The sequence below is a fragment of the Pseudomonas sp. LBUM1644 genome (assembly GCF_059716195.1).
The window spans coordinates 2,075,343-2,304,007 of the sequence record NZ_CP166812.1 but is presented as its reverse complement, the minus strand read 5'-3'; the positions used below and the strand labels follow the sequence as shown (position 1 = coordinate 2,304,007).

The 228,665-nt window shown below is 60.0% G+C and carries 210 protein-coding genes, 10 tRNA genes and 5 pseudogenes (2 of these 225 cut by a window edge); 78 read left to right on the top strand and 147 right to left on the bottom strand.

What is annotated here, in order from left to right; genetic code table 11:
* The 3 genes from ACA052_RS10425 to ACA052_RS10415 all read left to right on the top strand — a co-directional run.
* A protein-coding gene (locus ACA052_RS10425; RefSeq protein WP_497649584.1) for an acyl-CoA dehydrogenase family protein crosses the window boundary here: on the top strand, positions 1-707 show its 3' portion. Its footprint begins 451 nt before the window's first position; 707 of the gene's 1,158 nt are visible here — the last part of the coding sequence; the start codon falls outside the window, past its left edge; the stop codon is at positions 705-707.
* 72 nt (positions 708-779) lie between these two features.
* On the top strand, positions 780-1,556 hold the full coding sequence (locus tag ACA052_RS10420) for an SDR family NAD(P)-dependent oxidoreductase (protein WP_497649583.1): 777 nt from the start codon (positions 780-782) through the stop codon (positions 1,554-1,556).
* Between the two features lie 42 nt (positions 1,557-1,598).
* Positions 1,599-3,185: a class I adenylate-forming enzyme family protein gene (locus tag ACA052_RS10415; RefSeq protein WP_497649582.1), complete on the top strand. Its 1,587-nt coding sequence runs from the start codon at positions 1,599-1,601 to the stop codon at positions 3,183-3,185.
* 246 nt (positions 3,186-3,431) lie between these two features.
* On the opposite strand, the gene ACA052_RS10410 is transcribed toward ACA052_RS10415, so the two are convergent.
* Positions 3,432-4,106: a DUF3313 domain-containing protein gene (locus ACA052_RS10410; protein WP_497649581.1), complete on the bottom strand. Its 675-nt coding sequence runs from the start codon at positions 4,104-4,106 to the stop codon at positions 3,432-3,434.
* Positions 4,107-4,334: 228 nt separating this feature from the next.
* On the opposite strand from ACA052_RS10410, the gene ACA052_RS10405 reads away from it, so the two are divergent.
* Positions 4,335-4,790, top strand: coding sequence for a glycine zipper 2TM domain-containing protein (locus tag ACA052_RS10405; protein ID WP_497649580.1), 456 nt, complete (start codon positions 4,335-4,337; stop codon positions 4,788-4,790).
* Between the two features lie 62 nt (positions 4,791-4,852).
* Here ACA052_RS10405 and ACA052_RS10400 read toward each other — a convergent pair whose 3' ends face one another.
* The 3 genes from ACA052_RS10400 to ACA052_RS10390 are packed head-to-tail and all read right to left on the bottom strand — an operon-like array spanning position 4,853 to position 7,092.
* On the bottom strand, positions 4,853-5,431 hold the full coding sequence (locus ACA052_RS10400) for a hypothetical protein (protein WP_497649579.1): 579 nt from the start codon (positions 5,429-5,431) through the stop codon (positions 4,853-4,855).
* A 23-nt stretch (positions 5,432-5,454) separates the two neighbouring features.
* Positions 5,455-6,258 (bottom strand): hypothetical protein, encoded by an 804-nt coding sequence (locus ACA052_RS10395; protein ID WP_497649578.1) that lies wholly within the window; start codon positions 6,256-6,258, stop codon positions 5,455-5,457.
* Positions 6,259-6,273: 15 nt separating this feature from the next.
* Complete coding sequence (locus ACA052_RS10390; protein WP_497649577.1) at positions 6,274-7,092, bottom strand: DUF2092 domain-containing protein; 819 nt, start codon at positions 7,090-7,092, stop codon at positions 6,274-6,276.
* Positions 7,093-7,386: 294 nt separating this feature from the next.
* Between ACA052_RS10390 and ACA052_RS10385 the strand changes: the two genes are divergently transcribed.
* The 3 genes from ACA052_RS10385 (at position 7,387) to ACA052_RS10375 (ending at position 11,076) form a co-directional block, all read left to right on the top strand.
* Entirely contained in the window at positions 7,387-9,000 is a 1,614-nt protein-coding gene (locus ACA052_RS10385; RefSeq protein ID WP_497649576.1) for an arylsulfatase, read from the top strand.
* 68 nt (positions 9,001-9,068) lie between these two features.
* Positions 9,069-10,337 (top strand): OmpP1/FadL family transporter, encoded by a 1,269-nt coding sequence (locus ACA052_RS10380; RefSeq protein WP_497649575.1) that lies wholly within the window; start codon positions 9,069-9,071, stop codon positions 10,335-10,337.
* A gap of 49 nt (positions 10,338-10,386) precedes the next feature.
* Entirely contained in the window at positions 10,387-11,076 is a 690-nt protein-coding gene (locus ACA052_RS10375; protein WP_497649574.1) for a DUF3313 domain-containing protein, read from the top strand.
* Positions 11,077-11,269: 193 nt separating this feature from the next.
* Here the strand turns inward: ACA052_RS10375 and ligD are convergent, their stop codons facing one another.
* The 3 genes from ligD to ACA052_RS10360 are packed head-to-tail and all read right to left on the bottom strand — an operon-like array spanning position 11,270 to position 16,207.
* Positions 11,270-13,822 (bottom strand): DNA ligase D, encoded by a 2,553-nt coding sequence (gene ligD / locus ACA052_RS10370; protein ID WP_497649573.1) that lies wholly within the window; start codon positions 13,820-13,822, stop codon positions 11,270-11,272.
* Positions 13,819-14,811 (bottom strand): methyltransferase, encoded by a 993-nt coding sequence (locus ACA052_RS10365; RefSeq protein ID WP_497649572.1) that lies wholly within the window; start codon positions 14,809-14,811, stop codon positions 13,819-13,821. The genes ligD and ACA052_RS10365 overlap by 4 nt, the downstream gene beginning before the upstream one ends.
* 10 nt (positions 14,812-14,821) lie before the next feature.
* Positions 14,822-16,207, bottom strand: coding sequence for an iron-containing redox enzyme family protein (locus ACA052_RS10360; RefSeq protein WP_497649571.1), 1,386 nt, complete (start codon positions 16,205-16,207; stop codon positions 14,822-14,824).
* Positions 16,208-16,400: 193 nt separating this feature from the next.
* Here ACA052_RS10360 and ACA052_RS10355 point away from each other — a divergent pair, with 193 nt between their 5' ends.
* Positions 16,401-16,844: a cupin domain-containing protein gene (locus tag ACA052_RS10355; RefSeq protein ID WP_497649570.1), complete on the top strand. Its 444-nt coding sequence runs from the start codon at positions 16,401-16,403 to the stop codon at positions 16,842-16,844.
* A 334-nt stretch (positions 16,845-17,178) separates the two neighbouring features.
* Here the strand turns inward: ACA052_RS10355 and ACA052_RS10350 are convergent, their stop codons facing one another.
* On the bottom strand, positions 17,179-17,904 hold the full coding sequence (locus ACA052_RS10350; RefSeq protein WP_497649569.1) for a tellurite resistance TerB family protein: 726 nt from the start codon (positions 17,902-17,904) through the stop codon (positions 17,179-17,181).
* A 276-nt stretch (positions 17,905-18,180) separates the two neighbouring features.
* Between ACA052_RS10350 and pcsA the strand changes: the two genes are divergently transcribed.
* Positions 18,181-18,903, top strand: a complete 723-nt coding sequence (gene pcsA, locus ACA052_RS10345; RefSeq protein ID WP_497649568.1) for a phosphatidylcholine synthase — start codon at positions 18,181-18,183, stop codon at positions 18,901-18,903.
* Between the two features lie 6 nt (positions 18,904-18,909).
* Positions 18,910-19,296 (top strand): DUF488 domain-containing protein, encoded by a 387-nt coding sequence (locus tag ACA052_RS10340; RefSeq protein WP_497649567.1) that lies wholly within the window; start codon positions 18,910-18,912, stop codon positions 19,294-19,296.
* Positions 19,297-19,861: 565 nt separating this feature from the next.
* Here ACA052_RS10340 and ACA052_RS10335 read toward each other — a convergent pair.
* Together ACA052_RS10335 and ACA052_RS10330 are read right to left on the bottom strand one after the other, a co-directional pair.
* Entirely contained in the window at positions 19,862-20,674 is an 813-nt protein-coding gene (locus tag ACA052_RS10335; protein WP_497649566.1) for a class I SAM-dependent methyltransferase, read from the bottom strand.
* 41 nt (positions 20,675-20,715) lie between these two features.
* Positions 20,716-20,985 (bottom strand): DUF4242 domain-containing protein, encoded by a 270-nt coding sequence (locus ACA052_RS10330; RefSeq protein ID WP_497649565.1) that lies wholly within the window; start codon positions 20,983-20,985, stop codon positions 20,716-20,718.
* Between the two features lie 183 nt (positions 20,986-21,168).
* Between ACA052_RS10330 and ACA052_RS10325 the strand changes: the two genes are divergently transcribed.
* Positions 21,169-22,140 (top strand): AraC family transcriptional regulator, encoded by a 972-nt coding sequence (locus ACA052_RS10325; RefSeq protein ID WP_497649564.1) that lies wholly within the window; start codon positions 21,169-21,171, stop codon positions 22,138-22,140.
* A 187-nt stretch (positions 22,141-22,327) separates the two neighbouring features.
* Here ACA052_RS10325 and ACA052_RS10320 read toward each other — a convergent pair whose 3' ends face one another.
* The 3 genes from ACA052_RS10320 to ACA052_RS10310 form a co-directional block, all read right to left on the bottom strand.
* Positions 22,328-23,554 carry a cytochrome c biogenesis protein DipZ gene (locus ACA052_RS10320; protein WP_497649563.1) on the bottom strand — a complete coding sequence of 409 codons (1,227 nt, stop codon included), beginning with the start codon at positions 23,552-23,554 and terminating at the stop codon, positions 22,328-22,330.
* Positions 23,555-23,725: 171 nt separating this feature from the next.
* The gene (locus ACA052_RS10315) at positions 23,726-23,938 is read right to left on the bottom strand and encodes a hypothetical protein (RefSeq protein WP_497649562.1); all 213 of its coding nucleotides are present in this window, start codon (positions 23,936-23,938) and stop codon (positions 23,726-23,728) included.
* Positions 23,939-23,986: 48 nt separating this feature from the next.
* Positions 23,987-24,250: a DUF2790 domain-containing protein gene (locus ACA052_RS10310; protein WP_497649561.1), complete on the bottom strand. Its 264-nt coding sequence runs from the start codon at positions 24,248-24,250 to the stop codon at positions 23,987-23,989.
* Positions 24,251-24,554: 304 nt separating this feature from the next.
* Between ACA052_RS10310 and ACA052_RS10305 the strand changes: the two genes are divergently transcribed.
* Both ACA052_RS10305 and ACA052_RS10300 read left to right on the top strand, forming a co-directional pair.
* Positions 24,555-25,295, top strand: a complete 741-nt coding sequence (locus ACA052_RS10305) for a response regulator (protein WP_497649560.1) — start codon at positions 24,555-24,557, stop codon at positions 25,293-25,295.
* A complete protein-coding gene (locus ACA052_RS10300; protein WP_497649559.1) occupies positions 25,292-26,590 on the top strand; it encodes an ATP-binding protein in 1,299 nt (432 codons plus the stop codon). Before ACA052_RS10305 ends, ACA052_RS10300 begins: the two co-directional genes overlap by 4 nt.
* A gap of 121 nt (positions 26,591-26,711) precedes the next feature.
* Here the strand turns inward: ACA052_RS10300 and ACA052_RS10295 are convergent, their stop codons facing one another.
* Positions 26,712-27,575 carry a methyl-accepting chemotaxis protein gene (locus ACA052_RS10295; protein ID WP_497650295.1) on the bottom strand — a complete coding sequence of 288 codons (864 nt, stop codon included), beginning with the start codon at positions 27,573-27,575 and terminating at the stop codon, positions 26,712-26,714.
* Positions 27,567-28,337 (bottom strand): annotated as a pseudogene (locus tag ACA052_RS10290) (MCP four helix bundle domain-containing protein); the annotation flags it as partial. The pseudogene ACA052_RS10290 and the gene ACA052_RS10295, both read right to left, overlap by 9 nt.
* Positions 28,338-28,795: 458 nt before the next feature.
* Here ACA052_RS10290 and ACA052_RS10285 point away from each other — a divergent pair.
* From ACA052_RS10285 to ACA052_RS10275, 3 genes are read left to right on the top strand one after another with little or no spacing between them, the layout of a single operon-like run.
* A complete protein-coding gene (locus tag ACA052_RS10285) occupies positions 28,796-29,428 on the top strand; it encodes a CDP-alcohol phosphatidyltransferase family protein (RefSeq protein ID WP_497649558.1) in 633 nt (210 codons plus the stop codon).
* Positions 29,415-30,014 carry a lysophospholipid acyltransferase family protein gene (locus ACA052_RS10280; RefSeq protein WP_497649557.1) on the top strand — a complete coding sequence of 200 codons (600 nt, stop codon included), beginning with the start codon at positions 29,415-29,417 and terminating at the stop codon, positions 30,012-30,014. The genes ACA052_RS10285 and ACA052_RS10280 overlap by 14 nt, the downstream gene beginning before the upstream one ends.
* A complete protein-coding gene (locus tag ACA052_RS10275) occupies positions 30,011-30,970 on the top strand; it encodes a phosphatidate cytidylyltransferase (RefSeq protein WP_497649556.1) in 960 nt (319 codons plus the stop codon). Before ACA052_RS10280 ends, ACA052_RS10275 begins: the two co-directional genes overlap by 4 nt.
* A gap of 142 nt (positions 30,971-31,112) precedes the next feature.
* Here ACA052_RS10275 and ACA052_RS10270 read toward each other — a convergent pair whose 3' ends face one another.
* From ACA052_RS10270 to ACA052_RS10260, 3 genes are all read right to left on the bottom strand, one after another.
* Entirely contained in the window at positions 31,113-31,871 is a 759-nt protein-coding gene (locus tag ACA052_RS10270) for an HvfC family RiPP maturation protein (RefSeq protein WP_497649555.1), read from the bottom strand.
* Positions 31,864-32,703, bottom strand: a complete 840-nt coding sequence (locus ACA052_RS10265) for an HvfB family MNIO-type RiPP peptide maturase (RefSeq protein ID WP_497650294.1) — start codon at positions 32,701-32,703, stop codon at positions 31,864-31,866. The genes ACA052_RS10270 and ACA052_RS10265 overlap by 8 nt, the downstream gene beginning before the upstream one ends.
* A 144-nt stretch (positions 32,704-32,847) precedes the next feature.
* Entirely contained in the window at positions 32,848-34,182 is a 1,335-nt protein-coding gene (locus tag ACA052_RS10260; RefSeq protein WP_497649554.1) for an acetamidase/formamidase family protein, read from the bottom strand.
* Between the two features lie 366 nt (positions 34,183-34,548).
* Here ACA052_RS10260 and ACA052_RS10255 point away from each other — a divergent pair, with 366 nt between their 5' ends.
* On the top strand, positions 34,549-35,595 hold the full coding sequence (locus tag ACA052_RS10255; RefSeq protein WP_497649553.1) for a class I SAM-dependent methyltransferase: 1,047 nt from the start codon (positions 34,549-34,551) through the stop codon (positions 35,593-35,595).
* A gap of 181 nt (positions 35,596-35,776) precedes the next feature.
* A complete protein-coding gene (locus tag ACA052_RS10250; protein ID WP_497649552.1) occupies positions 35,777-36,619 on the top strand; it encodes an NAD-dependent protein deacetylase in 843 nt (280 codons plus the stop codon).
* Between the two features lie 100 nt (positions 36,620-36,719).
* Here ACA052_RS10250 and ACA052_RS10245 read toward each other — a convergent pair whose 3' ends face one another.
* Complete coding sequence (locus tag ACA052_RS10245) at positions 36,720-37,628, bottom strand: LysR family transcriptional regulator (RefSeq protein ID WP_497649551.1); 909 nt, start codon at positions 37,626-37,628, stop codon at positions 36,720-36,722.
* 326 nt (positions 37,629-37,954) lie between these two features.
* Here ACA052_RS10245 and ACA052_RS10240 point away from each other — a divergent pair, with 326 nt between their 5' ends.
* Genes ACA052_RS10240 through ACA052_RS10230 form a run of 3 tightly spaced genes read left to right on the top strand, consistent with a single transcriptional unit; the run spans position 37,955 to position 40,548 of the window.
* Positions 37,955-38,653 (top strand): CoA transferase subunit A, encoded by a 699-nt coding sequence (locus ACA052_RS10240; protein WP_497649550.1) that lies wholly within the window; start codon positions 37,955-37,957, stop codon positions 38,651-38,653.
* Between the two features lie 36 nt (positions 38,654-38,689).
* The gene (locus tag ACA052_RS10235) at positions 38,690-39,355 is read left to right on the top strand and encodes a CoA transferase subunit B (protein WP_497649549.1); all 666 of its coding nucleotides are present in this window, start codon (positions 38,690-38,692) and stop codon (positions 39,353-39,355) included.
* Between the two features lie 11 nt (positions 39,356-39,366).
* Positions 39,367-40,548 (top strand): acetyl-CoA C-acetyltransferase, encoded by a 1,182-nt coding sequence (locus ACA052_RS10230; protein ID WP_497649548.1) that lies wholly within the window; start codon positions 39,367-39,369, stop codon positions 40,546-40,548.
* A gap of 216 nt (positions 40,549-40,764) precedes the next feature.
* Here the strand turns inward: ACA052_RS10230 and ACA052_RS10225 are convergent, their stop codons facing one another.
* Positions 40,765-41,367 (bottom strand): NADPH-dependent F420 reductase, encoded by a 603-nt coding sequence (locus tag ACA052_RS10225; RefSeq protein ID WP_497649547.1) that lies wholly within the window; start codon positions 41,365-41,367, stop codon positions 40,765-40,767.
* A 112-nt stretch (positions 41,368-41,479) separates the two neighbouring features.
* On the opposite strand from ACA052_RS10225, the gene ACA052_RS10220 reads away from it, so the two are divergent.
* A complete protein-coding gene (locus ACA052_RS10220) occupies positions 41,480-42,376 on the top strand; it encodes a LysR family transcriptional regulator (protein ID WP_497650293.1) in 897 nt (298 codons plus the stop codon).
* 87 nt (positions 42,377-42,463) lie between these two features.
* Here ACA052_RS10220 and ACA052_RS10215 read toward each other — a convergent pair whose 3' ends face one another.
* The gene (locus ACA052_RS10215; protein WP_497650292.1) at positions 42,464-43,717 is read right to left on the bottom strand and encodes an Nramp family divalent metal transporter; all 1,254 of its coding nucleotides are present in this window, start codon (positions 43,715-43,717) and stop codon (positions 42,464-42,466) included.
* A gap of 220 nt (positions 43,718-43,937) precedes the next feature.
* Positions 43,938-44,474 (bottom strand): chalcone isomerase family protein, encoded by a 537-nt coding sequence (locus ACA052_RS10210; protein ID WP_497649546.1) that lies wholly within the window; start codon positions 44,472-44,474, stop codon positions 43,938-43,940.
* A 167-nt stretch (positions 44,475-44,641) separates the two neighbouring features.
* On the opposite strand from ACA052_RS10210, the gene ACA052_RS10205 reads away from it, so the two are divergent.
* From ACA052_RS10205 to ACA052_RS10190, 4 genes are all read left to right on the top strand, one after another.
* Positions 44,642-45,436 (top strand): hypothetical protein, encoded by a 795-nt coding sequence (locus tag ACA052_RS10205; protein ID WP_497649545.1) that lies wholly within the window; start codon positions 44,642-44,644, stop codon positions 45,434-45,436.
* 58 nt (positions 45,437-45,494) lie between these two features.
* On the top strand, positions 45,495-46,406 hold the full coding sequence (yddG, locus tag ACA052_RS10200) for an aromatic amino acid exporter YddG (RefSeq protein WP_497649544.1): 912 nt from the start codon (positions 45,495-45,497) through the stop codon (positions 46,404-46,406).
* Positions 46,407-46,490: 84 nt separating this feature from the next.
* Positions 46,491-47,165 carry a glutathione S-transferase family protein gene (locus ACA052_RS10195; protein ID WP_497649543.1) on the top strand — a complete coding sequence of 225 codons (675 nt, stop codon included), beginning with the start codon at positions 46,491-46,493 and terminating at the stop codon, positions 47,163-47,165.
* 188 nt (positions 47,166-47,353) lie between these two features.
* The gene (locus ACA052_RS10190; RefSeq protein WP_497649542.1) at positions 47,354-47,923 is read left to right on the top strand and encodes a DcrB/PsbP domain-containing protein; all 570 of its coding nucleotides are present in this window, start codon (positions 47,354-47,356) and stop codon (positions 47,921-47,923) included.
* 3 nt (positions 47,924-47,926) lie between these two features.
* Here ACA052_RS10190 and ACA052_RS10185 read toward each other — a convergent pair whose 3' ends face one another.
* The 3 genes from ACA052_RS10185 to ACA052_RS10175 form a co-directional block, all read right to left on the bottom strand.
* On the bottom strand, positions 47,927-48,643 hold the full coding sequence (locus ACA052_RS10185) for an alpha/beta hydrolase (RefSeq protein ID WP_497649541.1): 717 nt from the start codon (positions 48,641-48,643) through the stop codon (positions 47,927-47,929).
* Positions 48,644-48,806: 163 nt separating this feature from the next.
* The gene (locus tag ACA052_RS10180) at positions 48,807-49,919 is read right to left on the bottom strand and encodes a succinylglutamate desuccinylase/aspartoacylase family protein (RefSeq protein WP_497649540.1); all 1,113 of its coding nucleotides are present in this window, start codon (positions 49,917-49,919) and stop codon (positions 48,807-48,809) included.
* Between the two features lie 204 nt (positions 49,920-50,123).
* Positions 50,124-50,903, bottom strand: coding sequence for an ABC transporter substrate-binding protein (locus ACA052_RS10175; RefSeq protein ID WP_497649539.1), 780 nt, complete (start codon positions 50,901-50,903; stop codon positions 50,124-50,126).
* Positions 50,904-51,076: 173 nt separating this feature from the next.
* Between ACA052_RS10175 and ACA052_RS10170 the strand changes: the two genes are divergently transcribed.
* Entirely contained in the window at positions 51,077-51,715 is a 639-nt protein-coding gene (locus tag ACA052_RS10170; protein WP_497650291.1) for a type 1 glutamine amidotransferase, read from the top strand.
* 48 nt (positions 51,716-51,763) lie between these two features.
* Here the strand turns inward: ACA052_RS10170 and ACA052_RS10165 are convergent, their stop codons facing one another.
* On the bottom strand, positions 51,764-52,198 hold the full coding sequence (locus ACA052_RS10165; RefSeq protein WP_497649538.1) for a rhodanese-like domain-containing protein: 435 nt from the start codon (positions 52,196-52,198) through the stop codon (positions 51,764-51,766).
* Positions 52,199-52,299: 101 nt separating this feature from the next.
* Between ACA052_RS10165 and ftrA the strand changes: the two genes are divergently transcribed.
* Complete coding sequence (gene ftrA, locus ACA052_RS10160; RefSeq protein WP_497649537.1) at positions 52,300-53,274, top strand: transcriptional regulator FtrA; 975 nt, start codon at positions 52,300-52,302, stop codon at positions 53,272-53,274.
* 89 nt (positions 53,275-53,363) lie between these two features.
* Here the strand turns inward: ftrA and cobF are convergent, their stop codons facing one another.
* Positions 53,364-54,119 (bottom strand): precorrin-6A synthase (deacetylating), encoded by a 756-nt coding sequence (gene cobF, locus ACA052_RS10155; RefSeq protein ID WP_497649536.1) that lies wholly within the window; start codon positions 54,117-54,119, stop codon positions 53,364-53,366.
* Complete coding sequence (locus ACA052_RS10150; protein ID WP_497649535.1) at positions 54,119-54,691, bottom strand: histidine phosphatase family protein; 573 nt, start codon at positions 54,689-54,691, stop codon at positions 54,119-54,121. Before ACA052_RS10150 ends, cobF begins: the two co-directional genes overlap by 1 nt.
* A gap of 520 nt (positions 54,692-55,211) precedes the next feature.
* Between ACA052_RS10150 and ACA052_RS10145 the strand changes: the two genes are divergently transcribed.
* From ACA052_RS10145 to ACA052_RS10135, 3 genes are all read left to right on the top strand, one after another.
* Positions 55,212-56,228 (top strand): arginine N-succinyltransferase, encoded by a 1,017-nt coding sequence (locus ACA052_RS10145; RefSeq protein WP_497649534.1) that lies wholly within the window; start codon positions 55,212-55,214, stop codon positions 56,226-56,228.
* Between the two features lie 61 nt (positions 56,229-56,289).
* On the top strand, positions 56,290-57,324 hold the full coding sequence (astA, locus tag ACA052_RS10140; RefSeq protein ID WP_497649533.1) for an arginine N-succinyltransferase: 1,035 nt from the start codon (positions 56,290-56,292) through the stop codon (positions 57,322-57,324).
* A 129-nt stretch (positions 57,325-57,453) separates the two neighbouring features.
* Positions 57,454-58,323, top strand: coding sequence for an isocitrate lyase/PEP mutase family protein (locus ACA052_RS10135; protein ID WP_497649532.1), 870 nt, complete (start codon positions 57,454-57,456; stop codon positions 58,321-58,323).
* Positions 58,324-58,443: 120 nt separating this feature from the next.
* Here ACA052_RS10135 and ACA052_RS10130 read toward each other — a convergent pair whose 3' ends face one another.
* Positions 58,444-59,700 carry a M20/M25/M40 family metallo-hydrolase gene (locus ACA052_RS10130; protein ID WP_497649531.1) on the bottom strand — a complete coding sequence of 419 codons (1,257 nt, stop codon included), beginning with the start codon at positions 59,698-59,700 and terminating at the stop codon, positions 58,444-58,446.
* A gap of 62 nt (positions 59,701-59,762) precedes the next feature.
* Positions 59,763-60,836, bottom strand: coding sequence for a diguanylate cyclase (locus ACA052_RS10125; protein WP_497649530.1), 1,074 nt, complete (start codon positions 60,834-60,836; stop codon positions 59,763-59,765).
* A gap of 255 nt (positions 60,837-61,091) precedes the next feature.
* Here ACA052_RS10125 and ACA052_RS10120 point away from each other — a divergent pair, with 255 nt between their 5' ends.
* The 3 genes from ACA052_RS10120 to hglS all read left to right on the top strand — a co-directional run bounded on the left by ACA052_RS10120 (position 61,092) and on the right by hglS (position 65,188).
* Entirely contained in the window at positions 61,092-62,546 is a 1,455-nt protein-coding gene (locus ACA052_RS10120) for a flavin-containing monooxygenase (protein ID WP_497649529.1), read from the top strand.
* A 22-nt stretch (positions 62,547-62,568) separates the two neighbouring features.
* Positions 62,569-63,516: an alpha/beta fold hydrolase gene (locus ACA052_RS10115; protein WP_497649528.1), complete on the top strand. Its 948-nt coding sequence runs from the start codon at positions 62,569-62,571 to the stop codon at positions 63,514-63,516.
* Positions 63,517-63,802: 286 nt separating this feature from the next.
* Positions 63,803-65,188, top strand: coding sequence for a 2-oxoadipate dioxygenase/decarboxylase HglS (gene hglS / locus ACA052_RS10110; protein ID WP_497649527.1), 1,386 nt, complete (start codon positions 63,803-63,805; stop codon positions 65,186-65,188).
* 158 nt (positions 65,189-65,346) lie between these two features.
* Here the strand turns inward: hglS and ACA052_RS10105 are convergent, their stop codons facing one another.
* A complete protein-coding gene (locus ACA052_RS10105; RefSeq protein WP_497649526.1) occupies positions 65,347-66,024 on the bottom strand; it encodes a type 1 glutamine amidotransferase domain-containing protein in 678 nt (225 codons plus the stop codon).
* 377 nt (positions 66,025-66,401) lie between these two features.
* Between ACA052_RS10105 and ACA052_RS10100 the strand changes: the two genes are divergently transcribed.
* Positions 66,402-66,917 (top strand): Hcp family type VI secretion system effector, encoded by a 516-nt coding sequence (locus tag ACA052_RS10100; protein WP_497649525.1) that lies wholly within the window; start codon positions 66,402-66,404, stop codon positions 66,915-66,917.
* Here the strand turns inward: ACA052_RS10100 and ACA052_RS10095 are convergent.
* From ACA052_RS10095 to ACA052_RS10065, 7 genes and pseudogenes are all read right to left on the bottom strand, one after another.
* Positions 66,902-67,231 (bottom strand): hypothetical protein, encoded by a 330-nt coding sequence (locus tag ACA052_RS10095; protein WP_497649524.1) that lies wholly within the window; start codon positions 67,229-67,231, stop codon positions 66,902-66,904. The genes ACA052_RS10100 and ACA052_RS10095 overlap by 16 nt on opposite strands.
* Before the next feature lie 93 nt (positions 67,232-67,324).
* Positions 67,325-67,903 carry a hypothetical protein gene (locus tag ACA052_RS10090; protein ID WP_497649523.1) on the bottom strand — a complete coding sequence of 193 codons (579 nt, stop codon included), beginning with the start codon at positions 67,901-67,903 and terminating at the stop codon, positions 67,325-67,327.
* Positions 67,904-68,041: 138 nt separating this feature from the next.
* Positions 68,042-68,284 (bottom strand): hypothetical protein, encoded by a 243-nt coding sequence (locus ACA052_RS10085; RefSeq protein WP_497649522.1) that lies wholly within the window; start codon positions 68,282-68,284, stop codon positions 68,042-68,044.
* 126 nt (positions 68,285-68,410) lie between these two features.
* Complete coding sequence (locus ACA052_RS10080; protein WP_497649521.1) at positions 68,411-69,478, bottom strand: lipocalin-like domain-containing protein; 1,068 nt, start codon at positions 69,476-69,478, stop codon at positions 68,411-68,413.
* The gene (locus tag ACA052_RS10075) at positions 69,468-71,939 is read right to left on the bottom strand and encodes an ABC transporter permease (protein WP_497650290.1); all 2,472 of its coding nucleotides are present in this window, start codon (positions 71,937-71,939) and stop codon (positions 69,468-69,470) included. Before ACA052_RS10075 ends, ACA052_RS10080 begins: the two co-directional genes overlap by 11 nt.
* Before the next feature lies 1 nt (position 71,940).
* Positions 71,941-72,609 carry an ABC transporter ATP-binding protein gene (locus ACA052_RS10070; protein WP_497649520.1) on the bottom strand — a complete coding sequence of 223 codons (669 nt, stop codon included), beginning with the start codon at positions 72,607-72,609 and terminating at the stop codon, positions 71,941-71,943.
* A 731-nt stretch (positions 72,610-73,340) separates the two neighbouring features.
* Positions 73,341-73,718: pseudogene (locus ACA052_RS10065) on the bottom strand (SAM-dependent methyltransferase); the annotation flags it as partial.
* A 155-nt stretch (positions 73,719-73,873) separates the two neighbouring features.
* On the opposite strand from ACA052_RS10065, the gene ACA052_RS10060 reads away from it, so the two are divergent.
* Entirely contained in the window at positions 73,874-74,260 is a 387-nt protein-coding gene (locus ACA052_RS10060) for a hypothetical protein (RefSeq protein ID WP_497649519.1), read from the top strand.
* 3 nt (positions 74,261-74,263) lie between these two features.
* On the opposite strand, the gene ACA052_RS10055 is transcribed toward ACA052_RS10060, so the two are convergent.
* From ACA052_RS10055 to ACA052_RS10035, 5 genes are all read right to left on the bottom strand, one after another.
* Positions 74,264-75,694, bottom strand: coding sequence for a sigma-54-dependent transcriptional regulator (locus ACA052_RS10055; protein WP_497649518.1), 1,431 nt, complete (start codon positions 75,692-75,694; stop codon positions 74,264-74,266).
* Positions 75,663-77,156, bottom strand: a complete 1,494-nt coding sequence (locus tag ACA052_RS10050) for a sensor histidine kinase (protein ID WP_497649517.1) — start codon at positions 77,154-77,156, stop codon at positions 75,663-75,665. The genes ACA052_RS10055 and ACA052_RS10050 overlap by 32 nt, the downstream gene beginning before the upstream one ends.
* A gap of 101 nt (positions 77,157-77,257) precedes the next feature.
* Positions 77,258-78,286, bottom strand: a complete 1,029-nt coding sequence (locus tag ACA052_RS10045; protein WP_497649516.1) for an SCO family protein — start codon at positions 78,284-78,286, stop codon at positions 77,258-77,260.
* Positions 78,283-81,090 (bottom strand): multicopper oxidase domain-containing protein, encoded by a 2,808-nt coding sequence (locus ACA052_RS10040; RefSeq protein ID WP_497649515.1) that lies wholly within the window; start codon positions 81,088-81,090, stop codon positions 78,283-78,285. Before ACA052_RS10040 ends, ACA052_RS10045 begins: the two co-directional genes overlap by 4 nt.
* Positions 81,091-81,277: 187 nt before the next feature.
* Positions 81,278-82,726 carry a sensor histidine kinase gene (locus ACA052_RS10035; RefSeq protein WP_497649514.1) on the bottom strand — a complete coding sequence of 483 codons (1,449 nt, stop codon included), beginning with the start codon at positions 82,724-82,726 and terminating at the stop codon, positions 81,278-81,280.
* A 281-nt stretch (positions 82,727-83,007) separates the two neighbouring features.
* Between ACA052_RS10035 and ACA052_RS10030 the strand changes: the two genes are divergently transcribed.
* Genes ACA052_RS10030 through ACA052_RS10015 form a run of 4 tightly spaced genes read left to right on the top strand, consistent with a single transcriptional unit; the run spans position 83,008 to position 88,633 of the window.
* Positions 83,008-84,354 (top strand): hypothetical protein, encoded by a 1,347-nt coding sequence (locus tag ACA052_RS10030; RefSeq protein WP_497649513.1) that lies wholly within the window; start codon positions 83,008-83,010, stop codon positions 84,352-84,354.
* A 35-nt stretch (positions 84,355-84,389) separates the two neighbouring features.
* A complete protein-coding gene (locus ACA052_RS10025; RefSeq protein WP_497649512.1) occupies positions 84,390-86,636 on the top strand; it encodes an Ig-like domain-containing protein in 2,247 nt (748 codons plus the stop codon).
* A gap of 59 nt (positions 86,637-86,695) precedes the next feature.
* Positions 86,696-87,157 carry a curlin gene (locus ACA052_RS10020; RefSeq protein WP_497649511.1) on the top strand — a complete coding sequence of 154 codons (462 nt, stop codon included), beginning with the start codon at positions 86,696-86,698 and terminating at the stop codon, positions 87,155-87,157.
* Between the two features lie 27 nt (positions 87,158-87,184).
* Positions 87,185-88,633 carry a curlin gene (locus ACA052_RS10015; RefSeq protein ID WP_497649510.1) on the top strand — a complete coding sequence of 483 codons (1,449 nt, stop codon included), beginning with the start codon at positions 87,185-87,187 and terminating at the stop codon, positions 88,631-88,633.
* A 162-nt stretch (positions 88,634-88,795) separates the two neighbouring features.
* Here ACA052_RS10015 and ACA052_RS10010 read toward each other — a convergent pair whose 3' ends face one another.
* The 21 genes from ACA052_RS10010 to ACA052_RS09910 all read right to left on the bottom strand — a co-directional run bounded on the left by ACA052_RS10010 (position 88,796) and on the right by ACA052_RS09910 (position 112,922).
* On the bottom strand, positions 88,796-89,125 hold the full coding sequence (locus tag ACA052_RS10010) for a DUF6124 family protein (protein WP_497649509.1): 330 nt from the start codon (positions 89,123-89,125) through the stop codon (positions 88,796-88,798).
* A gap of 1,015 nt (positions 89,126-90,140) precedes the next feature.
* The gene (locus tag ACA052_RS10005) at positions 90,141-90,989 is read right to left on the bottom strand and encodes a CsgG/HfaB family protein (protein ID WP_497649508.1); all 849 of its coding nucleotides are present in this window, start codon (positions 90,987-90,989) and stop codon (positions 90,141-90,143) included.
* Positions 90,990-91,020: 31 nt separating this feature from the next.
* Positions 91,021-91,440, bottom strand: a complete 420-nt coding sequence (locus ACA052_RS10000) for a curli assembly protein CsgF (protein WP_497649507.1) — start codon at positions 91,438-91,440, stop codon at positions 91,021-91,023.
* Positions 91,437-91,826, bottom strand: a complete 390-nt coding sequence (gene csgE, locus ACA052_RS09995) for a curli production assembly/transport protein CsgE (protein WP_497649506.1) — start codon at positions 91,824-91,826, stop codon at positions 91,437-91,439. The genes ACA052_RS10000 and csgE overlap by 4 nt, the downstream gene beginning before the upstream one ends.
* Entirely contained in the window at positions 91,823-92,362 is a 540-nt protein-coding gene (locus tag ACA052_RS09990; protein ID WP_497649505.1) for a type II secretion system protein, read from the bottom strand. The genes csgE and ACA052_RS09990 overlap by 4 nt, the downstream gene beginning before the upstream one ends.
* Positions 92,337-92,711, bottom strand: coding sequence for a type II secretion system protein (locus ACA052_RS09985; RefSeq protein WP_497649504.1), 375 nt, complete (start codon positions 92,709-92,711; stop codon positions 92,337-92,339). The genes ACA052_RS09990 and ACA052_RS09985 overlap by 26 nt, the downstream gene beginning before the upstream one ends.
* Before the next feature lie 4 nt (positions 92,712-92,715).
* Complete coding sequence (locus tag ACA052_RS09980) at positions 92,716-93,189, bottom strand: type II secretion system protein (RefSeq protein ID WP_497649503.1); 474 nt, start codon at positions 93,187-93,189, stop codon at positions 92,716-92,718.
* Between the two features lie 2 nt (positions 93,190-93,191).
* A complete protein-coding gene (locus ACA052_RS09975) occupies positions 93,192-95,024 on the bottom strand; it encodes a secretin GspD/PilQ domain-containing protein (protein WP_497649502.1) in 1,833 nt (610 codons plus the stop codon).
* The gene (locus ACA052_RS09970) at positions 95,021-95,539 is read right to left on the bottom strand and encodes a hypothetical protein (RefSeq protein ID WP_497649501.1); all 519 of its coding nucleotides are present in this window, start codon (positions 95,537-95,539) and stop codon (positions 95,021-95,023) included. Before ACA052_RS09970 ends, ACA052_RS09975 begins: the two co-directional genes overlap by 4 nt.
* Entirely contained in the window at positions 95,539-96,087 is a 549-nt protein-coding gene (locus ACA052_RS09965; protein WP_497649500.1) for a GspMb/PilO family protein, read from the bottom strand. The genes ACA052_RS09970 and ACA052_RS09965 overlap by 1 nt, the downstream gene beginning before the upstream one ends.
* On the bottom strand, positions 96,074-96,619 hold the full coding sequence (locus ACA052_RS09960; RefSeq protein ID WP_497649499.1) for a pilus assembly protein: 546 nt from the start codon (positions 96,617-96,619) through the stop codon (positions 96,074-96,076). The genes ACA052_RS09965 and ACA052_RS09960 overlap by 14 nt, the downstream gene beginning before the upstream one ends.
* Before the next feature lies 1 nt (position 96,620).
* Complete coding sequence (locus ACA052_RS09955) at positions 96,621-97,424, bottom strand: hypothetical protein (protein WP_497649498.1); 804 nt, start codon at positions 97,422-97,424, stop codon at positions 96,621-96,623.
* The gene (locus tag ACA052_RS09950; protein ID WP_497649497.1) at positions 97,405-99,111 is read right to left on the bottom strand and encodes a GspE/PulE family protein; all 1,707 of its coding nucleotides are present in this window, start codon (positions 99,109-99,111) and stop codon (positions 97,405-97,407) included. The genes ACA052_RS09955 and ACA052_RS09950 overlap by 20 nt, the downstream gene beginning before the upstream one ends.
* An 84-nt stretch (positions 99,112-99,195) precedes the next feature.
* On the bottom strand, positions 99,196-99,729 hold the full coding sequence (locus ACA052_RS09945; RefSeq protein WP_497649496.1) for a response regulator: 534 nt from the start codon (positions 99,727-99,729) through the stop codon (positions 99,196-99,198).
* 220 nt (positions 99,730-99,949) lie between these two features.
* Positions 99,950-100,903, bottom strand: a complete 954-nt coding sequence (locus ACA052_RS09940; RefSeq protein WP_497649495.1) for a peptidylprolyl isomerase — start codon at positions 100,901-100,903, stop codon at positions 99,950-99,952.
* A gap of 13 nt (positions 100,904-100,916) precedes the next feature.
* Positions 100,917-102,482 (bottom strand): cytochrome c/ABC transporter substrate-binding protein, encoded by a 1,566-nt coding sequence (locus ACA052_RS09935; RefSeq protein ID WP_497649494.1) that lies wholly within the window; start codon positions 102,480-102,482, stop codon positions 100,917-100,919.
* Between the two features lie 9 nt (positions 102,483-102,491).
* Entirely contained in the window at positions 102,492-103,112 is a 621-nt protein-coding gene (locus ACA052_RS09930) for an SCO family protein (RefSeq protein ID WP_497649493.1), read from the bottom strand.
* The gene (locus ACA052_RS09925; RefSeq protein ID WP_497649492.1) at positions 103,109-103,765 is read right to left on the bottom strand and encodes an SCO family protein; all 657 of its coding nucleotides are present in this window, start codon (positions 103,763-103,765) and stop codon (positions 103,109-103,111) included. Before ACA052_RS09925 ends, ACA052_RS09930 begins: the two co-directional genes overlap by 4 nt.
* 13 nt (positions 103,766-103,778) lie before the next feature.
* Complete coding sequence (locus ACA052_RS09920) at positions 103,779-105,773, bottom strand: YncE family protein (RefSeq protein WP_497649491.1); 1,995 nt, start codon at positions 105,771-105,773, stop codon at positions 103,779-103,781.
* Between the two features lie 358 nt (positions 105,774-106,131).
* Positions 106,132-111,957, bottom strand: a complete 5,826-nt coding sequence (mnxG, locus tag ACA052_RS09915) for a manganese-oxidizing multicopper oxidase MnxG (protein ID WP_497649490.1) — start codon at positions 111,955-111,957, stop codon at positions 106,132-106,134.
* Between the two features lie 356 nt (positions 111,958-112,313).
* Positions 112,314-112,922, bottom strand: a complete 609-nt coding sequence (locus tag ACA052_RS09910; protein ID WP_497650289.1) for a lytic transglycosylase domain-containing protein — start codon at positions 112,920-112,922, stop codon at positions 112,314-112,316.
* A 195-nt stretch (positions 112,923-113,117) separates the two neighbouring features.
* Between ACA052_RS09910 and gspG the strand changes: the two genes are divergently transcribed.
* The 3 genes from gspG to ACA052_RS09895 all read left to right on the top strand — a co-directional run bounded on the left by gspG (position 113,118) and on the right by ACA052_RS09895 (position 115,548).
* Positions 113,118-113,552 carry a type II secretion system major pseudopilin GspG gene (gspG, locus tag ACA052_RS09905; protein WP_497649489.1) on the top strand — a complete coding sequence of 145 codons (435 nt, stop codon included), beginning with the start codon at positions 113,118-113,120 and terminating at the stop codon, positions 113,550-113,552.
* A 12-nt stretch (positions 113,553-113,564) separates the two neighbouring features.
* Entirely contained in the window at positions 113,565-114,752 is a 1,188-nt protein-coding gene (locus ACA052_RS09900) for a type II secretion system F family protein (protein WP_497649488.1), read from the top strand.
* Positions 114,753-114,918: 166 nt separating this feature from the next.
* Complete coding sequence (locus ACA052_RS09895) at positions 114,919-115,548, top strand: hypothetical protein (protein ID WP_497649487.1); 630 nt, start codon at positions 114,919-114,921, stop codon at positions 115,546-115,548.
* Between the two features lie 98 nt (positions 115,549-115,646).
* On the opposite strand, the gene ACA052_RS09890 is transcribed toward ACA052_RS09895, so the two are convergent.
* Positions 115,647-116,537 (bottom strand): LysR family transcriptional regulator, encoded by an 891-nt coding sequence (locus ACA052_RS09890; protein ID WP_497649486.1) that lies wholly within the window; start codon positions 116,535-116,537, stop codon positions 115,647-115,649.
* A gap of 213 nt (positions 116,538-116,750) precedes the next feature.
* Here ACA052_RS09890 and ACA052_RS09885 point away from each other — a divergent pair, with 213 nt between their 5' ends.
* Both ACA052_RS09885 and ACA052_RS09880 read left to right on the top strand, forming a co-directional pair.
* Positions 116,751-117,770 (top strand): alpha/beta hydrolase, encoded by a 1,020-nt coding sequence (locus tag ACA052_RS09885; RefSeq protein ID WP_497649485.1) that lies wholly within the window; start codon positions 116,751-116,753, stop codon positions 117,768-117,770.
* A gap of 201 nt (positions 117,771-117,971) precedes the next feature.
* Entirely contained in the window at positions 117,972-119,399 is a 1,428-nt protein-coding gene (locus ACA052_RS09880) for a mechanosensitive ion channel domain-containing protein (protein ID WP_497649484.1), read from the top strand.
* Positions 119,400-119,509: 110 nt separating this feature from the next.
* On the opposite strand, the gene ycaC is transcribed toward ACA052_RS09880, so the two are convergent.
* From ycaC to ACA052_RS09855, 5 genes are all read right to left on the bottom strand, one after another.
* Entirely contained in the window at positions 119,510-120,136 is a 627-nt protein-coding gene (ycaC, locus tag ACA052_RS09875; protein ID WP_123434523.1) for an isochorismate family cysteine hydrolase YcaC, read from the bottom strand.
* A 71-nt stretch (positions 120,137-120,207) separates the two neighbouring features.
* On the bottom strand, positions 120,208-122,046 hold the full coding sequence (locus tag ACA052_RS09870; RefSeq protein WP_497649483.1) for an amidohydrolase: 1,839 nt from the start codon (positions 122,044-122,046) through the stop codon (positions 120,208-120,210).
* Positions 122,043-122,636, bottom strand: coding sequence for an antibiotic biosynthesis monooxygenase (locus ACA052_RS09865; RefSeq protein WP_497649482.1), 594 nt, complete (start codon positions 122,634-122,636; stop codon positions 122,043-122,045). Before ACA052_RS09865 ends, ACA052_RS09870 begins: the two co-directional genes overlap by 4 nt.
* Positions 122,629-123,045 carry a DoxX family protein gene (locus ACA052_RS09860; protein ID WP_497649481.1) on the bottom strand — a complete coding sequence of 139 codons (417 nt, stop codon included), beginning with the start codon at positions 123,043-123,045 and terminating at the stop codon, positions 122,629-122,631. Before ACA052_RS09860 ends, ACA052_RS09865 begins: the two co-directional genes overlap by 8 nt.
* A 676-nt stretch (positions 123,046-123,721) precedes the next feature.
* Positions 123,722-124,642: a LysR family transcriptional regulator gene (locus ACA052_RS09855; RefSeq protein WP_497649480.1), complete on the bottom strand. Its 921-nt coding sequence runs from the start codon at positions 124,640-124,642 to the stop codon at positions 123,722-123,724.
* Positions 124,643-124,798: 156 nt separating this feature from the next.
* Here ACA052_RS09855 and ACA052_RS09850 point away from each other — a divergent pair, with 156 nt between their 5' ends.
* Positions 124,799-125,245, top strand: coding sequence for a helix-turn-helix domain-containing protein (locus ACA052_RS09850; protein WP_497649479.1), 447 nt, complete (start codon positions 124,799-124,801; stop codon positions 125,243-125,245).
* 202 nt (positions 125,246-125,447) lie between these two features.
* Here the strand turns inward: ACA052_RS09850 and ACA052_RS09845 are convergent, their stop codons facing one another.
* Together ACA052_RS09845 and ACA052_RS09840 are read right to left on the bottom strand one after the other, a co-directional pair.
* Positions 125,448-126,272: an alpha/beta fold hydrolase gene (locus ACA052_RS09845; protein WP_497649478.1), complete on the bottom strand. Its 825-nt coding sequence runs from the start codon at positions 126,270-126,272 to the stop codon at positions 125,448-125,450.
* Positions 126,273-126,303: 31 nt separating this feature from the next.
* On the bottom strand, positions 126,304-126,879 hold the full coding sequence (locus ACA052_RS09840; protein ID WP_497649477.1) for a flavodoxin family protein: 576 nt from the start codon (positions 126,877-126,879) through the stop codon (positions 126,304-126,306).
* A 354-nt stretch (positions 126,880-127,233) separates the two neighbouring features.
* On the opposite strand from ACA052_RS09840, the gene ACA052_RS09835 reads away from it, so the two are divergent.
* Complete coding sequence (locus tag ACA052_RS09835) at positions 127,234-130,038, top strand: ATP-binding protein (RefSeq protein WP_497649476.1); 2,805 nt, start codon at positions 127,234-127,236, stop codon at positions 130,036-130,038.
* Here the strand turns inward: ACA052_RS09835 and ACA052_RS09830 are convergent.
* On the bottom strand, positions 130,003-131,487 hold the full coding sequence (locus ACA052_RS09830; RefSeq protein WP_497649475.1) for an ATP-binding protein: 1,485 nt from the start codon (positions 131,485-131,487) through the stop codon (positions 130,003-130,005). The two genes, ACA052_RS09835 and ACA052_RS09830, sit on opposite strands and share 36 nt — an antisense overlap.
* Positions 131,488-131,665: 178 nt before the next feature.
* Positions 131,666-132,616 carry a GlxA family transcriptional regulator gene (locus ACA052_RS09825; protein ID WP_497649474.1) on the bottom strand — a complete coding sequence of 317 codons (951 nt, stop codon included), beginning with the start codon at positions 132,614-132,616 and terminating at the stop codon, positions 131,666-131,668.
* Between the two features lie 346 nt (positions 132,617-132,962).
* On the opposite strand from ACA052_RS09825, the gene ACA052_RS09820 reads away from it, so the two are divergent.
* On the top strand, positions 132,963-133,685 hold the full coding sequence (locus ACA052_RS09820) for a pirin family protein (protein WP_497649473.1): 723 nt from the start codon (positions 132,963-132,965) through the stop codon (positions 133,683-133,685).
* Between the two features lie 159 nt (positions 133,686-133,844).
* On the opposite strand, the gene ACA052_RS09815 is transcribed toward ACA052_RS09820, so the two are convergent.
* Positions 133,845-134,720: a LysR family transcriptional regulator gene (locus ACA052_RS09815; RefSeq protein ID WP_497649472.1), complete on the bottom strand. Its 876-nt coding sequence runs from the start codon at positions 134,718-134,720 to the stop codon at positions 133,845-133,847.
* A 113-nt stretch (positions 134,721-134,833) separates the two neighbouring features.
* Between ACA052_RS09815 and ACA052_RS09810 the strand changes: the two genes are divergently transcribed.
* The 3 genes from ACA052_RS09810 (at position 134,834) to ACA052_RS09800 (ending at position 138,240) form a co-directional block, all read left to right on the top strand.
* Positions 134,834-136,048 carry a YbfB/YjiJ family MFS transporter gene (locus tag ACA052_RS09810; protein ID WP_497649471.1) on the top strand — a complete coding sequence of 405 codons (1,215 nt, stop codon included), beginning with the start codon at positions 134,834-134,836 and terminating at the stop codon, positions 136,046-136,048.
* Positions 136,049-136,090: 42 nt separating this feature from the next.
* Positions 136,091-137,089 carry an NAD(P)H-quinone oxidoreductase gene (locus tag ACA052_RS09805; protein ID WP_497649470.1) on the top strand — a complete coding sequence of 333 codons (999 nt, stop codon included), beginning with the start codon at positions 136,091-136,093 and terminating at the stop codon, positions 137,087-137,089.
* Positions 137,090-137,286: 197 nt separating this feature from the next.
* Positions 137,287-138,240, top strand: a complete 954-nt coding sequence (locus tag ACA052_RS09800) for an alpha/beta hydrolase (RefSeq protein ID WP_497649469.1) — start codon at positions 137,287-137,289, stop codon at positions 138,238-138,240.
* On the opposite strand, the gene ACA052_RS09795 is transcribed toward ACA052_RS09800, so the two are convergent.
* The 3 genes from ACA052_RS09795 to ACA052_RS09785 all read right to left on the bottom strand — a co-directional run bounded on the left by ACA052_RS09795 (position 138,212) and on the right by ACA052_RS09785 (position 141,766).
* Positions 138,212-140,026, bottom strand: coding sequence for an ABC transporter ATP-binding protein (locus ACA052_RS09795; protein ID WP_497649468.1), 1,815 nt, complete (start codon positions 140,024-140,026; stop codon positions 138,212-138,214). The genes ACA052_RS09800 and ACA052_RS09795 overlap by 29 nt on opposite strands.
* A gap of 165 nt (positions 140,027-140,191) precedes the next feature.
* Complete coding sequence (locus tag ACA052_RS09790) at positions 140,192-140,386, bottom strand: hypothetical protein (RefSeq protein ID WP_497649467.1); 195 nt, start codon at positions 140,384-140,386, stop codon at positions 140,192-140,194.
* 372 nt (positions 140,387-140,758) lie between these two features.
* Positions 140,759-141,766: an AraC family transcriptional regulator gene (locus ACA052_RS09785; RefSeq protein ID WP_497649466.1), complete on the bottom strand. Its 1,008-nt coding sequence runs from the start codon at positions 141,764-141,766 to the stop codon at positions 140,759-140,761.
* A 167-nt stretch (positions 141,767-141,933) separates the two neighbouring features.
* Between ACA052_RS09785 and ACA052_RS09780 the strand changes: the two genes are divergently transcribed.
* The 5 genes from ACA052_RS09780 to ACA052_RS09760 all read left to right on the top strand — a co-directional run bounded on the left by ACA052_RS09780 (position 141,934) and on the right by ACA052_RS09760 (position 145,292).
* A complete protein-coding gene (locus ACA052_RS09780) occupies positions 141,934-142,785 on the top strand; it encodes a 3-hydroxybutyryl-CoA dehydrogenase (protein WP_497649465.1) in 852 nt (283 codons plus the stop codon).
* On the top strand, positions 142,772-143,431 hold the full coding sequence (locus ACA052_RS09775) for a TetR/AcrR family transcriptional regulator (RefSeq protein ID WP_497649464.1): 660 nt from the start codon (positions 142,772-142,774) through the stop codon (positions 143,429-143,431). The genes ACA052_RS09780 and ACA052_RS09775 overlap by 14 nt, the downstream gene beginning before the upstream one ends.
* Positions 143,432-143,522: 91 nt before the next feature.
* Positions 143,523-143,936: a VOC family protein gene (locus tag ACA052_RS09770; RefSeq protein WP_497649463.1), complete on the top strand. Its 414-nt coding sequence runs from the start codon at positions 143,523-143,525 to the stop codon at positions 143,934-143,936.
* A 141-nt stretch (positions 143,937-144,077) separates the two neighbouring features.
* On the top strand, positions 144,078-144,491 hold the full coding sequence (locus tag ACA052_RS09765) for a YajG family lipoprotein (protein ID WP_497650288.1): 414 nt from the start codon (positions 144,078-144,080) through the stop codon (positions 144,489-144,491).
* Between the two features lie 39 nt (positions 144,492-144,530).
* Positions 144,531-145,292, top strand: a complete 762-nt coding sequence (locus ACA052_RS09760; protein WP_497649462.1) for a bestrophin-like domain — start codon at positions 144,531-144,533, stop codon at positions 145,290-145,292.
* 218 nt (positions 145,293-145,510) lie between these two features.
* Here the strand turns inward: ACA052_RS09760 and ACA052_RS09755 are convergent, their stop codons facing one another.
* Complete coding sequence (locus tag ACA052_RS09755) at positions 145,511-145,897, bottom strand: hypothetical protein (RefSeq protein WP_497649461.1); 387 nt, start codon at positions 145,895-145,897, stop codon at positions 145,511-145,513.
* Between the two features lie 230 nt (positions 145,898-146,127).
* Between ACA052_RS09755 and ACA052_RS09750 the strand changes: the two genes are divergently transcribed.
* Positions 146,128-146,538, top strand: coding sequence for a hypothetical protein (locus ACA052_RS09750; protein ID WP_497649460.1), 411 nt, complete (start codon positions 146,128-146,130; stop codon positions 146,536-146,538).
* Positions 146,539-147,329: 791 nt separating this feature from the next.
* Here ACA052_RS09750 and ACA052_RS09745 read toward each other — a convergent pair.
* The 9 genes from ACA052_RS09745 to thrS form a co-directional block, all read right to left on the bottom strand.
* Positions 147,330-147,406 (bottom strand) — tRNA-Pro (locus ACA052_RS09745).
* A gap of 89 nt (positions 147,407-147,495) precedes the next feature.
* Complete coding sequence (locus ACA052_RS09740; protein ID WP_093218077.1) at positions 147,496-147,852, bottom strand: MerR family transcriptional regulator; 357 nt, start codon at positions 147,850-147,852, stop codon at positions 147,496-147,498.
* The gene (gene ihfA / locus ACA052_RS09735) at positions 147,833-148,135 is read right to left on the bottom strand and encodes an integration host factor subunit alpha (RefSeq protein ID WP_002553164.1); all 303 of its coding nucleotides are present in this window, start codon (positions 148,133-148,135) and stop codon (positions 147,833-147,835) included. Before ihfA ends, ACA052_RS09740 begins: the two co-directional genes overlap by 20 nt.
* A 3-nt stretch (positions 148,136-148,138) precedes the next feature.
* Positions 148,139-150,520, bottom strand: coding sequence for a phenylalanine--tRNA ligase subunit beta (gene pheT / locus ACA052_RS09730; protein ID WP_497649459.1), 2,382 nt, complete (start codon positions 150,518-150,520; stop codon positions 148,139-148,141).
* Positions 150,521-150,546: 26 nt separating this feature from the next.
* Positions 150,547-151,563, bottom strand: coding sequence for a phenylalanine--tRNA ligase subunit alpha (pheS, locus tag ACA052_RS09725; RefSeq protein ID WP_007905876.1), 1,017 nt, complete (start codon positions 151,561-151,563; stop codon positions 150,547-150,549).
* Positions 151,564-151,672: 109 nt separating this feature from the next.
* Positions 151,673-152,029: a 50S ribosomal protein L20 gene (gene rplT / locus ACA052_RS09720; protein WP_007905879.1), complete on the bottom strand. Its 357-nt coding sequence runs from the start codon at positions 152,027-152,029 to the stop codon at positions 151,673-151,675.
* A 27-nt stretch (positions 152,030-152,056) separates the two neighbouring features.
* Positions 152,057-152,251, bottom strand: a complete 195-nt coding sequence (gene rpmI / locus ACA052_RS09715) for a 50S ribosomal protein L35 (RefSeq protein ID WP_008145659.1) — start codon at positions 152,249-152,251, stop codon at positions 152,057-152,059.
* A 60-nt stretch (positions 152,252-152,311) separates the two neighbouring features.
* The gene (gene infC, locus ACA052_RS09710) at positions 152,312-152,863 is read right to left on the bottom strand and encodes a translation initiation factor IF-3 (RefSeq protein WP_172668659.1); all 552 of its coding nucleotides are present in this window, start codon (positions 152,861-152,863) and stop codon (positions 152,312-152,314) included.
* On the bottom strand, positions 152,863-154,785 hold the full coding sequence (thrS, locus tag ACA052_RS09705; RefSeq protein WP_497649458.1) for a threonine--tRNA ligase: 1,923 nt from the start codon (positions 154,783-154,785) through the stop codon (positions 152,863-152,865). Before thrS ends, infC begins: the two co-directional genes overlap by 1 nt.
* A 374-nt stretch (positions 154,786-155,159) precedes the next feature.
* On the opposite strand from thrS, the gene ACA052_RS09700 reads away from it, so the two are divergent.
* Both ACA052_RS09700 and ACA052_RS09695 read left to right on the top strand, forming a co-directional pair.
* Entirely contained in the window at positions 155,160-155,462 is a 303-nt protein-coding gene (locus tag ACA052_RS09700) for a hypothetical protein (RefSeq protein ID WP_497649457.1), read from the top strand.
* 292 nt (positions 155,463-155,754) lie between these two features.
* Positions 155,755-155,967, top strand: a complete 213-nt coding sequence (locus ACA052_RS09695; RefSeq protein ID WP_003179963.1) for a cold-shock protein — start codon at positions 155,755-155,757, stop codon at positions 155,965-155,967.
* Positions 155,968-156,039: 72 nt separating this feature from the next.
* Here ACA052_RS09695 and ACA052_RS09690 read toward each other — a convergent pair whose 3' ends face one another.
* Both ACA052_RS09690 and ACA052_RS09685 read right to left on the bottom strand, forming a co-directional pair.
* Entirely contained in the window at positions 156,040-156,360 is a 321-nt protein-coding gene (locus ACA052_RS09690) for an I78 family peptidase inhibitor (RefSeq protein WP_497649456.1), read from the bottom strand.
* Between the two features lie 167 nt (positions 156,361-156,527).
* Positions 156,528-156,833 (bottom strand): hypothetical protein, encoded by a 306-nt coding sequence (locus ACA052_RS09685; protein ID WP_497649455.1) that lies wholly within the window; start codon positions 156,831-156,833, stop codon positions 156,528-156,530.
* 132 nt (positions 156,834-156,965) lie between these two features.
* Between ACA052_RS09685 and ACA052_RS09680 the strand changes: the two genes are divergently transcribed.
* A complete protein-coding gene (locus tag ACA052_RS09680; RefSeq protein WP_497649454.1) occupies positions 156,966-157,178 on the top strand; it encodes a hypothetical protein in 213 nt (70 codons plus the stop codon).
* 32 nt (positions 157,179-157,210) lie between these two features.
* Here the strand turns inward: ACA052_RS09680 and ACA052_RS09675 are convergent, their stop codons facing one another.
* From ACA052_RS09675 to ACA052_RS09640, 8 genes are all read right to left on the bottom strand, one after another.
* Positions 157,211-158,239 (bottom strand): nucleoside hydrolase, encoded by a 1,029-nt coding sequence (locus ACA052_RS09675; RefSeq protein WP_497649453.1) that lies wholly within the window; start codon positions 158,237-158,239, stop codon positions 157,211-157,213.
* A gap of 39 nt (positions 158,240-158,278) precedes the next feature.
* Complete coding sequence (gene rbsD / locus ACA052_RS09670) at positions 158,279-158,683, bottom strand: D-ribose pyranase (protein WP_497649452.1); 405 nt, start codon at positions 158,681-158,683, stop codon at positions 158,279-158,281.
* On the bottom strand, positions 158,680-159,597 hold the full coding sequence (rbsK, locus tag ACA052_RS09665; protein ID WP_497649451.1) for a ribokinase: 918 nt from the start codon (positions 159,595-159,597) through the stop codon (positions 158,680-158,682). Before rbsK ends, rbsD begins: the two co-directional genes overlap by 4 nt.
* Before the next feature lie 56 nt (positions 159,598-159,653).
* The gene (locus ACA052_RS09660) at positions 159,654-160,673 is read right to left on the bottom strand and encodes a LacI family DNA-binding transcriptional regulator (protein WP_497649450.1); all 1,020 of its coding nucleotides are present in this window, start codon (positions 160,671-160,673) and stop codon (positions 159,654-159,656) included.
* A 3-nt stretch (positions 160,674-160,676) separates the two neighbouring features.
* Positions 160,677-161,654: an ABC transporter permease gene (locus ACA052_RS09655; RefSeq protein ID WP_497649449.1), complete on the bottom strand. Its 978-nt coding sequence runs from the start codon at positions 161,652-161,654 to the stop codon at positions 160,677-160,679.
* On the bottom strand, positions 161,651-163,204 hold the full coding sequence (locus ACA052_RS09650) for a sugar ABC transporter ATP-binding protein (protein WP_497649448.1): 1,554 nt from the start codon (positions 163,202-163,204) through the stop codon (positions 161,651-161,653). Before ACA052_RS09650 ends, ACA052_RS09655 begins: the two co-directional genes overlap by 4 nt.
* 55 nt (positions 163,205-163,259) lie before the next feature.
* Positions 163,260-164,216, bottom strand: coding sequence for a sugar ABC transporter substrate-binding protein (locus ACA052_RS09645; protein ID WP_497649447.1), 957 nt, complete (start codon positions 164,214-164,216; stop codon positions 163,260-163,262).
* A 190-nt stretch (positions 164,217-164,406) separates the two neighbouring features.
* On the bottom strand, positions 164,407-164,853 hold the full coding sequence (locus ACA052_RS09640; protein WP_497649446.1) for a hypothetical protein: 447 nt from the start codon (positions 164,851-164,853) through the stop codon (positions 164,407-164,409).
* A gap of 353 nt (positions 164,854-165,206) precedes the next feature.
* On the opposite strand from ACA052_RS09640, the gene ACA052_RS09635 reads away from it, so the two are divergent.
* The 3 genes from ACA052_RS09635 (at position 165,207) to ACA052_RS09625 (ending at position 167,442) form a co-directional block, all read left to right on the top strand.
* Positions 165,207-166,295 carry an asparaginase gene (locus tag ACA052_RS09635; RefSeq protein ID WP_497649445.1) on the top strand — a complete coding sequence of 363 codons (1,089 nt, stop codon included), beginning with the start codon at positions 165,207-165,209 and terminating at the stop codon, positions 166,293-166,295.
* A 183-nt stretch (positions 166,296-166,478) separates the two neighbouring features.
* On the top strand, positions 166,479-166,748 hold the full coding sequence (locus ACA052_RS09630) for a DUF1654 domain-containing protein (protein WP_497649444.1): 270 nt from the start codon (positions 166,479-166,481) through the stop codon (positions 166,746-166,748).
* 4 nt (positions 166,749-166,752) lie between these two features.
* Positions 166,753-167,442 carry an endonuclease gene (locus tag ACA052_RS09625; protein WP_497649443.1) on the top strand — a complete coding sequence of 230 codons (690 nt, stop codon included), beginning with the start codon at positions 166,753-166,755 and terminating at the stop codon, positions 167,440-167,442.
* A gap of 56 nt (positions 167,443-167,498) precedes the next feature.
* Here the strand turns inward: ACA052_RS09625 and ACA052_RS09620 are convergent, their stop codons facing one another.
* The gene (locus tag ACA052_RS09620; RefSeq protein ID WP_497649442.1) at positions 167,499-167,873 is read right to left on the bottom strand and encodes an SPOR domain-containing protein; all 375 of its coding nucleotides are present in this window, start codon (positions 167,871-167,873) and stop codon (positions 167,499-167,501) included.
* Positions 167,874-168,123: 250 nt separating this feature from the next.
* On the opposite strand from ACA052_RS09620, the gene csrA reads away from it, so the two are divergent.
* Positions 168,124-168,318, top strand: coding sequence for a carbon storage regulator CsrA (csrA, locus tag ACA052_RS09615; RefSeq protein WP_007938114.1), 195 nt, complete (start codon positions 168,124-168,126; stop codon positions 168,316-168,318).
* Positions 168,319-168,525: 207 nt separating this feature from the next.
* On the opposite strand, the gene ACA052_RS09610 is transcribed toward csrA, so the two are convergent.
* Together ACA052_RS09610 and ACA052_RS09605 are read right to left on the bottom strand one after the other, a co-directional pair.
* Positions 168,526-168,981: a DUF2214 family protein gene (locus ACA052_RS09610; protein ID WP_497649441.1), complete on the bottom strand. Its 456-nt coding sequence runs from the start codon at positions 168,979-168,981 to the stop codon at positions 168,526-168,528.
* Positions 168,982-169,128: 147 nt separating this feature from the next.
* Positions 169,129-169,323 (bottom strand): hypothetical protein, encoded by a 195-nt coding sequence (locus ACA052_RS09605; protein WP_497649440.1) that lies wholly within the window; start codon positions 169,321-169,323, stop codon positions 169,129-169,131.
* 264 nt (positions 169,324-169,587) lie between these two features.
* On the opposite strand from ACA052_RS09605, the gene ACA052_RS09600 reads away from it, so the two are divergent.
* Positions 169,588-169,794: a hypothetical protein gene (locus ACA052_RS09600; RefSeq protein ID WP_497649439.1), complete on the top strand. Its 207-nt coding sequence runs from the start codon at positions 169,588-169,590 to the stop codon at positions 169,792-169,794.
* 80 nt (positions 169,795-169,874) lie between these two features.
* On the opposite strand, the gene ACA052_RS09595 is transcribed toward ACA052_RS09600, so the two are convergent.
* On the bottom strand, positions 169,875-170,282 hold the full coding sequence (locus tag ACA052_RS09595; protein WP_497649438.1) for a hypothetical protein: 408 nt from the start codon (positions 170,280-170,282) through the stop codon (positions 169,875-169,877).
* Between the two features lie 333 nt (positions 170,283-170,615).
* Here ACA052_RS09595 and ACA052_RS09590 point away from each other — a divergent pair.
* A pseudogene (locus ACA052_RS09590) lies at positions 170,616-170,837 on the top strand (DUF6124 family protein); the annotation flags it as partial.
* A gap of 60 nt (positions 170,838-170,897) precedes the next feature.
* On the opposite strand, the pseudogene ACA052_RS09585 reads toward ACA052_RS09590, so the two are convergent.
* Positions 170,898-172,151: pseudogene (locus tag ACA052_RS09585) on the bottom strand (IS3 family transposase).
* A 121-nt stretch (positions 172,152-172,272) separates the two neighbouring features.
* A tRNA-Val gene (locus ACA052_RS09580) sits at positions 172,273-172,349 on the bottom strand.
* A 183-nt stretch (positions 172,350-172,532) separates the two neighbouring features.
* Here ACA052_RS09580 and ACA052_RS09575 point away from each other — a divergent pair.
* Entirely contained in the window at positions 172,533-173,816 is a 1,284-nt protein-coding gene (locus ACA052_RS09575) for an NAD(P)/FAD-dependent oxidoreductase (RefSeq protein WP_497649437.1), read from the top strand.
* An 81-nt stretch (positions 173,817-173,897) separates the two neighbouring features.
* Here ACA052_RS09575 and ACA052_RS09570 read toward each other — a convergent pair whose 3' ends face one another.
* From ACA052_RS09570 to leuC, 26 genes are all read right to left on the bottom strand, one after another.
* Positions 173,898-174,869 (bottom strand): XdhC family protein, encoded by a 972-nt coding sequence (locus tag ACA052_RS09570; RefSeq protein WP_497649436.1) that lies wholly within the window; start codon positions 174,867-174,869, stop codon positions 173,898-173,900.
* A 1-nt stretch (position 174,870) separates the two neighbouring features.
* The gene (locus tag ACA052_RS09565; RefSeq protein ID WP_497649435.1) at positions 174,871-176,106 is read right to left on the bottom strand and encodes a c-type cytochrome; all 1,236 of its coding nucleotides are present in this window, start codon (positions 176,104-176,106) and stop codon (positions 174,871-174,873) included.
* Positions 176,107-176,108: 2 nt separating this feature from the next.
* Positions 176,109-176,648 carry a (2Fe-2S)-binding protein gene (locus ACA052_RS09560; protein WP_497649434.1) on the bottom strand — a complete coding sequence of 180 codons (540 nt, stop codon included), beginning with the start codon at positions 176,646-176,648 and terminating at the stop codon, positions 176,109-176,111.
* Complete coding sequence (locus ACA052_RS09555) at positions 176,641-179,472, bottom strand: xanthine dehydrogenase family protein molybdopterin-binding subunit (RefSeq protein WP_497649433.1); 2,832 nt, start codon at positions 179,470-179,472, stop codon at positions 176,641-176,643. Before ACA052_RS09555 ends, ACA052_RS09560 begins: the two co-directional genes overlap by 8 nt.
* A 424-nt stretch (positions 179,473-179,896) precedes the next feature.
* On the bottom strand, positions 179,897-182,314 hold the full coding sequence (locus ACA052_RS09550; protein ID WP_497649432.1) for a TonB-dependent siderophore receptor: 2,418 nt from the start codon (positions 182,312-182,314) through the stop codon (positions 179,897-179,899).
* A gap of 67 nt (positions 182,315-182,381) precedes the next feature.
* Positions 182,382-183,326, bottom strand: coding sequence for a FecR domain-containing protein (locus ACA052_RS09545; RefSeq protein ID WP_497649431.1), 945 nt, complete (start codon positions 183,324-183,326; stop codon positions 182,382-182,384).
* Complete coding sequence (locus ACA052_RS09540; RefSeq protein WP_497649430.1) at positions 183,323-183,832, bottom strand: sigma-70 family RNA polymerase sigma factor; 510 nt, start codon at positions 183,830-183,832, stop codon at positions 183,323-183,325. Before ACA052_RS09540 ends, ACA052_RS09545 begins: the two co-directional genes overlap by 4 nt.
* A 247-nt stretch (positions 183,833-184,079) precedes the next feature.
* Positions 184,080-184,156, bottom strand: a tRNA-Asp gene (locus tag ACA052_RS09535).
* A 92-nt stretch (positions 184,157-184,248) separates the two neighbouring features.
* A tRNA-Asp gene (locus ACA052_RS09530) sits at positions 184,249-184,325 on the bottom strand.
* Between the two features lie 55 nt (positions 184,326-184,380).
* A tRNA-Val gene (locus ACA052_RS09525) sits at positions 184,381-184,456 on the bottom strand.
* Positions 184,457-184,722: 266 nt separating this feature from the next.
* On the bottom strand, positions 184,723-185,499 hold the full coding sequence (locus ACA052_RS09520; protein WP_497649429.1) for an SDR family oxidoreductase: 777 nt from the start codon (positions 185,497-185,499) through the stop codon (positions 184,723-184,725).
* Positions 185,496-186,707, bottom strand: a complete 1,212-nt coding sequence (locus tag ACA052_RS09515; protein WP_497649428.1) for an O-succinylhomoserine sulfhydrylase — start codon at positions 186,705-186,707, stop codon at positions 185,496-185,498. Before ACA052_RS09515 ends, ACA052_RS09520 begins: the two co-directional genes overlap by 4 nt.
* A 64-nt stretch (positions 186,708-186,771) precedes the next feature.
* Entirely contained in the window at positions 186,772-188,277 is a 1,506-nt protein-coding gene (purF, locus tag ACA052_RS09510) for an amidophosphoribosyltransferase (RefSeq protein ID WP_007935163.1), read from the bottom strand.
* A 41-nt stretch (positions 188,278-188,318) separates the two neighbouring features.
* Positions 188,319-188,879 carry a CvpA family protein gene (locus ACA052_RS09505; RefSeq protein WP_178129322.1) on the bottom strand — a complete coding sequence of 187 codons (561 nt, stop codon included), beginning with the start codon at positions 188,877-188,879 and terminating at the stop codon, positions 188,319-188,321.
* Positions 188,880-189,142: 263 nt separating this feature from the next.
* On the bottom strand, positions 189,143-189,802 hold the full coding sequence (locus ACA052_RS09500; RefSeq protein WP_497649427.1) for an SPOR domain-containing protein: 660 nt from the start codon (positions 189,800-189,802) through the stop codon (positions 189,143-189,145).
* Entirely contained in the window at positions 189,786-191,093 is a 1,308-nt protein-coding gene (gene folC, locus ACA052_RS09495) for a bifunctional tetrahydrofolate synthase/dihydrofolate synthase (protein WP_497649426.1), read from the bottom strand. The genes ACA052_RS09500 and folC overlap by 17 nt, the downstream gene beginning before the upstream one ends.
* Positions 191,090-192,010, bottom strand: a complete 921-nt coding sequence (accD, locus tag ACA052_RS09490; RefSeq protein WP_497649425.1) for an acetyl-CoA carboxylase, carboxyltransferase subunit beta — start codon at positions 192,008-192,010, stop codon at positions 191,090-191,092. Before accD ends, folC begins: the two co-directional genes overlap by 4 nt.
* 201 nt (positions 192,011-192,211) lie before the next feature.
* Positions 192,212-192,829, bottom strand: coding sequence for a phosphoribosylanthranilate isomerase (locus ACA052_RS09485; protein ID WP_497649424.1), 618 nt, complete (start codon positions 192,827-192,829; stop codon positions 192,212-192,214).
* 63 nt (positions 192,830-192,892) lie between these two features.
* A complete protein-coding gene (gene truA / locus ACA052_RS09480; protein ID WP_497650287.1) occupies positions 192,893-193,717 on the bottom strand; it encodes a tRNA pseudouridine(38-40) synthase TruA in 825 nt (274 codons plus the stop codon).
* Positions 193,718-193,949: 232 nt separating this feature from the next.
* Entirely contained in the window at positions 193,950-196,628 is a 2,679-nt protein-coding gene (locus tag ACA052_RS09475) for a FimV/HubP family polar landmark protein (protein ID WP_497649423.1), read from the bottom strand.
* Between the two features lie 207 nt (positions 196,629-196,835).
* Positions 196,836-197,846, bottom strand: a complete 1,011-nt coding sequence (locus ACA052_RS09470) for an aspartate-semialdehyde dehydrogenase (RefSeq protein WP_497649422.1) — start codon at positions 197,844-197,846, stop codon at positions 196,836-196,838.
* A gap of 270 nt (positions 197,847-198,116) precedes the next feature.
* Entirely contained in the window at positions 198,117-199,229 is a 1,113-nt protein-coding gene (asd, locus tag ACA052_RS09465; RefSeq protein WP_218436248.1) for an aspartate-semialdehyde dehydrogenase, read from the bottom strand.
* A 69-nt stretch (positions 199,230-199,298) separates the two neighbouring features.
* On the bottom strand, positions 199,299-200,381 hold the full coding sequence (leuB, locus tag ACA052_RS09460; protein WP_497649421.1) for a 3-isopropylmalate dehydrogenase: 1,083 nt from the start codon (positions 200,379-200,381) through the stop codon (positions 199,299-199,301).
* Between the two features lie 51 nt (positions 200,382-200,432).
* Complete coding sequence (locus ACA052_RS09455) at positions 200,433-201,197, bottom strand: class I SAM-dependent methyltransferase (protein ID WP_497649420.1); 765 nt, start codon at positions 201,195-201,197, stop codon at positions 200,433-200,435.
* A 128-nt stretch (positions 201,198-201,325) separates the two neighbouring features.
* Complete coding sequence (gene leuD, locus ACA052_RS09450) at positions 201,326-201,970, bottom strand: 3-isopropylmalate dehydratase small subunit (protein ID WP_497649419.1); 645 nt, start codon at positions 201,968-201,970, stop codon at positions 201,326-201,328.
* A gap of 10 nt (positions 201,971-201,980) precedes the next feature.
* Positions 201,981-203,399 (bottom strand): 3-isopropylmalate dehydratase large subunit, encoded by a 1,419-nt coding sequence (gene leuC, locus ACA052_RS09445; protein WP_497650286.1) that lies wholly within the window; start codon positions 203,397-203,399, stop codon positions 201,981-201,983.
* Positions 203,400-203,546: 147 nt separating this feature from the next.
* Between leuC and ACA052_RS09440 the strand changes: the two genes are divergently transcribed.
* Complete coding sequence (locus ACA052_RS09440) at positions 203,547-204,437, top strand: LysR family transcriptional regulator (protein ID WP_497649418.1); 891 nt, start codon at positions 203,547-203,549, stop codon at positions 204,435-204,437.
* Between the two features lie 66 nt (positions 204,438-204,503).
* Positions 204,504-207,782, top strand: coding sequence for an EAL domain-containing protein (locus ACA052_RS09435; RefSeq protein ID WP_497649417.1), 3,279 nt, complete (start codon positions 204,504-204,506; stop codon positions 207,780-207,782).
* A gap of 279 nt (positions 207,783-208,061) precedes the next feature.
* Here the strand turns inward: ACA052_RS09435 and ACA052_RS09430 are convergent, their stop codons facing one another.
* From ACA052_RS09430 to gltX, 10 genes are all read right to left on the bottom strand, one after another.
* A complete protein-coding gene (locus ACA052_RS09430) occupies positions 208,062-208,508 on the bottom strand; it encodes an Hsp20 family protein (protein WP_497649416.1) in 447 nt (148 codons plus the stop codon).
* A 118-nt stretch (positions 208,509-208,626) separates the two neighbouring features.
* Positions 208,627-209,586, bottom strand: a complete 960-nt coding sequence (locus tag ACA052_RS09425; protein ID WP_497649415.1) for a tRNA dihydrouridine synthase — start codon at positions 209,584-209,586, stop codon at positions 208,627-208,629.
* A 146-nt stretch (positions 209,587-209,732) separates the two neighbouring features.
* The gene (locus tag ACA052_RS09420) at positions 209,733-210,170 is read right to left on the bottom strand and encodes an acyl-CoA thioesterase (protein ID WP_497649414.1); all 438 of its coding nucleotides are present in this window, start codon (positions 210,168-210,170) and stop codon (positions 209,733-209,735) included.
* Positions 210,171-210,218: 48 nt separating this feature from the next.
* Positions 210,219-211,052 (bottom strand): alpha/beta fold hydrolase, encoded by an 834-nt coding sequence (locus ACA052_RS09415; protein ID WP_497649413.1) that lies wholly within the window; start codon positions 211,050-211,052, stop codon positions 210,219-210,221.
* Between the two features lie 31 nt (positions 211,053-211,083).
* Positions 211,084-211,623 carry a TetR/AcrR family transcriptional regulator gene (locus ACA052_RS09410; RefSeq protein ID WP_497649412.1) on the bottom strand — a complete coding sequence of 180 codons (540 nt, stop codon included), beginning with the start codon at positions 211,621-211,623 and terminating at the stop codon, positions 211,084-211,086.
* Positions 211,624-211,806: 183 nt separating this feature from the next.
* A tRNA-Glu gene (locus tag ACA052_RS09405) sits at positions 211,807-211,882 on the bottom strand.
* A gap of 80 nt (positions 211,883-211,962) precedes the next feature.
* A tRNA-Ala gene (locus tag ACA052_RS09400) sits at positions 211,963-212,038 on the bottom strand.
* A 53-nt stretch (positions 212,039-212,091) separates the two neighbouring features.
* Positions 212,092-212,167 (bottom strand) — tRNA-Glu (locus ACA052_RS09395).
* A 79-nt stretch (positions 212,168-212,246) separates the two neighbouring features.
* Positions 212,247-212,322 (bottom strand) — tRNA-Ala (locus ACA052_RS09390).
* 260 nt (positions 212,323-212,582) lie between these two features.
* Positions 212,583-214,064 carry a glutamate--tRNA ligase gene (gene gltX, locus ACA052_RS09385; RefSeq protein WP_497649411.1) on the bottom strand — a complete coding sequence of 494 codons (1,482 nt, stop codon included), beginning with the start codon at positions 214,062-214,064 and terminating at the stop codon, positions 212,583-212,585.
* 219 nt (positions 214,065-214,283) lie between these two features.
* Between gltX and ACA052_RS09380 the strand changes: the two genes are divergently transcribed.
* Positions 214,284-215,333, top strand: a complete 1,050-nt coding sequence (locus ACA052_RS09380; protein ID WP_497649410.1) for an HlyD family secretion protein — start codon at positions 214,284-214,286, stop codon at positions 215,331-215,333.
* Positions 215,323-216,873, top strand: coding sequence for an MDR family MFS transporter (locus ACA052_RS09375; protein ID WP_497649409.1), 1,551 nt, complete (start codon positions 215,323-215,325; stop codon positions 216,871-216,873). The genes ACA052_RS09380 and ACA052_RS09375 overlap by 11 nt, the downstream gene beginning before the upstream one ends.
* 105 nt (positions 216,874-216,978) lie before the next feature.
* On the opposite strand, the gene uvrB is transcribed toward ACA052_RS09375, so the two are convergent.
* Positions 216,979-218,994, bottom strand: coding sequence for an excinuclease ABC subunit UvrB (gene uvrB, locus ACA052_RS09370; RefSeq protein ID WP_497649408.1), 2,016 nt, complete (start codon positions 218,992-218,994; stop codon positions 216,979-216,981).
* 338 nt (positions 218,995-219,332) lie between these two features.
* Here uvrB and ACA052_RS09365 point away from each other — a divergent pair, with 338 nt between their 5' ends.
* Both ACA052_RS09365 and ACA052_RS09360 read left to right on the top strand, forming a co-directional pair.
* On the top strand, positions 219,333-220,529 hold the full coding sequence (locus tag ACA052_RS09365; RefSeq protein WP_497649407.1) for an amino acid aminotransferase: 1,197 nt from the start codon (positions 219,333-219,335) through the stop codon (positions 220,527-220,529).
* A gap of 147 nt (positions 220,530-220,676) precedes the next feature.
* Complete coding sequence (locus ACA052_RS09360; RefSeq protein ID WP_497649406.1) at positions 220,677-220,877, top strand: hypothetical protein; 201 nt, start codon at positions 220,677-220,679, stop codon at positions 220,875-220,877.
* On the opposite strand, the gene ACA052_RS09355 is transcribed toward ACA052_RS09360, so the two are convergent.
* On the bottom strand, positions 220,874-221,104 hold the full coding sequence (locus ACA052_RS09355; RefSeq protein WP_497649405.1) for a hypothetical protein: 231 nt from the start codon (positions 221,102-221,104) through the stop codon (positions 220,874-220,876). The genes ACA052_RS09360 and ACA052_RS09355 overlap by 4 nt on opposite strands.
* Before the next feature lie 227 nt (positions 221,105-221,331).
* Here ACA052_RS09355 and ACA052_RS09350 point away from each other — a divergent pair.
* A tRNA-Asn gene (locus ACA052_RS09350) sits at positions 221,332-221,407 on the top strand.
* Between the two features lie 152 nt (positions 221,408-221,559).
* Here ACA052_RS09350 and ACA052_RS09345 read toward each other — a convergent pair.
* Positions 221,560-223,077, bottom strand: coding sequence for a nucleobase:cation symporter-2 family protein (locus ACA052_RS09345; RefSeq protein ID WP_497649404.1), 1,518 nt, complete (start codon positions 223,075-223,077; stop codon positions 221,560-221,562).
* A gap of 255 nt (positions 223,078-223,332) precedes the next feature.
* Between ACA052_RS09345 and ACA052_RS09340 the strand changes: the two genes are divergently transcribed.
* Together ACA052_RS09340 and ACA052_RS09335 are read left to right on the top strand one after the other, a co-directional pair.
* A complete protein-coding gene (locus tag ACA052_RS09340; protein WP_497649403.1) occupies positions 223,333-223,614 on the top strand; it encodes a BrnT family toxin in 282 nt (93 codons plus the stop codon).
* 3 nt (positions 223,615-223,617) lie between these two features.
* The gene (locus ACA052_RS09335) at positions 223,618-223,950 is read left to right on the top strand and encodes a BrnA antitoxin family protein (protein ID WP_497649402.1); all 333 of its coding nucleotides are present in this window, start codon (positions 223,618-223,620) and stop codon (positions 223,948-223,950) included.
* A 5-nt stretch (positions 223,951-223,955) separates the two neighbouring features.
* Here ACA052_RS09335 and ACA052_RS09330 read toward each other — a convergent pair whose 3' ends face one another.
* Positions 223,956-224,780: an arylamine N-acetyltransferase family protein gene (locus ACA052_RS09330; protein ID WP_497649401.1), complete on the bottom strand. Its 825-nt coding sequence runs from the start codon at positions 224,778-224,780 to the stop codon at positions 223,956-223,958.
* A gap of 110 nt (positions 224,781-224,890) precedes the next feature.
* Positions 224,891-225,685: an exodeoxyribonuclease III gene (gene xth / locus ACA052_RS09325; protein WP_497649400.1), complete on the bottom strand. Its 795-nt coding sequence runs from the start codon at positions 225,683-225,685 to the stop codon at positions 224,891-224,893.
* Between the two features lie 127 nt (positions 225,686-225,812).
* Here xth and ACA052_RS09320 point away from each other — a divergent pair, with 127 nt between their 5' ends.
* On the top strand, positions 225,813-226,391 hold the full coding sequence (locus ACA052_RS09320) for a GNAT family N-acetyltransferase (RefSeq protein WP_497650285.1): 579 nt from the start codon (positions 225,813-225,815) through the stop codon (positions 226,389-226,391).
* 92 nt (positions 226,392-226,483) lie between these two features.
* The gene (locus ACA052_RS09315; protein WP_497649399.1) at positions 226,484-226,801 is read left to right on the top strand and encodes a hypothetical protein; all 318 of its coding nucleotides are present in this window, start codon (positions 226,484-226,486) and stop codon (positions 226,799-226,801) included.
* A gap of 77 nt (positions 226,802-226,878) precedes the next feature.
* Here ACA052_RS09315 and ACA052_RS09310 read toward each other — a convergent pair.
* Both ACA052_RS09310 and ACA052_RS09305 read right to left on the bottom strand, forming a co-directional pair.
* A pseudogene (locus tag ACA052_RS09310) lies at positions 226,879-227,472 on the bottom strand (DUF1254 domain-containing protein); the annotation flags it as partial.
* A 132-nt stretch (positions 227,473-227,604) separates the two neighbouring features.
* On the bottom strand, positions 227,605-228,665 hold the 3' portion of the coding sequence (locus tag ACA052_RS09305) for a sensor domain-containing diguanylate cyclase (protein ID WP_497649398.1). The gene runs 511 nt beyond the window's last position; the window shows 1,061 of its 1,572 coding nt (coding positions 512-1,572); the start codon falls outside the window, past its right edge — the gene reads right to left on this strand; it ends in the stop codon at positions 227,605-227,607.

The following is a 228,665-nucleotide window of genomic DNA, read 5'->3' as shown; positions in this document are numbered from 1 at the left end:
ACTACATCATCACCGGCGAGAAAACCTGGATCAGCAACGGCTCGTACTCAGACTTCCTGATCTGCACCTGCCGCACCGGCGAAGACCCGCGCAAAGGCCTGACGCACTTCCTGCTGGACCGCAAAGAGCACCCGTACGAAGTACAGAACATCCACAAGATGGCCTGGAACAGCCAGTCCACCGCGCAGATCTTCCTCAATGACGTGCGCGTTCCGGCCAGCAACATCATCGGCGGCGAAGGCCAGGCACTGAAAAACACCCTGTCGTTCTTCGAGCGCTCGCGAGTGTTCGTCGCCGCTCAGGGCCTGGGCATCGGTCGCCGCGCCCTGGAAGAAGCAGTGCGTTACGCCAAAGAACGCAAGCAGCACGGCAAGGTGATTGCTGGCCACCAGTTGATCTCCGCAATGCTCGCGGAAATGGCCACCAACGTCGATGCCGCGCGCCTGCTGACCTACCGCGCCGCCGAGATGATCGGCGCCGGCATTCCGGCAGAAATGGAAGCGGCCATGGCCAAGTACTTTGCCTGTGAAGCCGCGGTGACCATCGCCCGCCAGGCAGTGCAGATTCACGGCGGCGCCGGTGTGACCACCGACTTCCTGGTCGAGAAACTCGCCCGTGAAGCGATCATCGTGCCGATTCCGGAAGGCACCACGCAAATCCAGCAACTGATCATTGGCCGCGCCCTGACCGGGGTCAACGCGTTCTGATCAGCCGCCCGTTCGACACCTAACAATAACAACCCGGCCCCTTTGGGCCGGGCAGCGAACAAGGACACACCCATGCGTATTCAAGACAAAGTCATCGTCATCACCGGTGGCGCTTCGGGCCTGGGCCTGGCGACCGCTCATTATCTGGTCGAAGAGAAAGCCGCCTACGTGGCGATTTTCGACCTGAACATCGAAGCCGGCGAAAAAGCCGTGGCCGAGATTGGCGAAGAGCGGGCGATGTTCGTGCAGACCGACGTCAGCGACGAAGCCTCGGTACAGAACGCGGTAAACGCGGTCATGGCCCGATTCGGTGCGATCCACGTGTGCATCAACGGTGCCGCCGTGCCTAACGGTTTCAAAGTGTTGGGCAAGGAAGGCAAGGCTGCGCCGTTGGCGAAATTCGCCTTGGCCACCGCGATCAACCTCAATGGCGTGTTCAACGTCATGTCCAAGTGCGCCGAGCACATGGCCAACAACGAAGCTGAAGCCGGCGAAGAGCGCGGTGTGGTGATCAACGTGTCGTCCGGCGCTGCCTATGAAGGCCAGGTCGGCCAGTGCGCCTACGCCGCGACCAAGGCCGGGGTGATTGGCATGAACATGCCCGCCGCTCGCGAACTTGGCGCGATTGGCGTGCGCGTCAACGCCATCGCACCGGGCCTGTTCCTGACCACCATGGTCGCCGGTCTGGACGAGAAGGTCCTGAATTCGCTCAAGGAGCAGATGGAAGCACCCAAGCGCCTCGGCGACATGCGCGAGTTCGCCCATTGCTGCGCCTTCCTGATCGAAAACGCCTACATCAACGGCGAAACCATCCGCCTCGACGCCGCGTCGCGCATGCGTGCCCGGTAAACGTCTCGGTCTCTTGAGCCAGTCATACAGGGCCACCACACCATGAAAATGAACTTCAGCCGAATCATGCGCTTGCTGGCGCTGCGTCATCGCGACCAGGAAGCCATCGTCAACGTCGAGCGCAATCGGCGTTTCACCTATGAGCAATACCACCTGCTGACCAACCGCATCGCCGATGTCCTGCGCTCCATGTTGCAGGTGAAAACCGGCGAACGCTTCATGCTGATCCTGGAAAACGACAACCTCAGCCTGATGATGTTTCCCAGCACGTTCAAGCAGGAAGGCACGGTGGTCATGACCAACCTGCGCGATCCGCTCGATGAACATGCGCGGCAGATCGACCTGGTCCAGCCGCGAGTGGTGTTCCTCGAAACCCGCTTGCTCGACAGCTACTACGGCATGCTGCGCAGCCGTGGTTGCGAGATCGTGGTGATGGACCCGCCCACGGCCGAGCAAGCCACCCTGTCCGGCGTGCACAGTTTCTGGCCACTGGTGGAAGCCGCGTCCGATCTGGACAACGACGTGACGCTCGATACCGACGAGCACATCTGCATGCTGCGCTTCACCGGTGGCACCACCGGCAAGGGCAAGTGCGCGATGTACTCCATCGACAACTGGATGGCCTGCCGCGATGCGGCGTTCATCAACACCGACCTGGGCTTGTCCAGTGCCACCCGGTTGCTGCACGTTTCGCCGTTGTCCCACGGCACCATCATGCTGTTCTTCCCCACGGTGTACGGCGGTGGTACCAACATCACCCTGAACCAGCTGGACATGGAAAACTGGCGGCAGGTTGTGGAAAGCGAGCGCGTCACCCACTCGTTCCTGGTGCCGACCGTGCTTTACCGCTTGCTGGAGTTGCAGCGCGCCGATCCGAAAGACTTCTCGTCCCTGAGCACGCTGATCTACGGCGCCGCGCCGATGAGCCCGGACAAACTCGGGGAACTGGTGGCGTGTTTCGGGCAAATTTTTGTCCAGGGCTACGCCGCCACCGAGTCACCGATGATGATCGCGGCCCTGGACAAGGCTGCGCACCAACCCGGTGATGCCGCTGCCTTGCAGCACCTGTCCTCGGCCGGCCGCCCGACGCCGGGTGTGGAAGTGTTTATCGTCGACCCGGACGGTCATCCACTGCCGGTGGGCGAAACCGGCGAAATCCGCATTCGCTGCAAAGCGATCATCAAGGGTTACTACGAGAACCCTGAAGCCACTGCTGCGGAGTTCGACGACGGTGCGTGGAAGTCCGGTGACCTGGGCTACATCAATGCCGACGGCTACCTGTACATCGTTGACCGGCTCAAGGACATGATCATCAGCGGCGGCTTCAACGTGTATGCGGTGGAAGTCGAGGCCGCGCTGGCGGCGCACCCGTCGGTGTTGATGGCGGCGGTGGTGGGCATTCCGCATCCTGAGTGGGGTGAAGCGGTGCACGCTGAAGTGATCCTGCGCCAGGGGCAAACGGTGACCGCAGAGGAATTGATCGCCCAGACCCGCGCGCGGTTGGGGGGCTACAAGGCGCCGAAGTCGCTGGTGTTTGTCGATGAGTTGCCGACGTCCGTGGTCGGCAAGGTCCTGCGTCGCCAGGTGCGGGAAAAGTATTGGCAAGGCACTTTGCGCAAGATCAGTTGAAGTGCCCAGTCGGCGCACCTGATCGGTCGATGTGAACGCGGTCGGATCACCTGATCGGTCGATGTGAACACGGTGGTCGGTTTGCCTGATGGGTCGTTATGAACGCGGTCGATGTAGGAGCTGGCGCAGCCTGCGATCTTTTGGCGGTCTTGGGATTGCTGGTGAAGCAAGGTCAAGAGATCGCAGGCTGCGCCAGCTCCTACAGGGGTCGGTATTGCGCAGTCCATGGGCAGTGTGGCGCAGTCTTTACATCATCAGCGTACGCATATCGCTGGTCATGCCCCTGATCGCCGCTTTGAAATCTTCGGCGGTGATCGGTTGGCTGGCGTTTTTCAACGTTTCGCCAAAGACCTTGCGCACCACCTTGAGCACCGGCAACCCGGAAGCGGCGTCGGTAAACTCGGCCTCGATAAACAACTCGGTGTTCTGATCGCGATGCCCGGTCGCCGCTTCGGTCGCCCCGACCACCGCCGCCACCGGCACGATTTCATACCAGCGCATACCCTCGCTGGCCGCCGTTACCCCGGTAATCGCCGCGCGCAAAATCAATGTCCGTTTCCCCGCCTGCACATCCTTCATGGCCGGCACGACGCGGTATTTTTCTTCAAGGGTGCTTTTCACATTGGCGCTGGTGTAGGCCTGCAACTCTTGCAGTGTCTGCATATTCACCCGCTCGTTGGGTTGGGGCGCGGGATAGAACTGCAAGCCGCTGAACACCACCGTCGAATAGGCATCAGGCGCGAAGCCCGGAGCGACCCAGCGCAACACTTGCGCGCCACTGGGCGACTTCAATTCCTGCAAGCCGTCGTAGCTGGGTAGAAAGCCCGAGTACTGCTGCTTTTGCGTCACCGAGGAGGTGCAGCCGGTAAGCAGCAGGCCAGCCAGTACGACACTGGGCAACCATTGACGGTGGGTGTTCATGGATCTGGTCTCCTGAGCGTAAAAACGGCTGTGCAAAGGCACGAGAATAGGCCGCACGGAGTTTGAGTATTGTTGAGTCCGGTGGAATGTCCATGCCGTTGTGAAAACAACCGGCACTCAATTTTTCAGGCCTGGGCCAGCATCCGGCAAACCCTGTGCTAGGCTTTTTTTCTCACGCTATGTGATGCGTTTTGAATCTACCCATCCTCTGGATGATGGAGTTCGGCAATGAATATCACTGCTTCCCGGCTAATGATCACACTGACCAGTCTGGTACTCACCGCTTGCGCCGCCGTAGGTGCCAGCAGCGGAGGCGCCGGTGAGACGGAGATTCGCTCGGGTCAGATCGAACAGATCGTGCTCACGCAGATGCAGACCAACCACGACAGCGGGGTTGGCGCCGTCCTTGGTGGGCTGGCCGGCGTCGGGATCGGCAGCCTGATCGGACGCGGCACCGGTCGCGATGTGGCCATGGTTGCTGGCGCCCTCGCCGGCGCCGCCGGTGGTAATTACGCAGAAAAGAAAAAATATGACCAGCCCCAGGAAGCGCAGCAGATCATTGTGCGAGTGAGGAGTGGTGTGCTGGTGTCGATTACCCAGCCGATCAACCCTGCATTGACCAAAGGCATGCACGTCTACATCGAGGGCACTGGTAACGACGCCCGGGTTGTGCCGCAGAGCTAGGGCGCTACCGAGCGGCACGCGAGGTGCCGCTCATGCCTTCCCGGAGTGCCGGTTCATGATGCTCAGTGCTGACTGGTAATCTTGAGGATATCGGTGTAGGTCATCCGGATGCTCTGGCCGACTTTCAAATCTTTCAACTTCGCCTGGATTTCAGGCCTGACCACGTCAATGACTTTAGACCCACCGGCCGGGTTTTCGAAGGTCAGCTGGTTGTCCTCCAGGTCGATGTCGGTGATTTTCAACTGCAAACGCACCTGACGGTAGGCCTCGCCTTCGGGGTTCGGGTCGTTTTTTGTGGCACGCACATCGCCGATGGTTTCGCTGTTTTCCGGCAGGCCTTTGTCGACGTCAGTATCAAGGTAGGCCGCCACCGCATGAATGACTTCGACGTTGACCTGATCTCCCACTTTCAGGTGACCGAGGTCCTTGGCGCGATCGGTGAGTTGGACATGGACCTGACGGCCTCCGAACCCTTCCACGACGACCTGGTGCTTGGCGGCATCGACCGCCAGGACTTTTGTCACCACCTGATCGGCCTCTACTTGTGCCGCCAGCGGGATATCCGCAGCAACGGCGCTGAGGCTGGTGGCTGCCAATAACACACTCAGTGCAACGGCTTGATACAGTGCGTTCAATTTCATGGGTTGACCCCTTGCTGGGTGGATTACGGCATCGGTATCACGGTGTAGAACACGCCGTTGGCACCATAGGCAGGTCGCACCCACGAGTTGCCGCATTGGTAATAAGTACCGCCTGAAACGGTCCTCATCCCGCAGCCGGAAGGGAGGCTGACGAAGGTTGCCCCCATCGGCATCGTGGGCGGTGCGGCGGCGGCCATACCCGCGTAATAGGCGTTGTTGTTGGCGGTCTGATTGGCCGCCGTGGCGATGGCGGCGCCGGCCACCACACCGACAGCGGCGGCGGCAGCAGGATTCACACCGTCGTTATAACCGCAGTTGTAACAGCCGCTGCTGGCATACACAGCGGTCGGCGGATGGTAGTAGCTGGTGCCATAGGTCGCTGGATGATAGGCCGTGGTGCCATAACCGTCCGCGTGATAGCCGCTGGCGGTGGCGCCATACTCGCCTTGAGCGTGCCACGCCCCTTCGCCGCCGGAAGCCGTGCCGCCTTCGGCGCCAGTGCCATGCCACGAACCTTCGCCACCGGAGGCGTTGCCACCATTCTCGTCGTGAGCGTTCCAGCTGCCACTACCGCCCGAGGCCGAGCCGCCGCGATAACCAGACCCACTCCAGCTGCCACTGCCACCGGAGGCCGAACCGCCGCGATTGCTTTCGCCACTCCAGCTGCCACCGCCGCCCGAAGCCGAGCCGTAATCACCGGAATGACTCCAGGAACCGCCGCCTCCCGATGAATGCCCGAAGCTGGAAGCGTGCGACCAGGCGGCCGCTTGCTGGCAGGTCAGCAGCGCGATGACCAGCGTGGCGAATTTCAACGTAGATCTGTTCATGATCAGTCTCCACGATCAGGGTTTCACAACCGGCTCCTTGACCCCTTCCGGGGCGCGCAGGTCGGGTGGCGGAGCAAACTGAATCCGGTGTGCATTCTCGATATGCTCGGGCTTGAAGAAGTCCGCAGACATCGCCGATTCAAGCTTCCAGTCCGTGAACGCGACCTGATGCCGGGATTGGGTCGGATCATCACGAAATACCGCACGCAGCATGCGCGGCAGCTTGTCCTGCGCGCCGATCCAGGCCTGGACGAATACCACGTCATTGGCGTAGGCAATCACATCCGTCGTGGTATCCCCGACCACCGTCGACTGACCAATGTAAAAAGCCAGGCGCATGTCCCGCTGCAGATCCTTGTAGGGATCGGCGACGATGACATCGGTAAAGGGAAAATAGATCGCCGCTCGCAGGTAAGCCGCCTCAAGGGTTGCATCGATGGTGGGAGGTGCCTCGGCTTGCGCCAGCAGATTTTCCTTCGGCTCAAAGGCATAAGCCTGCTTGCCGTCGTAGTAGAACTCGGTCGCCGGGCCATCGCCCGAGGTCAATACGCGCAGTTGATTGGGTCGCTGCACATTGACCAGTGCCACGGTGTTATAGGCCAGGGGCGGGCCCAACCGGCTGGGCTTCTCATACGTGGTGATGGCTTTGAAGCTCATGCCTTGAGTGCCCGCCAACCTGGCGCCCATGGCCTTCAAGACCTCAAGTGCCTTGGGCTCAAGCTGATTCGCTGGGGGATCAACGGCGGGTTTTTCGGCCGCATACAAAGGCGCTGCAAACACGCAGACAACCAAACCGAGAGAGAACAACCAGACACGCTGTAGACGATGTGACATTGCTTGTTCTCCGCAGAGACCGAGTCAGGTTTTTTAGCGTAGCAACGAAAGTAGCGCCGCAACGGAAATAATCTGCGGTGTGTTTGGCGGAGGCTTGAGCAGCCAGGCCAGTTTTTATGTCACTCGGCATTCAATCACTAAAGAAACCGGCTTCAGGACCGGACCCGGCGCTTTTTTGAACTCTGATTACTGGATATTTCACCGTTCATACCTACTCTGATCGCGGGGGATCCAATTTTAGGGACGCGCGGGGGCGCGTCTGTGAATGCTCACGCCAGCGCTTAGGATGTCGACATGAACCGGACAAAGTTATCTTCGCTATTCGCTTTTCCCATACTGTTGTCTGCAATGATTCTGCCCGGCCTGGCTCAGGCCGCCGACAAGCCACCGAACATCGTGGTGATCATGGGCGACGACATTGGCTGGTCGAATATAGGTGTCTACAACCAGGGCATGATGGCCGGTCGAACACCAAACCTTGACCAACTGGCTAATGAAGGCATGCGCTTTACCGACTATTACGCTGAGGCCAGTTGCACCGCTGGACGTGCCAACTTCATTACCGGTGAATTGCCGATCCGGACCGGGATGACAACAGTCGGTCAGGCGGGCTCTCCAATTGGTATTCCCGCTGAAGCGGTCACCATCGCCACCGCACTTAAATCCATGGGTTACGCCACCGGCCAGTTCGGCAAGAACCACTTGGGTGACCTGAACCAGTTCCTGCCGACTGTGCATGGCTTTGATGAATTCTTCGGTTACCTCTACCACCTCGACGCCATGGAAGACCCGGCCCACCCCAACTATCCGCAGGATCAGCTGGAGAAATTCGGCCCTCGTAACATGGTGCACAGCTGGGCGACCACCACCGATGACGCGACCGAGATGCCGCGCTGGGGCAAGGTCGGCAAACAGAAGATCGAGGACGCCGGCACGCTCTACCCAGAGCGGATGAAAACCGTCGATGACGAGATCCGCGACAAAGCCTTTGCCTTTGTGGACAAGGCCAAACAGGACAACAAACCTTTTTTCCTGTGGCTCAACCCGACCCGCATGCACATCGTCACCCACCTTTCGGACAAGTACGAAAAACTGCGCAATTCGGAAAACGGCTGGTCGGAACAGGAAGCCGGCATGGCGCAGCTTGACGATATCGTCGGTGAAGTCATGGCCAAGCTGAAAAAAGAAGGCATGGATGGCAACACCATCGTGGTCTTCACCACCGACAACGGCGCGGAAAACTTCACCTGGCCGGATGGCGGTACCACTCCGTTCGCCATGGGCAAAGGCACAGTGATGGAAGGTGGCTTCCGGGTTCCGGCGATTGTTCGCTGGCCGGGTAAGGTTCCGGCTAATACGATTGGCAACGGCATCATGTCCGGCATGGACTGGTTCCCGACGTTCGTCGCTGCAGCGGGCAACCCGAACATTACGCAGGAATTACTCAAGGGCAAACAACTGGGCGACACCACGTATAAAGTTCACCTGGATGGCTATGACCAGACACCGATGATCACCGGCAAAGGTCCATCGAATCGCCATGAAGTCTTCTACTTCGGTGAAAGCACCCTCGGCGCTATTCGTATCGATGACTTCAAGTACCGCTTCATCAATCAGCCTGGCGGTTGGCTCGGGGCAAAGGAACAACCAGACATGCCGGTCCTGACCAACCTGCGGCTCGACCCGTTTGAACGCATGGGCTGGTCTGAAAACCTGACCGCTAATGGCTCCCTGTCCTATTTCGAATGGTTCAAGTACCAATTCTGGCGCTTCGTGTTTGTTCAGGATCAGGTAGGCAAACTGGCAATGACCGCCGTTGAGTACCCGCCAATGCAAAAAGGCGCGAGCTTCAACCTCGAAGCGGTCAAGGCCAAGATCGAAGCGGCCCGGGCAGCCATGGGCAAGTAAACGTCGAGCTGAAGGGTGGCCGACACTGGCCACCCGCATTCGTGATGGACATTTGCTGAGGGGGTCCCATGCAGATAAAAACATCCACCCTGCCCGCCTTCACCCTGCTTGCCTTGTGCTGCCAGCAAGCGTACGCCGGTGGCATCATGCTCTACGAAATCGGCACGGATAACGCCGGCCTGGCCAACGCCGGTGCCGCCGCGCGAGCTCAAGGCCCTTCTACCATCGCCAGCAACCCTGCGGGCATGAGCTACCTGCCTGGCACGCAAATTACCGGTGGGTTGCAGGTGCTCTACGGCAACCTGAAATTCGACCGCGACGCCGGCACCAACGTCTCCGGTAGCGGCAGTGGCAACGCCCTTGACCCGATTCCCGGCGGTAGCTTTTTCATCACCCACGAACTGGATGACCATTGGAGCGTCGGCTTCGGCCAGTACGGCGACTTTGGTCTGGCCGTCAATTACGACAACGACTGGTCGGGGCGCTACTTCGCGCAAAACTCCAGCCTGCTCGGTTTGTCGATGGTGCCCAGCGTGGCGTACCGCTTTAACGAACAATGGTCGGTGGGCGTCGGCGTCAAAGCCATGTACGGCATGCTCCAGGCCCAGACCGCCATCGACCGCTCACCGCTGGGCCTCACGGACCGCAGCGACGGCCAGTTCAAGTACAAAGACACCGATTGGGGGTTTGGAGCCAACGTGGGCGTGATCTACGCCCCGCAAACCGGCACGCGCATTGGCCTGACCTACACCAGCAAGGTCGATCTGGACTTCGAAGACGGGCTCGACATCAAAGGCAATGGTCCGGCGCTGGATCGGTTGAACGGCCTGAACACCCAACTTGACGTGACAGTGCCGCAAACCGTCACCCTGAGCCTGTTCCAGCAACTCGACCCGCAGTGGGCATTGCTCGCCTCGGTCAACTGGCAGGACTGGTCAGAGTTCGGCGAGGTTGGGGTCCAGGTCGACACCTCGGCAGCCGGTGCCCAATCGACCACCATCGACGCCAACTACAAGGACACCTGGCAACTCGCGCTGGGTGCGCAATACCAGGCCACCAAAGAGCTGTTGTGGAACGTCGGTGTGGCTTACGACAGCAGTGCGGTGTCGGACAGCGATCGCACCGTCACCGTACCGATGGCCGAATCTTGGCGCCTTGCGACGGGAGTCACCTATGCTCTGAACAGAGACACCGACGTCAACGTCAGTTGGGCCATGGTCTGGCTCGGCGACATGCCGGTGGACCAGACCAAATCCACGTCGGGCAATCGAATTTCCGGTCAATTCGACAACGCCTGGATTCAAGCCGTGACCGGAAACATGACCTGGCGTTTCTGATTTCCAGCTAACGAAAAAAAACGACTTTATCCATGGAGCACACACCACTATGAACCTGTCCCGAAACCTGTTCATCGGCGCTGCAATGGCCAGCCTGCTGCTAGGCGGTTGCACCTCGAAAGTGATTGATAAAGAGCAGTACTCCGGCTACCTGTCCAACTACGACAACCTGCAAGAAGTCACTACACCCAGCGGCGGGACAGCCATGCGCTGGGTGAGCCCGTCGTGGAACCCGAATGCGTACGACACCGTGGCGTTCAACAAGCTGGAACTCTACCCCGCGCCCAAGCCGAACGAGCGGGTTAACCAGCAGACGCTGAATGACATCCAGAACTACATGACCAGCAAAGCCAAAAATACACTGGGTCAGAAATACCGGGTGGTGACGAACACAAACGCGGCCCCTGCGGGTTCAAAAACCTTGGTCATGCGCGCCGCCATCACCGGTGTGAGTGCCTCCAACGAAGGCATGAAGTGGTATGAAGTGGTGCCGGTCGCGGCGGTGGTCGGGGCTGCACAGGCCGCCAGCGGACACCGGGATCAGGACACTAACCTGTTCATCGAAGCCGAGTTCATCGACGCGAAAACCAATCAAACGGTGGCCAAAGTGGTGCGCAAGGTGTTCGGCACCCAGCTTTCCAATGAAAGCCAGAAAATCACCGCCCAGGATTTCAAAGCGGCCATCGATAAACTGGGCACCGACTTCCAGGCGTTTATCAGCAAGGCACCCGCGTACTGATTTTTGCTTGAAAAACAGCCCAGTCTGTAAGGCTGGGCTGTTCTGTTTTCTCAACAGGTCCACTAAGCCGTTATGCGATCTGTAGGAGCTGCCGCAGGCTGCGATCTTTTGATCTTCGGCGTCCTTTGCATTGCTAAGGATCAAAAGATCGCAGCCTGCGGCAGCTCCTACAGGACCGCGTGAAGTTGGACGGCTATTTCTTCATACCGACCCGCCGACGCATGTCGGCGGTGATCGTCTGCCGGGTTTCCTTCAGGTCTGCCCACGGTGCGTCACCGACTTCGGCCAGGCGTTCATGCACGGTGTGCACGTTCCACTGATTACCGCCCTTCAGCTCCGCAACCTCTTCACGGAAGATCGGCACCGACACCGGCAACCCCTCGCGAGTGCGCACGGCGTAGGCGCAGATAGTCGTCGCGCCTAGACCGTTGCGCAGGTAATCGATGAAGATCCTCCCCACCCGGTTCTTGGGTCCCGACACGGCGGAAAACCGTTCCGGCAGCAGCTTGGCCATGTGACTGACAATGGCGTGGCTGAAGTCTTTCACCTCATCCCAGCCGAGTTTGCGCGTCAGCGGCACCACCAAGTGAATGCCTTTGCCGCCACTGGTTTTGAGGAACGCCTTGAGCCCCAATTCATCGAGCACCGAGAGTGTCAGCTGCGTCGCCTCGACCATGCTTTTCCAAGGCAGCGCCGGGTCCGGGTCGAGGTCGAGGACAAAGCGGTCAGGCTTGTCGAGTTTGTCCGAAGTGGCGTTCCAGGTGTGCAACTCCACCGTGCTCATCTGCACCGCGCCGATCAACGCTTCGGCATTGTTGATGATCATCACTGGCTGGCCGGTGACGTCCTTGTCCAGCGTGGTGATTCCCGGAATGGCCAGGCGCTCGGCGTTCTTTTGGAAAAACAGCTCTCCTGCGATTCCGTCCGGCGCACGCACCAGCGCCACCGGGCGGTCTTTCAGTTCCGGCAGAATCCACTCGGCAACGCTGGCGTAATACTCCGCAAGCTGCACTTTGGTGGTGCCGCTGCTGGCATCGATCACCCGGTCCGGGTGCGTGATGCGCACTTTTCCCTGGTCCAGACCGATCTGCGAGGGGGCGGATTTTTCAGGGCTTTTTTCTTTCGGTTTCACCACGGTCGGACGCTCCTCGGTGATGTCCTGGGCGGGTTTGTCGTCGCGCAGGCCATGGAACACGGCATGGCGCACGGACCCGTCCTTGGTCATTTCGGCGAAGGCGATTTCCGCCAACAGCACGGGTTTTAGCCAGTGCACACCCTTGGCGTCGAAACCGGTCGGTGGGTTGACCACGGCCGGCTTTTTCGCCTTCAAGGGCTTGAGCTGTTCGTAGATATTTTTCAGAGTCGTTTCATTGAAGCCGGTGCCGACCTTGCCCGAGTAGCGCAATTCACCGCTGTCGCGATCGTGCAGCCCCAGCAGCAAGGCGCCGAAGGCATTGCGCGAGCCCTTGGGGTCGGTGTAGCCGACCACGACGAATTCCTGGCGATGCTTGCACTTGAGCTTGATCCAGTCGCTGCTGCGTCGCGACACATAGGGTGAGCCCAGGCGTTTACCGATCAAGCCTTCCATTTGCATTTGGCAGGCGCTGTTGAGCAGCGCTTCCGGCGCTTCGCCAAACGAATCGGAGAAGCGCAACAAGGGATCCTTGTTGGCGTTGAGCATCGTCGACAGTGCCACTCGCCGCTCCTCGACCGGCACCTCACGCAAGTCCACGCCATTGAGGTAAGGCATGTCGAACAGGTAGTAAAGGATGTTGCCGCTGCGACCCGAGTCGAACGCATTTTGCAGTGCCTGGAAATCCGGAACGCCCTGCTCGTTGGCAACCACCATTTCCCCGTCGAGCCAGGCGGACTCCAGCGACAGCGCGGCCAAGGCCTCGGCTTGCGCCGGCAGCTTGTGAGTCCAGTCATGGCCGTTGCGGGTGAAGAGCGTTACCTTGTCGTGATCAATGCGCGCCATGATCCGGTAACCGTCGAACTTGATTTCATAGCTCCACTGGCCGTCCGGGGCTTTTTCCACGAGGGTGGCCAGTTCCGGTTTGATCAGCTCCGGCAGCTTGGCTTTGTGCGCGCCGGTGAGTTGCGCTGATTGGGTCTTGGGGGCGACCTTGCGCGCAGGCTTCTTGACCGGTTTGGGTTTGGCCGCTGCTTTGGTTTTTTTGGAGACGATGGTGCGGTCACTGAGCACGCTATCCGGTTCGGCAGCGACCACGTCGTAATCGCTCTCGGGTTTGGCCGCACTGTCCTGATGCTTGATCAAAAACCATTGTTCCTGCTTGCCCGGCATGTGTGTACGCACCAGGTTCCACAGACCGCCGAGTTTCTCGCCCTGCAGCTCGAACTTGAGCTTGCCCTTGGCGTAGGCCTTTGCCGGATCTTCCTGCGGAATCCACACGCCCCGGTCCCAGACAATCACGTCGCCCGCGCCGTAATGCCCTTCGGGAATGCTGCCCTCGAATGTCGCGTAATCAATCGGATGATCTTCCACATGCACCGCCAGGCGCTTGACCTTGGGGTCCAGCGATGGGCCTTTGGGCACCGCCCAGCTTTTCAGCGCGCCATCCAGCTCCAGGCGAAAGTCATAGTGCAGGCGCGAGGCGTCATGCTTCTGGATGCAGAACTGCAAGGCGTGGTCTTTCGCGATCTTTTTGCCCGCACGCTTGGCGGCCGGTTCAGACGTCGCCGAGAAGTCGCGCATGCGGTTGTAATCATCCAGATTCTTGTTCATCGCGCACCTGCCAACTCAACGCTTCCCCCGAGGCCGAGGCCCATGCGCGTGACGATCAGCGCAACCACCGCGATCCTTTCCACCCGCTGATAACCGGGGGTCAACAGCTCTTCGCCGAATACGTCGGGATCGAGTTCGCGATAGGTCCAGCCGAACCGCGTCGAATCCAGGTACGGCGTCAGCGCCGCGAGAAACGGGTCGCGTCCCTCCACCATCGCCACGCCGGTGTACAACACCAACGAGCCGCCAGGTGTCAGTCGATTGAGCGACTGCTCGACAATGCGCAACGATAACTGAGCGCCAAATGCGCCGCCGCCGTGACGATAGGCACGTTCGGCCGGGTCAGCCATGTACGGTGGGTTGGCGACGATCAGGTCAAAGCTGCCGTCGACATCCTGCAGCACATCGCTGGCTTCAATGCTGACGTTGGCCACTTCGGCGAGCGCGGCATTGACCGCGGTCAGGCGCAATGCCGCCGGGTTGATGTCGACGGCGTGCACTTCGGCTTCGCGGCGTGCGCGGGCGATCACAATCGCCCCGACGCCGGCACCACAGCCGATGTCCACGGCGCGCATGATCGGCGCGAAGCTTTGTTGAAGATGGCTGTGAATCAACTGGGCAAATCGGTAGGTGTCGGGGCCGAAGAACACCGAGTCGGCCGCGTCGGTGGGGAATCCCGAGTGCACGAACAACAGATCATCAAGGCTTGACCAGCGCACGCGACTTTTCAGCCGGCCCTGGTGTTCTTCGAGCACGCCCGCCTGCTGTAACTGGCGCTGCTCATCCGCCGACAACAGACCGGGACCGAAGGCCCGGGACCAACCGTAAACGTCGCGCAGGGTCGCGGCAGGTTGCGTTGCAGCGCGGTCATTGACCCGCTGATGGGTCAAGGGGGTCGGCGTGATAAAGCGATAGCCGTCAGCCTGCAAGCGCCGCCCCAACTGTAGCAACGCCAAATCGTCAGCCGCCAGCTGTTCTTCCTGATGCATACCGAGCTCCCTATCGAAGGCTGGATTTGAGTTCGATGAACCTGCGCGTGGCCATCAAGCCGGCAGGATGCGCATGTCGCCGGGCTGACAGCCATGGGATCAACACCGGCATCTGCTCGTGAGCGGCGAGCCCTTGCAGCGCGGCTTGCAGGCTCTGGATGTCCGGGTCGTTGGCGGGCAGCTCGGCTTCAACCGCGCCGCTGGGGCCACGGCGAAACATGGGCGCCGCACGTTCGGGCTTCCAGTCACCGGCGATCCAGTCATGCAGCAGCTGTTTTTCATAGGCGCTGAACACCCCGAACATGGCCGCGCCATTGCCTTCGATCAACTGCCAGAAACGGCTGTCCTGCGGATCTTGATGCCGTTTGATCCAGCCTTTGTTTTCCAGGGCGGCGAGAAAGTCCGGCAACTGTTCCGGCGATGACAGCCATTGATTGACGGTCTTGCCTTCAAATCGGCAATAGTCGGAATGCATGTGCTGGCCGAACGGGCGTTTGCGCTCGAGCATGCTCAACACTTCGGCGTAGAGGTCGAACGATTCGATGATGGCACGGCTGCCCTGCCCCAGATCATTCAGCCGATAACCCAGGGTGATCCGCCGCACGAAATCTTCGCGATCGGCTTCTATCGGCAACAACTGCAACACCGACTGCACGGCCTTTTGCGCATGACCGGTGCTGGCATTGTCGATGGTCACGTGGAGCGTGAAGTAATACGGATCAATCCCCAGTTCACTGAGTTCATAGGCACTGATCAGCAAATGCAGGGGCAGCAGTTCGTAGCCGAGGTTGTAGCCGATCACCTCCGGCAAAAACTCATCACTGCACTCGCCCAGCGCCAGTTGGATGGCGCCTTGCAGGTAGTGCCCGTCGTCGATCACGCCGGTGTCTTGCAAGCCATGTTCAGCGAGGAGTCTGCTGTAGATCGCTACGTGATTCTGCGCCGGGTTGCCACTGCCTAATTCTTCCAGATAGGTGCAAATCAGACCGTCGAAACGCGGGTCGTGCCAGTGCTGCAACAAGCCATACAGCCACGCGCCGTCGACTTTTTTGGTCGGGCCGACCGCTTGCAGGAAAAATAGCGCGTGCGCCTTGTTGCTGAAGAACTGTCGTGGTGCGCCTTTCTTGCGCGCTTGCAGATAGTCGGCATATTGGCGGGCCACGTCGACGCTGCGTTGCTCGACAAAGCTTTCCAGGGCCGACAGGTCCTGGGGCATTCCCTGTGGCAGGTCCGCCGCGTGTTCAAGCTGCGTTTGGAGAAAGCTTCGGCCCAGTACGCGCCGTTGCTCGGCATCGTCGCTGAGCAGCAACTGTTCATAACGCTGTTTCAGGCTGCCGGCCGTCGGTATTGCCTGCTCGCAGGCAGGCCGGGATTGGAATCGTGTCAGGGCAGTCATGGGCGCATCTCTCGGTCTGAGGCCAGTGGCAGGACGCTGAATCAACACGTCTCTAAAACAGCAGATCGATTTCGCCGCGGAAAAATTCAATCGAGGTTGAAATTGCCCTGACAGACGGGCCTGTGGCGCGGTACTGGCGTGCGTTCGAGCGAATATACTCAACCCTTGCGGACTCATCTTCGGGAGAGCAAACATGCGCACGGTTCATGTCATCGAATCCGGACAAACACCTGCGCCGGTCAATGTCGTTGGCGAAGCCATTACGATTCTTGCGGGCGGGGATTTGAGCAAACCCTTCGAAATGCATATCCAGCAGGGCGTGCAAGGGGGCGGACCGCCACCGCACTTTCACCCGTGGGACGAAGCGTTTTACGTGATTGACGGGCAAGTCGAAGTCACCGTGGAAGGCCAATCGACCAGGGTGTCCAGCGGGGGTTATGTGCATATCCCCGGTGGGTCGATTCATGCCTACAAGAACATCAGCGCGACGGCGAAGATGATTGGCGTGGTGTCTGATCCGCGGGGTGGCCAGTTCTTTGCGGCCGTGCATCAGCTCAAGGTGCCGGAGGATTTGCCACGGATCCTTCAAATAGCCGAAGACCACGGCGTCATCTTCCTGATACCCAAACCCCTGTAGGAGCTGCCGAAGGCTGCGATCTTTTGATCTTTTGGGCTTTGATACTGCTGAAGATCAAAAGATCGCAGCCTTCGGCAGCTCCTACAAGATCAAAAGATCGCAGCCTTCGGCAGCTCCTACAAGATCAAAAGATCGCAGCCTTCGGCAGCTCCTACAAGATCAAAAGATCGCAGCCTTCGGCAGCTCCTACAAGATCAAAAGATCGCAGCCTTCGGTAGCTCCTACAAGATCAAAAGATCGCAGCCTTCGGCAGCTCCTACAAGATCAAAAGATCGCAGCCTTCGGCAGCTCCTACAAGATCAAAAAATCGCAGCCTTCGGCAGCTCCTACAAGATCAAACAGCGCCCGCCTTGGCCTGCTGCTCCAGATGCACCTGCAGCTGCGGATCAATTTTCAGCGCCGCCGCCAGCTCATCCAGATAGTTGCGCTCGGCGTCCTGTTGATCGTCCATTAGCATCACACTGGCCAGGTACATTTCCGCGGCGATGGCCGGGTCCGTCGCCGACCGCGCCACATCGGCTGCATCCAGCGGCCGGGCCACTTCGTCATCCAGCCACTGCTGCAGTTCCGGGTCATCGGTGTGGCGGCCGAGTTCAGTGCTGATCATCTGTTTTTCCGCGTCATCGATCCGGCCATCAGCCTTGGCTGCTGCTATTAATGCGCGCAGGACCGCATGGCTGTGGTCTTCAATTTCCGGGCCGGACAACAGGTCGGCGGTGCGCGGTGCCTGCTGCGGGGCAGCCGCCTGGCTACGTTGCCAGGCTTGATAGGCCTGAAAGGCCATCATCCCCAACGAGGCCAGCGCCGCATAATGGGTGCCGCCACCGGACCGGGTCTGGGTCGAGCCGCCCATGGCCGAGCCGCCGCCCAGCAATCCACCGAGCAAACCACCCAGCCCACCGCCGCTCGCACTGGAGCCGCCGCCCCCGCCCAGCAAACCACCGAGCAATCCGCCCAGGTCGCCGAGCCCACCCTGACCGGACGCGCCACTGCCGCCCTGTTGCGACATCGAGCCCTGTCCGGACCGCAGTAATTGTTCGAGCAAATCGCTGGTGTTCATGACGATGTCCTCATCGGTGGAAGTTATACAGTCAGGCAACAATAGTCCCCACAGGCAAATGCGCCACCACCGTTTGGCTGGCGTGAAAGCCTTGAACCCTCGGTCGTTATTGCACTGGATAAATCCGCTGTATTTTTTCGCGGCCCAGCTAAGATTTACAGACGGTGAACCTTATTCCCGGATTTTCGGTCGATACCTGCAACCCCAACCGGTTTGCCGCCGCCCTCGATCATGAGGGTGATGACTGGCTTGCTTCACTTTTTGGAGAACGCCCCCGTGATATCCACCTTACACATCGCCAGGCTCAAAGCATGGGGCGCCCATGGTTTCACCGCCACCGGCGTGGTCACCGCCTTCCTCGCGACCCTCGCCCTGCTGGAAAACCAACCGACCAGTTGCCTGCTGTGGCTGGGCGTTGCCTTGATCGTCGACGGGCTGGACGGCGCGCTGGCGCGCAAGGTCAACGTGCAGTCGGTGCTGCCGAGTTTCGACGGTTCGATCCTCGATCTGGTGATCGATTACCTGACGTATGTGTTTATTCCGGCGCTGTTCATCTATCGCTACGTTCCGCTGCCTGACTACACGCTGTTGCTGAGCATCTCGCTGATTCTGGTCTCGTCGTTGTTTTGCTTCTGCAACGTCAACATGAAAAGCAAGGACAACTACTTCCAGGGCTTCCCCGCCGCGTGGAACGTGGTAGCGCTATGCCTGTACATCATCGCCCCGTCGCCGTGGATCACCTTGCTCACGATCATCGGCCTGGCGCTGCTGACCGTAACCCGGATGAAATTTCTGCACCCGTTTCGCGTGCGCCGCTTCATGCCGATCAACATTGCGGTGACGGCTATCTGGCTGCTGTGCAGTTTGTCGCTGGTGATCAACCACCCGGTGATCAACCCGCTGGTGATGGGGCTTTGGTTGCTGATGTCGGCTTATTTCCTGGGAATTTGCATCTGGCGCACGGCGCTGGAGTGGTTCGACGAATCGCGGCATAAGTGAACCGAAATGCCTGTTCATATCGTGCGGCTTGGCTCACCGCGAGCACCTGGTGAAGGCTTGCGGATAGGCACGGTGCGCCGCCCACCTCGCGGCGTACCGAAGGCCGAATTCGCCCGTCGGGATTTTTATGATGTGTGGCAGCCGTTGCTGTCGCCGAGTGCGGAGTTGGTTGCAGAGGCCAAGGCTGCCAACGATGACAAGGCCTGGGAGGCTTTCAGGCGCAAATTCAAGGTTGAGATGAACCAGCCGGCCGCCAGCCACTTGCTGGATTTATTGGCGGCGCTGTCTCATCAGACTTCGTTGGCGGTTGGGTGTTATTGCGCGGATGAGGCGCACTGTCATCGTTCCGTATTGCGTGAGCTGCTTACGGCGCGTGGGGCCAAGGTTGTATGAATGTCGCTGTGGAAGCTTAGCGGGCGATCACGGGGGGAGGCGGGGGTCCGGATCGCCAAGCCGCTTTGTTTTTCTGTAGGAGCGAGCTTGCTCGCGATGGACTCAAAGACACCGCGTTTAGCCAGTAAACACGAATTATCGTTAACGACCATCGCGAGCAAGCTCGCTCCTACAGTTGGATTTTTGCAGGGCGTGTGCGCCGCGAGCGCACTTGAGGGTCAGGCCGGCCGGTAGGCTGCCTCGCTTTTGCTTTTGCTTTTGCTTTTGCTTTTGCTCTTCTTGCCCCATCGGCAGGCCGAGCGCAGGTTCTGCGCAGTGGGCAACCCGGCATGGATGCCGGGTTAGCCGCGCACGGCCATGGATGGCCGATCGCGGCGGGCCCACGGAGCAGGACCGGAGCGAGGGAACCCTGAGCCTCAGCGAAGGGCCGTACGCCAGGGGCAAGAGCCCTTGGTTACTTAGGGCCGGGCGGCGTTCCGTTTTTCCAAGTGACTCGCTGTAAGAGCGAAACCATTAGCGGCCGTCACCGCAGCAACGGATATGCCCCCCCCATCCCAAACAGCCATCAACGCCGAGTAATCACCACCTCAAGATACTCACTCGGCACCACCAGCGACCTGTCACCCGCCCGGTTCGTGCGGTTAATCAGCTCGGTCAAATCATCCTCCAGCCCCTTGGCGTCCTCGGTAGGCAGCGCCGCGAACGCTTTGTGCATCGGCCCGTACCAACTGCGGAACACGTCAACGAAATGCGCCGCCGAGCGATATCGGAAGTTAAAGGTCCGGCGCGTCACCTGGAGCAAAAAATCGCGCTCGTCGAAGTGTGTATGCAACCAGGCTTCGTTGCCCCAATTCGAAGGCGGTTGAGCCCCCGGTGGCGATGGCAAATGACGACCGAGGGTCTTGAACATCTGACCGACGAAGCCTTCGGGCGTCCAGTTGGCCAGGCCGATCCGGCCTCCAGGGCGACAGACTCGCGCCAGTTCCGAAGCGGCCTTGGGCTGGTCCGCTGCAAACATCACACCGAAGGTCGACAGCACGGCATCGAAGCTGGCGTCCTTAAAGGGCAGCGCCTCAGCGTCGGCCACCTGAAAAGTCACTTCCAGGCGTTCGGCCCTGGCTCGGTCCTCGCCACGCTCCAGCAACGCGGCTACATAGTCGGTGGAAGTCACGTGACAGCCACGGCGCGCGGCGGCGAGTGTCGCATTGCCGTTACCGGCGGCGACATCGAGCACGCGTTCATCGCACAACAGGTCGCAGGCTTCGGCGAGCTGTTCGCCGACGATCTGCAAAGTGGTGCCGATCACGGCGTAGTCGCCGCTGGCCCAAGCGGCCATCTGACGGTTTTTCAAGGCAGCAAGATCAATGGTTGTACTCATGGATACCGCTCCGTTGCGGGTTGGAACACAGCCTCGGCTTATTATTCTGCCGTGGTGGGATCGATGACGGCCGTGACCTCGGAAATGCGATTGGCCGGGAAACCGCTGATCCTTGCGTGCTCCTTGATCGACTCTTCACTCGGTGCGATGTACACGCAGTAGAGCTTGTCACCGGTGACATAACTCTGCTGCCACTGCACCTCCGGCAAATCGCGCAACGCCTTGCAGGACTTTTGCGAAGCCGCTTTCAAATCCCTTTCTGACAGTGTTCCAGCACCCGGAATCTCACGTTCTATGACGAACTTCGGCATGGCAACCTCTCATTCTTGTTATTGATGACAGGGTCTGGTGACCCTGTGGGCCAACTATCGCGCCGGGAGCCGTTGGCGTCCTGCCCGATCGTCGGGCAAGGTTGTCCGATCGTCCGGAGATTTCACGTTGTGCGGCGACAGGCTCACAATCAACAGTCGCCCCGCAAACAATGGGAAGTCACCATGGACGCCCTGTCCCAAACCCTTCGCGTCGTTCGCCTGGTCGGTGCGATTTTCATCAACGCCAGGTTCACCGCGCCCTGGTGCTACCAGTCGCCCAGCGCCGACGCCGCGGCGCCCCACCTGGAGCCCGGTGCCGAACGCGTGGTGATTTTCCACTTGATCACCGAAGGCGAGTGTTATGTCGAGTTGGGCGATGAGCCTCCCCTCCTCTTGACCGCCGGCGATGTGGTGGTGTTTCCCCAGGGAGACGCCCACCGCATGGGCTCTGAGCCTGGGCTGAAACCCGCTACGGGTGCGCGGCTGGACGTGGTGCTGGCACGTCGGCCCCGGCAGTTGAGCTATGGCGGTGGCGGCGCGGTCACGCGGTTGGTGTGCGGCTATCTGGCGTGCGATACGCGGTTGGCGGGCATGTTCCTGACGGGGTTGCCGGCCGTTGTGCGGGTCAATGTGCGCGGCTCGAATGCCGGCATCTGGCTGGAATCTTCGGTTCGTTACGCGCTGGCCGAGGCCCGATCCCCAAGACCGGGTGGCGAAGGCGTATTGGCCAAACTGGCCGAGGTGCTGTTCATCGAGGTCCTGCGCCTGTACATGCATGAACAGGGCGAAGGTCGAACCGGTTGGCTGGCGGGCGTGGGCGACCGGATTGTCGGTGCCGCGCTCAACGCCTTGCACAAAACACCCTGTCATGCCTGGACACTGGAGGAACTGGCGCGGACCGCTGGCACCTCAAGATCGGTGTTGGCGGAACGCTTTCAACAGCTGGTGGGGATTTCGCCGATGCAGTACCTGACGCAATGGCGGATGTTGCTGGCGGCGAACCTGTTACGCAGCAGTAACAGCTCATTGATGCGCATTGCCGAGGAAGTGGGCTACCAGACCGATACCGCTTTCAGCCGGGCCTTTCGGCGCGAATTCGGCGCACCGCCAGCGGCATGGCGGCGCAGTCAGGACACGTCTCGACCTCAAGTGTGAACACAACACCCACCCGATGTAGCCGCTGTCGAGCCTGCGAGGCTGCGTCCGATCGCGGCCCGAGCCGAACGCAGCCTCGCAGGCTCGACAGCGGCTACATCGGGTGGGTGGGGATGCTGCTGGGGGGTCAAGTCAGGAAAAAACAATGGCCCACGGCGCTGAGCCTGTGAGCCATTGATCTTTGGGGTTATGCGGCTGCGGGGGCTTTGGCGTCGGCCTTGGCCTCTTCCAGCAACTGCTGAATCACTTTCTCCTGCGTCTCGTAGCTGCCTTCGCCGAAGTGGGTGTAACGCACCTGGCCCTTGGCGTCGATCAGGTAGTGAGCGGGCCAGTACTGATTGTCGAAGTTGCGCCAGATCGCGTAGTTGTTGTCGATTGCCACCGGGTAGGTGATGCCGAGCTTTTTCACCTGATCCTTGACGTTGTCGATGATGCGTTCGAAACCGTATTCAGGGGTGTGTACGCCGATCACCACCAGGCCATCCTTCTCGTATTTCTTCGCCCAGTCCTTCACGTACGGCAAGGTGTGCTGGCAGTTGATACAGTCGAAGGTCCAGAAGTCCACCAGCACCACTTTGCCTTTGAGGGCGTCGTTGGTCAGGGCTGGCGAGTTGAGCCATTCGACCGCTCCGGACAGTGATGGCATGGCGCCTTGGGCGTTGTCCATCGAGCTGTCGGCGTTGACCTTGCTAATCAGGTAATCGACGACTTTCGGTACGGTTTCCAGCACGCCTTTCTCAACGCTGCTCACCGCTTCGGACGACGTGCCGGCCAGCAGTGTTTTGTCGGCGCCGGTGGAAATCACCACCGCAGCGGCCAGCACCGCAAACCCGGCACCCCGACGCAACCAGCCGGTGATCGGGATCGACGCTTTCAAGCGATTGACCAGGCCGCGACCGGCGAAGATCAGGGTGCCAAGGGACAACGCGCTACCCAGGCCGTACGCCACCAGCAACAGGCTGGTCTGGGCATTGGCGCCTTGCAGCATGGCCCCGGTAAGGATCACGCCGAGGATCGGCCCGGCGCACGGCGCCCACAGCAGACCCGTCGCGACACCGATCATGAGCGAGCCCAGCGGGCCGGACATTTTGCGGGCGTCGGGGTCAAGGCGGTTGCCCAGCAGTACGAACGGACGGGCCAGCCAACCGCCGATCCGCGCGGAGATCAGCGACAGCGCGAACAGCGCCATCACGATCAGGGCCACGTGGCGACCGGTGTTGTTGGCTTGTACCACCCATTCGCTGCTGACCACGGCCAGGCTGGAGATCAGGGCGAAGGTCAGGACCATGCCGCCAAGCGTGAGCAGGATCGAGGACCGTGTGCGGTCAACGCCGGCGAACAGGAACGGCACGACCGGGAGGATGCAGGGGCTGAGGACGGTCAAAATGCCGCCCAGAAAAGCGATGAGAAACATGGGATCACCTTGTAAATATGAGCGGGGCGGTTCACCACAGTTCCAGTGTGGGAGCGGGCTTGCTCGCGAAGAAGGCGGCACATTCAACATGAATGTATCTGCCAGACCGCTTTCGCGAGCAAGCCCGCTCCCACATTGGAACTGGGGTGTTTATAAAAACGCTGTCGGTTTTCAGGCCGTCTGGTTTTCCAGTTGCTGGCCCTGCGGTGTGCGGCTGCTGCCGTTCTCGACCAGTAAGGCGTTGCCACCCTTCTCGGCCACGGGCGTCAGTTGAAAACAGGTGGCGCTGCCACAACTGCTGTGTTCAACGGCGGCGTTGGCATGGGCGGCGGCGCCGGCAACGGCGAAGGCTGCGGCGGTCAGATAGCGGGTCACGTTGTTCATGATGGTCTTCCTGATTCAAAGGGGATGGGCAATCGGTAGACGCAAACCTCAGTTGTCTTCGTTGCAGCCGTCAGCAAATTTGCGGTAGTCCAGGACCTGGGTCTTGTCGTGGGAGTCCAGGTAGGTCAACTGGGCATTCACAATCCCGCAGGAAGGCGTAGCGTCTTGCTTGAGCGACAGGACTTTCTTGATGTCCAGTTGCGTGCCGTAGGTGTAGGTTTTAGCGCTGACGTCGGCTTCGGCCCGGGCCGACAAGGTGCAGATATTCAGTGCGGCAAACAGGCAAGCGGCGTAGATGGCTTTCGTGTTCATGGCGATTTCCTCAAGGCTTCAATGGGTAGGTCGTTCAATTGAGCCGAGGCGGTTGGGTTTGCCTCGATGGAACCTATTAGAAGCCCGCGAGGTATCTCGTCTGTGTCGAAAACAGCCGCGTGTAAATCGGTAAGTATCAAAGTAGGCCCCCGATACACAGCGATACAAAACCCCTGGAGATCAGCGTTTTTGCGTTCCCGTGTATCCGTCGACACACCAGATACACTGCAATACAAAGCGCTACGGGCAAGCGGGCCAAGGCTCGGTAGACTGCGCACATCCCCCATTCATAGAGGCAGGCCCCATGGAACACGTCGATCACATTCTCATCGTCGACGATGACCGCGAGATCCGGGAGCTGGTGGGCAACTACCTGAAGAAGAACGGTCTGCGCACCACCGTCGTCGCGGACGGCCGGCAAATGCGTACCTTCCTGGAATCGACGCCCGTGGACCTGATCGTGCTCGACATCATGATGCCGGGAGACGATGGCCTGATGCTGTGCCGCGAGCTGCGCGCCGGCAAACACAAGGCGACGCCGGTGCTGATGCTCACGGCCCGCAACGACGAAACCGACCGCATCATTGGCCTGGAAATGGGCGCCGACGACTACCTGGTCAAGCCGTTCGCCGCCCGTGAGCTGCTGGCCCGAATCAATGCCGTGCTGCGTCGCACCCGGATGCTGCCGCCCAACCTGGTGGTCACTGAAAGCAGTCGCCTGCTGGCATTCGGGCGCTGGCGCCTGGACACCTCGGCCCGGCACCTGCTCGATGCGGACGACACGATGGTCGCGCTCAGCGGCGCCGAATACCGATTGCTGCGCGTGTTCCTTGACCACCCGCAACGGGTGCTCAACCGCGACCAGCTGTTGAACCTGACCCAGGGCCGCGACGCCGACCTGTTCGACCGTTCCATCGACTTGCTTGTGAGCCGCTTGCGCCAGCGCTTGCTTGACGATGCCCGTGAACCGGCCTACATCAAAACCGTGCGCAGCGAGGGCTATGTGTTTTCCCTGCCGGTGGAAGTCCTCGGAGCACAGTCATGAACGTCGCGATTCGTTGGCCCCGCACCCTCGCCTCACGACTCTCGCTGATTTTCCTGATCGGGCTGATCCTGGCCCAGGCACTGTCCTTCGGCGCGCAATATTACGAGCGTTACGAAAGCGCGAAAAACACCATGCTGGGCAATCTGGAAACCGACGTCTCGACCTCCATCGCCATCCTCGACCGCTTGCCCGCCGAAGAGCGCAAGAGCTGGCTGCAACAGCTGGAGCGGCGCAATTATCGCTATCTGCTGGATGAAGGTTCGCCGGGGATGGCCATGAGCGACACGCCGATTGCGGTGACCTCGATCAAAGACGCCATCGGCAAGGACTACCCGATGACCGTGACCGACATCCCCGGGGCGCAGAAACATTTCCAGGTGCACTTGAAGCTGGCCGATGGCAGCCCGGTGACCATCGATGTCCGGCCTGCCATGGTGCCTCTGTCGCCGTGGCTGCCCATCGTATTGCTGGGCCAACTGGCACTGATGATCGCCTGCACCTGGCTGGCCGTGAGAATCGCCATCCGCCCCCTCACCCGCCTCGCCGAGGCCGTCGAAAACCTGGACCCCAATACCCATCCGGTGCTGCTGGACGAGAAAGGCCCGACCGAAGTCGCCCACGCCGCCAAGGCCTTCAATTCGATGCAGGCGCGCATCGCGGCGTATCTGAAAGAGCGCATGCAACTGCTGGCGGCGATTTCCCACGACCTGCAAACCCCGATCACCCGGATGAAACTGCGCGCCGAATTCATGGACGACTCCAGTGAAAAAGACAAACTGTGGAACGACCTCGGCGAAATGGAACACCTGGTCCGCGAAGGCGTGGCCTATGCCCGTAGCGTTCATGGCGCCACTGAAGAAAGTCGGCGCACCGACCTGGATTCGTTCCTCGACAGCCTGGTGTTCGACTATCAGGACATGGGCAAGGACGTTCAGTTGGATGGCAAAAGCGCGGCGGTGATCGACACCCGGCCACACGCCTTGCGCCGGGTGCTGGTGAACCTGACGGATAACGCGCTGAAGTTCGCCGGGGCGGCGCAATTGTCGGTGGAAACGAAGGCTGACGGCCGCTTATCGATCAAGGTCATGGACCGTGGACCGGGCATCGCCGAAGAAGAACTGGCGCAGGTGATGGAGCCGTTCTACCGCGTGGAAAACTCGCGCAACCGCAGCACCGGCGGCACAGGGCTGGGGTTGGCGATTGCGCAGCAGCTGGCGTTGGCGATCGGGGGATCGTTGACGTTGAGCAATCGTGAGGGCGGTGGGTTGTGTGCGGAACTGAGATTGCCCGCTTAACGCGATCTGTAGCAGCTGCCGAGGCACGAGGCTGCGTTGCGTGTCCGCAGGACCGCCCTCGGGGGCCGCTTCGCAGCCCGACGCAGCCTCGTGCCTCGGCAGCTGCTACAAGGTGCGTACGTTAAATCACGAACCGTGACACCAGCCCGTTCAAATCCACGGCCAGGCGTGACAGTTCGTGGGTAGCGGCACTCGTCTGGTTGGCACCGGCGGCGGACTGGGTGGCCAGGTCGCGGATGTTCACCAGGTTGCGGTCGACTTCACGGGAAACCTGCGCCTGTTCTTCCGACGCGCTGGCGATTACCAGGTTGCGTTCGTTGATCAGATGGATCGACTGGGTAATCTGCTCCAGCGCCACACCGGCAGCACGGGCCATTTCCAGGGTACTTTGGGTCCGTTGATTGCTCTGCTGCATCGACGAAACCGCTTCACCGGTGCCGTTTTGAATGCCGGCGACCATTTTCTCGATTTCCTGGGTCGATTGCGCGGTGCGATGCGCAAGCGCCCGAACCTCATCCGCCACCACGGCAAAACCACGTCCGGCTTCACCGGCACGGGCGGCCTCAATGGCCGCGTTCAACGCCAGCAGGTTGGTTTGCTCGGCGATGGCGCGGATCACGTCCAGCACCTTGCCGATGTCGCGCCCTTGAGCGGCCAGGCCTTCGATCATCAGCGACGTGTTTTGCACGTCGTGGGTCATGGTCTGGATCGCGTCGACGGTTTCCACTACGCGGTCGCGACCTTCACGGGCGGCCTGGGTTGACTCGCTGGAAGCTTCGGACGTCGACACTGCATTGCGTGCGACTTCTTCCACGGCGGCGGTCATTTCGTTGACGGCGGTGGCGGCCTGTTCGATTTCGTTGTTTTGCTGTTGCAGACCGCGCGATGCCTCTTCGGTGACCGTGCTGAGTTCTTCGGCGGCGGCACCCAGTTGCGTGGCGGAACCGGCGATTTGCTCGATGGTCTGGCGCAGGTTGGCTTGCATGGCGGACAACGCACCGAGCAAACGCGCCGGTTCATCCTTGCCATCGATTTCGATGGCCTTGGTCAGGTTGCCGCCGGCAATGGTCTCAGCCGCCTGGACCGCACGATTGAGCGGTGTGACGATGCTGCGGGTCAGCAGCCAGGCCAGGAGCACTGTCATCAGGGCCGCAATGACCGCGACCGCGATGATGCCGGTGATGGCGTCGTTGTAGTGTTCGCCCGCTTCGGCCGAGGCGGTCTTGGCGTCGCTGGTGTTGAGTGCCACCAGTTTATTGAGCTGCTCGCCCATCCGGTCGGTGCCGTCCTTGATCTGTGTATTGATCAGGGTCCTCAATTCATCAAGCTTGTTCTGCCGCGACAGCTCCATCATCTGGTTCTGCGCTTGCATGTAGTTGTCGAGGGTGGCCGTGAACGTCTTGTACAGCGCGGCTTCTTCCGGCTGGGCGGTCAAGGCGGCGTAACTCGACTGGGCGCTGCGCAACTTGTCGATGAGGACGACGATCCGCGCCTGTGCGTCCTGCAACGCGGCCGGTTCACGGTTGACCAATACCCGGAATGAGAGAATCCGCATGCGCAATACGTTTTCCGTCATGTTGCCCAGAAACCCGACGCTGGGCAGTTGCGTGCTTTCCATATCGATGGAGGCCTGTCGGATGACCGACATACGGTTCACCGCAAACACACCCAGCACGATGACCAGCAAGGCAATGAAGGAAAAACCCAGGAAAGCTCGAGGCGCGATATTCAGATTACGCAGTGACATAGGATGGTTCTCGGGTGATTGAAGCGCAGAGCATCCTTGCCGTGATCGCTGGGTGGCAGACGTTGACGCGCGCCTTTTCAGCTTGGCGCTACATTTGTAACAATTTGTACGCGCCTGTACCTGTATCGGCCGGGGTTGAAGATTGCTGCGGGGATTTTGGAAAAAAATGACGGGCGGCATGACCGAGGGAATGGTCAGCTCAGCCGTAATACGGTCTGTGTAGCAGCTGGCGAAGCCTGCGTTCGGCTGCGCAGCAGTCGTAAAATCAGACGGCAGAATGTTTCAGGAGGACCGCGTGCTCAGGTTTGACGACTGCTGCGCAGCCGAACGCAGGCTTCGCCAGCTGCTACACAGACCGTATAACGGCGGAACTGATCGCATTACCCGGGAAAGCTTCTATATTGACGAGCGACTGCGTGGCATCGGTAGCACCTCATCATTGATATGGACATTGGCTAATGGATGAAAACAGAAGGCCCATCAAGACCCGTTCTGCGGGCTGGGCAAAACACGTCACCGACGTGCTGGTGAAAAAAGACATTTCCCCCAATCAGATCTCCGTCGCCAGCATCGTTTTTGCCTTGGCTGGCGTCGTGGCGCTCAACATTGATGCCGGCATCATCGGCTCGATTTTCTGCGCTATCGGTATTCAGTTGCGCCTGCTGTGCAATCTGTTCGACGGGATGGTGGCAATAGAGGGCGGCAAGAAATCCGACATCGGCAGCCTCTACAACGAATTCCCGGACCGGATTGCCGACAGCCTGTTGCTCGTCGGGCTCGGGTATGCCATCGGCTATTCGGACCTTGGCTGGTTGGCGGCGCTGGCCGCTGCACTGACGGCCTATGTCAGGGTGTTTGGCGGCTCGATCGGCCTCAAGCAGAGCTTCATCGGCCCGATGGCCAAGCAGCACCGGATGGCCGTGATGACCGCAGGACTGGTGTTGAACGCTGTCGAAGCGAGCGTTTATGGCAGTCACTACGTCCTGTTGATTGCGCTGGCCATCATCGCCGTTGGCTCGGTCGCCACGTGCGTCACGCGAACCCTGGCCATCGCCAGGCAGCTGAAGGGTGCCCACCATGTGGATCAGTAATGCGCTGATTTCTGTGCTTCGATTCCTCATCGGTGTCACGGCAAGGTGGGAGAGCCCTCCGGATCTCACACGCCAGCGCATCTATTTCGCCAATCACACCAGCCATATGGACACCCTGGCGATCATCGCCGCCCTGCCCCCCGAAGCCCGGGTGAATGTGAAGCCGGTGGCCGCTGCCGATTACTGGGGGAAGAACCGCTTTCTGTCGTACATCTCCCAGAAAGGACTGAACGCCGTACTGATCGAACGTCACCCGGCACCGGGCGTCAATGTGCTGGAGCCGATTTTCGACGTGGTGCGCGCCGGCCATTCGATCATCATCTTTCCGGAAGGCACTCGATCCAGCCAGGCGTTGCCCGGGGCATTCAAATCCGGGCTCTACCGCTTGAGCGAAACGTTCCCCGACGTCGACCTGGTGCCCGTCTACCTGGAAAACCTGCATCGTTCCATGCCCAAAGGCAAACACGTGCCCCTGCCCATTATCTGCACGATCCGGATCGGCAACCCGATGGAACGGATCGCGGGCGAGGAAAAACAGGTATTTCTGGAGCGGGCGCGTGACGCCATTGTGAGGCTGTCGGAATGACTCTTGACCAAAAATTCTTGTGGTTCTTCGGCGCCATTGCCGGCCTGTTGGCGATTGCCTCGATCATCGGTCGGCTGCTGGCCAGGCGCGCCAAAACCGAGGGCTCGATCTCGACCATCGAAAACCTCAATCAGCGCGTGAATGCCTGGTGGGGAATGGTGATCATCTTCTTCGTGTCCTACCTCTTGGGCGGGAATGCGACAGTCATTTTGTTCGGCTTCATTTCACTGTTCGCGCTCCGCGAGTTCATCACCCTGACGCCAACCCGGCCTGGCGACCATAACGCGCTGTTTTCGGCGTTTTTCATCCTGATTCCGCTGCAATACGTATTGATCGGCACTCACTGGTATTCCCTGTTCACACTGTTGATTCCGGTGTACGCATTCCTGCTGCTGCCGGCGATTGCCGTGCTGAGCCAGGACACCGACGCCTTTCTGGAACGGGCGGCAAAAATCCAGTGGGGGGTGATGATTTGCGTTTACTGCATCAGCCACGCGCCAGCGCTATTGCTGCTGGACCTGGAAGGTTTCAAGGGGCAGAACGCGCTGCTGCTGTTCTACCTGGTGTTCGTTGTTCAGATGAGTGATGTGTTGCAGTACGTGTTCGGGAAGCTCTTCGGGAAGCTCTTCGGCAAGCACAAGGTTGCGCCGCTGGTGAGTCCGTCGAAAACCGTGGAAGGACTGGTGGGTGGCGGTCTGTCGGCCACGTTGATTGGCGGTTGCATGTTCTGGATGACGCCCTTCAGTTTCTGGCAGTCGCTGATGATGTCATTCGTGATCGTGGTGATGGGCTTCCTCGGTGGCCTGGTCATGTCGGCGATCAAGCGCAGCCTGAGCGCCAAGGATTGGGGCACCATGATCAAGGGCCACGGCGGAATGCTCGACCGGATGGACTCGATTTGCTTCGCGGCGCCGATCTTCTTTCACCTGACGCGGTATTTTTTCTCCGCCCTGTAAACAACAAACACCACTGCCCCCTGTGGGAGCGGGCTTGCTCGCGAAAGCGGTTTAATATTCAGCATTGATGTTGGCTGACACACCGCTTTCGCGAGCAAGCCCGCTCCCACATTAGGACTCTGGTGTTTTGGAGATCGCACGCTTAAGCAACGACGCCCACCACCCCTTCCCCATGCATCTGCCGCAACAACGCCGCCCCGTTGTCCATGAAATCCTGCGATGCGGTTGTTCCCGCTTCCACCGCCAATTCCTCCAGCTGTTCACGCCCGTTGAATCGGGGAAACGCCTCGATCCGCTGCAACAGCCGCCACGCCAACGGGCTTAACTCGGAAAACTTCACGCTCCAGTCCTCAACCCGTCGCACCAGCAGCAAGGTCGGCTGGGCCGGTATGACGTCCGGTCGATAATCGGGCCCCACCGATTGCACCGGCCAACCATAGGCCAGCGGCCAGGCCAACGGTGAAACGAGCAACGGTCGCTCCAGGATCAACGCCACATCACTCACCGGCAACGGCTCGGCGTCGGACTGTTGCAATGCCATCTCGATCCACTCGTAATGCGCCAGTTCCACCATGAATGACGGCCATGCACCCTCACTCAACGCCTGCGGCCCAGCGGCGAGAAACTCGACAAACTCTCGGGCGATCTCGCCGAATTTCGGTGTATGGGCACGGTAGTCCCGAAGAAAAATCCGTACCAGCGAACGCCAGTGTTCATCGCCGAGAATCTTGATCAGCACCGGAAAGGTACCGCTGAGTAACATCGACAGGTTGTTGAAAATCAGGTCGCGATACACCTGGGCCCGAGACACGTCCATCCCGGCCGGCGGCGCGCAGTGATCTGGGTCGCGCAAATAGTGCCCGAGGGTGTTCTGCTGCTGAAACAGCGCTGAGTTATCCACGGCTCACCCCCTCGGCCTGCAAGCGGCGAATGGTCTGCAGTTCCGCGACCAGTTCCGCAAACGCCGGGAAGTTGAAATCCCGTTCCAGCAGCGTCGGTTGCGCACCGAACCGGGCATAGGCCTCGGCCAGCAACGACCAGACCACCGGTTTGACCGACGCGCCATGGGTGTCGATTTTCAAGGTGTCGGACTCATCGAAGTGCCCGGCCACGTGCATGGCCACCACTCGACCAGCGTCGATGCCGGTCAGAAATGCCTGCGGATCGAAACCGTGGTTGATCGAGTTCACGTACACATTGTTGACGTCCAGCAGCAGGTCGCAGTCGGCTTCGCGCAGCACCGCATTGGTGAAGGTCAGCTCGTCCATGTCCTGTTGTGGCGCCGCGTAATAGGAGACGTTTTCCACCGCCAGGCGCCGGCCGAGAATGTCCTGTGCCTGACGGATGCGGGCCGATACGTGGTGCACCGCTTCTTCGGTGAACGGCAACGGCAACAGATCGTAAAGGTGACCGTCATCGCTGCAGTAGCTCAAGTGCTCGCTGTAGAGCGGCACGTTGTATTGATCGAGGAAAATCCGCACTTCCTGCAAAAAACCGACGTCCAGCGGCGCCGGGCCGCCCAATGACAGGGACAAGCCGTGACAGGACAACGGATAGCGCTCGGCCAGGGCGCGTAATGCGTGGCCATGGGCACCGCCGATGCCGATCCAGTTCTCCGGCGCGACTTCCAGAAAATCGAAATCGCCGACCCGGGCGGCCTGGAGGTCTTTCATTAAACCGCGACGCAGGCCAAGCCCGACAGTCGCTTTCGCTGAGGTGATGGGGGTCTGCATGATGTCGATCTCAAGGGTTGCCATAACGGATTCACAGTTAACCGAAGCGGTGTATCGGGTCTGTGTTGCGCTCTGGCAGAAAACCGCAGCGGTTGTATCGTCGGTGGGTCTGTACACACAGTGGTACAGACCCGGGTATTGGCGTTAGGCCAGGTCGTATTTCTCACGCACCAGGTGACCGATGCCGATGCGATCGAGCACGTTCATCGGGCACAGGAAGGTCACGCGAACGGTGCCCGGCAAGCGGCTGATGTCGATCGAACCGGTGATCGTGGCGCGGTTGAGCACTTCGTCATACGGCAGACCCGTGACCGAAGCGGCGCGCTTCAAGCCGTTTTCCACCGCCACGTTGAGGTTCTCGCCGCTGCCGATGAACGTGATTGGGCCGCTCTCCTCGACTTCATGCTGCCCCCAACGCTGGCCAAGCTCGCGGACTTTCTGCCGTTGCAGGGCATTCATCGGCCGTGCCATCGGCGGCAGATCGTCGAGGTTTTGCAAGAGGATCGGTCCTTCCAGGGTGAGGTTTTTGATGACTTCAACCTGCACTTCGGTTTCCCCGGAGCAATCGGTGGCATGCCCGGCGATTTCGCCGTTGCCCTGCTGGGCGTGCATGTCGCCCATGTACACCCCGGCGCCCGGCACTTTCACCGGGCAGATCAACACGCAGCCTTCGCGGATCGAGTTGGTGTCCATATGGCCGTCGGTCTTGGCGGCATGCAGTTCTTCGCGGCTCATGCCGAAGCGGTGCGGCGCATCGATCAGGTATTGGCCGAAATCGGCGCAGTTGTGGGAATCGGGTAAATCACGGGACGGCGTGGTGCCGATGTTGCCGAGGAACGGCCGCATGTGCGCGGCAACGCCGGGAATGTCGGCGCGGGCCAGGGACAGGATCGAATGTTGCGCGGCGAATTCCGGCAACGCCGACATCTCCGAAGCATTGCCCGCCAGTTGGTTGGCTACGGCCTGATTGACCGTCAGGCTGACCTGGTTCTGCGCATCGAACACGATCACGTAGCCGTGGCTGAAGCGGAACGCGCTGACCTCGGCGCCACAGGTGTTACAGCGAATCGAATCCTCTCCGATGCCTTCAACATGGCTGGCCGGGTGTTCAGTGCCGCATTTGGCGCAGAATTTGGAGACGAACGGATCGCCGTGGTAGCGACCTTCAACAAATTTCATCACCCCGGACGAAGTGGCCAGCGAGGTGACGCGCATGCTTTTGATCTTGATCGCCACGGCATCGCCGATTTCGGCACCGGCAATCGCTACCGGTTGCGTCACTTCATGGCCGCCCTCGAACGCCGGCGTGATCATCGGCCCCCAACAGCCCGGCGGGGTGCCGGTGATCAGGGTACCGCCGTCAGCCAACGGCCCGAGCATCGACTGGCTCGGGCCAATGATGCCGCTGGTGTACTGGTCGACGCGGAGCCGATTCACGGGTGCAGATTTCAGGTCGGTTTCAGGCAGGAGCGTGGTCATTGTTGTCCCCTTACGATGGATAGGCCGCCACATGGCCTTTACAGTTCATCGCAGGTTTGTATCTGGGCTGTGTTCGGTGGTGCGCGGGAATGAAGCGGAATGTGTCGGCGAGGCAGCTAGATACAGTGAGATACACAACACGTGTAGGAGCTGCCGCAGGCTGCGATCTTTTGATCTTGATTTTTGGCGGCGCTGGAATCGCTAAAGATCAAGATCAAAAGATCGCAGCCTGCGGCAGCTCCTACAAGGGTGGGTGAAATGCGGGCTTTCGTCGCTCCGGCCAGCGGCACATGGCCTGCGGGCTAAACTTAATGCACCCAGGACATGCTTACCGTCCTGTTCATACCCACGACCGGAGCACACGTGATGGACGAGGCCAGACTCAATGATTTCATGGGCAAGCTGGTGAATGACATGGGCGGCGCGGCGATGCTGGCCAACGTCATCCTCGGTGAAGAGCTCGGACTGTACCGGGCCATGGCCGACAGTCAGCCCATTACCCCTGAAGCCCTTGCCGATAAAACCGGCTGCAACACCCGCCTGCTGCGCGAATGGCTCAGCGCCCACGCCGCTTCCGGTTACATGGAACACCGCGACGGCCAGTTCCGCCTGCCCGAAGAGCAAGCCCTGGCGCTGGCGATCGAAGACTCACCGGTCTATATAGCGGGTGGCGTCGGGGTGGTTGCGTCGTTTTTTCATGACAAAGACAAACTGGTGAATGCCATGCGCGGTAACGGCGCCCTGGCCTGGGGCGATCACCATCCGTGCATGTTCAGCGGCACGGAACGGTTCTTCCGGCCCGGTTACAAGGCGCACCTGATCGCCGAGTGGCTACCGGCCCTCGACGGCGTAGTCGCCAAACTGCAGGCTGGCGCAAAAGTGGCGGACATCGGCTGCGGACATGGCGCCTCCACGGTGATCATGGCCCAGGCCTACCCGGGCTCGCGCTTCGTCGGTTTCGACTACCACGCGCCGTCCGTCACCGTCGCCACGCAACGCGCCGAAGAAGGTGGCGTGGCCGGGCGCGCGCGGTTCTTTCAAGGGACCGCAAAAAGCTTTCCCGGCGACGACTATGACCTGGTCTGCTACTTCGACTGCCTGCACGACATGGGCGATCCGGTGGGGGCGGCGCGACACGCGTTTGATGCGCTGAAACCGGACGGCACGGTGCTGCTGGTGGAACCGTTCGCCAACGACTCCCTCGACGACAACGTCACCCCGGTGGGCCGGTTGTTCTACGCCGCGTCGACCTTCATTTGCACACCGAACTCGCTATCCCAGGAAGTCGGCCTCGGGCTCGGCGCCCAAGCGGGTGAAGCGCGGCTGCGCAAAGTGTTTACCGAGGCGGGATTCAAGACGTTCCGCAGGGCCACGGAAACCCCGTTCAACTTGATCCTGGAGGCGCGTAAATAACTAATTGCTGATGGGTAACTGTAGGAGCTGCCGCAGGCTGCGATCTTTTGATCTTGATCTTCAGCAATTCCAGCGCCGCCAAAAATCAAGATCAAAAGATCGCAGCCTGCGGCAGCTCCTACAAGGGCCGGGTTGTGATCGTAGCTGCTACGCTGACGCAAGGTCTTGCGGAGTGTTGAACATGCCAGGCAGCCTCATCCTCGAACAACTCGACCGGCTCCAGCAGCTGATGGCCGATCAACCGTTTGTGGTCCTGACCGGCGCCGGCATCAGCACCCCGTCGGGCATTCCGGATTACCGCGACAATCAGGGTGTGCGGCGTGGCCGGCAACCGATGATGTATCAGGAGTTTCTCTCGGCCGCGGAATCCCGGCGCCGCTATTGGGCGCGGGCGATGCTCGGCTGGCCGCGAGTCCGCCAGGCCCGGCCGAATGTGGCCCATGAAGCATTGGCCCGTTTGCAGGGCTCGCAGCAAATCAGCGGCCTGATCACCCAAAACGTCGACACCTTGCATGACCAGGCCGGCAGTCATGACGTGATTGAACTTCATGGCAGCCTGCACCGGGTGCTGTGCCTCGATTGCGGCGAACGCAGCGAGCGGGATTCGATCCAGCGCTTGATGGAGGCACAAAACCCCTACCTGGCGGGGGTGGACGCGGTGCAAGCCCCGGATGGTGACACCCTGCTGGATCCGGCGTTCGAAGCACGGTTCCAGGTGCCGCATTGTCCACATTGCGCTGGCGAGCGGATGAAACCGGACGTGGTGTTTTTTGGCGAGAACGTGGCGCAGGTGACAGCGGCCCGGGCCATGGCTGCGGTCGAAAGGGCCGCGGGATTGCTGGTGGTGGGGTCGTCGTTGATGGCGTATTCGGCGTTTCGGTTGTGTCGGGCAGTGGCGGATCAGGGCAAGCCGTTGATTGCGATCAACCTGGGCAAGACCCGGGCGGACGACCTCCTCGATCTGAAGATTGAGGGCTCGTGCGAACGCTTGCTACCCCTACTGGCCGAACGCCTGGCCCTGTAGGAGCTGCCGCAGGCTGCGATCTTTTGATCTTTCTCTTGATCTTCAGCGATCCCAGCACTGCCAAAAATCAAGATCAAAAGATCGCAGCCTGCGGCAGCTCCTACAGGGATTGCGTTTCGTATTGCTCGCCGAGGTTTTCTTCCTTGAGGATATCGAACAACGCCTGCGCCGCCGCCGACAGTTCAACCCCCGGCTTCGTCAACACCCCGATCGCCCGCTCCACCACCGGGTCGCGCAAGGTAATGCAGCGTGCCCCCAACTCGCGCATTTGCCCGGCACACAACGCCGGCACCGCGCTCACCCCCAAGCCACTCGCCACCATCCGCCCGACCGTCGCCAGCTGGTGGCTCTCGAACTCCACCGGCAATTTCATTCCCTGCGCCTGCAAGTGCTCCTCCAGCATCACCCGCACCGTCGATGGACGCTGCAAGGTGATGAACGGCTCCTTGAGCAACGTCTGCCAATCAATGTCGCCCAATTGCGCCAGTGGCGAATCAAGAGGCACCACCGCGACAAACCGGTCCACGTACAACGGCGTGAAGGCCAGCGACGAACTCTGCGTCGGCTCAAACGCCACCCCCAACTCAACCTGGCGGTCGCGCACCAGTTCCAGCACCTGCTCGTTGATCACGTCATTCACCGTGACATTGACTTTTGGATACCGGGCGCGAAAGGTCTTGAGGATCGGCGGCAGCAAGTTGCCGGCAAACGACGGCATCGCCGCCAGCGTCACCCGCCCGCGTTGCAGGGTAAAACGCTGGCGCAACTCGTCCTCGGCATTGTCCCAGTCGGCAATCAATCGACGCGCCAGCGGCACCAGCGATTCACCTTCGGCGGTCAGCGCCACATTGCGCGTGTTGCGCGTAAACAAACGTCCGCCCAGCCCCTCCTCCAGCGCCTTGATGGTCAGGCTCAGCGCCGATTGCGACAGGTGCAAGCGCTCGCACGCCACGGCAAAGCTCAGGCTCTGGGCCACGGCCAGAAATGCGCGGATCTGCTTGACGGTCATGCACGGGTTCTCCAACGTAACTACATTAATCCAACCCGTGTAGGAGCTGCCGCAGGCTGCGATCTTTTGATCTTGGCGATTTCAAGGCCGCTGAAGATCAAGATCAAAAGATCGCAGCCTGCGGCAGCTCCTACAGGTTCCGGCCCGATGCAGAGGTGAGACCGTTCCGATATAGGGTGAATCCGGCCCGAGTCGGGGCAGCCATCACATTAGTGAGTTTTATCTATCAATCAACCTTAAAAATCAACTTAACAAATTAATACACCGGCGAGACACTTCATCCCATACGGCTAGCCAGCCGCCCACAAAGAATAAAAGAGGTGCATATGGCAGGTTTCGACAAGCGCGTGAGTTCCTATGAGGAAGCTCTGGCAGGTCTGGAAGACGGCATGACCGTGATTGCCGGTGGCTTCGGCCTGTGCGGGATTCCGGAAAACCTCATCGCCGAGATCAAGCGCAAAGGCACTCGCGACCTCACCGTGGTCTCCAACAACTGTGGCGTCGACGGTTTCGGCCTCGGCGTGCTGCTGACAGACCGCCAGATCAGCAAAGTGGTGGCCTCCTACGTCGGCGAAAACAAACTGTTCGAAGAACAGCTGTTGAAAGGCGAAATCGAAGTGGTCCTGACCCCCCAAGGCACCCTCGCCGAAAAAATGCGCGCCGGCGGTGCTGGCATTCCGGCCTTCTTTACCGCCACCGGCGTCGGCACCCCGGTCGCCGAAGGCAAGGAAGTGCGTGAATTCCATGGCCGCAAGTACCTGATGGAAGAATCCATCACCGGTGACTTCGCCATCGTCAAAGGCTGGAAAGCCGACCATTTCGGTAACGTGATTTATCGCCACACCGCCCAGAACTTCAACCCGCTGGCCGCCACCGCCGGCAAGATCACCGTGGTCGAAGTCGAAGAAATCGTCGAACCCGGCGAGCTGGACCCGGCGCAGATCCACACCCCTGGCATCTACGTCGACCGGGTCATTTGCGGCACGTTCGAGAAGCGCATCGAACAGCGCACCATCCGTAAGTGATCCCCTGCCCCCGGACCGAATGAAGGAATAACAACAATGGCTCTTTCTCGCGAACAAATGGCTCAACGCGTCGCCCGCGAAATGCAGGACGGCTTTTACGTGAACCTGGGCATCGGCATCCCGACCCTGGTCGCCAACTACATTCCTGAAGGCATGGAAGTCATGCTGCAGTCGGAAAACGGCCTGCTGGGCATGGGCCCTTTTCCTACTGAAGAAACCATCGATGCCGACATGATCAACGCCGGCAAACAAACCGTGACCGCACGGATCGGCGCGTCGATCTTTTCCTCGGCCGAGTCCTTCGCCATGATCCGCGGTGGTCATGTCGACCTGACCGTGCTGGGCGCCTTTGAAGTCGACGTGCAAGGCAACATCGCCTCGTGGATGATCCCCGGCAAACTGGTCAAGGGCATGGGCGGCGCCATGGACCTGGTGGCCGGTGCAGACAACATCATCGTCATCATGACCCACGCGTCCAAGGACGGTGAGTCCAAGCTCCTGTCCCAATGCAGCCTGCCGCTGACCGGCGCCGGTTGCATCAAGCGCGTGCTGACCGACTTGGCCTACCTGGAAATCGAAAATGGCGCATTTGTCCTCAAAGAACGCGCACCTGGCGTCAGTGTTGAGGAAATCATCGCCAAGACCGCTGGTAAAATGATCGTGCCGGACCACGTCCCGGAAATGCAGTTCGCTGCTCAGTGAGGAATCAATCCATGCAAGAAGTCGTCATTGTCGCCGCTACCCGTACCGCCGTCGGCAGTTTCCAGGGTGCATTGGCCAATGTTTCCGCCGTTGACCTCGGCGCTGCGGTGATCCGCCAACTGCTGGCACAAACCGGCCTGAACCCGGCCGAAGTCGATGAAGTGATCATGGGTCAGGTATTGACCGCCGGCGCCGGGCAAAATCCTGCACGCCAATCCGCGATCAAGGCCGGCCTGCCGTTCACCGTGCCCGCGATGACCCTGAACAAGGTCTGCGGCTCGGGCCTCAAGGCCCTGCACCTGGCGACCCAGGCAATCCGCTGCGGCGATGCCGAGGTGATCATTGCCGGTGGCCAGGAAAACATGAGTCTGTCCAACTACGTCATGCCCGGCGCTCGCACCGGTCTGCGCATGGGTCACGCGCAAATCGTCGACACCATGATCAGCGACGGCCTGTGGGATGCATTCAACGATTACCACATGGGCATCACCGCCGAGAACCTGGCGGAAAAATACAACCTGTCCCGCGAGCAGCAGGACGCCTTCGCCGCGGCCTCGCAGCAGAAAGCCACGGCTGCCATCGAAGCCGGACGCTTTGTCGATGAGATCACGCCGATCCTGATTCCTCAACGCAAGGGCGATCCGCTGTCCTTCGCCACGGACGAGCAGCCGCGCGCGGGCACCACGGCCGAAGCACTGGGCAAACTGAAACCGGCCTTCAAAAAGGACGGTTCGGTGACGGCCGGTAACGCCTCGTCGCTGAACGACGGTGCCGCCGCTGTGATCCTGATGAGCGCCGACAAAGCCAAGGCCCTGGGCCTGCCGGTGCTGGCGAAAATCGCTGCGTACGCCAACGCGGGCGTCGACCCGGCCATCATGGGCATCGGCCCGGTTTCGGCCACTCGCCGTTGCCTGAGCAAGGCCGGCTGGTCCATCGACCAACTGGACCTGATCGAGGCCAACGAAGCCTTCGCCGCGCAATCGCTGGCGGTGGCCAAGGACCTGGAATGGGACTTGAACAAGGTCAACGTCAACGGCGGTGCCATCGCCCTGGGCCACCCGATCGGGGCGTCGGGCTGCCGCGTGCTGGTGACCTTGCTGCACGAAATGATCAAGCGCGACGCCAAAAAAGGCCTCGCCACCCTGTGCATCGGTGGTGGTCAGGGCGTGGCGTTGGCAATCGAACGGGCGTAAAGCGTTCAACAGACTGCGCGGGGACCCACGAAGAGCCGCCGCAGTCTGGCAAGGCCAGTACGACTCACGTCGCACTGACCTTGCAAACCGGCCCTTGTAGGAGCTGCCGAAGGCTGCGATCTTTTGATCTTGTTTTTTGGGTTTTTTGAGACCGCAGAAAATCAAGATCAAAAGATCGCAGCCTTCGGCAGCTCCTACAGGGGTTGTGGTGTTTCTTCAGGCGAATTTCACCAGGTTCAAAATCGGCAAAGGTCCGCCCGGGAACTGCGCCAGCCGCGCGCCGACACTCAATTCCCCCAGATCGATTCCCAAGAAGCCCAAGCGCTCGATCAGTGCCGCCACTTGAGCTTTCGCCTCGGCATCATCGCCAGACAAAAACAGCACCCGTTGCCCACCCTCCGCTGCCGGATCGCTTTCCAGAAAACGCGCCGCCAGGTGATTGAACGCTTTCACCACCCGAGCCCCTGGCACCCATTCGGCAAACACTTCGCTGGACATCCGCCCGTTTAAATCCACCGCTTTGTACGACGGCGCCTCAATCGAGTTATTGGCGTCGATGACGATCCGCCCGGCGAAATCCGGCAGACCGCTCAGCGCCGTCGGCAACTTCGACCAGTTGACCGCGACCAGCACAATCGGCTGTGCGGCGGCTTCTTCACGAGTACCGGCTCGCGCGGTGGGGCCAAGTTCTTCGACCAAAGCGCTCAGCGTTTCCGGTCCACGGCTATTGGCGATGACCAGTTCGATTCCTTGACGCGACAAGGCTCTGGCAAAGGCTGCGCCGATTGCACCGGCGCCGATGATTCCGATTGTGCTCATGATGATTCACTCCGAGGGGTTGTCGTTGGGGTGAATACTGGGCTTGCCATTGCGGCTTGATTAGACGGTAATGATTTGAATGATCTTCAAGCATTGCTATCAGGTGTTGTCCATGGAAACCCTCGCCAACCTCGAATCGTTCGTGCGCAGCGCCGAAACCGGCAGCTTTTCCGGCGCCGCACGGTTGCTCGCGCTGACGCCCGCCGCTGTCAGCCGCAACGTGGCGATGCTCGAACGCAACATCGGAGTGCGACTGTTCCAGCGTTCTACCCGCAAGCTGTCCCTGACCGAAGCCGGCGAACGTTTTCTGGCCAGCATTGGCGGCAATCTGCAAGCGTTGCAATGGGCAATCAGCGCGGTGAGTCACGACCACGGTGAACCGGCCGGGGTGCTGAAAGTCAGCCTCGCCCCGACCTTCGGCATCGGTCATATTTTGCCGCTGCTGCCAGCGTTCCTGGCGCGCTATCCACTGATTCGCCCGGAATGGCACTTCGAAAACCGCCCCGTCGACCTGGTTGCCGAAGGCTATGACGCGGCCATCGGTGGTGGGTTCGAACTGACGCCAGGGGTGGTGTCGCGGACCTTGGCGGCGGCAGATGTCGTGGCGGTGGCGTCACCGGCTTATCTGGCGGGGCGTACGCTGCCGGACAACCCGGCGCAGTTATCCCGACTCAACGGCATTGTGATGCGCGGCAGCCGCACCGGGCGGATTCGACAGTGGGTCATGCAGGACGGCGCAGGTCATGAAGCGTCGGCCAGCATGAACGAAAACATTGTGCTCAATGATCCGGCGGCGATGCGCGGAGCGGCAATACTCGGCTTGGGGGTGACGCTGCTCGTGCTGCCCGATGTGGTGGCGAATATTCAGCGAGGGGAACTGGTGCGATTGCTACCTGACTGGCACGCGGATGCGGGGCCGATCTCGTTGTATTACCCGAGCCGGGCGTTGATGCCGGCCAAGACCCGGGTGTTCATTGATTTTGTGGTTGAGGCGTTTCAGCGGGGTTGAAGATCAAAAGATCGCAGCCTGCGGCAGCTCCTACAGGGGATCGCATTTCCCTGTAGGAGCTGCCGCAGGCTGCGATCTTTTAGGGCCTCAAGCAATAAACTGCAGAATCAACCAGCTGTTGGCCCCACTGATCACCACAAACAACCCCCAAGCCAGCACCCGCGTCGGCAGCCGATTCACAAACGGCCCCATCAACGTGTGATCGCTGGTCATGCGAATCAGCGGATACAGCGCAAACGGCAATTGCAGGCTCAACACCACCTGACTCAACACCAGGAGCTTGCCGATGGCGTTGTCGCCCATCAGCCAGACGCCGATGAACGCCGGGATCAATGCCAGTCCGCGCGTGATCAGACGCCGCTGCCAGCAAGGAATCCGCAGGTTCAGGAAGCCCTCCATGATCACCTGCCCGGCGATGGTGCCGGTAAAGGTCGAACTCTGCCCCGAGGCCAGCAACGCGACGCCGAACAGCACACTGGCCAACGCCCCGCCCACCAGCGGATCGAGCAAGTGATACGCATCCTGGATGTCCACCACGTCGGTATGACCGGTCTTGTGGAACGCCGCCGCGGCGAGAATCAGGATCGCCGCATTGACCAACAGCGCCAGGGCCAGGGAGCCGATGGTGTCGATACGCGCCAGTTTCACCGCATCTTGCTTGCTGGCCAAGTCCTTGCCGATCAGCCGGGTCTGTACGATCGAGGTGTGCAGGTACAAGTTATGCGGCATCACCGTGGCACCGAGAATGCCGATGGCCAGGTACAGCGGCGCCGCATCGGTGATCGCCGACAGCGATGGCGTAAACCCACGGGCGACGTCCGGCCAATAGGGCTTGATCAACAGCAGCTCGACGAAAAAACACACGCCGATGGTGCTCACCAACACCAGCATGATCGCTTCCAGTCGGCGGAAGCCACGGTTTTGCAGGGCCAGCACCAGCAGCGTATCGAACGCCGTCAGCGCAATGCCGAACGTCAGTGAACAGCCCAGCAACAGGTGGAACGCCAGCGCACAGCCGAGCACTTCGGCGAGGTCGGTGGCGATGATCGAGATTTCCGCCAATACCCATTGAGTGCGCGCCGTCCGCGTGCTGTAGCGTTCGCGGGACAATTGCGCCAGATCGCGCCCGGTGGCGATGCCCAGCCGCGAACACAAACACTGCACCACCATCCCCGCCAGGCTCGCCAGCAGCACCACAAACAGCAGGCTGTAACCGAACCGCGAGCCGGCCTCGATGGCGGTCGCCCAGTTCCCCGGGTCCATGTAGCCGATGGACACCAGCAAGCCCGGCCCGGCAAAACGCAGCATCCGCTTGAAGAACGAGGCGCCGGGATCAACGATAACCGTGCCCGCCACTTCCGGAGGGCAAAACGGCGCCGTGGCGATTTTGGGCAAACTGAATTTCACGTGAAGGTCCGTCAACAGGTGGGAGAGGCAGCTTAGACGTTTCAACGTACACACAAAACCCTGTAGGAGCTGCCGCAGGCTGCGATCTTTTGATCTTCAGCAATTTCAGCTCTGCCGAAGATCAAGATCAAAAGATCGCAGCCTGCGGCAGCTCCTACAGGGGTTGGGTTGTGCCCAGTAGTTGCTGGCGCAGTTCGGGATTGCGGGTGCGGGGGTCGAGCCAGATATCGAAGAAGGCCCGGGCGAACTTCGGGTCTTTCACTTCATGCTGCAATTGTTGGCCGACAAAAAACTGCGCGCCCTGCCCCGGCAAATACACGCCGGTGATACGCGTCCCCGCTTGCACATCGACGAACGACTGTTGCATCTGCGCCTGCCATTGCTTGAGTTGCTCGGCGCTGACCGAACTGCCGCAAAGGCGTTTGATTTCATCGACGCTGGCCTGCACCAGATCGTCCCGGGAAATCGTGCGCTGGTAGATCAGCTCCAGGGCAAACGGCTGATCGGAGGCCAACGGCCGCGTCGCACTCCAGAGCCGGGCGTTGTAGACATCGAACCCGAACAGCCGAAACTCGCCGGCGCCGATGACCTGCGCGCCCGGTAGTGCTTCCTGCCAATTGGCCAGCGCCTGGGTCCCGAGCAATGCCAGCAGCCAAAGGCAATGTCGTAGAGGTGGTCGTGAGCGGTTCATGGCAGGTTCGACTCAGCGCGGAGTTCATCTAAAAACTTATACGCGAAATAAGAGACTGTACATTTTTTAGCGATTTGTATTTTTGTATACAAAATCAGCCCATCTATTGCGCAATGTCGCGTGTGCAATGCTAACGTTGCCACCTCACACAGATCGGAGATGCGTGCGTGTTAATGCTCAAACTGCTGGTGATTCCCGGATTTCTGTTGCTGATTTCCCTGGCGGGCAAGCGCTGGGGCCCCAGCGTGGCCGGCTGGTTGTCGGGATTGCCGGTGGTGGTCGGGCCGATTCTGTTCTTCCTTGCCATCGAACAAGGCCAGGCGTTCGCCGCTCAGTCAGCGACGGCGGCGTTATCGGCCATGTTCGCGATGATTGCCTTCTGCGTGACCTACGCCCAGGTCGCACAACGCGCGGGCTGGCCGTGGGCGCTGGCGATTTCGCTGATGGTCTGGGCCACGTCCGCCGTGGTGCTGTCGTTGATCCCGCCGTCCCTGACCTTTTCAGTCATCGCCGCTGCCAGCGCATTGTTGGCAGCGCCCTACCTGTTCCCGCAGGTAAGGCCCATCGTTTCCGGCCCCGCGCCTAAATCCGACAAACTGCTGCTACGCATGATTGCCGGTGCCCTGCTCACCCTCGCCGTCACCTTGCTGGCCAGCACCGTTGGCGACCACTGGAGCGGGCTGCTCGCGGTGTTCCCGGTGCTGGGCAGCGTGATGGCGGTGTTTTCCCAGCAAACTCGGGGCGCAGCCTTCACTGCCGCCTTGCTGCGAGCCACCGCCACCGGCATGTATTCGTTCGCGGCATTCTGCCTGGTATTGGCGCTGGCCTTGCCCGGCTTGGGGCTGAGCGCGTTCGCCGTGGGCGTCGCGGTGTCGGTGGCGATGCTCGGGGTGACCCGGCGTTTGCTGGCAAAACCGGCGAACCCCACGGCGGACGCTGGACGTACGGCAATCAAGCGCTAAGCTCCTCCAAGTCATCGGGCCAGGATGGTTGCCCGCACATTGCGCTGAAGGAACAGACATGACTCAGCTCCGAAACGCTTCCTCTGCGACGGCCGTCGGCGTGATCGCCATCGTGCTCTGGTCCTCCCTGGCCCTGCTGACCACTCTCACCGAAGGCATTCCGCCCTTTGAACTGCTGACGCTGGGTTTCGGCGTGGCGTTTGTCGCGAGCCTGGTGATTCTGGGTCGACGCGGAATGGCCGGTTTCAGCAGTTGGCGACAACCCTGGGCCGTATGGGCAACCGGGTTTGTCGGGATTTTCATTTATCACGCGTTGTACTTTTTCGCGCTCAAAGCGGCCCCGGCGGCAGAAGCCAGCCTGATCAATTACCTTTGGCCGCTGTTGCTGGTGTTGCTCTCGGCATTCGCGGCGGGCGAAACCCTGCACAAACGGCAAATGCTCGGCGCCATGCTGGGCCTGGCCGGCACGGCGTTCATCATGCAGCAACGCGTGCCCGATGCCAGCGCCGCGATGCCGAACGCCGGTTATCTCGCCGCGTTCGGTTGTGCGCTCATCTGGGCGGGTTACTCAGTGTTCAATCGCCGGTTCAGTGCCGTGCCCAGCAGCATCATCGGCGGCATTTGCGGGATGGTCGCCCTGTCGGGACTGGTCTGCCACCTGGCCTTCGAAACCACGGTACAACCGGATGCAAGCCAGTGGACCGCAATTATTGTCCTCGGCCTGGGACCGGTCGGGCTGGCGTTTTTTGCCTGGGACTACGCCACCAAACGCGGAAGCCTGGCGACATTGGGGGCACTGTCCTACCTGGCGCCACTGATGTCCACGCTGCTGCTGATCACCGTTGGGCGCAGCCCTGCCAGTCCGATGTTGATCATCCCGGCACTGCTGATTATCGCCGGGGCAGTGATTGCCACGACGCAACCGGCCAGCAAGACCACCACAACACCTTCGATCGTTTCGCACGAATAAAGCGAAAAGCTTGTACGTCAATCGAACGGGTTTCGCCCACCATCAGCCTCAGTTCCTAACCCGACATTGACTGAGGCCTACACCATGAAATTCTTTTTCCACCCTTCGCCGAACCCGATGAAAGTCGCCTTGCTGCTCGAAGAGCTGCAAACACCTTACGAACTGATCGGCGTCGATACCTTCAAGGGCGAACAACACTTGCCGGCCTTTTTGGCGATCAACCCGAACGCCAAGGTTCCGGCCCTGGTCGACGGCGACGCCACCGTCTTCGATTCCCAGGCGATCCTGCTGCACCTGGCGCAAAAGCATCAGCGCTTCCTGCCGACCTCCGCCGCCGGCCAAGCCGAACTGCTGTCATGGCTGATGTTCATCGCGACCGGCCTATCACCGTTCTCGGGCCAAGCCGTGCACTTCCTGCACCACGCACCGGAAGACCTGCCGTACGCGAAAAATCGCTATCTCAAGGAAGTCGAACGCCACTACCGCGTTCTGGACCAGCGCCTGGCCGACCACCAATACCTGGCCGGCGACACCTACAGCATCGCCGACATGGCACTCTGGGGCTGGGCCAATTACGCGCCGTACATCCTCGGCGAGAACGGCCTGGCGGCGTACCCGAACGTCAAGCGCCTGTTCGATGAAATCAGCGCCCGCCCGGCGGCACAACGTGCCCACGGCTTGAAAGATCAACTGGTGCTGAAGGCGGAGTTCGACGAAGAAACCCGCCGTAACTTGTTCCCGCAAAACCAGGCGCAGTAACCCACCGAAAAAACAGGCGCAATAACTCTGTAGGAGCTGCCGAAGGCTGCGATCTTTTGATCTTGTTTTTAAACGACAAGATCAAAAGATCGCAGCCTGCGGCAGCTCCTACAGTGTTCGGCAGCTGCTACAAATCGTATTCCATGGGATGATCGCCCTCACAGCGCGACCATCCCTGGAGAATTCAAATGTCATTGTTAAGTAAAAAAGCCGCCGTCCTGTTGCTGATGGCGGTTGCCAGCCTGGGGACTTTGAATGCGCAGGCTGCCAAGGCCACTTCCAGCGAGGCGCCGGCACAAAAGGTCTCGATGCTCGGCGGCAAGTTCACGTTCACCCTGCCCAAGGGCTTCATCGCCAACCCGCTACCGTCCAGCCCCACGGGCGCGAGCGGCACCATGTACAGCAACGAAACCACTAAAACCGTGGTGATTGCCGCTGAAAACAACCTCCCGGCCGGCGTCAAGGTCAAGGACAACGACGGCGCGTTTCTCGACGGCACCGTGGCCGACTTCGACACGTCGCAGCGCAAGGCCCTGCCCGATTACAACAAGTTGAGCGAAAAAAGCCTGACTCAAAAAGCGACCGGGCTGGGCATTCGACAAGTCGACGGCACCGCTAAACAAGGAGGAGGCATGACCCTCAATTCGACGCTGATCGCGGCATCCGGCACCCGCATGGCGGTGGTTCAGGTCATTTCCCGCCCCGCCGACATGGCCGCCCACGAAACGCTGATCAAGCAAATCGTCAGCGGCAAGTAAGGCTCAGGGGTTGAGGCGCTGCAGCCAGGCATTCAAATCCTGTATCTCCTCGGCACTGATGTTATGCCCGACACCGGGGTAGGCATGAAACTCAGGCTTGAGTGACAGGCCCTGCAACACACGGTCGGCGTCAGTGCCATCTTTGTAAGGCAGGCGTTTATCCGCCGTGCCATGCCCGATGAAAATCGCCAGCGCCTGGCGTTTTTCGTCTGGTTTGAGCCCGGACTTGAGCACCGGCAAAATCCGCCCGCTCAACGCGGCAATCCCGCCCAATGCCTCGGGATGACGCAGGCCAACCTCGTAGGACATGATCGCGCCCTGGCTGAAGCCCACCAGGAACACCTTGTTCGCCTCGGTGTGATATTTCTTCGCCGCCTGTGCGACAAAATCCAGCAGCAGCTGGCCGCTGGATTTCAGATCGTCGGTCTCACCGTTGTAGGCGCCGTCGCCCTTCTTGCGAAACCATTGGTAGCTGCCCTCTTCCATCACTATCGGCGCGCGCACCGACAGGAAGGTGTATTGCGCGGGCAACTCATCCTTGATGCCAAACAGATCCTGCTCGTTACTGCCGTAACCGTGGAGAAAAATCACCAGCGGTTGCTCGCGCGATTCAGGGTTGGCCTGCTCCAGGTACTTGAGCGGCAGATCGGTTTGCAGCGGGGTTTGGGCGTGGACCGTGGCAGACAACACCAGCGTGAGCAGAGCGAGAAACTTCAACATAAACCTTCCTTCACAGCGCGCAGAATTCGAGGCGGAGCCTAACACCCTCCATCAACAATGCGCCTGTAGGAGCTGCCGCAGGCTGCGATCTTTTGATCTTGTTTTTTTAAATGCAAAATCAAAAGATCGCAGCCTGCGGCAGCTCCTACAGGGTCAGAGTCATTCAGTCGTTGATCAGTTTTCCGGCCCGGATCGGCTCGCGCCCGGCGACTTTTGCCTGCCAAGTGCCCGGCTGGGTATAGCGGCCACGATCAATCGCAAACAACACGCCGCTGGTCCCGGCGCAAACGGTGGTGTTCCGGTCGCTCAAGGGATCAACCACTTCAAACAGTGCATCCCCCTTCTCCACCCACTCACCGGAGTCGCGCAAGAAACTCACTACGCCGTGATGCGGCGCAAACAGGTATTGAGTGCCCTCGAACGGCATGCCCTCACAGCATTCGCTCGGTGCCGCCGGCCAGTTGCCTTTGATGAAGCCTTGCTCGGCGAGGAATCCGAGAATCGCCTCGCAATTGGCCTGCGCCTGGTCGACCCGGGTATCGCCCATGCTGCCCAATTCGAGCGTGGTCGCCAGGTTGGCCGGCGGAATCACGGCGTTGGGAAAAGCCCTGGCCAGACGCAACCACGGCGAAGAACAGGATTCGTCGAAAGAGCTGCCACCGGAATCTTCGCATAACAACGCAACAGCCGCCTTCAAGCGCGCCGCCAGTGACTGCCATTGCGGCCAATGTTGCGGCAAGGCGTAAATGTGAATGGCTGCGTCGAAATCGCAATGCAGGTCGAGGGTGATGTCGGCGTCGCAGGCGTGGCGCAGCAACAGGCGGTGCATGGCTTCCAGCTGCGAGGCCGGGGCCGGCAAGTCGTCGAGGACCTGGCCCATGGTCTGGCGAATCAGTGCAATGTTGGCCGCCGCGTCGTTGCCCAGTTGCTCGCCGATCAATTCGGCCACCGGCGCACTGAGTTCAACGAACGAACGGTTGAAGTTCTTGCCGCTGCCCAGTTCAAAGCGCCCCATGTGGCTGCCTTGCAGGTGCTGGTCGAGGCCGATGGGGTTGGCCACCGGAACCAGCTCTATCACCCCTTGCAACTGGCCCTGGGTTTCGAGTTCAGCCAGGCGTTTCTTCAGTTCCCAGGCCGTGCGCATGCCCGGCAATTCGTCAGCGTGCAGGCTGGCCTGGATGTAGACCTTGCGGGTGCCGGCGCCATAACGAAACACGCTGAGTGTGCGTTCGGTCCCGAGGTGGCTCCAGGGCAATGAATGGTCGATGCGTTGCATGGGGAACTCCTGAAATCTTAATTGCACGCTGATCCCTGTAGGCGCTGCCGCAGGCTGCGATCTTTTGATCTTGATCGTTAAAAAACAAGATCAAAAGATCGCAGCCTGCGGCAGCTCCTACAGGGGGGTGCTGGTAGCGTAAATCATGAGCATAAAAAAAGTGGCGACCGCGTCAACGGTTGCCACTTTTTTTGAAAGGCGCTGTTACTCGCCGTAAACGTCAAACTTGAAGTACTTGTCCTGCACTTGCTTGTACTTGCCGTTGGCGCGGATTTCGGTAATGGCCTTGTTGAATTGCTCGGCCAGGGCAGTATCGCCCTTGCGCACGGCAATGCCGGCGCCGCCACCGAAGTATTTCGGATCGTTGTACTCAGGACCGACGAACGCGAAACCTTTACCGGCGTCGGTTTTCAGGAAACCATCGTCCAGGTTGACCGAGTCGGCCAGCAGCGCGTCAACGCGGCCAGACACCATGTCCAGGTTGGCTTCCTGCTGCGAACCGTAGCGCACCAGGACAATGCCGGCCGGTTGCAACACTTCAGTGGCGAAGCGGTCGTGGGTACTGGCGCGCAGCACACCAACCTTCTTGCCCTTGAGTTGGGTCAGCGGATCCTTGACGTCGGAGCCTTCCTTCATCACGAAGCGCGCCGGGGTGTGGTAGTACTTGATGGTGAAATCGACGTTCTTTTTACGGTCGTCAGTGATGGTCATGGACGACAGGATGGCGTCGATTTTCTTGACCTTCAAGGCCGGGATCAGGCCGTCGAATTCTTGCTCGACCCACGTGCATTGCACTTTCATCTGCTCGCACAGTGCGTCGCCGATGTCGACGTCGAAACCGGTGAGTTTGCCGTCAGGGGTTTTCATCGAAAATGGGGGGTAACCGGCTTCGATACCGATGCGGATCGGCTTGGCGTCTTCGGCCACGGCGGTCAGGGACAACATCGACAGTGCCAGGGCACCGAACATTACTAGCTTCTTCATTTATAACTCCTGTGTACGGAGGTTTTTATTGGCAGCGTTCGAGTGGTAGCTTTCGGTCAGAGCTTTATTGTGCGTAACGACCGAAGTGGGCGGCAGTCTAGAGCGGCTTCAGGAGGGTAAATTGTGTTGAAGCGACAAATACTTACGAAAAGGTGGCGAGTATGAAGGGGGCGATACATACGTTAAACCTGATCCAGCACCACCCCGCCGAAGGTCCGGGAGCCATTGCCGACTGGGCTACCTCAAGAGGCTTGACGCTAAACGTATTTCGGGCCGACCTCGAACAGTTGCCGCCAGTGAGCGGGGAGCCGGTGATTCTGCTGGGCGGACCTTACGAATCCAACGCCGGGCCGGCGTGGCTGGCAACCGAACGCCAGTGGCTGGCGGGCAGCCTGGCTGAGGGGGCGCCCGTGTTCGCCATTTGCCTGGGGGCGCAATTGCTGGCACTGAGCCTGGGCGGGACGGTACGGCGAATGGGTCAAGTCGAAACCGGCTGGACCACCGTGAACGGTGCCGACGGTTCGTCGTTGAAGGTACTGGAATGGCACGAAGACGCAATCGACCTGCCCTCCGACGCGCAATTGCTCGCCAGCAGTGAGCAATGTGAAACGCAGATGTATTGCTTCGGGCCAGCGCGGGTGGGATTGCAGTTTCATCCGGAATGGAATGCGGCGTCGGTGGCCATTCTCAACGCGCATTTTGCCGATGAATCGCCGTTGCCACGGGAGCCGCAGGACAGCGCCGCCCATGCAGCCGTTTTTGACTGGTTGCAGGCGACGCTGGATCAGTGGTGGTCAGCGGCAAACACATAACCTGTAGGAGCTGTCGAGTGAAACGAGGCTGCGATCTTTTCGGCTACATCAACATTCACAACCAACGGACGTCGTTTCCGGACGTTGCACCACAACACTCAACTCAAACCCTTCATCCAGCCACCCGGTCACCCCGCCGATCATCTCTTTGACCGGGTACCCCAGCGCCGCCAGTTTCACGGCGGCCTTGTTGGCGCCGTTACAGTGAGGCCCGGCGCAATAGACCACGAACAGGCTGGTTTTCGGGTAGGCCGCCAGACCTTCGGCGATCAGCAGGCGCCCTGGAATGTTGATCGCGCCTGGCACGTGCCCCCGCTCGAACGCCAGCGGACCGCGTACATCGACGAGGACAAAATCCACATCCCCGGACTGTTGGCTGCCATAGACGTCGGAACAGTCGGTTTCGAAGGTCAGACGGTTGCTGAAATGCATCAGGGCGATGGCCGATGGGGCGGCGGGAATGACGCGGACCAGGCTGGTCATGGGTTGTACTCCAAAGTCTCGGTGGGTGTAGGAAGACTTTATCCGTCCGCCGGTTGACGCTACAGTGGCGCACAAGACACTCACCGGGAACTTTCCGCCAAATGCAGCCCACCCCTGGATTGGTCGCGATTCTGGCCTACGACGGCCTCTGTACGTTCGAGTTCGGCATCGCCGTGGAGATCTTCGGCCTGGCGCGGCCAGAGTTTGATTTCCCGTGGTATGCGCATCGCATCGTCGCTGTAGACCCGGGTCCGATGCGCGCCATGGGCGGCATTCAGGTGTTGGCCGATGGCGGCATGGAACTGCTCGAAGACGCCCGGACCATTATCATTCCCGGCTGGCGCGACCGCAGCTCGCCGGTGCCCGAAGCGTTACTCATAGCCCTGCGCCAGGCCCATGCTCGGGGTGCGCGATTGCTGTCGATCTGCTCGGGGGTGTTCGTGCTGGCGGCCACCGGCCTGCTCGATGGCCTTGGCGCCACGACGCACTGGCGTTACACGGCCGAACTGGCCGAGCGTTTCCCGAATATCCTGGTCGACCCGGACGTGCTCTATGTCGACTCGGGCCAGTTGATCACCTCGGCCGGGAGCGCGGCCGGCATTGATGCCTGCCTGCACCTCGTGGCGCGGGACTTCGGTACCCAGGTGGCGAACTCGGTGGCGCGGCGACTGGTGATGTCACCGCAACGTACCGGCGGCCAGGCGCAATTCATTCCGACACCGGTCAGCCCTACGCCACGCAGCGATCTTTCCCGCGTGATGCAGTGGGCCCGTGAACGCCTGGATAAACCGCTGGAGGTTCGCGACCTGGCCAGTGAAGCGGCGATGAGCGAGCGGACATTCCTGCGCCGATTCACCGAAGCCAGTGGCCTGTCCCCCAAGACATGGTTGCAACATGAGCGCTTGGGTCGCGCCCGTGAGTTGCTGGAAAGCTCGAGCCAGAATACGGAACAGATTGCCGAGCGCTGCGGTTATCGCTCGGTCGAAAGTTTCCGCGTGGCGTTTCGCAGCGTGGTCGGCGTGCCGCCATCGGTGTATCGGGAGCGGTTTGGGCGGGAGGTCAAAGCCGGATCTTGAGGTGTCGGTGACGGCCTCTTCGCGGGCAAGCCTCGCTCCTACAGGACATGGTTAACCCGTAGGAGCGAGGCTTGCCCGCGAAGGCGGCCTCAAGGCTTGCGCAACAGGTAAGTATCCATAATCCAGCCGTTGGCCAACCGGGCAGCCTTGCGCACCCGCTCAATTTCCTCCGCCACATCCTTGAGCTTGCCACTGATTAGAATCTCATCCGGCGTTCCCAGGTAAGCCCCCCAGTAGATCTCTGTCTGCGGATCCGCCACATGATGGTAGGAATCTTCCGCATCAAGCATCACCACCAAACTGTTAGCATCGCTGACCTGCCCCGCCGCCAACCGCCGGCCGGTGGTGATTTCAATCGACCGCCCGATTTGATTCAACGGCACCTTATGCTGCGCCGCCAAAGCCTGGACGCTGGTGATCCCGGGAATCACCTCGAACTCAAAGACACACCGGCCAGACGCCAGGATCGCCTGCAAGATCCGCACGGTACTGTCGTACAACGCCGGGTCGCCCCACACCAGAAAACCGCCGCACTGGTTGTCGGTCATTTCCTCATTGATCAGCCGTTCGAAGGTCCGCTGCTTGGCGGTGTTCAGATCCTCGACACTGGTCTTGTAGTCCACATCGCCGCGTAAACGCTCCGGGCTATGGGCTTCAACAAAGCGGTAGTCACTCCCCGTGATGTAGCGTTCGCAAATCTGGTGGCGCAAGTCGATGAGCTTGTCTTTGCTCTGGCCCTTGTCCATGAGAAAAAACACGTCGACGAGGTTCAGCGCCTTCACGGCCTGCATCGTGATGTAGTCGGGGTTGCCGGCACCGATACCGATGACCAGAAGTTTTTTCATTAACGCGTCCCTCCAGTGTCACTGCCCATCAAGCGCAACCGCCAGCGGCCGGTGAATCGCAATTCGATGGCCGACAGCGGCTCGACATCAATCAGGTTGTACGCCGCGCTGTGCAGCACGTGTGTCAGCGCCGCGCGAATCACGAACGGATGGGTGATGGCGACGAAGTGACCGGGCGTGGTCTCGAGAGTCGTCAGCCAAGCGGCCACACGCTGCCCGAGTTGCGTCACCGACTCGCCACCGTGGGGCACCGAATGCGGATCATCAAGCCATGCCTGGAGCGCCTCGGGTTCGGATTTTTGCAGATCATCGATTCGCATGCCTTTCCAGCGTCCGAAATCGCAATCCCTCAATGCCATGACCATTTCCACATCGTTACCGAACAACTCGGCTGTTTCCCGGGCTCGTCTTTCCGGGCCGCTGAGAATACGAGGCTTTTTACTGAATTGCGCAGCACGTGCGCCCCTTGCCGACTGCCAATCCATCTCCACCGGCTCATCCGTAGGAAAACGCGCCAATTTCTGTGCGACGGTTCTAGCGTGGCAGATCAGGGTCAAACGGGTCGCTTGCACGAAGGTTTACTCTGTCGATGGGGAATGGTTAACGACCTCACGCGGCCAATGCTCGGACAATTGTGCCGCAAGCAACAGGGTTGAGGGCGTTTCGTTTCAGTTTGCGGCATGGATAGAAGTCATATTTCACCCTTGAGAAATGGGTATCTCCGACACACCTTTAGGCAATGACCTACAAGGCCAATCTACGTACCTGTAGGCCCTATCATGCGGGCTTTTCGCCACGTTTCAGGGTTCGGTAAAACCACACAAAAATAAACTAGACAGGGAGCTGGCGTTAAATAAATACTCCTGCCGCGGAGGCCCAAATCAACGTGCGACTGTCCAGCAGGAGCCTGGATATTCTCTCTCAACGGTATGCATACCACCTACGCTTCCCATTGCCCGCCTCGTCCAATGGCTGAAAATAAGAGCGGCGTCTGACAAACAGTCAGGCATCCGCCGATGTATTGCATGGAAACCGACAGTGATAGTCAGGTTCGGTACTCACCACCGAGCCCTTTGATACAGGAGTGCATCCATGCTGGTCTTACGTCCAGTCGAGTTAACCGACCTGCCTCAACTTCAGCGACTTGCTCGCGAAAGCCTGGTGGGCGTCACGTCCTTGCCGGACGACACTGATCGCTTGCGCGAGAGAATTTTCGACTCCTGCGCCTCTTTCGAAAAAGACGTTGAGGGCCACGGCCCGGAGAGCTATTTCTTCGTGCTTGAGGATCTGGCGACCGAGCGCCTGGTCGGCTGCTCGGAGATCCTTGCCACAGCCGGGTTCAACGAACCGTTCTATAGCTTGCGCAACCGGCATTTCACCAGCGCCTCGCGCGAACTGCACATCGAACATGGCGTGCCGGCACTGTCGTTGTGTCAGGACCTCAGTGGCCACACCTTGCTGCGAGGTTTTCATATTGATGCGGCCCTGGTGCGAACACCGTATTCGGAGTTGCTGTCACGGGCGCGACTGATGTTCATTGCCGCGCATTCAGGCCGTTTTGCCGAAGCGGTGATCACCGAGATTGTCGGCTTCAGCAGCGATGAAGGTCGATCGCCGTTCTGGGACGCCGTGGGCAAGCATTTCTTCGACCTGCCCTATGTCGAGGCCGAGCGGCTCTGTGGCCTGGAAAGCCGCACGTTCCTCGCCGAACTGATGCCGCAATACCCGATCTATGTACCGATGTTGCCGCAGGCTGCACAGGACTGCATCGGACGGATCCATCCCGATGGCCAGGAGGCCTTCGATATCCTCGAACGCGAAGGATTCGAAACCAACAACTACGTTGATCTGTTCGACGGTGGCCCGACGCTGCATGCCCGCGTCTGCGGTATCCGTTCCATCGTCCAAAGCCAGACCGGTACGGCAAAAAGCGTGTCGACCATCGATGCGCGAGGCAGGTACCTGGTCAGCAACGATTCGCTGCAGAACTATCGCGCGATCGTAGCCGAACTGGACTACAACGGCGGGCAAACCGTGGCCTTGAATGCACAGATGTGTGCGGCCCTGGGCGTGACTGACGCCAGCCCGATCCGGCTGATCGCCCTGTGAGCAGCACCCACTCACGTACCGAACGAAACTGCCAGGACCGGCGCGAAGAAGGAACGGCGTCATGATTGTCCGGCCGGTTCACATCACCGACTTGCCCGCCTTGTTTGCGCTGGCGCGGCAAAGTGGCCGCGGGTTCACTCCCCTGCCAGCGGACGAAGACCGCCTGGCCCATCGGTTGCGGTGGACGCAAAGGACCTTCGCCGGACAGGTCGAGCGCGCGGATGCCGACTACCTGTTCGTGCTCGAAGACGATGATCAGCAAGTGGTGGGGGTCAGCGCCCTGTCAGGCGCGGTTGGCCTGCGCGAGCCCTGGTACAACTACCGGGTCGGTCTCACAGTCAGTTCGTCACCGGACCTGGGCATCCAGCGCCAGATCCCGACCCTCTTCCTGAACAATGAGATGACCGGGCAATCGGAACTCTGCTCGCTGTTCCTGCGACCCGATCACCGCCAGTGCAATAACGGTCGATTGCTGTCGTTGTCACGCTTGTTGTTCGTCGCCGAATTCCCTCACTTGTTCGGTGACAAACTCATCGCCGAGCTGCGCGGCCAGGCCGACGAACAGGGTTGTTCGCCCTTCTGGGACAGCCTGGGCCGACACTTCTTCAAGATGGATTTCAGCCATGCCGACCACTTGTCTGGATTGGGTAACAAATCGTTCATTGCCGAACTGATGCCACGCCAACCGCTGTACACCTGCCTGCTCACCGAACAGGCCCAGGCGGTGATTGGCAAGGCTCACCCGAACACCGAACCGGCCTTGAAAATCCTCACTGCCGAAGGATTTGCGCACAAGGGTTACATCGACATCTTCGACGCTGGCCCAGTCATCGAAGCGCCGGTTTCCAGAATCCGCACTGTGCGCGACAGTCAAGCGCTGACGTTGGCCCTCGGCACGCCGGACGATCGGGCACCCGTGTGGCTGATCCACAATCGTCGCCTGGAAAACTGCCGCATCACCGCAGCCAAGGCAAGGCTGGTGGGCAACAGCCTGATCGTCGACCGTCTCACCGCCAAACGTCTCCAGCTGCAACCCGGCGACTCGGTGCGCGCCGTGCCGTTACCCGGTCAGCAGCAACAGGTTGTGGCGGCCTGATCGACGGCGCTTCGTCGCTCGTGCAAATTCGTCATCATCTTCTCCCCTTCCGCGTGATAGCCTTTTAGTCCTTCGGCGTTGACACTTTTGCTCAAGCCTTTCCATTCCAATTGCAGTGGTGGAACTCGTATGTCCAGGCTCTCCCATCAAGATTTGCGCCGTAATTTTCGCGAATTGTTCGCTTCCAACACCTGCTATCACACCGCGTCGGTCTTCGACCCGATGTCAGCCCGCATTGCCGCCGACCTGGGTTTTGAAGTGGGAATCCTGGGCGGTTCGGTCGCCTCGTTGCAGGTATTGGGCGCCCCTGACTTTGCTCTGATCACCCTCAGCGAGTTTGCCGAGCAGGCCACCCGTATCGGTCGTGTCGCCCAGTTGCCGGTCATCGCCGACGCCGACCACGGCTATGGCAACGCACTCAACGTCATGCGCACCATCGTCGAACTGGAGCGCGCCGGCGTGGCCGCGTTGACCATCGAAGACACCCTGTTGCCGGCCCAGTTCGGCCGCAAATCCACCGACCTGATCGGGGTGGCGGAAGGCGTCGGCAAAATCCGTGCGGCACTGGAAGCCCGGTGTGATTCGGAAATGGCGATTATTGCCCGCACCAACGCTGGAATCCTGCCGATTCAGGAAATCATCAGCCGCACCAAGCAATATCAAAACGCAGGAGCGGACGGGATTTGCATGGTGGGCGTCCAGGATTTCGACCAACTGGAAAAAATTGCCGAGCACCTGAGCGTACCGCTGATGCTGGTGACCTATGGCAACCCGGCGCTGCGCGACGATAAACGCCTGGCCGAACTGGGCGTGCGCGTCACCATCGATGGTCATGGCGCCTACTTCGCCGCGATCAAGGCGACATACGACAGCCTGCGCGAGCAACGGCAGATCTTTACCCAGGCGTCGGACTTGAGTGCGACGGAGCTGACTCATACCTACACGCAGCCTGAGGAATATATCCATTGGGCGGAAGAGTTCATGAGCGTCAAGGAGTAACGAAACCCCGCGGCAGCACCCTGTAGGAGCTGCCGCAGGCTGCGATCTTTTGATCTTGATCTTGATCTTGCGATCCCTCTTACACCACCGTTCTAACCCCTCCTCCCGCTGTAACCAGCCCTACTTACTTCCCTTCGAAGTGTTGGCCAATTCCATAATCATCCGCGACAACAGATAAATCCGCGGCGCCACACTCTCTACCTCAGCGTATTCCTCTGGCGTGTGAATATTCCCGCCGACAATCCCGAACCCATCCAGCGTCGGCGTGCCCACACCGGCCGAGAGGCTGGCATCCGCCGCTCCACCGCTACCCTCTTCCGTCAATTTGCGGCCAATTTCGCCGTAAATCCCTTGAGCCATGGCCATCAACCGATCCGACTCCGCAGTCTGCGGCATCGGCGGCAACCCGCGCTGAAGGGTGGTAGTCACTTCGGTATCCGCAATCAGCTTGTCCTTCGAAACCCGCGCCAGATCCTTCTCGATCCGGTCAAATTCCTCCGGCACTGCCGCTCGCACGTCAGCCTTGGCCGTGGCCTGATCCGGAATCACGTTGGTCCGGTCGCCGGCCTTGAGCACGGTGAAGTTGATGGTGGTTTTTTTCTGTTCATCACCCAGTTTTCCGAGCTGCAAGATCTGGTGCGCCACTTCCATCGCGGCGTTACGTCCCAACTCTGGCGCAACACCCGCGTGGGCGGCCTTGCCTTTGACTTCCACCACCGCCGTGGCGCTGCCTTTACGCCACACCACCAAACCATCCGCCGGGCGACCGGGTTCGAGGTTGAGGGTCACGTCGTGTTCCTTGGCGGTGTTCTTGATCAGGTCGGTGGCAATGTCCGAGCCGGTTTCTTCGCTGGCATCAAGCAGGAAGGTGATTTGCGCGTAGTCCTTGAAGTCGAGGTTTTTCAGGACTTTCAATGCGTAGATGCCGGCAACGATACCGCCCTTGTCATCCATCACACCCGGCCCGTAGGCGCGGCCGTCCTTGATGCGGAAGGGCCGTTCGGCGGCAGAGCCTTCCTTGAACACCGTGTCCATGTGCGCCATCAGCAGGATTTTCGCCTTGCCTGTGCCTTTCAATGTCGCGATCACATGGCTACTTTTGTCCGGTGTGTTGGGTATCAATTCGATGGTGGCGCCAAGCTTTTTCAGTTCATCGATGGCAATGTCGCGAACCTGGGTCAGGCCCGGTTCATAGCCCGAACCTGAGTCGATGTTGACCAGACGCTCCAGCAATTTCAGGGCTTCACCCTTGTATTGCTCGGAATCGGCGAGGACTTGCTGGTGAGGTTCGGCGAATGCGCTGGGGGCAATTGCGCCGAGGGCGAGGGTCAGGCCAAGGCTGGTGGCCAGCAGGGAGCGCGGGAGTTTGAGCGTCATGAATCGATCCTTGTTTCGTGTCGGGGGGTGTAAAACACCCTACCTGACAACGGCGCAAGGCTCTAGACCGAATCAAGCAACTCATGCTGAGGTTTGCCGCCACTGCCACAGATCACGCGGTTGCGGCCGGTGGTCTTGGCTTCGTACAGCGCCTGGTCGGCATCGTTGAGCCATAGGGTCGCGTCGGTGTGGGTTGGGCTGAAGGCGGCCAGGCCAATGCTCAGGCTGACTTTCAGTGCCGGGCTCTGTTCGTAGCCCAGCGTGGCGAAGCGATCACGCAGGGCATCCATGGCCGTAGCGGCGCTATTGAGCGGCAGGTCCGGGAGAATCACACAAAACTCGTCGCCGCCGTAACGCCCCGCGACATCGGTTGCTCGCAGGTTCTGTTTGAGCATCTTGCTGAGCTGGCGCAACACGATGTCACCGGCGACATGGCCGTAGGTGTCGTTGATGGTCTTGAAATGGTCAATGTCGATCAGCGCAATCGCCCCGCCCTGATGTTGGCGTTGGCAACGTTGAAACTCGATCTCCAGCTGATCTTTCCAGGCGCCGTGATTGAGCAAGCCCGTGAGGCTGTCGGTACGACTCAGGGCCAGCAATTCGCGCTTTTGTCGCCCGAGGGTGTGGGCCTGCCGGAAGCAGATCCAGCCCAGCGCCAGCGGATACAGCCCCATCAAGGGTAAACAGGCGTACAGCTGCAATTGGCTGGTTTCAGGAATAAAGACCGGTCTGAAAATCAGATAGCCGACGCCGACGCCCAGTATTTGCGCGACACTGCCCGCCAACAGGAAACGCAAACCGCCGATGGCCACGTTGTTCATCGCCATCATCGAAATAGTGGTCGCACTGGGCAGCGGGTTGAATTGCATGGCGGCGACCCAGAAACCACCCAGAAAGGCGTCCACCAGCAGGTTGCGATGTTCAGCGTGATAAGGGACGTTGGAACGACGCGCCCATTGATAAGCCAGATGCGGCCACAGTAACGCATTGAACAGCATCAATCCCCAGACCCACGGCGCCGGGTCCAACGGGTACATCGACACGCTCACGCACAGCAACCCCAGCAATAAACCGAGGGTTCGCGATGTATAGAGCCTCCTGGCCAGTGAAATTCCCTTCACTCCCGCATTTCCCATAAGGGCCTCTGTGCCTCGGAACGAAACCTGATAACACCAAGGGTAGCGTGTGTGGTCGAAGTCTATCAGGGCAACGTTAAATAGCCATCACCGACTGTAGGAGCGATGCTTGCTCGCGAAAAACGATGACGCGGACGGCCGGGTGTATCGCGTTTAAATTCTTCGCGAGCAAGCATCGCTCTACAAAAGCATTGTTCCCATAGTTTGGCTATACATGAAGGGGGAGTTTGATCAATAACGAAATAAAGGAGGCCCATGCAGACCTTTCAAGTGTTGATCATCGGCAGCGGATTTGGCGGTCAGTGCGCAGCGATCAATTTGCTCAAGGCCGGCATTGACGATTTTCGTCTGCTGGAGCGACGGGACTTTTTTGGCGGCACCTGGTGCCAGAACACGTACCCCGGCGCGGCGGTCGACGTGCCCTCGCCGCTCTATTCGCTGTCTTTCGCGCCCTACCGCTGGACGCAAATGTTCGCCGAACAAGCCGAACTGCACCGTTACACCCAGCACGTGGTGGAGCATTTTGGCCTGCGCGACAAAGTGCAACTGGAGGCGAATGTCGATCGCATCGTGTGGGATGACGAGGGCAAGCGCTGGGCCGTGCACACCGCCAGCAAAGGCACCTTTTATGCGCAGTTCCTGATCAACGCCACCGGGCCGCTGAGCCAACCGGTGATTCCGCGTTTCGCGGGCCTGGAGCGATTCCAGGGCAAGACATTTCACACCAATAATTGGGATCACGCCTACGACTACCGACAAAAACGTGTCGCGATCGTTGGCAGCGGCGCGAGTGCGGCCCAGGTCATTCCGGCGATTGCTCCGGACGTCGAGCACTTGCACGTGTTCCAGCGCACGCCGCACTGGGTCTTGCCCAGGGCCGACCGCACGTTCGGCAGGTTCCAGCGCTGGTTGTTAGGCGTCAAGCCGGCCTACAAACTACTGCGCTGGATGATTTACTGGCAATTCGAAACCCGGGTAATTGCCTTCAAATATTCGAAACCGGCGATCCACATGGTCCAGCAACACGCCCTGCGCTTCCTCAGACGGCAAGTCCCCGACCCTGAACTGCGACGAAAACTGACCCCGGATTTCACCATCGGCTGCAAACGGGTAATTGTTTCGAGCACTTTGTACCCCGCGCTGGGCCGGCCGAATGTCACCCTGCACAGTCGTGAACAAGGGATCGCGGCCCTCGACGAAACCGGAATCGTCACCCTGGACGGTCAGCACATCGACGTCGACCTGATCGTCTGGTCCACCGGTTACGACGCCACCGATGGAGTCATTTCCTACCCTGTCACCGGAAAAAACGGCAAGCGACTCAGCGATTTCTGGGCGACCTACCCACGCGCCTACCTCGGCACCAGCCTGCCGGACTTTCCCAACCTGTTCATCGTCACCGGCCCCAACACCGGCATCGGCCACACGTCGGCACTGTTCATCATCGAGTCCCAGATGAACTACATCCTCGGTTGCATTCGCACCTTGAAAGCACACGGTCTGCGCAGTATCGAAGTGCGCCCCGAGGCAGAACGTACCTACACTGAAATGATCCACCGTGAGATGGAGCGCACCGTATGGAAATCGGGCGGCTGCCACAGTTGGTATCAAAGCAAGAGCGGTCATGTGATTGCCATGTTTCCGGGGTTCAGTTTCAGTTATCACCGACTGACCCGAACACTGAAGCCCATCGACCACATTCTGTCCTGATCACGTAAAAGGAAGACACCTGATGCTTGTGTTGGTTGTCCTGATAGCGGTTTTCGTGGCCTGGAGCTGGTTGAGTTACCCGGCGATCGGGTATTGGCTCTATGACCTGAACATGGCCGTGGAGGCCAAGCTGTATCGGTTGCACAAAATCGTGGTGCCCATCACTGAAATGACCGTTTCAACCTGGCAAGGCGGCCCTTACGAAGCCTCCAGCAGCGTGCTGATGCTTCACGGCTACAGCGCCGACAAGAATATCTGGCTGCGTTTTGCCCGACATTTTGTCGGCCAGTATCGAGTGATCATCCCCGACATCGCCGGCCATGGCGAAACCGGCTTCAAGGCCGGCGGTGGCTATGACATTCCGTTGCAGGCCAAGCGAATGATCCAGTTGCTCGACGTCTGCGGTGTCGAGAAAGTCCATGTCATCGGCAACTCCATGGGCGGCTACATCGCGGCATGGCTGGCGGCCACTTACCCGGACCGGATTGCTTCGGTAGCGCTGATCGACCCGGCCGGCGTCACCGCCCCCGAGGCCAGTGACATGGAGCGGCATTTGGCCAAGGGTCACAACCCGTTCCTGATTCACTCGAGGGAAGAGTTCCAGCGGTTCTACGCCATGACCATGGCCGAGCCGCCGTGGGTGCCAGGGGTGGTGCTCGACGCCATCGCCCAGCGCTATCAACAGCAGCGCGAGGAACTGGAGGAGATCTTCAAGGACTTTCGCGCCAGCCCGCCGATGGAGCCGAAACTCCCCGCCATCAGCGCCCCGGCGCTGTTGCTATGGGGGCGCAAGGACCGTTTGATCGATGTCAGCAGCGTGGCCATCTGGAGCAAAGGCATTGCCGATCTTCGGGTGGAAATCTGGGACCACATCGGCCATATGCCGATGGTGGAGCAACCGGCAAGTACGGCGCGCCTGTATCGGGAGTTCTTGGCATCGCAACGCACCGAAAGCCGTTCACACCTGTGATCTCCGTAGGACATGTGTAGGAGCTGTAGGAGCTGCCGAGTGAAACGAGGCTGCGATCTTTTGATCTTAAAAATCAACGTCAAAAGATCGCAGCCTCGTTTCACTCGACAGCTCCTACAAAGTTCCAACAGGTCCAACAGGTTCAACAGGTTCAACAGGTCCACAGCTCCGGGTGTGAAGCAGTCCTTGGCAGAATGAAGTTCGTAGGATTCTTCGTTTGTCCCCGCCGCGCAAGGCTGCGATCTTTTCCCACATCCTTCACGTCACCGCGCCAGGAATTTTTTTCATGAGCCACCCGAACTTCATCAGCCCCGACCTGATCCGCCAGCGCTTTTCCAAAGCGATGTCCGACATGTACCGCGAAGAAGTACCGCTGTATGGCGCGCTGATGGAACTGGTGGAACAGACCAACCGCCACGTACTGGAAAGCGATCCACAGATCGCCCGGCAGCTGAACAGCACGGGCGAGATACAGCGCCTGGACCTCGAACGCCACGGCGCGATCCGTGTCGGCACCGCCGCTGAACTGGCCACCCTGGCCCGTCTGTTTGCGGTGATGGGCATGCAACCGGTGGGCTATTACGACCTGACCCCGGCCGGCGTGCCGGTACATTCCACCGCTTTTCGCGCCGTGCATGAGGCGGCGCTGCAAGTCAGCCCGTTCCGGGTGTTCACCTCCCTGCTGCGCCTGGAACTGATTGAAGACCTGGATCTGCGCGCCTTCGCTGAATCGACGCTGGACAGGCGTTCAATCTTTACACCCGCAGCACTGGCGCTCATCAATCGCGCCGAAACCGAAGGCGGCCTCACCGAACAAGAAGCCCGGGACTTCGTCGAACAGGCACTGGAAACCTTTCGCTGGCATCACAGCGCCACTGTCACCGCCGAGCAATATCAGAAGTTGAGCGCCCAACATCGCCTGATCGCCGATGTGGTGGCATTCAAAGGCCCGCACATCAACCACCTGACGCCGCGCACGCTGGACATCGATATCGTCCAGGCACAAATGCCCGCCCACGGCATTACCCCCAAAGCCGTGATCGAAGGCCCGCCCCGCCGCCAGTGCCCGATCCTGTTGCGCCAGACCAGTTTCAAGGCCCTGGACGAACCGATTGCCTTTACCGATCAAACGGACACGCGGGGCAGCCACAGCGCACGTTTTGGTGAAATCGAGCAACGGGGTGCTGCACTCACCCCCAAAGGCCGGGCACTTTACGACCGCTTACTCAATGCGGCCCGGGACGAACTCAAGGACTTCCCCAACGAAGCCAACGCCGCGCGTTACAACACGCTGATGGCGCAACACTTCGGCGAATTCCCTGACACCTACGAAGGCATGCGCCGACAGGAACTGGCGTACTTTCGCTACTTCGTCACGGAAAAAGGGCTGGCGGCCGACGAACTGAAGACCGCTTCGCTGGATGAGCTGGTCAGCGGTGGCTATTTGCGCGTTGAACCCCTGGTGTATGAAGATTTCCTGCCGGTCAGCGCGGCGGGGATTTTTCAGTCGAACCTGGGGGACGCGGCGCAAACCCACTATGGGGTGCATTCGAACCAGCAGGCGTTCGAAAAGGCGTTGGGGCGGCCGACTATCGACGAGCTTGGGTTGTATGCCGAGACGCAGCGGCGTTCGATCGTAGAATGCTATACCGCGCTGGATCTCTCCATCTAAGGAATGGCGAGAACCTGTAGCAGCTGGCGCAGCCTGCGTTCGGCTGCGCAGCAGTCGTAAAATCAGCTGCCGTGGTCTTTCAGGAAAATCGAGGGTGTCAGTTTTACGACTGCTGCGCAGCCGAACGCAGGCTGCGCCAGCTGCTACAGGTCACGGGTTCATTTCAGCTTCGCCAACAGAGCCTCGGCAGCCGCCTGCGAAGACGCCGGATTCTGCCCCGTCAGCAGCAGGCCATCCGTGACCACATAGCTCGCCCAGTCATCGCCCTTGGAATAGATCCCGCCCTTCTCCTTGAGCATGTCTTCCACCAGAAACGGCACGACATCCGTCAACTGCACCGCTTCTTCTTCACTGTTGGTAAACCCTGTCACGCGCTTGCCTTTGACCAACGGCTGGCCGTCCGCGCCTTTGACATGCCGCAACACACCCGGTGCATGGCACACCGCCGCGACCGGTTTGCCGGCCTTGAAAAACGCCTCGATCAGCGCGATTGAATTTTTGTCTTCAGCCAAATCCCACAGCGGGCCATGCCCACCGGGATAGAAAACCGCGTCGTAGTCTTCAGCCCTCGCGCTGCTCAACAGGGCGGTAGACGCCAAGGCGGATTGAGCCGCCGCGTCTTTGCGAAAGCGATCGGTGGCAGCGGTTTGCGCATCCGGCTCATCGCTTTTCGGGTCCAGCGGCGGCTGGCCACCCTTGGGCGATGCCAGGGTCAACTGGGCGCCAGCATCTTTAAAGGCGAAATACGGAGCGGCAAATTCTTCCAGCCAGAAGCCGGTTTTCTTACCGGTATTACCCAATTGATCGTGGGACGTTAGAACCATAAGGATTTTCATGTCGTTCTCACTCAATGGCAGGATGTTCGGACGCTTTACGGCGTGTCGTTGCTTTGTTATGGACCGCTCGACCCTTTGATTCGTTGCACCGGATGCCTCCTCGCCATGAGGGATAGCGCAAAGCCTTGATGCGCAAGAAGTTGCGCACACATCCTCCAGAAACGTCCTACATGAACGCTAAACGCCCCACCCGGCACGCCCTGCGCACACTGCTCGGCATTCCTGGTTGAAAATCTTCCGGCGGTCAAACAACTCGCCTCAACAGCCTGATGTATATGGCTTTAAACGCTTATGGCACGGACATTGATAACAGTCAGGCACCCACCGGGCGATATCGCCTCCCGGGCACCCTCATTTATCAAGCAAGGAGAGCATCCATGGCAACACCCGCCTACATGTCCGTCACTGGCGAGAAACAAGGCCTGATCACTGCCGGCGCATTCACCGCCGACTCGGTTGGCAACACTTACCAGGAAGGTCACGAAGACCAGGTGATGGTTCAGGCTTTCAGCCACGACGTCATCATCCCGCGTGACCCGCAATCCGGCCAAACGACCGGTCAACGCGTGCACAAGCCAGTCGTGATCACCAAGGTATACGACAAATCTTCGCCACTGCTGCAGGCAGCGCTGACTTCCGGCGAGCGCATGAGCGAAATCGTTATCCAGTGGTTCCGCACTTCGGCTCAAGGTACCCAGGAGCACTACTACACCACCAAGCTCGAAGACGCGATCATCGTCGCCATCAACAACACAATGCACAACTGCCAGGACCCGTCGAACTCGCACTTCACGCATCTGGAAGAAGTGCAATTCACCTACCGCAAAATCACCTGGACCCACGAAGTATCCGGTACTTCGGGTTCCGATGACTGGCGTCAGCCGGTCGCCTGAATCAGCCAGAAGATTAAGCGAACACTCCCTAAAAGCGTCTTTTTTACACCGGCGAAACCAGCACGAACTCTGATAAAAAATAACCGAACAATGAAAAACGGGCGATCAACTGATCGCCCGTTTTTTATGCATTCACATCCAACAAACTGCTGAGAAAGGTGTTCGCCCAGTGGAATGGCCTTGGCAATCCATGCACCGGTAAAGAGCCCTGACACTGGGCGAACGGGGAACATTTTAATAGAAGCCGCCGGAATTGTCCGTGGGCTTAAACATGAAATTATCGACATAATGATTAACAAAATGTCAGCAGTCATATCACGTCAGAAAATCTCCTAACTCACCCGTTCGACGATTAAAACCAATCGTTCTTATACAAGAAACTGTACAAAAACGATCAGTCCGTAGAATTAATGCTGACTGGTCACTTTCAGGATGTCGGTGTAGGTCACTACGACGCTCTGCCCGACTTTCAAGTCTTTCAGTTTCGCCTGAACTTCTGGCCGTTCGACATCGACCGTTTTCGACTGCCCGGCCGGGTTTTCGAGGGTCACCCGGTTTTTCGCCAGATCAATTTTGGTGATCTTCAGTTGTACCTGCACCTGACGGTAGGCTTCACCACCGGGGTTTGGGTTGTCTTTGGTGGCGCGAATTTCGCCAACACGCTCAGTAGAGCCTGGTAGGCCTTTGTCGACGTCGGTGTCGAGAAATGCCGCGACCGAGTGGGTGACTTCAACGCTGACTTTATCCCCGACTTTCAGGTTGCCCAGATCCTTGGCTTTGTCGGACAGTTGTACATGGACCTCTTTACCTTCCGGCCCTTCGAGGACTACCCGATGGTTGGCAGCGTCGACCGCCAGTACCTTGGTATCGACCTGATCGGCTACCACGACGGCAGACAGCGGAATGTCCGCAGCCATGGCGCTAAGGCTGGCAGCAGACAGCAAGGTAGCGAGGGTGATGGCTTTAGTCAGTGCGTGGAGTTTCATAGCAGTACTTTCCCTGTTAATGGGTGGCAGCAGTCGGCGCTGGCACGCAGGTCAGCGTCGACTGTGCGGATGAGCATAGACGCGGATCAGAGAATTTTCGCAGCTTTTAGCTCCGTGGTTTACCCCCCGCAAATCCCCTTAAGCTTCGGGGTCGTCCACCTCTTGGGCGACGTTCACGGCGGGCGAGTCCTTGTGGGATTGCTCGGCCTTGGTCTTCAGGGCTTGCCATTGTTCGAGGTCGATGGCGCCCTGCCCCAGCAAATCGTCGGCCACGCGCAGCAGTTCGGCGAAATGGGCGTCGGGGGATTGCTGCCAGTAGGCCTTGTCGTCGAAGAGGCGGTGCCAGGATGCAAGGTCGGGTGGTTTGAGGTCGTCGCTCATGGCGGGCTCCGGTGGCGGTGTTCGTTCGGTAGAGAGTTGGGGGCGTTCGGAGTTCCAGCGAATTAAGAGCAAGATCAAAAGATCGCAGCCTGCGGCAGCTCCTACATAAGCTGCGATGTTTTGATCTTAATAGCCGGTCATTTCCAGATAGCCCTGCCCCGCGTGACTGCCGCTCAGGCGCACGGGGCCTTCCCAATAGGGGATGCGCAAATCCATCCAGGCATTGGGGTTGAGGGCATCCAGGGTGATGTCGAGGTGTTTGCCGGGGATTTTGACCGACCAGCGCACGGGCATCGAACGGCCGGCGACTGTCGCGGTGTCTTGCGGTGTGAGGCTGATGTCGGCGGCGTGCAGTAATTGCGTCTGGCCCTGAGCGTCGATCCAGGTGCCGGTCAGATAAGGCTCGCCGTTTTTCTGCCGCATGCGATAGAGCATGACGTGTTCGCCGCTGTCCAGGTGCAGGGAAAACCAGTCCCAGCCGGTCTGATTGGCGGTCAGTGGCTGGCTGCTCCATTCGCGATCGAGCCAGGCCGGGCCGTTGACCTGATAGGTTTGGCCGTCGATTTCCAGGGTGCCGCTGGCCTGGAAAAACGGCTGGCTGTAGTAATACGACGCCTGGCCCTGTTCGGATTTGCGGCTGTACCCATTCTCGCCCTGCAGCACCGGCGGGCGCGTGGACGTGAGGCGCAATTGGTAGCTGAATGCCTTGTCGCGTGCGCTGAGTTGAAGATCAGCCAAATCAGCAGAATCCCGGCTGCTGAACCGCCAATCGTCGATCCATGCACTGAAGGGTTGCACGCTGACCCCGGCCTGCCCGATCCCGCCACGGGCATAGCGTTCAGCGGCATGATGCACCGTCGCCGATGTCACCGCCGCGTGCCCCAGCCAAATTGTCTGGTTAGCCCAACCGGCCACCTCGGGAGCGACTTTCAAGGTGCTGCGAAACAACGTCCATTGCACGCCAAACTCACGGCCCTGATCGTCTTTGAGGTTGGCGGTGACGTACCACCACTCGATGCGAAAGCCGTCGTGAGCACCGTGATCCTCAGGGAAGCTGAATACTCGACCCGGCACGACGGGGGTAAAAGTGGCGGCTTGTGCACCGAGGCCGGCGAAGCCTTTCTCGGCAGGCGCCGGTTTATCGCACCCATTCATCAATAAAGCCAACAGTAAAAAGCCGAGCTTAATCCTCATGCGCAAACGTCCTCAGCAGGTCGGCCGGTTGCGTGCGGTACAGCGAGTAAAGTGGCCACGCCGAGGCGAGCAATGTCGCCAGCAGCGCCAGCCCCATCAACTGCAACAGCTGCATCGGGAACACCCGTAACGGCAGCCTCCAGCCAAACGCCTGAACGTTGATCACCGCGTCCAGGCACCAGGCCAAGGCCATGCCCAACGGCAACGCGAGCACCAGCGTCAATACGGCCAATAACCAGGTTTGCCCAAGGTTGAGCAGCATCAGTTGCCGACGCGTCACCCCCAATGCCCACAACGGTGCGAGTTGTCCGAGTCGGCTCTGGCTTTGGGTCAGCAGGCTGATGAACAACGCCACGCCCGCGACGGCGAGCGTCAGGCTGTTCAACGCCGCAGTGGCGGCAAACGTGCGTTCGAACACTTGGGTGGACCAGCCTTTGAGCCGGGCCTGATCGACGATGCGGCTGTCGTCCAGCGCGAAGCGAGCTTGCAGGTTTTTGAGGAACGCCGGGATCGACGCCGGGTCGATGCGCAGGTTGAAACGGTTTGGCGTCAGCTGCGGCCAGCCGCGCAGCAAGTGGTTGACGTTGACCAGCAGGTGGCCCTTGGGATTGCCGTAATCGGCGTAGATCCCGACAATCCGCGGCGACCAGGCACCGCTTGGCGTGGGGATCGTCAGGTGGTCGCCGAGGCGCACCTTCAGGCGCCGGGCCAGTTGTTCGCTGAGCATCAGCGCATCGTCCTTGGCCAAGAGGTCCCACGGGTTGTCACCCACAGCTTCCAACAACGGCCAATGCTGGCGGTAGGTCGGGTGATCGATCACGCCAAACACCTCCGCTGGCCAGCCTTGCAGCTGGATCGACACCTGCCAGTTGGGCAGCACCGCCGTCAGTTGCGACTGCTGTTTGAGCCAGGCGTGAAGTTCTCTGGCCTGGGCCGGGTTTTGTGGATTGAGGTAGAGCTCGGCGGTCAGGCGTTGTTCGAGCCAGTCGCTGAAGGTCTGGCGAAAGCCGGCGGTCATGCTGCCAGCACCGATGTTGGCCGCCAGTGCCAGCAACAGCGCCATCAGCGCCAGGCTCAGGGCCGGCAATTGCTGGCGGCAGTCGGCGAGAAACCATTGCCCCAGGACCGAACGACTGCGGCTCAGCACCAGGTTCAGCACCAGACTCAATACCACCGGCAGCGCCAATGCGGCGCCAAGCAACAGCGCGGCCATCAGCACAAAGCCGCTGGCCAGGCTGTCGCCGCCGATCAACGCGATCAGAGCGATCACCGCCGCCAGCGCCGCCACCCAACCCTGGCGCCGCAACCAGCGGGCATGCGCTTGATGCCAGGCTTGCGGATCGGCCAGGGCCAGCAATGGCAGGCGTGCCGCCCGCAGCAGACTGTTGGCACCGGCGAGCAATGCGCCGAGCAAACCCAAACCGACACCGCTGAGCCACCACAGTGGACTGAGGCTCAATTGCCCCGGCACTTCGGCGCCGTACAACCCGCGCAAACTGGCGGCGACGTCCGGCAATAGCACGCTGGCCAGCAGGTAGCCGCTGGCAACGCCGACGAGTCCACCGATCAACGCCAAGGCACCCAGTTCCACAGTGAGGCAGGCAATCAGCATCCGCGCACCGACCCCGCAGGCGCGCAAGGTCCTGAGCAAGCCACGGCGTTGTTCGAGCGCCAGGCCAATCGCCGCGTGAACGATAAACAGGCCAACCACAAATGACAGGAACCCCAAGGCATCCAGGTTCAGGTGAAAGCTTTCGGTCAGGCGCGACAGGTTGTTTTCTTCGCCGCTGGTCTTGAGCTGAAGCTGGCCCTTGAATTGATCAGGCAAAGGCGCGGTGAAATCCCTGGGCAACAGCAGACGCGACAGCTGATCCGGCAACCCGAGAATCTGCTGGGCAAAACCGATGTCCACCAGCAACACACCGGGGGCCATGTCGGCCTGGGCCTGCAGCGGCGGCAATGCCTGACCGCCCGCACTCAGCGGTCGATCGCCCACCTGCAGTCCGAGTGCCTGCAGGGTCTGCGGCGAAATCCAGGTACGGCCCGGCTGGCTGAAAAAATCGACGACCTGCTCGATCGGCAACGTCTGTCCAGCCACGGCGGACCCCGCCGGCAACGACACCGGTTCGATACCCATCAGCTGCACGCGCTGGTCTTCATGACCCTTGAGCGTCAGCCGACCTTGCAGCACCGGCGACACCGGCCAGCCGGCACGGCGCAGGTCGACAAACACTTGCTGAGAGAAGGTCCCGCCATTGGGTGTACTGAGGCTGGCCTGGGGTTCGCCGCCGATCAACTGACTGGCGCGGGCATAGCTTTCCCGCGCATGGCTGTTCAGCGCCTGGACACCGGTCAACAGGCTGGTGGCGAGCCACAGTCCGGTCAGCACACTGAAAAACTGCACCGGGTGCTGCCGCCAATGGCTGAGCAGCGCACGCAATGTTTCGCGAAACACCCGCACTTCAGCGCTCGTCCGCGCCAGCCAGGCGGCCACCGTGGAGCACCACGCTGTCTGCCAGTCGCGCGGCCACTTTCGAGCTGTGGGTGACCATCAGCAAGGTCGTCGGACTGTCGTCGAGCAGCTCCAGCAACAACTTCAACACCTCGTCGCTGGTCGACTCATCGAGACTGCCGGTGGGTTCATCCGCCAACAGCAGTTTCGGTTGCGACGCCAGTGCGCGGCCCAGCGCCACCCGCTGCTGTTGGCCGCCGGACAGTTGCTCTGGATAACGCCGCAGCAAATCCCCCAGCCCCAGGCGCTGCACCAGATGCGCCTGCCAACGCGGATCATGCCGCCCCGCCAGCCGCGCCTGAAACGCCAGGTTATCCTCGACCCGCAAACTGCCGATCAGGTTGAACTGCTGGAACACCAGGCCGATTTCGGTGCGTCGCCAATTCGCCAATTGCCCTTCGTTCATCTGCTCCAGCCGATGTTCGCCACTGCGGATGCTGCCGCGATCGACCTTGTCCAGCCCGGCGATCAGGTGCAGCAAGGTGCTTTTGCCACTGCCGGACTCGCCCATCAGCGCCAGGCTGCCACCGGGTTTCAACGTCAGGTCGACACCTTGCAGCACCGGCAGCGGGCCCTGCGCAGTGGCGTAGCTTTTGAAGACGTCGCGAACCTCAAGCATGGGCAAATCCGTTCGATGAACATGGGGCAAGGATAGCGGCCTTGCATGTTATTTGTCCGATGGCGATTGCGGCCCCGCCCGACCACCGCCCTTACCTCGAGGCTGGTCTAACCATAACCATAAAAAACGGAGACGCCATGCCTCGTTTCACTTTGAGCCCTCATGGCCTGCTGGCCTGTGCGGGCTTGCCCGCGATGGCGCGCCCGACACACCGCCTTCGCGAGCAAGCCCGCTCCCACAGGGTTAGCGGGTGTACGCGAAATCTGTGAGCAACCGAAATCCCTGTGGGAGCGGGCTTGCCCGCGAAGAGGCCGGCACATCCAATATCCATGTCGCCTGACACACCGCCTTCGCGAGCAAGCCCGCTCCCACAGGATTAGCGGGTGTATGCAAAGTCTGTGAACAACCGAAATGACTGTGGGAGCGGGCTTGCCCGCGAAGAGGCCGGCACACTCAGTATCCATGTCGCCCGACACACCGCCATCGCGAGCAGGCTCGCTCCCACAGGATTAGCGGGTGTATGCAAAATCTGTGAGCAACCGAAATCCCTGTGGGAGCGGGCTTGCCCGCGAAGAGGCCGGCACATCCAACTTCAATGTCGCCTGACACTCCGCCATCGCGGGCAAGCCCGGCTCCCACAGGGTTAGTGGTGGATGCAAAATCTGTGGGCAGCCGAAATTACTGTGGGAACGAGCCTGCTCGCGAAGGCGTCAGCAGGAGCATTGCATACGTCAGCGCTTCACCCCCACCAACGTAAAACACAACGGCAGCTGCGCTTTCTTCTGTTCATACAGATCATAAAGCGCCTCGCGGTTGGAATGCGGGTACTCCTTGAAGTGGCTGATCTGCAATCCGGCGTCAATGGCGCCGGTGAACATCGCGCCCAGGGTGTGGACGAACCAGTAGGACGCTGAGGCCTGCTGGTCGACCTTGCCTTCGTAGACGATCGGCTGGTCCTGCACGAAGGGCTCGCTGCGATACGAACTGGCCAGACGGTAAGGATCGATTGACTCGGGGTCGAACATTTCCAGGAAGGGATGGGTTTCGTACACCACCAGCGCGCCGCCGGGCTTGAGGGTTTGCGTCGCGTGGCGGAAGAACTCGGCGATGATTGACCGGCACGAGTCTAGATCAGGGTCCTGGAAAAACCCATTTGGCCTTTGTTGGAATCTTGTAATTCAGGCATCGCGAATGCGTGCTCCTACGGCAGCTATAGTTAATGACCTTGGGGAAACGCGCAAAAACCGATTTCGTAGGTGCTGTCATGAAAAACACCGATCTGACGCTGTTGTTTGCCCTCTGCCTGACTGCCACCGCCTGTGCCCAAGCGGACGACAGCCCGATGCAGACCGACCGCTCCAGCAGCGAATTCAATTATTACGGGGCGGACCAACCGTTCGCCCACCCTGCACCACCGTCCCTGAGCACCGTGCCGCCGGGGTCGTACATCCCGACAGCCCCTCAGGATTTCATCCCGATTGCCAGCCAGCATGACTTCCACGACTCGCGGTTACCGACGATCGCGGACGCCTCGGTTCGGGTATTCATCCGCACCTATGACGAGGTGCACGGTGTCTACGTCAACGAAGAAGTCCTCGACCCGACGTGCGTGCTCGAGTGCCTCAGTCGCCAGGGGCCGTTGATGCAATAAGGCCTACCACTGGCGTTTGTCCGGGCGTGCCAGGCCGAGTTTTTCGATCCGGTAACGCAGCATGTCGCGGCTCAAGCCCAGCAGCCGAGCGGACTTGGTGACGTTCCAGTCGGTCTTGTCGAGCATCTTGCGCACCATGTCGCGCTCGACTTCCGGCAGGTTCATCGACTCGGTGCCGTTGTACAGCGGACGCGGCTCGTTGTGTTGGGGTTCCTGGTGAAACACCGGTGGCTCATCCACCAGGCTCAGGCACACGTTCAATTGATGCGCCGCAATGGAGTCGGTTTGCGCCAGCAATACCGTTTGTTCCAGCATGTTGCGCAATTCCCGCACGTTGCCCGGCCAGCTGTAACTGAGCATCAATTCTTCGGCATGGTCGCTGAAATGCAGGTTCGGTTTGCCATAGCGTTTGCCATGGATCGCCAAAAAGTGTCGGGCCAGCAGCAGGATGTCTTCGCCACGGGCATACAGGCGCGGCACTTTGATGGAGATGATGCGCAACCGGAAGAACAGGTCACGACGGAACTTGCCCTGCTGGACCATTTGTTCCAGGTTGCAGTTGGTGGCGCTGATCACCCGCAAATCGACTTTGCGCTCTTTCACCGAACCGACCCGGCGAATGGTCCGGTCTTCCAGCAGCTTCAGCAGCTTGGCTTGCAGCAACAGGTCCATCTCGCCCACTTCATCGAGAAACAGCGTGCCGCCATCGGCCGCTTCCACCAGCCCGACGCGGCGGTCCTTGGCGTCGGTGAAGGCACCCTTCTCGTGGCCGAACAGTTCCGACTCCACCAGATTGGAAGGAATCGACGCGCAGTTGAATTCAATGAACGGACCTTTGGCGCGCGGGCCGTCGAAGTGCAGCGCCCGGGCCACCAGTTCCTTGCCGGTGCCGGTCTCGCCTTCCACCAGCACCGGGGGCAGATCAGTGTTGGCCATCCGCCGCTCGGCGTCGAGCAACTGGCCGATGGTGCTTTTCAGATACTGCATGGGAGCCGATTCGCCGATCAATGCCTGCACCCCTGATTTCTGCGCTTCGCGTTCCTGATAGAACGACAGTGTGCGTTCCATCCGGTCGGTGGCCAGGGCCTTGTCCAGCAACAGCTTGAGTTCCGGCAAGGCCACCGGTTTGGTGACGTAGTGGAAGGCGCCTTCTTTCATCGCCACCACGGCGTCTTCGACGTTGCCGTAACCGGTCATCATGATCACTTTCAGGTCCGGCGCGCTGATGCGCAGCTTCTGGATCAGGTCGTGACCGCTCATCCCCGGCAGGGAGTTGTCCGTCAGCACCACGTCAGGCGCGAACGTTCTCAACTGCTCCAGCGCATCCTCGGCCGAGTGGCAGACTGTCACCTCGAAGTCTTTGCGCTCCAGGTAGGTCTGAATATTCTCGGCCAGGAGTTCATCATCCTCGACCAGCAGTATGCTGTGCTCCATATTCCCCTCCCGTTGCCACTTTGAAATTGAGACACACGCGGGTTCCTTCCTGCTCCTGGCTGGTCAGTTCGACCGAGCCCTGGAAGCGTTCCATTATTCTTTTGACCAGGGCCAGGCCCACGCCCAACCCTCCTTGTTTGGTGGTGAAAAACGGCTTGAAGACCATTTGCTGCTGCTGTTTGTTCATGCCCTTGCCGGTATCGGTCAGGATCATGGATAAATGGCCGGGCGCTGGCGATTCGATGTCGACACTCAACACGCCGCCCTTGGGCATGGCTTCCAGGGCGTTGGCAAACAGGCTATTGAGAATCTGCGTCAGCAGCACCTGTTGGCTGACGACCGGTGGAACACTGCGCGGTGTGAAGCGCACTTCAACGTTCGAGCGCTTGATCAATGGCTCGAAGGCGCTCAGGGTGTCGTCGATGGACAACACCAGGTCCACCGTTTCATGGTCGTCATTCATCGGTCGCAAGGACACCAGCAATTCACGGACCCAGCGCGACATGCGATCGACCTGGTTGATGATGTCGCCGATATTCTTCTGCGCGCCCTGGCTGGCAATTTCCTGGGCCAGCTCGGCACTGGAACGAATGTTCGCCAGCGGATTGCGCAGGCTGTGGGCCACGGCCGAGGACATTTCCCCGAGAGCGACGAAGGTCTCGTTGGTGACCAGTTGATGCTGCTGGCTCTGCAGCAACATCGAGGCGCGTCGCACAATCCAGAACAGTCCCAGGTAAATCGCGGCGCCGCCCATCAAGGTCGCCAGCCAGATCGACTTGAAGCCACGCTGGATGCGCTCCACCAGATCGATCGGCTCCTTGTAGATCTCGACCATGGCAATCACTTTGCTTTTGTCGGCATTGAACATCGGGATGTAGTTCTCGATGAACAGGTATTTGGGCTCACGCAGCAAACGTTGCTCGGGGCGCTCGTCATCGATCTTGTGATAACTGGTGGACACCGCTTCCTTCATTTCAAACGATTCGTCCAGCTCATCGTCGTCTTCAATGCGCATGCCGACCAGTTCCGGGTTGGTCGACCAGATCACGGTCCGGTCCAGGGCATACACGGTGGCGAGCAGAATGTCCGGGAGGTGTTCCACATGATCGAGAAATTCGGCCCGGGCAGCCGCCTGGGCAATGGGGTCAACGTCAGGCCAGACATTATTCTCGCGCGGATCGAGCAGCTCGCCCATGGTCCGGTTCGAGGTAATCCCCGCGTGGCGCAATTCGGCGGCGCCAATGGCCTGGACAAACTGCGCGGTCAGGATCGAGTCGCGCTCAATGCTCTCTTCCACCACGAAACGCGTAGAGATGTAACCCAGGCCCAGCGCGACAGCGGCAATGATCAAAAAGCTGCCCAGGGAAAACCAGCGCAGCAGATTAAACTGTTGATGCCAGTCCTTGCGGTCTGCTGTCGGCGTCTGCGGCGCAGGTATTTTTTGTTGTTCTAGTATCGGCATGGCATCTTCCTGAATGCTTGCAACTAGCCTTTTCAGCCGGGTTTCAGATCAGTGTAGGTGGCATTGATCGTGTCCGACTGCCCATTGATGGTATTTCGCCGCTATGGTGCCTGCGCCGCCAGCGTTTGCTGGCGATCCGTCTCTTCCTGCAAGAAACCGATGATCGCCTGCGCGGCGTTTTCATCCAGGCGCAGGTTGGGCATCGGGATTTTTTCGAAGCGTTCGTACAATTCCACGGCGACCGGGTCTTTTTCCGCGAGCATGCGGTCCGGCTCACGGATCCAGCGGCTGAGCCAGGCCGGATTACGCTGGCGGGTCACGCCGATCAGGTCCGGGCCGATACTGCGCATACCGATGCCCTGCCCATCCTGCGGACCGAGGCTGTGACACGACGCACAACGGGTGCGGAACAGTTCCTCGCCATTGCTGGGCGGCCGGATCTCGGGCGCATTGGCGTAGCTTTCTTCAACACTGGGCTGTTTCCAGTTCTGCAAGGTATTGGCCAACTGATCGGCCAGAATCCACGGGTTTTCGAACGGTGACGCTTTCATCCAGCGGCCGGTTTCCTGGTTGCCGACGATCAGGCTCAGGTTGTGGTCTTTGCTGCGCCCGTTGTCGACGCCTTCGATGAACAGCCCGAGTTTTTTTCGCAGGTCGGTGACGTCGGCAAATTCGCCCGTCAGAAACTTCCAGCCCGGCCCGACCTTGAAGCGTTGTGCGTAAGCCTTAAGCACTTCGGGTGTATCGCTCAGCGGATCGATGCTGATCGAGTAGAAAAAGATGTCCTTGCCGACCCGATCCCCCAACAACTTCTGCACCTGGCGCAAGCGCGCGGTTTCCAGCGGGCAGGAGTCACTGCACGAAGTAAATATGAAATTGATCACCACCACCTTGTTCTTGATCAAGTCATCGAAGAAATGCACCTGCTGCCCGTCCTGATCGGTCAGCAGGGTGTTGGGGAAATAGTCGCCGCCCCAGGGTGTCGCCGACTCCGTCGGCGCCAGTACACCTTCATGGGCCAGCAGCACCTGACTGGCCAGCAGACAGGTGAACAGGACCAGAATCAGGTGCATGCCCAGGGCGCGGGAGCGCGGCGTATGCGGTGTCATGTCGGCTCCCCTGCGGTTCATTTTTTCACCGTCACTTGTGGGCCCATGCCATCGCCAGTGCGGAAGGTTGGCAGCGCGGCGGAGTTGACGTAGCGCACGCCATCCCAGCTCGGCAACGGTGTCGGCATCAACTGGAATTGCCCGGGCTTCTCAATGTCCCAGCGCAGCAGCATCGAGTTGTCCTCATGCTGAGTGTTGTGACAGTGCTCCATGTACGTCCCGGCGAATTCGCGGAAGTTGATCGCCATCTCGACGCTGTCCAGGCCATCGTTTTCCGAACCGATGCGGTACACGTCCTTACGCGCCCATTTTTCCCATTCCGGTGGCGCCTTGCCGCCGCGACTGAGGATGATCCCCTCCTCAAAGTGCACATGCACCGGGTGGCTCCAGCCTTTGCCGCCGAGCTTGATGTTCCACACTTCCAGGGTACCGAAACCGGTGGTCCCGGCATCGGTTGGACCGTTGGCCAGATGGGTCGCGGTGTTCAAGCGACGCGGGTCCATGTGGAAGCCGAAGCCGCCATCGGTCTTGACTGTCCACGGTGCTTCATCCGTACCGTCGGAACGGCCGAAGGTGAAGGTGCGGTGACGTGCCTGAGACAGCAGCGCCTTGTCGGCGGCATTGTCGCGATGGATTTTCAGCGGGATCATCACCAGGCCTTCGGCCTTGCCAGGCTTGGCCGGTTCGTAGGCTGCCGGGTCCATGGCCAGGTCCTGGCCGGTGTAGGCCTTGACATTGAGCTGCAAGACTTTGCCCACCGCCGGGTCGCCCTTGTCCCACTGCGGCCCCTTGCTCGATTGCTTGATCACTGCCAGGTATTTCTCGGACAGCACGTCGGCCAGGGAGATGGGTTCTTTGGGGCCTTTGCCATCGTCGTGGGCCAGCAGGTTGACGAAGAAGACCTTGTCCCCCGGCTTGATCCCGTTTTTCGCGAAGTTGACGATGATGTCGAAGCGCTCGGCAATCCCCTGGGTCGGCAGGATTGCGTTGTGGTTCTGTTTGTCGCCGTCAGCGTCGAGGTCCATGGTGCCGTCGAAGGGCACGCTGTGTTCCATGATGTTGCCGTCGTTGGCAATCATGTGAAACGGCACGCGGGCATAGGACACACCGGAGTTTTTCGGCCCCTGGAACTCGCCACTGGTGCCTTTGATTTCACGCACGAGCGCCCACTTGTAGTAACGCGAGACCGAACCGTTGAGCATGCGGAACCGATAGCTGCGGGCACGCACGTCCAGGGTCGGCTTCCATTGCCAGTTAACCATTACCTGGTCACCGAGGAAGCCGTCGGTGTTGAACGGGTTGAACCACAGCTGACCGGCCTGATCCCAGGCCTTGTCGGCAAACACCAGGTTGACGTCGTAGTCGCGGTTACCCCACGGCAAGGCACTGCCGCTGGGGAAACGCAGGTTGACGCCGTCGTTCACCGACTCGTTGCCACGGTCGAGGGCGCTGTAGTAGTTCATCATCGCCGCGTTGCCCTTGTAGACGTTCTGCGCGGTGAAATCGAGCATGTGGTCGTGGAACCAGTGAGTGCTCATGGTTTCGCGCCAGTCGCCACGGATTTTGATCGTGCCGTTTTCGCAGGTTTTACGGCTCGGGCTGAGGTCGTTGGTCCACAGGGTTTCACCCGGCGAGCAGGGAAATGCAGCGCGCGGATCATGGGCGTCGGTATTGATGCTGTCGTAACCGGCCAACTGGATCGGCCAGCGATAGTCGTAATACTGCCCGGGGAAGAAAAACGCGTTGGCATAGCCGTCGCTTTCCGCCGGTGCGTGACCGTTGTGTTCGTGGGTACTGATGGTGTGCAGGCCAAAACCCATGTTGGCCGACGGGTCGATCGGCAGGCCGTTGTAATGACGCATCAACACCGGCTGGCCGTAACGCACCATCAGCAATTTAGGCGGCAAGGTACCGTCGAAGGTCCAGACCGAGTTGTGATTCTGCACTGGCATGTTCGGATGGAAGCGCGCATCGACGCCTTTGGAAGTGCCGTCCGTTGCTGGCACACCGGCGACGTTGTGATAGAGACCACCAGGGCCAAACTCACCCACGGCATAGCCGTGCATTTGGTGGCTGTCACGCCAACCGCTGTTGAGCCTCGCCCCGGTTTGCACGGTTTTGTAGGCCACTTGCGGGTAGAACTCGTTCCAGCGCTGATGCGACCAACCCTTTCCTGGCGGACGACCTTCCGCCGACGAACCAATATGCCGGTTGAGGAAGTACTCGATCTGCGATTGCCACGGGTTGCGGTCCACCACGTTGGAGAACTGGCTGGGGAACGGCGTCAGCCCCGGTTGGCGCATGAACGCATCAAGCGCCGCACTCGGTGGCGCACTGCGCGCCGCGCTGGTGGGGTCCTGTTGTGGCAACGGGCCAATGGCGGCCGGCGGAAAAGGCAAAAGCGCCGCCGGTGTGGTGGGGTCGAGTTTTTCCGGTCCGAACTCCTCGAACAGCACCAGCTGCTGGGTGAACGGCTGAGCGCCAAACAACGGGCTCGGCTTGCCATTGGTGGGGTAATTGAAACTGGTCTGCACCGTCGGTGGCAGCACGTTTTCTTTACGCGTGTCGTCGCGGCTGCCTTTGATGCCATCGGGCAAGTCGAAGGAATCTTCGTTAGCGTCAGGCATGGTCAAGATGGCATTCAACGCCCCCGCTTTGTCAGCCGGTTCGTCGTAATAAGCCGAAGGGTCGGACGGTTCGGGCTGTCGTTCGTCATCGATGGGGCTGGCACGCAGTGTTGCTGTGCCCAGCGTCATTGTCAGAAGGACGCTCAATGGCGTCATCAGGCCGAACCATTTGAAGGGGTACCGCGCTTTTCTGTCCATCACCAGCCGCCTCGAAATTTATGAAGGGGGTACTGGTGGTTTTGCAAGGACCTCGCCAAATTTGTAACTGATTTATACGAAAGTATTAATACCCAGCAAAACAATGGCTTATCAACATCAATGTGCCATAACCTGAAAAAACCACTGGGGAATGGCACCCGCTACCGGGGAAAGTTCACACCCATGTTCAGGGGATCAGCTTGAAACACAGACGGACCCACGTGCCCTCGCCTTCGCGGCTGCCCAGGCTCACTGAACCGCCAAAACGCTCCATGATTCGCTTCACCAGCACCAGCCCGACACCGAGCCCACCTTGCTTGGTGGTGTAGAACGGCCGAAAGGCCATGCTGCGTTGTTCTTCGGTCATGCCTTTGCCGGTATCTCTGAGCTCAACACAGATACCGTGCGAGTCGGTCAGTTCCAGCGTGATGTTCAGCGTGCCGCCGCTGTCCATGGCTTCCAAGGCATTGGCCAGCAGACTGTTGAGGATCTGCGTCAGTTGCACGTGCTGGCTCAGGACCATGGGTGTCTGCGTGGGATTGAACACCACCTGCACGCGGGCCTTGGTGATTTGCTGCTCGAAGGCCATCAGGCTGTCATGCAGCGCCGCCACCAGGTTCACCGGTTCAGCTTCGTCGTTGAGCGGGCGCAAGGATTGCAGCAGCTCGCGCACCCACTTCGACATGCGATCCACCTGGCCGATGATGTCCTTGATGTTCTTGTGCGCCGAGCCGCTGTCGAACTCCAGGGCCAGCTCGGCGCTGGAACGGATCGTCGCCAGAGGATTACGCAAACTGTGGGCCACCGCCGAGGACATCTCACCCAGGGCGACAAAGGTTTCGTTGGTGATCAGTTGCTTTTGTTGCTCCGCCAGCAAAATCGCCGCCCGGCGCACGATCCAGTAAAGCCCCAGGTAAATCAGCCCGCCACCCAGGGCCGTGGCCAGCCAGATCAGCACCAGGCCGCGCTCCATGCGGTCGATCAGGTCCGCGGGTTCCTTGTAGATCTCGACCATCGCCGCCACGGTATCGCCGTCGGCATCGAACAGCGGAATGTAGTTTTCGATGAAGATGTATTGCGGGGGAACAATGAACTTCTGCTCCATGCGCGCCGTGTCCACATCGTGATAACTGGCCGACACCGGGATCTTGAAATTGAAGGCATTGTCCAGGTCTTCGTCAGCGTGAATCGTGGTGCCCATCAACGCCGGGTTGGTCGACCAGATGACCATGCGATCGGGGGCATAGATGTTGGCCAGGATCACGTCCGGCAAGTGGGCGATATGGTCGAGGAATTCGCCTCGGGCGGCGGCCCGGGCCATCGGATCGACGTCGGGGAAGTCCTTGTCTTTGCGCGGGTCGAGCAATTCGCCCATGGTCCGCACGTTAGGAATCGACACATGGCGAACCTCGGCCGAGGCAATCGCCTGAATGAACTGCGACGTCAACAACGCATCGCGCTGCACGCTTTCAGTAATCACAAACCGCGTGGACACCGCCCCCAACGCCACCGCCACCGTGCCGATCACCGCCATGCTGATGAGCGAGAACCAGCGCAGCAGATTGAACGGCTGTTTGCGCGAGCTCAGGCGGATATCGCCCTGCTCGGAGCGGAATGATTGGATAGGCATGTCCATCGGCGTTGTTCCCGAGTTTTCCCTATAGGGTTATAGCCCACTAATGGCCGTTTGCCCGCACTTGGGTCTCGTCCCCCCCACCTCCCCCGGTCCCCCCATCCACCCCCAATGATGGGGACTGGTGCCCGCTCCCTGGATCGACGGTAGGCCCGCGATTGCGCGTCACACGCCGTCGTTCCGGGCCTCTCCCGGCAGTTTTCGGCGGTTGGTATGGAAGTTGCCAAATCCCTCTCAACTGACCCATCCCCACGGGACAGGTTCTCTGATAGAGGGATTAACTCATGCACCCTTTACTGTCCAAAACCGCGACCGTGCTGGTCGTGACCGCTCTGGCCCAAAGCGTTGCACAGGCAGCGCTGTTTGCTGTCGACCCCGGCCCCTACCTGCCGGCCAATGGTTCATTCGCTGCCTGGTATCAGGACACCCATGGTCGAACCCTCGACCTGTGCATGTCCAAGGCCGTCAGCTCGCGAGTCCCTAGCGCCCCTGGCGCACCGACCTACATGTGTAACTTGTTGCCGGCTCCCGGAATTTTCGACGATACACAACCCGTCGTCTTCCCGACCAACTTCCCCGATGAGGCATTCTGGTTCACTGGGGACGGCACCATCGTCGACGCGGCGCGGGGCGTCGACCTGACCTATGTCAGCGCCATTGAGGCCGCCTTCAGTGGTGGCGACCCAGTCGAAGGCGACCAGATCAGCTTCGCCCGTATCCGTATTCGTGTCGATGTTCCCACCGCCGGTACCTACGTCATTACCCACCCCTACGGCGTCGATGTCTTCAACGTCGACACCCCCGGGCGTCGGGCGATCAACATGACCCGGGATATCGGTATCGGCGTGTCGAAAACCTACGACGGCGCGCTCAAAGGCGACATTGGCCCGTTCCTGCGCAGCGTCAATGGTCCCTACACCGAGACCAATCCGGTCACGGGCTCAGCCGACCAGTTCGTCGGCGACCCGAACCTGTCGGAAGCCTTCACCGGCAGCCCTTTCAATACCAACTACATCCGCATTGAAGGACCCAACGGGCTCGATTTGCGCACGACGGTGATGGCCATCTCCGGCAAGTTGTCGACGGTGGTCCGGCCGACACCGATGATCGCCCAGCGCAGCACCTATTCGCGTAAAGCCGGTGCAAGCGCACCGGTGGCCCAGCAAGACGTATTCGTCCTCGCCCCGCCGCCACCGGCCAAGGTGACCCTGGACAGCAACAACCCGGTGTTGAACCTGTCCGAGGCCGATACCACCGGCAACTGGTACGCACAGTCCTCGACCAACCCGAGCTTGCCGAGCACGTTGCAAGTGACCGCCGACAACCACCTGGCCATTGCCGGCAGCACGCCGACGACGTTGCCCTTGTCGCTGACCGACCTGGTGGTGATTTCTCGCGCCGAGTACAGCCTCAGCACCGGTCAAATAACGGTCGTGGCCTCGACCAGTGACGAAACGTCGCCACCGGTGCTCACCGCCACCTCTGGCACCGGTGTCGCCATCGGCGCCCTCAGTGGCGATGGCGCAGTGAAATCCCTGGCCACCGGCATCTCGCCGATTCCACCGGCCAAGGTTCGGGTGACGTCATCCAATGGCGGCAGCGACACCGAAGAAGTGGTCATCGTGCAATGAACGCTCACATGCCCAGATCCTCATCAGGAGGCATCATGAACAATTGGCCACGCCTGGCGCTCAACGCCCTGGGACTGACTCTATCGCTGTCCGGCAGCGCGTTCGCGCAACTCGCCGCCGTCGACCCCGGCCCTTATACCTTTGCCTCGGGGAAATTCCCGATCTGGTATCAGGACAACAATCTGCTGTCGATGGAACTGTGCCAGTCACGCGCCGCCAGTTCGCGGGTGCCGGCGGCTACGCCACCGGCCTACATGTGTACCCTGCTGCCGGCGCCGGGCATTTTCGACGACACCTTGCCGATGGTGTTCCCGGATAACTGGCCAGACGAATCCTTCTGGTTCCTCGCCGAGACCACCATTCCCAACAACGCCGCCGGCTATGGAATGGACGCCTACGTGGCCGGGATAGAAGCAGCCTTTGCCGGCGGGAATCCGCTCGATGGCGATCAAATCAGCTTCGCGCGGATTCGGATGCGGATAAACGTGCCCGTCGCCGGGACCTACACCATCACGCACCCGTATGGCGTGGAAACGGTGAATGTCACCACCCCAGGTCGTCGCGCCATCAACATCACCCGAGACATCGGAGTCGGTACGCCAGGAGTCTTTAGCGGGGCATTGAACGGGGCTATCGGGCCATTCCTGCGCAGCATCAACGGCCCCTACACCGAAGTGAACCCGGACACCGGCGCGATCGAAACCTTCGTCGGCGACCCGAACCTCACCGAACAAGTCCTCGGCAGCCCGAACAACACCAACTTCGTGCGTATCCAGGGACCGGCCGGAACGATCGAGACCAGCCTGTTCACAGTCGCCGGCAAAGTCCTCGACAATCGCGCGCAAACCCATGTCGACCTCAGCCGTGCAACCTACCGCCGCACCACCTCTGGCACCGGTACCAGCACCCGGGTCGAAGTCTTCGGCAAAGCGGACAGCGGCTCTACGTTGTGCTTTCGCGAGACCGTCGCCCTTGTACCAGGCCCACCGCCTACGCCATGTCTGACCAACCTGGTCGGCGACGGCACCGGATTGTACTTCGGCCAGCGTCTGTTCAACGGCCCCGTGCCTGCGGTCGTGGTGCTCACCGCCACCAACCCGGCCGGCACCACCCGCCCTACGGCGGTGTCGAGCAAACTCACCGACGTGGTGAAAATCCAGACGGCTCGCTACAACTGGAGCAATCACAGCCTGCTGATCGAGGCTACTTCCTCTGACGAAGTAGCGTTGCCGGACATGGTCGCGCAGAGTTACGGGCGTCTGTCAAAATCCGGAACCCTGCAAAAAATCACCGTTGCCGATCTGCATCAGCCACCGGCAACCGTCACGGTCAAATCTGCTGCAGGTGGCAGTGATACCGAGCCCGTCGTGATTGTGGGTACTGCACCGGATAGCGGTGAGAATCAGGCGCCAATCTCGGTTGCCGACACCGGCAGCACCAGCTTCGGCGTGCCGATCACTCTCAATCTGCTGGCCAACGATAGCGACCCCGACGGCAACATTCCGCTGAGCATCAGCGCACTGACCCAACCGGCCGCAGGCCAGGGCACCGTGGCATTGAGCGGCACCACAGCGGTGGTCTACACCCCGCCAGCCGTGGTCAATGCGCCGCTGACCACGACCTTCACCTACAAGGCTCAAGACGTAAAAGGCCTGGCCTCGACTGCTCCGGCAACCGTGACCATTACCGTTGCGCCTAACCAGCCTCCGGTGGCCGTCGCTGACGCCGCCACGACCCTGGGTGTGGCGATTCCTATCAGCGTGCTGGCCAACGACACCGATCCGGAAGGCAACGTGCCGCTGGCAGTCAACAGTTTCACCCAACCACCGGCAGGTCGCGGCACCGTCAGCAGCAACGGCACAGTGCTCACCTACACCCCACCGGCCACGGTCACGACGGCGTTCACCACGACCTTCACCTACATCGCCCGGGACAGCTTCGGCGCCCTGTCGACGTCACCGGCCACGGTCACGGTGCAAGTCTCGCCACGGCCTGCTGCGGAAACCTTCACGGTGACCACGGCAACGGTGTCGGCCCGTTCCAACAACCGCTTCACCTGGGACTTTGCAGGCACCTCTTCGGTGATCACCGGCAACACCATCACCGTACAGGTCAGCACCCCGACCGGGCTGCAAACCCTGGGCACCACCACGGTGCCGGTGACCGGTCGCTGGCGGTTGACGGTGAACAACATCACCACGGTGATCCCGTCGGCGAACCCGACCGCCACCATCACCTCGTCCCAAGGCACCGTGCGCACGGTGTCGGTGATCTCGAACTGAGCCCTCGCCCCATCAGCCACCGGGTTGATGGGGCCGGTCTCCTGGCATAGGACAACGCCATGAAAACGTCGACCGCCACCCTGCTCTGCCTGCTTCTGCTTTGCAGCAGTGCAGGCGTGCGCGCCGACGATTTGATGGAGAACGACGACCTGGGCCCCGGCACCGACCTCGGTGAGTTGCCGCCACCGGTGGGTCAGCACGCGCTGATCGACCAGAACGGCCAGGCCAACGTGGCGCTGCTGCAACAGAACGGGCAGTCGCTGCTTGGCACCATCGTCCAGTCGGGGAGCAATCAGGAAGCCTACATCCTGCAACAAGGCAGCGACCTGATGGCAATGATCAACCAGCAAGGTTCGGGCAACGAGGCGTCGATCACCCAGACCGGCAGCCACAACCGCGCGCAGATTTCCCAGAACGGCAATAACAACGACGCCAGCATCGACCAGGCCGGCTCGGGGCTTTCAAGCGCCGTGACCCAGTCCGGAAACGGCATGAGCGTTTCGGTCAAACAATATCGCTAAAGCACTGCACCACTTGGAGGTTTCATCATGTTCAAACTGACGCCCCTTACCGCCGCCATCCTGGTCATTGTCAGTGCCCAGGCCTTGGCCGACGACAGCGTTTCCACCCAGAACCAGCTCGGTACGTCCAACATCGCCAATGTGAAACAGACGGCGGCCCCGTTCAGTGCCGCCACCCAACAGCAAATTGGCCAGGGCAATGACGCGGCCGCCGTGCAAGACACGGCCACCAGCACCATTACCCAGACCCAGATCGGTGACTACAACGCCGGCTACGCCGAGCAACTGTTCGAGGACGGCAGCACCATCACCCAGCAACAGGTCGGTAGCCTGAACGTCAGCCATGCCAGCCAGTCGATCGGCAGCGGCGGCAACGCCGCGCTGCAACAACAGGAAGGCAGCGGCAACTTCTCGCTGATCTACCAGGACTCACAGGCAGGCACCACCGGCCAGACCTTCCAGTTCGGTGACGCCAACGAAGCCAACATCGAACAGATCCAGCCAGGCGTCGGCAACAACGCGACCATCATCCAGTACGGCACCGCCAACTATGGCACCGCCGAACAGGTCAACCACATGGGCGGCCAGATCAACATCAACCAGGCGGGCGCCACCAACTATGCCTATGGCGATCAGCGCGACGGCATTGGCGGCAACCTGACCATCAACCAGTTCGGCGACGCCAACGCCACCGAAGTCTGGCAAGACTCCCAGGTCGCCAGCCTGGCGACCGTCAACCAATACGGGCAAACCAACGAAACCGTTGTCGACCAGAGCTTCGGCGACCACAACGTCGCCCAAGTGCTGCAAGTCGGCGACCTAAACGCGATTTACGCCGACCAGTACCAGTCCTTTGGCTCGACGGTTGCGCTGTACCAGCAAGGCACGAACAACGTGCACTTCACCTATCAGAGCGGCGACAACCAGGTGCTCAATGCGACCTCGGTGGGTACCGGTAACAAGGTCTATGCCAGTAACTGGAAAGGTCCGCAAAAAGGTGGCCAGTTCGGCAGCAACCAACGCGCGACGGTCAACCAGAATGGCAGCGACAACATCGCCAACTTCACCCAGAACGGCGTCGGCCACATCATGACCACCAACCAGACCGGCACGGGCAACAAGACCACAGTCACCCAGGCCGATTCCTACAACGAGCTGTACTTCGACCAGAACGGCAGCGACAACATCCTCATCGCCGACCAGCGCGGCACCACCAACCTGGCCCAAGGCTCCTCCACCGGTTCGGGCAACAGCACCGAATACACCCAGTCCGGTACTGGTAACGAGGCGTACACCAACCAGTTGTATGGCAGCGACAACATGATCACCGTCAAACAGGCTGACACCATGAACGTGGCGTATGTGACCCAGGGCGGCACCGGCAACATTGCCAGTGTCGATCAGAGTGGCGTGACGCAAACGGCGAATGTGCAGCAGTTTGGTACGGCGAACAGTGCGACGGTGTTGCAGCAGTAGTTGCGTGATGTAAAAAACCGCGACCTTTGAGGGAGGGTCGCGGTTTTTTTTTGCCTTTGTAGGAGCTGCCGCAGGCTGCGATCTTTTGATCTTTCTGTAGGACGCCTTCTCTCTGAAGATCAAAAGATCGCAGCCTGCGGCAGCTCCTACAGGGGGTGGTGGTTAGCCTTGCGGATCGAGGTTATCCAGCGCTCGGTTTACGGACAGGTCGGCCAGCATGACGATCTGCTGGATACCCAAGAGCATGCTGCGCTGGGGTCCGTCGAGAAACACTGCGAAATCACTGGCCATGACACTTGCCGACGCCAGGGATTCGCAGGCCTGGGCCAAGAGGCTTTCGGTGTCGATGTCTGGGGTGATGAAGAACATTGTGCTGGGGTTGTGGGGGCACGAGCTTCTGAGAATGGCGGGTTTTAGGTGGAGGTTGGAAGCGCGGTTGGTGGTGTTGCTTTCGGTTTCTGATTCGGGGGGATTGGGGGTGGGTTTGGCCATGGTGAAACTCCGTCTATAGGATTGAAGCCGCAGCATTCGATTCCAGCCGAATGGGTGGCAGCTGTACGCAGGCTGGAATTCCCGGGATAAACGAGCCCGGTAGACCCGAAGGTCTCCCGCGCACAGCCGCCATAACGGAGTGCACGCAAAAAACGAGCGCAGCCTACGTTATGAGGTGCGCTTTTGCGCCGTTTATCCATCGGGATTCCAGCCCTGGTCGCTGAATTGGCAGCGACGTCCGGAGGCTAGACTTTGACTTCCGACGGACAACCTTAAAAACCTGTAGGAAAATCCACCATAAATTTAACGGTTGTAAGTCCTTTGTGTAGGAGCTGCCGAAGGCTGCGATCTTTTGATCTTTCTTTGGCGCGACATCTGAAGATCAAAAGATCGCAGCCTGCGGCAGCTCCTACAGTGGGATCAAGTACACCTGCAAGAGATTGGTCGGCTGTCAGGTCGCCACGATCAAGGTCAAAAGATCGCAGCCTGCGGCAGCTCCTACAGAGTCAAAAGCAGATCGGCGTACACCTGCTTCTCACCACTCAACAGGCCGAGCGTTAGCTCGCCTGCAGCTTTTGATCTTGATCTGGCTTTGCCGCCCCGTCGGGAGGCCGAGCGGAGGTGTCCATCCGGGGAGTGGCGCGCAGCGCCGATCGACGCAGTCGAACACGCTGCATGTAGGTCGTCGCGAAGCAGACCGGAGGGCAGTGTCCCCGGATGGATACCGGAGCGAGGGAACGCCGAGCCCAGGCGAGGGGCCGGACGCTTGGGGCGAGCGTTTTTTTTGCTTACTTTTTTTAGGCGCTTGTAAAAAAAGTGAGTCGCCGTAAGGGCGAAACCCTAGGTGGCCGTTACCGCGAGAACGGATATGTACACCTGAAAGAGACAGGTCGGCTATCAGGCCGCCTTCGCGAGCAAGCCCGCTCCCACAGTTGATCTGGGTACATCTGTAAGAACGTGGTCGGCTGTCAGGCCGCCACGATCAAGGTCAAAAGATCGCAGCCTGCGGCAGCTCCTACGGGTCAACCTTGTTCTGGGTCAGATAACGGTCGAGCGTCTCATTCGCCGGCGCCGAATTATCCCCCGCCACCTGCCACAAATGCTGCTCGATCCCCTGGGCCAACATATGCCCCACCGCCGCTTCGATCGCCGACAGCACACACAGTTGCGCCGGCTCGTTAGTGGTGTAGCCAACCTCAGCCTCAAGCAACTTCTTGAACTCGATAAACTTGAACACCCCGGCACTGCGGGCCACAGAGTAGATGGTCTTGCTGGTCATCACGTTGGCCAACACCTGCCCACTGCGCACATCCACCGCCCGCAGATTCACCGTCACCTGATCCACCCGATACTCCCGGGAAATATCGATGCCCAGATAACGCGCCCCTTCCCCGCCGCTGCGTACGTTGGTGTCATACGCAATGATCCCGCCCTCAAGCATCATGTTCGCCGCTTGCAACGGCGGCAGCTCAGCCTGGATGTTCACCGGCGTATTAGGCTTTTTCTGCGAGGCACGAATGATCTTGCGCTCGGTCAACAGGTTCTGCAGCCCTTCACGTTCCAGCACCACGAACCAGCCGCTGGCCTGCAAGGCGTCCATCAGCATGCTCGCCGCGCCCTGAGTCACGCTGGTGGAAAACGAACTGGCCGGGGTCGGTTTGTACTGCCCGGTCTGATCACGGAAACCGTACACCACCGCCATCAACCGGCCCTTGGGTCGTGGCATGTTCAGCAAGTCGTAGTAAGTCGAGGCCCTGGGGGTCAGGGTCGGGGTTTCGGTGTCTTGCTCGGCCCCCATCGGCTCGCGCAGACTGCACCCTTGCAATGTCGCCAACATCAGCCCTAGCAGAATTATTTTTTTCATGTCCTTAACTCCCCATCGACCCGATTCCCCGTCAAGGGGTGAGGCCATTCACCTTGATTTCCGACACTTCACCCGTCGCCCGGTCGGTCACTTCAATCGTCAGCGCACCCGAGTCGTCGACGACGTTGACAATAAAGGCGTCGGTGGACAGGCTCCCGGTATTGCCGGTCGAGATGTTGTCCAGCAACTGCCCCAGCAACCTCGATTGCAACTGACTGCTAAAACGCTCGAGGGCTGACGTCCCCGTGATGCTCGCGCGGTCCTTCAAATCCGGATCGTCGTAGTCGTTCTGCGCCTGGGCATTGTTGAGCAGCCAGGTGCCGTTCAACGGGTTGCCGCCGAATGACGGATTGATGGGCGTGTAGACCAGCTCCGTGGCCTGGACCAGGCCGCAGCTGGCGACCCCGAGCAACCACATGCCCGTGCGCTGCGAGAAAGCTCTCGTGTTCATAGTTCGTCCCTCTCAAGGTCGGTGGTGTCCTGCAACAAGGCTTCCAGCTTGCGCCGCACGATCTCCATGCGAACCAGATCGGCCGCCTCGTAGGCCTCATCCTTCAACTCCACGGTGTTCGGCGGCAGGAAGCGCCGATAAACCAGTCGCTGCTGAAATTCCACGGTCACCAGGCTGCCCCAGCGTGCCGAAGGTCGTTCACGCACCACCAGGTTGAAATCCATCGGACTGGTAGCGCGCAGGCGTTCACTGAACGAGTAGTAAAAGTCGTGGCCGATGTGCGAGATCGTGTCATCGATGATGAAGCCCAGCATTTCGTCCTCTTCGCCGGCCGACGCCACAGAGGCCGATAACACCAGGATCAACGCCACGCAGAATCGGTTCATGGCTGCAACGCCTGAGGTGTTTTGCTCTGGCCTTTCGCCGGCCCGGCCCCACCCTCGAGGAAGGCTTTTTCGGCGACAAACTGCCAGTCCTTGTAACTCGCCATGCCAGTGAAGTCGGACCACTGGCTGGGGAAATCTGTCTGTTTGAGCGGCTTGTCCGTGGAGGAACTGTTAAGGCCGGTAACGCGCCCGTCAAAGCCGCGCATCAGCACCCAGTCGCCACCGCTGATCGGGTCCGGGTACAGCTGGCGCAGATGATGTTTCGGGTTGGGAAAACGCTCGTCCTGCAACAGGTCTTCCAGTGCCTTCGGGTACTGGGCCAAGCCTGGCGAACTGCGGTAGTAACTGCGCAATGCCTGGGCGTATTGGGTGCCGACCCAGAGCAATTGGCGCTCGCGATCCCGGCGCGACGCAGTGGCCCACAACTCACCGGCGCTGGCCAGGCCCATGCCCATGACCATGATCAGGAACAGCACGCCCAGGTAAGTGAAACCGGCCTCGTTCGAAGGCTTACCACTCGGAATAAAGACTGCCATCACGCGCCCTCCCTGTGGCGCCACTTTTGATATCGGCCACCCCGCCCGCCACACCCTCAGGTGGCGCGACCATGACCCAGGTGTCCTTGCGTTCGGCAATCGGGTCCATCGGCGGGTTGCGCAGGTAACGCTGCTCGACCAGTTGCTCGATGGAATCGGGATAACGCCCGGTGTCGCCGTAGTAGTGATCCAGTGCCTCACGCATCGCCGACAGGCTCTGGCGCAAGGTGGTCTCTTTCGAGGCCTCGAGGCTGTTGAAATAGCGGGGCAAGGCAATGGTCATCAGGGTCGCGATGATTGCCATGACCACCATCAATTCCAACAGGGTAAAACCTTTTTGCCGACGCATAGGCTCACCACTCGCGGTAGTTGATTCCGTTGAGCCCCTTGCCCCGGGCCTTGGAGTAAACGTCAAAGACGTCTTCCCCTTCCCGTGGGTTTTGAGCCGTACTGTCATAGGAACGCAGGCCCCAACCGCCGTCGTCGTCACGCTTGACCGGTGCCAGCGGGTCATGGGGCACGCGCCGCAGGAAGTAGAACTTGGCGCCCTTGGCGCTGCGCACATCGCGTACGCCTTCGACCAGCACTTTCAGGTTCGGCGGATAGCCGCTGGCTTCCAGCGACTTCTCGATGTAACCCGCATCGAACGCGCGCTTGTAGGCGTCGATGGCGTCGCGAATCTGGTACAGCGCCGCGCGCAAATCCTGCTCTTTGCCCCGGCGCACCACGGTCTCGGTCAGCGGCGCGGCCATGCCGGCCAACAGGCCGACCAAGGCCAGCGTCACCACGACTTCGATCAGGGTAAAACCGCGTTGCGAGGCGTTCATGATCAAGGTTTCTCAACGACGGCGTGGGTGGACGCAACCGGAGTCGTCATGACCTCGGTGTGAATCGCCGTGTCCATCGAGCGATCAGGCGCCTGAATGTGCATGCTGGTTTCGGTGCCGGTCGGGAACTCCATGTCCGACGGGCTCTGGTACGGCAGGTTGCGCACGATCCGCGGAGTGATCGACAGCACCAGTTCCGATTTGCTGACGTTGTCCTTGTTGCTGCCGAACAACCGGCCCAGCCCGGGAATGTCACCAAGGCCCGGGATCTTGTTGCCGGTGGCGCCGTGGTCGTTGCGCATCAGGCCGGCCAGGATCTGGGTTTCGCCGTCATGCAGGCGCAGGGTGGTCTGGGCGTTACGGGTGTCGACCTGCACCGGGATCGTACCCTGGCGGGTCGGTTCCAGCGGCGTGGCGTTACTGACTTCCAGCGCAATCTTGATCGCCACTTCATTGTTCAAGTGCACGGTCGGCTGCACTTCGAGCTTCAGACCGACGTCCAGGTACGTCACGCTTTCGGTAATCACCGGGCCCTGGGTCGACGGCACCGAAGTGGCGCTGATGATCGGCACGCGCTGACCAATGTGGATGCGCGCCTGTTCACGGTTGCTGACACGAATCACCGGGCTGGCCAGGGTGTTGATGTCGTTGTCCTGGGCGTTGATCTTGGCCTGCGGCGACGGCGAAATGGTGATCCGGCTGGAGTCGATGCCTTTCAGTTGATTGAGCAGCGACACCGGCGAACCGTCGCTGTTGACCACGCCGAAGGTGTTCGGCCATTGCAGCCCGAGGTCGAGAATCCGTTGCGTGGCGACTTCCATCACCTCCACTTCCAGCACCACTTCCGGGTTGGACTGGTCCTGGGATTGCAGGAGTTTTTCGGCCATGCGCACGGCGTCTTCGGTGTCGCGCATGGTCAGGGTATTGAGGCGTTCATCGACGAACACATCACGGGTCTTGAGCATGGTCTTGATCATGTTCAGCGCGGTGTTCGCATCAATGCTGGTCAGGTAGAACGTGCGCATCACCAGCTCTTGATAATCCTTGAGCTTCTGCGGCGAGTCGGGGTAGATCAGCAAGGTGTTTTCGTTCACCACTTTTTGGTGCAACTGGTTCTGTTGCAGCAGCAGTGCCACGGCGTCTTCAATGCGCACGTCGCGCACGAAGATGGTGGCTTTCATGTCCGGGCGCAGGTCCTTGTCGAAGATGAAGTTCAAACCGGCAACCTGCGACAGCACCTCGAAAATGGTTTTCAGGTTGGCGTCGCGAAATTCCAGGGTCACTGGCCGCTCAAGACGGGTTTTCAGTTGAGGGTAAGGCACCACGTTGCGGCTTTGTACCAGGCGGATGCTGCCTTGCAGCTCCAGCGCACCTTCATTTTGCGGGTCCAGTTCGAGCATCTGTTTCACCTGACGGTCGGCGCCGTAGATGTCACCGCGACGCAGGTCGCCACGGGCCAGTTCGAGTTTTTCGTCCTGGTTGCGCATGTGTTCGAGCTGGCGCAGTGCGTCCTGGGCGCGGCGGTTGTTCGGTTCGAGGTTCAACACCCGGCCATATTCCAGACGGGCAGAAGCGAAATCACGCTGGGCGCGATCCAGGTCGGCCTGGGTCAACAGCGCCGTTACCGCGCGGGCCCGACCGCTGGTCAGGGCCAGGTGCAGCTCGGTGTCCCGTGGGTTTTCCTTGAGCCCTTCCTGGATACGTGCCAGTCCGGCTTCGTACTGTCCGGACTCCATCAGGTCGCTCGCCTCTTGTTTGGCGACCTGCGCCGAACTGCACGCGGCCAGCCCTACGCAGACGCAGACAAGGCTCATCAGCAAACGGGATTTGTTCATTGCGTGCTCCCCACAGACAAAGTCTGAGACAAATGCAGAGGCAGGTAGACAAAGCTGAGTTCCACATCGGAAATCCGTTCGATCCGCCAGGTGTCGTCGATCACATCCCCTTTGCGCACGACGTATATTTTTTCGCCGCTCTGCAAAAACACTTGCAGGTCGGAACGGTCATCCAGCTTGCCAACGAACTGGAAAGGCATCGGTGGCACGCTAGGGGCTTGCACCACCGGGGTCAGGTTGACGGGTTGTTCGTTGACGCTGGCCAGCACCGGCGCAGCCTTCCAGCTGCGGGCGGCGAACAGGTCGCCGGCGGGGCTGAGGTCCTTGATCACGGCCGGTGTTTTGCCGGCAACGGCGACGGCCTGGGCACTCGCGGCTTTGCGCTTGGCGGGCGTGGCCACGGCAGCGACCGACACATCGCCATCGTCTGCCTGTTTGAAGTAGTCGGGGCCCCAGGTCAGCGCTGCCGCCACGCCGAAGAACGCCATCCAACCTGCTACGCGTTTGGTATTCATCATGACCTCGACAGGTAAAGGGTCATGCGGATCCGCCCGGTCAGGTCGGTCTCGGCGATTTTTTTACGCTGAAACTCCACGTCCTCCACCACCACCGCCGGCAACTGGCCGAGCAAGGCGTGCAGGAAGCGCCGCAGTTGCGGATAGCTGCCGCGCACCGGCAGCAGAATCTGATACCGCGCCAGATGGGTCTTGGGGTCGATACCCAGGGAATATTCACCGCGTGCCAGGGTGATGTGTTCCTGGGCCGCCAGCGCGTAGATCTTGTCGATGGCCACGGTGGCCTGCGGCTGGGACGGCAACTTGCTGCGGAAATCGTCGAGCTGGCGTTGCGGCACCACCGGAGGGGCGATGCTGCCGTCCTCGACCTTGGCCAGGTATTCGCTGGCTTCGCGGGTGTCCTGGCTGAGCTGTTGCAGCGACTGCCAGTCCGGCAGCAAACCTGCCAATGCGTAGCTCAGCGCGAGCAGCAACATTGCCAGCCCTGCCAGGCCAGGCACGCCCAGGCCTTGCAGGTATTCGTGGATGATCAATCTAGGGATTCGCATCGCCAATCTCCCAGCTAGCCGACAGGTTGAATTGAACCGGGTGCTCCGGCACGTTGGCGACGATTTCGTGGCTCAGCAGCGACACATCGGACAGCTCGTCGCTGGCTTCGAGGCGTTGGTGAAACTCAAGCATCGCTTCCAGATCCCGCGCTTCGGCAGTGATCCGCACCTGGCCTTTGCGGGCGTCCGGGGTCAGGGTCAGCAAGGCGATGTCGTCGCGGGGCATGGCTTCGAGCATGGCGAACAGGCGTTCCCATGGCCGGCGCAGTTGCTGCGACACTTTGCGCATCTCCGCCAGGTTTTGCGCTTGTTCACGGGTTTCCGCCGGTGTCAGGCTGACCTTGCCGCCGCCGTCACCGGTGAGGACGCGCTGGGTGGTTTGCAAATGGCCTTGCTGTTGCGCGGACTGTTCACTGACGTGCTGCTGGACCAGGAAGCAGGCCAACGTCAGTACCAAACCGCCGGTCAACAGGCTCCAGCCCAAGGGGCCCGAGCGGCGTTGCGGCTGGAAATCGAGCATAAGGGCGCGCATGTCAGGCCACCGCCCGGGACATGACGTACAGGCAATCGTGTACGGATGTCCGGTCTTCTTCGAGGGTGCGCAAGTGCACGCCGGGTACCTCAGGAGGTGAGTCGATCCGCGCCGGCGCGTGCAGGTAGACATTCAGCGGCCGCTCACTGGTGGACGCCTGCAATTGGTTTTCGCGACCGATCAGTGCGGTCAGCGCGGCGTCGCTGTCGCTGCTGCCCACCGAACGCACCGCCGTCCAGCGCCCTTCCCGGGCCAGCAGCAATACGCTGCGTACCGGCTCGGCGACCACAAACAGGAAGTCGCCGGCATCAAAGCTCTTGTCGAAATGATTGAACGCCGCCATCAGGTACGGCTGCACCGATCGCAAGCGCAAGCCGCGCCCGCTGACCAGGCTGCGCAGGCGCAGCAGCAAGTCTTCGGGCAAGGCCGTGGCGATCCGGTCGTAGCCCGCCGGCTCGGCCGACAACACCAGGCTCCAGGGTTGAGTCAGTACGCCGTAAAGGTCTTCGAAGCAGAGCCGGGCAAAACCCAGCAGCTCAACGGGGCTACTGATCTGTTCGCTCCACGGCACCAGGCAGAAGCGGCTGAAGTGCCCCGAGACCACCACACTCAATTCGGCACCCGGACGGGTATGTTCGGCCAGCAGACGGTCGAGGGTGTCCAGGGCCACCGCCCAGGCATGGAAGCCTTCGTCGATGAAACCGACGCTGCCCAGCCACCGGGTTTCGCTGCCTTTGCGCTGGCCCAGGCCGACACCACTGGCGCCAAGCACGGCGACATAACGCTCACGAGATAAAAGTGACACGATTGATCTCCTCGAGCGTGGTACGCCCCTCTTGCACCAGTTCCAGCGCCGACTCGCGCAACAGGCGCAAGCCACGGCTGCACGCCAGGGCCTTGATTTTCGAAATGGGTTGGCGCTCGACAATCATCTGCCGCAGCTCGTCGTCCAGGTGCAGCAACTCGGCAATCGCCGTACGCCCGCGATAACCGGTGCCCCGGCAGTTGCCGCAACCCTTGCCATGAACGAAGTGGAAGTGATCGACTTTTTGCGGGTCGAGCCCCGAAGCGCGCAGTTCCTCGTCGGTCGGGTAGCTCGGCGCACTGCAACTGGTGCAGACCAGCCGGATCAGGCGCTGGGCCAGCACGGCATTGAGCGCGGAGACCAGGCTGTAGGGATCGATTTCCATCTGGGTGAACCGGCCGATCACGTCGAACACGTTGTTGGCGTGAATGGTGGTGAACACCAAGTGCCCGGTCAGCGCCGATTGCACGGCGATTTGCGCGGTGTCGGGGTCACGGATTTCGCCGACCATGATCTTGTCCGGGTCATGGCGCAGGATCGAGCGCAAGCCGCGGGCGAAGGTCAGGCCTTTCTTTTCGTTGACCGGGATTTGCAGCACGCCCGGCAGTTGGTATTCCACCGGGTCTTCAATGGTGATGATCTTTTCCACACCGTGGTTGATCTCGGTGATCATCGCGTACAGCGTGGTGGTCTTGCCGCTGCCGGTGGGGCCGGTCACCAGCACCATGCCGTAGGGTTCAGCCGCCAGCCGCCGTAGATGACGCAGGGTCTCGTCTTCGAAACCCAGGGCCTGCAACTGCACGCCGCAGACCTTGTCCGCCAGGTCCTGTTTGTCGAGGACCCGCAGCACCGCGTCTTCACCGAAAATGCTCGGCATGATCGACACCCGAAAGTCGATCTGCCGGCCACTGATGCCGATCTTGAAGCGACCGTCCTGAGGCACGCGTTTTTCGCCGATGTCCAGTTCGGCCATGACCTTGACCCGGGAAATCACTTGCTCGGCGAACTCGGTGCCCTGGATCTTGCTGATGTTGTTGAGCACCCCATCGATCCTGTACTTGATCACCAGCCCGCTGCCGGTAGTGCCCAGGTGGATATCGCTGGCGTGCATTTTCAGCGCGTCGTAGAGGGTCGAGTTGACCAGCTTGACCACCACGCTGGAGTCTTCGCTGATGCTGGTCAGGGACAGGCTTTGCAGGGTGTCGATTTCGATACTGGCGTCAGCCTGGGCGTTGAGCGATTCCACGGCATGGAAGCTTTCTTCGTGGCGCGCCAGATACGCCTTCAGGTCATCGGTGTGCACCAGATACAGCGGCGCGCCGTGCAGGCAGTCATCGATCCAGGCCAGGCGCGAGGTATCGAAGGGGTCGGCAAAGACGCCGATGACCGCCTCGTCGTGACGCAACAGGATAAATTCGCGCTTGAGGCATTGGGCCAGGGTGACCCGGTCGAATACCGGGGTGGCTTTGAACAGCGTGTCGGTGTCGAGCACCGGATAATGCAGGGTAGCGCCGAGGCACTCGATGAAGGGCATGGGGGCCAGTTCGCACAACACCCCGAGGGCTTCGAGAACCCGTTCGCCGGAAGTGGCTGCACGGGAGCGGGCCTGGGCCAGTTGCTCACTGGAAAAACGAGACGGTACACAATCCAACAGCGCCGGTTCAACGACTAGGGATAGACGGTCCATGGCATGCTCTCCAACGCCGGGGGCTTTGAGCCCTGTCGACGCGGCGAGCGATTACGGCATGTACCGGAACGGCTTGTCGCGCCACTACTCCCCGGTGAGCAATTGTTCGTCGTCTGGTGCCATGGAAGTCGATAAGCTTCGTCGACGTTCTGCCAGCACCCAACTGCCGTCGTACAACTGCAGGGGGAAACTCTCGGTCCTGCTCTGGCGTCGTTCGACAAATCCTTCCGAAATGCTCATGCCTGCTTTGAGTTCGCGCTCCATCCCCAACAGGTCACAGACTGCACGGGCCAATTCCGCCAACGGAAACGGTTTGAACAGGATATGGCTGACTCCCAGTTGCCGGGCCCGCTCACAGACTTCAGCGGTTGGGTGCCCGGTAATCAGCACAAAATGACAGTTCCTGTTCTGGCGGACGGCATCGAGCACCTGAAAGCCTTCCATATCGGGCAAGCGGTAATCGAACACCATCACATCGGGTGCAAAACTCTCGGCCAGGCCGATTGCCAGGGCACCTTCATGAGCTATCCGAACGTCCAGCGCTTGCGCCTGAAGGTAATCCTTGAGGTTTTCTGCAAGGAGCTGTTCGTCTTCGACAACCAGTACTTTGTTTAACAAGGTCGACTCCTTGAAACCGCAGGTCCGATTTTCGAGCCCTGGAGTACGCGCCTTAGTTAGGCTAACGCACACTTCATGCCAGGCTGAGCGCCGGTTTTCTTCCGCTTTATATCGTTGAAATTTATGGGGAAACATTTTCGCACAGGTGCCCCGTCCCCCAAAGGCGGGGAACCACACAGAGTTGTACGCAAGCGTTCCCCCACCATTGGGGGTTAAACACTCATTCGTCGTCAACCCGTTCGATTCGATTGTCTGATCGCAGCCGCGCGAGAACCTTGAGACGAGCATCGGCCTGTTGCTGTCGGGCAAGGTACGCCCTGACCATTTCAAGCCCCTGTTGCTCTGTGACATCGGCCGCCTCCTCATGGTTCTGTAAATAGATCAAATGCCAGCCAACCGGTGTGCGCACGGGCTCACTGACCGCGCCCGGTGCCAGCGTAAATGCCACCGCATCGAATTCCGGCCACATGCGCCCACGGGGGAAATAGCCCAAATCCCCGCCGCCATTGGCCGATTCATCTTCAGAACCGGCCCGGGCGACACTGGCGAAGTCTTCGCCCTGACTGATTTTCACACGCATCTGCATTAAGCGTAGTCGCGCTGCTTCAACTGTGGCGGCATCGGCGCCTTGCGGCACTTTGATCAGGATGTGCCGGGCCTGCGCTTGCTCGGGCCGGCTCATCTCGGCGCGGTGCTCTTCGAAAAATGCGCGGACCTGTTTTTCGTCTGGCTCACTGACCCGGGTGAGTTCGGCAAACACCTGCTGCGCCGCCAGTTCACGACGTGTGTAGTCGACAAAACCCGCTTCGTCAAAACCGGCATCTTCCAGCCGCCGGGCGAACACGTCGGCACCGCCCATGGCCTGCCGGGTCTGCTCGACCTGGCTGTCCACCGTGGCATCGCTGATCACCACCCCGCGCTTGACGGCTTCCTGCCACAACAGTTCCTTGTCGATCAACGCCGTCAGCGCTGCCTGACGCAGTTGCTTGTACGCCTTGGGATTACGGATGTTGCCCACCGCCCGCCCCTGATCCTCCAGGTACTCGGCGAAGTAGCGCTCCAGGCGAAACTCGGAAATTTCCTCGCCATTGACCCGCGCAGCGGCCGGGCCATTGCTGCAAAACGCCATGGGAACCCACATCGTCAGCAGGATCAGCAGGGTGTTGGACTTCATGATCGACCTCCCGTCAGGGCATCGCAGCGTTGGGTTTGTAAGGGGCCACCAGGTAGAAGCGCTGGTCGGGCAAGTCAACGGTGACAATGTGCGCACCGCTCAAGCCCTGGCGCCGGCCTGGGCCGAAACTGATGAGCGGGGTCAGCCCGGTATCGAAATCATGCAAGCCTTCCAGGGCGCTGATGAATTTCTCGCGGCTGGCATCGCGCCCGGCGCGCTTCATGCCTTCGCTGAGCAGCTGCATCGAACTGAACGCGCCGACTTGCAGCACCGAATGCTGGCCGCCGAGCCCCTGATGCTTGCGCAACTGGGTCAGGGCCATGCGTCCGGCCACCGTCCAGTCGCTGGGCACGAACGGATAGGACAGAAACACCCGTCGGGAAAAACCGCTGGGCACCTGCAACAGGTCACCCGCGACCTGGTTCGACGCGGCAAACAGGTAGGGCACCTGCCCGGCCCTCTGCAAGCGCTCGGCGAGGTGGCTGAAATCACCGCCGCAGCCCAGGTAAAACAGCGACCGCGAGCCCAATGGCAGTTCGTCCTTCTCCGAGTCGTAGGCTTTGATGCTGACTTTTTGCCACGCGTGAGCTTGCAGATACTGACCGAGGTCCTTTGCCGCCGATTGTTGGCCGGGCTCGTTCGGGTAGGTGATCACCGTCGGTCCCTGGAGCACCCGAAGCTGGTCGGAGGCGAAGTCGGCCAAGGCGATCAGTTGCTCGCGCAAACCCGGCAGCGGTTCGAAAATCTGTCGACTGGGCTGGGCCGCCCCCAGCAACGACAACGGCCCGATCAGCGGAATACCGGCACGTTCCAGGCGCTCGGCCAGTTCAGTGTCCAGTGCCGGGACCAACGGTGCAATCAGGGCGAACACCTGATCCTGATCGATCAATCGGTCCAGCGCCTGCTCCGCACTGACCCGGTCAGGCCCCGGATCAACTATGGTCAGGCGCAACTGCCGGCCATGAATGCCGCCCGCTTCATTGATGCGCGCCACACTGCCCTTGAGCACCGCCGCCACGGTGGCGCCCTCTTCGCTCAAAGGCCCCTGGCTCGGCAACAAGGTGCCCAGGTGCAGGCTGTCGGGGGTCAGGCCCGGGTCGCGGTCATCGGCCAGGCGCTTGAGGTAGGCCGTGAGGTTGCGCTGATCATTCATCGACAGCACGAATCGCGGCATCGCCGGGTCGAGTCGATTGTAGCCAGGGTCACGGCCCTCCTGAATGGCGCGCGCCAGTGTCGCCTCGGTGTAGGGCGGGTAACTGCGGCCATTGATTTGTTGCTGGCCGTAGGTGCTGCTGAGCCGCGACCAATTGAGTTCCGGTGGCCGCACCCCGCCTTCCGGTCGCCCCAGCCCATCCGCGCCATGGCAATTGGCGCACGGCAGGCTGGTGGCCGGCAGCAGCATTTGTGCCGCGCCGATCCGGGCCATGATCGGTTCACCGCTCCCGGACACCCCCTCGCGATACAGCCGTTTGCCAGCCATTTCGCTGGGGGTCAGCGGCAATGCGTGGGCACGCAGGCTCATGCCGGTGAGGAGCATTAGGCTGAGGACAAAGACGAAGACGCCGTAGGCTTTCATCATGGCGCGCGCTCAACGACCGGCCACGGGCATTGTCAGCAACTGCAAGCGCTGGGCAATGGCGGCGGCCGGGGCATCGGGACGGATTTTGCTCCAGCGTTTGTTGGCGACGTCACCCACGATCAGTTGCGTTGAATGTTGTTCGGGGGTCGGCACAATCTGGCCGATACGCCCCAGGACAAGGTCCATCTGCGCCTTGTCGCCGGTAAGGAAAAGCCAGTGGGGGCCATCGACGCCCTGCTTCAAGGTGTAAGCCTTGAGTACCGCCGGGGTGTCCCGCAGCGGATCACTGGTAAGGGAAATAAAGGTGATGCCATCCGCCTTGTCGCCCAGCAACTCACGCACCTCTTTGAGCTTGCGGGTGATCAGCGGGCAGGCGTCATTGCAACTGGTGAAGATCACGTTGAGCAGCACCACGCGGTTTTGCAACGCGTCGCTGTAGAAACGCAGGGTCTCGCCGTTCTGGTCCTGCAACGGCGTGTCGGTGAACCAGGTCCGGGCATCACGCGTGCCGCTCGCCGGTTGTGCGGCCGCCACGGCAGGGGCGGGTTCTTCGTGCCCTTCGTGGGCGAATGCCACCGAACTGAAAATGTAGAAGCAGACGCTCAGGGCGATCCAGTCGATGGTTCTCATGGCTGATTCTCCATGGCAATCGCGGTGTGTTTGGCGTGGGTGTTGCGCTGGCCGCTGAGTTTTTCCACTTCACGGGTCAACACAACCGGGTCGGTGAAGCCGTAATAACGCATCCAGTGGCGGCTGTTGCCATCGCCCACGAGGATCAGCGGCTGATGGTTTTTGAAATCGCCGCTGAACGTGCCAAGGCCTTTGAGGGTTTCGTTGATTGACTGCGTGCTGCCGGTCAGCCAGCTCCAGCCCGGGCCTTTCTGGAAATTGCGTGCGTAGTCGTTCAGGCGCTTGGCGTCATCGCGCTGCGGATCGATGCTGATCGACACCAGTTGCACTTCGGTACCGACCCGCGCGCCCAACTGTTTCTGGACCTTGCCCATGATCGACGACACCACCGGGCAGACCGTGGTGCAACTGGTGTAGATGAAGCTCATGACCACAATTTTGTTGGTCACCAGGTCCTTTTCCAGCCGCACTGGTTTGCCGTTCTGGTCCACCAGTGCCACGTCGGCGAATTTGACTTGGGTGCTTTCCGAGCTGGCGCTTTTGGCCGGCAGCGTGTGCCCGGCATGCTCATCCGCCGAGTGCGCCAGGGCCTGCCCGATACCGACGGCCAACAGGCAGCACGTCAGCAGTCCACGGTGTGCGAATCGGTTCATGTCGATTTCCTCTTCAGTGGGCATCGCCGGGCAGCACCCGGACGCTGGCAAAAGTCTTGTCGTCGAAACGAGCGCCGAGGGACGCCGCACGCACGTGCAGGTACCAGGCGCCGGTTTGGTCGAGGGTCACCGGGGCTTCATAAATGCCGTCGGCCACTTCGAGGGCAGCGACTTCCCGGGCCCGGGACGTCGGGGCGCGGAAGTAGCGCACTTGCACGTCTTTCACGCCGCTGCGCTGTGCGTTGTACTGGCCCTGAACGATGCGAAAACGCACGGTGTAAGGATGGCCGAGCGCGGCGGTGGCGTGGTCGAGCATGAACTCCACTTTCGGCACGCCGGGGTGCTGGGCGAGTGCGCTGTCCGGCTCGACCAGCGCGGTGAAGCAATGCACGATGCTCGGTTGATTGAGCAGGAAGGCCACGTCAAAGCGTCCGGCGCGGGGCAGTTTGATGCGTGCGCTGTACAGCCCCGGCTCGACTTCGCGCAGGCTGCGGTCGATGACCAACGCCGCCCGTGCCACTTGCCCGCGATTGGGGTAACCGGACATCGGCGCGTTCATGCCTTCGGCGTAGAAGTAGGTGGTGTTGTCCACCGGGTTGACCACAAACACCGCGTTGTCGTCCCGCGACACGGCCAGGCTCGAGGCCAACGGCAAGTCACCGGCCAGCCGTGGTGCCTGCGGCCCGGCCTCGAAACCTTGGGTAATGGGTTTGCGGCCTTCACCCAGCGACGACAGGTTGATCATCGTGACCTTGGCCGAGGCCAGACCGCGTACATAGGCGTAGGCCTTGGTGAACACCACTTGATAGGGTTCGGCAGACACGTCCAGTTCATGGATCAACGAATCGGTGGCGGCATCGATCACGGCCGCCTGGTTTTCCAGGGTGTTGAGCACGAGGCCGAAACGGCCGTCCGCGCTGAACCCCATCGGCCCCAGGCCCTGTTTCATCTTGATCACTCGGCGTACGTCGAGGCTGGCGGTATCGACCACGGTCACGGTGCCGTCCTTGCCGTCGGCGACATACACCGCCTGAGACAGCGGCGAGTACGCCACCGACAACGGATTGGAACCGGTCTTGAGTTGCTTGCTGATCGTCAGGCTCGCGATGTCGACGATGCTCAGCGTGCCGTCGTCGCGGTTGGTGACGAAGGCGGAACGGCTGTCCTTGCTGAACGCGATTTCGTGATGCCCCTTACCGGTCGCCAAGTGTTTGAGGGGTTTCAGACTTTGGGTGTCGATCACCGTGACCCCGGAGTCTTCAATTTTCGATGCATTGTTGCCGACCCACAGCAGACGCTCGTCCGGTTGCAGGGCCAGGCGCACCGGGTTGCTGCCAGCGGCCACTGAGTCGACTAACTTGAATTGCTCGCTGTCGACCACCGCGACTTCCCCGGCGGTGGGCATGGAGATGAACACCCGTTTGTTGTCCCTGGGCGTGACCCAGTCCATCGGTGGTTGCTTGAGGTCTATCCGCGCCATCGTGCTGGTGATGCCGCCGACAGATACCGACGGGTCGACCACCGAGACGCTGGCATCGCGGTTCATCACCAACAGGAAATAGCTGTTCAGGTCGAGCAGCGGCCGTGCGTTGATGCTCGATTTCAGGAATACCCCGACCCGGGATTTGCAGCTGCGCTCGCGGCCCTGGGCCTGGTCGGCGGCGACGGTTTCCGGGTCGAGCCAGGCACCGGGCGCGACGCCCGCCAGCGGCTGGCCCGACGCACTGTCAGTGACCCGGAAACGCACGTCAGCGAACCCACCTTCGCGCAGCACGCCATCCGCCGCCAGCGGCTTGACCTCGAGCGCCACCGACACGCCATCACGCTCAAGTGTTTGAGCGTCATTGTGCGGTGACTCCTGCGCGAGCAGTCTCGCTGGGCCGCTCCAGGTGTTCGGCAGTGCGATCTTGCTGAGCATGTTCGGCGGCGTCGTGCGCCACACCCCGAGCCAGATCAGCGCCATCCCGACAACCAGCGCACACCCGGCGACTTTCAAATTCCTGTTCATTAAGCGCCTCTCCTTCAGACCCCTGGTCGCCCCCCTGTAGGAGCTGCCGCAGGCTGCGATCTCTTGATCCTGCTTTTGGCAATGCCGCTAAAAAGATCGTCCGAACGCGGCCCGAGCCTTCGGCAGCTCCTACAGGTGTTGCGTCATTCACCCAACACGCCACGGTCCCCTGTGGGAGCGGGCTTGCCCGCGAAGAGGCCGGCACACTCAACATTCATGTGCCTGACACTCCGCCCCTGTAGGAGCTGCCGAAGGCTGCGATCTTTTGATCCTGCTTTCGGCAGTGCCGCTGAAAAGATCGTCCGAACGCGGCCCGAGCCTTCGGCAGCTCCTACAGGTGTTGCGTTTGTTTCCAGCCCTAAGGCGCCGGAGCCGGTTCAGGTTCGTTGGTCACCCGCAGCAACCCCCACAACCCGGCGGTGTTGCCGTAGGCGGCGTAGTCGCGGAACAGGTAATCGCCCGGTATCGCGTTGCTGCCCCCGGCGCTCGGGTGCATGAAGCTGAAGTGCGCCGCCGGCAGGATGCTTTCGTGGGCGCCGATGTACATCGACATCGGGTTGTAGCCGAACCGCACCGACCCCACCCCTGGCGTACTCATCGGATAACCGCCGGTATCGCTCTTCTCTGACTGGAACGGATTGACCGACCAGACGTGACCATCGAGCTGGAAGGTCGACCCACGGCTGCCACCCGTAGGCATCAGGATGTGCGTGCGGAACGGTTGCCCCGGTTTGACATACAGCACCGGCGTCTGCGGATCACCGCCCACCAACGCATTGCTGTAGGCCATGTGCGCGTTGGGCACGTCGCCATACCCCGAGCCGTCGGCGTGACCGAACGGTGCATCCGGCGCCAGGCCGAAGCGATACCACAGCGGCTCGGCCTTGTAGTTGATCGCCATGCTCGAGTTGTCTTGTGGATCGGTCGGCACACCCAGGCCTTCCGCCGCAATGCCCTCCACCGGCCGGCCATTGGCCCAGCGAATGTTCAGGGCTTTCTGCCAGACCATCGCAAAGTCGCGGTAGGTGGTCTGCCCCGGCGCAGTGACCGTCGCATTGACCTTGCGCGCATCCTCGACCCAGGTCGCGCCGATCGGCAGGATGCTCATCGCGCCGCCCAGGCCTTTTTGCGGCTGTTTGATCACGTCCGCCGGGGTGAAATTCAGCCCACCGAATTCCACCGCCGTGGCGTTGATGTTGTCGACACTGCGGCCGAGCTGGGTGATCGGTTTGCCTTCGCGCTCCAGGTGCCCGGCATAGTATTGATACGTACGAGTCGGGTACGCACCGCTGTTGCCGACCCGTGGCGGTACGGTCTGGATCGGGTTGGCGCCGACGTTGGTGCCGTCGGATTTGGTGATGTCGTACGCCAGCAATTGCGCGTGCAGGCCCACGTGGCTGGACGGCCGCATCAGGTTGTTACTGAAGGTGGTCGCACCCATGCCATCGTTGCGATTGCGTTTGACCATGCCTTGCATCACCGCGGTTTGGGTCAGGTCCGGCATGACCATCGGCAAACGGTTTTCCAGGGTGATGTTGATGCAATCACCGGCCGTTGCGCGCAGCACCAGCGGCTCGACAGGCACACCGGGTTTGAGCTTGCCGGTGAGCGGATCGAGGTCCGATTTGCGCACGTAGAGGATCGCGGTCGGGTCATGCAAGGGCCCGCTTTGGCCACCGATGGTGACGGTCTCGCCGTCTTCAGGATCGGTCACGGTGACCTGCGGGATATTCACCGCCCGCGAGTTGAACACCAGGGTGCCGCCCGCCGGATTCAACGCCCCGCCGACGTGTTGCCCGAGCCCGGCCGGATCGCCGATGACCAGGCCCAGCGAATTGCCGAGAATGTCATTGGCCAGCGCCGCGACCACCTCGTAATTGCGCTGCACGGTCGGCCGGGTGCCGATGCCGTTCGGGTTGGCGCTGATCCGTGGGCAGGTGCCGTCGAACGCCACGGTATTGCGCATACCGGCCGGTTTCGCGTTGTTCGGCAGCGCGAACAGATCGCTGCGCTGGGCCGTGTAGTTGCGCATCACGCCCCAGATCCCGCTCCAGTAGCCTTCGAGCGAAGCGTCCATCGAGTACAGGTAATCACCCGTGGTCGCCGCCGAGCTGGAGATCATCGACACGGGCGCGTTGAAGCCCATCTGCTCGGAGATCCCGATCATCTGCGACGAGCGCCAGCCGGAGTTGGAACTGTTGCCGAAGCCGGAACCGCTTTGCAGCCACTTCACGCCATGCAGGGTCACGTTGTGCTCTTCTTCATGGCCGCCGGCATGCACCCGCAGCCGCACGTTGTCACCGGTGTAGGTGCGCAGCATTGGCGTGAACGGGTCGCCCGGCTCCGCGCCGCCACGGTTGATGTGCGGCGGGAACTGGGTGGTGCCGCCGGTGGGGCCGGTGGCCGCAGTGACCAGGTTCGGCGCCAGGTTCATCGCCGGGATGGCGCGGTCGGTACGGCTTTGCAGGGCATACGCCAGATCGCCGCCGAGGCCGTCAGCCTGCATGCCGCGCTTGCCGTCCGGACCAACTTTGTTCGGGTCGTACACCCGCAGGGCCAGTGGTTCGTTGCGGTAATTGACGACGAACATGCCGGGGTCATCGACCGAGATCGCTTGCGGGCACGGCCGACTTGGGCAACCGGGCACCAGGCCACCCTGCACTTCCACCACCCCCTCCAGCAGGTTGCTGGCGTTATTGCGCACCGGCGGGTTGATTGCATAGCGGAAGCTGTCTGCGGTGGCCGGGAACGCCTGTGGATTCGGCACGCCGTTAGGGCCGGCGCCTACATACACACCGGCTTCATAGGCGTGCTGGAAGTCGCTGTATTCGAGGAAGAACTCACGGAAGCTGTCGTTCTTGCCGTCACCGTCCAGGTCGCCAGTGGACACCACCGCTTGCCACGACGTCGGCCCGCCATCCTGCCGCGCGCCGCTGTACAACGGCTCGCCGGTTTCGGCGTGGAACCAGGTGGAACCGGCCGGTTCAGCCAGCACGGTGGCGTACAGGCCAATCTGTTGGTGAGTCGATGGGCCGAGGTGGTCGTGGGTGAAAATGGTCCCCAGGCCACGGTCGACGCCTTTGCTGTTCACCACCGGATCGACAAACCAGCGCTGCATCGCCGTGCGCGCCCCGACCCAGTCGGCCCGGCCAAACTGGCCGAAGTACGGGTGATTCTTGGCTTTCGGGCAGGCCGGCGTGCCGTCACGCGGATCGGCGCCCGTGCATTGGTTGAACTCGCGAATCGCGTGGATGCGTTCTTGCACCGCGCCAGGGGAAAGCACGCCGTCTTCGTAGTTCCAGCCGTTGGCCGAACCATCGGCCGCCGTCAGGTCCCATTTCGGCAGGTGAATGTGCTGACCGATGACATCGGTCGGCGTGCGCACTTGATAGTCGTCCATCTCATAGGTGGCCGGCACCAGGTTGGTTTGCTGGTACTGCACGCAGTCGAACGTGTTCATGCGCATCACCAGCGGTTCTGGCGGACGCTGCTTGTTGATCACTGGCCACGCGTCTTCCCACAGGGCCAGGATGCGCGCTTGCGGGAAGTGGTAACCGACCTTGTTGTACACCGCATCAAACTGGATGTTCGCCGCTTTATAGATACGCGGACGGTCGGCGGTGAACGTTGAAGAACCGGTGAAGGACATGCCGTCGACCCGCTCGCCACTGTTGAACTCGCCAGTGCCAGCACTGCTGGTCAGGCGTTTTTGCCGGTCATCCATGCACGGTTCGTAGTACGGCGCCCCCGCTATCGGCAGCGCGCCGTTGGTGCGGAAGTTGCGCGCGACGATTTGATTACCGGGCAATAACGCAAAACTCGGGTGATCTTTTTTGGCGTGGAAAGCCATGGCCGCTTGTTCGACTTCAGTGCCTTCTTCCGGCAGGTAAAGCGGTTTGGCGCGGGTCACTTCCTTGGAGAAATCCAGGGAGGTGGTAATGGTGTGCGCCTCGCCACCGGAGGAGAAGCCGTCCAGGGAGTGACGCCCCAAACCGCCGTCCCAACCCCCGGACTGGGCCGGATCGAGGTTGGCCCACAAGGCGTTGCCGCTGTTCTTCAAGCTCTGGGCCTTGGCGGCGTCGAGCATGTCCAGTGGCGGTGTTGGTGGACGCTGGCCGACCGATGTTTCCATGCCACCAATCCAGAACGGATAACCCGGGTTTTTCAGGCTGCCGTCGGCATTGCGGTTGGCTTCACTGCGATCGACCAGCGCCAGCGAACCGATGGCCTGTGCGCCACCGTTGCCGCCGTGGTGTTCGCCGTCATCGTCATCGTCGTCATCATCACCGGCGACCAGGGTCTCACCGATTCTCGGCACGACCGCGACTTTGCCCGGCATCGGCGCCATGGCTTTGCCCGGCAACGGCACGATCGCAGGAATCGGCGTACCGGCAATTATCTCGCCATCGGGCAAGGCCCGTGCACCGGCGGCCGGTTTGCCGCTGCGCAATGCGTAAGGTTCGCTGTGGAAACCGTCGCTACCCTGTTGAGAGACTTCGAGTTTGGTGCCTTCTTCAAACACATCGTGGACCCGCCACATGCTCCACATGCCTTGGGCAAAGTGCGGGTAGAAGTGGCAGTGATAGATCGCATCACCCGCGACGCGGTTGCGGTTGCCCGAACCGCCGTTGGCGATTTCATAGGTGTAGCCGGCGCCCGGACCAATGCCCTGGGCATCCACATAGTCAGAGTTGTCGTCGTTGGGGTTGAACAACCACTGATGACCGTGCAGGTGAAAGATGTGCTGCTCATGGCCGTTGTGGGTGTTGCGGAATTTGACGAAGTCGCCGATGTAGCTGTGGTTGACGTTGGATGGCTCCGACGGATACAGGGCCATGGTGGCCTTGACCCCGACCTGATCGGCGCGCGGTGTTTCGCCCGGGCGAATGTTTTCCAGGCCGGCGTTGGCCGGCACGTCCACCAGCATCGCCACGTCGCCGACGGTGTGCGAGCTGAGGAAAAATTCTTCATAGGCGCAGGACAGGCAATCGTGCATCGGCCCCACGCCCAGTCGGTTGGCGACCACTTCGGCGCCCATGCCGCCGGAGCCGTAGTTGATCATGAACGAATCGCGGGTCGGCTCCAGCACGTGGGCCATGACCGGGTCTGCCCAATAAGCGGGAAAGGCCTGGGTCGCAGCGGTTTCATCCTGGAACTGCGAGGCGAAATCGCGGAACGGTTCCAGTCGGTTGGGCAGCGCCGGGTTGCGTTTACCGACGGCTTCCAGCGGATAGGTCGACGGCGGGAAGCTGCCGTCGGCGTTGCTGCCCATCACGATCGCATCGCTCTCGCTGGAGATGATTTCATTGCCGTCGACCATGTTGATGATCGGCGTACCGGCCTTGCCTTCACGAATCCACGGCTCGCGTTGCGGATAGCGCGCCTGGTAATCGACAATCGGCTGACCGGCCGGCGTGCGGCCGGTACTGGCCAGGCGCATCTCTTCTTCGGTTACGGTGTTGCGATAGGAGCGACCGCCCTTGGGGACCACCACCACTTCGCCGAACAGGCCGTTGGCAACGTTGCCCGCATCGCCTTCGCCACCGAACGTCGCGCCACGGCTGCTGGCAGCAAACGCGCCTTCGCGCTCGGCGAACAGCGTGTAGGAACGGGTGGCACCGGGGGCGACCAACGCGTTGCCGTTGCGCCCGGTGTACGACGCAATATCGTCGATGCTGTTGACCGCTTGAAGGCCGTTGACCTGGAACCCGACGTGACGGTCAGTGACCTGCTCATCGACCTTGAAGTCTTCTGCCTCGCCGATCTGCACTTCGCCCTCGATCTCTCCTTCGTCTTCCCCACCGTCATCGTGCGACCCGGGGTTGGCCTGGTAGGCCAGCAGGTTTTGCAGGTTGATGGTCAGGCAATCACCGGCGGCAACGCGCAGAACCAGGGGACGCGGGCGTTTGTCGGGACGCAGCGAGACTTTGCCCGGCACCGCCGCGCCGCCTTGGGCGAGGGACTTATTGTGGTCGTCGACCACATCACGACGCAGGGCGAACATCATGCCGTTGACGTTTTGCGCGCCGAGGCGGTTGAACATCAGCGGCTGATCCAGCGCCACGACGTTCGCCACCAGGTTTCGTTCGCAACGTACGGCGGCCTCCACCAGCTCGATGCCGAACAGCGGCGCAAAAAACAACAGCAAATTTACCAGGTGATGAGCGTGGGGTATGCCGGTCATGATCACGGTCCTCGCTGTGGGTGCTCACAGGAATAATTCTCGACAAATCCAGGTGAGCAATCTGCATGCCATATTTTTTATTGTGTATTTTCAATTAGTTACATCAGCGTCTTGATAGTTCGGGGGATATTCCCCACCCGTTCCCCGGTTTTCGGGCGGGCCTTGTAGCAGCTGCCGAGCCTGCGAGGCTGCGTTCGGCGGCGAAGCCGTCGTAAAACCTGACCCGCGATTTTCCTGCAACACCGCATTGCCTGATCTCACGACGGCTACGCCGCCGAACGCAGCCTCGCAGGCTCGGCAGCTGCTACTTGCCTCGCTATCCCCACTATTGGGGAAACCTGCCCCACGGTCGCCAATCACAGCGGCGCATCCACGGCCAGGCCTTGCAAGCGCCGGTATTGGCGCAGGACGCTCGGCACATAACGCTGGGTTTCGGCGAACGGTGGAATCACTCCGCCCCGGCTGAGCACCGCTTGCGGCCCGGCGTTGTAGGCCGCTACGGCGAGGGCGATGTCGTTGTCGAACAGGGTCATCAGGCGCTTGAGGTATTTGGCCCCGCCCTGGATGTTGGCTTTCGGGTCATAGACGTCTTTCACCCCCATCTCCCGGGCGGTGTCGGGCATCAATTGCATCAGCCCTCCGGCGCCTTTGGCGGAGGTCGCGTCGGCGTTGTAGCTGGACTCGGCCTTGATCACCGCATGCAACAGCGCCTCGGGTAACTGATTGGCGGTCGCCGCCGCCGAGACCAGCTCGGCGTAGGGTTGATCGGCAATCATCTGCGGCTGCTGATCGAGGCTGACCAGTGCCTTTTCGGGCTCATGGATGACCCGTTCATAGTGGCGTCCGGGTCGATGGACGTTAGACAAAACATAGCTGCCCTTGGCGTCCACGGAAATGAACACATCGGCTTGAGCAACACCGGTCAACAGCAGACAGCCGAGCAGTCCACGGGTGAGTGACTTCATCATTACGCCTCCCCTGGCCGGCCCCGAAAAGTGGGGCTAATGCCCCAATGGCCGATCGTGAATCAGGCATACGCAAGCACTGTGCCGGAAGCGACAAGGCCCGTAATTCGCGGGGTGCAGCAGGATGCACAGGCATGAGCATGGCAATTGCATAAGCCTGCATGGCGACCCTTCTGCCGATTGTGTGAGGTCATCATGAATCAGCGTCTACGTTCTACCCCGCGTACTCAAGGCGGGTTCACCCTGCTCGAACTGTTGGTGGTGTTGGTGGTGCTCGGGTTGTTGGCCGGCATCGTCGCACCGAAGTATTTCGCCCAACTGGGCCGCTCTGAAGTGAAGGTGGCCAAGGCGCAAATTGAAGGCCTGGGCAAGGCACTGGACTTGTATCGCCTGGAGGTCGGCCACTACCCCTCGACCGAACAGGGTTTGCAGGCGCTGGTCACCGCGCCGAGTGATGAAACCCGCTGGACCGGGCCGTACCTGCAGAAAAAACTGCCGCAAGATCCGTGGGGGCACAACTACAACTATCGCTACCCTGGCGAAAACGGCGAATACGATTTGCTGTCCATGGGCAAGGACGGCCAACCCGGCGGTGAAGGCGAAAACGCCGAAATCACCAGTTGGCAGTGACGGGAGCCGACCATGCGCTTCCATCTCAAGGCAGTGGGCAAGGCCGGCGTCGTCTCGATGACGGTCGAGGCGCCGGGTCACAGCGAAGCCCGGCGCATCGTCGAAGACCAGGGTTTGCGGGTGGTCAGCCTGCACGCCGAGCGGCACTGGCGGGCGTTGCGCCTGAAACAGCGGGAGACGTTCAACCTGGTGTTGTTCAGCCAGGAACTGACCACATTGCTGAATGCAGGCCTACCGTTGATCGATGCGCTGGAAAGCCTGGCGGAAAAGGAAACCGCGCCACAAGCCCGCAAAACCTTGAGTGAACTGGTGCGCCTGCTCTATGAAGGCAAATCGTTCTCCCAGGCACTGGCCCAGCTGTCGGCCGTCTTTCCCCCTCTTTACATCGCGCTGGTGCAGTCCAGTGAAAAGACCGGCGCCGTGGGCGAGGCCCTGGGCCGCTATGTCAGCTATCGCCAGCGCATGGACGAGGTTCGCCAGAAGATCGTCAGCGCCTCGATATACCCCCTGTTGTTGCTGGTGGTGGGCGGCGGCGTGGTGCTGTTTTTGATGGGCTATGTGGTGCCGCGCTTCAGCCTGGTGTTCGAAGGGCTGGGGTCAAACCTGCCGTGGTTGTCCCAGGTTCTGATGAGCAGCGGGATGTTCCTCCACGCCCACCAGGGCGAATTCTTCGGCATCCTGCTGGCGATCATCGTCGCCCTCACCTTCCTCCAGCGCCAACCGGCCTTTCGTCGCGGCGTCGACCGCGTGATTGAAAAACTCCCGGCGGTCCATCAGCGAATCTTCATGTACGAACTGGCGCGCTTCTACCGCTCGCTAGGGATTCTGCTGCAAGGCGGCATTCCCCTCGTCACTGCCATGGGCATGGTTCGTGGCCTGCTCACCGTTGCCTCCCGCACGCGCCTGGACCAGGCCTGCGAACGGGTGCGCGAGGGCCAGTCGCTGTCCACGGCGCTGGAGCTCAATCACCTGGTAACGCCGGTGTCCCTGCGCCTGCTGCGCGCCGGCGAACAGTCCGGCAACCTCGGGCAGATGATGGAGCGCAGCGCCGACTTCTACGACGAGGAAATCAGCCGCTGGATCGAATGGTTCGTACGGCTGTTCGAACCGTTGCTCATGACCTTCATCGGCTTGCTGATCGGGGTCATCGTGATCCTGATGTACATCCCTATTTTCGAGTTGGCCTCGAGCATCCACTGACCTCTGGAACAGGGGTCGAGCTGTTGTCGCAATGCTCATCGACATTGCAAATGAATAAATCTTCACGTTGAAGTGTTTATCAACATTACAGCCTGAATAAACCTACAAAGCAGCACGTTGCACTGTTCATCAACGTTCCAATCTGAATAAGAAGACGGAGATCGATATGCACATGAATAAGCTTTTGTTAGCAGTGGCTATTGGCGCAGTTCTGTCAGCGTCTACCGTATTGATACCGGACACCCTGTCCGGGATATCGAGTGCCCACGCCAAGGATGGAGGCAGTGGCGGCGGTGGTGGCGGCGGTTCAGGTGGTGGTGGTGGTGGCGGGTCTGGCGGTGGCGGTGGCGGCTCAGGCGGTGGTGGCGGTGGCTCTGGTGGCGGCGGCGGTGGCGGCTCTGGTGGTGGCGGAGGCGGCTCCGGTGGTGGCGGCAGCGGCAATGGCGGCGGTCACGGGGGTAGTGGCAGCGGCGGCAACAGTGGCAGCGGCGGCAATAGCGGCAGTGGTCACAGTGGTCACAGTGGCAGCGACAGTGGTTCGGGTCATTCCGGCAGCACCGCCTCGTCCGGACGCAATGGCACCCATTCCGAACCGGGTGACGATCACGGGGTTCATCGCTCCGGTGAAATCGGCGACGACCACGGCGTACATGCCAACGGTGAAGTCGGCGACGACCATGGCGTTCACCATGCCGGCGAACTCGGCGATGACCACGGCGTGCATGCCAACGGTGAAGTCGGCGACGACCACGGGGTTCATGTAGGCGGCGAGCCAGGCGACGACAAAAGGAGCTGACACCAAAAACACAACCCTGTAGGAGCTGCCGCAGGCTGCGATCTTTTGATCTTGACCTCAAAAAAACAAGATCAAAAGATCGCAGCCTGCGGCAGCTCCTACAAGGGCTGGTGATCCAGCCGCTCGCGCAGAAACTCGATCAACGCCTGCACTGGCCGCGAACTCTGTCGATGCTGCGGATACACCGCCGACAGTGTCAACGGCGCCGGACGGAACTCATCCAGCACCGGCACCAACCGGCCATCCTTCAGCGCCGCACCGACAATGAACGTCGGCAGATACGTAATCCCCATCCCCGCAACCGCAGCATCCTTGAGCAACTCACCATTGTTGACCCGCATCCTCCCCGTGACGTTGACGGTCAGCGGTTTGCCCTGCCCGTCGAAACGCCATTGCACCTGACGTCCGTGGCCATAAGGCAGGCAGTCATGGGTGTGCAAATCCTCGGGTTCAAGCGGCGTGCCGCGCTCGGCAAGGTACGCCGGGCTGGCGCAATACACGCGCTGGATGGACGCAATGCGGCGGGCAATCAGTGTCGAGTCTTCCAGGATGCCGATGCGCAACGCCAGGTCGTAACCCTCACTGAGCAAGTCCACCGGGCGATCGCTCAAATCCACCTCGACCGTGACGTCGCGATAACGCTGCAAAAACACCGGCAGCAAACACCCCAGATGTGCCACCGCAAACGACAACGGCGCGCTCACGCGGATCGTGCCGCGCGGCTCGGTGGTCTGACCGGCGATGCCCTGCTCCACTTGCTCGACTTCGCTGAGCAGGCGCAACGCCGACTCGTAATAACTTTGACCCAATGGCGTGACGTCCAACCGTCGCGTCGAGCGATTGAGCAGCCGAACGCCGAGGCGCTCTTCCAACTGCATCAGGCGCCGGCTGACGAACTGCTTGGACAGGCCCAACTGATCAGCCGCCGAGGTGAAACTGCCGGAGTCCATGACCTGGCAAAAAATACGCATATCTTCGAACGGGTTCATTGTCACACCCTGGTTGACAGTTAAACACTTTATAGCCGCTTTTTCCCTTCCCGACACCCTATTAATCTGTGTCCACGGTGCTCACCACCTAACCCCAAACGTGTAGGAGCTGCCGCAGGCTGCGATCTTTTGACTTTGCTTTAAACAACAAGATCAAAAGATCGCAGCCTGCGGCAGCTCCTACAGGGACCATTGATTGAAAAGGAATTGAACATGAACCTCGTGAAGAAAACCCTGACCGCTTCCCTCCTCGCCCTGGCCGTCGGCAACGCCTTTGCCGCAGGCACCTCAGGTGTCGAACACAACACGCAGGCCTTCCTCGATGCACTGGCAGCCGGGGGTGGTAAGCCGCTTGAACAGTTGAGCCCAAAAGATGCCCGTGCGGTGCTGACCGGTGCGCAAAATTCGGTGAAGGTTGATGTGTCGGGTGTGGACGTCAGTGATCGTGCGATCAACGTCGATGGTCAAACCATCAACCTGAAGATCGTGCGTCCGGCCAAGGCCAAAGGTGAGTTGCCGGTGTTCATGTTCTTCCACGGTGGCGGCTGGGTGTTGGGCGATTACCCGACTCACCAACGCCTGATTCACGACCTGGTGGTGGGCTCCGGCGCCGTCGCGGTGTATGTCGATTACACGCCATCGCCGGAAGCGCATTACCCGACCGCGATCAACCAGGCCTACGCCGCCACCCGCTGGGTGGCCGAACATGGCAAGGACATCGGCGTCGACGGCAAACGCCTCGCGGTGGCGGGCAACAGCGTCGGCGGCAACATGGCGGCGGTCGTGGCGTTGATGGCCAAGGAACAGAAAACCCCGGCGCTGCGCTTCCAGGTGTTGATGTGGCCAGTGACCAACGCCCGGTTCGACACCGGCTCGTACCAGCAGTTTGCCGAAGGCCACTTCCTGACCAAAGGCATGATGAACTGGTTCTGGGACAACTACACCACCGACCAGGCCGAGCGTGCGCAGATCCACGCCTCGCCGTTGCAGGCCAGCGCCGAACAGCTCAAGGGCTTGCCCGCCGCGCTGGTGCAAACCGCCGAGTTCGACGTGCTGCGAGACGAAGGCGAAGCCTATGCCCGCCACCTCGATGCCGCCGGTGTGCCGGTCACGGCGGTGCGCTACAACGGCATGATTCACGACTTCGGTTTGCTGAATCCGCTGAGCCAGATTCCGGAAGTGAAGGCGGCGGTTCGTCAGGCAGCATTGGAACTCAAGGTGCATCTGAACTGAGCTCTCTCTCACCACACTGAGGTCTTGCCGTCGTAGCAGCTGCCGAGCCTGCGAGGCTGCGTTCGGCTGCGCAGCAGTCGTAAATCCTGAAAATGCGGTCTTCCTGAAAAACCGCATTGTCTGACTTCACGACTGCTGCGCAGCCGAACGCAGCCTCGCAGGCTCGGCAGCTGCTACACCAACCGAACCCGGAGTTGTCCCATGTCCTTTGTCCTTGCCCATCCGCTGTCCTGGAGTGCCCTGCTGCTGGTGATCGACGCCGTGCTCTGGCACCTCGCGCCGTTCAAGCATCGCGTCACGCGGGTCGGTGTGCGTCTGGCGCTGTTCCTGATCTTCAGCGCGCTCGTCATCAATGCCGGCGTCAGTCCATTGCAGGCGCCGCTGTTTACCGAGGATCGTGCGGTACAACTGGCGGCCACGGCGCTGGGTATTGTCTGGTGGTTGTATGCCGCGCGAGTGCTCACCGAAGTCATCGGCCTGGTGCTGATGCGCCGCATCGGTCACAGCGGTCGGTTACTGCAGGACGTCATCGGCGCGCTGGTATTTCTGATCGCCATCGTCGCCGCGGCGGGCTATGTGCTGGAGTTGCCGGTGAAAGGTTTGCTGGCGACTTCCGGGGTGGTGGCCATCGTCGTTGGCCTGGCATTGCAAAGCACCTTGAGTGATGTATTTTCCGGGATCGTGCTCAACACCACCAAGCCGTATCAGGTGGATGACTGGATCGTGATCGACGGCGTCGAGGGCAAAGTGCTCGACATCGACTGGCGTGCCACGCACCTGTTGACCAGTGCCGGCAGTACCGCCGTGGTACCGAACTCGGTGGCGGCCAAGGCGAAGATCGTCAACCTCAGTCGGCCCAACAACATGCACGGCGTGTCGATCAGCATTCAAGTGCCCAATCACATTCGCCCGCGTCGGGTGCTGGATGCACTGGATCGCACGCTTCAGGGCAGCAGCAGTTTGCTGCTCAACCCGGCGCCGAAAGCGGTGTTGAAAGAGGCCGGCGAATCCATGTCCGAATACGTTGCCAGCGGGTTTATCACCGAGCTGAGCAAGAAAAGCGAAGTGCGCAATCAACTGTTCGACCTCGCGCACCGCCACCTGGAAGCGGCGGGTATTTCCCGGCAACTCGATGCGGTGATCGAGCCGAAAACCCGCGCCCGCGCGTTGCTGGACGAAGTGAAAATCTTCCGTTCCCTGAGTGAAGAGGAGCGCGATCGACTGGCAGAGTCGATGGTCCCGCAGCAGTATGCGGCTGGCCAGGTGGTGCTGGAATTGGGCGAAGTGCCGGACTGCCTGATGGTCATCGCCACGGGCGTGGTCAGCGCTACCGTGCCCGACGGCACCGGACAAACCGAAGCGGGTCGCATGGGGCCGAGCGAAGTCATGGGTGAACAAAGCGTCCTCACCGACACACCGTCCCAGGCCACGTTCACCACGATGACCTCGTGCATCATCTACCGCATCGATAAATCCCTGACGCGCAGTTGCATGGAGCAACGCACTGAAGTCGGCCAGTCATTGAATAAGTTGCAAGCGGTACGACAGCAGAACAGCCGGTTAGCGTTGATGGCGCGGCCGCTACCGATCAAGAAAGGTGGTTTTCTGGGATGGCTGCAAAAGCGCTGAGGATTACCTGTAGGTGCTGCCGCAGGCTGCGATCTTTTGACTTTGATTTTTAAAAAACAAGATCAAAAGATCGCAGCCTCGTTTCACTCGGCAGCTCCTACAGGGGCCGGTTATTTGGAGGTCAGTACCGAGTAGCTGTTCATCAGGTTGCGGTAGTTGGGAATGCGCGGCGACAGCAGGTTCGCCAGGCCTTCCATGTCGTTGCGCCAGTCGCCCTGCAGCTCGCAAGCGACCGAGAACCAGTTCACCAGTTGTGCACCGGCGGCGGCCATGCGTGCCCAGGCCGCTTGTTGCACCGTTTCATTGAACGTGCCCGAGGCGTCGGTCACCACAAACACTTCAAACCCTTCCGCCAGCGCAGACAGCGTCGGGAACGTCACGCAAACGTCCGTCACGACACCGGCAATGATCAGTTGCTTGCGACCGGTGGCTTTGACGGCCTTGACGAAATCTTCGTTGTCCCAGGCGTTGATTTGCCCTGGACGCGGGATGTATGGCGCGTCCGGGAACAGCTCTTTGAGCTCCGGCACCATCGGACCGTTCGGACCGTTTTCGAAACTGGTGGTGAGGATGGTCGGCAGTTTGAAGAACTTGGCGAGGTCCGCGAGGGCCAACACGTTGTTCTTGAATTCGTTCGGCGAGAAATCCTGGACCAGCGAGATCAGGCCCGTCTGGTGGTCGACCAACAGGACCACCGCATCGTCTTTGTTCAAGCGCTTGTACGGAACGTTGCTCATGTAAAACTCCTCGAGGGATGGGTGTTACCTGAAGCGCCGACACACAAGGATCGACGCTTGTTTTTGTAGCGTCAGAACGCGAAGCACGAGCAGCCAAAGGCGCCCCAGAAACCTGCAAAATCGCTGACCGGCGCATTCGACAAGCGCGCCTTTTCATGACTGTGGGAATGCACTCCGCACGGCCCGCTGCAGTGGTGAACCTGCGCCTGCATCGGCGAGTTCGGACGCCAGTGCCCCGGCACCTTCACCACCGGCGACCAGTCCGGCAGCACCGGCACGCTGGCCGGTCCGAGTTTTTCGAAATCACCGGCGGCGTACACCACCTTGCCGCCGACCACCGTCAGCACCGATTCGATCCACTTGATCGCTTCTTCATCGACGTTGAAAAAATCTGCGCTCAACGCCGCCACGTCAGCCAGCTGGCCGACTTTGATCATGCCTTTCTTGCCCTGCTCGGAAGAGAACCAGGCGCTGCCGTGGGTAAACAGTTCCAGCGCGGTCTGCCGGGACAGCCCCTCGGCGTGCAGTTCCAGGCCACCGACGGTGCGGCCGCTGACCATCCAGTACAGCGAGGTCCATGGATTGTAGCTGGACACCCGCGTGGCATCGGTGCCAGCGCCGACCGGTACACCTTCGGCCAGCATGCGCTTGATCGGCGGCGTCGCTTCGGCCGCTTTGGCGCCGTAGCGCTCGACAAAATATTCGCCCTGGAACGCCATGCGATCCTGAATCGCGATCCCGCCGCCCAGGGCCCTCACCCGCTCGATGTTCTGCGGTGTGATGGTTTCGGCATGGTCGAAAAACCACGGCAAACCGTTGAACGGAATGTCACGGTTGACCTTCTCGAACACGTCGAGCATGCGGCTGATGGATTCGTTGTACGTGGCGTGCAAACGGAACGGCCAGCGCTGTTCGACCAAGTGGCGCACCACGGGATCCAGCTCGTCTTCCATGGTTTGCGGCAAGTCCGGGCGCGGCTCAAGGAAGTCCTCGAAATCCGCTGCCGAAAACACCAGCATTTCCCCGGCGCCGTTGTGCCGCAGGTAATCGTCGCCCTGGTGCAGCGTCACGCTGCTGGTCCAGTTCTTGAAGTCGGTCAGTTCTTCCTTGGGCTTCTGGGTGAACAGGTTGTAGGCGATGCGGATGGTCAATTGCTGGTCCTTGGCCAACTGCTCGATCACCTGATAATCGTCCGGATAATTCTGGAAGCCACCGCCCGCATCAATGGCACTGGTCAGGCCGAGACGGTTGAGTTCGCGCATGAACTGGCGCGTCGAGTTGACCTGATAATCCAGCGGCAACTTCGGCCCCTTGGCCAGCGTCGAGTACAGAATCATCGCGTTCGGACGCGCGACCAACATGCCGGTCGGGTCGCCGTTGGCATCGCGCACGATCTCGCCCCCCGGTGGGTTCGGCGTATTGCGCGTGTAACCGGCGACGCGCAATGCGGCACGGTTGAGCAAGGCGCGGTCGTACAAGTGCAGGACAAACACCGGCGTATCCGGCGCAGCCTGGTTGAGTTCTTCGAGCGTCGGCATGCGTTTTTCGGCGAACTGGAACTCGTTCCAACCGCCAACCACGCGCACCCACTGCGGCGTCGGCGTGCGGTCGGCCTGCTCCTTGAGCATGCGCAAGGCATCGGCCACCGACGGCACGCCCTCCCAGCGCAGTTCGAGGTTGTAGTTCAAACCGCCACGGATCAGGTGCAAGTGTGAATCGTTGAGGCCGGGGATGACGCAACGACCCTTGAGGTCGATGACCTGGGTGCCGGAGCCGCGTAAAGCCATGGCTTGGGCATCGGTGCCCACCGCGACGAAACGACCGTCGCTGATGGCAACGGCACTGGCGAGTGGATTTTCACGGTCAACGGTATGAAATTGGCCATTGAACAAAATCAGATCGGCGTTCATCGCGTTTCCTTGGGCTGAGTGGAAGGGGACAGCCAAGGCGCGAACAACCGCGTCGCGATCGGCATGAACAGGTACACCACCGAAACGACGATGGTCAGCGTGATCAGGAAAGTCGCAACCACGTAATTGGAGAGAAAGGCGTTGAGCTGCAGCAGCGGGCCCCAGATCAGCGGCACCAGCAACGTGTGCGGCAGAATCACCAACAACGTCACCACGGCCTGCTTCCAGCGCGGCGGTGGTGGCGACGCGGCGTCGGCTTGCGGCGCAAACCAGAATTCATTGACCGGATTGACCTCGGTCTGGTCGCCGTCCGCCAGCATCGGCGTGGCCTCGTTGACCAGTTCCAGCCGTTGCGACGAATCCAGCCAACGCTGCATGGCCTCGGTGGTGCAAAAACGCAGCACGCAGGTATACATGTCGAGGCCGGCGTTCTTGCCGCGCATCACGTCCACCCCCAAGTGCCCTTCCTGCTGCCCGGCGATGCTGACAATGTTGCGCAACCAGGCCTCGTAGGGCCCTTCAAAACCGGCTTTTACCCGGTGCTTGATGACCAGGGTCACGACTTCTTCGAAACGATTGGAATCAGGCATAACGGAAGACTCCGCGCAAACGGCCATTGAACGCCAGCCGTCCCGGCCCGGCGATAAAAATGCTGGTGAACAGAATCAACAGCAACCAGCCGAACTGCCCTTCTTCGATGCTCCACTGCGGATGCACGACCAGCATCGCGACCAACAGCACACACAAAACCGGCAGGCACGCCAAACGCACCAACACCCCTGCCATGATCAACAGCGGACACAGCACCTCGGCAAAAATCGCCAGCATCAGCGTGACATTCGCGCCCAAGTGAAAAGGGTCCTCGATGTTTTGCAGTTGCGCGCTGTAGTTAAGCAGCTTCGGCAAACCGTGCACCCACAGCAGAAACAAACCGCCGCTGACCCGTAAAAAAAACAGCCCGAAGTCCTGGGCCCGTTGATCCCATCGCGAAGCGTTCATGGGCTACCTGCACAAATGAAAGACCACCGGCAGCGATGCGCCGGAACCTCATTTGATAGTGCCGGTGGGAGGGCGGGAAAAATTGAATGTACGTGCTCTTTTCATGGAAGAGCCGGAATCTGTGAACCCACAAGGATTGGGGTATACCCAAAATATTGGTCGGCTTTCAGGCCGCCAAAATCAAGATCAAAAGATCGCAGCCTGCGGCAGCTCCTACAGTGGGATCGCGTTCAGCTGCGAATCGGTCGTCTGTCAGGACGCTTTCGCGAGCAAGCTCGCTCCCACAATTGATCGGCGTATGGCTTTTGATTTTCACCACTCAAGGCCGAGCGTCAGCTCGCCTGCTCTTGATCTTGATCCACCCGCCCCGTCGGGAGGCTGAGTGGAGGTGTGCATCCGGGGAGTGGCGCGCAGCGCCGTTCGACGCAGTCGAACACGCTGCATGTAGGTCGTCGCGAAGCAGACCGGAGGGCAGTGTCCCCGGATGGATACCGGAGCGAGGGAACGCCGAGCCCTAGCGAGGGGCCGGACGCTTGGGGCGAGCGTTTTTTTGCTTACTTTTTTAGGCGCTTGTAAAAAAAGTGAGTCGCCGTAAGGGCGAAACCCTAAGCGGCCGTTACCGCAGGAATGGATATGTACACCCGGAAGAAACCGGTCGGCCCAAAGGCCGCCACGTTCAAGAAGCAATCGGCAAAGACTTGGACATGAACTCACTGATCCGCGACCGCAACCACCGCTCCGCCGGATCATTGTCATGCACCCCACTCCACGCCATCGAAAGCTGCGCCGCATCAATGGGAAACGGCGGATCCTCAGCCCTCAACGCACACCCTTCAACCAGCGCACACGCCGCATAATCCGGCACAGTAGCGATCATTTCAGTACCGGCGAGTAACGCACGCAAGCCACTGAACTGCGGCACACCCAATACCACGCGACGGCTACGACCAACCTTGGCCAGATCCAGATCAATGTTGCCGCTCAAGTCGCCGGAGAACGACACCATGGCATGAGGCCGTTCGCAGTACTCGTCCAGCGTCAGCGTCCCCGGCCGCTTATCGCCGCGCAGCACCTTGCAGGGAATGTCCCGCAACTTCTTGCACTTGGCATTCGCGGGCAAATCCGTGGTGTAGCTCACCCCCACTGAAATTTCCCCCGACGCCAGCAATGCCGGCATCAGCAAGTAATTCGCGCGGCGCACCACCACCACGATCCCCGGCGCCTCCTCTTGCAGCTGCCGCAGCAGCGGCGGAAACAAACCGAACTCGGCATCGTCTGACAGCCCAATGCGAAACACATCGCAACTGGTCGTGGGATCGAACTCCTTGGCCCGGCTCACCGCCCCGGAAATCACATCCATCGCAGGCTGCAATTCCTTGAGAATCGCCAGCGCCCGGCCCGTCGGCTCCATGCCGCGACCGTTGCGCAACAGCAACGGATCGTCGAACAAATCCCGCAACCGCCCCAGCGCCGCACTCACCGCCGGTTGGCCCATGAACAGTTTTTCGGCTACCCGAGTCAGGTTCTTTTCGAACATCAACGCCTCGAAAATCACCAACAGGTTCATGTCGACGCGGCGCAGATCGTTACGGTTCATAGGCACGGTTCCCTTATGTGTTCAGCCAGGCGCGAGGGTAATGATTGTGTCTGACTTTCCTAGGCAGTGCCCACGTCAAACAGGAATTAACAACGTTTAACTCGCCTGCCGCCGCTGCGCGCCCAAGAATGAAGCTCACCGACACGGACATCTGTCATGGCTCATTCTCAGCAAAACGTCGCCTGCACGACGGCCCCTGAAACGCGAAAAAAAACCACTGGCGGCCTCACCCCGTGGCGCGAAAGCCTGGCCAAACAACTGATCCTCGAACGCCTCGGTGAAACCGTTGAGGTGACCGAGCTGGCACGGGCCTGCGCCCTCTCGCGCAGCCACTTCTCCCGCGCATTCAAGTGCAGCACCGGGCTCTCGCCTCAAGACTGGATTCGCCACCAACGCATCGCCCGCGCCAAGCAAATGATCCAGAGCACCGACCTGACACTGACGCAAATCAGCCTCGAATGCGGCTTCTGCGACCAGGCACATTTTTGCCATATTTTCACCCGCAGCGAAGGCATCAATCCGTTTGCGTGGCGCTGCCGCCACATGCGCTTATCTCCCTCAGTTCACCGCCTCGCCCATACCGCTCAACTAAACGCTCAATAACGCACAACGACGCACCGCTCGTAGCAGCTGTCGAGCTTGCGAGGCTGCGTACGGCTGCGCAGCAGTCGTGAAATCAATCATCACGGTGTTTCGGGTAAACCGCGTTATCCGGTTTCACGACTGCTACGCAGCCGTACGCAGCCTCGCAAGCTCGACAGCTGCTACAAAGGCGGGCGCCGGTCGCTCCAACGCCCGGGGCGCATCAACCCTTGAGGAACGCCAACAAATCAGCGTTGAGCTGATCCTTATGGGTGTCCGTCAAGCCATGGGGAGCGCCTGGGTAAACCTTCAGCGTAGAGCCCTTGACCAGTTTTGCCGAGGCAATGCCCGCCGCTTCGATCGGCACCACCTGGTCCGCATCGCCGTGCACCACGAGGGTCGGAATGTCGAATTTCTTCAGGTCTTCGGTGAAGTCGGTTTCGGAAAATGCCTTGATGCAGTCATAGGCGTTCTTGTGGCCGGAGGTCATGCCTTGCATCCAGAACCAGTCGATCATGCCCTGTGACGGCTTGGCATCCGGTTTGTTGAAGCCAAAGAATGGGCCGCTGGCGAGGTCGATGTAGAGCTGCGAACGGTCGGCCAGGGACGCTTGACGAATGCCGTCGAACACCTCGATCGGCAGGCCGCCCGGGTTGGCCTCGGTCTTGAGCATCAGCGGCGGGACCGAAGAAATCAGCCCGGCCTTGGCCACGCGACCGGTGCCGTGGCGACCGATGTAACGCGCCACTTCGCCACCGCCGGTGGAGAAGCCGAACAGCACGGCGTCCTTCAGCTCCAGCAATTCGATCAACTGCGCCAGGTCATCGGCATAGGTGTCCATGTCGTTGCCGGTCCAGGGTTGGCTGGAGCGGCCATGCCCCCGACGGTCGTGAGCGATCACCCGATAGCCTTTGGAGGCGAGGAAGATCATCTGCGACTCCCAGCTGTCGGCGTTCAATGGCCAACCGTGGCTGAAAACGATGGGCTGGCCGGTGCCCCAATCCTTGTAGTAAATCTCGGTACCGTCTCGGGTGGTGAACGTGCTCATGCGATGTCTCCTCAGGGAGTGTGGGGGTGGATCAAACCGGTGGGTGGCTCATGCGTTCGGCGAGTCGCGCCACTCGCTCGCCCAGGTGGGCGGCGGTGCAGCGGTCTTCGGGGGGTGGGGCAAGGTCCGGGGTCTGTTCGACGTTCGATTGCGCCATGGCGCCCAGCGAACTGCCGAGGCGGTTCATTTGCCCATCGAACACGCCCGTGGCGCTGCGCGCTGGCAGCAGGTCGAGGCCGACCCAGATCATCGAATGCTGCGCGGCGAACACCGCCATCTGCAGCAACGTGTTGAGTTTGTCGCCGCACAGGCAGCCGGAATTGGTGAAGCCGGCAGCGAACTTGTCGCGCCACGGCTGGGCCAGATAGAACGCAGCGGTGGCTTCCATGAAACCCTTGAAGGGCGCCGAGGCGCTGCCCATGTAGGTCGGGGCGCCGAAGATGATGGCGTCGGCCTGGTGTAAACGGTCCCAGTGTTGCTCCACGTCCTCCACCGGAATCAGCTGGCACGTGCTGCCCAGGTGCCGTTCCACACCTTGCGCCACGGCTTCGGCCATGACCCGGGTGTGCCCGTAGCCACTGTGATAGACCACCACCACATTGCTCATTCCGGTCGTCCTCTTGACTGAACAAATCCTTGTAGGAGCTGCCGCAGGCTGCGATCTTTTGATTTGTCTTTTATAAGATCAAAAGATCGCAGCCTGCGGCAGCTCCTACAGGGTTGGAGTTTTGCGGGCTCACGACGAGTTAAACGTTGTTAATTTTCAATCGTGCGCCAAATGCCGCAACACCTGCTTTGCTAACGTAGCGCCCCATAAACACGACGCTTGCGATGGGCTCTGGATACCGACGGTCGGAGCGAACACCCGGCAGTCACCCGAACCCTCGTTGCGTTAACGGACAAACCTGAGGAATATGCGCGAAAAGCCGCGTACTAGACGGATGCAAGCAGGAGTAACCCGTTGATATTTTCTCCCGAACAGGCCATCCATTTCGGCCCTTACCGGATCTTTCCCGGACAACGCCTGGTGATGGAGGCCGACCAGCCGTTGCGGCTGGGCCGGCGCGCCATGGACATCCTGTTGATCCTGCTGGAGCACGCCGGGAACGTGGTCAGCAAGCAACAGCTGATCGCCGGCGTCTGGCCCAAGAGCGTGGTGGAAGACATCAACCTGCGGGTGCACATGGCCGCGTTGCGCAAAGCGCTCGGCGATGGTCAGGCCGGCCAGCGTTATATCGTCACCGTGGCACAGCGCGGGTACAGCTTTGTCGCGCCCTACTCGCTGGAACAGATCGAGCAGCCTCCCGAGATCGAAGGGCCGCCGCCCAGCGCTCACAACCTGCCCGTGCGCCGCACGCGGATGATCGGGCGCCAGTTGTTGGTCGACAATCTGGTCACGCAACTGTCACGCCAGCGCTTCATCACCCTGGTCGGTCCCGGCGGCATTGGCAAGACCACCGTCGCCCTGCGCGTCGCCGAACGCTTGATCGGGCGTTATCGGGATGGCATTCGCTTACTGGACCTGGCACCGATCAACGACCCCTTGATGATCAGCGCTCACCTGGCGACGCTGCTGGATTTATCCCTGCATGACGCCGAACCGATGAGCGGCCTCGCCACATTCTTGCGGGACCGGCAGATGCTGCTGGTGATCGACAACTGCGAACACCTGGTCGACACCGTCGCCCTGCTCTGCGAAAGCGTCTTGCGCGCCGCGCCCGAGGTGCACATCCTGGCCACCAGTCGCGAGAGCCTGCGAGCCGAGGGTGAATTCGTCCAGCGCCTTGAATCGCTGGACTGCCCACCGCCCATCGCGGTGCTGGATCGCGCTCAAGCGCTGAGCTTTTCCGCGCTGCAACTGTTCGTCGAGCGAGCGATGGCCAGCCACGACAGTTTCGAACTGCGCGATGACGAACTGCCGCTGCTGATTGAAATCTGCCACCGTCTGGACGGCATTCCACTGGCCATTGAACTGGCGGCCGCACAAGTTGGCCATTTTGGTCTGGGCGGCTTGCTGGCGCAGCTGCAAGGCAGTTTTCGCCTGCTCACCCAGGGTTTCCAGACCACCCCGGGCCGGCATCAGACCCTGCGCGCCACGCTGGACTGGAGCTTCGAACTGCTCAGCCCCTGTGAACAAACCTGCCTGCGTCGATTGGGCGTGTTCCGGGGTGGCTTCACGCTGGAGTCGGCGGCGGCGGTGATCGTCGGCGACCACATTGAGCCCTGCGAAGTGTTCGGCTCGATCACGCAACTGGTGGCCAAGTCGCTGTTGAACGTCGAAGTGGGTGACGAAGAAGTGTTCTACCGCCTGCTCGATACCACCCGCAGCTATGCCATGGAAAAACTCGATCAGGCCAGCGACCAGCCAGACACCCGCGAGCGCCATGCCGAACGCTGCCTGGCCTTGATGCGTCAGGCGCAAATTGATTGGGAAAACATCCCGACCGGTCTGTGGATAGAGCGTTATGCCCGTGGCCTGGAAGACATACGCGCTGCGCTTGATTGGGGTTTGAATGCCCGAGGGCCGCAGGCACTGGCGATCCGGCTGGCGGCAACGTCCACGCCGCTGTGGCAGGAATTGTCGCTGCTCAAGGAACACGGCGGGTATGTGCGCCGGGCCCTGGCCCTGCTCGACGACTCACCCGAGCCCTGCCCTCGCCTGAAAATGGCCCTCAAGCTGGCCCTCGGCAGCTCCTGCTATCACACCCAGGGTGGCACCGCCGAAACCATCGAAGCCTTCGTCAGCGCCAGGACCCTGGCCAAAAACAACAACGATGTGGCCGGTCAACTTCGGGCCGTCTCCGGGCACATGGCGGTCAATCTCAGTTGCGGCAACTATCAAATGGCCCTGGAGCAGAGCCAGCGGTTTGACCGACTGGGGCTGGACGGCGACGCCGTGCTAGCCCTCAGCACTCACCGCTTGCGAGTGCTGGCCCTGCACTTCGCCGGCGATCAGCGACTGGCCCGGACCAACGCCGAACAGGTCATCCAGCGCATGGCCCAGAGTGGTCACCTCAATCGCTTCACCCATGGGTTTGGCGTCCAGTACGACCAGAGCGTGGCCGCCCTGACGGTCCTGGCGCGCATCCTGTGGATACAAGGTCAACCGGAACAGGCCTGGCGCACCGCGCAGCAGGCGCTGGACATCGCGCTCCAGATCAACCACGGCACGTCCATCTGCTACACCCTGGCGCTGGCTGGCTGCCTGATCGCCCATTACAACGGTGACAGCCAAACCGCCCGCGACCTCTTGCGCCTGTTGCTGGAACAAGCGCAAAAACACTCGGTGCTGCTGTTCTACAGCTGGGCCCAACAGTATGCCCGGGTGATCGATGGCACCTACCCGCAGACGACACCGCAACCGGGCGCGGGCTTGATCAAGGAAATCATGGTGACGCTGGACACCGGTTTCGTCGACGACGAGCTATTGCAGCGCGCCGATACCGGCCGGGCCGGCTGGAGCACGGCGGAAATTCTGCGGGCCAGAGCTGATACGCTCCTCGCAGAGGATTGCCCGCGGAACAGCAACGCGGCCGAGGCGGTGTTGCTCCGGGCGTTGAACGTGGCACAACACCAGGGCGCACTGGCCTGGGAACTGCGCAGCGCCACCTCGCTGGCACTGCTTTGGCAGCGTCAGGGCCGTTTCCAGCAAGCCCACGCGTTGCTGGCGCCGGTTTACGCCCGGTTCACCGAAGGCTACGCCACGCCGGACTTGAGCAAGGTCCGACGCTTACTCGATGAGTTGCAGCGTGACCTGCCCGCCTGACGTCCAGCGCGCCCGGCTGACGTAGCGGGCATAACGCATTTCAAAGGCCCACAAACCACCACTGCGTTCGAGTTTCTCCAGGGCATAGCCGCGGGTGGTATTGAGAAAGCGGAATCGGGTCACGCCGCTGGCCTGGTCCAGGGTCAGCAGCGATTTGAGCGCCAGGTTTTCCAGTACGTCCACCAGGCGTGACGGCGACAGCGCCGCGCAACTGACCACGCCAATCGCCGCGTCCAGGGTGAAGGCCATTTTGAACACCGACAGGCGTTGCAACACGGTTTGCTCCAGCACGCTCAGCCGTTCGTAGCTCCAGTCCAGCGCGGCTTTGAGGGATTGATGCCGAGGCACGGCGGTGCGCCGGCCCTGAGTCAGCAGCTGAAAACAGTTATCGAGCTGGGCTTGCACCCCCACCAGCGCCAGCGCATCGATGTGCGCTGCCGCCAGTTCGATGGCCAGCGGCAGACCATCGAGCCGCCGGCAGATTTCGCGCACCGCGTTAAGGTCTTGTGCGCGCAGGACGAAACCTTGCTGGTGGGTACGGGCTCGACTGACGAACAACTGCACCGCCGAATACCCCATGACCTCAGTCACACTGTGCAACGCCGACGCGGGCGGCACCGCGAGCGCCGGCAAGCGCTGGACTGTTTCCCCCGCCGCCAGCAGCGGTTCGCGGCTGGTGGCCAGGATCGACAGCCGAGGTGCCGACGCTAACAGTTCCTCGATCAATGTCCGACAACGTTCGTGCAGATGCTCGCAGTTATCGAGCACCAGCAGCGCGTGTCGATCCGCCAGCGCTTCCAACGTGGTCCCGACGTCCAATTCAAGGGTGCGCAGCAGATGATCGAGCACTTGCGCCGGGTCATCGATGGTCGCGAGATCCACCAGCCAGACGCCATCCTGATAGTGCTGCAACAGGAGCTCGGCCACCCGCAATGCAACGGTGGTCTTGCCGATGCCCCCGGGCCCGACCAGGGTCATCTGCCGCCGGACCGGCAACTGCCGGACCAGGCTGCCGACGATTGAATCCCGACCAGTCACCGGCGTCAGCCGCGCAGGCAAGTTGTGCTGGGGTTTGTGGGCGTTTTCAATCGAAGCCAGCGTGCTCGCGGGCACACGCAGCACCGCCGCAATAAAGCTATAACCGCGCTGGGGAATATTGACGATGTAGCGCTGTCCGTTCTGCCCGTCGCCCAAGGCACGACGCAGCGCCGCAATGTGCACGCGCAGGTTGATTTCTTCGACCACGGACGTCGGCCAGACGAGTGCGATCAACTCGTCCTTGCTGACCACGGTGCCCGCGCGCTGGACCAGCACCTGCAAAATATCCAGCGCCCGCCCGCCCATGCGCAGCGGCCGATCATCGTCCAGGATCAGCCGTTGCCGCAGGTGGAATGCGTACGGGCCGAATCGCAGCACCGCATCGCTGTTTATATCTTTGAGGCCGTTCATGCACATTCGCGTGCGCAAACCCGGGGCGACTCAAGGGACAGCAAAATCCATTGCGCGCCAGACTCACGCATCTCCATTGCAAAGAGTTCACCGGTATCTTGGCAGGCCTCCGTGACGGTACAACAGCCACGGGGGGAGCATCACGGCCATCACGGTGCGCGCAACGGACAAAACCGCTCTAGCTGAACTGTTCGCGGTATTGGGCGGGGGTCAACCCGAGCTTTTCACTGAACAGAAAACGCATGTGCCTCACACTGCCGAAGCCACTTTTGAAGGCCACTGTCTTGAGCGGCAACTCGCTGGTTTCCAACAGATTCCTGGCGCAGTCGATGCGCGCGCTCTGGAGAAACTCCATGGGCGTCATGCTCACTTCACGGGCAAACACTCGCGAGAAGTGCCGCGCACTCATGTTTGCCAGGCTGGCCATGCATTCGATGGTGAAAGCTTTATCAAGGTGCTCCAGTACATGGTTCTGTACGCGGGTCACCGGCGTTTCATGGGGCGCGACGGTGGCCATCAACGGACTGAACTGCGCTTGCCCACCCTGGCGCTTCATCACCACCAGCAGCACTTTGGCCACATCCTGGGCGACCTTCTTGCCGTGGTCTTCAGCCACCACCGCCAGCGCGAGATCGATGCCTGCGGTAACGCCGCCGGACGTGATGAGATTGCGGTCCTGGACGTAAATCTGATCAGTCTCGACGATCGCCTGGGGAAAGCCCTTGATCAACCGTTCGGTGTAATGCCAGTGCGTGGTGACGCGATAACCGTCGAGCAAACCGGCGTGCCCCAGCACGAAGGCCCCGGTGCAGATCGAACCGTATCGCTTGGACCGGGGGACGGCACCCTTGAGCCAGTCGAGCAACAGCGGCGGTTTCTCGTTGTACGCACCGGGACCGCCCGGCACCAGCAGCAGGTCATAGCCTTGATTCGCTTGATCGATGTGTAGATCGGCGTGAACGCTGACGCCATTGGAGGCACGGAGCGCGCCATGGTCGGTGCCGATGGTCGACAGCTCATAACGTTCGGCGGGCTCCAGATAGCGGTTGGCGATGGAAAACACCTCCATGGGGCCGGCCATGTCGAGCAGGAGGAAATCCGGAAAGAGCACCATTGCCACGGTTTTCATGGGTTCAAATCACTGGAGTCAAAAGAAGATATTTACCGAACACTGGATCCCTGTGGGAGCGGGCTTGCTCGCGAAAGCGGCGTCACATTCAACACTGTTGGTGACTGAAACACCGATTTCGCGAGCAAGCCCGCTCCCACAGGGGTTATGTGCCTGGCATAAACGGGATGCCATGCATTATGGCCAAGTGTGGCGCCAACGTCGGAGGATATTACGTGATGTAGCCTGCAAAACTGTCAACTCAAACGAGACAGTATTTCAGTTTCCATCTACTTATTGCATCCACGGATAAACATTAACCTTCTCCTCACTCGGACGAATCAACGTCCCAACAGGAGATTTCATCATGCTGACCCTTCGCAAAGCCTCGGATCGCGGTGCGGCCAATCACGGTTGGTTGAAGTCGTTCCATACCTTTTCCTTCGCCAACTACCGCAACCCTAAGGAGCAGGGTTTTTCCGACCTGCTGGTGATCAACGACGACCGGGTGGCCGCCGGAAAAGGCTTTGGCCAGCACCCGCACCGCGACATGGAGATTTTCTCCTACGTGCTTGAAGGTGCGCTGGAACACAAGGACACCCTGGGCACCGGCTCGGTGATCCGCCCTGGTGATGTGCAACTGATGAGCGCCGGCAGTGGCGTGGCACACAGCGAATACAACCACTCGGCCACGCGGCCAGTGCACTTCCTGCAAATCTGGATCGTGCCGGAGGTGAGCGGCGCCAAACCGCGTTACCAGCAGGAGCATTTCAGCACGCAGAAGAAACGTGGGCGCCTGCAACTGATCATCTCCCCCGACGGTGACAAGGGTTCGCTGAAGGTGCGTCAGGATGCACGGGTGTATGCCGCACTGATTGACGGCCAGGAAAGCGCCACCCTCGAACTGGCCACCAACCGCTACGCCTATGTGCATGTGGCGCGCGGCAGTGTCGAACTCAACGGCGTGCAGTTGCAGGAAGGTGACGGCGTGCGGGTTCGCCAGGAACAGGCGTTGACCTTGAGCAACGGCGTGGATGCCGAAGTGCTGGTGTTCGACCTGCGGCCGCAGGAATTGCCTGAAATGCCATAACGCTGAACGCGGTCCTGTAGCAGCTGGCGAAGCCTGCGTCCGGCTGCGCAGCAGTCGTAAAATCATACAATGCGGTTTGCCTGACCAACCGTATGTACTGAACTTACGACTGCTGCGCAGCCGGACGCAGGCTTCGCCAGCTGCTACAGGTTATGCGGATCACTCGCCGGTCCCCGAAAACACCGCGACAATTTGTTCGATCACCGCCCGGACCCTGGCGGTATGCCGCAAATCCGCGTGGGTCACTAGCCAGATGTCATACGGTACCGGCCGCGTGCGCGCCGGCCACAGCCTGACCAGGCCGTCCCTCTCTCCCATGTACACCGGAATCTCCCCCAGCCCGATCCCAACGGCAATCGATCGTCTTACCAGCAGGCTGGAACTCAGGCTCGCCACAATCCGTCCACGACCGAGCGGTTCCGAGACCAGCGTCATCTCCTTTTTACCCTGCAAATATGGTTGATACACCACCAGGTCATGCCCCTCGAACGCCGAGCCCGGTTCCGGTATGCCGTGGGCGTCCACATAAGCCTGAGAAGCAAAAAGACCCACCGGCCAGCGCGCGATGCGCCGGGCAATCAGGTCCGGATTGTCCGGGCGGGTGTTGCGCACGGCGATGTCGGCTTCGCGTTTCGCCAGGCTGAGAAACTGTGTGGACGCGTCCAGTTGCACCCGCACGTCCGGATGCCGGTCATGCAGTTGCGCAACCGCCGGGATCAGAAAATCGATGGCCAGCGAGTCGGTGGTGGTGACCCGCACGATGCCGGTCAATCGGTCGTCAAGTCCTTGAATCTGCCGTTCCAGTTCCAGCGCGGAATGCTCCATTTTTTCCACGGCGGTGAGTGCTGCCTCGCCCAATGCGGTCAGTGCATAGCCCTCGGACGTGCGCAGAAACAATGTCGCACTCAATGATTTCTCCAACGCGGTGACCCGTCGTCCGACCGTGGCCTGATCGACACCCAGCACCCGCGCGGCGCCCCTTAAGGTTGATTCACGGCACACAGCCAGAAATACCCGCGCGTCATCCCAATTCATTCGGTTCTCCTGCTGATGCATTTACGCATCACCATAGCGCGAAATCGCTGCACTTACGCATCAATGAGTCACGATAATCTGCAGGCCAGTGTTAAACCCACAGGACATTTTTCATGCACAACCCATCGACCATCCCGCGCAGCGCGATCTGGCTGCCGATCTTTGCCGGCCTCTGCGCCAGCCTGGTCAGCATTGGCCTGGCGAGGTTTGCCTATACGCCGTTAATTCCATCGTTGATCCAGGCGCACTGGTTTTCCGCCAGCGACGTGGTGTATCTCGGCGCCGCCAACCTCGTGGGGTACCTGATCGGCGCGCTGATTGGCCGACCACTGGCCCACCGCACGTCGAACAAAACCGCGCTGCGCCTGATGATGCTGGCCGTGACCTTGTCGTTTTTCGCGTGTGGTTTTCCGTTGTCGGTGAGCTGGTTCTTCGGCTGGCGCCTGCTGTCCGGCGTGGCCGGTGGCGCGATCATGGTGCTGGTGGCCGCGACGGTATTGCCCCATGTGCCAGCGTCCAGCAGAGGGCTGGCCAGCGGTGCGATCTTCCTGGGCATCGGCCTGGGCATTGCCGGCTCGGGGACGATTGTCCCGCCATTGTTGAGCCTTGGCTTGCAGCAAACCTGGTTCGGTCTTGGTCTGCTGGCCTTGATCCTGACTGCAGTGAGCTGGTTCGGCTGGCCTTCGGACGCGCACCCTGAAGCGGTCGGGCTGTCGGTGGAAAAAAACCGGACGCCGACTGACCCGAGGGTGTATCTGTTATTCGCTCAATACGCGTTCATGGCCGCCGGGCTCGTGCCGGCCATGGTGTTCCTGGTGGATTACGTGGCCCGTGGGCTCGGTGCCGGTTCACACGTCGGTGCGCTGATTTGGGTGATGTATGGCATCGGCGCGATCATCGGACCGGTGAGTTATGGTTTTCTGGCCGATCAACTGGGGGCGAAGCGGAGCATCCGCCTGGTGCTGGTGGTGCAGGCGATTGCCGTGGGCCTGCTGTCGGTGTCGAGTTCCTTTACTGCGCTGGCGTTGCTGGCGGTGGTCCTAGGTTCGTTTCCCCCGGGCATCGTTCCTCTGGCGCTGGCGCGGGTGCATGAGCTGATCCCGAACCATCATCAACAGCAGATCGCCTGGAGCCGCGCCACGGTTTCGTTTGCCACGTTTCAGGCGATTGCGGGGTTTGCCTATTCGGCGCTGTTCAATGTCAGCGGCGGGCATCACGCGTTGTTGTTCATCATTGCGGCGGGTGCCATTGTGGTTGCGCTGCTGTTGGAATTATTGAAGATCAAAAGATCGCAGCCTGCGGCAGCTCCTACAGGGGTATGCGCATAGCGCGGTTCCATTTACCAATTACGTTCACAACAGGAGGCTCACATGACGCTGCCCCAAACCATGACCCTGATTGAAATCACCGAGCCCGGTGGCCCCGAGGTTTTAAAACCGCGCCAGGAACCGGTACCCACCCCTGGCGCTGGCGAAGTGCTGATCCGCGTGCACGCCGCCGGGGTTAACCGCCCCGATGTGATTCAACGCGCCGGTAAATACCCGATGAAACCCGGCATGAGCCCGATCCCCGGGCTGGAAGTGGCGGGTGAAGTGGTCGCCGTTGGCGCCGGCGTCAGTGAATTTATCGTCGGTGACAACGTCTGTGCACTGACCAATGGCGGTGGTTACGCGCAGTATTGTGTCGCCCCGGCCAGCCAGACATTGCCGATTCCCCAGGGCATGGACTGGGTGCACGCGGCCGCCGTGCCGGAAACCTATTTCACGGTATGGGCCAACCTGTTCGACATGGGCGGCGCCAGCAAAGGCCAGCGCGCGCTGATTCACGGCGGCACGAGTGGCATCGGTACCACCGCATTGATGTTGTGTCGTGAATTCGGGGTCAAGGCCTTTGCCACGGCAGGCAGTGAGGACAAGTGCGCGGCAATCCGCAAGCTGGGGGCCGAGGCGATCAACTACCGCGATCAGGATTTCGTCGAGGTCATCCAGGAAAAAACCGCCGGCAAGGGGGTCAATGTCATTCTCGACATCATGGGCGGTTCGTACCTGAATCAGAACATCGCGGCGTTGGGCATGGAAGGTCGACTGGTGATGCTGGGCTTTCTCGGTGGCGCTCACGCCAAAGACGTCGACCTGCTGGCGATCATGGGCAAACGCGCAATGATCACCGGCTCGCTGTTGCGCTCACGCACCCGGGAAGAAAAAGCCTCGATCGCCGAACAGCTTCGCGAGTACGTCTGGCCAGTGCTCGCCGCCGGCCGTTGCCGGCCGATGATCGACAAGGTCTATCCGTACACCGACGCGTCACTGGCTCATGCACGGATGGAAGCGGGCGATCACATCGGCAAGATTGTGTTGCAGGTGGATTGACCGACACTAACTGGAGCCCTCCCCTGTAGGAGCGAGCTCGCTCGCGATGGTGTGTCAGCTACATTGTTGTCAACTGACACACCATCGCGAGCAAGCTCGCTCCTACAGAGGACAGGTGACGACTGTCGAAATTGTTCCCGCCGTTGGCATGCTTCTGTTAAAACCCGAGATTGAGTTTTTCGTCGATGGACCACCCGATGCCCGCTTTACTTTTCACTCGCCTGCGCCGACGCTGGCTGTCGCTGCTGTGCATGGCCGCACTGGTCGTCGGCCTGCCCGCGAGTTGTGGAGTGCTCAAACAGAAAGAACGCGAATTGTTGTTCCGCATCGAACCGGGCACGGCCGGCTGGTATCACGGCTTGCCGCAGGACGTTCAGGAGTTCGACATCAAGCCTGCGAGCTTCAAGGGCGGACAGAACCTGCACGCCTGGTGGTGGCCCGCCGCGCGCCGCGACGCGCCATCGATCCTCTATTTGCACGGCGTGCGCTGGAACCTGACCGGCCAAGCGTTCCGCATTGAGCAATTGCGGGCCATGGGTTATTCGGTGCTGGCCATCGACTATCGCGGCTTTGGTCAGAGCAAAGGTGACCTGCCGTCGGAGGCCAGTGTTTACGAAGACGCCCGAGTCGCCTGGGAGCGCTTCACGAAAATGCAGCCGGACGCCAACAAACGCCTGATCTATGGCCATTCCCTGGGCGGCGCGGTGGCCATCGACCTCGCGGCAGACCTCGCCGCGCAGGCGAAAAAGGACCAGGTTGCGGTGCCGGTGCGCGGTCTGGTGATCGAGTCCACCTTCACCTCGCTGGGCGATGCCGTGGCGCAAGTGGCTGACAACAACTTGCCTGTAAAATGGCTGCCAGTGCGCTGGTTGCTGTCACAGAAATTCGATTCCATCGACAAAATCGCCGACATCGACATGCCGCTGCTGGTGGTCCATGGCCTGGCCGATCCGTTCATGCCCTCGCGTTTCAGCCAGCAGTTGTTCAATGCCGCCAGAGAACCCAAGCGCCTGCTCCTGGTGCCTGGCGGTACACACAACAACAGCATGAGCCTGGGCGGAACGCAGTACCGCCAGGCAATCGACGGTTTGATGAAGACCAAACCGCCGCAGATCGCCGGGCCTAGCGGTAACCCCGGGCTTGCAGGTTGAACAACTGCGCATAACGTCCGCCCGCCGCCACCAGGCTGTCATGGTCACCGCGCTCCAGAATCGTCCCCTGATCCAGCACAATGATGTGATCGGCATTGCGCACGCTGGAGAACCGGTGAGAAATCAGTAACGTCATCCGGCCTTCCGTGTGCTCACTGAAATGTTCGAACACTGCTGCTTCTGCAGCGGGGTCCAGGGCCGAGGTGGGTTCATCGAGAATCAGGATGTCGGCATTGCGGCGCATGTAGGCACGAGACAAGGCGATTTTCTGCCATTGTCCGCCGGACAGTTCCTGGCCACCGGCAAACCAGCGCCCCAGTTGAGTGGCATATCCGCTGTCCAGACGCTCAATAAATGGCGCGGCCATGCCCTCCGTCGCGGCTTCCTGCCAGCGCTGTTCATCGTTGAACGCCAGGGTGTCGCCCACGCCAATGTTCTCGCCGACCGAGAACTGGTAGCGGATGTAATCCTGGAAAATCACCCCGATGCGCTGTCGCAACGCGTCTTCTTCCCACGCCTGCAAATCGCTGCCATCCAGCAGGATGCGGCCCTGATCGGGACGATACAGCCGGGTCAGCAATTTAATGAGGGTGGTCTTGCCCGAGCCGTTCTCCCCCACCAACGCGACACTGTGCCCAGGGACAAGGTGCAGATCGATGCCTTGCAGCGCCGTTCGACTGGCGCCCGGATAACTGAAACCGACGTTCTCGAAGCGCAAACCATCGCCCGGCACCGTGCCCACGGTCAGATGTCCGCTGTCGGCAACCACCGGTTCGGCCAGGTACTCATAGAGACTCGACAGGTAAAGACCATCCTCGTAGAGACCGCTGATGGCGCTCAAACTGCTGCTCACCGCCGTTTGTCCCTGCTTGAACAACACCAGGTACATCGTCATTTGCCCGAGGGTGATATTGCCATGGACGGCATCAACCACCACCCAGGCATAGGCCAGGTAAAACGCCGCGGTGCCAAGCAGGCCGAGGACAAAGCCCCAGCCGTCGCGACGCAAGGTCAGGCGGCGATCTTCGGCGTACAGACGGGCAAACGTCTCGCGATAACGCTTCAACAGCAGCGGCGCGAAGCCGAACAGTTTGACCTCTTTGATGTAACCCTCATGGGACAGCAGCGTCTCGATGTAACTCTGCTGCCGACTCTCGGGCGCACGGCGGGTGAACAACCGGAAGGCATCCCCGGAGAAATGGGCTTCGGCAAAAAACACCGGCAACGCCCCGACCACCAGCAACACCAGCGCCCACGGCGAAAAATGCACCAGTAACACGCCGAAGCTGATCAACACGATCAGGTTCTGGATCAACCCCAGCGACTTCATCACCAACGCCAATGGCCGGGTCGACGCCTCGCGCCGCACCCGAACCAGCTTGTCGTAGAACTCGGAATTCTCGAACTGAACCAGCGATAACGTCTGGGCCTTTTCCAGGATCATCGTGTTGACCTTCTGCCCCATCTGCACCCGCAACAGCGATTGCTGGACCGACAGCGCTCGCTGGGTCCCGGACAGCAAGGCGAGCACACCGGCTTCAAACAGCACGTAACGCACCACCGGCCACAACGGCGCACTGCCCTGCTGCGCGTGCAATTGCATGGCGAACACCACGGCATCGACGATGCGCTGACCCAGCCACGCCGCCAATGCCGGGAGCACGCCGGCGATCAGTGTCGCCAGCACCAGGCCCAGAAACAGCCCGCGAGAGGTACCCCAAACGAGCAGCAAGGCGCGTCTGGCCTGATCGAGCAATGACGAGAAGCGGGTAAGGACCGCGGGCATTTTTATTTGTTGCGCCGACGCGGTCTCTCAGACTCTCTTCTTGAAGGAGGAGGAGGAGGGATTGGAAACACCAGCCCGGGGGGTGGAGGACCACCATTCTCCCACTCTTCCATTAACCGCCTCAGCTCAGGCGGCATTTCGTTCGGCGCTTTGCATGTCATGGGATCACCCTATCGTTTTTGCGAATTCGACCAATTGAACGTTTGAAACATCAATGACAACAACTCCAACCCTGCTAGGTAACGATTTACCTTCGCTATCAATCCAACTAGGGTATTCGAGTACAAACTGTCCTTTTTCAGGCGCCGATGGCCATGCGGTCGACCATCCAAACAGGCGCTTTCCATCAACTAAATTCAAGATGACAAATCCACGTCTCGATGAAAAAGCACCGTACCACTCACAGGGAATGAGTTTTGCGTGGTGATTTTCAGCCTCCTGAGCAAGGAGTGGAGCTTGTCATTACTCGCGACGTGACAGGAAAGAAACCCCAGCAATACTGCAATCACCGCTGACCACAAAGCCTCAGACTTCTTGTCCCACAAGCCGACCGAAAAAAAGCGCTCTCCTGTTAACACCAACAACGCCCCCAAACCGACTACAAGCGACTGAATCACAAACGTAAAAATAAGCGCCTGAACTATCTGTCCAAATGTGTCTGGTTAAACGCAGGGAATTTTCGTGGAACCATCAGCGAAAAATCCGACATACACCCAATCGTAATCCCACGCTTTACGCCTGAAACCGCGCCCGATACTTCCCCGGGCTCTCCCCCGTCCACTTCTTGAACGCCCGATGAAAAGCACTCGGTTCCTGAAAACCCAGTTGCTCGGCTATATCGCTGATGCTTGACCGACTCTCACGCAATTGCTCAAACGCAACGCCGCGCCGCACTTCATCCTTGATCTCCTGATACGAACAACCTTCACGTTCCAGTTTGCGGCGAAACGTGCTCGGGCTCAGGTGTTGTTCCAGGGCGAAAGCCTGCAAGGTCGGCCATTCACTGTAATGGCTGTGGCGCAGGCGCTGGTGGACCAGTGACGCCAGGCCGTGTTGGTTGCGGAAGCGGATTACCAGCCATTGGGGTGCGGTGCGCAAAAACACTTTCAACGATGCCAGATCCTGAACCACCGGCAGTCGCAGGTAATGACTGGCAAATTCGATTTCAGTGCGTTCGGCGCCAAAGGTCAGGTTGGGCCCCCAGAGCAAACGGTCATCGCTGAGGGACACGCGTGCGTGGCGAAAGTCGGCGCGGTCGATGGGAATGCGCCGTCCGCCCAGCCAGCACAGCAGGCTGATCATCAGCACCAGGAACGTCTCCTCACCAAAACGACCGGCGTCGCTGTCCTGCGCGTGGGTCTCGAGGCTGATCACCGCTCGCTTGCCGCGCACGGTCAGCGTGCCGCGAAAATCCCGCAGGAACAGCGCAAAGTTGGCCAGGCACTGGCGCATGGCTTTGTGCAGGTCGGGCTCCTGAATCAAGGCCCGACAGATCAGGGCAAAACTGCCTGGCGGCATGCCGTGGGAGTCGAGCCGGAAAAATTCGTCGTTCAGTTCGCGGATCTGAATCAACCACAGCGCCGCAAATGCACTGGCCGGCACCCGCGCCGTGGGCTGCGCCATCAACGCCGGGTCGATACCTGCCTGCTCCAGCGCATCCTGCAGACGCTGGGGATCTTCGCCCTGCCCATGGATCATTGCCTGCACGAAGTAGGCGGCCACCGAGTCCTTTTCCCGCATGTGAACGTTTCTCTCCTCATGACCTGAAATGGCAAAAAACGCCAGTGCCGTTGAACAGTTTCGGCATAGGACAACCGCCCCGCCGGCTCTAGACTCGCGGCCAATAGTACGCCTTCGACCGTTATGGCGGCCAAGGTATCGCAGGGTTTGAGCGGAAGGACAGTAAGATGAATCTGCAGCATATTGGCGTGATCGGCGCCGGCACCATGGGCAATGGCATCGCGCAAGTCTGCGCCCAGGCCGGTTTCAACGTGACCCTGCTCGACATCTCCGAGAGCGCCTTGCAAAAGGCTGTCTCCACCATCGCGAAAAACCTCGATCGGCAGGTTGCCAAGGAAACGCTGACACAAGAGCAAAAGCTTGCAGCCCTCGACAAGATTCGCACCAGCACCGACTACAGCAGCCTGCAGAAGGTGCAACTGGTCATCGAAGCCGCCACCGAAAACCTCGACCTGAAACTGCGGGTATTGCAACAGATCGCCGCGCAAGTCAGCGCCGACTGCGTGATCGCCTCCAACACCTCGTCGCTGTCGATCACCCAACTCGCCGCCAGCGTCAGCCAGCCTGAGCGTTTCATCGGCCTGCACTTCTTCAACCCGGTGCCGGTGATGGGGCTGATCGAAGTGATCAGCGGCCTGCAAACCAGCGATGCCACCCATGCCCTGGCGCTGCACATGGCGACCACACTCGGCAAAATCGCCATCACTGCCGGCAACCGCCCGGGTTTCGTGGTGAACCGGATTCTGGTGCCGATGATCAACGAAGCGATTCTGGTGCTTCAAGAAGGCCTGGCCAGCGCCGAAGACATCGACGCCGGCATGCGCCTGGGCTGCAACCAGCCCATCGGCCCGCTGGCCCTGGCGGATTTGATCGGCCTGGACACCTTGCTGTCGATTATTGAAGCCTTCCATGACGGCTTCAACGACAGCAAATACCGCCCCGCGCCACTGCTCAAGGAAATGGTCGCCGCCGGTTACCTGGGACGCAAAACGGGGCGCGGCTTCCATGCCTATGCCTGAGCGTTGCTCACGTTTCGCCGAATACCGGGACAAAGTGCTGGAGCTCTTTGCCAGCAAGGGTTTCGGTCAGGTCGGCATGCGTGAGCTCGCGACGTGCCTGGGGCTCGCCCCGGGCTCGCTGTATCACCATTACCCCAGCAAGCAGCACTTGCTGCTCGACCTGATCGAGGAGTTCTACGAAGAGCTGCTGGCCACACTCGGACGCATCGAGCAAAAGGCCCCGGCGAAACGCGATCGACTCAACAGTCTGATTCGCGCGCATTTGAATCTGCATCAGGAAATGCCTTGGCATTTTCGTTTGGTGGAACGCGACAGCGGCTGCCTGAATGAAGAACAACAGGAACGGGTTCGGCAGCTGCGCGAGCAATACGAGCGCAAGGTGTTGCAGATGCTGGGCGTGCGCCCGCGCGTCAGTGAGCAGCGCCTGTTGGCCACCGGCCACGCCATTGCTTCCCTGCTCAATAGCGCTCCCGGCTGGCTGGCGCACCCTGCACTGGATGAACAGGAGCGCGATGAGCTGTTGGAGAGTCTGGTCAGTGGCGCCATCGAGCGCCTGCTGGCGCCGCGCCGTGCGCAGGAAGCAATAAGCCTCGCCCACCCAATAGACAAAACATCTAAAAAAACCCAGACGCCTGCCGCGATTTAGCGCTTATCTACCCGGGTCACTGCTCATCGGAATTCATTGACGAACCAGACGTCAAACCGGTGTGTACCCTAAATGACCGGGAGCGCGAAACATGAAAATCAATCCCTACCTCATCTTCAACGGCGACTGCAAAGCCGCTTTCACTTTCTATGCCGAAGCGCTGCAAGGGAAGATCGAAGTCATGATGACCTTCGGTGAGACCCCCGCCCGCGACCACGTTCCGGCGGATCTGCATAACTTGATCATCCACACTCGGTTGCTGGTGGACGATCAGGCGATCATGGGCTCGGACACCACTCCGGATCGCCCTGTCGATGACATGGCGGCTTGTTCAATCTCGCTGAATGTCGACAGCATTGCCGAGGCTGATCGGGTCTTCGCGGCGTTGGCGGACGAGGGCGAAGTGCAATTGCCCCTGGATAAAACGTTCTGGGCAGCGCGCTTCGGGATGCTGAAGGACCGGTTTGGGGTGGCATGGATGGTGAACTGCGAGAAGGATCAGTGAACCTGACGTTTTTAACGCTTTAAAAAGCCCAACCTCAACCGGCTGGGCTTCCTGGCAACTCCCGGACCGTCTGCTAACGTCAACAAGCCACCTCGCACAGCAGCGGATTGCCCGGAGAAACTCACCATGCCTGCCCCTATCATGTCTTGGCCCACCCGATTCAAACTGTCAATTATGGCGGGTGGACTCACTGCCACCCTGCTCGCGCTCAGCGGCTGCGCGACCGTCGACGCCCAGACCACCGCCTATGTCGGCGTCGAACATCCCGCGCCGACGCTGGCCAGCGAAGTCGTCGTGCTGCGCACCGAGCCCCTTCGCCCCCATGTCCGTTTGGGTGAAGTGCTGATCGACGCCAGCATCGACCCTGCTCCGCCCATTACCCAGGTTGAAGAAAAACTGCGGGAAGAGTCCGCCAAACTTGGTGGCGATGCCGTGGTGGTGGTCTACGACCACATCCAGCCGGTGGCCGCCTACGTCAGCGGGCCGCTGTGGAATCGCGACATCGAAACCATCCAGGGCCGGAAACTCAAGGGGATCGTGATCAAGTACAAGTAAGGTGCTCACGCAGCCCGACGACGTCAACGGAGGCCGACTTTGAATGATTTGGTGATCGCACTCATCGTGTTCGTCTGCCTGTTCGGCAGCGCGTTATTGGGCTCGTATGTGCGAGCGCGATTGCCAAGCGATCACCTGAGCGACGACTCTGTCACCGTGGTCAAACTCGCCACGGGCCTGATCGCGACAATGTCGGCATTAGTGCTCGGCCTGTTGGTTTCCTCCGCGAAAAGCACCTTCGATACCGCCAATGCCGAGCTGGAGGGGGCCGCCGCGAAGGTGGTTCAATTCGACCGCCTGTTAGCCCGTTACGGCCCGGACACCCAGCCAATCCGCACCCAGCTCAAGCACAATTACGCCGAAGTCGTGCAAATGCTTGCCTCGCGCGATCAAACCCAATTGGCAAAGCTCGACAGCCCCGAAGCGATCAATCGCTCCGAAGCGCTGCAACGCCAGGTCGAAGCACTCTCCCCCACGACCGAAAACCAGCGCGCACTGAAGGCTTCTGCCTTGCAGGACATGGACACCGTGTTTGCCGCACGCTGGTTGACCCTGCTGCAATCCAATCAGTCGATTCCAGCGGTCATGCTGGTGATTCTGGTGACATGGCTGGGGATTATTTTCGGCTCGTTCGGTTTGTTCGCACCGCGCAATGGCACGATTGTGGTGGTGCTGATGATGTGTGCGCTGTCGACGGCAGCGACGATTTTGTTGGTGGAGGAACTGAATCGTCCGCTGGATGGGTTTATCAGTGTGTCACTGGAGCCGATGCGGCATACGTTGGGGCGGTTGGGGGAGTAGCCTCGGTACCGAATACGTACCCTGTAGGAGCTGCCGCAGGCTGCGATCTTTTGATCTTGCTGTGGCTTTTGATTTTTTCACTCCAGCGATATGCTTTTCACGAAACGCTCACAAACCAGAGCGCAGATTCAACTTACAAAAGGATTTGACCCCATACAGAGAGCCCGCCATGCGCGGGCTTTTTGTTTTGATTTGGCAAGGACTCCCCCCTGTCCGCTTTACTGGGGGGTCAGTGTGTACTGAGACTTCACTTCTCCGCTTTTGGGATCGACGAACCAGACGTCTTTATTGTCCACTTTCACCCTCTGACACTCGGTAGGGTAGCCTGTCGCCGCTATGCAAAGAACGCCGTCCTCAACTGTCCAGTGCTCCGTCGCAGAGTACGCATCAGCGCCATCGTAAAATTCTGATCCATCAGCGTTAAAACTCATTGAGGACGGTTTTTTGATGTTGGTCAGCTTGTTCCCGACCAAAGCACTTTTGATTTGAGTGTCATTTAGCGCTACAGCTGAAGGTGGGACTGGCTTTGCGGGGTTGCCCCCCGAAGAAGCGCAGCCTGACAGCACAAGCGCAATCAACGTGTAACTCAAGTTTTTAGAGTTCATGCTGCACCTCTTCTTATATTTATTGGGGAAACTGATTAGAGCGTAGGCCAGCCAGCGCCGCGCGCTATTGACCTGTCGGTGGCTCAGTGTGGGGCGCAAAGAAAAGTCAGGTTTCGAGGTGGCTTTTTTACGACTACCTTTATCCGTCAGAACTTACCTCTGCACCTATAGGCAAGCAGCTAGCGGCACGAGTGCGTACGAAGACATGCCCCCCACTTCGAGGATCAGCTATGCATCCATCGTTTCTGCAGCGCATCGATGAACTCGGCGCCCTGCTCGGCAGCTCTAATGCAGCACGTATCGATTTCTTCCGCCGTTCTAACCGACTGAAGTCACGCCGCGGTGTTCGCTTCCAGGTGGTGACCACGAAGCTCGGAATTTTCCAGGTCGTCGAGCGATACACTGGCAAGACGTGGGCCGTGCGTTCCAACTACCGGGAGGCCATGGATTTCGCCATCCAACTCGAGGAAAAATCCAACCGTCGGAAGGCAGGCGCGCGGTGTTCGGCGAGCCAGACAATCGCTGGTCATGCGAGCGAGGGTATGAGCCAAAACTTTCAGCGGGACCGCGAGGAAATTGTCTGGTGTGAGTTAGCAGCGGATTTGGCACCGACAAGGACCTTGCAAGAGATTCCGAGCTGACCGCTAGAAGCCGCGGCCGACGGATCTTTCGAGGGTTCAGCGGCACTCAATCGGTGCCAACTACCTGCAAAATGGTTTGTCACCAAAACCGCAAGAAGTCGGGTGAATTTGCGGTCTGTTTGGCACTGCGGTTTGGGCCCAAAAACGTCGAATTTGGAGGTATGAGTCAGGCTCTTGGACGCGATGGTTTGATTCCAAATGGGCCCCTGGGCCTCGTGATCAAAGGGTCTTCAGGAGGCCCACAGCCCGTCAGCAATCAATTCGAATAGATGCGCCCTCCCCGCGCTCTGTTCCGTTTCCCTAGCGCACAATCGGAAGTCCGGCTTTCGCTGCTTCCGTTTGTCTTCAAAGGCACGGCCCGCGTGACTTACAGCCGGTTTCGCTGATTTGGGATGGTGACCTTTAAGAACGAATAATCGGAACTGAGCTTCCAGGATTTAGCGCCGCGGCGCGGGTGAGGGAAAACGCCCTAATTCCCCGGGAACAAGGCATTAGGCAAGGCTATCTGACATGCGAAAAAGCTGAGAAAGAAGATAAATATCAAACAGGATTGGTGCCAAAGGCAGCGCGAAAAAGGGCCAAAAACGGCGTGAACTCACACGTTCGACAGGAATGACCCCCAAAAAAACTGTCATCAACTCAGTTATTTAGTTAGGACAACACCCACCGGACGGATTCCGAGCTCGGTATCCGCTGAAGATTCCACCCAGAGCCAGCTGTTTTGTGGGGGTAAAAACACTTAAAAATAAAAAAGGGTCGCGAGATAAAATCTCGCAACCCTTTGAATTATATGGTCGGGACGGAGTGATTCGAACACTCGACCCCTAGCACCCCATGCTAGTGCGCTACCGGACTGCGCTACGCCCCGACTAGGCGTTAAACCTGTTCCTCCCCTCGAGGAACGCTCAAGAATATATCGCAAGCTTTTGAAAACTGGAAGTATTCAAACGCAGTAATTTATTTCTTGAGCACAATCAGCACGTCTTCCAATTCAGCGATCATCTGCCGAATCATCTGCTTGTACTGGGTGGTGTCGTCTTTGGCTTCATCGCCGGACAAACGCAAGCGTGCGCCGCCGATGGTGAACCCCTGATCGTAAAGAAGCGCGCGGATCTGCCGGATCATCAGCACGTCTTGTCGCTGATAATACCGGCGGTTTCCGCGACGTTTGACGGGGTTGAGTTGAGGAAACTCCTGCTCCCAATAGCGCAGCACGTGCGGTTTTACGGCACACAGCTCGCTGACTTCACCAATGGTGAAGTAGCGTTTGCCTGGGATGACGGGTAGCTCGTCGTTATGACTTGGTTCCAGCATAAGCCTCAACTCGGGCCTTCAACTTCTGCCCTGGACGAAAGGTGACCACACGGCGAGCCGTGATCGGGATTTCTTCACCCGTTTTCGGATTGCGGCCAGGCCGCTGGCGTTTGTCGCGAAGGTCGAAATTGCCGAAACCGGACAATTTGACTTGTTCGTTGTCTTCGAGAGCGTGCCTGATTTCTTCAAAAAACAGTTCGACCAATTCCTTGGCCTCCCGTTTATTCAGGCCCAACTCCTCATACAGACGTTCCGCCATTTCAGCTTTCGTCAGAGCCCCCATACGTCACTTCCTTAACGTGGCGTTCAACCTTTGTTCGAGCGAGGTGAGGATATTTTGCGTCGTGGTATTCACCTCATCGTCATTAAGAGTGCGCGATGGATGCTGCCAGGTCAAGCCGACTGCAAGGCTTTTTCTATCAGGATCAATGCCTTTACCCTGATATACGTCAAATAGCCTGAGGTCCGTCAGCCATTCCCCTGCATTTTCACGGATTACGTCCAGTACAGCGCTGGCTGCGACGTCTTTTTCGGCGATCAGTGCAAGGTCACGACGCACTTCAGGAAAACGCGACAACTCCTGGAATTTAGGCATTTTACCCAACGCCACTTCGGCCAAAACCAGCTCGAAAACGAAGACCGGACGGTCGAGACCGAGGGTTTTCGACAATTCAGGGTGGATCGCGCCAACGAAGCCCACCAAACGACCTTCACGTTCGATGCGTGCGGTTTGGCCCGGGTGCAACGCAGGGTGGTTGCCCGGTACGAAAGTGAACGAATCCAGCGCACCGGCAAAGCCCAACACTGCTTCAACGTCAGCTTTCACGTCGAAGAAGTCCACGACATCGCGACCTTGTGCCCAGCCTTCCGGCAGACGGCTACCGCACACAACACCGGCCAGCATCGGCTCTTGCTTCAGGCCTTCCAGCTGCCCCACGAAGCGCAGGCCGCTCTCGAACAGTCGAACACGATCCTGTTGACGGTTCAGGTTGTGCTGAAGCGCCTTCACCAGACCTGGCCACAGGGACGAGCGCATGGCCGCCATGTCGTTCGAAATCGGGTTCGCCAGCAACAGCGGTTCTACACCCGGATTAAACAACTCGAACTGTTTCGGATCGATGAAACTGTAAGTAATCGCTTCTTGATAACCGCGGGCTACCAGCAAACGACGCAGCTCAGGCAGATCGCTACGTGCTTCGGCCTTGGCTTGTGGCGCCAGACGGGCTTGCGGGTAGCGAACCGGCAGACGGTTGTAACCGTAGAGACGCGCCAGCTCTTCGATCAGGTCAACTTCAAGGCTGATGTCGAAGCGATGGCTTGGCACTTCTACGCGCCACTGCCCTGCCCCGTCGGCAGAAACGGTCAGCCCCAAAGCATTGAGCAGACGCTCGACTTCGACCGAATCCATTTCCATGCCCAACATCTGGGTGATGCGCTGGGCGCGCAGGGTGACTGGTGCAATCTTCGGGAGATGTTGTTCGCTGACGGTTTCGATGATCGGGCCGGCTTCACCGCCAGTGATTTCCAGCAGCAGGCCAGTGGCGCGCTCCATGGCCTCACGGGCCAGTTGCCAGTCCACGCCGCGCTCGTAGCGGTGCGAGGCGTCGGTGTGCAGGCCGTAGGAACGCGCCTTGCCAGCAACGGCGATCTGATCGAAGAACGCACTTTCAAGGAAAATGTCGCGAGTGGACGCGGTGTTGACGCCGCTGTGTTCACCGCCCATGACGCCGGCGATTGCCAGAGCGCGGGTGTGGTCGGCAATCACCAGCGTATCGCTACGCAGGCTGACTTCCTGGCCATCAAGCAGCACCAGCTTCTCGCCTTCTTCGGCCATGCGCACACGGATGCCGCCATTGATTTCGGCGAGATCGAACGCGTGCAGCGGTTGACCCAGCTCCAGCATCACGTAGTTGGTGATGTCGACGGCAGCGTCGATGCTGCGCACATCGGCACGACGCAGACGCTCGACCATCCACAGCGGGGACGGCTTGGACAGGTCGACGTTACGGATCACACGCCCCAGATAACGCGGGCAAGCGGCTGGCGCCAGCACCTCAACCGAGCGCACTTCATCGTGCACGGCTGGAACGGTAGCAACGACCGGGCGAGTGACTTCGGTGGCGTACAGCGCACCGACTTCACGGGCCAGACCGGCCAGGGACAGGCAGTCGCCACGGTTCGGGGTCAGGTCGACCTCGATGCTGGCGTCGTCCAGGCTCAGGTATTCACGAATGTCCTGACCCACTGGCGCATCGGCCGGCAATTCCATCAGCCCATCGTTGCCTTCACCGACTTGCAGCTCGGCTTGCGAGCACAGCATGCCGTTGGACTCAACGCCACGCAGCTTGGCTTTCTTGATTTTGAAATCGCCCGGCAGTTCGGCACCGATCATGGCGAAAGGGATCTTCAGGCCCGGGCGCACATTTGGCGCACCGCACACGACCTGGAAAGTCTCCGAGCCATTGCTGACCTGGCAAACACGCAGCTTGTCGGCGTCCGGGTGCTGCTCGGTGCTCAGCACTTCGCCCACCACCACACCGGTGAATTCGCCGGCGGCCAGCGTAACGCTATCGACCTCAAGACCGGCCATCGACAGACGAGCAACCAGCTCGTCGCGACTTACCTGCGGGCTTACCCAGCCACGCAGCCATTGTTCACTGAATTTCATCCTGCTCTCCTAAGAATTCGTTACGACTAGCGAAATTGCGCGAGGAACCGCAAGTCGTTGTCGAAGAACAGACGCAAGTCGTTCACGCCGTAACGCAGCATGGCCAGACGCTCAACGCCCATGCCGAAGGCAAAGCCCGAAAACTCTTCCGGGTCGATCCCGGACATGCGCAGTACGTTCGGGTGAACCATGCCACAGCCCATGACTTCCAGCCAGCCGGTCTGCTTACAGACACGGCAGCCTTTGCCGCTGCACATCACGCATTCCATATCGACTTCGGCGGATGGCTCGGTGAACGGGAAGTACGAAGGGCGGAAACGCACGGCCAGTTCTTTTTCGAAGAACACGCGCAGGAACTCTTCGATGGTGCCTTTCAGGTCGGCGAAGTTGATATCGCGATCAACCAGCAGGCCTTCGACCTGGTGGAACATCGGCGAGTGGGTGATATCAGAGTCGCTACGGTACACACGGCCCGGGCAGACGATGCGAATTGGCGGCTGTTTCGATTCCATGGTGCGGACCTGGACCGGCGAGGTATGGGTGCGCAGCAACATGTTGGCATTGAAATAGAAGGTGTCATGCATCGACCGGGCCGGGTGATGGCCTGGGATGTTGAGCGCTTCGAAGTTGTGATAGTCGTCTTCGACCTCAGGGCCTTCGGCGATGCCGTAGCCGATGTGGGTGAAGAACTGTTCGATACGTTCCAGAGTACGGGTAACCGGATGCAGGCCACCCGAGGTCTGGCCGCGGCCAGGCAGGGTCACGTCAATGGACTCGGCAGACAGTTTGGCGGCAAGGTCGGCCTCTTCAAACAGTGCCTTGCGGGCATTGAGAACCTCTGTGACACGCTCCTTGGCAACGTTGATCAGCGCACCGACTTGCGGACGCTCTTCTGCCGGCAAATTCCCCAGGGTCTTCATCACCTGAGTCAATTCACCCTTTTTGCCAAGGTAGTGAACCCGGATTTGCTCCAGGGCATTGATATCTTCAGCGCTTTGCACAGCCTCTAGTGCTTGAGAGACGAGCGCATCCAGGTTTTCCATGTACAGACTCCAGATACAAAATAGGGGAAGAGCTTGAAGGCTCTTCCCCTATTTATGACGTTTAACACCGGGCCCCACAAAGGTGAGGCCGGGTGACTGTCGGGGGTACTTAAGCCAAGGTGGCTTTAGCTTTCTCGACAATCGCAGCAAACGCCGCTTTTTCGTTCACTGCCAGATCAGCCAGAACCTTACGGTCGATCTCGATGGACGCTTTTTTCAGGCCGGCGATGAAACGGCTGTAGGACAGACCGTTGATACGTGCACCAGCGTTGATACGAGCGATCCACAGAGCGCGGAACTGACGTTTTTTCTGACGACGGTCACGGTAGGCGTATTGGCCTGCCTTGATTACCGCTTGCTTGGCAACACGGAATACGCGCGAGCGAGCGCCGTAGTAGCCTTTAGCAAGTTTCAGAATTTTTTTGTGACGTTTACGGGCAATGACGCCACGCTTTACACGAGCCATGAGTTACTTCCTCTATTCTTGACTAAATTAACGAAGGCGCAGCATGCGCTCGACTTTTGCCACGTCACACGGTGCCAGCAAGCTGCTACCGCGCAGTTGACGCTTACGCTTGGTCGACATTTTAGTCAGGATGTGGCTCTTGAAAGCGTGCTTGTGCTTGATACCGTTAGCAGTTTTCAGAAACCGCTTAGCAGCACCACTTTTAGTTTTCATTTTTGGCATGTTCGGATACTCCGCATTCAGTTGATAAACATAATCAGAAGGCCTGCCGTGCCCTATTGATTACTTCTTCTTTTTCGGGGCGATGACCATGATCAGTTGGCGTCCTTCCATCTTAGGATGCTGTTCGACCGAACCGTACTCGAGCAAGTCACCTTCAACTCGCTTGAGGAGTTCCATCCCCAGCTCCTGGTGGGCCATCTCACGGCCGCGGAATCGCAAGGATACCTTGGCCCTGTCCCCATCACTCAGGAAACGTACCAGGTTGCGCAGTTTTACCTGGTAATCCCCTTCCTCCGTCCCTGGACGAAACTTGATTTCTTTAACCTGAATCTGCTTCTGGTTTTTCTTGGCCGCGGCAACCTGCTTCTTCTTTTCGAAGATCGATTTGCCGTAGTCCATCAGCTTGCAAACAGGGGGTACTGCATCGGCGGAAATTTCCACCAAATCCAGCTTGGCCTCTTCAGCCTTAAGAAGCGCGTCTTCAATTGACACAATCCCAAGCTGCTCACCCTCAGCCCCAATTAACCGAACCTCGCGTGCCGAGATATTCTCGTTGATCGGGGCTTTCGGTGCAGCTCGTTTATCTTGTCTCATTTCACGCTTAATAATAATTACTCCGAATCTGGGCGACCACGCCGGGAAACCGCTTGCGCGAGAAACTCAGCGAACTGGGCGACGGGCATCGAGCCCAGGTCAGCACCTTCACGAGTACGCACAGCGACAGTCTGCATCTCGACTTCCCGATCTCCGATAACCAAGAGATAGGGGACCTTGAGCAAAGTATGCTCGCGGATTTTAAAGCCGATCTTTTCATTTCTCAAGTCAGACTTGGCACGAAATCCGCTTTCGTTGAGAGTTTTTTCAACCTCAGCGGCAAAATCAGCCTGTTTATCAGTGATATTCATGATCACTGCCTGGGTCGGAGCCAGCCACGCAGGGAACGCACCCTCGTAGTGCTCGATCAGGATCCCAACGAAACGTTCGAAGGAACCGAGGATCGCCCGGTGCAACATAACCGGGTGCTTGCGACTGTTGTCTTCGGAGACGTATTCGGCTCCCAGACGGATAGGCAGGTTAAAATCGAGCTGCAGGGTACCACACTGCCAGACGCGGCCAAGGCAATCTTTCAGCGAGAACTCGATCTTCGGACCGTAGAACGCACCCTCGCCTGGCTGGAGATCGTACGGCAAGCCCGCATTATCAAGGGCTGCAGCCAATGCAGCCTCGGCGCGATCCCACAGTTCGTCGGAACCGACGCGTTTTTCCGGACGAGTGGACAGCTTCATTTCGACGTCTTTGAAGCCGAAGTCGGCGTAGACGTCCATGGTCAGCTTGATAAACGCAGCGGATTCAGCCTGCATTTGCTCTTCAGTACAGAAGATGTGGGCATCGTCCTGAGTGAACGCACGCACGCGCATGATGCCGTGCAACGCACCCGATGGCTCGTTACGGTGGCACGCACCGAACTCGGCCAGGCGCATCGGCAACTCGCGGTAGCTTTTCAGGCCCTGATTGAACACCTGCACGTGGCACGGGCAGTTCATCGGCTTGATGGCGTAGTCGCGGTTTTCCGACTGCGTGGTGAACATGTTGTCGGCGTAGTTGGCCCAGTGCCCGGATTTCTCCCACAGGCTGCGGTCAACGACTTGTGGAGTCTTGATCTCCAGATAGCCGTTGTCGCGCTGCACCTTGCGCATGTACTGCTCGAGCACTTGGTACAGGGTCCAGCCGTTCGGGTGCCAGAACACCATGCCCGGCGACTCTTCCTGGGTGTGGAACAGGCCCAGACGCTTGCCGATCTTGCGGTGATCGCGCTTTTCAGCTTCTTCAATGCGCTGGATGTAAGCCGCCAGTTGCTTCTTGTCAGCCCAAGCGGTGCCGTAAACGCGCTGCAATTGCTCGTTCTTGGCGTCACCACGCCAGTAGGCGCCGGACAACTTGGTCAACTTGAAGGATTTCAGGAAGCGCGTGTTCGGCACGTGCGGACCACGGCACATGTCGACGTATTCTTCGTGATAGTACAGACCCATGGCCTGCTCGTTTGGCATGTCCTCGACCAGGCGCAGCTTGTAGTCTTCGCCACGGGCCTTGAACACTTCGATCACTTCGGCGCGCGGAGTGACCTTCTTGATCACGTCGTAATCTTTTTCGATCAGTTGCTGCATGCGCTGTTCGATGGCTGCCAGGTCGTCCGGAGTGAAAGGACGTTCGAAGGCGATGTCGTAATAGAAGCCTTCGTCGATGACCGGGCCGATCACCATTTTGGCGGTCGGGTACAGCTGCTTGACCGCGTGGCCAACCAGGTGGGCGCAAGAGTGGCGAATGATCTCCAGCCCCTCTTCATCCTTTGGCGTAATAATTTGCAGCGTGGAATCGCTGTCGATGATGTCGCTGGCGTCGACCAGCTTGCCATTGACCTTGCCGGCCACGGTTGCTTTTGCCAGACCGGCACCAATGGATGCGGCGACCTCGGCTACGGAAACCGGGTGATCGAATGAACGTTGACTGCCGTCGGGAAGAGTAATAGTTGGCATGGCGCCTCCTCTCCTAGTGGTGACCCCTACCAAAGGTCACGTGGGTTGGGATGAGCCAGTACAAGATCCGGTCCAGGCCATTCAATGACGAACGCCTGCCTTACAGCGGCAGGAGCCTTGCGGCCAACCGGAAAACCGAACCAGAGTGACTGGGATTCAAATCAGGGTTATTCGGACACTTGCCGCTACCGGGACTGGAGGTCATCCGGAGCCCGCAAACACCCGAGCGGCGCATGCTAGCACAGATGAACGGTCGTCGCCGTGCCAAGGTTTTCTACTGGGGAAAATCTGCTGATTTTATGCCAGAGTGCTGAACTTGAACCCTGCTTTACCCCTCAGATAACAAGACATCGACCCAAAAGGAGCATCACAGCATGCGTCTGAATACCTTGTTCGCAGTAGTCGCACCCCTCGCCCTGTTATTGCCACTGTCCGCCCATGCCGATTGGCCAAAGGGCGAGCGCGATAAATACATGGCCCAGTGCACCCAAGCGGCAACCCCTCAGATCGGCGCTGCTGCAGCTAAAGCCCACTGCGCCTGTGGTGCCGACGCGATCAAATCGTACCCGGATAAAGATATCCAGTCCTTGATGGACAACACCGCCAGTGACGCCCTGAAACAAAAAGCACTGACCCAAATTTCTTCCTGCAAGGCCGATAACAAGGCGAAAAAATAAGCCTGAAAAGAGGCTTTGAAGGCCCTCACAGCCGATGAAAAGCCTCTAAAAACCGCTTTTTCGTACAATTTATGCAGGTTTTACAGCTTTTTTTATCGTCTTTACTTTCGGCTGAAAGCCTTGTAAATCGGGGCTTTCAGCCATACCAGGCAACAAAGAAAGCGTGTCTGTAGGGTAAACAGCACGTCCGGGGGGCTCCCAAAGCGAACATTTCGACTATGATACCCCGGTGTGCCCAGTTGGCCTGAGCAGCACAGTACTACTGAAAATATATGTTTCTTGGAGATACACCATGTCTAATCGCCAAACCGGCACCGTTAAATGGTTCAACGATGAAAAAGGCTTCGGCTTCATCACTCCTCAAGGTGGCGGTGACGACCTGTTCGTACACTTCAAAGCTATCGAAAGCGACGGTTTCAAAAGCCTGAAAGAAGGCCAAACCGTTTCCTTCGTGGCTGAGAAAGGCCAAAAGGGTATGCAAGCTGCTCAAGTTCGCCCAGAGTAATTTCCAGGCGCACTAAAAAAACCCCGTCCATGTGACGGGGTTTTTTATGGGTAATACAAAAGCCTGAAGCGATCAGCCGCAGTTGACGCGGGTGACCACCCGACTGGCATCGGTGTTCAAGTTCAGGCGATCGGAATGGTACTCCATGGTTACCATGTCGGTAGGTAACAGGAACCGGGCATTTTGTGCCCCGGAACGGGTGCGCGCCTGCTCCAGCAGTTCTGGCGAAGCGGCTTTGCCAATGGTGAATTCGGCTGCCTTTGCATCACAGCGGCTGTGGCCAGTGTCAGTCGTCGTAACGGGGTCTGCTGCCGAATTCGAATTCGTACCGCTGCAACCGGCCAGCAGCGTGACGGCGAACAAAGTACCCAATGACGCGAGCTTCCAAGGCATGAAGCCTCCTTTTTTCCAATAGTTAAGCTGAGATCTTGCGACCGCCAATCTGGCGTTTGGTTTCAAGGTGAGTGCCATCACCCTGCCCCCAACGCGGACAAGCGACAAGTTTGCCTGAGCATCTCCCTGCCGTTCATCACTCAATCGTGACTGAATATGAACAGCGCTCAATAGACGTCGATGTAGTCGAACGGCGGATTCGGCCAGTTTTCTTTCAGCGCGTTGAAAATCTGCATGACCCAGACCTCATCACTGGCCGCGACCAATCCTACATAACCCGATCCCTTGGCCCACGTCTCCAGGCGAAACAGTAGGCCGGCTATGTCGTTTCCGCCCACGACACCCGACGAAATGTAGGCGATGCCACCCTTGGTCACGCGTAATTGGGTGTGCTCATCGTCGCTGGCGCTGGCCAGCAGCTGACGGACCGCCTCAAGGGTCAAGCCGTCAGGAGTGTTCAAATCGATCTGCACCGCGCGATCCTTGATAAATCGTTAAAGACCAAGTGTCGCATAGCGCTCCCCTCATGCCTAAGTCGGAGTGCCAAACGCCGCGCAAAATGGTTAACTCGACAGTCAGACTTTCCCGACTGCACGAGCCCCATCATGACTACCGTAAGCATCGACGCCAACATCACCGTCAAATGGTCACAGGGCCACAGCTCATACAGCCCGGGTAGCCCGGAAGAGCTGGCGATCATCGGTATCGATTTATTAGTCAAGGCGCTGGGCACCGAAGCTGCCCAGTCGTTCATCAAGCAGGTATTCGAGAAATATCCGGCCGACCTGAAAGCCGCCGAGGAAACCGAGAGAGCGTAAAACCCGCAGGCTGGCACCTGCGGGCCTGGAACCTACTTCAGACGAGCCAGACGCTGGGTCAGCAAGTCGAAGAAACCCTGGGCGTCACCGCTTTCAACCCAGAAGGCATTCTTCGGTGCCTTCAGGCCGTCATACCAGTCGACGATGGTTTGGCCAAAGGTCGGGCCTTCGCGGCTATCGACCACCACGTTGACCGAACGCCCCGTGAACAGCTCCGGTTTCAGCAGATAAGCGATGACCGTGGCGTCATGCACCGGGCCACCCGGAATACCGTAGTGCTCCATGTCGCCCTTGATGTATTCATTGAGAATATCGCCCACCAGCTTGCTCGCATTGTTGTTCAGTGCGGCAATCTGCTTGAGACGCGCCTCACTGGTGAGGATCTTGTGGGTCACGTCCAACGGCAGATAGGTCAGTTTCACACCGCTTTTCGATACCACTTCAGCCGCCTGCGGATCGGCGAACAGGTTGAACTCAGCCACGGGGGTGATGTTGCCACCGTTGAAATGCGCCCCGCCCATGATCACCACTTCCTTGATGCCCTGGACGATTCCAGGTTCCTGGATCAGCGCAAGCGCCAGGTTGGTCTGGGGTCCCAGCATGGCGATCGTGATGCTGTGAGGCTTGGCAGCCTTCAAGGTATCGATCAGGTAATCGACCGCATTACCCTTGGCCAAACCCTGCTTCGGTTCGTGGACGGCGACACCCGACAAGCCCTCTTTGCCATGAATGTCCTCGGCATAGATCGGTGTGCGCATCAGCGGCTTCGGCGCGCCCGCATACACGGGTACATCCTCGCGCCCCGCCCATTCGCGGGCCAGCCGCGCATTGCGCGAAGTCTTGTCCAGGCGAACATTGCCGGCGACGGTGGTCAGTGCCCGAATGTTCAGCTCTTCGGGCGACGCCAGCGCAAACAGTAAGGCAACCACATCGTCGGCCCCCGGATCGGTGTCGATGATCAAGTCGATTTTTTCCGCCGCCTGGGCGCTTGTTGCAGTAATCAGGGACAAAAGCAGCAGACTCCGGAACAGGTGATGCAGTTTCTCAGCATAGCGGTACATGGCGCATTCCTTGTGCGTGATACATCAGAGAGACAGAGGTTAGAACGTTACCCCGGCCACCAGCACAATGTTGCAGTAGGGCTGACATTCACCGGTACGAACAATGGCCCGAGCCTGGCGGCAGAGCATCTTGAACTGCTCGTGACTGAGTATCTCGCGCTGACCCAGCGCACCTTGAGCATTCAGCTCATCCAGCGTCGACAGCGCCGACGGCTTCTTCTCGAAAATCTCCTGGGCGAGCACATGGCTTTCGACCTGCATTTCGCTGAGCACGACCTTCAAGGTGCTGACGAAATCGGGAATACCGTGGGTCAACGCCAGGTCGATCAGCTCCACGCCTGGCGGCACCGGCAGACCGGCATCGCCAATCACGACCCGGTCGCCATGCCCGAGTGAAGCGATCAGCCGCGACAGTGCGATGTTGAGCAAAGGTGTCTTTTTCATGGTGCTTTAAAGGCCTGTACGTCGGACAAAGTGGGAATCGAGGGTTGCGCGCCGGCACGGGTGACCGACAACGCCGCGGCGACCTGGCCGAAACGGATCGCCTCGGCTTCGCTTTTGCCGGCCGCCAGGGCCGCGGCGAAACCACCGACGAACGTATCGCCGGCCGCCGTGGTATCAACAGCCTTTACCTTCGGTGCCGGAAAATGCTCGAAGCTTTTACCGTTGGCAAATAGCGACCCTTGGGCGCCCAGCGTGATGATCACCTTGCCGGCGCCCATCGCTACCAACCGGGTTGCGGCAATTTCGGCGGTTGCCAGGGAATCGACTGGCAATCCACTCAGGGCCGCGGCTTCGCTTTCGTTGGGAATCAGATAATCAATGGCTGCATACCAATCCGCCGGCAATGGGCGACTGGCCGGCGCCGGATTGAGAATCACCGTCTTGCCCAGCGCACGGCCACGCTTGAGCGCATGGCCGACGGTTGCGTCCGGCACTTCCAGCTGACAGATGATCACGTCTGCGGCTTGCAACACCGGATCAAAATGGTCAATCACCTCAGGCGTCAACGTTCCGTTGGCACCGGCGACTATGACGATTGCGTTCTGGCTGTTGTCATCAACCACAATCAACGCCACGCCACTGGAACCTTCGACAGTGCTGACCGCCTGGCAATCAATCTGCTCGGCCAACAGCGCAGCGAGGAGTTCTTTGCCATAGGCGTCGCTGCCTACGCAGCCAACCATCGACACCTGCGCACCCAGCCTTGCGGCGGCAACCGCCTGATTCGCGCCCTTGCCACCGGAGACGGTGGCAAACGACTCGCCGATCAGGGTTTCACCACCACGGGGCAACCTTGGTGCGCGGGTCACCAGGTCCATGTTCAGGCTGCCTATCACCACTACTTTTGCGGGCATACATGACTACTCATAAATTCTGTTTTAGCGGTGCTTTTGGTTAGCTGTTTTCAATTTCAACGAAACTGGGCGAACACGCCAGCCAGCGGCGCAGTCGACTCTCGCAGGACAATACTGGGGGTCACGATCCGTTGATCGGTGGCCATATCGGGTGTAGCAATCCGTCGCAAAAGCACCGCTGCTGCCATCTCGCCCAATTGCAGGATCGATTGGCCGACAGTCGTCAGCGCCGGATAAACGTAACGGCTCATCTGGATATCATCGAAACCGATCACTGACAGTTCGCTCGGTACACGAATATTGCGCTCGGCGGCGGCCCGTAGTACGCCGATGCCGATCATGTCGTTGCCTGCAAAAATGGCGCTGGGCGGGTTCTTTTCCAGCAGGATCGCGGCAGCACTGTAGCCGCCAGTGCTGGTGAAGTCGCTTTCCAGCATGCGCTCGCGAGGCACTTCGACGCCCGCCTCTTTCAAGGCGCGGCAATAACCCGCCAGACGCATCTGCGCCACGCTGGTACTTGCCGGCCCGCCAATGGTGGCGATGTCCCGGTGCCCCAACTCCAGAAGATGGCGGGTTGCCAGATAGGCGCCATATTCGTGGTCGATGCGCACCAGGTCGACATTCACGCCGTCCAGCCCACGGTCGACGATGACCATCGGCGTGCGCACGGCGGCCAGCCCTTCCGCCAACCCCGCATCGCCACCGGCCGATGCCACGATCAGCCCGTCGATGCGTTTCTCAAGCAGCACGCGAAGGTAGCTGCGCTGCTTGTCCGGATTGTCGTCGGAGTTGCAGAGAATCACGCAGTAGCCATTACGCTCGCAGTAATCCTCGATACCGCGCGCCAGTTCGGCGAAGTACGGGTTGAGGCTGTTAGGCACCAGCAGGCCAATCGTCGCGGTGGTTTTGGCTTTTAGCGAGCGGGCCACGGCGCTGGGCACGTAGTCGAGGCTCTTGATGGCCGCCTCGACCTTGATCCGCACTTCTTCACTGACCGGCCGGGTCTTGTTCACCACGTGGGAAACCGTGGTGTAGGAAATGCCTGCGAGGGCTGCTACATCCTTGATCGTTGCCATGACTCAGGTCCGCCGGCTTGCGCGCTGACTGCGATAAGTATCCAGCACCACCGCCACCACGATCACCGCGCCGGTGATGATGCGCTTGGTCGGTTCGGTCGCACCGATCTGCGCCAGGCCGGCCGCCAATACGGAAATGATCAGCACACCGAAGAACGTGCTGATGACCGAACCACGGCCGCCCATCAGGCTGGTGCCGCCGATGACGACAGCGGCGATCACTTGCAGCTCAAGGCCGGAGCCGGCATTGGGGTCCGCCGCTTCCAGGCGAGAAATCTGAAACAGCGCGGCAATACCGGCCAGCAGCCCCATCAGGCTGAACACCAGGATCTTGTAGGGCTTTGGATTGATCCCCGCCAGACGCACCGCCTCTTCGTTGGTGCCGATACCAATCAGGTAACGACCGAACACAGTTCGGGTCAATGCGGCCTGAGCGATGAAGATGACCAGCAAGGCAATTATGAACGAGGGCGAAATGCCGAACGCTATCGGGTTAGACAACCAGGCGAACGCATCACCGATGTAGGCCGTACGTGAACCGGTCATCTGGTACGCCACGCCGCGCGCCATTTCCAGCACGCCAAGGGACACGATGAACGACGGAATCCGCCACGCCACGGTGATCGAACCGGTGATGGTTCCGGCCAATGCCGCTACGGCCATGCCGAGCAATGCCGCAGGCAGCACGCCCCAGCCCCAGCCGAGAATCGCCACGCTGACCGTCGACGCCGCGAGGGCCAACACCGAGCCCACTGACAGGTCGATACCGCCGATGATCAACACGAACGTCATGCCCACCGCCAGGACCATCAAGTCCGGAATCTGGTTGGCCAGGGTGCTGAAGGTGTCGTAAGACAGGAAATGGCTGCTCAGGACCGAGAACAGCGCGACCATCGCCAGCAAGGCACCGGCCAGGCCCAGATAGGTGCCGAGGCCGTAAAAATTGCCACTACGTTTACCGGCAGACGTTGCAGTTTTCATGGTAGATCCCTAGGCGCAGCTTCGTTGAGCAACGCATCTCGTTTTTGGTAGCCGGCGAACGCGGCAGCAAGCAAATCATCCTGGGTCCAGCTATCGCGCTCGAAGGTGTCGATCAAACGCCCGGCCGACAGCACGCCGATCCTGTCGCAAATCAACATCAGTTCGCGCAAGTCGCTGGACACCACCACCAGTGCTTTGCCCTGGCGGGTCAGTTCACCGAGCAGTGCATAGATGTCGAACTTGGCGCCCACGTCGATGCCTCGGGTCGGCTCGTCGAACAGCATCACCGAGCAATCGCGCTCCAGCCAACGGCCGATCACGACTTTCTGCTGGTTACCGCCGGACAATTCGGACACCAGTTGCGTCGGGCTGGAACTGCGGATGCGCATGGCGTCGATCTGACGTTGCGCCAGGGACATCTCGTCAGCGTTGTTGACGAAACCGCCACTGGAAATCACCGGCATGTTGCCCAACGCAATGTTGGCGCTGATCGATTGGCTCAGCAGCAGGCCTTCACCCTTGCGGTCTTCAGTGATCAGGGCAATGCCATGACCGACCGCATCCGCCGGTGAACGAATACTCACGACCTGTGCTGGCGAACCGAGGGCGACCGTGCCGCTGTCCGCCACATCGGCACCAAAGATCAGCCGCAGCAACTCGGTACGCCCTGCCCCGATCAAACCGGAAATCCCGTAGATCTCGCCGGCGCGCACTTCGAAAGACACGTCGCGAACCTTGTCGGAACGGGTCAGCCCTTTCACCGTCAATGCCGGAGCGCCGATTTTGCGCGGGCCCATGTCGATGTGTTCACCGAGTTCACGCCCGACCATCAGGGTGACCAGCTGCTCGCTGTTGTAATTGGCCATCGGCTCGACGCAGACCAGATTGCCATCGCGCAATACCGCGATGCGCTGCGCCACCCGTGCGAGTTCTTCGAGACGATGGGAGATGTAGATGATCGACACGCCACGAGCTTGCAGGCGGGTGATCTGCTCGAACAGCATCTCGACTTCACGGGACGTCAGCATCGCTGTCGGCTCGTCGAGGATCAGCACATGGCAGTCGCCAATCAGGTTGCGGGCGATTTCGACCATTTGCTGGTGGCCAATGCCCAGCTCGCCGACCAGGGTATCAGGGTCGATCGCGTCAAGCCCGACCTGCGCCATGGCCGTGATCGCCGCCTTGCGCAATTGCTTGCGGCTGATCCAGCCGGCATTGCTGGGGAGATTGTCGAGAAACAGGTTTTCCGCCACCGACAGCGTCGGCAACAGGTTGAGTTCCTGCATGACCATGCGGATGCCCAGGTCTTCAGCCTGGGTACGGCTGCCGGGCCGGTAGTCCTGCCCTTGAAACTGCATCTGGCCGGTGGTCGGTGTGACCAGTCCGCCGATGATCTTCGACAGTGTGCTTTTGCCGGCGCCGTTCTCACCCGTCAGTGCCAGCACCTCACCACGCATGAGCGTCAGGTCGATGCCGGTCAGGACCGGTTGAGCATAAGTCTTACCGATACCGCTGACCGAGAGGACAGCGTTCGGGGCGGAAACTGACATAAAAAAATCTCCATGCGCTCGCCCGGAGGCGAGCACCGTTGTGTCGCCAGAAGGACTACTTGGTAACCAGCTCTACCGGAGTTTCAATGACACCGTTGGTGCCACTGTCGACCTTCTCGCCCTTGATGATTTTCAGCGCAGTCTCGATGCCGAACACGGCTTGCTTGGCAGCAAACTGGTCAGCGGTGGCCAGGACGCGGCCATCCTTGAGCATCGGCTTGATGGCGTTGATGTTGTCATAACCGACCACCAGCACCTTGCCGGCCTTGCCCGCCGCGCGCACGGCGGAAACGACGCCGACGGCCATGCTGTCGTTACCGGCCAGCAGGGCTTTGACGTCCGGGTACTCGCTGAGTATCGAGGCAGCAACCTTGTTGCCTTTGTCGATCTCCCAATCACCGGACTGCACAGACACGACCTTGATCTGCGCAGCTTCCATCGCATCCTTGAAGCCTGCAGTGCGGGCCTGGGCATTGGTGGTGGTGGAAACGCCTTCAATGATCCCGACTTCGTCGCCAGCCTTCAGTTGCTTGGCCAGGTATTCGCCCACCAGACGCGCACCTTTGCGGTTGTCCGGGCCTACGAACGGGACAGTGATGTTTTTGCTTTTGACCACGGCCGGGTCGAGCTGGTTATCGATGTTGATCACGGTGATGCCGGCATCGATGGCTTTCTTGATCACCGGAACCATAGCTTTCGAGTCTGAAGGCGCGATGACCAGCGCATTGACCTTGGCCAGGATCATTTGCTCGACAATGCGCGTCTGGCCAGCCGTGTCGGTTTCATCCTTGATGCCGTTGGAAATCAGCTCGAATTCGCCGGAGTGTTCTTTCTGATAGGCCTTGGCGCCATCTTCCATCGTCAGGAAAAATTCATTGGCCAGGGACTTCATGACCAGTGCGACTTTTGGTTTTTCAGGGGTGTCGGCGAAGGCCGAAGAGACGGGCAATGCGGCGGACGCAGCAGCCAGCATAGCGACAGCGAGAAGACGTCCAGCAAATGGCAGCTTCATGGGTTCACTCCGATCTTATGATTATTGTGAGCAACGCTTGCGCTGGCGTAGGCTTCAGCGGTTTGCCGATGGATCAAGCCATCAGCAGTGCCGCGCAAACGTTTGCGTAGATCGAACTATGCGAACCCTGTCGACATTTGTCAACGGCCGAAAAATACCATTTTGCACTTGGGCGGGCGAAGAACAGGCATTACGCAGTGGTGCTGATCATACTGCCGGAACTCGATTCCTTGGCCAATTCCTTGATCAGACTGCCCGCCACTTGTGCAAGCGCACTGCTGGTATTGGCGATCTGGCCCTGGATCGACATCACCGCGGTAGCCTTGGCTTCCGGTGTCGGGTAAGACGTAGCCTGAGCGGCTGCTAGTTGCTGCTGTTGTTCGCGCAGTTGCTGTTGAAGTTCCTGCATACGCTTGAGCAGCATCTGCACCGCAACACTTTGCGTACTGCTTTTTTCGGATTTGTCCGAGGCTGGAGCACCGCGCCCTGTCTTCACCCGATTGTCTTTGCTGTCTTCCTTGCCCGACAACGGCACCGCTGTCTCTGTTGCCGCATCACTCGACGTATCAATCGCCGTTGGCGTTTTGCCACCGATCATGATGGCGGCTGCATTTGGAAAACCGACGGAAAACGACATTCGAACTCCCTTGAGAAAAGATCCTTTAGAGAGGCATCGACCTGCGCCCGGGTTTCTTTAGTGCTGATTTTCGATCTGACAGAGTGACGTGTTTAATCGGTGCAACCGTCCTTGTCGGAGAGCCGAACACAAATCCCAAACATATTCGGAAACCCGGACAACACGCTGTTTAAGTCACCGCAAAGCCACGCCTAATAGTTGATATAAATCATATGGTTAAACGTATTTTTCGATTCCAGATACTGCTGGTACAGATCCTGCTCTCTCCTCTCTCACCCCCGGCGTTCAGATCGCCGTGGGGCGTATCTAGATGAACCTGCATCGGCACCGTCTCACTACTAGAGAGAAAAATAATGACATCTGCTTTCAAGACCTTCATTCCGGGCGCTTTAGCCCTCTTGCTCCTCCTGCCTACCGCCCTTCAGGCGAAAGAAGTCGAAACCAAACAGAAACTGGCAAACGTGGTGATCCTGGCCACCGGCGGCACCATCGCCGGCGCAGGCGCCAGCGCTGCCAACAGTGCGACCTACCAAGCGGCGAAAGTCGGCATCGATCAACTGATCGCCGGCGTTCCGGAACTGAGTCAATTGGCCAACGTTCGCGGCGAACAAGTGATGCAGATCGCATCCGAAAGCATCACCAACGACAACCTGCTGCAACTGGGCCGTCGCGTGGCTGAATTGGCCGATAGCCCAGACGTCGATGGCATCGTCATCACTCACGGCACCGATACGCTGGAAGAAACGGCCTACTTCCTGAACCTGGTGGAAAAAACCGACAAACCGATCATCGTCGTGGGCTCCATGCGCCCGGGGACCGCAATGTCGGCTGACGGCATGCTGAACCTTTACAACGCGGTGGCTGTGGCCAGCAGCAAGGATGCATGGGGTAAAGGCGTGCTGGTGACCATGAACGATGAAATCCAGTCGGGTCGTGACGTCAGCAAAATGATCAACATCAAGACTGAGGCGTTTAAAAGTGCCTGGGGCCCGCTCGGGATGGTAGTCGAAGGCAAGTCCTACTGGTTCCGCCTGCCGGCGAAGCGTCACACCATGGACTCGGAATTCGACATCAAGAACATCAAAAGCCTGCCAGACGTCGAAATCGCCTACTCCTACGGCAATGTCAGCGACACCGCCTACAAGGCGCTGGCCCAATCAGGCGCCAAAGCCATCATCCACGCCGGCACCGGCAATGGCTCGGTCTCTTCGCGAGTCGTTCCAACCCTGCAAGCCCTGCGCAAGGATGGCGTGCAAATTATTCGCTCGTCCCACGTCAACGCCGGTGGTTTCGTGCTGCGTAACGCCGAGCAGCCTGACGACAAATACGACTGGGTCGTGGCGCATGACCTGAACCCACAGAAGGCTCGCATCCTGGCGATGGTTGCACTGACCAAGACCAACGACAGCAAAGAGCTGCAACGGATGTTCTGGGAATATTGATTCACCTTCGCCCGGTCGACTCCGACCGGGCATCGCGGTAACCACTCGCCAGCCTTGGCGAGTGGGTTCACGCCGCTCATCTGACGAAAAAATCCTTTCTTCCTACACCAAACGGTAAAAATGCTGTCAGAGGATTTTCTTGAGTTTTAAGCAGTTGCGAAAACGCCTACAGTTAAATACTGTATGCACGTACAGCTTAATAAGGATAAATCCGTGGCCTCTACCTCTGTCTCTCCTGACGCCTATGCACGCATGGGCATGCGCGTTCAGAAAATCATCAACTCCCCCACCGCCCAGAAAGCCAAAGCCGCACTGATCTTCCGTCTACCTGACGAACCCGTGGATGAGTGGGAACAGTTGCTCGAAGAAATCGATGAAAACGACAACGTCACGCTCGCCTATCGCGACGATGGTGGCGTGCAGATTTTCTGGGTTGTGCCGAAGGAAGACTGAGTCAATGAGTGTCCGTTGTTTTGCCTTAGTGTTTCTGCTGTTTGCCATGGGCGCTCACGCCGACGCCCCACGGACCTTCAGCGAAGCCAAGAAAGCCGCCTGGAAGTTGTACGCCCCGCAATCCACCGAGTTTTATTGCGGGTGCAAGTACACGGGCAACAAGGTGAATCTTTCGGCCTGTGGTTATGTGCCGCGCAAAAATGCCAAACGCGCCTCCCGCATTGAGTGGGAACACATTGTCCCGGCCTGGCAGATCGGCCATCAGCGTCAATGCTGGCAAGAGGGCGGACGAAAGAACTGCACGCGCTACGATGCGGTTTATCAGAAGGCCGAGGCCGATTTGCACAACCTGGTGCCGAGCATTGGCGAGGTCAATGGAGATCGCAACAACTTCAGTTTTGGTTGGTTGCCGGTACATTCGGGGCAATATGGCTCATGCCTGACCCAGGTCGATTTCAAGGCGAAGAAGGTCATACCCCGCCCTTCCATACGCGGCATGATCGCCCGGACTTACTTCTACATGAGCAAGCAGTACGGCTTGAGTTTGTCGAAACAGGATCGCCAACTGTACGAAGCCTGGAACAAGACCTATCCCGTACAAGCCTGGGAGCGTCAGCGTAATCAGAGCGTGGCGTGCGTCATGAGGCGCGGCAACGAATTTGTCGGCCCCGTAGACCTGAAAGCCTGCGGCTGAACAACGCTTGAAAAGACAAAGGCCTCGGGGGTGATACCCGAGGCCTTTGTTCGTTTCTACTGGGCAGCAGGATGTTCAAGGACCAGTAGTTGAATGTTCTGTTTCTTCGCCCGAGTGAGCGCGGCGTCGACCTCGACCTGTTTGGCCTCGGCCTCGGCTTTCGAACTGAACGGCCCCATCAGGATACGAGCCTTGCCATTTTCCATGACCACGTTGGAAATAAAGCTGTGTTCGATCAACCAGCCGCTCAGGTCGCTGACAGCCTGCGTGGTTTCGCCTCGCACCTCAAGATCCCATTGCGGTCCGGTTGTTGCTGCCGCCGATGCCGATGGGGCAACGACCGCCGGCTTGGGCTTTTGAGCGTCTACACCCTTGCCCTCACCGCATCCCGCCAACGCCAGCACTGCGATTACCAAGGCCATTTTGCGCACAACACTTCCCTCTGAATGCTTAAAGCGGCGATTTTAACATTCATGAATACTTCCCGAGTGCCGCAAAATGGGCTCAAAACAACGAGAATGATGGTTGCGGCCTCTGTATAGTTACGCCTTGGGAATTAATGCAGCATCTGCGCGTCAGAAAGAGGCACCCAAACCGTGAGACTTCGCACTAATCTATACATACCACCGACCTCTGCACTGTTCGAATCAGGTGCCCTACAAAGCAATCAAGGAGAAGACCATGCTGATACTCACCCGCAAAGTCGGTGAAAGCATAAATATTGGTGACGATATTACGATCACCATCCTCGGCGTTAGCGGCCAACAAGTCAGGATTGGCATCAACGCCCCGAAAGACGTTGCGGTGCACCGCGAAGAAATTTACCAGCGCATCCAGGCCGGCCTGACCGCTCCGGACAAGCCACAAACGCCCTGAATCCTGCTGCAGTCAGTAGCCAGCCTGTTCACTTTGGAATCACGGCTGGCTAAAGATTCATGTGCCGCATCGCCCTCTCTTTATGTGCTCGCCTCTCCCGAGTGGCCAATAACCCTGATTTCCTGAAGCCGATACTACTGGCTATTCTCATGCCATGACTGTCAGACGTTTCGGGTTAAGCCCTAGGAAGAGCCGGATCACATTCGGCTAACCGAACGTCACACCGCGCGCCATACCCGTGGCCGCCACCACCATCAGCAATACCAGCAGCGCTTCGACATGACTGATTCGTGCAAAAATCTTCGCACGCCCGGTCTCTATCGCTGCGCCCCGCCCCAACGCAATCCGCCATTTGATCAGCGTCACCATGGGTGCAACCTCAAGCAACAGAATGATGATGAACAGCGTCATCTTGAGGTGGAACAGTGGCTGATGAAGGTAGTAGTCGGTGCCTTTTTCGTACCCGCCGAAGGCACGCATCCCACCCGTGATCAGAAGAATGACCGCAGAAATCCCCCAAAGGTTATCCGCGATCAAAATGCTGCGGGCGTCTCCAGCCCCAATAGCGAGACGCCGAAACGCCGTGCCGCGAGAAAGCACCGCCCAAAAACCCAGGGCAAAAGCCAAGAGGTGAACGGCCGCAAGAAACCAGTGAGCCAGCATCGAGTTACTCCTGTCAGGACGAAGTTAAATCAGCCTGTCAGTAGTAGCCCATGAAATGAGGGAGTGCATCGCGCAGGGAAAACGTTACATGCCTTCGAACACCCGAGACACAGATGAAAAGAGCCCAGCTCGATGGCTGGGCTCCGGTTATCTTCTGTTTTCCATCATTTTGTTGGCGAGGGTTTTGGCCCTTTCGATCAACAGGTTCTGCCTGTCTTCGTGATTCGAACCCCCGACAACGGGTGCCGTCAGGTTACTCTCGGCGATCAACGCAGCGCAGAAAAATTGATCCCAAACAGCTTTGTCCTCGGATGTCGGCTTACTCGACGGGTTGGCGATCATATGCGGCTCCTTTTTGATGAGGTAGCGCCTGCCAGTTTACGCCCGAATCGCAAGCCCGAACGCAGCTCCACAAAGACTCCCGCCCCTCTCCTCGTCACCATTCGTCGCTTGGGAAACTTGGCCTGGCAAACACCCCCATGGCTGGCTTAAGGATTGCTAATACGCCCGTAGCGGCCCGAGAACGACGTAATTCTGACGCGGCAGCCATCAAATTAACGCTTAAGGACTCCAGCAATAAGCCTGGTCAGTCACCGGAGATGTAACGTGTCAACTCTCAATGAAATCGCAGCGAACCACGCGAGAATGGCCAAGGCAAAGGAAGAAGAGTCGACCGGACCGAGTGAGCGACACCTTCATATAGTAGGTAGCTTCGAAATCCCGTCCATTGATGAGCAGCAGCACATTCCACTGCACTTCATTGCCGGAGCTCAGGACAGCAATCTTGGACAGGCGACGGGTTATTCGCTCTGATTGCGAGTGACGGATTATCGACCTGATCAGACGCTGGGCTTGTTGCACTCAAGGCGACAGGCCCGCAAGAAAGCGCATGCTCAAGCGACCTTCATTATCTCGACGCGTACTCGCCCATCCGCCATGTGATGAAGATATTCGCGCCATTTTCTAAAGGCTTGGTGCTGTCTGCTGGAAGCTTCCTGCCATTGAGTGCCGCCGATGAGATCGACCGGGATGGACATCATCAGCGCGGTCGCAAGATCAAGCTCATCAATGAGCTCGCGTCCATTCGGCACATCGAGAATTAGAGATCGCATAGAAACCTTTTTTTTGGGGCTACTACATCGACTGGCTAACTGCCTGATCGTGCACAGGTTCCGATGAACGGTCCCCACCTTCTGTCGCCACGGGCTAAAGGTGAAGTGCAGCTGTCGGTTGCCAAAAGTATTCCCAACGCTTGCCCAAACAAAAAAATCTGCCTCTTTCTCTTTGAAAAAGCAGTGCATGTCCTTTCATTGAACATCGCCTGATAGCGCTTGTTTAAGCGCCCTCAAAGTTATCTGCTGAAAGCTACAAGACCTTGCGCCGTTGGCTACGCATACGCCAGAATCCGCCGGCTTGTGCGCCTTGGGCTCGCTCGGTAACTTGATACCCGTCACTGCCCATCAGTGATCGGGTTTAGTCGCCCGGCAAGGTTAAGCGGTCGCATGAGCGTCATGAGTCAGGTATTTGCCTGTGCTTTATGGTAGCTGTGCGCATGGCGTCCTCGGACGCGCCGGATTTCCGGTGTCCGGTGGATTCGGCGTTACTTTGAACATAGATGCTTCCCTTTTGTAGCGCGTACGCCCAGCACGCTGTTTACCGTGGACCCAACGGTTACGACTGAAACCCTGGTGGTTTATCTGGTCGAGACACTGGCCTCAGTCGATGTGATGGTCCATCACTTGGTGGATCTTCTGGACGGTGGATCGCGAAATGCCCTGCTGGGTATTTCCAACAGCATCATGCTGGCAGAGATCACGGCTAACCGGGTGCTGGATCAGATTGATCCGCGTGAGTAGGTCTGATTCGTTCTGACGAGGGGTTTGTCGGTATTGGGCTGGTGCGAATCGGCCTCATGTCTAGTCCTGAAATAGGTTTACACCTGTTTCACCCCAACGCCCGATGCATCGCATCGGGCGTTTTGTATTTCAACGACAGGTGCGGACGCTCGCGGTTGTAGATCGATACCGACTCGCTCACCATTTTCTTCGCCTGCGTTAAATCCTGTGGTCGCTGGAGCAAAAGCTCCGTCTTCAATATCCCGTTTACCCGCTCTGCCAGCGCGTTTTGATAACAATCGTAGCCGTCCGTCATCGAACACCTGATGCCGTGTTTCGCGTGCAGTTCCTGGTACATTCCCGAGCAATACTGGCTGCCTCTGTCCGAGTGATGAACCAGTGGCTGCTCCGTTCGACGGTGCTTCACCGCCCGGCGCAGCGCCTGTGCGACCGACTCGGTGTGCAGGCTTTCATGGACGTGATAGCCCACGATCTTTCGCGAAAAAGCATCCGTCACAAGGCTCAGATAGGCCACGCCTTCCTGAGTGGGCAGATAGGTGATGTCAGCCACCCAGACCTGTTCCGGGCCGCTGGGAACAACCTGATCAGGCCCAGGTTTGAGCAGGTTCGGATGGCGTCGAAAGCGATGATGGCTGTCAGTCGTCTTGTGATACGCCCGCTTACGGGCTACCAATAAACGCCGTTCGCGCAGAATCGAAAACAGGCGATCTCGCCCTACTTGCAGCTCAAGCAGCGGCTGACATTGCAGCAGGTAATGCAGCTTTCTAGTGCCCAACCGCGGCTGTCGCAGGCGCTTTTGCTGAACGAAATCGGCAACTTTCTGATCCAGAATCAGACGAGCAGCATCGGCGCGATTGCGTTTGTAGTAAGCCTGTCGGCTTATCCCCATGAACTGGCAAGCCCTGCTGATGCTCAGGTTTTGGATTCGTTTTTGCGTGAGGACTTGCCGGGACGCTTTTTTACGACAGAGAGACCGTAGTCATTTTTCAAGACGTCCACGACCGCCTCGAAAAACTGCGCTTTCTGATTGGACAGCGCCAACTGCTCTTCAAGCTCTTTGATGCGCTGCTCTGGCGTTAATGGTCGGTTTTTGTCGGGCATAGACCCCATCCTCGGCGAGCCAATGTAGGTGCCGGGGCTCCAATCTTGACGACCGTGCTTGCGTAACCATGTCAGAACGGTCGTTTTGCCTTGAATCCCGTAGCGCTCCTGAGCCTCTTTATAACTCAGCTCGCCTTTTTCGACCTGGTCGACGACCGACAATTTAAAGGTCAGCGTGTAGTCTCGCTGACTACGCCTTTTTGCTGATTCCATTACACCCTCCTGAAAAACAGATCAGAAGGTGTAAACCTTATTCAGGACGGGACATCAACAACAAAAAAGGGCCCACCTTTCGGTGAGCCCTTCTAGACCGCCCAGCAGAGCGGATTTTGTTTGGTAGGCGCGATTGGACTCGAACCAACGACCCCCACCATGTCAAGGTGGTGCTCTAACCAACTGAGCTACGTGCCTGCTGTGAGGCGGCATTCTACGGAATTCCGGAGGGGTGTCAACACCTTTTTTCGAGCTAACCCTATGAATATGCAAAATATTTAATTTCGCGGCTGCAAAGAAGATTTTCCGGTGGCTGGCGGTCGATTTTTAACTCGGGTAGGATCGACGCACTCGTAAAATATATTAAACAGAGGCAGCAGGATGGCGAACACACCTTACCCAGAGTCCTATTACGCCGCTTCGGCCAATGCGGTTCCGCCGCGCCCGGCCTTGCAGGATGAAGTAGAGACTGATGTCTGTGTGATCGGCGCCGGTTATACCGGGCTGTCCTCTGCCCTGTTTCTGCTGGAGAACGGTTTCAAGGTAACGGTACTCGAAGCCGCCAAGGTGGGTTTTGGTGCGTCTGGGCGTAATGGCGGCCAGATCGTTAACAGCTACAGCCGTGATATCGATGTGATCGAGCGCAGTGTCGGGCCCAAGCAGGCTCAGTTGCTCGGGCAGATGGCGTTCGAGGGTGGGCGGATCATTCGTGAGCGGGTCGCCAAATACAACATCCAGTGCGACTTGAAGGACGGCGGTGTGTTTGCCGCCATCACCGCCAAGCAGATGGGTCATCTGGAATCGCAGAAGCGGCTGTGGGAGCGTTTCGGTCATACGCAGCTTGAGCTGATGGATCAAAAGCGCATCCGTGAAGTGGTCGATTGCGATCAGTACATCGGCGGGATGCTCGACATGAGCGGCGGGCATATTCATCCGCTGAACCTGGCACTCGGTGAAGCGGCGGCCGTGGAGTCTTTGGGCGGCACTATTTATGAGCAGTCGCCGGCGGTGCGCATCGAGCGCGGCGCGAATCCGGTGGTGCACACGCCACAGGGCAAGGTCAGGGCCAAGTTCATCATCGTTGCCGGTAACGCGTATCTCGGCAATCTGGTGCCGGAGCTAGCCGCCAAGTCGATGCCCTGCGGGACTCAGGTGATTACCACCGAGCCGTTGGGCGATGCATTGGCGAAGAGCCTGCTGCCACAGGATTACTGCGTCGAAGACTGTAACTACCTGCTCGACTACTACCGCCTGACGGGCGACAAGCGTCTGGTCTTCGGTGGTGGCGTGGTTTATGGCGCGCGGGACCCGGCGAACATCGAGGCGATTATTCGACCGAAGATGCTCAAGGCTTTTCCGCAGCTCAAGGATGTGAAAATCGACTACGCCTGGACCGGCAATTTCCTGCTGACCCTGTCGCGTTTGCCTCAGGTCGGGCGTTTGGGCGACAACATTTATTATTCCCAGGGTTGCAGTGGTCACGGCGTGACGTACACGCACCTCGCGGGCAAGGTGCTGGCGGAAGCGTTGCGCGGGCAGGCTGAGCGTTTTGACGCGTTTGCCGATTTGCCGCACTACCCGTTCCCGGGTGGGCAGTTGTTGCGGACGCCCTTTGCGGCGTTGGGCGCGTGGTATTACGGGCTGCGGGACAAGTTCGGGTATTGACCCAACGTCAAAAGATCGCAGCCTTTGGCAGCTCCTACAGGGATAGGTGTAGGAGCTGCCGCAGGCTGCGATCTTTTGATCTTAAAGGCGATCCCGTGCAATGCCGCTGCGAATCCGCAAAATGTCGGCAAGCACCGCCAACGCGATTTCCGCAGGCGTCTTGCTGCCCAGGTTCAGACCGATTGGCGCGTGGATCCGCGCCAGCTCAACGTCACCCAAACCACCAATCCTGCGCAACCGCTCGAAGCGTTTCTGCGAGGTCTGCATCGAACCCATCACGCCAATGTAAAACGCATCAGTGCGTACCGCTTCCATCATCGCCAGGTCATCGATGCGCGGATCGTGGGTCAACGCCACGACCGCCGTATCGCTGTGACAGCCGCCATCGGCAATGAACACCGACGGTAGCTGACGACGAATCTCGATATTTTCCAGCACCACGCCTTCAAGCACTTCGTCGCGAGGATCGCAGAGAATCACCTCGAAACCCAGGCCCACCGCAAACTCCGCACAGGCGTGAGCGACGCTGGAATACCCCGCGAGCAACAAGCGCTGAGCGGCCCCGACCCGCAACCGGACGCGGTCGATCTCACGCTCTACGCGCGCGCCCTGCTCCCGATCATCGAGCAGGCTGCGCGCGCCACTGGCCAAATCGACTTCACGGATCAGCCGACGCCGGCCCAACAGCGCCGACTCCAGCTCCCGCAGATGAGCCTGGACCTCGCAATCGGGCTCAAGCGTTTCCACCAGCACATCGAGCACGCCGCCACAGGGCAGGCTCACCTGCGAGCGCGGATCGTCGCCCTCACCGTAACGAACCACGCTGACCGCACCCAGAAACGCACCCTCGGCGACGCGCTCGAGAAAATCTTCCTCGACACAGCCGCCGGACAGCGAGCCGATCCATTGCCCGTCAGTGTTCACCGCCAACAGCGAGCCTGGCGCACGCGGCGCCGAACCATAGGTGGCGAGCACGGTGCACAGCCAGATGCGCTGGCCTGCCGTCGACCATTCCAACGCCCGACGCACGACTTGCAGATCGAGATGCTGCATGTCAGTGCGCCTTGTGCTCGAGCGGCGGTGCATCGGCCCGCAACTTCTGCACGTCGTTTACCGCCAGATCAGCCGACTGACCACCCCACCCTTGGCGCAGGTAGTTCAGCAGGTCCGTGAGTTGCTCGTGGCTGAGCTTCTCGGCGAACCCCGGCATGGGTTGCATGTGCTCGAACCCGGCAAACTTCTGCTCACCGATACCGTCGTCGATCACCCGCACCAGGTTGCGCGGATCTTCCAGGCGCAGCGTAGTGTTGCCGCGCATGGCCACGGCGATGTGCGGCTTGCCTTCGCCACCCACCGCATGGCAACCGGCGCAGACGTTCAGATATTGCTGACGGCCGCGTTGGGCGCTGGCACTGAGTGTATCCAGCGGCACATCCGTCAGCAGCTTCGCCGCCGGCGGTTGATCGCCGAGCAGGAACGTCGCCATCGCCGCCAGGTCCGGATCATTGAGGCCTTGAGTGCTGTTGTGGAACACCGGGAACATCTCGTTGAACATCGTGCCTTGGGCGCTCATGCCGTGCTTGAGGAACGAACTCAGGTCCTGATGATTCCAGCCGCGAGCGGCCAGGTCTGTGGCCAGCAGGCTCGGCGCCAGATAGCCGTTGAGCAGGCCGCCGGTCAGGCGTTTGTCCTGCTGCATTGCCCCGGGCAAACCGCGCGGGGTGTGGCATTCGCCGCAGTGGCCGAGCACGTCGACCATGTATTGGCCACGCTTGAAGGCTTCGCTTTTGCCTTCGGTGGGCGACAGTTGCACGTCCTTGCCGTACAGCATGTTCCAGCCCATCAGCCCCAGGCGCACGTTGAACGGGAAGCTCAGGCTGGTGACCGGGGCTGCACGCTCGATCGGCTCGATGGTTTTGAGGTAGGCGTGGATCGCGTCGGAGTCTTCACGCGGCACCAGGTGATACGAGGTGTACGGCATCGCCGGGTACAGGTTTGCGCCATCGCGACGCTTGCCTTCGGTGAGCGCGGCGAAGAATTCGTCATCGCTGTAGAGGCCGATGCCGTGCTCTTTGCTCGGGGTAATGTTGGTGCCGTAGATCGTGCCGAACGGCGAGACGATCGGCAAACCGCCAGCATACGGCGCGCCGCCCGGTGCGGTGTGACACGCCATGCAGTCAGCCGCGCGAGCGAGATATGCACCGCGAACCACCTGATCGTCCGCCTGCGCCAGCACCACCGGCGCAGCCAGACCAACCGCCAACGCCAGGCGGGAAAGTAGATGCTTCATGCTTAACCCTCCTTGACCAGGCCGAGATCGGTCAGCACGTTGCGCGTCGCGCTGTAATAACGCACGTAGCCGGTGCAGCGGCAAATGTGATGGCCGAGGCTGTCCTCGATGACTTTTTCCAGCTGACTCTTGACGATCGGCTGGCGCTGCAGCTTTTCCACCAGCACGGTCGCGGCATTCACGAATCCCGGGGCGCAGTAGCTGCACTGGAAGGCGAATTCATCGACGAAACGCTGCTGGATCGGGTTCAGCTCAGTGACCTTGCCCGCCTCGTCGCGTTTCGCGTGGCCTTCGATGGTCCGTACTTTCTTGCCTTCGAAGTAATGCGCGCCGGTGATGCAGGTGCGCACTTCTTCGCTGGTGCCGTCCGGGTTATCGACGATGACCACGCAGGCGTGGCAGATGCCCTGACCACAACCCAGGCGCGAGCCGGTGAGGTTTTTGTATTCGTGCAAATAGTCGATCATCGGCAGGTCATCAGGGATGTCCACCGGGCCGACGGATTGACCGTTGAGGGTCAGTTGAAGCGGACGGTTAGCCATTGAGGGCCTCCTTGATGCGTGCAGAAGTGATAGGCAGGTCGCGGACCCGTTTGCCGATGGCGTGCGCCACGGCGTTACCGATGGCACCGACCACCGGGATCATCACCACTTCGGCGATACCCTTCGATGGATCGCTCGGCGACAGTGGCGGCAGAATCTCGGCCGTCTGCTTCCAGACCGCAACGTGGCGCGCCATTGGCAAACGGTAACGGTTGAAGTTCCAGTCGCCCTCCCCCGGCCCGCCTTCGTAAAGCGGCATCTCTTCCATCAGCGCGTGGCCGATGCCCATGGCGATCCCGCCTTCGAGCTGGCCCTTGACCAGTTCTTCCACCAGCACCCGGCCGCACTCGACCCACGAGTGATGGTTGAGTACCTGAACTTCGGCCGAACCTTTGTTCACTTTCAGTTCCACCAGCGTCGCGACCGGACTGTAGTAAGTCACTGCCGCGTTGTTCAGCTGGGTGTCCGGGTAATGCACGTTTTGCCGATCCAGCAGGTGGAAACCGGCGCTGGTCATCTGCGCCTTTTTCACGCTCGGAGCACCGTCGCCGTACTTGACCGCCAGGCCGTCGAGCGGCAGACGCTCACGCACGCCGTCGATGCTGAACTCAGCCTCGGCCCAGCTCCAGCGGTTGAAACCGTGCACGGTCGCGCCGGTCACCAGACCTTTTTCGTGGGCGTGTTTGGCCAACTGTTCAAAGCTCAGCGGCTGCATGCCGTTGGCGGTGAGTTTGCCGTCGACCCAATGTGCATCTTCGCGGCGCACCACGTACGGGTTGGCTTGGCCGCCGTATGGGCCTTGGCCCCAGATCTGCAACGCCGCCGGCCACAAGCCGTGGTTGAACAGCACGCGCGCCGCTTCTCGGGTGGCGTGGCTGAAGTAATACGCGGAGTTGGTCGCCGATGATGCCGAGGCCAACTTGCCGACCCAACGCGGGTTGCGCAGCAAGCTGTCCTGCTCGGCCTGGCTCATGATGTACGGGTTGCCGCCGCTGATCAGTTGCAACTCTTTCCATTCGGTCTGGCCGGTCTTTACTTCAGTAGCGGGAACGCCGAGGAAATCCGCCACGACCAATGCTTGAGAAGTCGACATGCCGGTGCCGATTTCGATACCGATGTGGCGCAGGGTCACGTGCCCTTCAGCGGTGAATTCGATGCTGGCCATTGGCGCTTCGGAACCGGTGCCGAAGTCTTTCTGGCAGATGGCGAAACCGGCGCCGTACCAGTTGTCCGGGTCCTGCGCTTCGCGTTGCTTTTTGATTGCGTCGCGGTTTTTCCAGACCTCGTGGACCGCAGCCTTGTCGAGAATTTCATGCAGGCGCAACGCACCGGCAGGGACCGCTCCCTGGGTATTTTTCATGCCCGAGACCATGGCATTTTTCTTGCGCAGGTCGATGGCATCAATGCCCAGGCGACCGGCAATTTCATCCACCATCATCTCGGTCGAGGCCATGCTTTGCAGGGTGCCGTAACCGCGCATCGACCCGGCTTCGACGGCGCGGGAGTGGTAGGCAGTGACCTGCAAATCGTTCTGCGGCATGTAGTAGATCGACTGTGCCGCCGTAGCGCCAACGGCCGCCACCGATGGGCTGTAGTTGACTCGTCCACCGCCATCGACGCTCATTTCGGCGCGGAAAATCTTGAAGCTGTAATCGGTCTTGTCCACCGCCAGTTGATAGCGGATGTCGAACGGGTGACGCTTGATGCCGCTCTGGAATTGCTCGTAGCGATCGTTGGCCAGACGCACCGGGACACCGGCGCCGTACAGTGCCGCGAGGGCTGCGTAGTAGACGAAGATGTTGTGGTCTTTGGAACCGTAACCCACGGTGTAGCCCGGGTGCATGTTCAGGTTGGCCAGGCCGAAACGCGACGGCGCGATCATCTTCGCGGTTTCGGTCGCAGCTTCCAGCGGGCACTGGGTCGCCACCACGAAGTGCAGGGTTTTGGTCGCGGGGTCGTACCAGCCGTTGCCGTTATCCGGCTCCATGGCGGCGGGTTCGATCGAAGGGGTTTTGTAGCGTTCGTCAAACACCAGCCAGTTGTCTGGCGGCGTGTCGATTTGCTGCTTCATGCGGTCGGCGTAAAACAGTCCGCGCTCGGTCAGGTTGCCGTGCAGGTCCGGTTGGGAATTCCATACGGGGCGACGGTTTTTCAGCATTGGGAACAGGATCGAGTCCTTCAGGCTGGCAAACTCATCTTCGTCCGCCGAGGTCGCGCCGCCGACGCGCACGTAACGGAAGCTGCCGTAGGGGTCGCCTTCGTAGAAAGGCACTTGGGCACCGTAACGAATCGCTTTGTCATTGAATTTGAGTTTGGCCTTGGCCTGGCGGAACCGCTCGAAGTCGTTCCAGATCAGGATCGCCACCGGGTGACCGATGAACATCGGCACTTTACCTTCCGGGAGCAGCGGATCCGGCGCGTGTTCTTCCGGGAAGACGATGCCGTCCTTGTCCAGATCGGCGGCGGTGACGATGCGATCGGGCTGCAACTCGGCGCCGAGCCACGACAGGTCGTAGCCTGCATAAATGCGATCGGCCTTGATGGTTTTCAGCAGCATGGCGTGGCCTTGCTGTTGGGGCCAACCCGGCATGTCCTTGGCGCGGATGTCGCGGGCAAAGACTTTGCTGCCGCAGACCTTGGACAAGGCGTCGTTACGCGAGCGCGCCTTGCCGTTGTTGCCGAGCCATTGCTCGGACGGCACGGTCACGCTGTTTTCCATCAGGGCTGCCAGCGCCTGACTGCTGAGCGGCGTAAGCGTGACGCTCACACCCGCCACCAGCCCGCCCTGAAGGAACGAACGCCGGGATATATCACGGTTGGACATGGATCATCCTCTGGGCGGTTATGGACCCGCCCTTCTGGTTATGTTCTGGAAATCTCGAGTCTTGCAGAAACCCTTTTTGACGAAGCAAAGGGCTGATTTTGACAGTGCAAAGCTGACCGAAAGGTTAAGTTTATAGGCTTATGCCTTTGCGGCAAACAACCAGATATAAAAAACTGACCAATGAATCAAATTACTCCAAGCGGACCTATGTTCTCCCGTAGCAGCTGTCGAGCCCCAGCGAGGCTGCGTTCGCCTCTGTAGGAGCGAGCTTGCTCGCGATGGACTTAAGTGCGCCGCGTTTAACCGGTAAACACGCGTTATCGTTAACGACCATCGCGAGCAAGCTCGCTCCTACAGAGCCGAACGCAGCCTCGCTGGGGCTCGACAGCTGCTACGGGTGAGTGCAGCGTCAGGGTTAGGCTGATCAGAAATCGACGGTTGCCGACAGGAGGTAGGTGCGCGGGGTCGAGAGTGTCAATCCGGGCTCGCTGTCGTCCGAGGCTCCGGCCGAACTCCAATAACGCTTGTTCGCCACGTTCTCGACATTACCGCGCAGGGTGATGGTTTTTTCGTCGATCCTGAACGCGTAGCGTGCGCCCACGTCGAATCGCTCCCAGGAATCGATGTCCTTGTTGTTGGACTGGTCCAGGTACTGCGAGCTGGAATAGAGGCCGCGACTTGTCAGGGTCAGGCCCTGTACGGTCGGTACGTCCCACTCGGCGCCCAGGTTGACGTTGTACTTGGGTGTGGCCGGAGCGCGATTGCCGTCGAAGGTACCGTTGGTGGTTTTGGTCAACTCGCTGTCGATGTACATCACGCCACCGAGCAGGCGGAAACCATTGAGCGGTTCACCGAACACACTCAGTTCCACACCGGTGTTCTCACGCTTGCCGTTGGGACCGAAGACGCGCGTCGTGGCATTGGTCTCATAGGCCGGTTGCTTGATCCGGAACACCGCGGCGGTCACCGCGAACGCTCCCGCATCGTATTTGGCGCCGACCTCGACCTGGCGGCTGATGAACGGCGGGAAGATCTCGTCCTCGTTGACCGAGGTCGATGGCGCGATCTTGCCCTGGCTCAGGCCTTCCATGTAGTTGGCATACAGCGATAGCTTGTCGGTCGCCTTGAACAGGATACCGCCCGAGGGCGACACTTTTTCCTCATCGTAGGCGGTGTCGCCTTTGACATTATCGGTCCAGTCATCAACCTTCACCCGCTGCCAGCGGGCGCCGAGGGTCAGCAGCAGCCGGTCATCAAAGAAACCCAGCGTGTCGGACAACGCCACGCCGCTGAAGCGGTTCTCGGTGTAGACCTTCGAGTCGAGTCGCGTAGGCCTGACCGGGGTGGGTGTTTCCACCGGATCGTAGAGGTTGCTGGGGGCCGCGGCGTAACGGGCGCCGCCATTCTCGAAGTCCATATAGAAATAGTTGGCGGCCAGGTTGACCTCGTGGCTCACCGGACCGGTATGAAACCAGTTGCGCACCCCTGCCGTGGCCGTCCGGACATTTTCGTCACGGGTGAAATCCCGCGGCAGCACACTGAAATCACCCGCGTCGTTGGTGACCGCCACGGCATGCCGGAGAAAGTCATGGTTGCTCTTACGCGCCCCGACGCCGCCGTACAGCATGACGGAATCGCTGACATCGAATTCGCCGTTCACCGTGCCGAACGTGTCGTTGGTACTCGCCTTGCTCCAGGGCTGCGCATAGTTGTGGCGCACATCGTTTGCATTCGGAACCTTCGCATTGGCGCCGACCTGAACGCGTTCCTGCGGGGCATCGGTATCACGTTCGGTGCGTCCGAGGTCCGTCGATAGTCGCAGGCGTTCACCGCGAAAATCCAGGCCCAGTACGGCCATCTCGCGGTCGACATTCTGGTGATCCCATTCGGTATCGCCCGACTGCTTCACGCCGTTGAAACGAATACCGAACTTGTTGTCCTCACCGAAACGCCGGCCGACATCCACCGCACCGCCGACCTGGCTATCAGAGGCGTAGCTGCCGGTGAACGACGTGATGGGCGCGTCGGTCGCTCGCTTGGGCACCACGTTGATCCCGCCACCCACGCTACCCCGCGGCGAGATGCCGTTAATAAGCTGGCTCGGGCCTTTGAGGATGTCGACGCGGTCGGCCATTTCCATGTCGATCGTGTAGGTCGGCAGGACACCGTAGAGACCGTTGTAGGAGACATCACTGTTGAACAGACTGAGCCCGCGTATGGTGAACTGCTCATAACGCCCACCCGCCGGGTTAGTGGCGCGAACCGAGGGATCGCTGGCGACCAGGTCGCCCAAGGTACGAGCCTGCAGGTTCTGAACCGTCTCGCTGGTATAGGTGGTCATGCTGAACGGCGTTTCCATGAAGTCTTTCGAGCCCAGCAAGCCTTGCGAACCGCGGCGTGCGACCTGGCCGCCGGCATACGGATCGCCATGCGCTGCATCCGTGGCACCGACAATTGAAGTCGCACCCAGTTGCAGACTGCTGCCTTCAGGCGCCGGGGTCAGGATGTACGCCTGCTCACCCACCGGCTGCAGTTGCAGACCGGAACCCTGCAACAACCGGGCAAAGCCCTCCTCGACCGCGAATTCGCCGGACAGACCGGCGCTGCTGCGACCGCTGACCAGCGCCGGGTCTACCGAGAGATTGACGCCAGCCAGACCGGCGAAGCGAGTCAGCGCATCGCTCAGGCTACCGGCCGGCACCTGATAACTGCGCCGGGCGCTGTCTTGCGCCCAACTGGTGGTGATGAACATCGGACTGGCACTCAGGCCCAGCAACAGGCTCAGGTGCAACAACGGACGCAGGCGGGAAGAAACCGGACGCGGATAGCAAGGTGCGGGCATTGAAATTGCTCTCTTGATTCGTTCACATGCCTTGAATGACAAGCGAGTCGAAAAAAGGGGACAGGCCTCACACACTATTTTTACGCGACCGCAGCGTGACCCAATAACGCGTCCGGGCATGGACCTCCAGTGGCAGGCTGGCCGCGAGCAGCGCCAAGACCCGATCGGTATCGTCCAGGCGGAAACTGCCCGTGACGCGCATCGCCTCCAGTGCCGGCTCCCAGCGCAGCACGCCGGGTCGATAAGTGCTGAGTTCGCGCAGAAAATCGCCTAGAGGCTGGTCTTTCGCCATCAGTACGCCTTCACGCCAGCCGGGTTGCACTACATCAAACGGTTGCACCGATCCGACGCCCATGGCCTGAAGCTCAACCTGCTGACCTGCACGCAACGCCAACGGCGACCCTTGTAACGGCTGTAATTGTGCGACGCCGTTGAACACCGACACCCGGCAACCCTGCGCGCCCTGGCGAACACACACCTCGCCTTGACTGACGATGACCCGGCCAAAGCGGGTCTGTATCGTGAACGGCGATGAGCCAGGCACTTTCAGCGAGATTTCGCCCTCCACCAGTTTCAGGCGTCGATGTTGTAAATCCACATCGACGGCACTGGCGGTATTGAGTTGCAGGGAACTGCCATCGGCCAGTTGCACGTGCTTGCGTTCGCCAGTGGCGGTGTGCAGGTCGGCGCGCCAGACATCCAGGGGTAATTGCCGGCTGATCAGCCAGGCCGCCGGCACCAACGCCACGGCGCCCAATGCGCGTTTGAGCACCGCACGCCGCCCAGGTTCTGGTCGATCGAGGCTGCTCATGGCTAATGCTGGCGGCAGGTCGGCGAATCGCTGGCGCAGGGCTTGAGCTTTCTGCCAGGCCTGCTCATGGCTGGCACAGTTGTCGAGCCAGCGCTGCAAATTCGCTCGATCCTGCTCATTGGCGGCGCCAGATTCCAGCAACGCCAGCCACTGCGCGGCCGCTCGGATGACCTGACGAGTATCGGGTGCCGGACTGCTCATAACGCCACCAACAGGCAATGCTCGTAGGCTTGCGCCATGTAGCGCTTGATCGTGCGTTCGGATACCCGGAGACGCTCGGCGATTTGCTGATAATTCAGGCCTTCCAGCTGGCTCCAGAGAAAGGCGCGGCGCACTGCCCGCGGCAATCCATCGAGCAGTTCATCCAGCGCTTGCAGGGTTTCCAGCAGCAGCCAGCGCTCCTCGGGGGACGGCACGCATTCCTCTGGCAACGAAGCCAGCGCATTCAGATAGGCCTGCTCCAGGCTGCGGCGTTTGTAGAAATTGCTCAGCAGGCGCTTGCCCACCGTCAGCAAATAGGCACGGGGCTCCTGCAGATCGGCAACTCGCTGCGAACTGGCGAGCAATCGCAGGAACGTATCCTGGCTGAGGTCCGCCGCATCACAGCCATTGCTCATGCGCTTTCTCAACCAGCCTTCAAGCCAGCCACGGTGATCGCGGTACAGGTCGTGAAGGGTTTGCTCCTTCGGCATCGCTGTATCACTCATCTCAAGAAGCCCTGTGCCAAGGAGTTATCGTAAATGAGAGTGATTCTAATTAATGTCGGAGCCGCGAACCAAGCGCTTTGTGCACTGGGTGTGCAGAAAGGTGTGTTTTGGGGAGGAAAGAGGAGAAAAAGCCAAATCGCAGACACAAAAAACCCCGGTCTTTCGACCAGGGTCTTTGCTATCGACTCGAATAAGCCAGCGGCTTTCTTCGTAGCTCCAAGGCGTTCAGTGGGCCTTGAGGCAGATATGGCGCAGCGGACGGGACTCGAACCCGCGACCCCCGGCGTGACAGGCCGGTATTCTAACCGACTGAACTACCGCTGCGTATCGCTTTGGACTTGCGTCCAAGTAACTCGTTTGATTGAAAGCTTCGGTGCTTTTCAATCGCGAACCGAATAAATCCGATTCGTAAAATATGGCGCAGCGGACGGGACTCGAACCCGCGACCCCCGGCGTGACAGGCCGGTATTCTAACCGACTGAACTACCGCTGCGCGTCGGTGGAGGCTTTTAAAAGCTTCCATCTTGCTTTCGCAAGACTCTCGGAAGTGGTGGGTGATGACGGGATCGAACCGCCGACATTCTGCTTGTAAGGCAGACGCTCTCCCAGCTGAGCTAATCACCCGGTTTGCATCTCCGAGGCCGCGAAATTTACGCAGGTAGCGAACCTAAGTCAATAGCAGGATTGAAGTTTTTCTGAAAAAGACGAAATCGTGTCATTCCGTTCAACGTCAGCAACATACAGACCGCTTTCGCGAGCAAGCCCGCTCCCACAGTGGATCTGTGTCGAGCACGCAATCCGTTGTCGCTGATAATCAACTGTGGGAGCGGGCTTGCTCGCGAAGGCGGCGGCAAATTCAACATCAATGCCAGAAACAGCACTGCGTCCTATCACTCGCTATAAATCATCTTCTTCGTCATGCCACCATCCACCACGAACTCCTGGCCCGTGACGAACCCGGCGTTCTTCGACAACAGCCAGGCAACCATCGCCGCGACATCCTCGACCGTGCCTACCCTGCCCGCCGGATGCTGGGCATGGTCGGCCTCGGTCAGCGGCTCGGCGCGCCGTACCGAAGGGTCCCGTGAATCGATCCAGCCGGGGCTGACCGCATTGACACGGATCTCCGGGCCCAGACTGATAGCCAAGGCGTGAGTCAGGGCCAGCAGACCACCCTTGCTCGCCGCGTAAGCCTCGGTGTCGGGCTCCGACTGCCCGGCGCGGGTCGAGGCCAGATTGACGATCGCCCCGCTGTGAGCGCGCAGGTACGGCGCACAGTGCTTCGCCAACAGCATCGGCCCACTGAGGTTGACCGCCAGCACCCGATTCCAGTACGTCAGATCGAGGCTTTCCAGGGTGATGTTGTGCGGATCCGCCACTGCCGCGTTGCAGACCAGCGCATCCAGACGCCCGAACTGCCCCAGCACCTCAGCGACGCCCAACGCCACCTGCCCTTCATTCGCAACGTCCATGGCGATGAACCAGGCATTGTCGCCGAGCACCTTCGCCACTTTCGAACCACGCACCCGGTCCAGATCCGTCAGCACCACCTGCCAGCCTTCACTGATCAGCCAAGCGGCAATCCCCAGACCAATGCCCCGCGCAGCACCGGTCACCAATGCAACGCGGCCATTGGTGCCGGTACTCGGCGTGGGCAACTCGATCACAAGGCAGCCAACCCACGCGCCAGGTCGGCTTGCAGGTCTGCGACGTCTTCCAGGCCGACCGCGACGCGGATCAGGCTGTCACGAATGCCCGCCGCTTCACGCTCTTGCGGCGCCAGACGGCCGTGGGAGGTGGTGCTTGGGTGGGTGATGGTGGTCTTGGTGTCGCCCAGGTTGGCGGTGATCGAAATCAGACGCGTCGCATCGATAAAGCGCCAGGCGCCCTCTTTGCCGCCCTTGACCTCGAAACTCACGACCGCGCCGAAGCCCTTCTGCTGACGATGGGCCAGTTCGTGCTGCGGATGGCTCTTGAGGCCGGCGTAATGGACCTTCTCGATACCGTTCTGCTGCTCCAGCCATTCGGCCAGTTGCTGGGCGTTGGCGCAATGCGCCTTCATCCGCAGACCAAGGGTTTCGAGGCCCTTGAGGAAGATCCAGGCGTTGAACGGGCTGAGAGTCGGCCCGGCGGTACGCAGGAAACCGACGATTTCTTTCATCTGCTCGCTGCGACCGGCCACTACGCCGCCCATGCAACGGCCCTGGCCGTCGATGAACTTGGTTGCCGAGTGGACGACGATGTCCGCCCCTAGTTTCAGTGGCTGCTGCAATGCAGGCGTGCAGAAGCAGTTGTCGACCACCAGCATCGCGCCTTTGGCATGAGCGATTTCCGACAGCGCGGCAATGTCCACCAGTTCGGCCAATGGATTGGACGGTGACTCGACGAACAGCAATTTGGTGTTGGCCTTGATGGCCGCGTCCCAGCCGGACAAGTCCGCCAAAGGCACGTAGTCGACTTCGACGCCGAAGCGCTTGAAGTATTTCTCGAACAGGCTGATGGTCGAGCCGAATACGCTGCGCGACACCAGCACATGGTCGCCGGCGCTGCACAGGCTCATCACCACGGCCATGATCGCAGCCATGCCAGTGGCCGTGGCCACGGCTTGCTCGGCGCTTTCCAGCGCGGCAATACGTTCTTCGAACGCGCGTACGGTCGGGTTGGTGTAACGCGAGTAAACGTTACCCGGCACTTCCCCGGCAAAGCGCGCAGCCGCGTCGGCGGCGGTCCGGAAGACGTAGCTGGACGTGAAGAACATCGGATCACCGTGTTCGCCTTCAGGCGTACGGTGTTGACCGGCGCGTACGGCCAGGGTGTCGAACGCTACGCCTTCAAGGTCGCTGTCCAACCGACCGGCATCCCAATCCTGACTCATGCTGTCACTCCTTGCCTTGCTCTTGTTGTAGATACAAAACCGGCCCCTCAGGGCCGGTAGTTACTCAGTTGTTATACAGATCAATGATCGCGCTGACTGCCTGCGTCTTGACCTTGGAGGCATCGTTACGTGCCTGTTCGATCTTGTTCAGGTAAGCCTCGTCGACGTCGCCGGTGACGTACTGGCCGTCGAACACTGCGCAATCGAACTTGTCGATCTTGATCTTGCCGCCACCGACCGCTTCGATCAAGTCAGGCAGGTCCTGATAGATCAACCAGTCAGCACCGATCAGATCCGCTACGTCCTGGGTCGAACGGTTGTGCGCGATCAGCTCGTGCGCGCTCGGCATGTCGATCCCGTAGACGTTCGGGTAGCGAACGGCCGGGGCGGCGGAGCAGAAGTAGACGTTTTTGGCGCCGGCTTCGCGAGCCATCTGGATGATCTGCTTGCACGTCGTACCGCGAACGATCGAGTCGTCCACCAGCATGACGTTCTTGCCGCGGAATTCCAGCTCGATGGCGTTGAGCTTCTGGCGCACGGATTTTTTCCGCGCCGCCTGGCCTGGCATGATGAAGGTCCGGCCGATGTAGCGGTTCTTCACGAAGCCTTCGCGGAACTTGACACCCAAGTGGTTCGCCAGTTCCAGGGCCGCGGTGCGGCTGGTGTCCGGGATCGGGATGACCACGTCGATGTCGTGATCCGGACGCTCGCGCAGGATCTTCTCGGCGAGTTTCTCACCCATGCGCAGACGGGCCTTGTAGACCGACACGCCGTCGATGATCGAATCCGGACGCGCCAGGTAGACGTGTTCGAAGATGCACGGGGTCAGGGACGGGTTGGTCGCGCACTGACGGGTGTGCAGCTTGCCGTCTTCAGTGATGTAGACCGCTTCGCCCGGTGCCAGGTCGCGAATCAGGGTGAAGCCGAGCACGTCCAGGGACACGCTTTCGGAGGCGATCATGTACTCGACGCCTTCGTCGGTGTGACGCTGGCCGAAGACGATCGGGCGGATGCCGTGCGGGTCGCGGAAACCGACGATGCCGTAGCCGGTCACCATCGCCACGACCGCATAACCACCGACGCAACGGTTGTGCACGTCAGTGACGGCAGCGAACACGTCTTCTTCGGTTGGCTGCAACTTGCCGCGCTGGGCCAGCTCGTGCGCAAACACGTTGAGCAGCACTTCCGAATCGGAATTGGTGTTGACGTGGCGCAGGTCAGATTCGTAAATCTCCTTGGCCAGTTGTTCAACGTTGGTCAGGTTTCCGTTGTGCGCCAGGGTAATGCCGTAAGGCGAGTTGACGTAAAACGGTTGAGCTTCGGCCGAAGTCGAGCTGCCCGCGGTCGGATAACGCACATGGCCAATGCCCATGTGCCCGACCAGGCGTTGCATGTGACGCTGATGGAACACGTCACGCACCAGGCCATTGTCCTTGCGCAGGAATAACCGGCCATCATGGCTGGTGACAATACCGGCAGCGTCCTGGCCGCGGTGCTGGAGGACGGTTAGCGCGTCATACAGCGCCTGATTGACGTTCGACTTACCGACGATACCGACGATGCCACACATGCGACGCAACCCCTACTTAATGGATCTGAACTGAACACAACTCACTGAGGCGTTTTGGCCGTCGGCAAGAGGTGCTCCTTGAACGGTATCTCAACGGGTACGCTGATACCGCTGGCAAGCCACTGACTGCTCCACCCAAGGATCAGGTTTTTGGACCAGTCTGCGACCAATAGAAATTTTGGCACGAGCTGTGACTGTTGCCACCACCCGTCCTGCTGTACCGGCCCCAGGCTCAACAGCCCGACCGCCACGACCACCAGCAACACGCCACGCGCGGCGCCGAAGGCCATGCCGAGGAATCGATCGGTCCCGGATAGCCCGGTGACGCGTACCAACTCGCCGATAAGATAATTGATCATTGCGCCCACGATTAAGGTGGCGACAAACATGATGGCACAGCCCGCGATCACGCGAGCTGATGGCGTTTCGATGTATCCGGCGAGGTACTCGGACAATGAACCACCGAACATCCAGGCAACGACTCCTGCGATGATCCAGGTCACCAGCGATAATGCTTCCTTGACGAAGCCGCGGCTCAAACTGATCAATGCAGAGATGGCGACGATTGCAACGATCGCCCAGTCAACCCAGGTAAATGGCACAGTGCAGCCTACAGACGGATAAGGCGGCGCATTTTAGCAGAGCCCATGCTTATCGGTAAGCTGCGATTGTCAGTGCATTTCAAATCGGTGTGATAGTTCAAAGCTAACCCGGACCTGTAGCAGCTGGCGAAGCCTGCGTCCGGCTGCGCAGCAGTCGTAAAATCAGGCCCCGCAGTGCATCAGGGATACTGTGCGAGCCGATTTACGACGGCATCGCCGCCGGACGCAGCCTCGCGGGCTCGGCAGCTGCTACTAAGACCGTGTTAGCCGCGTTCAGGCTGGAAGCGCACCACAAACCCTTTGAGGTTCTGCTGGCGGCTGAGCAAGTCACGCAGGCGATCGGCTTCAGCACGCTCGATCAGCGGGCCGACAAATACCCGATTCTTGCCATCGGCGGTGCGGATATAAGCGTTGTAACCCTGGCTGCGCAAGGTTTTCTGCAGGCTTTCGGCACTGGCACGGCTCGACAGGCTGGCCAGTTGCACCGACCAACTGACCGACAGTCCGTTGGCATCGATGCGGCTCTGAGTCGTGTCTGGCTTGCCCGGTGCGGCGGTGATCGGCTGAGACGGTGCCGTTGCAGGCTTCGCCGCCAGCGCAGGAGCCGGAGCGACCGGTTTGGCAGCCGGCGCTGGTGCTACCGGGGCGGCAGGTGCAATCGGCTTCGACGGCGCTTCTTGCTGAGCGATTTCGTCATCACTCGGCACTGGCTCTTGAGGCAGTACTTGCGGCTCCGGCACGACCACCGGCTCGACCTGCACCTGCGGCACCGAAGGCGCTTGTGGCGCAGCCGGAGCATCAACCATCACCTGACGTTGTTCATCCTGACGGGAAAACAGCATCGGCAGGAAAATCACTGCCAGCGCCACCAGAACCAGGGCGCCCACCATGCGCTGCTTGTATGCCTTATCCAGCAATGCCATTTGCCGCTTCCTCCGTGGAGCGCCGAGACAGCCATTCGAGGGCCTCGGCGACACAATAAAATGATCCGAACAACAGAATTTCGTCGTCGCTCGTCGCCAGCGCGCACTGCCCTTCCAGGGCTGCTGCCACGCTGACATAGGACGTTACCGAAGCGCCAAGCGCCTGCAATGCAAGCTGCAAATCGGCAACCGGGCGCGCCCGCGGTGAATCCAGCGGCGCGACAGCCCAGTGCTGGACACTAGCACTCAATTCGCCAACAACACCATCCAGATCCTTGTCCGCCAGCAACCCGAACACGGCTAGACGTTTCCCGGCCGGCGGTCGACTGGCCAGGCGGCGCGCCAGATACTCTGCCGCATGTGGGTTATGCCCCACATCCAGCAACAGATTAATGCGCTTGCCCTGCCAGTCGAATTGACGTCGATCAAGCCGACCGACCACCCGCGTCGCTTTCAGGGCCTCAATAATCTGCGCATCCACCCAAGGCAAACCGAGCAACAAATAAGCCTGCAGCGCCAGCGCCGCGTTTTCCATCGGCAGATCAAGCAACGGCAGGTCATTTAACTCGACCACACGCCCCTGAGCGTCCAGGCCGCGCCATTGCCAGTTGTGATCGGTAATACCGAGGTCAAAGTCGCGGCCACGCAGGAAAAACGGGCAGGCCAGCTCGCGCGCCTTGTCCAGCAGAGGTTGCGGAGGATTCAGGTCACCACACAGCGCAGGAGCGCCCTGACGGAAGATGCCGGCTTTCTCAAAGGCCACGGATTCGCGGGTATCGCCCAGGTAATCGGCGTGATCAACGCCAATGCTGGTCACCAGCGCCATGTCGGCATCTACCACGTTGACTGTATCCAGACGCCCGCCCAACCCGACTTCCAGCACCACAGCGTCGAGCCCCGCCTGCTGAAACAGCCAGAACGCCGCCAAGGTGCCCATTTCGAAGTACGTCAGGGAAGTGTCGCCACGCCCCGCCTCGAGCGCGGCAAAGGCTTCGCACAGCTCGGCGTCAGTCGCTTCTACGCCGTTGACCTGCACCCGCTCGTTGTAACGCAGCAGGTGCGGAGAATTGTAGACACCCACGCTCAGGCCCTGTGCCCGCAGCAACGACGCCACGAATGCACAGGTAGAACCTTTGCCGTTAGTGCCGGTGACCGTAATCACCCGAGGCGCCGGCTTGCCCAGTCCCATGCGGGACGCTACCTGTTGCGAGCGCTCCAGCCCCATGTCGATGGCCGAAGGGTGCAACTGCTCAAGGTAGGCGAGCCACTCGCCAAGGGTACGTTCGGTCATATGTTGGCAGGCACCGGTGGAACCACGATAGGTTCGATTGGCGCGGCAACGAATTTCGGCGTCGGCAGACCCATCATTTGTGCCAACAGATTGCCCAGGCGCGGACGCAGCTCCTGACGGTGAACGATCATGTCTATTGCACCATGCTCCAACAGGAATTCGCTGCGCTGGAAGCCTTCCGGCAGTTTTTCACGCACGGTCTGCTCGATCACGCGCGGACCGGCAAAGCCGATCAGGGCTTTCGGCTCGCCGACAATCACGTCGCCCAGCATGGCCAGGCTGGCGGAAACGCCACCATAGACCGGATCGGTCAGCACGGAAATGAACGGAATACCTTCTTCCCGCAGACGCGCCAGCACCGCAGAGGTCTTGGCCATTTGCATCAGGGAGATCAGGGCTTCCTGCATCCGCGCACCACCGGAAGCGGCGAAGCAGATCATCGGGCATTTGTTTTCCAGCGCGTAGTTGGCAGCGCGGACAAAACGCTCGCCAACGATGGCGCCCATCGAACCGCCCATGAAGGAAAATTCGAACGCCGACACCACCACCGGCATGCCCAGCAAGGTACCGCTCATGGAGATCAGTGCGTCTTTTTCGCCCGTCTGCTTTTGCGCAGCGGTCAGGCGATCCTTGTACTTCTTGCCGTCACGGAATTTCAGACGGTCAACCGGCTCCAGCTCGGCGCCCAGTTCGGCACGGCCTTCAGCGTCGAGAAAGATGTCGATACGGGCACGGGCGCCAATACGCATGTGGTGGTTGCACTTGGGGCAAACGTCCAGGGTCTTTTCCAGCTCCGGACGATACAGCACAGCCTCGCAAGACGGGCATTTGTGCCACAGACCTTCAGGCACCGAGCTCTTCTTGACCTCGGAACGCATGATCGAAGGGATCAGTTTGTCTACTAACCAGTTGCTCATGCTTTCTTTCTCCAGTACCGGCGGCCCGAACGCTCTGGTTCGCAGCCCCGCGTATGCCCTTGAGCTAAATTCATGTGTGCGGCGATGATTGGTGGGTTGCCGGATCAGCTAAACGCGACCTGCGTACGACCCAAAAACCCTCAGCCATGCCTGCTTTATGCAAGTGCAGTTATGGACGGCGGCAGTGTGCCAGCCGTCACATCAACCGCGTACTGCGTTGATGAATGCCTGAATCTTTGCGTGGTCCTTGATGCCCTTGCTCGCCTCTACCCCGCCACTGACATCGACGGCGTAGGGTTTAACCCGGGCAATCGCCTCGGCGACGTTATCCGGGGTCAAGCCGCCCGCCAGGATGATCGGTTTGCTCAAGCCTTGCGGTATCAGAGACCAGTCGAACGCTTCACCAGTTCCGCCCGGGACACCTTCGACGTACGCGTCGAGCAGAATACCGCTGGCGCTCGGAAAGGCATTGCATGCCGCCGCAATGTCATCCCCGGCCTTGACCCGCAGCGCCTTGATGTACGGCCGGTGCCAGCCTTCGCAGTCGTCTGCGGTTTCGTCGCCATGGAACTGCAACAGATCCAGCGGCACCGCGTCGAGGATTTCCCCCAATTCGCAGCGGCTGGCATTGACGAACAGCCCCACGGTCGTCACGAACGGCGGCAGCGCCTTGATGATCGAACGCGCCTGCTGGAACGTCACGGCCCGCGGGCTTTTGGCGTAGAACACGAACCCGATGGCATCGGCCCCGGCCTCGACCGCCGCCAACGCATCTTCTATGCGGGTAATCCCACAAATCTTGCTGCGAACGGCCGACATGTCGATAGAACCCCAAGGCAAATCCGAGAAAGTCCCGGATGGTAACAAATGCGTTCGAGGGCGTCAGCCGTCAAGTTCGGTGAAACCGGTCAGGAAGTGTGGACCGATGTAACGCTCGGGCAATTCAAACTCGTCGCGGTACTCGACCTGCACCAGGTACAGGCCGAACGGATGCGCCGTTACCCCGCCGGAACGGCGAATACGGCTTTCCAGCACTTCCTTCATCCATTCCACCGGGCGCTCGCCGGTACCGATGGTCATCAGCACGCCAGCGATGTTGCGCACCATATGGTGCAGGAACGCGCTCGCGCGGATGTCCAGCACGATCATCTTGCCGTGGCGGGTGACGCGCAGGTGATGCAGCTCCTTGATCGGCGACTTGGCCTGGCACTGGCCGGCGCGGAAAGCGCTGAAGTCATGGGTACCGACCAGATACTGCGCGGCCTCGGCCATGCGTTCGACGTCCAGCGGACGGTGGTTCCAGGTGATTTCTTCGTTCAGGTGCGCCGGGCGGATCTGATCGTTGTAGATCACGTAGCGATAACGCCGGGCAATGGCCTTGAAACGCGCATGGAAATGCGCCGGCATGACCTTGGCCCAGCTGACGCTGACGTCGTGGGGCAAATTGATGTTCGCGCCCATGACCCAGGCTTTCATCGACCGCTCGACCTGCGTGTCGAAATGCACCACCTGTCCACAGGCATGCACGCCGGCGTCAGTACGCCCGGCACACAGCAACGACACAGGTGAGTCGGCGACTTTGGACAAAGCCTTTTCCAGGGTTTCCTGCACCGTGAGCACACCGGAGGCCTGGCGCTGCCAGCCGCGATAACGCGAGCCTTTGTATTCAACGCCCAGTGCGATCCGGTAAAAGCCGTCGGCCGCCATTTCGGCGACTGGGTTATCTATATTTGCCAAGGGGTGACAGCCTGCTGATGACCGCAAAGGCAGGCATTATAAGGCCGCCGGACCGGGATGCCAGAGGTGGTTGGTTGAAGATCAAAAGATCGCCGCCTGTGTAGGAGCTGCCGAAGGCTGCGATCTTTTGATCTTCAACCGCCACTGAAACAAAAATGGCAGCCTTGATGGGCTGCCGTTTTGTTTACGCCGTTTCGATCACTCAAGCCAGACGCGAAAGCATTTCCCTGGCTTCGCTCTTTTGCCCGTCATCGCCTTCGGTCACCACCTCGTTGAGGATATCCCGAGCGCCATCGTTATCGCCCATGTCGATGTAGGCCTGGGCCAGATCAAGCTTGGTGGCGACTTCGTCGGTACCCGAAAGGAAATCGAAGTCCGGTTCGTCGCCCGCGGAGGCCAAGGCATCTTCCGCCGTGAAACTCGGCTCGCCGATGCTGGAGGACAATTTATCAAGTTCCGCGTTGACGTCATCGAGTTCGGCCGCGAATGCATCCGGCTCATCAAGCGCGTCCATCTCATCGGAGAGCGACAGATCGAAGTCGGCGGGAAGGTCCAGATCGCCCAGCGCTACCTCAGGCACGGCTGGCGCTTGAGCGGCCGGCAAATCCTTGAGGTCGTCATCCAGGCTCAACAGGAAATCGTCTTCGGCCAAGGTTGCCGGCGAGGCATCGCCACCGAGGTCCATGTCCAGATCGAAGTCCGACAGATCATCAAGGTTTTCCTTGATTTCGGTCTGCTGCTGCAACACCGACTCGAAGCTCAAATCGTCGTCCTGCGGGAACTCGTCCAGCTCGGCAGCCGTTTCTGGCGCTGGCTCCGGTGCGACCACCGCAGGCGACGCGGCCTCCAGATCGTCCAGGCTCAGATCGAAGGTGCTGTCAAAATCGGCATCGGCCAAGGCCGGTTCCGGCGCTTGCGGTTCGTCCAGCAACAGCTCTTTGACGTATTGCGCGTCGAGTTCAGCGGCGATGGCGGCAGCCGCAATACCGCCAGCGGCCACGAGGACCATGGCCGGGAAGCGGCTTTTCAGCTGTTCGACTTGTGCGTAGTTGTCACCGTTGGCGACCAGTTGGCGCTCCTGGGCAACGAACGCATCGCGGTCGCCCTGCTGGCCGTAGACTTCCATCAGTTTCAGGCGTAGGTCACTGCGTTGCGGTTCTTGCTTGATGCCGTCTTCCAGCAACGCAGCCGCCTGATTCAGACGACCTGCCGCAATGTGCGACTGCGCCTTGCTCAACACATCGTCATCACGTTCGGCAGCAGGCGATATCAATGGCGCAGCGATCGGCGGCGTGACCACAACCGGAGCAATCACTGGCGCGGGTGCAGGCACGGGCGTCGGCGCAGGCGCTGGTGCAGGTGTTGGCGCGGTCGCGAGCTTGACGCTTGGCGGCGGAATTTCCAGACCTTCGAAGCTGTTGTCCGGCAGGTCCTGGTCGACGGAGAATGGCTGCTCTTCAGACAAGGCCCGGGCCATGCGCAGATGCTTCTCGGCTTCTTGCTGGGCTTTGCGGCGACGCGCCAGCAACAGCAACAACAGCAGCAGCAGAATCACTGCACCGCCGCCGGCCAGACCCAGCAGGTACGGATTGGTCAACAAGTCGTTGTATTTTTGCTCGTCGGAGGCGACGGGGGTTGGCTCTACCGGGGGCTCGACCGGGGCCGGCGTTGCCTCAGGCGCGGCGGCCGCCGGGGTTGGGGCTGGAGTTGCCGGAGCGACCTCGGCCGGCGTTGCCGCAGGGTTGGCCACCAGTTCGGCTGACATCGGCGCCGCTGGCTGAGCCTCTGCGGCAGGTGCAGGTGCAGCAGCTGCGGCAGCGCTCCCTTCTGCCTGCAACTTGGCCAATTGATTGTTCTTCAACTCGATCAGACGCTGCAGCTTGTCCAGCTGACTTTGCAGATCGGTCATGCGGCTTTTCAGTTCGGCATTGTCACGACGGGTCGTGTCGAGGCTTTCCTGAGTGACGGCCAGCTTGTTGCCAAGGTTCTTGGCGTCGCCGGCGGCGCCTTTGCCCCGCCCCTTCCCGGCCTCGGCAGAGACCAGGCTCAGCTTGTCCTTGGCGGCTTGCGACGAAGGGCCTTCGCCGCGAGCACGCTTGGTGGCATCCAGTTGTTGTTGCCCGGTACCTGGCTTCGCAACGTAGCGACGCCCCTGGCGCCACGCAGTGTTCTGCGCGGCGACTTCGGCGATGGCTTTCGGTTGCGGCAGGCCGGTGCTCTGCGCCTGATCCGGCAGACGCAGCACCTGACCGGTTTTCAACCGGTTGATGTTGCCGTCGATAAAGGCATCCGGATTCAGCGCTTGAATGGCCAGCATGGTTTGTTGAACCGAGCCGCCATTGCGCGCCTTCGCGGCGATTTCCCACAAGGTATCGCGCGGCGTCGTGGTGTATTGGGTCGGCTTGGTCGCGCCGGTGACTGGCGCGGTGACGGTTTGAGTCGGTGCAGGTTGCGCGGCCGCATCAGCGGTTTGCGGCGAGAATTTGGACGGATCGAGCAGTACGCTGTAATCGCGGAGCAGACGACCGTTTGGCCACATCACCTGAACCAGGAATTTCACCATTGGCTCGGAGAGCGGTTTGCTGGAAGTCACTCGCAGGATGCTTTTGCCGCTGGCATTGAGCACCGGCGTAAAGGTCAGGTCATTGAGAAACGCCTGGCGGTCGACACCGGCCTTGGCGAAATCGTCGGGCGAAGCCAGGCTCGGCACCACTTCGGCAGCGGTGAGGTCCTTGACGTCGAGCAACTCGATTTCTGCCACCAACGGCTGGTTCAGCGTCGATTTCAGGGTCAGTTCCCCGAGCCCGAGTGCATGCGCCATACCGGAGGACAGCGCCGAGGCGGCCGCAATTGCTAGCACCAGTTTGCGAACTTGAACCATAGCCTCATCCTTTGTTTGAACATTCCTCGGCCAGCGAGAAGGTGTTGATAGCCGCTGCCGTAAGGCATTGCGCGCGGCGGCGAAGTGTCGTCGCGCGCGATCATTTCATTCATGCCACGCAAGCCACAGCGGGTGGCTCGCCTTCAGCAATCCGGCAAAGCATAGCGCTCGGCTAGAACCATTCGACAAATTGTTGCCAAGTATCTTTTACACAAGGTCTTTTATCAACAATTCAGCCACCTGCACAGCATTGAGCGCCGCGCCTTTGCGTACGTTATCTGACGTCAACCACACATTTAGTTCCGACAGGTCGTCGATACCATGGCGAACCCGACCGACGTACACCACATCCTGCCCTACCGCGTCGCCGACTGCCGTCGGGTAATCGCCGGCTTCCACCAGTTCAATACCCGGTGCGTCTTCCAGCGCAGCGTTGACTTTCGCCAGGTCGATTTCGCTCGCTGATTGCAAGGTCACGCTAAAGCTATCGCCAAAAAACACCGGGGCTTGAATGCAAGTCACGGAAATCTTCAAAGAAGGCAACGCCATGACCTGGCGCAGCTCGCGCACCAGGCGTTTTTCCAGCAGCGTATGACCTTGATCATCGGGCTTGCCGACTTGCGCCAACAGGTTGAAAGCCATCTGCCGGTCGAAGAATGTTGGCTCCAGTGGACGCACATTGAGCAGTTCGGCGGTTTGGCGGGCCAGCTCTTTGACGGCTTCGCGCCCCTGGGCAGAGACCGCCAGGCTGGCGGTCAGATTGATGCGTTGCAGGTCGAGCAGGCCGAGCAACGGCGCCAGCACCACTGCCAATGTGGTGGCCGACGGGCTGGGACTGCTGACCTGGAAAGGCTTTTTCAGACCCGCCAAAACGTGAGCGTTGGCTTCCGGCACCACTTGCGGCGCCTGATTGGCGGGCAGCGCACCAGACAAGTCGATCAGCGAGCAACCGGCGGCCGTGGCCCGCGAGGCGAAACTCAAGGTGACTGCCGGGCCGGCCGCAAAAAATACCAGCTGGACTTTGCTGAAGTCGAACTCATCGACTTCCCGCACGCGCACGTTCTTGCCGCGAAACGGTACCGAATGCCCGGCGGATTCGCTGCTGGCCAAGAGGTGCAGGTTGCCGACCGGGAAGTCGCGTTCTTCGAGAATCTGCACCAGCGTTTCGCCGACAGTACCGGTGGCGCCGATCACGGCAATATCAAAGGACTGGCTCATGGTTCTACCTCTGGCGAAACGGGGGGAGCGGCACTTTACCGGGTGGTTGGGATGCAGGCAATTTCTACCGGGGATTTGCGATGTCCATACCGGCCTCTTCGCGGGCAAGCCTCGCTCCTACAGATTTTGTGTCGGCGCGAAAATTGAGAACAACCGCACACCCTGTAGGAGCGAGGCTTGCCCGCGAAGAGGCACTACCCGGCGATACAACTTCCATAAAAAAAACCCGCGCCTCTTTCAAGGTGCGGGTTTTTTCATTGCTTCAATCGATCAACGCTCAAGCAGGATCCGCAGCATGCGACGCAGCGGCTCGGCCGCGCCCCACAGCAGCTGGTCGCCGACGGTGAACGCGCCGACGAACTGCGAGCCCATGTTCAGCTTGCGCAGACGGCCAACCGGGACATTCAGGGTGCCGGTAACCTTGGTCGGGCTCAGCTCCTGGATGCTGATGTCACGGTTGTTCGGTACCAGTTTGACCCAAGGGTTGTGCTGGCTGATCAGCCCTTCGATGTCGGCGATCGGCACGTCTTTGTTCAGTTTGATGGTCAGCGCCTGGCTGTGGCAACGCATGGCGCCGATGCGCACGCAGATGCCGTCGACCGGGATCGGGCTCTTGAAACGGCCGAGGATCTTGTTGGTCTCGGCCTGGGCCTTCCACTCTTCGCGGCTCTGACCGTTCGGCAGTTCCTTGTCGATCCACGGGATCAGGCTGCCGGCCAGCGGTACGCCGAAGTTTTCGGTCGGGTACGCATCACTGCGCATCGCTTCGGCGACACGACGGTCGATGTCGAGGATCGCGCTGGCCGGGTCGGCCAGTTGATCGGCGACAGCGGCGTGGGTCGCGCCCATTTGCTTGATCAGTTCACGCATGTTCTGCGCGCCGGCACCGGAGGCTGCCTGATACGTCATGGCGCTCATCCACTCGACCAGACCGGCTTCAAACAGACCGCCAAGGCCCATCAGCATCAGGCTGACGGTGCAGTTGCCGCCGATGTAGTTCTTGGTGCCCGCGTCGAGCTGCTGGTCGATGACCTTGCGGTTCACCGGGTCCAGCACGATCACTGCGTCATCCTGCATGCGCAGGCTGGAAGCAGCGTCGATCCAGTAACCTTGCCAGCCGGCTTCACGCAGTTTCGGAAACACTTCGCTGGTGTAGTCGCCACCCTGGCAGGTCAGAATCACGTCGAGGGTTTTCAGCTCTTCAATGCTGTAAGCGTCCTTGAGCGGAGCAATGTCCTTGCCCACGGACGGGCCTTGGCCACCGACATTGGAAGTGGTGAAAAACACCGGCTCGATAAGATCGAAATCCTGCTCTTCCAGCATCCGCTGCATGAGCACGGAACCGACCATACCGCGCCAACCGATCAGACCTACACGTTTCATCGCAACTACACCTTCTTTAAAAAGTGGGCCGCTGCCTTCGAAGTTGAAAGTGGCAGCGGGCCCGAGAGATTACAGATTCCGCAGCGCGGCGACTACTGCGTCACCCATTTCCTGCGTACCGACTTTAGTGCAACCGGCCGACCAGATGTCGCCCGTGCGCAGGCCTTGGTCCAATACCAGACTAACGGCCTTCTCGATCGCATCGGCCGCGTCCTGCAGGTTGAAGCTGTAACGCAGCATCATCGACACCGACAAAATGGTCGCCAACGGGTTGGCAATGCCTTTGCCTGCGATGTCCGGCGCCGAACCGTGGCAAGGCTCGTACATGCCCTTGTTGTTGGTATCCAGCGACGCCGACGGCAGCATGCCGATGGAACCGGTGAGCATCGACGCCTGGTCGGAAAGAATGTCACCAAACATGTTGTCGGTCACGATCACGTCGAATTGCTTCGGTGCGCGCACCAGCTGCATGGCGGCGTTGTCGACGTACATGTGGCTCAATTCGACTTCCGGGTAATCCTTGGCCACTTCCTCAACGATTTCACGCCACAGTTGGCTGGAAGCCAGGACGTTGGCCTTGTCCACTGAGCACAGCTTCTTGCCGCGCACCATCGCCATGTCGAAACCGACACGGGCGATGCGACGGATTTCGCTTTCGCTGTACGGCAGGGTGTCGTAGGACTGACGCTCGCCGTTTTCCAGGGTGCGGGTACCGCGTGGCGCGCCGAAGTAGATGCCGCCGGTCAGTTCGCGAACGATCAGGATGTCCAGGCCGGCAACGATTTCAGGTTTCAGGCTGGAAGCTTCGGCCAGTTGCGGGTACAGGATCGCCGGGCGCAGGTTACCGAACAGGCCCAGTTGCGCACGAATCTTCAGCAGACCGCGCTCAGGGCGGATGTCACGCTCGATGGCGTCCCATTTCGGACCGCCCACGGCGCCCAGCAGCACAGCGTCGGCGGCGCGGGCGCGTTCCAGGGTTTCGTCAGCCAGCGGCACGCCATGCTTGTCGATGGCCGCGCCACCGATCACATCGTGGCTCAACTCGAAGCCCAGGCTGTACTTGTCGCTGGCCAGTTCCAGCACCTTGACCGCTTCGGCCATGATTTCCGGGCCAATACCGTCGCCTGGGAGAATCAGAATCTGCTTGCTCATGCTTTCCTCATGTCATCAGTCGGTGCGCCCACAGGCCCACCCGGAAAAATTCTATCGTTCGGCCATCAACACCAGCACATCAGTGCTGAACGAACCATCGGCCTCAATTTCAAAATATTCGCGTACTTCATTGCCCATCGACTGCTGCAACTCGCGGATTGCCGCGCGCATGACGTCTGGCGTGCGCATGCGCTCGACCCAGGAGCCGTATTCCAGACGCAGCCGTTGACGCGTGGTGCTGCGGGTATGCAGCCCCGCTTCGCTGACCTGGCGCATCCACTCGCCGGCCGAATAATCGCGCACATGACTGGTATCGCGCAGCACTTCGACGCTTTGCAGGTAAGTGTCGAACAGCGGAATGCCCGGTGACAACACATCGATGAACGCTGCCACACCGCCCGGCTTCAATACCCGGCGAACTTCACGCAGGGCCAGACCGAGATCGCTCCAATGGTGCGCCGAATAACGGCTGAAGACGAAATCGAACTCGCCATCGGCAAATGGCAGGCGTTCAGCGGCACCGAGGACCGTGGACACATTGCTCAAGCCCCGATCGACAGCTGCACCGGCGACCACGTCGAGCATTTGCTGGGACAGGTCGTAGGCCACCACTTCCTTGACCAGCGAGGCGACGTGAAAACTTACGTGGCCAGCGCCGCAGCCCAGGTCCAGCACCCGACTATCGCCCTGCCCGGCCAGTTCAGCCTGTAGCAGCGCGAATTCGGTGCCTTGAGCGTGAACGGCGCTGCTCAGGTAGGCCGAGGCCTGTTCACCGAATTGCTTTTGTACGACTTGGCTGTGGGCGGTGTTGGTCATGGGGACTTCCTGTTGGGTTGCAGGTTTTAAGATCAAAAGATCGCAGCCTTCGGCAGCTCCTACAGGTGTACGCCGCTCCATGTAGGAGCTGCCGAAGGCTGCGATCTTTTCGAGGTCACCTCAAAACATCAAACGTCGCGAAACAACCAAGGCTGGCTCGCACGATGTTTGGCTTCAAACGTCGCAATCGCCTCGTGGTCCATCAATGTCAGACCAATATCGTCGAGGCCGTTGACCAGGCAATGCTTGCGAAACTCATCCAGTTCGAAGCTGTAGGTCTTGCCATCAGGTCGGGTCACGGTCTGGGCTTGCAAGTCGACCTTCAACTCGTAGCCCGGGTTCGCTTCAACCTGCTGGAACAGTTCATCCACTTCAGCATCGCTCAGGATGATCGGCAGCAAGCCGTTCTTGAAGCTGTTGTTGTAGAAGATGTCGGCATAGCTCGGCGCGATGATGCTGCGGAAACCGTATTCTTCCAGTGCCCACGGCGCGTGCTCGCGGCTGGAGCCGCAACCGAAGTTCTCGCGGGCCAGCAGCACGCTGGCGCCTTGATAACGCTCGGCGTTGAGGACGAAGTCCTTGTTCAACGGACGCTTGGAGTTGTCCTGGTAGGCGTAGCCCACGTCAAGGTAGCGCCACTCGTCAAACAGGTTCGGGCCAAAACCGGTGCGCTTGATCGACTTCAAGAACTGCTTCGGAATGATCTGGTCGGTGTCGACGTTGGCACGGTCCAATGGCGCAACCAAACCGGTGTGTTGGGTAAAAGCTCTCATGTGCGGTTCCTCAGATCAGTTCGCGAACGTCGATAAAACGACCGTTGACGGCAGCCGCCGCGGCCATGGCCGGGCTGACCAGGTGCGTACGGCCACCGGCGCCTTGACGGCCTTCGAAGTTGCGGTTGGAGGTCGACGCGCAATGCTCGCCCGACTCCAAACGGTCCGGGTTCATCGCCAGGCACATCGAGCAACCCGGTTCACGCCACTCGAAACCGGCTTCGAGGAAAATCTTGTCCAGGCCTTCGGCTTCGGCTTGCGCCTTCACCAAGCCCGAGCCCGGCACCACGATGGCCTGCTTGATGGTCGAAGCCACTTTGCGACCCTTGGCAATGACGGCCGCAGCGCGCAAGTCTTCGATCCGCGAGTTAGTGCAGGAGCCGATAAATACACGGTCCAGTTGAATGTCGGTGATCGCCTGATTGGCGGTCAACCCCATGTATTTGAGGGCGCGCTCGATGGAACCGCGCTTGACCAGGTCCATTTCCTTCGCCGGGTCCGGCACGTTCTGATCAACCGCCAGGACCATCTCGGGCGACGTGCCCCAGCTGACTTGCGGCTTGATCTGAGTGGCATCGAGTTCAACCACGGTGTCGAACACGGCATCCGCGTCAGAGACCAGGTCTTTCCAGGCTTCGACCGCCAGGTCCCAATCCGCGCCTTTCGGGGCGAATGGACGGCCCTTGACGTAAGCCACGGTTTTTTCGTCGGCAGCCACCAGGCCGACACGAGCGCCAGCCTCAATGGACATGTTGCAGATGGTCATGCGGCCTTCGACGGACAAGTCACGAATGGCGCTGCCGGCGAACTCGATGGCGTGGCCATTACCGCCGGCAGTGCCGATCTTGCCGATGACCGCCAGCACGATGTCCTTGGCGGTCACGCCGAACGGCAATTTGCCTTCGACCGACACCCGCATGTTCTTCATTTTCTTGGCGACCAGGCACTGCGTGGCGAACACGTGTTCGACCTCGGAAGTCCCGATGCCATGGGCCAATGCGCCAAACGCGCCGTGAGTCGAGGTGTGCGAGTCACCGCAGACCACGGTCATGCCCGGCAGGGTAGCGCCCTGCTCCGGGCCGATCACGTGAACGATGCCCTGACGCACGTCATTCATCTTGAATTCAGTGATGCCATATTCGTCGCAGTAATCATCGAGGGTTTGAACCTGCAACCGCGAGACCTGGTCAGTAATCGCTTCGATGCCGCCCTTGCGATCCGGCGTGGTCGGCACGTTGTGATCCGGCGTGGCGATGATCGAATCGACGCGCCAAGGCTTGCGCCCGGCCAAACGCAGGCCTTCGAAAGCTTGGGGCGAAGTCACTTCATGGATGATGTGGCGGTCGATATAGATCAGCGACGACCCATCGTCGCGCCGTTTCACTTCATGCGAATCCCAAAGCTTGTCGTAAAGCGTTTTGCCGGCCATCAGACGGTTCCTCATCAGCTTGTTTCTATGCCCTGGGTTTTGAACGATTCAATAACCCCTTGGCTTGTGAGGTCGATCCTAGGGGGTTACATTAAATAACTCAAATTCATATTTTTTATGCTTTGGATAACCAACTGGAATACAACAATGGATCTGGCCAACCTCAACGCTTTTATCGCGATTGCCGAGACTGGCAGCTTCTCCGGCGCGGGCGAACGGTTGCACCTGACGCAACCGGCGATCAGCAAACGCATCGCCGGGTTGGAACAGCAATTGAAGGTGCGCCTGTTCGATCGGCTGGGTCGTGAAGTCGGCCTGACCGAGGCCGGACGCGCTCTGTTGCCGCGGGCTTACCAAATCCTCAATGTGCTGGACGACACCCGCCGAGCGCTGACCAACCTGACCGGCGAAGTGTCCGGCCGTCTTACGCTGGCCACCAGTCACCACATTGGCCTGCACCGCTTGCCGCCTCTATTAAGGGAGTTCACCCGGCGTTACCCACAGGTGGCGCTGGATATTCAGTTCCTCGATTCGGAAGTGGCCTATGAAGAAATCCTCCATGGCCGCGCCGAACTGGCCGTCATTACGTTGGCGCCAGAGCCGCATACGCTGGTCAAGGCCACGCCGGTGTGGGACGACCCGCTGGATTTCGTGGTCGCCCCGGAACATTCGCTGATCAGCAACGGTGCGGTCAGCCTGGCGGATATCGCCCTGCACCCCGCCGTTTTCCCTGGTGGAAACACGTTTACCCACCACATCGTCCAGCGCCTGTTCGAAGCCCAGGGCCTGACGCCGAACATCGCCATGAGCACCAATTATCTGGAAACCATCAAGATGATGGTCTCGATCGGTCTGGCCTGGAGTGTGTTGCCGCGCACAATGCTCGATGATCAGGTTGCGCGAATACCTTTGCCGGGCATACAACTCACTCGCCAGCTAGGCTATATCCTGCACACGGAACGGACGCTGTCGAACGCGGCACGGGCCTTTATGGCGCTGCTGGATGCGCAAATCGATCTGCCAGGGAAACAAGGCTGAGTTGTGCTACTTCTATAGAGCCGCGAAATCCAGTGCCTAACACCCCTTTCAGCCTAAGGCTTGCCAATGCCGAAATCTGTTGATCGTATTCCGCCGATGCCGCGTATACAGGCGCTCGACCCCAAACGGTCCGAGCAAAGCTGGGAAAGCGCGCCACAATTGCTGGCCGCGCTCAATGGCGCTCGCTTGGGCGCATGGTATTGGGACATCGAACGTGGGCAGATCAGTTGGTCGAGAGGCACCCAGGCATTGTTTGGTTTCGATCCCCGGCAACCGCTGCCGGCGGATCTGGAATACCTCGATTTGTTGCCCCCGGAGGATCGGGCGAAAACCGTTCGCGCCTTCGACGCGGTGATCGCCGGCGCGCCGCTGGAGCAGGCGATGCACCACCGCATCCGCTGGCCTGACGGCAGCCTGCACTGGCTGGAGATCAACGGCAGCCTGGTGCCGGACAAGCACGGCCACCCCAGGATGATTGGCGTGATTCGTGAGATTACTCAACAGCGCCAGCGCGAACAGGCGTTGAGCAGTTCCGAAAAACGCTTCGCGACGCTGTTTCACCTGTGCCCGAACATGGTGCTGCTGACCCGCCAGGAAGACGGCCTGATCACTGAAGCCAACCAGTATTTCGAAAGCCTGTTCGGCTGGCCGGTGCAGAATGCGATTGGCCGTACCACCCTCGAACTCGGCCTGTGGGTGCATCCGGAGCAACGGGAAAAACTGGTCAGGGCCACCAAGGCCAAAGGCGAGCTGATCAGCATGGAAGTGCAGTTTCGCGCCAGCAATGGCCAGATCCACGACGGCATCCTCAGCGCGCAAAAGGTCGAGCTCGAGGGGCAGCCCTATCTGCTGAGCACCTTCCTCGATACCACCGAACGCAAAGTCGCCGAGCAAGCCCTCAAAGACAGCCAGGAGCGTCTCGACCTGGCCCTGGATTCAGCGCAACTCGGCACGTGGGACTGGCACATACCCAGCGGCATGCTGTACGGCTCGGCGCGCGCGGCGCAGTTGCACGGGCTGGAGCCAATCCCCTTCCATGAGTCCTTCGACGAGTTTTTCGAAGGCGTGCCCGACGAAGAGCGCGGCTCCATGCGCGACGCCTACCGCAGCCTGCGCGAAGGTCCGGCCGGCAACTATCAGCTGACCTACCGCGTGCAACTGCCGGATGGCAGTTCGCGTTACCTGGAAAGCCGCGCCCGCCTCTACCGCGATGAAAAAGGCGTCCCGCTGCGCATGGCTGGCACCCTGCTCGACATCACCGACCAGGTGGAACGCGAGCAGCGATTGGTGGCGTCTGAAGAGAAATTCGCCACCCTGTTCCAGGTCAGCCCGGACCCGATCTGCGTCACCCGCCAGGATACTGGCCAGTTCATCGAAATCAATTCCAGCTTCACCCAGACGTTCGGCTGGAGCGCCGCCGACGTGATTGGCTACAGCGCTGACGAAATCGGCTTGTGGGATGCCTCGGCGAAAAGCCTGCAACGGATCGAGCAAGTCATCCGCGAACAAGACTTGAGTAACGTGGCGATCCAGGTTCAGCACAAGGACGGTCGATCCCTGACCTGTGTGATTTCCGGCCGCCAGATCAGCGTCGGCGAACAGCCGTGCATCGTCACCACCCTGCGCGACATCACCCAACAGCAACGTTCGGAAGCGTTGCTCAAGGCCAGTGAAGAGAAATTCGCCAAGGCCTTCCACTCCAGCCCCGACGCGATCACCATCACCGAGCGCGACACCGGGCGCTATCTGGAAGTCAACGACGGTTTCTGCCGCCTGACCGGCTATCGCGCCGACGAGGTGGTCGGCCGTACGGTGTATCAGGTCGGTATCTGGGCCGAAGAGAAACAGCGCTCGGCGCTGTTGGCCGAGTTGCAGCTCAAGGGCCGGGTGCATCACCAGGAAATGCTCGGGCGCAATAAACGTGGCGAGCTGCTGACCGTGGAAGTCTCGGTGGAACCGATCACCCTGAACGAAACGGCTTGCCTGTTGCTGACCGCACGGGACGTCAGCCTGCTGAAAAACGCCGAAGCGCAGATCCGTCACCTGGCTTATCACGACCCGCTGACCAACCTGCCCAACCGCGCACTGTTGATGGATCGCCTGAGCCAGCAGATCGCCCTGCTCAAGCGCCACAACCTGCGCGGCGCTTTGCTGTTTCTCGACCTCGATCACTTCAAGCACATCAACGATTCGCTCGGCCATCCGGTGGGCGACACCGTGCTGAAAATCATCACCGCGCGCCTCGAGGCCAGCGTGCGCATGGAAGACACCGTGGCGCGGCTCGGCGGCGATGAATTCGTGGTATTGCTCAGCGGCCTGGAAGGCTCGCGCAACGAAGTCAGCGATCAGGTTCGGGAGTTGGCGGACACCTTGCGTGAACTGCTGTCCGAGCCGATGTTCCTCGACGGGCAACGCCTGCAGGTCACACCGAGTATCGGCATTGCGCTGATTCCCGACCACGGGTCTACGCCGACCGACCTGCTCAAACGGGCTGACATCGCGCTCTATCGAGCCAAGGATTCGGGCCGCAACACCACGCAGATGTATCACAACACCATGCAAAAGGCCGCGAGCGAACGCCTGCGCATGGAGACTGACTTGCGCCTGGCGCTTTCCCGGGGCGAATTTCGCGTGCATTACCAACCCCAGGTGGATGCCCGGGACAACCGCATCGTCGGCGCCGAAGCGCTGGTGCGCTGGAACCATCCGGAACTCGGCGAGCAATCACCGACCGAGTTCATTAAGGTCCTGGAGGACAGCGGGTTGATCCTGGAGGTCGGCACGTGGATCGTCGACGAAGCCTGCGAGGCTTTCAAACAGTTGATGGTCCAGGGGTTGATGGATCCGCTCGACTTCAGCCTGTGCGTGAACATCAGCCCACGGCAGTTCCGCCAGAACGACTTCGTCGAACGCATCGAACACAGCCTCGTCAGCCACGGTCTGCCCTGCTCACTGTTGAAGCTGGAAATCACCGAAGGCATCGTCATCCAGAACCTGGAAGACACGATCAGCAAAATGCGCCGCCTGAAAAAACTCGGCGTGAGCTTTGCCATGGATGACTTCGGCACTGGTTACTCCTCACTGACCTACCTCAAGCGCCTGCCGGTCGACACACTGAAAATCGACCAGTCGTTCATCCGCGACGCCACCACCGACCCCAACGACGCCGAGATCATCCGCGCCATCGTCGCCATGGCTCGCAGCCTGGAATTGAAAGTGATCGCCGAAGGGGTGGAAACGCCCGAGCAGTTGGAGTTCCTGCAGGGGCTGGGTTGCCACTTTTACCAGGGCTATTTACACAGCCGGCCGTTGCCGGTGGAGGAGTTTTTGAAACTCTTGAAGTAACACCGGGACGCATGAAACTCCTGTAGCAGCTGCCGAGCCTGCGAGGCTGCGTTCGGCTGCGAAGCAGTCGTGAATTCAAGCGCCGCGGAGTTTCATTTAAAACTCGCTTGCAGATTTTACGACTGCTTCGCAGCCGAACGCAGCCTCGCGCTGCTCGACAGCTGCTACAGAGCCGAACGCAGCCTCGCGCTGCTCGGCAGCTGCTACGGAACGTGCGTTAAGTTCGAGATTATGGGTACAAAAAAAGGGCACCAGTGGCGCCCTTTTCGTTGCTCGGCCTTAGTGTTGCAGAGCCGGCTTTTGCGCCCCGTTGATCGGGATGCGCTTGGCTTTCGCCTCTTCTGGAACCACACGCAGCAGGTCGATGCTCAGCAGACCGTTACGCAGGTCGGCGGCCTTGATCTCGATGTGATCGGCTAGGCGGAACGACAGTTTGAACGCGCGCTGGGCGATGCCTTGATGCAGGAAGGTCACGCCTTCAGTCGCGTCGCGTTTGCCGCCGCTGATGGTCAGCACACCCTTCTCGACTTGCAGGTCCAGGTCTTCTTCCTGGAAACCGGCCGCCGCCACGACGATGCGGTATTGATCATCACCGTGTTTTTCGACGTTGTAAGGGGGATAGGTGCTGCCTGGCTCGTTGCGCAGGGCGGTTTCAAACAAGTCGTTGAAACGGTCGAAGCCTACCGAGGAACGGAACAGTGGGGCCAGGGAAAATGCAGTACTCATGGTTCAAATCTCCTGAAAACAATCAGCAAGTTTTTATTTCCGCGACCCGAATTCGGCATCGCGTAACCCTTAAATAAGGACCGCTGATTGCTTTTCAAGAGATTGTTTGAAGATTTTTTCAGGCGGCTTCAGCCACCTGCAGGCCTAACAAACGCGAGACATGATCCAGTTCGGTCTCACGCCGCAGTACTGTGAACAGCTCAACCGCTTCGGGATAATTGCGGGTCAGCATCGCCAGCCACTGCTTCAAGCGACCTGGCGATTGGCGTGGCGTCATCTGCGCCTTGGCTTGCAGCCAGAAGTCCTGAATCAGTGGCAGTAGCTCGGCCCAGGTCATCTCGACCACTTCTTCACCGGCCCGCGCCGCCGCGATTTGCCGGGCCAGGTCGGGACGCGAGACCAGGCCGCGACCGAGCATGATGTCTTCCACGCCGCTGATTTCGCGGCAACGGCGCCAGTCCTCGACGCTCCAGATATCGCCATTGGCGAATACCGGCACGTTCACCACTTCCTGCACCCGTGGAATCCACTCCCAATGCGCTGGGGGCTTGTAGCCGTCCATCTTGGTCCGCGCATGCACCACGATGTGCTCCGCGCCCCCTTCAGCCAGGGCCGTGGCGCAAACCAACGCACCGTCCGGGCTGTCGAAACCCAGGCGCATCTTGGCGGTGACCGGAATATGCGCTGGAACCGCACGACGGACGTGCTCGACGATCTGGTTCAGTAACTCAGGCTCTTTTAGCAACACCGCGCCGCCACGGGACTTGTTCACCGTCTTGGCCGGGCAACCGAAGTTCAGGTCGATCACCTCGGAGCCCAGCTCGCAAGCGAGCGCGGCATTTTCCGCCAGGCACACCGGGTCGGAGCCGAGCAACTGCACCCGCAGCGGGACACCGGAAGCGGTGCGCGCACCGTTCAGCAATTCAGGACCGAACTTATGGAAATAGGCCGGCGTGAGCAGTTGGTCGTTGATCCGGATGAACTCGGTCACGCACCAATCGATACCGCCAACACGGGTCAGCACGTCGCGCAGGATGTTGTCGACCAACCCCTCCATGGGTGCCAAAGCAATTTGCATGAAAAACACACTCGACGAAAAACGTGCGGCAGTTTACAGGTTTCACCCCTGTAGGAGCTGCCGAAGGCTGCGATCTTTTGATTTTAAAGTAGCAAGATCAAAAGATCGCAGCCTCGTTTCACTCGGCAGCTCCTACAAGGACAGGGTCAGGCCTGGAGTTGTAACGCCGGGCCGTAGCCTTCGATGAACTCCGTCGGCATGCGCTTGGGCTTGCCAGTGGACAGTTCGATGCAAACGAAGGTGGTTTGCGCCCGCAACAACGTGGTGTTGTCGCTGGGCCGCTTCAACTGGAAGTGCCGGGTCATTTTCAGGCGCTGGTCCCAATCGACGATCCAGGTCGCCAATTGCAATTCATCGCCTTCATACGCGGCGGCCAGGTAATCGATCTCGTGCCGTACCACCGCCATCGCCCGATCCAGCCGACGATACTCAACCAGATCCAGGCCAAGCCGTTGCGAGTGGCGCCAGGCACAGCGTTCGAGCCACGTCACGTAGACCGCGTTATTCGCGTGACCCAGTCCGTCGATGTCCTCGGCGCCCACTTCCAGATCAATGATAAATGGCGTTGCCCGATCCCAGCCCATGCCCCACTCCCGGTCAGATAAATTCGACCGGGGCAGTGTAACGGATGCTCAGGCCGATTGGCGCGATTGCAGGCTGCGGCCAGCCAGCAGTGATAGCACGCCATCAATCACCCGCGGGTCGGCGAGAACCCGTTGATGGCCGCCTGCTTCCAGGCGCAACAATCGGCTGTCGAACCAGGATTCGTGGATCAGTTGTGATTCCTTGACCGAGACGTAGCAGTCATCTTCGGCATGCACGATCAGCCCTGGCATGTCGAGCTGATAGTGCGCAACGTCCAGGGTCGCGGCGCGCATGCCAACGTCTTGCTCAACCTGGCGAATGAACGCCGAACGGGCTTTCGGCGGCAGTCGCACATAGCGGGCGAAACCACGCAGCACCCCGAGAATTCGCGCCGGAGCGGCGATCGTCACCAGGGTTTCGGTGCGCAAGCCCAACTGGACCGCGAGCATCGCACTGGCGCCGCCCATCGAATGACCGATGACGGCTTGCAGCGGCGGCAACTCGGCGGCGGCCTCAAGCATGGCTCGGGCGAACAGCGCCACATTCGCCTCGCGACCTGGGGAACGCCCGTGAGCCGGGCCGTCCAGGGCAACCACCGTGTAACCGGCATCGACCAGTGCGGTGATGAGGCTGGCAAACTGTGTCGGCCGGCCTTCCCAACCGTGCATCAACAACACCGCCGGGCCTTGCCCCCAGCGCAAGGCCGAGAGGCCGAAGCGCAAGGTGATTCGTTCGGACTTCGCCAGCAGCGGCAATTCCCAATCACGCGGCGGCATTTCTCGTGGCGTCATGAACGCCAGTCGCATTTTGCTCGCTACCAGTTTCGGTGCGAACCAGCCCAAGGTGCCATTAACGCCACGAACCCACTTCAACGTGCTCATCGCTCTCACTCCTCAGGCCAATGCCTTCAGGTCATAGCACCGCAGACTTGGCGGCGCGCAGCAATCGATCGGACAACTCTCCTGGCCCCAACGCACGCGCCAGAGCCAAACCACCGACCATCAAGGCCATATCGGCCAGGGCTTTATCGGTGTCTTCCGGGCTGGCCGCCAACTGCGCGACCATGATTTCCAGGTGTTCATTCAACGCCACACGAAACTCCTCCGGCAGACGACCCAGCTCGCCGACCGACGCCGGAATCGGGCACGCCGACTCCGAGGAATCACGGTGTTTACGTGACAGGTAAAACGCAGCAACCAGCGCGCGACGTTCTTCTCCGGTCAACTGGTCATCCATGTCGGCAATCAGCTCACGGCGATGCCCGAGCAGTTGCTTGAACGCTTCAAGCATCATCGCGTCCTTGCTTTCGAAGTGCGCGTAGAAGCCGCCAACCGTCAGGCCGGCCGCGCCCATCACTTCGCCCACGCTTGGCTCGGCCGGGCCGCGCTGAATCAGCGCTGCGCTGGCAGCCTTGAGGATGCGTTCGCGGGTTTGAGCTTTTTTATCGTTCATCGTTGCCTCCGAATATTACGACTAGAATATTATTCTCATAATAATTTTTCGCAAGTCGTGGATGTGACCGCTGGTCTGAAGATCAGTTTGAAAGAAATGGGAGATTTGGCCAAACGCCAGACAAACAAAAGGGCCATTCAATAATTGAATGACCCTTATAAAATCCCGCAGAGCGGGTAATCGTGGCGTCCCCTAGGGGACTCGAACCCCTGTTACCGCCGTGAAAGGGCGGTGTCCTAGGCCACTAGACGAAGGGGACGCAAAACCTTCTATACAACTGATCAGTGCTGAGTGCTGATCGATTCAAGGCCGGTGTGGCCAGACCTTGAACTGTAAAATTGGTGGAGCTAAGCGGGATCGAACCGCTGACCTCCTGCATGCCATGCAGGCGCTCTCCCAGCTGAGCTATAGCCCCGGATTTTTCGCCTCACGGCGGAGCGATATCTTGCAACATCGCTTCTGTAAAACTGGCGTCCCCTAGGGGACTCGAACCCCTGTTACCGCCGTGAAAGGGCGGTGTCCTAGGCCACTAGACGAAGGGGACGCAAACCCTTCTATACAACGGATCAACGCTGAGTGTTGATCGCTTCAGGGCCAGTGTGGCCAGGCCTTGAAGTGTAAATTGGTGGAGCTAGACGGGATCGAACCGTCGACCTCTTGCATGCCATGCAAGCGCTCTCCCAGCTGAGCTATAGCCCCTCATCGCTGAGGACGGGGCGAATCTTAATGGCGCATCGGAAAGCTGTCAAACTTATTTTTAAAATATTTCAAAGTTTTTTGCCGACATAACAATCACTTACCGCCCTTCCCCCGAATAACAGGGACTTTGGGAAAGAACGCAGACCTGTAGGCGCTGGCGCAGCCTGCGATCTTTTTGGGGCCACCGGAGATCAAGATCAAAAGATCGCAGCCTTCGGCAGCTCCTACAGGGGATCGCGTAGCCTGCGATCTTTTCGGAATCAGGCGATGTTGGCCAGGAGTTTTTCCCACTCCTTGTTTTCCTTCTTCGACACGCCACCGAGCAGGTCGATAGCCTGGCGCAGGCGGAAACGGGTCAGGTCCGGGCCGAGGATTTCCATCGCGTCGAGCACCGACACCGAGCTGGCCTGGCCAGTGATCGCAGCAAACATCAGCGGCATGGCGTCACGCAGTTTCAGCTCCAGGGATTCAACCACCGCTTGAATCGTCGCAGTGATGCTGTCCTTCTCCCACTGACGCAGGCTTTCGAGCTTCCACAGGATCAACTGCATCAACTGGCGAACCTGATCGCCCGACAGCTTCTTCGATTCGAACAGCTTGGCATCCGGGTTGACGCCACCCGCGAAGAAGAATCCGGCCAGCGGTGCGACCTGGCTGAACGTTTCAACGCGGCCCTGCACGTGCGGTGCGATCTTCATCATGTACTCAGGGTTCAACGCCCAGGTCTGCAAGCGGCTGGCGAACTCTTCCACCGGCAAGTCACGCAACCACTGGCCGTTGAGCCACGAGAGCTTCTCGACGTCGAAAATCGGCCCGCCGAGGGAGACGCGGCTCAGGTCGAAGTGGTCGACCATTTCCTGCAACGAGAATTTCTCGCGCTCGTCCGGCATCGACCAGCCCATGCGACCGAGGTAGTTGAGCATGGCCTCTGGCATAAAACCCATGCGCTCGTAGAACGTGACCGAGGTCGGGTTCTTGCGCTTGGACAGCTTGCTCTTGTCCGGGTTACGCAACAGCGGCATGTAGCACAGCTCTGGCTGTTCCCAGCCGAAGTATTCGTAAAGCAGGATCAGTTTCGGCGCCGACGGCAGCCACTCTTCGCCACGCAGGACGTGGGTGATGCCCATCAAGTGGTCGTCGACCACGTTGGCCAGGAAGTACGTCGGCAGGCCGTCGGTCTTCATCAGCACTTGCATGTCCATGCGATCCCACGGGATCTCGACGTCGCCACGCAACATGTCCGGCACCACGCACACGCCTTCGCTCGGCACTTTCATGCGGATCACGTGCGGCTCGCCAGCGGCCAGGCGACGCGCGACTTCTTCCGCGGACAGCAACAACGCACGGCCGTCATAACGCGGGGTTTCGCCGCGCGCCATTTGCTCGGCACGCATCTGGTCCAGTTCTTCGGCGGTGCAGAAGCACGGGAAAGCGTGGCCGAGCTCCACAAGCTGCTGGCAATACTTCTGATAAATCTCGCCACGCTCACTTTGACGGTAAGGACCGTGTGGGCCGCCGACGTCCGGGCCTTCGCTCCAGTCGATACCCAACCAGCGCAAGGCGTCGAAGATCTGTTGTTCGGACTCGCGGGTCGAACGCAATTGGTCAGTGTCTTCAATCCGCAGGATGAACTCACCGCCATGCTGCTTGGCAAAGCAATAGTTGAACAAAGCGATGTAAGCGGTACCTACGTGGGGGTCCCCGGTAGGCGATGGCGCGATGCGAGTGCGGACGGTGGTCATGGCAAGTCTCGAAATAAAGATAAAACAAAGGGCGAATGGTAACAGGCGTTGCCCGACTGGCTCCAGTGAACAGGGCATTTAAGCCAAGTTTGCGTCTACAACGCGCCTAAGCCGTGGTGAATAGCCAAATATCAGCCGTTGGCATTTACCGTTTATCGGCTGTATGACAGATTCGCCTGCTGCTAACTTCCTTATACTTTCTCGACTACAGTCAGCCCCATGCCTGCCCAACTCAAGCGTCGCCTGTTTATCTTCCTGTTGATCGTCCTGCTGATTGCCGGGGGCTTTTTCGCCCAGTGGTTCTTCAAGGGTCGGTTTTATGAAAGCACCGACAACGCCTACGTCCAGGGCGAGATCACCCGTGTGTCGAGCCAGTTGGGCGCGCGCATCGATCAGGTGCTGGTGCAGGACAACCAGCACGTCGAGAAAGGCCAGCTGCTGATCAAGCTGGAGGGCGATGACTTCCACCTCGCTGTCGACCGTGCCAACGCCACCCTCGCTACCCGCCAGGCCGAACGCCTGCAAGCGCAAAGCAAACTGACCCAGCAAGCCAGCCTGATCGCCGCCAGCGAGGCGCAAGTCGCTTCCAGCCAGGCCAGCCTCGGTCGCTCGCAGATCGACTTGTCCCGCGCGCAAACCCTGCGCAAACCGGGTTATGTGTCCGAAGAGCGAGTCACTACTCTGTCCGCCGACAACCACATTGCCCGCTCGCAAGTGACCAAGGCCCAGGCGGACGCACAAAGTCAGCGCCAGCAAGTGAATTCCCTGAGCGCGGAAATTAAACGCCTCGACGCCATGATCGCCAACGCCAGGACCGATCTGGCCCAGGCCGAACTGAACCTGACCCGCAGCGAAATCCACGCCCCCATCAGCGGCTTGATTGGCCAGCGCGCCGCCCGCGAAGGCCAATACGTGCAGGCCGGCGCCTATCTGATGTCGATCGTTCCGGACCAGGACATCTGGATTCAGGCCAACTTCAAGGAAACCCAGATCGGCCACATGCAGCCCGGCCAGAAAGCCGAGCTGACCTTTGATGCTTACGGCGACACGCCGATCGAAGCGCGGGTCGACAGTCTGTTCGCCGCGTCGGGCGCACAGTTCAGCCTGTTGCCGCCGGACAATGCCACGGGCAACTTCACCAAAGTCGTACAACGGATTCCGGTAAAACTAACCTTCGCCGCGAATAATCCGCTGCACGGCAAGATCCGTCCGGGCATGTCGGTCACCGCCAAAGTGAACATCAAAGACGCCCCTGACGATGGCCGGTGATCAACTGATCAGCCCGGTCGGCGAACCGAGCCGGCGGGACTGGATCGCGGTAATGAGTGTGATGCTGGGCGCCTTCATGGCGGTGCTCGACATCCAGATCACCAACTCTTCGCTCAAGGACATTCAAGGCGCGCTGTCGGCGACCCTGGAAGAAGGCTCGTGGATTTCCACGTCGTACCTGGTGGCGGAAATCATCATGATTCCGCTGACGGCGTGGCTGGTGCAGTTGCTGTCGGCGCGGCGCCTGGCGGTGTGGGTGTCCCTCGGGTTTCTCGCCGCCTCCCTGCTTTGCTCCATGGCCTGGAGCCTGGAGAGCATGATTATCTTCCGCGCCTTGCAGGGCTTTACCGGCGGCGCGCTGATTCCACTGGCGTTCACCCTGACGCTGATCAAGCTGCCCGAACACCACCGCGCCAAAGGCATGGCGATGTTCGCCATGACCGCGACGTTCGCACCCTCGATCGGCCCGACGCTCGGCGGCTGGCTCACGGAAAACTGGGGCTGGGAATACATTTTCTACATCAACATACCGCCCGGCCTGATCATGATCGCCGGCCTGATGTATGGCCTGGAAAAGAAAGAAGCGCACTGGGAGCTACTGAAAAGCACCGACTACGCAGGGATTCTCACACTGGGCGTCGGCCTCGGATGCCTGCAGGTGTTTCTGGAGGAAGGCCATCGCAAGGACTGGCTGGAGTCGAACCTGATCGTGACCCTGGGCAGCATTGCGCTGATCAGCCTGATCACGTTCGTGATCGTGCAAACGTCCAAGCCCAACCCGCTGATCAATCTCGGTATCCTGCGCAATCGCAACTTCGGTTTATCGAGTATTTCCAGTGTCGGGATGGGGGTCGGGCTGTACGGCTCGATCTATCTGTTGCCGCTGTACCTGGCGCAGATCCAGAACTACAACGCCCTGCAGATCGGTGAAGTGATCATGTGGATGGGCGTGCCTCAGCTGTTTCTAATTCCGCTGGTACCGAAACTGATGAAGTACGTTTCGCCGAAATGGCTGTGCACCCTGGGCTTCGGGCTGTTCGGGCTGGCGAGTTTTTCTTCGGGGGTGCTGAACCCGGACTTCGCCGGGCCGCAGTTCAATCAGATCCAGATCATCCGCGCGCTGGGTCAGCCGCTGATCATGGTCACCATTTCGCTGATCGCCACGGCGTACATCCTGCCGCAGGACGCGGGGTCGGCGTCGAGCCTGTTCAACATCCTGCGTAACCTTGGCGGTGCGATCGGCATCGCCCTCCTCGCGACGTTACTGGATGCGCGGACCAAGACGTACTTTGATTATTTGCGCGAAGCGATTGTGCCGACCAATCCGCAGGTGGCCGAGCGGATGGCGTCGTTGACGGATCGGTTTGGCAGCGAGACGGCGGCACTGGGCAAGCTCAGTGAAATCGCCCATCAGCAGGCGTCGATCATGGCGTACAACGATGCATTTCACTTTGTCGGGATTGCACTGGGGATCAGCATGATTGCGGTGTTGTTGACCAGGAAGTTGCCGGCAGGACTCAAGGCCGGCGAAGCACACTAAGCGCCCCCCCCCTGTAGGAGCTGCCGAAGGCTGCGATCTTTTGACCTTGCTCTTAAAACAAGATCAAAAGATCGCAGCCTTCGGCAGCTCCTACACAGGTGGCCGTCAGACAGCGATCAACCGCTCCCGAAGCTTGGTGATTTCGTCGCGCATCTGCGCCGCGGCTTCGAATTCCAGGTCGCGGGCGAGTTGGTACATCTTCTCTTCCAAAGCTTTAATGCGCTTGGCGACTTCCCCCGGCGAGCGCAATTCGGCTTCGTACTTGGCGCTTTCCTCCGCGGCCTTGGCCATGCCTTTGCGCTTCTTGCTACGCGAACCGGGCACGGTAGCGCCTTCCATGATGTCTGCCACGTCCTTGAACACACCTTTGGGCGTGATGCCATTGGCCAGGTTGTAGGCGATCTGCTTGTCGCGACGGCGCTCGGTTTCGCCGATCGCGCGCTCCATGGAGCCGGTGATGCGATCCGCATACAGAATCGCCCGCCCATTGAGGTTTCGCGCCGCCCGGCCGATGGTCTGGATCAGCGAGCGTTCGGAACGCAGGAAACCTTCCTTGTCCGCGTCGAGAATGGCCACCAGCGAAACTTCCGGCATGTCCAGGCCTTCACGCAGCAAGTTGATTCCGACCAGCACATCGAAGGTGCCTAAACGCAAGTCGCGAATGATTTCAACCCGCTCCACGGTGTCGATGTCCGAGTGCAGGTAACGCACGCGCACGCCGTGATCTGCCAGGTAATCGGTCAAGTCTTCGGACATGCGCTTGGTCAATGTGGTGACCAGCACCCGCTCTTCCAGCGCCACGCGCTTGCCGATTTCCGAGAGCAGGTCGTCGACCTGGGTCAGTGCCGGGCGAATTTCGATTTGCGGGTCCACCAGGCCAGTCGGGCGCACCAGTTGCTCGACCACCCGACCGGCGTGCTCCGCCTCGTAATTGCCCGGTGTCGCCGAGACAAAAATCGTCTGCGGGCTGATGTTTTCGAACTCATCGAAGCGCATCGGCCGGTTGTCCAGCGCCGATGGCAGACGGAAACCGTACTCAACCAGCGTCTCTTTACGCGAACGGTCACCCTTATACATGGCGCCGACCTGCGGCACGCTGACGTGGGATTCGTCGATCACCAGCAACGCGTCAGCCGGCAGGTAGTCGAACAAAGTAGGCGGCGCCTGGCCGGATTCACGACCGGACAGGTAGCGCGAGTAGTTTTCGATGCCGTTGCAGTAGCCCAGTTCGAGAATCATCTCCAGGTCGAAACGGGTGCGCTGCTCGAGGCGTTGCGCTTCCACCAGTTTGTTGTTGGAACGCAAGTATTCCAGGCGCTCTTGCAACTCGACCTTGATCCCTTCGATGGCACCCAGCAGGGTTTCCCGTGGCGTCACGTAGTGGCTTTTCGGATAGAACGTGAAACGCGGCAGCTTGCGTATCACTTCGCCAGTCAGCGGATCGAAGGCGGACAAGCTCTCGACTTCGTCATCGAACAGTTCGATGCGGATCGCTTCAAAATCGGATTCTGCCGGATGGATATCGATCACATCGCCACGTACCCGAAAGGTCGCACGGGCGAAATCCATGTCGTTGCGGGTGTATTGCAGGTCCGCCAGGCGACGCAGCAACGCGCGCTGATCGAGCTTGTCGCCGCGATCCACGTGCAGCACCATTTTCAGATAGGTTTCCGGACTGCCCAAACCGTAGATGCACGACACAGTGGTGACGATAATCGCGTCTTTGCGCTCCAGCAGTGCTTTGGTCGCGGACAGTCGCATCTGCTCGATGTGATCGTTGATCGAGGCATCTTTCTCGATAAAGGTATCAGACGACGGCACGTAGGCTTCGGGCTGGTAGTAGTCGTAGTACGAAACGAAGTATTCGACGGCGTTGTTCGGGAAGAACGCCTTGAACTCACCGTACAACTGCGCGGCCAGAGTCTTGTTCGGCGCCAGCACCAGGGTCGGGCGCTGTACTTGGGCGATGACGTTGGCGATGCTGAAGGTCTTGCCCGAGCCGGTCACACCGAGCAACGTCTGGTGCGCCAGCCCGGCTTCGATACCCTCGACCATCAGGCGGATGGCTTCCGGCTGATCGCCGGCGGGCTCGAAGCGGGTGACTAGCTGGAATTCAGACATGAACTACCTCTGGTTCGCGCCGGCTCCGGTCAAACCGGCCAGGAACGAGAAAGACCGCAAACGACCGACGTCGCCCGAGGAAAAAACTGGATTGTGCTCAATGTGGAGTCGAATGCCCGCGCTTTCAAGGCAAACGTCCTACATCGCGTAAAGACTTTGACGTTGGCAATCGACTAATGGTCGAAAAATAATCGAAAAAACCTACGGTAAAAGCTGAATCCTCTGTCGCCATCAATCGCAGATGACCTCTATACTAGCTCCCCGTTTGTGCACCGCTCTAGTGCATTCGGCTGGAGCGCCACACGTCCCTCCATTCTCCATTCAGAGCTGCCGCAAAAATGAGCCTGTTCTCCGCTGTCGAAATGGCACCACGCGATCCAATCCTGGGCCTCAACGAAGCATTCAACGCCGATACCCGCACCAACAAAGTCAACCTGGGGGTCGGTGTTTACTGCAACGAGGAGGGGCGAATTCCACTCCTGCGCGCCGTTGTCGAAGCCGAGACGATTCGCGTCGCTCAACACGCTTCTCGTGGCTACTTGCCGATCGACGGCATCGCTGCCTACGACCAGGCTGTGCAAAAACTGCTGTTTGGCAATGACTCGCCGCTGATCGCCGCCGGCCGCGTCATCACCACCCAAGCCGTTGGCGGTACCGGTGCCCTGAAAATCGGCGCCGACTTCCTCAAGCAACTGCTGCCCAATGCCGTCGTCGCGATCAGCGACCCGAGCTGGGAAAACCACCGTGCACTGTTCGAAACCGCTGGTTTCCCGGTGCAAAACTACCGTTATTACGACGCTGCAACCCACGACGTTAACCGTGCTGGCTTGCTCGAAGACCTGAACGCCCTGCCGTCCGGTTCGATCGTTGTGCTGCACGCTTGCTGCCATAACCCGACTGGCGTGGACCTGAGCCCGGCAGACTGGAAAAACGTCCTGGACGTGGTGAAAGCCAAAGGTCATGTGCCCTTCCTCGACATGGCCTACCAGGGTTTTGGCGATGGCATCGACGAAGACGCCGCTGCCGTGCGCCTGTTTGCTGAATCGGGCCTGACCTTCTTCGTTTCCAGCTCGTTCTCCAAATCTTTCTCGCTGTACGGCGAGCGCGTTGGCGCCCTGTCGATCGTCAGCGAATCGAAAGAAGAAAGCGCGCGCGTACTGTCGCAAGTCAAACGCGTGATCCGCACCAACTACTCCAACCCGCCAACCCACGGTGCAAGCATCGTCGCCGCTGTACTGAACAGCCCGGAACTGCGCGCACAGTGGGAAGAAGAACTGGCCGAAATGCGTCTGCGGATTCGCGGCATGCGCATCCAGATGGTCGACCTGCTGGCAAAAAACGCTCCCCAGCGTGATTTCAGCTTCGTCGGTCGTCAGCGCGGCATGTTCTCCTACTCCGGCCTGACGGTTGAGCAAGTGACCCGTCTGCGCAACGAGTTCGGCATCTACGCCCTGGACACCGGCCGCATCTGCGTGGCGGCGTTGAACCAGAGCAACATCGACGTCGTGACCAAGGCCATCGTTGCGGTGATCTGAGTCTCGCGCGGTACGAAAAACGGGAAGCCTGTTGGCTTCCCGTTTTTTATTTGTCTCAGATAAGTGTCAAAGCGATGTCTGCGCCCTCTAAACTCCACACAGCTCCTACAAATTATGTGTACACCCTGAATTCCGATGAGAGCCCACATGAAAAACGATGACCTTCGCGCCGACCGCGATGAACTGGACCACTTCGTGCCCCGTACTCCGGTCAAACGCGGCAACAACCTGGTACTGCAAGTAGCGGCAGGCGTGTTTCTCGGCGGACTGGCCTTATGGCTGGTGCAATTGGGCGCGACGATGCTCTACGCCAAACTGATGCTCGGCACTGTGACCTTCGGCGGTTAAGCCAACTCGGTCGCACGCTGGCTGGCCGCGTCGTCAAAGGCGACATAGAGCGATTCAGCGACCTGACTCTTGATCGCCTTGGTACTTTCCAGGCCGAGGACAAACCCTTCAGCCTTGCCACCCGCACGGTTCAGTTCATCGGCGGTGCTGGCCTGGGTGATTGCGTCGAACAGTTTCTCGGCATGAGGGCCGACACCCTTGGGCAGGCTGATCTGTGCGATGCTCATGCGAACACTCCAGGGTGTTGAGGTGTGAGGATTGGGTGATTCATGGCGCGTACCTTTTCGGCGAATGGCCGGTAGCGCGTGTAACCACTTCCGGGCGGCCATGGTAGACCTCTGAAGTGATTCTGGTAACCGCCAATGGCCCATAAACCACCGTCCGTCTCGATGAATCCGTGAAGTTACTAACAGACGCTTGACTTCTCTTTTTGAATCAGTAACATACACGCCATTCCGCGATAGCTCAGTTGGTAGAGCAAGTGACTGTTAATCACTGGGTCCCTGGTTCGAGTCCAGGTCGTGGAGCCAGACAGCAATATTGAAAAAGCCCCTGAATCGAAAGGTTCAGGGGCTTTTTTGTGGGTCATCGAAAAATCAAAAGATCGCAGCCTGCGGCAGCTCCTACAGGGATTCATGTAGGAGCTGCCGCAGGCTGCGATCTTTTGATCTTGGTTTAGCGGCTACACATGCTCACTGCTTTTGGAGTGCGCCGCTCGATGCTCGTCCGCTCCATGAGCCACCTCCACCACCGGTATCTCTTTCCCGTCGCAGTCATGCAGTTTGCCGTCACTGAAGTAATCCCCTTCACGCAACGCGGCCAGATCCTGATAACGCAGGACACGCTCGGTACCGGCGGCGAACACCGACTGCTGATCGGAGTTGCCGGCAGTGAGGTGGTTGAACGCCAGGTTAAGCACAATGGCCATGATCGCCGAGGAGCTGATGCCCGAGTGGAAGATCGTGGCGAACCAGCTTGGGAAATGGTCGTAAAAGTTCGGCGCAGCGATCGGGATCATGCCGAAACCAATCGAGGTGGCGACGATGATCAGGTTGACGTTGTTGCGGTAGTCGACCTTGGACAGCGTACGAATACCGCTGGCGGCCACGGTGCCAAACAGCACGATACCGGCGCCGCCGAGGACCGAGGTCGGCACAGCGGCGATCACCCGCCCCATGAATGGCAGCAAGCCGAGGATCACCAGGAACAGGCCTCCAGTCGCCACCACAAAGCGGCTCTTGATACCGGTCACCGCCACCAGCCCGACGTTCTGGGCGAAGGCGCTTTGGGTGAAGGAGCCAAAGATCGGCGCGATCATGCTCGACAGCATGTCGGCCCTCAGACCATTGCCCAGGCGTTTGGAATCAACTTTTGTACCGATGATTTCACCGACGGCGAGGATGTCTGCCGAGGTTTCCACCAGCGTCACCATGACGACGATGCACATCGAAAGGATCGCGGCAAAATGGAAGGTCGGCATGCCGAAGTGGAACGGCGTGGGGAAGCCGAACATCGGGCCCTGGGACACGGACGAAAAGTCCGCCATGCCGAGGAACACCGCAATCACCGTACCGATGACCATGGCCAGCAGGATCGACAACCGGGAGATGGTCGCGCTGCCGATCTTGCTGAGGAGTAGCACCAGTACCAGCGTCAGTGCCGCCAGCCCGATGTTCGCCATGCTGCCGAAATCCGCGGCATGGCTGTTACCGCCCATGGCCCAGCGGGCGGCCACCGGCATTAACGTCAGGCCGATGGTGGTGATCACAATGCCCGTGACCAGCGGCGGAAAGAACTTGGTAATGCGCGAGAACACCGGCGTGATCAGCAAACCAATCAGGGACGCCGCAATCACCGCCCCCAAGATCGACTGAAAACCGCCCTCTCCGCCACTGCTGACAATCGCCACCATGGTCGCGACGCCAGAAAACGAAACGCCCTGTACCAGCGGTAACTGACACCCGAAAAAGGGTAAACCAAGGGTCTGGAGCAAAGTCGCCAGCCCCCCCGCAAACAATGAAGCAGCAATCAACAAACCGATGTCCGCCGGCGAGAGCCCGGCCGCCTGACCGATGATCAACGGCACCGCGACGATGCCGCCGTACATGGTCAAAACATGTTGCAGGCCGTAAGCCATATTCGCGCCGACCCCGAGATTTTCGTCTTCGGGCCGTTGGTGTGAAACATGGGGCGTTTTCATGTTAGGGGGTTCCCTGGTTTTTGTTATGCGCACACTGTATGCAAGACTCAGGACAAATGTCTATAGAGTTGTATACAACTAACCAGTCAGATTATGGACACGTGTCCATTTGAGCCTTTACCTGCCCTGCCATCCCCCCGCAAAAACCTTGCAATACATCCTTCGTTCACTTCCTCCCTCGCCCGCTAGTCTTTGGAGTTCCAAGCGACCACCGGTACGGACGCCTCTCTCGCTTATACATATAAAGTATGCATAATGAAGTCATTCGAAATTCAGTATCACAAGGCAAAGAACGCAGCTAACAAATTAAAGCACCAAGGAATCAGCCTCGCGGAAACCGAGGCCGTGTTTTATGACGGGAGGGCCCTCTCGTTACAGGACAACCACCACGATGAGCAACGGTGGATCATCATGGGGCTGGATGCCAGGGGGCGCTTGTTGGTCGTTGCGTACACCTATCGTGACCCGAATTTCGTTCGAATCATTTCGGCACGCATCGCTACCAAAAATGAGCGGCGTCGATATACGGAGGCTTGATCAATGAAAGACGAATACGATTTCAGCAATGCCAAGCGTGGAGCGGTTGCCTCCGGCAAAGGAAAAACCCGTATCACCATCATGCTCGATGACGTCGTCATAGAAGCGGCCCGCGCCATGGCCGAGAGTGAGGGGTTTGGTTATCAGACGGTGATCAACACCACCTTGCGCCAGGCCCTGCTCGGCGATGGAAGTAAAAGCACGACGTCCAGCCAGTACACCGCCATCGCGAATGCCGGGCATTTCAAAGAAGGGATCACAGCTGCCGAGCTAAAAACCCTGGAGAAAAAATTGTCGGAGGTCTTGAGTGAAATTCATCGCGTGCTGGAGCCTTGATTGACTCAAGACTCCAACAACCGCCCAAGCACCTGTTTGAGCTTCGCGTGTTCGGGCACCCGAATACCGAACTCGCTCTGCAGCAATGCCACCAACTCATCAACATCTGCCACTCGACGACGCTCACTCTCGATGCCGATCCGATGAATCGCAAAGCTGCCGTTGTTCAGCGTGCGCCGCCATCCCTCGCCCGTTCGGGCCACCATCAATTGTTTAACGAAGGATGACTCAGGATGGGTCGAGACGTACCAGTTGCCAATGGTGTAGTCGATGTCTTCCTGGCGTTGCAGATCGAAGAGGTACATCGCCCGCCATTCACCGGCGACGTTGGCGCGTAGCGTATAGCCGTCAACCAGCTGCTCGATGCGATAGGTTTCGTGCGGGGTGAGCTGTTCGACCGGCGTATCGAGCAGCAGCGGCGCGGTGGGAACCATACCGCCGAAGCCGACGTCGGTGACGTAGCGCACGCCGTCCAGTATCACCAGGCTCAAGCGGTGGGTACGCGCTGTCCATGCGCCTTCGGGCTGGCCCATCACCACCCGGCCGCTGATGCCCCGAGCGTCGAAACCCAACGTCTGAAGCAAAGCCAGAAACAGGTGATTGAGTTCGTAGCAGTAACCACCCCGCCCCTCGTGCAGGACTTTTTGCTCGATGGAGGGCAGGTCGATGAGCACCGGCTCGCCCGCCAATGTGCTGAGATTTTCAAAGGGAAATGCGCCGGTGTGGCGCAACTGAAGTTGACGCAGGGCCTCCAGCGTCGGCGCGGGAGGCGCCGTGAACCCCAGGCGCTGCAAGTACAGACTCAGATTCTCCAGGCGTGGCTCGCTCATTGCTCAGTCCTTAGGCAGGTGCCGCGGATCATTCCGCCGATGGGCGCCATGTATAAGGGATAAAGCGCTTCGACCGATAATTGATTTAGCCAATCGCCACGCACATACCCTCAACGACGCTTGCGCGTACCCAGCCGAATCCATGTGGGCGCGTGGTCGCTGGCGTGCGGTTCGTTGCGCACCCAGGCATCGACGCCGGCTTCATGCAAATAAGGACTCAATGCCGGGTTGAGTAACAGATGATCAATGCGCAGCCCCGAGTTCTTCTGCCAGTGCTGCCGGAAATAATCCCAAAAGGTGTAGAGCCGATCCTCCGGGTAAAGAGATCGCAGGGAATCGGTCCAGCCTTGGTCGAGCAAACGCTGGTAACACTCGCGGCTCTCAGGTTGCAGCAGCGCATCCTTGAGCCAGGAGCGCGGGTTGTAGATGTCCAGGTCAGTGGGCACTACGTTGTAATCGCCGGCGAGCACCACCGGATGATCGCTACCCTGGAGGGCTTGCGCGTAGTTGATCAAGCGTTCGAACCACGCCAGCTTGTAGTCGAATTTCGGCCCCGGTTGTGGATTGCCATTCGGCAGGTACAGGCAGCCCACCAAAATCCCATGCACCGCGGCTTCGAGATAACGGCTGTGAGTATCGCTGTCATCGCCCGGCAGGCCTCGGCGACTTTCCAGCGGCTGCGCATCCCGCGCCAGAATCGCCACGCCGTTCCACGATGGTTGGCCTTGCCAGATCGCACCGTAACCCGCGGCCTCAAGCTCGGCAGCGGGAAACGCGCTGTCGACCGACTTTAATTCCTGCAAACAGGCGATGTCCGGTTTTTCCCGCTCAAGCCAGGCCAGCAAATTCGGCAGTCGGGCGCGCATGCCATTGACGTTGAAGGTGGCGATCCGCAAATTCTTCATGGGCCTGGCTCCTGATGCGAGGTGTCTAGCGTGTGACACCTGCACGTTTCGGTGGTTGCGTCGGCCACCTCATGTACGGCGTAATAGGCGTCCAACGCCCGCTCGATCTGCCGAGAACATTGACGTGATGCAAACAACCCTGGAAGGTCAAAGAATCAGCCTGCGTCCCCTGCAGTACAGCGATGCCGACGCGCTGCTCAATGCCGCACAGGATGGTGAGCTGTGGAACCTGACCGTCACCGTCGTGCCCTCCCCGACCACCATCGGCGGCTACCTCAAGAAAGCCCTCGACGGCCGTGATGCCGGAACCGTCATGCCCTTTGTCATCGTGCTCAACGACACCGGCGAGGTCATTGGCTCGACGCGCTTCTGGAAAATCGACCCACTCAACCGCAAGCTCGAAATCGGCAGCAGCTGGATCTCTGCCCGCTGGCAGAAAACCTTCGTCAACACCGAAGCCAAATACCTGATGCTGCGCCATGCCTTCGAAGCGCTGGATTGTGTGCGGGTGCAATTCACCACCGACGAAAACAACCAGAAATCGCGCAATGCCATCCTCAGGCTCGGTGCGCAGCAGGAAGGCACCGTGCGCCACGAACGGATCATGCCGGACGGACGCAAGCGCAACTCGGTGCGATTCAGCATCATTGATGATGAATGGCCTGAGGTGCGGCGCAATCTTGAGCAAAAGCTGGCAGTGGACTGAAGACGCGCGCTGACCGCTCGTCATCCATTCGGCACCAACCGCCCTGCCCCTCAGACAAACGTCAGGTAGCGACTCATTTTTGGAGACGTACCATGATCACCAAGTCATTCACTTCTCTGTTACTGGCCGGATTGCTGTCCGCCGTGTCCGTGGGCACTTTTGCGGCGTCAGGCGATGGTGCCGATGCAACCGGCACCAAGTCGGGCGCAACCAGCGGCTCGACCCTGTCGCCCAACAACAATCCGGGCGAACCTTCGGGCGGGCACGATTCCAGCGGCGGCAACAGCGGTAAGGGCTCGTCGAGTAGCGGCAATGGCGGCAATGGTGGGACCAGCGGTTCTGGCGCAGGCGGTGGCACCGGAGCGGCCGGCGGTGGCACCGGCGGTGCTGGGGGCGGAACGGGCAGCTGAACGCGGAAAAGCGGCCGATGATGTGAAATCGTCGGCTGCTTTCTAACAGTTGCCACTCACAGTGGCGTGACGACCGAGACTTTCACGATGACCGGCTTAGCTTGTGTGGCCATCTGCGACAACGGAGTCACCGTGTAGCCTTCCTGTATTTTGTGCACTGCCGTGTAGTCCGCAGCAGCATCGATCCTGGTCCTGCCGATGATCCAGACGAAGGGCGTGGGCGCCGGCAAATGATTCAGCCCGGCTGGCACCGTTCCGCTCCACCCCGGCGGCGTTACCAGAAATTGTCCGGCATGCGTTCCGGTCGCGCTCCAGTCCGGCGAGGCAAACACGTCACTCCACATTTCAAGCATCGGTAGCAAATAGAAACGCCCACCGGTGTTCGGCGAACTGATGATCTGCGGTTCTTTGGTCAGGTCCAGCCAGGCGATGGAATACACCGTGTCGACGTTCGAGCGCACTGCGCTGCTGAAATCCTCCGATGGATATCCCGGCACACTCACAAACATGTTCATGAGGCCTTTCGACTGCGCGGCATATCCAACGTAGGCGTCCACGCCAATTGAATGCGCGTCTTGCGGGGTTATTTCTGATTGAGCGTGGGCCACGGGAAAAATGGTGGAGACTGCAAGGGTTAGAGCAACGGCTGTCAATGCTTGAGTAATCAACATTTTGGCGATCGTCCGTGCTGAGGGAGACCTGCCGGAGTCGGCAGAGCTATCGGAACTCTAGACGATCATTTCAAGCGAATCTGACAGCCAGACGGCCGGCTGGCCGGGGTGTTGCGCGGGTGAAACAGTCCCTCAGCGATCCGAACGCATCAGCGCCTCGACGCCCCCCTCCAGCGACAGCACGGCCGAACGGTTTCGCCCCGAATGCTTGGCGCGATACAACGCCGCGTCGGCGCGCTGAATGAACATTTCAATGCTGTCGCGCCCCGTTGGCACAAACGAGTAACAACCGAGACTGACCGTCACGTAGCCAGTGGGTGAACCGCTGTGAGTGATGTTCTTGTCCATGACACTGCGGCGGATCTGTTCGGCAATCGCCAGCGCGCCGTGGATGTCGGTCTCGGGCAGCAACACCGCGAACTCTTCACCGCCGTAGCGCACAGCCAGGTCTGCCTTGCGATGGCAGCAACTCTTCAAGGCTCGCGCGACTTCGGCCAGGCAATGGTCCCCGGTCACGTGGCCGTAGGTGTCGTTGTAGCGCTTGAAGAAATCGATATCGAGCATGATCAGGCTCAGCGGGCTCGATCGCCGGGCCCCACGGCCGAACTCGATGTCCAGCGCCCGCTCGAACAGTCGACGATTCGCCAGGCCGGTAAGGCTGTCGTGCGTCGCAATCAGTTCCAGCGCTTCCTGAGCCTTGCGCAGATCCGCCTCGATACGCTCACTATCGCGCACCTGATGAATGAACACCCAACCGAACAGCCCCACGCCCAGTATCACCAACGCCACGATGACAATGGATTGAAACGCCGTGGCGTACCAGTCCTTGAGAATGGCGTCCCTGGAGGATGCCGACGCCACGACCAGCGGGTAGGCACTCAACTGGTGGTAACCATATAACCGGACAACACCATCCACCACCGAGCTGAACATCGCGCTGCCAGACGTCGCGCGGGGCAAGAGCGTCCGAAAAATTTCGCTCTTTGCCGCTGACGTGCCGATCAGCGATTCCACAAAAGGACGGCGCGCCAACAGCGTACCGTCGGTCAACGCCACAAACATCGTGCCGTTGTCATCGATGTTGAAGCTTTTAAAGAATTGATCGAAATACGACATTTTGATCCCGGCCAATAACACGCCCTGGAAGTTGCCGTTCTTGTCATTCACCCGTTTGGACAGCGGAATGATCCACT

Bases quoted from the DNA above. Each gene is read 5' to 3' on its own strand.
- ACA052_RS10420 (WP_497649583.1), top strand. From the start codon at position 780: ATGCGTATTCAAGACAAAGTCATCGTCATCACCGGTGGCGCTTCGGGC.
- ACA052_RS10415 (WP_497649582.1), top strand. From the start codon at position 1,599: ATGAAAATGAACTTCAGCCGAATCATGCGCTTGCTGGCGCTGCGTCAT.
- ACA052_RS10410 (WP_497649581.1), bottom strand. From the start codon at position 4,106: ATGAACACCCACCGTCAATGGTTGCCCAGTGTCGTACTGGCTGGCCTG.
- ACA052_RS10405 (WP_497649580.1), top strand. From the start codon at position 4,335: ATGAATATCACTGCTTCCCGGCTAATGATCACACTGACCAGTCTGGTA.
- ACA052_RS10400 (WP_497649579.1), bottom strand. From the start codon at position 5,431: ATGAAATTGAACGCACTGTATCAAGCCGTTGCACTGAGTGTGTTATTG.
- ACA052_RS10395 (WP_497649578.1), bottom strand. From the start codon at position 6,258: ATGAACAGATCTACGTTGAAATTCGCCACGCTGGTCATCGCGCTGCTG.
- ACA052_RS10390 (WP_497649577.1), bottom strand. From the start codon at position 7,092: ATGTCACATCGTCTACAGCGTGTCTGGTTGTTCTCTCTCGGTTTGGTT.
- ACA052_RS10385 (WP_497649576.1), top strand. From the start codon at position 7,387: ATGAACCGGACAAAGTTATCTTCGCTATTCGCTTTTCCCATACTGTTG.
- ACA052_RS10380 (WP_497649575.1), top strand. From the start codon at position 9,069: ATGCAGATAAAAACATCCACCCTGCCCGCCTTCACCCTGCTTGCCTTG.
- ACA052_RS10375 (WP_497649574.1), top strand. From the start codon at position 10,387: ATGAACCTGTCCCGAAACCTGTTCATCGGCGCTGCAATGGCCAGCCTG.
- ligD (WP_497649573.1), bottom strand. From the start codon at position 13,822: ATGAACAAGAATCTGGATGATTACAACCGCATGCGCGACTTCTCGGCG.
- ACA052_RS10365 (WP_497649572.1), bottom strand. From the start codon at position 14,811: ATGCATCAGGAAGAACAGCTGGCGGCTGACGATTTGGCGTTGCTACAG.
- ACA052_RS10360 (WP_497649571.1), bottom strand. From the start codon at position 16,207: ATGACTGCCCTGACACGATTCCAATCCCGGCCTGCCTGCGAGCAGGCA.
- ACA052_RS10355 (WP_497649570.1), top strand. From the start codon at position 16,401: ATGCGCACGGTTCATGTCATCGAATCCGGACAAACACCTGCGCCGGTC.
- ACA052_RS10350 (WP_497649569.1), bottom strand. From the start codon at position 17,904: ATGAACACCAGCGATTTGCTCGAACAATTACTGCGGTCCGGACAGGGC.
- ACA052_RS10340 (WP_497649567.1), top strand. From the start codon at position 18,910: ATGCCTGTTCATATCGTGCGGCTTGGCTCACCGCGAGCACCTGGTGAA.
- ACA052_RS10335 (WP_497649566.1), bottom strand. From the start codon at position 20,674: ATGAGTACAACCATTGATCTTGCTGCCTTGAAAAACCGTCAGATGGCC.
- ACA052_RS10330 (WP_497649565.1), bottom strand. From the start codon at position 20,985: ATGCCGAAGTTCGTCATAGAACGTGAGATTCCGGGTGCTGGAACACTG.
- ACA052_RS10325 (WP_497649564.1), top strand. From the start codon at position 21,169: ATGGACGCCCTGTCCCAAACCCTTCGCGTCGTTCGCCTGGTCGGTGCG.
- ACA052_RS10320 (WP_497649563.1), bottom strand. From the start codon at position 23,554: ATGTTTCTCATCGCTTTTCTGGGCGGCATTTTGACCGTCCTCAGCCCC.
- ACA052_RS10315 (WP_497649562.1), bottom strand. From the start codon at position 23,938: ATGAACAACGTGACCCGCTATCTGACCGCCGCAGCCTTCGCCGTTGCC.
- ACA052_RS10310 (WP_497649561.1), bottom strand. From the start codon at position 24,250: ATGAACACGAAAGCCATCTACGCCGCTTGCCTGTTTGCCGCACTGAAT.
- ACA052_RS10305 (WP_497649560.1), top strand. From the start codon at position 24,555: ATGGAACACGTCGATCACATTCTCATCGTCGACGATGACCGCGAGATC.
- ACA052_RS10300 (WP_497649559.1), top strand. From the start codon at position 25,292: ATGAACGTCGCGATTCGTTGGCCCCGCACCCTCGCCTCACGACTCTCG.
- ACA052_RS10295 (WP_497650295.1), bottom strand. From the start codon at position 27,575: ATGCAAGCCAACCTGCGCCAGACCATCGAGCAAATCGCCGGTTCCGCC.
- ACA052_RS10285 (WP_497649558.1), top strand. From the start codon at position 28,796: ATGGATGAAAACAGAAGGCCCATCAAGACCCGTTCTGCGGGCTGGGCA.
- ACA052_RS10280 (WP_497649557.1), top strand. From the start codon at position 29,415: ATGTGGATCAGTAATGCGCTGATTTCTGTGCTTCGATTCCTCATCGGT.
- ACA052_RS10275 (WP_497649556.1), top strand. From the start codon at position 30,011: ATGACTCTTGACCAAAAATTCTTGTGGTTCTTCGGCGCCATTGCCGGC.
- ACA052_RS10265 (WP_497650294.1), bottom strand. From the start codon at position 32,703: ATGCAGACCCCCATCACCTCAGCGAAAGCGACTGTCGGGCTTGGCCTG.
- ACA052_RS10260 (WP_497649554.1), bottom strand. From the start codon at position 34,182: ATGACCACGCTCCTGCCTGAAACCGACCTGAAATCTGCACCCGTGAAT.
- ACA052_RS10255 (WP_497649553.1), top strand. From the start codon at position 34,549: ATGGACGAGGCCAGACTCAATGATTTCATGGGCAAGCTGGTGAATGAC.
- ACA052_RS10250 (WP_497649552.1), top strand. From the start codon at position 35,777: ATGCCAGGCAGCCTCATCCTCGAACAACTCGACCGGCTCCAGCAGCTG.
- ACA052_RS10245 (WP_497649551.1), bottom strand. From the start codon at position 37,628: ATGACCGTCAAGCAGATCCGCGCATTTCTGGCCGTGGCCCAGAGCCTG.
- ACA052_RS10240 (WP_497649550.1), top strand. From the start codon at position 37,955: ATGGCAGGTTTCGACAAGCGCGTGAGTTCCTATGAGGAAGCTCTGGCA.
- ACA052_RS10235 (WP_497649549.1), top strand. From the start codon at position 38,690: ATGGCTCTTTCTCGCGAACAAATGGCTCAACGCGTCGCCCGCGAAATG.
- ACA052_RS10230 (WP_497649548.1), top strand. From the start codon at position 39,367: ATGCAAGAAGTCGTCATTGTCGCCGCTACCCGTACCGCCGTCGGCAGT.
- ACA052_RS10225 (WP_497649547.1), bottom strand. From the start codon at position 41,367: ATGAGCACAATCGGAATCATCGGCGCCGGTGCAATCGGCGCAGCCTTT.
- ACA052_RS10220 (WP_497650293.1), top strand. From the start codon at position 41,480: ATGGAAACCCTCGCCAACCTCGAATCGTTCGTGCGCAGCGCCGAAACC.
- ACA052_RS10210 (WP_497649546.1), bottom strand. From the start codon at position 44,474: ATGAACCGCTCACGACCACCTCTACGACATTGCCTTTGGCTGCTGGCA.
- yddG (WP_497649544.1), top strand. From the start codon at position 45,495: ATGACTCAGCTCCGAAACGCTTCCTCTGCGACGGCCGTCGGCGTGATC.
- ACA052_RS10195 (WP_497649543.1), top strand. From the start codon at position 46,491: ATGAAATTCTTTTTCCACCCTTCGCCGAACCCGATGAAAGTCGCCTTG.
- ACA052_RS10190 (WP_497649542.1), top strand. From the start codon at position 47,354: ATGTCATTGTTAAGTAAAAAAGCCGCCGTCCTGTTGCTGATGGCGGTT.
- ACA052_RS10185 (WP_497649541.1), bottom strand. From the start codon at position 48,643: ATGTTGAAGTTTCTCGCTCTGCTCACGCTGGTGTTGTCTGCCACGGTC.
- ACA052_RS10180 (WP_497649540.1), bottom strand. From the start codon at position 49,919: ATGCAACGCATCGACCATTCATTGCCCTGGAGCCACCTCGGGACCGAA.
- ACA052_RS10175 (WP_497649539.1), bottom strand. From the start codon at position 50,903: ATGAAGAAGCTAGTAATGTTCGGTGCCCTGGCACTGTCGATGTTGTCC.
- ACA052_RS10165 (WP_497649538.1), bottom strand. From the start codon at position 52,198: ATGACCAGCCTGGTCCGCGTCATTCCCGCCGCCCCATCGGCCATCGCC.
- ftrA (WP_497649537.1), top strand. From the start codon at position 52,300: ATGCAGCCCACCCCTGGATTGGTCGCGATTCTGGCCTACGACGGCCTC.
- cobF (WP_497649536.1), bottom strand. From the start codon at position 54,119: ATGAAAAAACTTCTGGTCATCGGTATCGGTGCCGGCAACCCCGACTAC.
- ACA052_RS10145 (WP_497649534.1), top strand. From the start codon at position 55,212: ATGCTGGTCTTACGTCCAGTCGAGTTAACCGACCTGCCTCAACTTCAG.
- astA (WP_497649533.1), top strand. From the start codon at position 56,290: ATGATTGTCCGGCCGGTTCACATCACCGACTTGCCCGCCTTGTTTGCG.
- ACA052_RS10135 (WP_497649532.1), top strand. From the start codon at position 57,454: ATGTCCAGGCTCTCCCATCAAGATTTGCGCCGTAATTTTCGCGAATTG.
- ACA052_RS10130 (WP_497649531.1), bottom strand. From the start codon at position 59,700: ATGACGCTCAAACTCCCGCGCTCCCTGCTGGCCACCAGCCTTGGCCTG.
- ACA052_RS10125 (WP_497649530.1), bottom strand. From the start codon at position 60,836: ATGGGAAATGCGGGAGTGAAGGGAATTTCACTGGCCAGGAGGCTCTAT.
- ACA052_RS10120 (WP_497649529.1), top strand. From the start codon at position 61,092: ATGCAGACCTTTCAAGTGTTGATCATCGGCAGCGGATTTGGCGGTCAG.
- ACA052_RS10115 (WP_497649528.1), top strand. From the start codon at position 62,569: ATGCTTGTGTTGGTTGTCCTGATAGCGGTTTTCGTGGCCTGGAGCTGG.
- hglS (WP_497649527.1), top strand. From the start codon at position 63,803: ATGAGCCACCCGAACTTCATCAGCCCCGACCTGATCCGCCAGCGCTTT.
- ACA052_RS10105 (WP_497649526.1), bottom strand. From the start codon at position 66,024: ATGAAAATCCTTATGGTTCTAACGTCCCACGATCAATTGGGTAATACC.
- ACA052_RS10100 (WP_497649525.1), top strand. From the start codon at position 66,402: ATGGCAACACCCGCCTACATGTCCGTCACTGGCGAGAAACAAGGCCTG.
- ACA052_RS10095 (WP_497649524.1), bottom strand. From the start codon at position 67,231: ATGACTGCTGACATTTTGTTAATCATTATGTCGATAATTTCATGTTTA.
- ACA052_RS10090 (WP_497649523.1), bottom strand. From the start codon at position 67,903: ATGAAACTCCACGCACTGACTAAAGCCATCACCCTCGCTACCTTGCTG.
- ACA052_RS10085 (WP_497649522.1), bottom strand. From the start codon at position 68,284: ATGAGCGACGACCTCAAACCACCCGACCTTGCATCCTGGCACCGCCTC.
- ACA052_RS10080 (WP_497649521.1), bottom strand. From the start codon at position 69,478: ATGAGGATTAAGCTCGGCTTTTTACTGTTGGCTTTATTGATGAATGGG.
- ACA052_RS10070 (WP_497649520.1), bottom strand. From the start codon at position 72,609: ATGCTTGAGGTTCGCGACGTCTTCAAAAGCTACGCCACTGCGCAGGGC.
- ACA052_RS10060 (WP_497649519.1), top strand. From the start codon at position 73,874: ATGAAAAACACCGATCTGACGCTGTTGTTTGCCCTCTGCCTGACTGCC.
- ACA052_RS10055 (WP_497649518.1), bottom strand. From the start codon at position 75,694: ATGGAGCACAGCATACTGCTGGTCGAGGATGATGAACTCCTGGCCGAG.
- ACA052_RS10050 (WP_497649517.1), bottom strand. From the start codon at position 77,156: ATGCCGATACTAGAACAACAAAAAATACCTGCGCCGCAGACGCCGACA.
- ACA052_RS10045 (WP_497649516.1), bottom strand. From the start codon at position 78,286: ATGAACCGCAGGGGAGCCGACATGACACCGCATACGCCGCGCTCCCGC.
- ACA052_RS10040 (WP_497649515.1), bottom strand. From the start codon at position 81,090: ATGGACAGAAAAGCGCGGTACCCCTTCAAATGGTTCGGCCTGATGACG.
- ACA052_RS10035 (WP_497649514.1), bottom strand. From the start codon at position 82,726: ATGGACATGCCTATCCAATCATTCCGCTCCGAGCAGGGCGATATCCGC.
- ACA052_RS10030 (WP_497649513.1), top strand. From the start codon at position 83,008: ATGCACCCTTTACTGTCCAAAACCGCGACCGTGCTGGTCGTGACCGCT.
- ACA052_RS10025 (WP_497649512.1), top strand. From the start codon at position 84,390: ATGAACAATTGGCCACGCCTGGCGCTCAACGCCCTGGGACTGACTCTA.
- ACA052_RS10020 (WP_497649511.1), top strand. From the start codon at position 86,696: ATGAAAACGTCGACCGCCACCCTGCTCTGCCTGCTTCTGCTTTGCAGC.
- ACA052_RS10015 (WP_497649510.1), top strand. From the start codon at position 87,185: ATGTTCAAACTGACGCCCCTTACCGCCGCCATCCTGGTCATTGTCAGT.
- ACA052_RS10010 (WP_497649509.1), bottom strand. From the start codon at position 89,125: ATGGCCAAACCCACCCCCAATCCCCCCGAATCAGAAACCGAAAGCAAC.
- ACA052_RS10005 (WP_497649508.1), bottom strand. From the start codon at position 90,989: ATGAAAAAAATAATTCTGCTAGGGCTGATGTTGGCGACATTGCAAGGG.
- ACA052_RS10000 (WP_497649507.1), bottom strand. From the start codon at position 91,440: ATGAACACGAGAGCTTTCTCGCAGCGCACGGGCATGTGGTTGCTCGGG.
- csgE (WP_497649506.1), bottom strand. From the start codon at position 91,826: ATGAACCGATTCTGCGTGGCGTTGATCCTGGTGTTATCGGCCTCTGTG.
- ACA052_RS09990 (WP_497649505.1), bottom strand. From the start codon at position 92,362: ATGGCAGTCTTTATTCCGAGTGGTAAGCCTTCGAACGAGGCCGGTTTC.
- ACA052_RS09985 (WP_497649504.1), bottom strand. From the start codon at position 92,711: ATGCGTCGGCAAAAAGGTTTTACCCTGTTGGAATTGATGGTGGTCATG.
- ACA052_RS09980 (WP_497649503.1), bottom strand. From the start codon at position 93,189: ATGAACGCCTCGCAACGCGGTTTTACCCTGATCGAAGTCGTGGTGACG.
- ACA052_RS09975 (WP_497649502.1), bottom strand. From the start codon at position 95,024: ATGAACAAATCCCGTTTGCTGATGAGCCTTGTCTGCGTCTGCGTAGGG.
- ACA052_RS09970 (WP_497649501.1), bottom strand. From the start codon at position 95,539: ATGAATACCAAACGCGTAGCAGGTTGGATGGCGTTCTTCGGCGTGGCG.
- ACA052_RS09965 (WP_497649500.1), bottom strand. From the start codon at position 96,087: ATGCGAATCCCTAGATTGATCATCCACGAATACCTGCAAGGCCTGGGC.
- ACA052_RS09960 (WP_497649499.1), bottom strand. From the start codon at position 96,619: ATGCGCGCCCTTATGCTCGATTTCCAGCCGCAACGCCGCTCGGGCCCC.
- ACA052_RS09950 (WP_497649497.1), bottom strand. From the start codon at position 99,111: ATGGACCGTCTATCCCTAGTCGTTGAACCGGCGCTGTTGGATTGTGTA.
- ACA052_RS09940 (WP_497649495.1), bottom strand. From the start codon at position 100,903: ATGAAGTCCAACACCCTGCTGATCCTGCTGACGATGTGGGTTCCCATG.
- ACA052_RS09935 (WP_497649494.1), bottom strand. From the start codon at position 102,482: ATGATGAAAGCCTACGGCGTCTTCGTCTTTGTCCTCAGCCTAATGCTC.
- ACA052_RS09930 (WP_497649493.1), bottom strand. From the start codon at position 103,112: ATGAGAACCATCGACTGGATCGCCCTGAGCGTCTGCTTCTACATTTTC.
- ACA052_RS09925 (WP_497649492.1), bottom strand. From the start codon at position 103,765: ATGAACCGATTCGCACACCGTGGACTGCTGACGTGCTGCCTGTTGGCC.
- ACA052_RS09920 (WP_497649491.1), bottom strand. From the start codon at position 105,773: ATGAACAGGAATTTGAAAGTCGCCGGGTGTGCGCTGGTTGTCGGGATG.
- mnxG (WP_497649490.1), bottom strand. From the start codon at position 111,957: ATGACCGGCATACCCCACGCTCATCACCTGGTAAATTTGCTGTTGTTT.
- ACA052_RS09910 (WP_497650289.1), bottom strand. From the start codon at position 112,922: ATGAAGTCACTCACCCGTGGACTGCTCGGCTGTCTGCTGTTGACCGGT.
- gspG (WP_497649489.1), top strand. From the start codon at position 113,118: ATGAATCAGCGTCTACGTTCTACCCCGCGTACTCAAGGCGGGTTCACC.
- ACA052_RS09900 (WP_497649488.1), top strand. From the start codon at position 113,565: ATGCGCTTCCATCTCAAGGCAGTGGGCAAGGCCGGCGTCGTCTCGATG.
- ACA052_RS09895 (WP_497649487.1), top strand. From the start codon at position 114,919: ATGCACATGAATAAGCTTTTGTTAGCAGTGGCTATTGGCGCAGTTCTG.
- ACA052_RS09890 (WP_497649486.1), bottom strand. From the start codon at position 116,537: ATGAACCCGTTCGAAGATATGCGTATTTTTTGCCAGGTCATGGACTCC.
- ACA052_RS09885 (WP_497649485.1), top strand. From the start codon at position 116,751: ATGAACCTCGTGAAGAAAACCCTGACCGCTTCCCTCCTCGCCCTGGCC.
- ACA052_RS09880 (WP_497649484.1), top strand. From the start codon at position 117,972: ATGTCCTTTGTCCTTGCCCATCCGCTGTCCTGGAGTGCCCTGCTGCTG.
- ycaC (WP_123434523.1), bottom strand. From the start codon at position 120,136: ATGAGCAACGTTCCGTACAAGCGCTTGAACAAAGACGATGCGGTGGTC.
- ACA052_RS09870 (WP_497649483.1), bottom strand. From the start codon at position 122,046: ATGAACGCCGATCTGATTTTGTTCAATGGCCAATTTCATACCGTTGAC.
- ACA052_RS09865 (WP_497649482.1), bottom strand. From the start codon at position 122,636: ATGCCTGATTCCAATCGTTTCGAAGAAGTCGTGACCCTGGTCATCAAG.
- ACA052_RS09860 (WP_497649481.1), bottom strand. From the start codon at position 123,045: ATGAACGCTTCGCGATGGGATCAACGGGCCCAGGACTTCGGGCTGTTT.
- ACA052_RS09855 (WP_497649480.1), bottom strand. From the start codon at position 124,642: ATGAACCGTAACGATCTGCGCCGCGTCGACATGAACCTGTTGGTGATT.
- ACA052_RS09850 (WP_497649479.1), top strand. From the start codon at position 124,799: ATGGCTCATTCTCAGCAAAACGTCGCCTGCACGACGGCCCCTGAAACG.
- ACA052_RS09845 (WP_497649478.1), bottom strand. From the start codon at position 126,272: ATGAGCACGTTCACCACCCGAGACGGTACCGAGATTTACTACAAGGAT.
- ACA052_RS09840 (WP_497649477.1), bottom strand. From the start codon at position 126,879: ATGAGCAATGTGGTGGTGGTCTATCACAGTGGCTACGGGCACACCCGG.
- ACA052_RS09830 (WP_497649475.1), bottom strand. From the start codon at position 131,487: ATGAACGGCCTCAAAGATATAAACAGCGATGCGGTGCTGCGATTCGGC.
- ACA052_RS09825 (WP_497649474.1), bottom strand. From the start codon at position 132,616: ATGAAAACCGTGGCAATGGTGCTCTTTCCGGATTTCCTCCTGCTCGAC.
- ACA052_RS09820 (WP_497649473.1), top strand. From the start codon at position 132,963: ATGCTGACCCTTCGCAAAGCCTCGGATCGCGGTGCGGCCAATCACGGT.
- ACA052_RS09815 (WP_497649472.1), bottom strand. From the start codon at position 134,720: ATGAATTGGGATGACGCGCGGGTATTTCTGGCTGTGTGCCGTGAATCA.
- ACA052_RS09810 (WP_497649471.1), top strand. From the start codon at position 134,834: ATGCACAACCCATCGACCATCCCGCGCAGCGCGATCTGGCTGCCGATC.
- ACA052_RS09805 (WP_497649470.1), top strand. From the start codon at position 136,091: ATGACGCTGCCCCAAACCATGACCCTGATTGAAATCACCGAGCCCGGT.
- ACA052_RS09800 (WP_497649469.1), top strand. From the start codon at position 137,287: ATGCCCGCTTTACTTTTCACTCGCCTGCGCCGACGCTGGCTGTCGCTG.
- ACA052_RS09795 (WP_497649468.1), bottom strand. From the start codon at position 140,026: ATGCCCGCGGTCCTTACCCGCTTCTCGTCATTGCTCGATCAGGCCAGA.
- ACA052_RS09785 (WP_497649466.1), bottom strand. From the start codon at position 141,766: ATGCGGGAAAAGGACTCGGTGGCCGCCTACTTCGTGCAGGCAATGATC.
- ACA052_RS09780 (WP_497649465.1), top strand. From the start codon at position 141,934: ATGAATCTGCAGCATATTGGCGTGATCGGCGCCGGCACCATGGGCAAT.
- ACA052_RS09775 (WP_497649464.1), top strand. From the start codon at position 142,772: ATGCCTATGCCTGAGCGTTGCTCACGTTTCGCCGAATACCGGGACAAA.
- ACA052_RS09770 (WP_497649463.1), top strand. From the start codon at position 143,523: ATGAAAATCAATCCCTACCTCATCTTCAACGGCGACTGCAAAGCCGCT.
- ACA052_RS09765 (WP_497650288.1), top strand. From the start codon at position 144,078: ATGTCTTGGCCCACCCGATTCAAACTGTCAATTATGGCGGGTGGACTC.
- ACA052_RS09755 (WP_497649461.1), bottom strand. From the start codon at position 145,897: ATGAACTCTAAAAACTTGAGTTACACGTTGATTGCGCTTGTGCTGTCA.
- ACA052_RS09750 (WP_497649460.1), top strand. From the start codon at position 146,128: ATGCATCCATCGTTTCTGCAGCGCATCGATGAACTCGGCGCCCTGCTC.
- ACA052_RS09740 (WP_093218077.1), bottom strand. From the start codon at position 147,852: ATGCTGGAACCAAGTCATAACGACGAGCTACCCGTCATCCCAGGCAAA.
- ihfA (WP_002553164.1), bottom strand. From the start codon at position 148,135: ATGGGGGCTCTGACGAAAGCTGAAATGGCGGAACGTCTGTATGAGGAG.
- pheT (WP_497649459.1), bottom strand. From the start codon at position 150,520: ATGAAATTCAGTGAACAATGGCTGCGTGGCTGGGTAAGCCCGCAGGTA.
- pheS (WP_007905876.1), bottom strand. From the start codon at position 151,563: ATGGAAAACCTGGATGCGCTCGTCTCTCAAGCACTAGAGGCTGTGCAA.
- rplT (WP_007905879.1), bottom strand. From the start codon at position 152,029: ATGGCTCGTGTAAAGCGTGGCGTCATTGCCCGTAAACGTCACAAAAAA.
- rpmI (WP_008145659.1), bottom strand. From the start codon at position 152,251: ATGCCAAAAATGAAAACTAAAAGTGGTGCTGCTAAGCGGTTTCTGAAA.
- thrS (WP_497649458.1), bottom strand. From the start codon at position 154,785: ATGCCAACTATTACTCTTCCCGACGGCAGTCAACGTTCATTCGATCAC.
- ACA052_RS09700 (WP_497649457.1), top strand. From the start codon at position 155,160: ATGCGTCTGAATACCTTGTTCGCAGTAGTCGCACCCCTCGCCCTGTTA.
- ACA052_RS09695 (WP_003179963.1), top strand. From the start codon at position 155,755: ATGTCTAATCGCCAAACCGGCACCGTTAAATGGTTCAACGATGAAAAA.
- ACA052_RS09690 (WP_497649456.1), bottom strand. From the start codon at position 156,360: ATGCCTTGGAAGCTCGCGTCATTGGGTACTTTGTTCGCCGTCACGCTG.
- ACA052_RS09680 (WP_497649454.1), top strand. From the start codon at position 156,966: ATGACTACCGTAAGCATCGACGCCAACATCACCGTCAAATGGTCACAG.
- ACA052_RS09675 (WP_497649453.1), bottom strand. From the start codon at position 158,239: ATGTACCGCTATGCTGAGAAACTGCATCACCTGTTCCGGAGTCTGCTG.
- rbsD (WP_497649452.1), bottom strand. From the start codon at position 158,683: ATGAAAAAGACACCTTTGCTCAACATCGCACTGTCGCGGCTGATCGCT.
- rbsK (WP_497649451.1), bottom strand. From the start codon at position 159,597: ATGCCCGCAAAAGTAGTGGTGATAGGCAGCCTGAACATGGACCTGGTG.
- ACA052_RS09660 (WP_497649450.1), bottom strand. From the start codon at position 160,673: ATGGCAACGATCAAGGATGTAGCAGCCCTCGCAGGCATTTCCTACACC.
- ACA052_RS09655 (WP_497649449.1), bottom strand. From the start codon at position 161,654: ATGAAAACTGCAACGTCTGCCGGTAAACGTAGTGGCAATTTTTACGGC.
- ACA052_RS09650 (WP_497649448.1), bottom strand. From the start codon at position 163,204: ATGTCAGTTTCCGCCCCGAACGCTGTCCTCTCGGTCAGCGGTATCGGT.
- ACA052_RS09645 (WP_497649447.1), bottom strand. From the start codon at position 164,216: ATGAAGCTGCCATTTGCTGGACGTCTTCTCGCTGTCGCTATGCTGGCT.
- ACA052_RS09640 (WP_497649446.1), bottom strand. From the start codon at position 164,853: ATGTCGTTTTCCGTCGGTTTTCCAAATGCAGCCGCCATCATGATCGGT.
- ACA052_RS09635 (WP_497649445.1), top strand. From the start codon at position 165,207: ATGACATCTGCTTTCAAGACCTTCATTCCGGGCGCTTTAGCCCTCTTG.
- ACA052_RS09630 (WP_497649444.1), top strand. From the start codon at position 166,479: ATGCACGTACAGCTTAATAAGGATAAATCCGTGGCCTCTACCTCTGTC.
- ACA052_RS09625 (WP_497649443.1), top strand. From the start codon at position 166,753: ATGAGTGTCCGTTGTTTTGCCTTAGTGTTTCTGCTGTTTGCCATGGGC.
- csrA (WP_007938114.1), top strand. From the start codon at position 168,124: ATGCTGATACTCACCCGCAAAGTCGGTGAAAGCATAAATATTGGTGAC.
- ACA052_RS09610 (WP_497649441.1), bottom strand. From the start codon at position 168,981: ATGCTGGCTCACTGGTTTCTTGCGGCCGTTCACCTCTTGGCTTTTGCC.
- ACA052_RS09605 (WP_497649440.1), bottom strand. From the start codon at position 169,323: ATGATCGCCAACCCGTCGAGTAAGCCGACATCCGAGGACAAAGCTGTT.
- ACA052_RS09595 (WP_497649438.1), bottom strand. From the start codon at position 170,282: ATGCACTGCTTTTTCAAAGAGAAAGAGGCAGATTTTTTTGTTTGGGCA.
- ACA052_RS09575 (WP_497649437.1), top strand. From the start codon at position 172,533: ATGGCGAACACACCTTACCCAGAGTCCTATTACGCCGCTTCGGCCAAT.
- ACA052_RS09570 (WP_497649436.1), bottom strand. From the start codon at position 174,869: ATGCAGCATCTCGATCTGCAAGTCGTGCGTCGGGCGTTGGAATGGTCG.
- ACA052_RS09565 (WP_497649435.1), bottom strand. From the start codon at position 176,106: ATGAAGCATCTACTTTCCCGCCTGGCGTTGGCGGTTGGTCTGGCTGCG.
- ACA052_RS09560 (WP_497649434.1), bottom strand. From the start codon at position 176,648: ATGGCTAACCGTCCGCTTCAACTGACCCTCAACGGTCAATCCGTCGGC.
- ACA052_RS09555 (WP_497649433.1), bottom strand. From the start codon at position 179,472: ATGTCCAACCGTGATATATCCCGGCGTTCGTTCCTTCAGGGCGGGCTG.
- ACA052_RS09550 (WP_497649432.1), bottom strand. From the start codon at position 182,314: ATGCCCGCACCTTGCTATCCGCGTCCGGTTTCTTCCCGCCTGCGTCCG.
- ACA052_RS09545 (WP_497649431.1), bottom strand. From the start codon at position 183,326: ATGAGCAGTCCGGCACCCGATACTCGTCAGGTCATCCGAGCGGCCGCG.
- ACA052_RS09540 (WP_497649430.1), bottom strand. From the start codon at position 183,832: ATGAGTGATACAGCGATGCCGAAGGAGCAAACCCTTCACGACCTGTAC.
- ACA052_RS09515 (WP_497649428.1), bottom strand. From the start codon at position 186,707: ATGAGTCAGGATTGGGATGCCGGTCGGTTGGACAGCGACCTTGAAGGC.
- purF (WP_007935163.1), bottom strand. From the start codon at position 188,277: ATGTGTGGCATCGTCGGTATCGTCGGTAAGTCGAACGTCAATCAGGCG.
- ACA052_RS09500 (WP_497649427.1), bottom strand. From the start codon at position 189,802: ATGGCATTGCTGGATAAGGCATACAAGCAGCGCATGGTGGGCGCCCTG.
- folC (WP_497649426.1), bottom strand. From the start codon at position 191,093: ATGACCGAACGTACCCTTGGCGAGTGGCTCGCCTACCTTGAGCAGTTG.
- accD (WP_497649425.1), bottom strand. From the start codon at position 192,010: ATGAGCAACTGGTTAGTAGACAAACTGATCCCTTCGATCATGCGTTCC.
- ACA052_RS09485 (WP_497649424.1), bottom strand. From the start codon at position 192,829: ATGTCGGCCGTTCGCAGCAAGATTTGTGGGATTACCCGCATAGAAGAT.
- truA (WP_497650287.1), bottom strand. From the start codon at position 193,717: ATGGCGGCCGACGGCTTTTACCGGATCGCACTGGGCGTTGAATACAAA.
- ACA052_RS09475 (WP_497649423.1), bottom strand. From the start codon at position 196,628: ATGGTTCAAGTTCGCAAACTGGTGCTAGCAATTGCGGCCGCCTCGGCG.
- ACA052_RS09470 (WP_497649422.1), bottom strand. From the start codon at position 197,846: ATGAGCCAGTCCTTTGATATTGCCGTGATCGGCGCCACCGGTACTGTC.
- asd (WP_218436248.1), bottom strand. From the start codon at position 199,229: ATGAAACGTGTAGGTCTGATCGGTTGGCGCGGTATGGTCGGTTCCGTG.
- leuB (WP_497649421.1), bottom strand. From the start codon at position 200,381: ATGAGCAAGCAGATTCTGATTCTCCCAGGCGACGGTATTGGCCCGGAA.
- ACA052_RS09455 (WP_497649420.1), bottom strand. From the start codon at position 201,197: ATGACCAACACCGCCCACAGCCAAGTCGTACAAAAGCAATTCGGTGAA.
- leuD (WP_497649419.1), bottom strand. From the start codon at position 201,970: ATGAGAGCTTTTACCCAACACACCGGTTTGGTTGCGCCATTGGACCGT.
- leuC (WP_497650286.1), bottom strand. From the start codon at position 203,399: ATGGCCGGCAAAACGCTTTACGACAAGCTTTGGGATTCGCATGAAGTG.
- ACA052_RS09440 (WP_497649418.1), top strand. From the start codon at position 203,547: ATGGATCTGGCCAACCTCAACGCTTTTATCGCGATTGCCGAGACTGGC.
- ACA052_RS09435 (WP_497649417.1), top strand. From the start codon at position 204,504: ATGCCGAAATCTGTTGATCGTATTCCGCCGATGCCGCGTATACAGGCG.
- ACA052_RS09430 (WP_497649416.1), bottom strand. From the start codon at position 208,508: ATGAGTACTGCATTTTCCCTGGCCCCACTGTTCCGTTCCTCGGTAGGC.
- ACA052_RS09425 (WP_497649415.1), bottom strand. From the start codon at position 209,586: ATGCAAATTGCTTTGGCACCCATGGAGGGGTTGGTCGACAACATCCTG.
- ACA052_RS09420 (WP_497649414.1), bottom strand. From the start codon at position 210,170: ATGGGCTGGGATCGGGCAACGCCATTTATCATTGATCTGGAAGTGGGC.
- ACA052_RS09415 (WP_497649413.1), bottom strand. From the start codon at position 211,052: ATGAGCACGTTGAAGTGGGTTCGTGGCGTTAATGGCACCTTGGGCTGG.
- ACA052_RS09410 (WP_497649412.1), bottom strand. From the start codon at position 211,623: ATGAACGATAAAAAAGCTCAAACCCGCGAACGCATCCTCAAGGCTGCC.
- gltX (WP_497649411.1), bottom strand. From the start codon at position 214,064: ATGACCACCGTCCGCACTCGCATCGCGCCATCGCCTACCGGGGACCCC.
- ACA052_RS09380 (WP_497649410.1), top strand. From the start codon at position 214,284: ATGCCTGCCCAACTCAAGCGTCGCCTGTTTATCTTCCTGTTGATCGTC.
- ACA052_RS09375 (WP_497649409.1), top strand. From the start codon at position 215,323: ATGGCCGGTGATCAACTGATCAGCCCGGTCGGCGAACCGAGCCGGCGG.
- uvrB (WP_497649408.1), bottom strand. From the start codon at position 218,994: ATGTCTGAATTCCAGCTAGTCACCCGCTTCGAGCCCGCCGGCGATCAG.
- ACA052_RS09365 (WP_497649407.1), top strand. From the start codon at position 219,333: ATGAGCCTGTTCTCCGCTGTCGAAATGGCACCACGCGATCCAATCCTG.
- ACA052_RS09360 (WP_497649406.1), top strand. From the start codon at position 220,677: ATGAAAAACGATGACCTTCGCGCCGACCGCGATGAACTGGACCACTTC.
- ACA052_RS09355 (WP_497649405.1), bottom strand. From the start codon at position 221,104: ATGAGCATCGCACAGATCAGCCTGCCCAAGGGTGTCGGCCCTCATGCC.
- ACA052_RS09345 (WP_497649404.1), bottom strand. From the start codon at position 223,077: ATGAAAACGCCCCATGTTTCACACCAACGGCCCGAAGACGAAAATCTC.
- ACA052_RS09340 (WP_497649403.1), top strand. From the start codon at position 223,333: ATGAAGTCATTCGAAATTCAGTATCACAAGGCAAAGAACGCAGCTAAC.
- ACA052_RS09335 (WP_497649402.1), top strand. From the start codon at position 223,618: ATGAAAGACGAATACGATTTCAGCAATGCCAAGCGTGGAGCGGTTGCC.
- ACA052_RS09330 (WP_497649401.1), bottom strand. From the start codon at position 224,780: ATGAGCGAGCCACGCCTGGAGAATCTGAGTCTGTACTTGCAGCGCCTG.
- xth (WP_497649400.1), bottom strand. From the start codon at position 225,685: ATGAAGAATTTGCGGATCGCCACCTTCAACGTCAATGGCATGCGCGCC.
- ACA052_RS09320 (WP_497650285.1), top strand. From the start codon at position 225,813: ATGCAAACAACCCTGGAAGGTCAAAGAATCAGCCTGCGTCCCCTGCAG.
- ACA052_RS09315 (WP_497649399.1), top strand. From the start codon at position 226,484: ATGATCACCAAGTCATTCACTTCTCTGTTACTGGCCGGATTGCTGTCC.